Genomic DNA, 168,262 nt, shown 5'->3' with positions numbered 1-168,262 from the left:
TGGCATCCGTGGCGCGCGGCGCCGATATCCTTGTGGCAGCCGTCGGCCGTCCGGAGATGGTCAAGGCCAGCTGGATCAAGCCGGGGGCGACGGTGATCGATGTCGGCATCAACCGGATCGATGCGCCGGAGCGCGGCGAGGGCAAGAGCCGTCTGGTGGGCGATGTCGCCTATGCGGAGGCCTCCGAAGTCGCACGAGCGATCACGCCGGTTCCGGGCGGCGTCGGGCCGATGACGATCGCTATGCTGATGGCCAATACTGTCATCGCAGCCCATCGTGCCGCGGGTCGAAAGCCGCCGAGGTTCTAAATTGCGATCAATCGGCCGGCGCGACGCCGGTCGAGGCGCGCACGATCAACTCCGCTTTCCACAATTCTTGAGCTGGAAAAGTTTCCGTCTGCTTGATTTCGCCGATCAATCGCTCGGCGATGCGCACGCCTGCCGAGCGCAAGGATGAGCGCGTCGTCGTCAGCGGCACAGTGAAATTCTCCGGCTTGAGCAAGGTCAGCACGTCGTCGTGGGCAATCATCGAGATGTCCTCGCCAAGCTTGAGCTTTGCCTGATTGATGGCGCGCACGGCACCGAGCGCCAGCACCGTACTGGAGCAAAGCACCGCCGTCGGGCGCTTCTTTTTTTCCATCTGCAGAATACGCTCCGTCACGAGCAGGCCTTGCTCGTCGGTCATCGGAGTGTGGCTGACGCAATCCTCGTCGAGCGTGAGACCCCGTTCGGCAAGAGCGGCTTCGACGCCGTTCTTCCGGCGGATGGCGAAATCGAGGTAGATGGGGCCGTTGAGCAGCGCGAAGCGCTTATGCCCGAGCTGCAGCAGCAATTTCGTCGCTTCATAGAAGGCGGCTTCGTTGTCTATGTCGAGGAAGGGATAATCCGGCTCCGAGCCGATGGAGCGCCCATGCACGAGGAAGGGCATGGAAAGGGTCTTCAGCATTTCCAGGCGCGGGTCGTGGCCGCGCATGTAGTTGACGAAGAGAGCATCGACATTGCCGCTTGCGGCCAGCCGCCTCAGGGCGCCGACTTCGTCGTTCGGGTCGGCCGGTGTCAGCACGAAATGAAAGTCGTGTTTCAGAGCTTCCTCGCCAAGGCCGGTCAGGAACTCGCTGAAATGCGCGTCCGAAGAATTGCCGGAAGAGGTCGGCATGACTAGCCCGATGGATCCAGCCTTGCCGGTGGCAAGCCTTTGCGCCGCCTTGTTAGGCCGATAGCCGGTCTCCCGAACCGCTTTGAGGACACGTTCGCGCGTTTCGCGATTGACCTCGGGATATCCGTTCAAGGCCCGGCTGACTGTCGTCTGCGACAGCCCCAGCAATTGCGATAGCTGTTTCAGATTCACGTATTTAGGCCCTCCAACTCTAAAGCCGCTAAGAAGCAAACGCAACCTCCCGACGCGTCCATAGCTTCCAAAGCGCTTTCAATATGTAGCAGGCCGAGCGGATGAGACAAGATAATTAGCGAAAATATTGGTGCTTATTTTGTGCTGCAGTGCGAGATTTGCGGTGCATATTAGCGGAATCCTGAAAATCACTTGACTTTGTCGCGTCCTCAATGGATGACAGAAGGTAGCCAAAGCGCTTTGAGGAATGGAGCGTATCGCACGGAAACGTGTTTAGGCTCATAGATTTCGTTATTTGGGAGGACAACCACATGAAGAAATTGTTTTTGATGACCGTTGCCGCTGCCGCCCTCATGGCAGGGGCGGCGATGGCGGCCGATCTGAAGTTCCAGCCAGGCCAGGATTCCAAGTTCAACTGGAAGAGCTATGACGAATTTAAGGCTGCGCACGCCGACCTCAAGGGCGAAACGCTGACCATCTTTGGTCCCTGGCGTGGCGAGGACGAAGCGCTCTTCACCAGCGTCCTCAACTATTTCACCGAAGCGACCGGCGTGAACGCCAAGTACTCGTCCTCGGAAAACTATGAGCAGCAGATCGTCATCGACACGCAGGCCGGTTCGCCGCCGAACGTTGCTATCCTGCCGCAGCCGGGCCTGCTCGCCAATCTTGCCAGCAAGGGCTATTTGACGCCGCTTGGCGATGATCTCGCCGGCTGGATCAAGACGAACTACGGCGCCGGCGACAGCTGGGTCGGCTATGGCACCTACAAGGGCAAGGACGGCAAGGATGCCTTCTATGCCTTCCCCTATAAGGCCGACCTGAAGTCGCTGGTCTGGTACGTTCCGGAAAACTTCGAGGAAGCCGGGTACAAGGTTCCGACGACCATGGAAGACCTGGTCAAGCTCTCCGACCAGATCGTCAAGGACGGCGGCACTCCCTGGTGCATCGGTCTCGGTTCGGGCGGCGCCACCGGCTGGCCCGCAACTGACTGGGTCGAGGATCTGATGCTGCGCCTGAACACGCCGCAGGATTATGATCACTGGGTCGACAATACCCTGAAGTTCAACGACCCGAAGGTCGTCGCGGCCATCGAGGAATTCGGCAAGTTCGCGAAGAACCCGAAATACGTTGCCGGCGGTGTTGCGGCCGTTGCCTCGACGGACTTCCGCGACAGCCCCAAGGGCCTCTTCACGGTTCCGCCGAAGTGCTACCTGCACAAGCAGGCTTCCTTCATCCCGTCCTTCTTCCCGGAGGGCACGAAGCTCGGCCAGGATGCAGACTTCTTCTACTTCCCGCCGTTTGCCTCGCATCCAGAACTCGGCAAGCCGGTCGAAGGCGCCGGTACGCTTGCAGCCATCACCAAGGACTCGAAGGCCGCGCGCGCCTTCATCCAGTTCCTGCAGACGCCGATCGCCCAGGAAGTCTGGATGGCGCAGTCCGGCTTCCTGACGCCGTACAAGTCCGTTAACACGGCTGCCTACGCCAACGACACGCTGCGCAAGGAAGGCGAAATTCTCACCTCCGCCACTACCTTCCGCTTCGACGGTTCCGATCTGATGCCGGGCAAGATCGGCGCAGGCTCGTTCTGGACCGGCATGGTGGACTTCGTCGGCGGCAAGTCCGCACAGGATGTTGCCGACAGCATTCAGAAGTCCTGGGACGCCATCAAGTAAGCTTCATAGTTAAACCGCCGTCGGCAACGTGCCGGCGGCGGCGCTAAGCATTCAAACGGCGCGTCTTCTGAGCGCAGCCGATGCCGGAACGACGGCCTCAAGTAGGTAAATTCGGGGAGGGAATGAATGTTTTCGCAGATCCTATCGGCGATTGGCGCCATGATATTCGGTGTCGCCGCCTGCGCCGCATACTTCTGGTTCTCCAACAAATTCTTGGATCTGATCTTTCCCGCAAAGGAGGGAGCCGATGTCCATCAGGCGGCCGTCAATCTCCGCCGCCGAGGCCTCATCCGCCCCTGGCTGTTCCTGGGGCCGGCGCTGTTTTTGCTCATCGTCTATCTCGTCTACCCGGTCGTGGCGACGTTCATCCTGTCCTTTTACGGACCTGATGGTAACAAGTTCGTCGGTGGCGCCAACTATGTCTGGGCGCTGAACGACACCGAATTCCGCCAGTCGATCTTCAACAACATCCTCTGGCTCGCCGTCGTGCCGGCGGCCTGTACCTTCTTCGGCCTCGTCATCGCCGTCATGACCGACCGCATCTGGTGGGGCAACATCGCCAAGGCCGTCATCTTCATGCCGATGGCGATCTCCTTCGTCGGCGCCTCGGTCATCTGGAAGTTCATCTACGAATATCGCGGCGGTACCGACACCCAGATCGGCCTCTTGAATGCCGTCGTTCAGCTTTTCGGCGGCACGCCGGAGGTCTGGATCACCATTCCCTTCTGGAACAATTTCTTCCTGATGGTCATGCTGATCTGGATCCAGACCGGCTTTGCCATGGTCATTCTCTCGGCGGCGCTGCGTGGTATCCCGGAAGAAACCATAGAAGCCGCCGTCATCGATGGCGCTAATGGCTGGCAGATTTTCTGGAAGATCATGGTGCCGCAGGTCTGGGGCACGATCGCCACCGTCTGGACCACGATCACCATCCTCGTCCTCAAGGTATTCGACATTGTGCTCACTATGACCAACGGCCAGTGGAACACGATGGTGCTCGCCAACCTGATGTTCAACTGGATGTTCCGCGGCGGCGGCGACAGCGGTCGAAGCGCCGTCATCGCGCTCGTCATCATGGCGGCGGTGACGCCGATCATGATCTGGAACATTCGCCGTGCAAACGCTGAAACGAAGGGGCGCTGACATGCTTGGAAATCTAGGTCGCATCGGTCCTGCCCGCATCTTCGTTCATGCGGCAGTGCTGCTCATCGTTCTCCTCTGGCTCCTGCCGACGCTCGGCATCTTCGTCACCGCCCTGCGTGACAGGGATCAGATCGTCGTCTCAGGCTGGTGGACGGCCTTTGCCGGTTCCTCGCGGACGACGGCCGCACGTCTCGAAGGTCCGGACAAGGCGAAGCCGGACGGTGCAAACTTCGTGATTTCAGGAACGCTCACCGTCGAGGGTGGCGGCCAGATCCAGTCCTTCGGCTTGCGTGTGCAGGAGCCGGCTGCCTACAAGGCCGGGGCACCGGCCGAACTGGAGAAAGGCGAGACCCTCACCATCAATTCCGACGGCAGCTATCGCTACCAGAAGAACGGCGCTTTCGAAGCAGACGCGCGTGCCAAGCGCGTCTACCTCACCGTCGCCACGCCGCCGCAGTTCACCTTTGACAACTACCGCACCGTGCTGCGTGGCGAAGGCATCGGGCAGTCCTTCATCAATTCGTTGACGGTGACGATCCCGGCAACGGTCATACCGATCCTGATTGCCGCCTTTGCAGCCTACGCGCTGGCGTGGATGGAATTTCCTGGCCGCACGATCCTGATCGCGCTCGTCGTCGGCCTGATCGTCGTGCCGCTGCAGATGTCGCTGATCCCGCTTCTGCGCATCTACAACGAGATCGGCCAGATCTTCGGCGTGCCTTCGAAGACCTATCCCGGCATCTGGCTGGCGCACACCGCTTTCGGTCTGCCGCTCGCCATCTATCTCTTGCGCAACTACATTGCCGGCCTGCCCAAGGAGATCATCGAATCCGCCCGCGTCGACGGCGCCAGCGATTTCGATATCTTCGTCAAGATCATCCTGCCGCTGTCCTTCCCGGCGCTTGCCTCCTTTGCGATCTTCCAGTTCCTCTGGGTATGGAACGACCTCCTGATCGCGATGGTGTTCCTCGGCACCGACAAGGATCACCTGGTCCTGACGGCGGCGCTGAATGCGCTGCTCGGCTCACGCGGCGGCAACTGGGAGATCCTGACGGCATCGGCCTTTGTTACCATCCTTATTCCACTCCTCGTCTTCTTCGGTCTGCAGCGCTATCTGGTACGTGGTCTGCTCGCTGGGTCGGTGAAGGGGGGCTGATCCAAAAACATCTACTGACACAGGACCCATTCAGCATGAGCATTGCTCCTCAATCGACCTTAGAAGTTGACAAGGACTGGTGGCGCGGCGCGGTGATCTACCAGATCTATCCGCGCTCCTATCAGGATTCCAACGGCGACGGCATCGGCGACCTCAAGGGCATCGCGGTCCGTCTGCCGCATGTCGCAGCGCTCGGCGTCGATGCGATCTGGATTTCGCCTTTCTTCACCTCGCCGATGCGCGATTTCGGCTACGATGTCTCGAACTATGAGGATGTCGATCCGATCTTCGGTTCGCTGACCGATTTCGACGCCATGATGACGGAAGCCCATCGCCTCGGTATTAAGGTGATGATCGACCTCGTGCTGTCGCACAGCTCCGACCGGCACCCCTGGTTTGTCGAAAGCCGGTCGAGCGAGAACAATCCCAAGGCTGACTGGTATGTCTGGGCCGATGCCAAGCCGGATGGCTCTCCGCCCAACAACTGGCTGTCGATCTTCGGCGGCTCGGCCTGGGCCTGGGATCCGACGCGCATGCAATATTACATGCACAACTTCCTGACCTCTCAGCCGGATCTGAACCTGCACAATCCGGAAGTGCAGAACCGCCTGCTCGATGTCGTGCGCTTCTGGCTCGACCGCGGCGTCGACGGTTTCCGCCTCGATACCATCAATTTCTATTTCCACGACAAGGAACTGCGCGACAATCCGGCGCTTGAGCCCTCCCGCCGCAACGCTTCCACCGCGCCGGCGGTCAATCCCTATAACTTCCAGGAGCATCTCTACGACAAGAACCGTCCCGAGAACCTGGAGTTCCTCAAGCGCTTCCGCGCCGTGCTCGACGAATATCCGGCGATTGCTGCCGTCGGCGAAGTCGGCGACAGCCAGCGCGGCCTCGAGATCGTCGGCGAATACACCTCCGGCGGCGACAAGATGCATATGTGCTACGCTTTCGAATTCCTCGCGCCGGATGCTCTATCGCCGGAGCGTGTCGAAGAGGTGATGAATGATTTCGACGCCGCCGCCCCGGAAGGCTGGGCCTGCTGGGCCTTCTCCAACCACGACGTCGTGCGCCATGTCAGCCGCTGGGGCAATCTGGTCTCCGACCGCGATGCTTTCGCCAAGCTCTATGCTGCGCTCTTGCTGACCTTGCGCGGCTCCGTCTGCATCTTTCAGGGCGAAGAGTTGGCGCTCACTGAAGCCGATCTCGCCTATCAGGATCTGCAGGACCCTTACGGCATCCAGTTCTGGCCGGAGTTCAAGGGGCGCGATGGCTGCCGCACGCCGATGGTCTGGGACAGCCAGGTCGCGCAGGGCGGCTTCTCTACGGTAAAGCCCTGGCTGCCGGTGCCGGTGGAGCATATTCTGCGCGCCGTCAGCGTCCAGCAGGGTGATGAGAATTCGGTGCTTGAGCAGTATCGCCGCTTCCTAGCCTTCCGCAAACAGCATCCGGCCTTCGCCAAGGGCAATATCGCCTTCTCGCAACCGCAGGGCGATGTGCTGCTTTACACCCGCACTCATGCGGGCGAGACCATTCTCTGTGTTCTCAACATGAGCCCTGTGGAATCCATGGCAACCTTACCCGAAGGCAATTGGCAGGCATTGACGGGGCACGGTTTTACCAGCAACAACTACGGCAACAAAATCGACATTCCGGCCTGGGGCGCTTATTTCGCGCGTCTTGGCTGAGCCTTTGGGAGGAGGAGCTTAGATGACGGGACTTGTTCTGAAGGACATCAGAAAATCCTACGGCAACGTGCATGTGCTGCACGGCATCGATCTGGAGATCAACGAGGGCGAGTTCATCGTTTTCGTCGGCCCCTCGGGTTGCGGCAAATCCACCTTGCTTCGGATGATTGCCGGGCTGGAGAGCATCACCGCCGGCGATATGATGATTGCCGGTCAGAAGGTGAACGAGGTCCCGCCCTCTAGGCGCGGTATCGCCATGGTGTTTCAGTCCTATGCGCTCTATCCGCATATGACCGTCTATGACAACATGGCCTTCGGCATGCGCATCGCCGGCGAAAACAAGCAGGAAATCGACCGTCGCGTGCGCGCGGCGGCGGCCAGCCTGCAGCTCACCCAATATCTGGAGCGCCTGCCCAAGGCTCTGTCGGGCGGTCAGCGCCAGCGCGTCGCCATCGGTCGCGCCATCTGCCGAAACCCGAAGGTCTTCCTGTTCGACGAGCCGCTGTCGAACCTCGATGCCGCGCTGCGCGTCGCAACCCGCATCGAAATCGCCAAGCTCAGCGATTCGATGCCCGAAACGACGATGATCTACGTGACCCACGACCAGGTGGAAGCCATGACGCTTGCCGACCGCATCGTGGTGCTGTCGGCTGGTCGCGTCGAGCAGGTGGGTGCGCCGCTCGAACTCTATGAGCGTCCAGCAAACCTCTTCGTGGCAAAATTCATCGGTTCGCCGGCCATGAACATCATTCCCGCAACGGTGACCGAGACCGGCGCGACGACGACTGTGACGCTGACGGGCGGTAAGTCAGTGACGCTTGATATGCCGACCCCCGCTTCCGAAAAGGGCAAGCAGGCAAGCTTCGGCGTGCGTCCGGAAGATCTGCGTCTTGCGACCGGTGACGACTATCTCTTCGAAGGCGAGGTCTCGATCGTCGAAGCGCTCGGCGAAGTGACCCAGCTCTATATCGAAGGTCTGGTCGATGGCGAGCCGATCATCGTCAAGATCCCCGGCATTGCCGATATTCATCGCGGTCAGAAGATGCGTTTTGCCGCCGACCGCCAGAAGCTGCATCTCTTCGATGCCGGCGGCCATTCTTATCGGAAATAGTCGCTTACAGGACGTCGCCGGCTCAAGCCAAGATGAACAACAAAATTCACCTTGGGCCGGCGCGTCCAAACCTTCTGTTAAAGACCCGCTGCTAGTCTTGCCTTCATAATATACCCCAGGGGTCTACCAAGATGGCCGCGTTCGGCAGAGCTAATTCAGGTCAGCATTTCCTCAACAAGGAAGAATCTTTCATGTATGACCGCGAAGTGCGGTTCCGTATGGAAGATACGATGAACGCGGCGCGGCTCGAATACACCGAAAAAGGTGTGATGAACCTCGCTTCCCGCCGCTGCGATATTATCCGCATTTCGCAGAGTAGCGCGATCCTGGCGATCCTCACCCAGTATAATTTGCCCAAGCAATTCTATCTGGATATCCCAGACGCCCGCATCACCAAGGTGGGCTGCGTGCTGATGAAGGTCTTCCCCAACAACACGGTGGAGGTCCGCTTCCTGCGTCTGCTGACGGACAAGGAGATGAACAAGATCTTCGTCTACAGCACCCATCCGGCCCATAAGAACCGCGTGCTGGATATTCGCGGCTGACGCCACGGACAATACGAAAATTACGTCGCTGCCTTCGGCTGAAATGCCGAGGGCTGTTTGCAATCATGCACGCGGCAACCGTCAAGTTTAGAGCATGATCCGCAGCGACGGTGACCGCTTCTTGCGAATCATGCCTGTCCAGGTTCGCAAAGGAACCTACCCTTCGGCCAGAGGGTTGGTTGCTACAGGCGTCACCCGGCGGCTAACGCGTCGAGAACCGCCTGCTTCAGCTTCGCATCGACCACCTCCGAGAACACCAGATCTTCGCGCCCGAAATAGCTTTTCTGATTGATGGCCGACCAGTCGTTGCAGACTAGCGTGTAACGCTCCTTCTTGGGCTGATTGAGCGGTGCGGCGTGGAGATAATCGCCTGTGCGCGTTGCAAGCGGTATGTCGCCGTCCTGATTGCAGCGGGCAAGGATGGCCGCGAGCACGGCGGCGTCAACTTCGGCCCGCATCAGCTTGCCGTCGAAGCGCACCGAGGCATTGAAGCTGTAGCGGTTAACTTCGCCTTGAGGCAGACCCGCACCGAAAGAGGTGTGGCCGACGAAGCCGATATCCGCCTTGGTCTTTTTCGCCATCACGTCCGCAACGAATCGGCCAACCTCATCGACCGTCATGGTCTTGTCGCTCTTGCCGACGGTTGCGCGATCCTCATCCGTGAGGTGACGGGCGAGCACGGCTGGGATGAGATCCTTGAGCGCGGCGGAGGGAGCGCCGGCCGCATCGATCGCGACGCGCTGGAGGGTTGCTGCCGTGCCGGGCGAGGCAATGGTCGCGACCGTGATTGCCGTCGACCAGGAACCCGTGTGAACATAGCGCGTGGCGCCCTGTTCATGGGTCAGGTTCAGATGGTCGTGGCCGCCGATAATGAGCGTACCTTCGGGAAGGATCGGTAGGATATCGCGATCCGCCACGACACCGGCGTGGCTGAGCACAATATTGATGCTATCGCTCTTGAGAATCCCGGGAAGGTTCTTCTTGGCCCACTCCACCGGCTGCGGAATGTCGAGCAGGTCGCGCGTGGCTTTGGGATAGGTCTTGATCGTGTCGGTCGCAAATCCGGTGATGGTGACCGACCGGCCATCGAGCGTCAGCTGGGTCGTAGACTGCGTGTAGGGCGCGTCGGTGCGCTTGTCGATGATATTGCTGAGAACGGTAACGCCGAGCCCGCGGGCGCGGCTTACGAAATTAGCGAGGTCGTTGTCGAGATCGGGCTCATGATTGCCGATGTTGACGACGGTCGGCGCCACCTTCGCAAGGGCTGCAAGGAACGCCCAGTCGATCTCGCCAGCCGAACGTGTTGCCACGACATTGCCGGACTCGAAGAGATCGCCGTTCAGCACGACAAGATGCGGCCCCTCATTGCTTGCGACCTGCTTTTCGATGGTCGCCAGCAGCTGGCCCATGCGCTCGTAAGCGGAATGCAGGTCCGACAGGATGACGACACGCAGAGGCTTTTGTGCAGCTTCGACAGGCATGGCCGAAATGAGCGCAGGCAGGACGGCCGTGCCGGCGAGGAGTTTCAGCGCCTGGCGGCGTCCGAGCGATGACTTCAACATGAATTTCTACCCTTGGGAATTGGCGTGCAATACCCAAGGGATTAGTCAATTCACTTGTCAGTCCTATGACGCAGGCAGCCGTAAGTTGCCCTTAAATCAATACGCTAGCACCCTGGTCTGCCGGGCCTGCGGCACGGCGGAAGGGAGCGAAAAGCTCGCGGCCCATGCCGAACTCGTTTTCCGACAGATCGGCGACGACGGGTTCGCGCTCGACCATCTCGGCAGCGTCGACAAGCACTTCCAGAGTGCCGGCGATCGCGTCGATGCGGATGATGTCACCCTCGCGAATACGAGCGATCGGGCCGCCATCGACGGCTTCTGGCGTCACGTGGATCGCGGCGGGAACCTTGCCCGACGCGCCCGACATGCGGCCGTCGGTCAAGAGCGCCACGCGGAAGCCACGATCCTGCAGCACGCCGAGCGCGGGCGTCAGCTTGTGCAGTTCCGGCATGCCGTTGGCCTTCGGTCCCTGGAAGCGGACGACGGCGACGAAATCGCGGTTCAGCTTGCCGTCCTTGAAGGCTTGCTGCATTTCCAGCTGATCATGGAAGATCACGGCCGGCGCCTCGACGATATGACGTTCCGGCTTGACGGCGGAAATCTTGATGACTGCCTTGCCGATATTGCCGCGCAGCATCTTCAGACCGCCATTGCTCTGGAACGGTGAGTCGATGCTTGTCAGCACCTTCGGGTCGTGGCTCTTGTCTGGAGCCGGTTCGCGAGCAACATTGCCGTCGGCGCCGAGCTTGACGTCGATGGAGTAGTTGCTGAGGCCGTGGCCATAGACGGTGCGCACATCCTCGTGCAGCAGCCCCTTCTTCAGGAGTTCCTTGATCAGGAAGCCCATGCCGCCGGCGGCATGGAAATGGTTCACGTCGGCAAGTCCGTTCGGATAGACGCGGGCCAGCAGCGGAATGACGTCGGACAGCTCGGAAATATCCTGCCAGGTGAGCACGATGCCGGCGGCGCGCGCCATGGCGACGATATGCATTGTGTGGTTCGTCGAGCCGCCGGTGGCATGGAGGCCGACGACACCGTTGACGATCGAGCGCTCGTCGATCATCTCGCCGGCTGGCGTGAATTCATTACCCATGGCGGTGATGGCGAGCGCGCGCTTGGTCGCCTCGCGCGTCAGCGCCTCGCGCAGCGGCGTGCCTGGATTGACGAAGGAGGCGCCTGGCATGTGGAAGCCCATGATTTCCATCAGCATCTGATTGGAATTGGCCGTGCCGTAGAAGGTGCAGGTGCCGGGGCCGTGATAGGACTTGGATTCCGCCTCGAGTAGTTCGGCACGGCCGACCTTGCCCTCAGCATAGAGTTGGCGCACGCGCGACTTTTCGTCGTTCGGCAGGCCCGAAGTCATCGGTCCGGCCGGGATGAAGACGGCGGGCAGATGGCCGAAGGAGAGGGCGGCGATGACGAGGCCTGGGACGATCTTGTCGCAGACGCCGAGGAAGACGGCCGCATCAAACATGTTGTGCGACAGGCCGATACCGGCGGACATGGCGATCAGGTCGCGCGAGAAGAGCGAGAGTTCCATGCCGGGCTGGCCCTGCGTGACGCCGTCGCACATGGCCGGCACGCCGCCGGCAACCTGCGCGATGCCGCCGGCTTCGGCTGCCGCCTGGCGGATGATGGCCGGGTAGGTCTCGAAGGGCTGATGCGCCGAAAGCATGTCGTTATAGGATGTGATGATCCCGAGATTGGGCACCTGGTCCCCTGCCAGCGCGTCCTTCTCGGAGGGGGAACAGATGGCGAAGCCATGCGCAAGATTGGCGCAGCCGAGCACGGAGCGTTGCGCCCCTCTGGTTGCGGCATTGCGCAGGCGGTCCAGATAGCGTTCGCGCGTCGGCTTCGAGCGCTCGACGATGCGCTCGGTAATCTTGGAAATGCGGGCGTCAGCGGCCATGGTCGATCTGCCTCCGTCTGTTCTGCGCAATGCCCTTAAGGTCTGCTTGGGTAGAGGGCGCGGCGCGGGGTCCAAAAGTCAATGCTTTGCCGCTGCGCCCGCAAGGGCACATGGCGCAGCACATGTTGCTGTGTCATTCAGGGTTCGCTGACGCGGCCTGCCGGCTGTGTCAGGGAGCCCAATAAATCTCGACCGGAGAGGCGGCCCGACGCAGCATGGCGCGGATCGGCATCTCGGTTTCTTCGCCCGACGCTTCGGCCTTGGCCAAAACGTCCTTTTTGCTCTCTCCCTCGATATGGAGCACCAGCAATCTGGCATCCTGAAGGCTGGAGAAGGTGAACGTCAGACGCGGCTCGCCGGCACCTTCCGCTTCCATCGTGATGATGCCGCGCGGGGTGTTCTGATCGAGTGCGGTGCGGAGATTGCTGCCGCCCGGAAAGAACGATGCCGTGTGGCCGTCATTGCCCATGCCGAGGATGGCGACATCGAAGGGATCGCCGACAGCCTTGGTCTTTTCCGTGGCGATGACCGCGGCCTCCTCGACGGAAGCCGCAGCCTGATAGAGCGGAAGGAACGTGGCGGCAGCCGCCTTATCCTTCAGCAGGTTTTCCTGAACGAGCAGATGGTTCGAGCGCGGATTATCCGCCGGCACAAACCGTTCGTCGACGAGGGTGATCGTCACCTTACCCCAGTCGATCGAGCGCGATGACAGCGCCTGGAAGAAGGTCTTCGGCGTCGAGCCGCCGGAGACCGCGATGCTTGCGGAGCCGCGCGCGGCGACTGCAGCCGAGAGGGTCTCGGCCACCTTATCCGCGAGCTTGCCGGCGAGTTCGGAACCATTGGCGAAAGCATGCATGTTCGCTGTCATCGTCGTCGTCCCGGATTAGATATCGTCATGCCAGGTGCGGCCGTCACGCTCAATGAGCGCGATAGCCTGGCTCGGACCCCACGTGCCGGCGGTGTAACCTTGCACCTGCTGTCCGGTTGCTTCCCAACCTTTGAGGATCGGGTCGACCCATTCCCATGCCGCTTCCACTTCGTCGCGACGCATGAACAGCGTCTGGTTGGAGCGAACGACGTCCATCAGCAGGCGCTCGTAAGCATCCGGATTGCGGACGTTGAAAGCAGACGCGAAGCTCATGTCAAGCGAGACGTTGCGCAGGCGCATGCCGCCCGGACCCGGGTCCTTGATCATGAGCGACTGCTTGACGCCTTCGTCCGGCTGCAGGCGGATGATGAGCTGGTTGGCGACGATGCGGCCGGCGGCCTGATCGAAGATATTGTGCGGGATCGGCTTGAAGGTGATGACGATCTCCGACACGCGGCCGGCAAGACGCTTGCCAGTGCGGATGTAGAAGGGAACGCCGGCCCAACGCCAGTTGCCGATCTCGGCCTTGATGGCGACGAAGGTCTCGGTGTTGGAGACGCCGCCTTCAAGTTCATCAAGGTAGCCCTTGACCGGGCCGCCCGCGGAAGCACCGGCGCGGTACTGGCCGCGAACGGTCGCCTGCTCGACGTTGGAAGCGTCGATCGGCTTCAGCGCGCGCAGAACCTTGAGCTTCTCGTCGCGAACGGCCTCCGAATCCATGGAGGAAGGGATTTCCATCGCGGTCAAGCAAAGCAGCTGCAGGATATGGTTCTGCACCATATCGCGCAGGGCGCCGGCGGTGTCGTAGTAACCGGCGCGGCCTTCGAGGCCGACCGATTCAGCCACCGTGATCTGTACGTGGTCGATGTGGTTGGCGTTCCACAGCGGCTCATAGAGGGCATTGGCAAAGCGCAACGCCATCAGGTTCTGCACGGTTTCCTTGCCGAGGTAATGGTCGATACGGAAGATCTGCTCTTCCTTGAAGACCTTGCCGATGGTGTCGTTGAGCTGCAGAGCCGATGCGAGGTCGCGGCCGATCGGCTTTTCGACGACGATGCGGGTCTGCTTGGTGATCAGCTTGTGTTCGTGGATCTTTTGCGAGATGTCGCCGAAGATGCCAGGCGCGACGGCGAGGTAGAAGGCGCGTACGCGCTCCTTGCCTTCGTCCAGAAGCTTCTTGAGCTGATCCCAGCCGGCATCGCTGCGTGCATCGACCGGCACGTAGAACAGGCGGTCGAGGAACTTCTTGACCTCGGCCTCGTCATACTCGCCCTTCTTCAGGTGTTCCTTGAGGGCGGCGTCGGCGAACTTGCGGTATTCTTCATTGGAAAGAGCGCTGCGCGAAGCACCGATGATGCGCGTCGGCTCGGAAAACTGACCTTCGACCTGACGATGGTAAAGAGCGGGCAGGAGCTTGCGTTCGGCAAGGTCGCCGCTGCCGCCGAAAACGACATAATCAAATGGTTCAACGGGAATGATCTGGCTGCTCATGAGGTATCTCTCAATCGGTCTTTGTTAAGGCCCCTTTTAATCTAATCGATTTAAAAAGGCCAGTGTGCATTGCAAAATTCAGACTCGGCTTTTTGGCGCGGGTCGCCGACGGAAGAATTCATCTTCCGGTTTCTAAAACCTGTCGCGCAGTGCAAACCACGAGAGCGCCAGGAACAGCAGAGGTGCCCGCACGCGCGCTCCGCCGGGGAATGCCGGGATGTTCAGCTCCTTGAAGAGATGAAGTTCGTCCGCGTTCCCGAGAACTGTTTTCGCATAGAGTTTACCGCAATAATTTGACAGCATGACCCCATGGCCGGAATAGCCGCCGATGGAGGTGACACCCGGCATGACCACGCGCACGAAGGGTTGACGCGGCACGGTGATGCCGACCGAGCCGCCCCAGGCATAGTCGATCTTGATATCCTCAAGAACCGGATAGATCTCGGCGATCTGCCGGCGAATATGCTGCGTTATGTCGCGCGGATTGTCCGACGTGTAGGCTTCGCGCCCGCCGAACAGCAGTCGTCCGTCCTTCGATTTGCGGAAGTAGCGCACCACGAAGCGCGAATCGGCCACGGCTTCGTTGCCGGGAAGAACCCGCGGAAAGCGGTCGAGCGGTTCGGTGGCGCCGATGAAGGAACGGATCGGCATGACATGGCTTGCCGTCACCGGCTCAAGATTGCCGATATAGCCGTTGCAGGCGATCAGCACCCGATCAGCAGTGATCTCGCCGCCATCCGTTTCGATAACGGTCTTGCCGCTCGATTGCCGGAAGCCTTTTGCCTTGGTCATTTCGAAGAGAGCCGCGCCGGCATCTGCTGCGACGCGGGCAAGGCCGATCAGCAGTTTCAAAGGGTGGATATGGCCGGTGCCCATATCCCTGACGCCATAGAGATAGAAGCTCGAACCCAGCCGCTCCTGGGTCTCGGCTTCGTCCATGAACTTCATATGCGGATAGCCGTAGCGGGTCGCCGCGATCTCGGCATTGTCCATATAGTCGCGCTTGTAGCTGCGCTTGTGCGTGACATTCATTTGGCCGGGCAGGAAGTCGATATCGATGCCGTGATCGGAGGCGAAGTCGAGCAGGAAGTGCTTAGCATCCTCGGCCACATCGAAAAGAGCCTTCGACCGCTCGTAGCCGATCTTCTCTTCCATCTCCTCCGGCCACCAGCGCTGGCCGGTGCCGAGCTGTCCTCCATTGCGGCCGGAGGCGCCGTCGCCGAAGCGATTGGCGTCGATCAGCACGACCTCGGCACTGCCCTTGGCGAGATTGTACGCGGCCTGAAGGCCTGTATAGCCGCCGCCGATGATTGCAACGTCAGCCTTGCGCGAGCCGTCGAGCTTCGGATAGCTCGGGCGCGGGCCGACGGTCGCCTGGTAGAATGAAAGGCCCGGTGCGATCGGGCTCTGCCATGTTTCCTGCAATGTCATCGGCGACCTCCTTCACACGTTGAGCAGAAGGAATTCCCGCTCCCACGGGCTGATCACCTGCATGAAGGTTTCGAATTCGCCGCGTTTGACACCGGCATAGATGTCGATGAAGTCCTTGCCGAGGACCTCTTCGAAAGCCGGCTCGTCTTCGAGAAGGGCGATCGCTTCCAGCAGGCCGCGCGGCAGATCGATCGAGCCCTCATTGGCGGAATCTTCCGTCGGCGCGGTTGGTTGGACTTGTTTCATGATGCCGAGCAGCCCGGAGGCGAGCGAGGCTGCCAGCGCCAGATAGGGATTGGCGTCGGAACTCGGCAGCCGGTTCTCGACGCGCCGCGCCTGCGGATCGGATACGGGTACGCGGAAGGCCGTCGTGCGGTTGTCGTAGCCCCAGGCATTGTTGACCGGGCAGGACATGTTCGGCGCCAGCCGGCGATAGGAATTTACGTAAGGCGCCAGCATGGCGAGCGCATTCGGGACATAACGCTGCATGCCGCCAATGAAATAGAAGAACTCCTGCGAAGGGCTGCCGTCCGGATTGGTGAAGACGTTTTTGCCCGTTTCGATGTTCACGACCGATTGATGGATGTGCATCGCCGAGCCCGCCTGGCTCTGCATCGGCTTGGCCATGAAGGTTGCATAGATGCCGTGTTTCAACGCCGCCTCGCGGATCGTTCGCTTGAACATGAACACCTGGTCGGCCAGCTCGATCGGATCGCCGTGGCGCAGGTTGATTTCAAGCTGCGCCGGACCCTCTTCATGGATCAGCGTGTCGATCTCGAGCCCCTGCTTCTCCGAGAAATGGTAGATATCGTCGATCAACTCGTCGAACTCGTTGATGCCGGCGATCGAATATCCTTGCCCGCCGAGGATCGAGCGGCCGGAACGGCCTTTCGGCGGGTGCAGCGGATAGTCCGGGTCGTCATTCTTGGCGACCAGATAGAATTCGATCTCGGGGGCGACTACCGGCTTCCAGCCGCGATCGCGATAGAGCCCCATGATCTTCTTCAAGAGGTTGCGCGGCGTGTAGGACACCGCGTGCCCTTCGGAATTGACGATATCGCAGATCACCTGTGCCGTGGGATCGGTTTCCCAAGGCACGACTGAAAGCGTCGAAAGATCCGGGACGAGCTTGAGGTCGCTATCGCGCGGCTCGTAGCGGAAGCTCTCGGTCTCCTCAGGATACTCGCCTGAGATCGTATGGCGATAGATCGCCGAAGGCAGCGCCAGCGATGTATTCGAGGTGAATTTCGAGGTCGGCATCATCTTGCCGCGCGGTACGCCGGCAAGGTCAGGCGTGATGCATTCTATGTCTTCGATCCCGCGCGCCCGCAGCCATTGGGCTGCTTCCTTCCAGTTTGCCACGCCGCGTGCCGATCGCAGGCTGGGAGGCACCGTAGGGATTTTCGAGGCAGGCACTGAAGCTTTCAGCGGGGTCTTTCTCGCGGGCATAAAACACCGTATTTGGGTTGATCGGTGATTGCATCATAACCGCAGTTTGCCAATTGGCGAGGGGGAAAACCGCTCGGACTTTCGCCGTATGATGGAAGAGTGACAAGGGAGCGCGGCGAAGATTGAAGGGCTTAAACGTGGCTGGCAGATATGATGTGATCGTCCTCGGTGCGGGCGCTGCGGGGATGATGTGTGCCATCCGTGCCGGCCAGCGTGGGCGCTCTGTCGTCATGCTGGACCACGCCGGTGCGCCGGGCGAGAAGATCCGCATTTCAGGTGGCGGCCGCTGCAATTTCACCAACATCCACGCCGGCCCGAAGAACTTCCTGTCGGCAAATCCACACTTTGCCAAATCGGCGCTTGCCCGCTTCACGCCGCAGGACTTCATCGCCCTGGTCGCGCGCCACGGTATTGCCTGGCATGAGAAAACGCTCGGTCAGCTTTTTTGCGACAACAGTGCAAAAGACATCATCCGCATGCTGACCGACGAGATGCGGGCAGCCGGTGTGCAGCTGCGATTGCGAATGGAGGTCGGCGATATCGAGCAGACCACCGCCGGCTATCGCGTCAGCACCTCCGAAGGGGTTTTCGAAGCGACTTCACTCGTCATCGCGACTGGCGGCAAGTCGATCCCCAAGATGGGCGCAACAGGCTTTGCCTATCGCATCGCCGAACAATTCGGATTGCCTGTCGTTGAAACCCGACCGGGCCTTGTGCCGCTGACGCTCGATCCTCAGTTGCTCCAGCTGATGTCGCCGCTGTCGGGCATTGCAGCCCCTGCCGAGCTTCGGCACGGCAAGACGGCGTTCCGCGAAGCGCTGCTCTTTACGCATCGCGGCCTCAGCGGCCCCGCGATCCTGCAGATCTCCTCCTATTGGCGCGAGGGCGAGGATATCACCGTCGTCATCGAACCCGATATCGATGTCTTCGGACTTCTCAAAAGGGCCAAACAGGCCAATGGCCGCCAGTCGGCGCAAACAGCCCTTGCCGAGATTTTGCCGAAACGCCTGGCGCAGCACTTCGTCGAGAGCGAAGGCGTGGCCGGCAATATGGCCGATCAATCCGACAAGCGCCTGCAGCAACTTGCGTCGGCCATTCAGTCCTGGTCCGTCAAGCCGTCCGGTTCGGAGGGTTACCGGACCGCAGAAGTAACCCTAGGCGGCATCGACACCGCCTCTCTCGATTCCCGCACGATGCAGGCGAAAACCGTTCCGGGCCTCTTTTTCATCGGCGAATGCGTCGACGTCACGGGTTGGCTTGGCGGCTACAACTTTCAATGGGCCTGGGCGTCCGGCCACGTTGCGGGCGAGGCGGTTTGAGTTTCCATTTCAAGGCGTTATCGCAACTGTGACAAAATGGAACACACCTCTGGTACTCGCGTTTTCCTTTCCTACATCTTTCGTGAATACATTGGCAGTTGCCGAAAGTACCTTTTGGCGGTTATCGTGTCAGTGCGAAAATGGGAATATACTCATGAACAGAACAAAGCGCCGTGCTCGCGCCATTGCAATCGCTCAGACCCGTGACAATGCCAAACTCGTGGCAGCAAGACTTTTGATGTTGGCGGCCGGCGTTACCGCTGCCTGCATCGCTCTGCTGGCCGTACGCGGCCTCTAACAGCGCCGCAGAAGACACCATGCAGCCGTCGCTCGGCGGCGGCTTTCCTCGGCTCGGAACACGGGTGGCACCAACCATTCGCGGTGTTTTTACCGACGATACAACCTGCGCCGGCCCCCTTATCTGAAAATTAATTAATCGCACCCACAATTCGCGACGATTTCATGGGGCGCTCTACTGCACGTTAGAGCCGAAGCAATGATTGCTTCCCGTTTTTTACTCGGGAACCCCGCCTGCGAATATTTCAAGAACGATGGTTATACATCCGGTCAGCGCCGAGGTGGCGCCGATGGGGAGCGGTGTGTGAGAGGTTAGGACCACAATGTTCATTGATAAGATACTATCGCGTTTCAAGATCAAGACGAAGGTTCTCATATTCGTCCTTCCATTCGTCATTAGCATTTCCGCCGTCGGCCTCACCGGACTTTATGCGTCCGGGCTTCTGCAGGGGCGGATGGAAATCTCCAACAGCGTGCTGCAATCGCTAACCGGCTTCAAGAACCTCTATGGTTCGATGGACGACTTCCTGCGCATCACCAATACGCAACAGCGCGATAAGCTCTATGGAGACATCAAGTCCCAGCAGGGCGTGCTCAATACGACGCTTGGCCAACTCGGCCAGGAAGCGGATGGCCGCGACAACCTGAATCAGGCGATCACCAAGACCGCCGACATGGCCAACCTCGTCGGCAGCTTGTGGACGCTGCACGAGCAGGAGCTCGCGCTTCGCAAGGTGATCGACGATGCACAGAAGGCGCTGATCAGCGCTCGCTTCAACGTCAATTTCAACAGCCAGCAGCTTGAGGATCAAGTACGGCAGGATCAAGCCGACGCGACCTCGACGCTGCGCTCTGCCGACCGCCTGCTGAAGGGCGGCGACCTGCTTGTCTCCGTGGCGGAAGATTTCAACAAGGCCGCGACGCCCGCCGACAAGATGAAGCTCCTCAAGGACCGGCTGACGGATCTGAACAAGGCGCAGCGCGCCATCGATCTCGCCCTGCCGCAAAACCAGAAGAGCGTCGTTCAGTCGCTGATTAGCACGATCAAGGATCTGACGGCTGCCACCGAAAGCGCCGATGTGCCGACCGACGACAGCGTCGCCAATGTCGGACGCCTCCTGTCGCGCTTCCGTCAGACCTCGACCTATACGCAGTTGACGGCGACGCAGATGATGCGTCAGGCGACCACGACCTTCGTATCGCTTGATGCCCGCGTGGCGCAAACGAACTCGATCCTCCAGGACACCCGCCGCCTGCAGGATTCGATCTATTCGCTGCAACTCGTCCTCGCCGAATTCAACGCCAATACGAATAAGGACAATCTTATTCGTCTGCGGCAGGAAATCTCCAAGCTCAACGGGGATATCGATACCCTCAACCAGAGTGCCCAGAGCATGGATTTTGCCGGCGATATCGATACAGCCATCCGCCCGGCGATCCAGTCGATGGACGGCGCAGCGGTGAAGCTCGTCGACATCATCACGCAGCGGATTGGCGAATACGCAGGTGCCCGCCAACAGCTCGATCAGGTCTGGGGCCAGCTCACCGCATTTGCCGAGACGCAGAAGCAGAGCGCCGGCACCGAACGCGATCAGGCGAACTACATCTCGATCCTGGCAACCGCTCTCGGTATCATTCTCTCGGTCGCCGGCGGCATTGCTTTGGTTCTGACCTTGCAGCGCCCGATCGGCCAGATCACCGCCGCCATGCGCCGGATCGCCGATGGTATGCTGGAGACCTCGATCTCCGGCGAGCAGCGTCACGACGAAATCGGCGACATGGCCCGTGCGCTTGGCATCTTCAAGGAAAATGCCATCTCCAAGATCCGCATCGAGGAGCAGAGCGACGAAGAGCGCGCCGCTGCCGAACACGAGCGTCAGCGCAACGACACGGAAAAGCGCGAGCTTGACCGGCAGATCGATTTCGCGGTCAGCGAGCTTGCCGCCGGTCTCGAACGCCTGGCCCAGGGCGATATCTCCGCCACCATCGAGACGCCCTTTATCGGCCGCCTCGAGCAGCTGCGTCAGGATTTCAACAGCTCGCTTGCTCGTCTGCAGGAAACGCTCAGCCAGGTGCGCAGCAATGTCGAGAGGATCCAGAGCAACGGCAACCAAATGGCCGCTTCCGCCGAGGATCTGTCGAAGCGCACCGAGCAGCAGGCGGCGTCGCTCGAACAGACTGCGGCCGCAGTCGATGAGATCACCGTCACGGTTCGCTCCTCCGCGGAGCGCGCCAAGGATGCTGACACCATCGTGCGCGAAGCCAAGCGCAGTGCCGATGATAGTTCCGTCGTGGTCGGCAACGCCATCGATGCGATGACGCGTATCGAAGACGCTTCCCACAAGATCGAGCAGATCATTGGCGTGATCGATGAGATCGCCTTCCAGACGAACCTGTTGGCGCTCAATGCCGGTATCGAAGCAGCCCGCGCAGGCGAGGCCGGCAAGGGCTTCGCCGTTGTCGCCATGGAGGTGCGTGAACTCGCGCAACGCTCCGCAGCCGCGGCGAAGGAGATCAAGGGGCTGATCAACAAGTCGACCCAGGAAGTCAACTCCGGCTCGCAGTTCGTGCAGGAAGCGGGTGCCGTGCTGGCGCAAATCAGCAGCCAGATCGTCACCATCAGCCAGCACGTGGAAGGCATTGCCCGTGCAAGCCACGACCAGGCGAGCGCGTTGCAGGAAGTCAACGCTTCGGTCAACCACATGGATCAGATGACCCAGCAGAACGCCGGCATGGTCGAGGAGACCACGGCGGCCAGCCGAGAACTGGCCAGCGAAGCCGACACACTGTTGCATCTCATCCAGCAGTTCAGGATCGAGGCCGGCTACGGCAGCGGCTATGCACGGCAGGAAGCTGCCTGATCGCAGCCAGTATCCTCGCAATCGTCACAGGCGGACCGGCGGACATCTCGCCGGTCCGCCTTTTTCATTGCTGCAACGAATGCACCCACGCCTGTGATCAGCCGTCCGGCCCAGACGACGAGGGCTGGAGGATCCATGCTGTAGTCGTGATAGAACAAGTCTTCATTCCTGCGCCACCGCTCTTCGCGGGCTTGGGTTTGCAATTCGATGGCCTTGGCCAAAGCGATGCTGTCCATCATGAGACATCTCCATGTTGTGAGGCATCCCTTCAACTACACACACGAATTTGCTTTATAAATAGCCGTTTTCGCCCTATGTTTTTCATTTATGAAAAACACCGGTTGGGATTCCTATCAACTTTTCCTCGACGTCGCCCGCGGCGGCGGGCTGACGGGTGCCGTCGCTTCAAGCGGTCTCAGCCCCGCGACCATCGGTCGGCGGATGCTGGAGCTAGAGGAGCAGATCGGCCGGCCGCTCTTCGAACGCAGTCAGGCCGGCTATACACTGACTGGCGACGGTCAGGCGCTGTTCGATCAGTTGCTGGAAATGGAGGCGGCCGCCCGCAAGGTGGATAGCTGGCAACGCGATGCGCAGGGCAGCGCGATCGTCCGCATCGCCGCCGGCACCTGGGTTGGATGGCTGCTCAGCCAGAATATGCCTTCCATCTGCTCGGAACGCGACGGGTTTCGCATCGATCTGCATCTGGGCGAACGCCGCGCGAGCTTGGCCCACCGCGAAAGCGATATCGGCATCCGCGCCTTCGAGCCCGAGGAGAGCAATCTTGCCGCCATCAAGACCGGTGATGTGGCCTATGCCGCCTACCAGGCGCGCAACATGCGCTTTGCCGGGCCTCAGCGCTGGATCGCCGTTGCGGAGGAAGAGGCGATTTCGGCCTATCTGCGCTGGCCCTATCAGAACAATCGGGAGGGGATCGCCTTCACAGTGAGCCGGCCGCGTTCGATGTACGACCTCGTCCTGGCCGGATCGGGTATTGCCGTTTTGCCCTGCTTCGTCGGGGATCAGGAGCCGAGGCTGGAACGGGCCGGCGAGGAGATCGCTTCGTTGCGTCACCGGCAATGGATCATCATGAACAATGCGGATCGTCATCGCCGCGAAATCCGCACTGTCGTCGATCGCATGGCCCGACTGCTGAAAAGCCATTCGGAGTTGTTTGCCGGCAAGCGTCCGACCTACGCTTGAGGCTCGGTTGAGCAACCATTCGCAGTTCCTACGACGCTGACCGGCAAATCCGCGAAAGAGGAAGGGGTCATGCTTTTCCCCTTGTCGCCTTCCGATTTCCTTTCTAGTCTAACGGGAAAAACAGAGGGTTGGGTGTCGCCACGATACCCGTGAACGTATCAGGAGAGATTATGAAGTCCATGTTCGCTAGGCTTGCAGCAACGGCTTTCACGGTCGTTTCGCTGGCAACCGCCGCTCAGGCAGAAGACAAGGTCGTCAATATCTACAACTGGTCGGATTATATCGATGACTCGATCCTGTCCGATTTCACCAAAGAAACCGGTATCAAGGTCGTCTACGATACCTTCGATCAGAACGAGACGGTGGAAACCAAGCTTCTCGCCGGCAAGACCGGTTATGACATCGTCGTCCCGACGGCCTATTTCCTCCAGCGCCAGATCAAGGCGGGGGTCTTCCAGAAGCTCGACAAGTCCAAGCTGCCGAACATCACCAACATGTGGGACACGGTGCAGCAGCGCATCGCCACCTACGATCCCGGCAACCAGTACGCGATCGACTATATGTGGGGCACCAGCGGCGTTGGCTACAATGTCGACAAGGTGAAGCAGATCCTCGGCTCCGACGAAGCGCCCGATATCGACATCGTTTTCGATCCGAAGCTCGCTGCCAACTTCAAGGATTGCGGCATCTATATGCTGGACTCACCGACCGACGTCATTCCGGCCGCTTTGCGCTATCTGGGTCTTGATCCGAATTCGACCAAGCAGGAAGACTTCAAGAAGGCCGAAGATCTCTTGACGGCGGTCCGCCCCTTCGTCCGTAAGTTCCATTCCTCGGAATATATCAATGCGCTTGCCAACGGCGATATCTGCGTCGCCTTCGGCTATTCCGGCGATGTGCTGCAGGCACGCAACCGCGCTGCGGAAGCGAAGAACGGCGTGAAGATCAGCTATTCGATCCCCAAGAAGGGCGCGCAGATGTGGTTCGACGTCATGGCGATCCCGGCCGATGCGCCGCACGTCGCTGAAGCGCATGCCTTTCTCAACTATATCATGAAGCCGGAAGTCATCGCCAAGGCCAGCAACTTCACGGCCTATGCCAACGGCAACAAAGCATCGCAGCAATTCGTGAGCAAGGATGTGCTGGAGGATCCCGCCGTCTACCCGACCGATGCGGTCCGCGAGAAACTGTTCACCCTCACGCCTTGGGACTCCAAAACACAGCGCGTGGCAACGCGCTTGTGGACAAAGGTCACCACAGGCCAATAATTCGAAGCGGCCCGGACGGCAACGTCCGGGCCTTTCCTTAAGAGGATAGTTTGAGAATCGCGAGCGCTCCGAGAACGGGAGGAGGCGCGCTGAAACATATTCGGGAAAAGAGTGCAGCGGCTGTCCATCCGGAATGCACAAACAAACAAGAAGAATGGGCGTTTCCGTGCCTCGATGGAAGGTGGAAATGCCCTCGGAAAGCCCGTTGAGGGCGTCCATTTGGGGATAGATGATGAAGTCACTCGGCAATATCCGGCGTTCCTTTGCTCCTTGGACCGATCCTTCGGCCAAGCCGTACATTTCCTTCAAGAACGTGACGAAGAAGTTCGGCGATTTCACCGCCGTCGACGACCTCTCCCTGGATATCTACAATCGTGAATTCTTCGCACTCCTCGGTGCATCGGGCTGCGGCAAGTCAACGCTGCTGCGCATGCTGGCAGGTTTTGAGCAGCCAACGATGGGTGAAATCGTGCTCGACGGCCAGAACCTTGCCGGCACGCCGCCTTATCGCCGCCCCGTCAACATGATGTTCCAGTCCTATGCGCTGTTTCCGCATATGTCGGTGGAAAAGAATATCGCCTTCGGCCTCAGGCAGGATGGCATGCCGAAGGCGGAAATCGACGATCGCGTCGCGCAGATGCTGAAGCTCGTCAAGCTCGAGCAATTTGCCAGGCGCAAGCCCAACCAGCTTTCCGGCGGTCAGCGCCAGCGCGTGGCGCTTGCCCGCTCTCTTGCCAAACAGCCCAAGGTGCTGCTGCTCGACGAACCGCTCGGCGCACTCGACAAGAAGCTGCGCGAAGAGACGCAATTCGAGCTGATGGATCTGCAGCAGAGCCTCGGCCTCACCTTCGTCGTCGTCACCCACGATCAGGAGGAGGCGATGACCATGGCGGACCGTATCGCGGTCATGAGCCATGGCAAGGTGGTGCAGGTGGCGACGCCTGCCGAGATTTACGAAGCGCCCAATTGCCGGTTCGTCGCCGACTTCATCGGTGATGTGAACATACTCGACGGCAATGTGACCTCCGCGCACACCGGCATCGTCGAAATCGTTGTCGATTCAGCCTTTACCCTGCGTGCAGCGACCAGCGGTGTCCCGAGCGAGGGAAGCCGCGCCAGCATCGCAATCCGGCCGGAGAAGCTGCGGGTAACGCCGCGCCCACCCGCCAATGCCTCCGTCAATGCTGCCGAAGGTGAAATCTGGGATATCGCCTATCTCGGCGACATGACCGTCTTCCATGTGAAGCTGAAGAGCGGGCAAGTGCTCAAGGCCTCGTCGCTGAATGCCGTTCGCGCCGTGGAGGAACCCTTTGCCTACGATCAGAATGTCTGGGTATCCTTCGACGAAAATGCCGGCGTGCTGCTGAAGGACTGACTATGAAAGCGCTCGGCTCTTCCATCTATCAGCGCCTGGTCATCATCGTTCCCTATGCCTGGTTGCTGATCTTCTTTCTGACACCCTTTCTCATCGTCTTCCGCATCTCGCTGTCGATGAAGGCGCTGTCCGTGCCTCCTTACGATCCGTCATTCGCCTGGGCCGACAGTTTCAGCGACTGGTGGGATAAGCTGCAGGCCATGTCGTTCGACAACTATGTGTGGTTGACGGGCGACCCGCTCTATATGAACGCCTACCTGCAGAGCCTGCAGATCGCCGGCATTTCGACCCTATTGACGCTGATCATCGCCTATCCCATCGCCTACGGCATGGCGCAGGCACCGCGGACGATCCGGCCGACGCTGCTGATGCTGGTCATCCTGCCCTTCTGGACGAGCTTCCTCATCCGCGTCTATTCCTGGATGTCGATCCTCAGCACGACCGGCCTCCTGAACCAGCTGTTGATGGCGCTCGGCATCATCCATGAGCCGCTCGTCATCCTCAACACCAATACCGCCGTCTACATCGGCATGGTCTATTCCTATCTGCCCTTCATGGTGCTGCCGCTTTATTCCGCGCTAGAAAAGATGGACGGCACGCTCATCGAGGCAGCGCAGGATCTCGGCTGCACGCCGATCGGCGCCTTCTGGCGCGTCACCTTTCCGCTTTCGCTTCCCGGCGTCATCGCCGGTTGCATGCTGGTCTTCATTCCGGCTGTCGGCGAGTTCGTCATTCCCGACCTGCTCGGCGGCTCGGAAACCCTGATGATCGGCAAGGTGCTCTGGACCGAATTCTACAGCAACACCGACTGGCCACTGGCCTCGGCGGTGGCGACCATCCTACTGCTGGTGCTGGTGGTGCCGATCGTCTTCTTCCAGCATTTTCAGGCCAAGGCCGACGAGAAGGGGAGATAATCGATGATCCGCTGGTCTCGTTTCAACATTGTTTCCGTCACGCTCGGTCTGGCCTTCCTCTATCTGCCGATCCTGCTGCTGGTCATCTATTCCTTCAACGCCTCTCGCCTGGTTACGGTCTGGGGCGGCTTCTCGACGCAGTGGTACGTGCACCTCTTCAGCAACGACACGATGCTGAGCGCCGCCTGGCTGACCGTGCGTATCGCGCTCCTGTCGGCGACGATCGCCACCGTGCTCGGCACGCTCGCGGCGCTGACGCTGGTGCGCTACACGCGCTTCCGCGGCCGCATCCTGTTTTCCGGCATGATCTATGCGCCGCTGGTCATGCCTGACGTCATCACCGGCCTGTCGCTGCTGCTGCTCTTTGTCACGTCGGGGGTCGATCGCGGTTTCTGGACGATCGTGATGGCGCATACGACGCTGACCATGTGTTTCGTCGCCGTTGTCGTGCAATCGCGTCTGCTGACCTTCGATCGCTCGATCGAGGAGGCGGCGATGGACCTCGGCGCGTCACCCGTGCGTACCTTCTTCGAGGTGACGCTGCCGATCATCGCGCCGGCAGTGTTTTCGGGCTGGGTTCTGGCGCTCACGCTTTCGCTAGATGATCTGGTCATCGCCACCTTCTCATCCGGCGCCGGCGCCAAGACGCTGCCGATGCTGATCTACAGCCAGGTCAAACTCGGTGTGACGCCTGAGATCAATGCCGTCTGCACCATTCTGATCGGCGTCGTCGCCACCGGCGTCATCTGCGCTTCGATTGGAACGAAGCGCCGCGAGGTTCAGCGCCAAAGAGACGAACAGGCCGCCGCCGCCGGTCGATGACCGGCGGTCTTCCCAACGAGGTTGATGCAGAAACTATTGCTGCGAGGGCTGTTGCGGCTTTTGCAGCAGCGTCGTCACCGGGGAAACCACCGGGTTCGGCCAGCTACCGCCGAGGAAAAAGGGCAGCATCGGCAACTCATCAGCATCGGTCGGCAAGGTGGCCTCGAGCGCACCCGACAAGGCCAGCCCATTCGTCCGGAACGGAACGACGCCGTTCAAGCTGATGGTTTCGTTGCGGCCGGTAATGGTCGCGTCCTGCACTTCTGCAGAACCTTTGGCAAAGGTCGCGTCGACATTGATGCTGTCGAAGTCGAAGGCTGCGTCGGCAACCTCGCCGAGGCGGAAGAAGGCCTTGTCGCTAGCCAGAGATCTGAACGATGAGAGGTCGAGTTGGCGGAAGGATCCTGCCGATGAGGTGAAGTGCATCTGCCCGGCAACGTCGCTCAATGTGGCGACCCAGATCGGCTTGGTGGTGCTGAGCGCGAGATCCAGGGATCCGGATGTGGTAAACGGCAGCGGTCCCGGCAGCTTGAGCCGGGTGAAGAGCCCGCCGAAATCGGCGTTGCGGATCGATATCTGCAGCTTACCGCCGCCGTCGAAATCGCCGGGAGCGACCTCCAGATGCGCTGTCAACGATCCACCCTCGAAGCCGCTGTCGCCGATATCGAACTTCGCCTTGCCGCCCGCCACCAGCAGGCTTGCGCCGATATTGTCGAACTGGAATGGACCGAGCGCGGCCTTGTTGGAAGATAGCCGCATATCCAGGTCGAGGCGCTGCAGCGGATTGCCGTTCAGAAGTGCATTGATGGCGGTCTCTGCGGCAAGGCGCATCGAGAAGGCGGCCAGGAACGGATTGAGGTTCATCTGGTCGAAGGCAAGCGTGCCTGAGATCTTGGGCTTTCCGGCCGTCGTGTAGCTCATGTCCATGACGCCGGAGGCGGCCGAGTCATTAACCTTGAAGTTGAGATTGTTGAAGCGCAGGCTCTTGTCGACAGCCGCCACATCGGCATTGAGCGAGACGTTCTTGAGAGCGTCGGCCGCAGGCAGGCGCTGGCCGCTCCATGCCAGGAAAGAGGGCACATTCGGTACATTGAGGTCCAGATTACCCGAGAGCGTCGAAAAGTCCGCCAGGCTGATGATCCCGTTGTAGGCCCAGCTGATCACTGGTGAAGAGAAACTTGTCTTGGCATTGACGCTCTTGCCGGCAAAGAACAGCAGCGGTTGCTCGGAATCGAAGTTGAGCTTGATGTCCTGATCGTTGAAGCGCGCTAGGACGACGGCGGTCATTCGTTGCGAGAGCCGCGGCCAGGAAATGTCGGCATTGACGCCGGTCATCTTGTAAACATTGCCGCTGCGATCATCCGCCATCTCGACGCTGCCGTCCTCGATGGTCAGCATGCCGATGGCGGCATCCTGATCCTTTCGCATCGGCACGGTCTGATCCGAGGACGTCTCCGCCTGTTCGATCGCCTTAGATAGGCGGCCTTCATTGGTCCAGTCGATCAGGCCGTTTTCGTCGCGGCGGATGTAGATGACGGGGCGGAGGAAATGAAACTCGTGAAAATGCGCATGCCCGCGGATTGCAGGCAGCAGCGAGAAATCCGCGGAAAGACTATCGACATGGCCGAGTACCTTGCCGTTCTTTGCCGGTTCGCGAATGGTGACCTGGTTGAGCGTTATGCGCGGCGTCGGCCAGAAATCGAGCGTCGGGTCGCCTTCGATCTGCGCTCTGTATCCCGTCCAGTCCGAGAGTGCCTTCTCGATGCCGGAACGGACAAGTCCGCTGGAGATCAGGAAGGGTGCGGTAGCCCTGAAGACGGCAAAGACGATGAGGAGGGTCAGAAGAACGATGCCGGTGGTTCGGACAAACGCAGGCAACCATCGCGAGACCGATCGCATCGTCAACCACCACTTATTGTTTCGCGACGTTCTCATATCCCGTGGAAACTCTCAACCTGATTGGGATGATCTGCCTATGCTTGCCGGATATAGGAAATGTCTCGCCGATGCAAACATCACGCACCGGAATGGCCTGCGATAGCATGACTTTATAATGCGCTGCAGCATTGCTATATAGAGTAAAACGGGGGAGAGAAATATGCAGGATCAGCCGCCGCTCTGGACGCCTTCGGAAATATCCCGACGCCAAAGCCCCATGTTTGCCTTTATGCAGGAATGCAACCGCCGCTTTGGCCTATCTCTGGAAGACTTCTATGGTCTTCACGCCTGGTCGATTGCCGAACGGGGAGACTTCTGGACGGCGGTCTGGGATTTTTGCGGCATCAAGGGAGAACGCGGCGAGCGGGCGCTGATCAATGACGACCTCATGCTGGAGGCCCGCTTCTTTCCCGACGCGCAGCTGAATTTCGCCGAGAACCTGCTCTCGCGAAGCGGTGAGGGCGACGCGCTGGTTTTCTGGGGCGAGGATAAGGTTCGCGATCGCTGGTCCTGGGATCGGTTGACCGCGATGGTATCGCGGCTGCAACAGGCCTATCGCGCGCTCGGCGTCGGCAAGGGCGATCGTGTCGCGGCGATGATGCCGAACTTGCCTGAAACCATTGCCTGCATGCTGGCGGCCGTCTCGATCGGCGCGATCTGGTCCTCATGTTCTCCGGATTTTGGCGAGCAGGGCGTTATGGATCGCTTCGGGCAGATCGAGCCGAAGCTGTTCATCGCCTGCAGCGGCTATTGGTATAGCGGCAAGCTGCAGGATGTGACGGCGAAGGTGAGCGCGATATCGGAGCGGCTGAAGGTGCAGACCCTGGTCGTGCCTTATGCCGGCAGCGCCGATGCCGTGGTGGTGGCAACGCCCGGCGCAAAGACACTGGACGACTTCATCGCGCCCTTCGAGGCGAAAGCTGTTGAATTCGTCGCCGTGCCGTTCTCCCATCCGCTGTTCATCCTGTTTTCCTCCGGCACGACGGGCGTTCCCAAATGCATCGTACATTCGACGGGTGGCGCGCTGCTTCAGCTGATCAAGGAACATCGCCTGCATTGCGGCGTCGTACCCGGTGAAAAGGTCTTCTACTTCACCACCTGTGGCTGGATGATGTGGAACTGGCTGGTGACCGGCCTTGCCGCCGGCGCGACGCTTTGCCTCTATGACGGATCGCCCTTCGCGCCCAGCGGCAATATTCTGTTCGATTATGCGCAGGAAGAGAAATTCGCGCTGTTCGGCACTTCGGCTAAATATATCGATGCCGTGCACAAGAGCGGCCTGACGCCGAAGACCTCGCATGATCTTACGAGCCTGCGGCTGATGACCTCCACCGGCTCGCCGCTGTCGCCCGAGGGCTTCACCTTTGTCTATGAAGGCATCAAGGACGATATCCAGCTCGCTTCGATCTCGGGCGGCACCGACATCGTCTCGTGCTTCGTGCTGGGCAACCCGCTGCAGCCGGTCTGGCGTGGCGAAATCCAGGGACCGGGCCTCGGCCTCGCCGTCGATGTCTGGAACGATGAGGGCAAGCCGGTGCGCGGCGAGAAGGGTGAGCTTGTCTGCACCAAGGCCTTCCCCTCCATGCCGATCATGTTCTGGAACGATCCCGAACGCGCCAAATATCGCGCCGCCTATTTCGAGCGCTTTGACAATATCTGGTGCCACGGCGACTTCGCTGAATGGACCGTTCATGGCGGCCTCGTCATTCACGGCCGCTCGGACGCGACGCTCAATCCCGGTGGCGTGCGCATCGGCACGGCCGAGATATACAATCAGGTCGAGCAGATCCCCGAAGTTCTGGAGGCGCTGTGCATCGGCCAGGATTGGGATGACGATGTCCGCGTCGTGCTGTTCGTCCGGCTCGCTTCCGGCGCAGCGCTGACGGAGGATCTGGTCAAGACGATGAAGACCCGCATTCGTACCGGCGCTTCGCCGCGCCACGTCCCGGCCAAGATCGTCGCCGTTGCCGACATCCCGCGCACGAAATCCGGCAAGATCGTCGAGCTTGCAGTACGCGATATCGTGCATGGTCGCCCCGTCAAGAACAAGGAAGCGCTCGCCAATCCGGAGGCGCTGGATCTCTTTGTAGGGCTGGAAGAGCTCAAAAGTTAAGGCAGACCTAAAAACTGAGGGGCAAACGATGACTATCCTTCGGTAACCTCGCGTTAAGAAAGCTTGGTCAAACGTAAAGGACAACTTGAGACCGTTCGCATACGTCAGCAGCGGATTGGAGCTTATCCCGGCTCCCGAAACATGAAGTTCACCGACTCGAGCTTTCTTTTGACAGCACCATTCTCAAAGGCAGCGCGTTCGCTGCCTTTTTTTCGTTAGATTGCACGCAAATACGCGGCCGCTCTGTACATTGGGCCGCCGACCAAGTATGTGCAGGCTTGAAGAAGAGGCCTGCGACGTGCGGGCCACGATGATCGCCGCCTTCTGGCAGGCGAAGAATTCCGAAAGACAGATGATGACTGAATTCGAAGGCATCGTTCCTGCGATTGCCCAGGCTTTGGCGAAGCGCGGTTATGAAACGCTGACGCCGGTGCAGAAAGCCATGCTCGATCCCGGCCTTGCCGGCAAGGATGCCCTGGTCTCGGCGCAGACCGGCTCCGGCAAGACGGTTGCCTTCGGCCTGGCGCTGGCGCCCGGCCTGCTTGATGGCGCAGACCGCTTCGGCCCCGCCGGTGCGCCGCTGGCACTGGCGATTGCGCCGACCCGCGAACTGGCGCTGCAGGTGCAGCGCGAGCTGGAGTGGCTCTACGGTCTGACCGGCGCGACGATCGCGTCCTGCGTCGGCGGCATGGACATGCGCACCGAGCGGCGCACGCTCGAGCGCGGCGCCCATATTGTCGTCGGCACCCCCGGCCGTCTCTGCGATCACATCCGCCGCAATTCGCTCGATATCTCGCAACTGCGCGCCGTCGTGCTCGACGAGGCCGACGAGATGCTCGACCTCGGCTTCCGCGAAGATCTGGAATTCATTCTGGAAGCCTCGCCCTCCGAGCGCCGCACCTTGATGTTCTCCGCGACCGTGCCGCGTTCCATTGCCAAGCTTGCCGAAAACTACCAGCGCGATGCCGTTCGCATCGCCACCGCCTCTGAGGCCAAGCAGCATGTCGATATCGAATACCGCGCGCTGACCGTGGTGCCGAGCGACAAGGAAAACGCCATCATCAACGTGCTGCGCTACTATGAGGCGCGCAACGCCATCGTCTTCTGCTCGACGCGTGCGGCCGTCAATCACTTGACGGCGCGGTTCAACAATCGCGGCTTTGCCGTCGTCGCGCTCTCGGGCGAGCTCAGCCAGAACGAGCGCACGCACGCGCTGCAGGCCATGCGCGACGGCCGTGCCCGCGTCTGCATCGCAACGGATGTCGCCGCCCGCGGTATCGACCTGCCGGGTCTGGAGCTGGTCGTCCATGCCGACCTGCCGACCAATCCGGAAACGCTGCTGCATCGCAGCGGCCGTACGGGCCGCGCCGGAAACAAAGGCGTCAGCGCCATGATCGTGCCGCTCAGCGCCCGCCGCCGCACCGAGCGCCTGCTGGAGGCAGCCCGCATCCGCGCCACCTGGGCAAAGCCGCCTTCGGCTGACGAGGTGAGCGAGCGTGACGACGAGCGTCTTCTCGCCGATCCGGTCTTCACCGCCGCGCTTGCCGAAGACGAAAAGTCCATCGTCCAACAACTGCTGGAGCGCCATGGCGCCGAGCAGGTCGCGGCCGCTTTCCTGCGGCAGTACCGCGCCGGCCATTCCGCACCGGAAGAATTGCAGGATGTCCCGGCCGAAGGCGAGCGCAGAAAGCCCCGCCGGGATGATTTCCAGGTCACCCCCCGCGATGATGGTCCATCTGGCGGGCGGAACGATTTCACCGACGGCGTCTGGGTGTCGCTCTCCGTAGGACGCAAGCAGAATGCCGAACCGCGCTGGCTGATCCCCATGCTCTGCCGCAACGGCAACCTGACCAAGCGCGACATCGGCGCCATCAAGATGCAGCCGGAAGAAACCTTCGTCGAGCTTTCCCCGGACGGCATCGAGCGCTTCCTTTCGGCCATCGGCCCGGACAAGACGCTGGAGCGCGGCATCCGCGTCAAGCCGCTCGCTGGCATGCCGGATTTCTCGCAGGCGCGGCGGGAAGGGGCCTTCGAGAAGAAGAAGCCCTTCGCCGACAAGGGCGCCCGTGGCCAAGACGGCGGCAAGCCAAAGTGGAAGTCGGACCGTAAGCCGGAGCGGGCACATGCCGGGGAAGGCAACGTCTCCGAACGTTCCGACAAGAAGCCCTGGGCAAAGAAATCCGGCAAGCCGAACTTCGCCAAGAATGACGGCCCTCCCAAGGGCGGCAAGCCGAACTCGCGGTCGGCCCGCAAGGCTGCGAAGTCGCGAGGCGAATGAGCTCGGCGCCGCGCTCGCAAGCGGGCGCGGCTGATGATCCGATCGGTTGAGAAATCACTCCTTGCGCCAGGCGCAGGACGCATACCCGTCGACTCCGGGATTTGGAACCTGCGATGCGCAAGCATTTGCGATTGCAGGGCCGCAAAAGTGATGCATAAATCAGGATCGGAATCGGGCGCACGCCATCGATATTCAACATGCGCGCCGGAATAGGGACTTCACATGATCGTTCGTTCCTGGCGGGCCATTGCCGGCTCTGATGAGGTGCTGGCAGCCTATGCCCGGCACCTAGAGACGACCACCTTCGTGGAAATGGCTGAGCTTCCCGGCCATCTCGGTGCGACATTGGCCCGCAAGGTGCGCGGTGAAAACAACGAGCTTGTGGTCATGAGCTTTTGGGCCGACATGGCTGCCGCCGGCCATTTCGGCAAGGGTGATTTCGACGATGCGGTGGTGAAGCCGAGCACGCAGAAGCTTCTGCGCTCCTTCGACTTGAAGGTCGAGTATTTCGAGACCGTGGTTTCAACCGGGATTGTCGCCGGCCATGATCGCCCGGCACGCGGCGAGTAAAAGGTGCAGAACAGCGCCATCAAAGTTACCTACACCGAAGACATCGTACGCGATGCTGTCCGGACTTTTGTTTGGAGGCGCGGCATTTTAGGGCAGAAACGTCTTTGGGTGGCAGAGGTGGTAATGATCGCCCTGCTACTGTGGAATGGCGATCGCGGATGGGTAGCGGCCATCATGTTCGTTATCATCCTTCTTCCGCCGGCCATGATTGCAGTGATGTGGGTTGCTCATCATCGTAATACCGTGGGAAAGTTCCACAGGATGCGCACCCCTCGCGCCGAGTTGACATTTCGTGACGAAGGACTGGATGTCGTGTCCGATCTCGGGTTGGCGACGATCCATTGGTCGACGATCACGGAGATATGGGAACGTCCGGCCTACTGGATGATATTCATCGGGCCGAACCAGTTCTTCACGCTGCCGCTGGAAACCCTCTCACCGGCTGACCGGGATTTTCTAAGGTCGAAAGTAGCCTGCGGATCCTGACGGGGTATCTGTATCGTTTCATTCGGCAAAGAGGTTCGCGGCCATATAATCCACAAAGGCGCGAACCTTCGGGGATAGATACCGATTGGTGGGCCAGAGCACGCGAAAGGTTCCCGTGTCGGCCAGATGATTACCCAACAGCGAAATCAGTTTTCCCTCCGCGATCTCGGATGCCACGGCAAATGGAGGCAGGCAGGCAATCCCGAATGAGCGTTCCGCGAGATAGATCAGCGGCTCCAGCGTGCTGGCAACCGTCGTCACCGGCAGGTCGAGCTTCATCTCACCTTCGCCGCGGATCAAAGGCCAAGGTTCGAGCTTTCCTGAATTTGCAAAGCGATGGTGAAGGCAGCGATGCCGGAGTAGATCCTCCGGCATCTTCGGGTGACCATAGGCCTGCAGATAGTCCGGCGAGGCGACGATCCTATGCTTGAAGGTGCCGAGCTTGCGGCTCATCAGCCGCGTGTCCCTGACCTCTCCGGTTCGAATGACGGCATCGAACCCTTCCTCGATGACGTCGACCAACCGATCGGTAAAGTCGAGATCGAGATTGATTTCCGGATATGCGGTCATGAAGGCCGACAATGTCGGCATCAGCAGCATGCCGGCCAAAGGAAGGCTCACGCGCAACTGCCCGCGTGGCACCGTCTGCGAGCTGGATAGTCTGGACTGCGCCTCCTCATATTCCGATTGAATGCGCCGGCAAGCCTCCAGAAAGAAGCTGCCTTCTTCCGTCAGCGCCATGCTGCGGGTCGAGCGATTGAACAATCGCACGCCGAGCTCATCTTCGAGCCTGCCAATGGCCTTGCCGACCGCAGAGCCCGAAATGCCGAGGCGATGGCCCGCGGCAACGAAACTTCCGACTTCGGCGACCTGGATGAAAATGCCGAGCGTTCCGAGCTTGTCCATGATGCCCTATTGCGGAACTTTTGTCCGATATGTTGAGAATACAGGCTCCTTTATCCGCTATCTCGCGCCGGATATCCAGATGCCGCCGCGGCTGAACAGCCCGAGCTTCAGATGGAGACAATCATGGAAACGAAACACATCGCCAGCTTTGCGGGCTCTCCCGCTCCCACGACCTTTATCGTCAACGTCATCCACGTTCACCCCGGAAAGCAGGAGGAGGCCTTCGCCATCATTCAGGATGTCGTGCACTATGTCGCCGAGCGAAAGGAAGGCTTCCTCTGGAGCAGCCTTGCAAAAAGCTCAGATGGTCAGACCGTCGTCAACATCGAGGCGATCCAGGATGCCGGCAATGTCGGCGAGTTCTTCTCCGATCCGCATTTCGTCGAAAAATTCCGGAAGCTAGATACCGTCTCGAAGAGCGAGTTTCACACCTATACGGTCGGCGACCTGGTGCTACCCAGGCGCGCCTAAACAGGATGGCCGGCATAGCCTCTGAGAGGACAATGCGGGCCGACAGACGTTCGATGGGGATCCTGCTCCCCGTCGGACTGAATGGCGTGTGGACCTGGCGGCTTCGCTGTAGATCCAGCGGAGGCCCTTCTCGCAGGACATTGCCTGGGAAGGGGCACCATTTGCAGACACTTCGCCGATATAGCAGAATACCATCTTCGAATAGGTAGGGGATTGGACGTCGGATTTATGCTGATCGGCTCATGTCATTGCGGCAAGGCGAGTTGGACCCTGACTGGCGATCCCGGCTCGATCACGGCTTGCAACTGCACGCTCTGCCGGCGTTACGGCGCTCTGTGGGCCTATGACTATGAAGGGGAGCGGATTTCGCTGAGCGGGCCGACTGCGTCCTACACGCGCGCCGAAGAGAAGGATCCCTCTCTTGAGATCTTGTTCTGCCCGACCTGCGCCTGCGTCCTGAGCTGGCGCGGTATGCGGCTGCAAATGGATGGCCGTCGGCGCATGGCGGTCAATCTGCGGCTTGCGTCGCCGGATCTCGTCGTCGACCTGCCCATCGATCACTTCGACGGATTGGACACATTTGAAGATCTTCCTTCCGATGGAAAATGCGTGCGCGATCTCTGGTTCTGACGGTAGAGGCGTCGAGTGAATGCACGGCAGCAGAGGCTGCCGCGATAGGCTTCCCTTAGTTTGCCAGCACCCGCGGCGAAGGGAAGGTGACTTCCACCAGCGTTCCCTCGTTTGGCGAGGAGTTGATCGAGAAGGTCGCGCGGTTTGCGTCGACCATCGCCTTTGTCAGCGGTAGGCCGAGGCCGGTGCCGTCGCCGCGCTTGTGGGAATTCGTCGAAACCTGCCGGAAGGGTTTCATCGCTTGCTCAAGTTCCGAGCGCGTCATGCCGACGCCCGTATCCCGGATACGCAGCACGACGCTGCCATTGTTTTCATAGGATGTGGAAACAACGATCTGGCCACCCGACGGCGTAAAGCGGATGGCGTTCGACAGGATGTTGAGAGCGATCTGTTTGATCGAGCGCAGGTCGGCGACGACATTCGGCACGGCCTGCGACAGCGCGGTGCGGATAAGCACACGCTGACTGTTGGCCTGCGGCTGCACGAGCGACACCGCTTCCGCAATTGCCTCGTTGAGGCCGACGGATGCAAAATCGAGATCCATCTCACCAGCTTCGATCTTGGAGATATCGAGCAGGTCGTTGACGATGTCGAGCACATGCCTGCCGGAGCGGCCGATGTCGGTTGCATATTCGACATAGCGCGAATGGCCGATCGGCCCGAAGCGCTCGCCGGCCATCATGTCGGAGAACCCGATGATGGCGTTGAGCGGCGTGCGGATCTCGTGACTGACGCGCGCAAGAAAATCCGTCTTGTGGGCATTGGCGGTTTCCGCCGCGCGCTTGGCGTTACGCAGCTCTTCTTCGGTGCGCTTCCACTGTGTGATGTCGCGGATGACGGCGCAATAGCCATTCGAAGAGTTGAGTCGGCCCATGGTCATGAACAGCGGCACGAAACCGCCGGACGCCTCGCGACCGATCACTTCGCGGCCGTCGTTGAGCACACTGGCAACGCCATGGCCGGCGAGGCCGCCGAGATAATCGAGTACTGCCTTCTGGCTCTCATGCGCAAACAACATGACGAAGGGTTTGCCGCGAATTTCCTGGTCATCATAGTTGAACAGCGCGCTTGCCGAGCGGTTCATCGAGCGGATCTCGCCGTCCTGGCCGACGATGATCACTCCGTCAGTCGCCGTCTCAAGCGTCGAGCGCAGTTCTTCGATCTCCACCTGCAGCTTGGCTACTTTTTCGAGGATGCGTTCAGGCTTGGCTTCCTCGGAAACAGGCTGCGGTGGCGGAGCAGGCTGCTCGCTCTTTTCTACCGGCATCAAGGCCAGCATAAGGGCGGTGCCGTCTTCCCAGCGGATCGATTGCAGCCGCGCCGTGACAGGCACGAGCGCATCATCGGCACGCACCACCATTATCGTGCCCGGTTGCTCGGTCTTACCTTCCAGATCATTACGCTGCAGCAGCGCATCCAGCCCGCCGACCTGCTCTAGATCCGTCAGGTTCTCATAGCCCGTCAGCCGCAGGAATTCGGGATTGCCGTGGATCAGCCGGTCGCCGGCGTGAACGAGGACAGCAAGCGGCAACTGGTCGACGATATCGGACGATAGCCCCGAGCGCATCTTAACGCGCGGCGGAATGGCGGTGTTCAGCACGTCGATTGGATCGAAATCCTCTTCCGGCTCGGCGGAGGCATCCGCCGCTGCGGGGTGAGTTCCGGCACTCACGACGTCTTCGCCGGCCGTTTCATGCGCCTCGGAAGGTTCGGCAACAGGCTCGGAGGAGGAAGTCTCGATCGCCGAGTCCATCCTATCCAGCTGGGCGATAGCCTCTTCGCTTGCGATTGCCGTTTCGCTACCATCGGAGAGAAGCTCATCGGCCGCATTTGCCTGCGGGGCGATATCGCTGTTATTCTCGCCCGGTTCGATCGGCTGCTGTTCTGCAGGGGTCTCGGTGCGCTTGCCGAAGGGTTCGAGCTGTCGGGCAATCTCGCGGAATGCTGCCTGTTCGCTCAGCGAAAGGCTTGCCTGCGCCTGCGTCCGGTGTTCGTGCAGACGGATGATCTTGTCGGTCTGACGGCGGTTCGGCGTCTCGACAATTCGCAAGGCGGGCGGCTCTGCATTCACGACAGGATCGCTATCCGTAATTGTCTGCTCGGTATTTGCGCTGGCAGCGGCGGCGTCTTCCTGTTCGGGAGCCGGTTGCTCGCGTGCGGTTGTCGCGGCGTCGGTGTCCTGATGCGCAGCCTCGGGCTCGACGGCCAGGTTTTCCTCGCCATCCAGCGCCATGCCGTGCTTCAACGGATCTTCGATGGCGTCAGCCAGGCGAACGACGCCGAAGCCTCTGAAGCCGTCGAATTCGCGGCTGCGGGTATAGGTTGGTAGGGCAGCCAGATCGACCGGTACCGTCAGGCTCGTGCCCTCCACCGGCCAGTAGATGGTTCGGCCCGACCACGTGTCGCGGCGTGCCAGCAGTTCAGCGATCTTGCCATCCGGGTCGAGGTTGAAACGGGCGGCGACCTCGGTGAAGGCTTGCCCTGCGATTTTCGCAGCATGCGGTCCTACGGCATCGGCGAACTCGCGGGAAACCTCGCTGAAACGGCCTGCGGCATCGATCTTCCACACGAAGCGCGTGGCCCGGCCATTGCGCTTGAAGACGAATCCATCGGCAGTGCCGTCATCGGCCGATGAGGCTTCGGGCGGGGCTGGCTCGGGAACGGTTTCCGTGCCGGCATCGGCGGCGTGCGTTTCGTCCAGGGTTGGGGCTTCTGTGTGCGGTTCCGGAGCGGGCGCGCTCGTCTCGACCGCATCCTCGCCATGACCGTCCACCACAACCGGCATGGACAAGGGCTCGCCGACGTCGCCTGTCACCGGCGCCACGTCCTGCTCTTCGTCTACGCGATATTCCGGTGTTTCATCCAGCTCCTCGATATGGGCGACGGCATCGATGACGTCRCCAAAGGGCGCTGCAATCTCGGGCTTCGGCGCTTCGTCGGCTGTCGCTGCCTCGAGTTCCGCACGGGTTTCTTCAGCCACCGGTTCGGTCGCGGCAGGTGCTACCTGGCTGGCAGGACCCTCCGTCGGATCGAGATGGCCAAGGACCGTCTCGACGACGAAAAGCAGATGCAGCGCCGGGATTTCCGATAGCTTGCCGATGGCGGCAGGCAGATAGCCGCGGCCGGTGGGGATCGGCCGCTTGATCAGCCGGTCCGACTGGGCGCCGGCCATGGTCGTCAGCATGCGCGCCGTCTGTGGTGTGATGTCGAGCATGCGGAAACGCTCGGATGCGGCGACGATTTCACCATCGCGGCCGATGACGGCCATATGAGTATCGGGGGCGTCGAAACCGTCGATCATGCGCCTGGCGCATTCCGATAAAGCCATCGGCTTGGACGAAACCGGCGATGAGAACAGGATCGCCTCTTCTCCGTGCTGGATGCGGATAAGCTCGACCGCTGCGTTCACCACCGAACGCTGGAAGCCGGACGCCATGCGGATGAGAAATGTGCGCTGCTCTCCGACGGTGTTGAGGGCGCGTGCCGTTGCCTCGATCTGGCGGAAGGAAACATCGCCGGACTTCGGTCCTTGGTCGAGAAAATCATAAATGACGTCGTAGCCGAACAGGTTGGCGCCAGCGCCGTTCGCCCAAAGCACGCGGTCCATCCCGGCCGAAAACATGACCATGGCCTCGCCACGGGCAAAGCGTTCCCGAACGCGCGGATGCACGGCAATGTCAATGAACGGATATTGAATTGCGGGCATATTCCAACCTGTTTTGCGGGCGTGACCGCCTCTCGTGTTTAACGGTTTATTAATAACCGCGACCCGCATTCGGGTCCAGCAAAGGCCCGATCTTTCGGCCGGAAAGGTTAACGTGTTGTGCGGTGCAAAAAATATGTTGCACTGCACAAATCTTTATATTATATAAGCCTCACACAGGTTCACGAAGGGCGCCTCCGAGAGGGCCCACATAGGAGCGTAATCATGGCTACTGTAAAGAAAGACGACGTTTTTTCAACGGCTGCATTCGATCCGTCCAAGTTCTCCGAATCCTTCCGCGATTTCGCCGAAAAGGGCGCTGCCCAGTCGAAGGAAGCCTTCGCCAAGCTGAAGACCGCCACCGAGGAAGCCGGCAAGACGGTTGAAGCAACTGTCCAGACCGCACAGGCTGGCTCGGTTGAAATCGGCCTCAAGGCAATTGACGTTCTGCGCACCAATGCCGAAAGCTCGCTGGCGCACATGGAAGCCCTGCTTCGCGTCAAGTCGGTCGCCGAACTCTTCGAACTTCAGACCGCTTTCATCCGCAAGCAGGCCGAAGTCACCGTAGAGCAGGCCAAGTCCATTCAGGAAACCACCAAGAAGGTTGCTGAAAAGCTGGCAAAGCCGGCCAAGGACGCCGCTGAAAAGGCAATGTCCTCCTTCAAGGCCTAATTGCTTTCCATAAGCCTCCCAAGGCATGAACGTCCCGCCCCAGGTCAACGACCCTGAGGCGGGACTTTTCGTTGGAGGCGGCGGATATATGCGCCTTGATCCGTATCCGGCGACGCATCTTCATTTGGATATCTGCAAAGCTTTTTTATATTGCGGGGAGATAGGACTTGAAATAATTTCAAAGTCCTCGTATGTCACCCCCGTTCGCGGCGACGCGAGCATGTGCGGTTGTAGCTCAGTTGGTTAGAGCGCAGGTTTGTGGCACCTGAGGTCGGAGGTTCGAGACCCCCCAACCGTACCATTCAATTCCCACTGAAATTCGATTATTGGTTTTGCTTCAGGCAAAGAAGCCGCGTGCAACGTTGCGTCCGGTCTATGGCGGTGAACGGCCTTCACGCTCGGCAGATCCGTAAACTTTCCTTATTGATACCTATACCGCCCAGAACATGTATCGAGGCGAACCCAGGGCCACCTGACGGAATGCGGGTGAAAATGGCCGGGGCCGAGCCGTTGCGCCCCAGCCATCTCAGTTTACTTCTGGAAGTCGTATCTCATGACGAGCTCGCCATTGATAACATCGTCGGTCAGGCGAAACCCGACATGCTCATAAAGCCGCCGAGCCTTTTCGTTCTCGGGATGCACGCCGAGCACGACGCACGGGCATTGCGGGATCTCCGATATCAGCTCGACGATCTGGATTAGCGCAGCCTTCCCATATCCGCGTCCCTGAAAGCGGCCGTCGATCATGAGGCGATAGATCCAGTAATTGCCGTCGTCGTCATCAAGCGCGTACATGGCAAATCCTACCGGCTCACCTGCCGCTCGGATAACAAGCGGAATGCAGGCAGGATTCTCCTCTGCTTCCTCCAGCGATTCCGCATTGCTGGCCACATAGGATGTTTGGTGATCATGCGGACGCAATGAGAGCACCGGCTGGTAGTCTTCGCGGCTAACCCGCTCAAGGATAATGGCGGCACGATCTGCAGCGTGAGGCTGCCGGTTTTGTTTTGGATGCATTTTTCCAATGGCGCTCGAACGGCGCCCCTATATTCGAGAGAAGTCGGATCGGAAGGCATGCAGAACCCATCACGCGGGCTTTGGTCCCGGGTCGAAAATGAGGAATTGCGATGTGGTTCCGATGTGCGTTGGTCCGGCGGGCCTAGCGCTTGCGGCCTAGCCTGATGCCGGAGCGTGCGATTGAGTGATACGTTTTGAGCATCCGTGCACCTCCCTCGTTTGTTTTGCTTGCAACCATTATGCTATGTTGTCTGTTTTGACAAGCATGACGAGCTTTGATTTCGCCGTGATTCAGGCATGCAGCAGAACGTTCCCGCCCTGCAGCCGCTGCTATCCGGGACGATGAGGGTTACTTCTTGTCTTCCGGCTTCTTCGACACATGGCCAGGCGAGATCGGGTCGCTCGCCGGAAAAGTCTCTTCCAGCGCTTCCTCCAGATAGTCGTCTTGTTCCTTGTGCTCTTTTTCTTCGAGCTTCTGCTGCTTCTTGTCGCTCATCGCTTTGGCTCCCTGATCCTGATTTGAAAATACTAGGCCTCGCCCGCTCATTGTCCAGCATCAGGATGCATGACGGAGCGAAGCGCACATGATGATCCGTCTAGCCACCATGCCGGAATTGGCATGGAACCGTGCCGTCCGCTCATCGTTCTGTTCTTATCAACAACGAGACGCAAGGAGCGGGCCGATGTCTGTACCGAACGAGCCGATCCCCGAGTCGCCTCCGGTCCCGGAGCCTGGCTGGGTGCCGAGGCCGCCGATTGAAGAGCCGGACCCGGATAGCCTGCCGGACGAAATTCCACTTCCCAACCCGGATGAGAACGACGAGCCGCCGAGACAGGAAGGATGGGCAAAAATCCCTACAAAAATATCTGCCGCTCTTCGCTCACAAGCTCCTGCAGGAAGTCGGCAACGGTGCGGACGCGCACTAGGTCACGGGCGCTCTCGTGATAGGTGGTCCAATAGGCGCGCTTGATGGAGACGTCTGGGAGGATGCGCGTCAGCTCCGGAAACTGCCGGGCGATGTAATCATGCAGGATGCCGATGCCGGCACCGGAACGCACCGCTTCGGTCTGGCCGATCGCTGTCGATATTTCGAAGGCTGCGTCCCAGCTGCGCATGATCTCGCCGGAAAAATTCAGGGAGGCGGTGAAGATCAGATCTTCGACATAGCCGATGCGGGGATGCAGCTTCAGCGCCTCGACGCTGTCGGGCAGACCGGCCTGTTCCAGATAGGCCCTCGAGGCATAGAGCCCAAGCGTGTAGTCGGTCAGCTTGGAGGAGACCAGCCGCCCCTGCTCGGGACGCTCCAGCGTGATCGCGATATCGGCCTCGCGTTGCGATAGCGAAAAGGAGCGGGGGACGGGCACGAGCTGGATGCGCAGTTCCGGATAGCGGGCGATCAATCGACCGAGCCTCGGCGCGAGGAAGGAAACGCCGAACCCGTCGGGCGCCCCGATGCGTACGGTGCCGGTAATGACGCTGTCGAGATGGCCGATGCTTGCCTGCGCGCGCAGCATCTCGGTTTCCATGCGCTCGGCCGCGTGCAGGAAAATCTCGCCCTCCGCGGTCAGGTCGCAGCCATTGGTGCGCCGCACCAGCAGCCGCGTCTTCAGGCGTTCCTCCAGCGTCGTCACCCTGCGGGAGAGGGTGGCGTGGTTGACGCCGAGCCGCTTGGAGGCGGCAAGGATCTGCCCTGTACGCGCCACGGCCAGAAACATGCGGACGTCATCCCAATCCATTTGCCCACCCGTTTGCACTTTCAGCGTTTGATCTTGCGCATGTCCTTGTCAMAAAAACCGCCACATTTTTGCGCGACATGCGCCAGGACTTCAATTTTTGCACAACGGTTGCTTATAACAGCTCATTGATTTGTGCAAATTGAAGTGCCATCCTGTAGCCATCGAAGAAAACGAGGAGGCACATCCATGCGTGAGATTGGTCATTTCATCGGCGGCAAGCGCGTCGCCGGCACGAGCGGACGCACCAGCAACGTCTACAATCCAGCAACCGGCGAAGTGCAGGCAACGGTAGCACTCGCCAGCGTCGATGAGCTGCGCGCAGCTGTTGCAAACGCCAAGGCCGCGCAGCCGAAATGGGGGGCCACCAATCCGCAGCGCCGCGCCCGCGTTTTCTTCAAGTTCGTCGAACTGCTGAACCAGAATATGGATGAGCTGGCGACGCTGCTCTCCTCGGAGCATGGCAAGACGGTTGAAGATTCCAAGGGCGATATCATCCGCGGCCTGGAAGTTTGCGAATTCGTCTGCGGCATTCCGCACCTGCAGAAGGGTGAGTTCACCGAAGGCGCAGGCCCTTCGATCGACATGTACTCCATCCGCCAGCCGGTCGGCGTCGGCGCCGGCATCACGCCGTTCAACTTCCCGGGCATGATCCCGATGTGGATGTTTGCGCCTGCGATCGCCTGCGGCAACGCCTTCATCCTGAAGCCATCCGAGCGTGATCCGTCCCTGCCGATCCGCCTGGCCGAACTCATGATCGAAGCCGGTCTCCCGGCAGGCATCCTCAACGTCGTCAACGGTGACAAGACTGCCGTCGACGCCATTCTGACTGAACCGGATATCGCTGCGGTTTCCTTCGTCGGCTCGACGCCGATCGCCCGCTACGTCTATGGTACGGCCGCCATGAACGGCAAGCGCGCCCAGTGCTTCGGCGGCGCCAAGAACCACATGATCATCATGCCCGACGCCGACATGGACCAGGCCGTCAACGCTCTGATGGGCGCCGGTTACGGCTCGGCCGGCGAGCGCTGCATGGCGGTATCGGTCGCGGTTCCGGTCGGCGAAGACACGGCCAACCGTCTCGTTGAAAAGCTGGTTCCGAAGATCGAATCGCTGCGCATCGGCCCCTATACGGACGACAAGGCCGATCTCGGCCCGCTCGTCACTAAGGACGCCTACAACCGCGTTACCGGCCTGATCGACCGTGGCGTCGAAGAAGGCGCCAAACTCGTCGTTGACGGCCGCGGCTTCAAGCTGCAGGGCTATGAAGACGGCTACTTTGTCGGCGGCACGCTGTTCGACCACGTCAAGCCTGACATGGACATCTACAAGACCGAGATCTTCGGGCCAGTTCTGTCCGTCGTCCGTGCCAAGAACTACGAAGAAGCGCTCGAACTGCCGATGAAGCACGAATACGGTAACGGCGTCGCCATCTACACCCGTGACGGCGATGCGGCCCGCGATTTCGCCTCGCGCATCAATATCGGCATGATCGGCGTCAACGTTCCGATCCCGGTTCCGCTTGCCTACCACTCCTTCGGCGGCTGGAAGGCTTCGAGCTTCGGTGATCTCAACCAGCACGGCACGGACTCGATCAAGTTCTGGACGCGCACCAAGACGATCACCGCCCGCTGGCCGTCCGGCATCAAGGATGGTGCCGAATTCGTCATGCCGACGATGAAGTAATCCCTAGCGCCATCGCCAATATCGACCGCCGTCCGGGATATTTCGGGCGGCGGTTTTTTATTGCGTTTGTTTTCGATAGAGTCATCTTGTCTAGGCCGTCGTTTTCGACTAGAACAAAAAGAGAACAACGGGAGGACCAAGATGTCCGCGACCTATCAGATCGACTATCTCGAATTTCCGTCGAAAGACGGCCTGAAGACCCGCCGCTTCTTTGAGGAAGCCTTCGACTGGAGCTTTATCAGCTATGGGCCGACTTACCATGTGATCGAAGCAGCCGGTATCGATGCCGGTATTGACGGAGATGCTGGCGGGGCCGCGGGAGTCCCTCTGCCCGTGGTGCGGACCTCCGACCTCGAGGCGGCACAGCGGGCGGTCGAATTTGCAGGCGGCGTGATAACCCGTCCCGCTTTCGATTTTCCCGGCGGCCGGCGCTTTCATTTCCGCGAGCCGGGCGGCTGCGAAATGGCGGTATGGGTTGCTACGCCCTGAGTGTCCACTAGCCGTCTAGAATGGCGCGCCATCATTTTTCCATTGATCGGTGCCGGTTTTCCTGCTCTCAAGTGCAACGGTAAGGCGAGCGATGTGTAGCGCAGCACATCCCCGGCGATCGATGCCTTTTGGCGCGCTCGGGCATGCTCGCCCTCTTGTGGGTAGGGGATTACAAATATGGCAGCTGTCGAGCAACACGATCCGGCGGGTGGACGCCGCTTTTTCCAGCGGGCTTCCTTCACCGGCAATGCTTCCGAATATTTTGGTATCTGGATCGTCAATATCCTGCTGACCATCATCACCTTTGGCATTTATTCGGCCTGGGCGAAGGTGCGGCGCAATCGCTACTTCTATGGGAATACGGTTCTCCTGGACCACAGTTTCGAATATCACGCCAAGGGCAAGCAGATCCTCATCGGTCGGCTGATCGTGTTCGGCTTTCTCATTGTCATAAATATCTTGTCGCATGCCGCACCGCTGGCGTTGCTGGTGGTCTGGCCCATCATGCTGGTGATATTCCCATGGTTCCTCATGCGCGGCCTCAGGTTCAACGCGCGGGTTACGAGCTACCGCAATGTACGCTTCGATTTCGTAGGCACCTATGGCGGCGCGTTTAAAGCCATCTTCCTCGGTGCCCTGGTGACGGTGGTTTCGGTCGGGCTTCTGTCCCCGATCGCCAGTCGCTGGTTTTATAAATATGTCTTCGACAATCTTCGATATGGTGATCGGCCTTTCGCGATAGAGCCGCGGTTGGGCGCGCTTTACGAGGCACTCATTACCGCAATTGCGATCATACTTGCGGCTGTCGTGGTTTTGGGGTTTTTCAGCGCCGCCATGATCGGTTTCGGCGGAAATTCGATGGGCTGGGGAATGGGCAGCATCAGCCTGTGGCATTGGATGATTGTGCTTGTTTTCCCGATTTACATATTTGCCGGCCTCTACTACCGCGCCGCGGTACGCAACATCATCTGGTCGGCCGCAACGATTGACCGCCGCCATCAGCTCAGAAGTGATCTCGGTCGCCGGCGCTATGCGTGGATCGCGATTTCCAACGTCGTTGTTACCTTGGTAACCCTCGGATTGATGCGCCCCTGGGCGGCCGTACGCATGCAGCGTTTTCTCACCGAGCATACCGCGGTCCATGTCGACGGCGAGATCGGCGTCGTCTTCGATCAAATCCGCTCGACCGGCAGCGCGATCAGCGCGGAATATCTCGATGTCGACGGATTCGACTTTGGCTTCTGAGCCGGAAACGATCGCGACGGGTGTTTGGCATCCGCCGCATTCGAGCCGGGAGGTTCCCGCCCGGCTGCTGGATGTCGGCGGCTCGCTGATTGTGGTGTCGAATGAGGAAGAAGAGGAGAACAGGCGACTCGTCTGGGGCATTCGCTCCGATATCGAGATCAGTCAGCGTGTCGGCTCCGTTCCGCGCCGTATCGTTTTCGGAAATGAATCTGTTTTCGAAACCCGAGATAACGACGCAATCGACACCTATCTGCGGAGCCGTGGAGAGGGGCGCAGCGGCGTTATTCATAGCCTTGAGATCGTGCGTCCAAGGCTGATCGGTTTCGTCCTGGCGGTGCTGGTTCTTGCCTCCGTCATCTATCGCTACGCTTTGCCGGCGTTGGTGGAAGTGGCCGTGCTGGTGACGCCGCCGGTAGTGCCGGAAATGATGTCGGCGGGAACAATGAAGACATTGGACCAAGTCACTTTCAGTTCCAGCAAGGTGTCTGCGGCGGAGCAAACGGAAATCCGCGACGATTTCGCCAGGATAGCTTCAAACGCACAGGGCGGCGCGAACCGCTATCACCTGAATTTCCGCGATGGCGGCCTCATTGGCCCCAACGCTTTCGCACTGCCGGATGGCAATCTCGTTCTCACCGATCAGCTTGTAGAGCTTGCCGGAAGCGACAAGGAGATGATCACTGCCGTGCTCGGCCACGAGATCGGTCATGTCGAATACAAGCACAGTCTCCGCCAACTCTACACTGCTGCGGGTGTTGCCGGTCTAGTGCTTCTGATCGCTGGCGACGTCGGCTCCGGCGTGCAGGATATCCTCACGCAGGGCGGCGGCCTTCTTGCGCTGTCCTACTCCCGGCAAGCCGAGGCCCAGGCCGATCGTCGTTCGGTGGAGTTGATGCGGGCGGCCGGTAAAGATCCAATGGCGCTGTCACGCTTCTTCGATCTGCTCGAGATGAAGCTCAACGATCACGACAAGACGAGCATGCTCTCGACCCATCCGGGCACGCCAGAGCGCAAGCAGGCGATCCTCGACTATGTCCGGGAGCTGGAGGCCAAGGGAAGGCAGCCGAGCGGATAGGAACATTTGGGCCGACGAGATAAGCTGAATATTAATTTCATATTTTGGAATTGTTCAAAACTAAGAAAGCCACTATATACGGTCCAACCCCCTAAGCGGCCTTGATTCCAGGAGATTGGCATGCGTTTGACGAAACAGACCAATTACGCCGTGCGCATGTTGATGTATTGCGCCGCCAATGACGGACACCTGAGCCGTATCCCGGAAATCGCTAGGGCGTACAGCGTATCCGAGCTGTTCCTGTTCAAGATCCTGCAGCCGCTGACCAAGGCGGGGCTCGTCGAAACCGTTCGTGGCCGCAATGGCGGCGTTCGCCTCGGCAAGCCGGCGACCGACATCAGCCTGTTCGACGTAGTCCGCGTTACCGAAGACAGCTTCGCCATGGCGGAATGTTTCGAGGATGGCGTCGTGGAATGTCCGCTGGTCGACAGCTGCGGTCTCAACTCGGCACTGCGCAAGGCACTGAACGCCTTCTTCGACGTGCTGACGCAATATTCCATCGACGATCTCGTCAAGGCCCGCCCGCAGATCAATTTCCTGCTCGGCCTGACCGATCAGGATCACCGGGCAATCGCCAAGAAGCCTTCGGTCGCCGCTCCCGCTGCCTGATTCTGCTTCGAGTTGCAGAGCGCTTTCCATCCGTGGTTGCCACCGGCAGCCGCGGATTTTTGTTTTTTGAGGCCCGTACGGCGGCCTTGGATGATCTGCATCTCGCCACGAGAAAGCATGAAATCGTCCTGAATCTGATAAAATCACGCAAAAATCTGGCAGAAAATTACCAATTCAGAGGTTTTTTCGGCCGAAAATTTCCAAACTCGGAAAATTGGAAAAAATTTAGGCGGGGCTTGTTGCTTTCAAACATAAAATAAAGTTCCATCGGCGCGATCCGAATGGGAACCTCTGGGGTATCCACGGCTTCAAAAGAATAACAAATCTGGGAAACGATATCATGAAAAAGATTTCTGCCCTGCTGGCAGTGACAGCCTTGGCTTCGGTCATGGCAACGTCCGCCTGGTCGAAAACACTTGTCTATTGCTCGGAAAGCTCGCCGGAAGGCTTCGATCCGGGAATGTATACGGGAGGCAATACATTCGACGCCTCTTCGCGTACCGTTTACAGCCGCCTCGTCGAATTCAAGCACGGCAGCACCGAGGTCGAGCCGGGCCTCGCAGAGAGCTGGACCGTTTCCCCCGACGGCAAGGAATACACGTTCAAACTCCGCAAGGGCGTGAAGTTCCAGTCGAACGACTATTTCAAGCCGACGCGTGATCTCAACGCCGACGACGTCATTTTCTCGATCGGCCGCCAGCTCACGGCTGACAATCCGTGGGCAAAGTATGTTGCCGGCGGTTCCTACGAATATGCCGAAGGCATGGGCTTCCCGAAACTCATCAAGTCCATCGACAAGGTTGATGACCTCACCGTCAAGTTCGTCCTGAACCGTCCGGAAGCACCGTTCATCGCCGACCTCGCAATGGACTTCGCTTCGATCCTCTCGAAAGAATATGCAGACAAGCTGCAGGCCGACAAGAAGCTGGAGCAGATGAACCAGCAGCCGCTCGGCACTGGCCCGTTTGCCTTCGTTGCCTATCAGCCGGATGCTGTCATCCGCTACAAGGCAAACGAAACCTACTTCAAGGGTAAGGAAAAGATCGACGATCTCGTCTTTGCAATCACGCCGGACGCATCCGTTCGCGCGCAGAAGCTGAAGTCCGGCGAATGCAACATCATGCCGTACCCGAATGCGGCTGACATCAAGGACCTCAAGGCCGACAAGAACCTCAAGGTTCTCGAACAGGCCGGTCTGAACGTTTCCTACCTCGCCTACAACACGCTGGTTGCTCCCTTCGACAAGGTCGAAGTGCGCAAGGCGCTCAACATGGCTGTCAACAAGCAGGCCATCGTCGACGCCGTGTTCCAGGGCTCGGCCAAGGTTGCGACGAACCCGATCCCGCCGACCATGTGGTCCTACAACAAGGAAGTGAAGGACGACGCCTTCAATCCGGAAGAAGCCAAGAAGCTGCTTGAAAAGGCTGGCGTCAAGGATCTCAGCATGAAGATCTGGGCTATGCCGGTTTCGCGTCCGTACATGCTGAACGCGCGCCGTGCTGCCGAGCTGATGCAGGCAGACCTTGCCAAGATCGGCGTCAAGGCCGAGATCGTCACCTATGACTGGGCGCAGTATCTGAAGCTCTCCTCCGCCAAGGACCGCGACGGTGCGGCCATCCTCGGCTGGACCGGCGACAACGGCGACCCGGACAACTTCCTTGATACGCTCCTCGGTTGCGATGCTGTCGGCGGCAACAACCGCGCGCAGTGGTGCAACAAGGAATTCGATACCCTGGTGAAGAAGGCCAAGCAGACGGCTGACGTCAAGGAGCGCACCAAGCTCTACGAAGAAGCCCAGGTTATCTTCAAGCGTGAAGCACCGTGGATGACCATCGACCATTCGGAAGAGTTCATCCCGATGACGAAGAACGTCTCCGGCTACCATCAGGACCCGGTTGGCGTTCACCGCTTCGATGGCGTCGATATCGCCGAATAACGAAAAATCTGTGAGAATGCCCGGCTAGGACCGGGCGACCCGGCGGTCAGACACTCTGTCTGACCGCCGGAAAAATTTGGACAACTGTCATGTTGCGATTTCTTTTCAGCCGCCTTGCGGTGTTGATCCCGACATTCCTTGGCGTGTCGATCGTTGCCTTTTCTTTCATTCGCCTGCTTCCTGGCGATCCCGTGATGCTGCTGTCGGGCGAGCGCGTCATGTCGCCGGAACGCCACGCGCAGATCTCGCATGATCTCGGCTACGACCAGCCGATGGTCGTTCAGTACGGCAAATACGTCTGGAACGCCTTGCAAGGCGACCTCGGCACCTCGATCACCACCAAGCGTGACGTGCTGACGGACTTCCTGACCTTCTTCCCGGCCACGCTCGAATTGTCGATCTGTGCGATGATCCTGGCGATCTGTCTTGGTATCCCGGCCGGTGTTTTCGCCGCCGTCAAGCGAGGGACCTGGTTCGACCAGAGCGTCATGGGTGTCGCCCTTGTCGGCTATTCAATGCCGATCTTCTGGTGGGGCCTGCTGCTGATTATCGTTTTCAACGGCTATCTTCACTGGACGCCGGTTTCGGGCCGCATCGGCCTCATCTATTTCTTCAAGCCGATCACCGGCTTCATGCTGATCGACAGCCTTCTGTCCGGTCAGAAGGGTGCCTTCTGGTCCGCCTTCAATTCGCTGATCCTGCCGACGATCGTGCTTGGCACCATCCCGCTCGCCGTCATCGCGCGCCAGACGCGCTCCGCCATGCTCGAAGTGCTCGGTGAAGATTATGTGCGCACGGCGCGCTCCAAGGGTCTTTCGCCTCTGCGCGTCGTATCCGTGCATGCGCTGCGCAACGCCATGATCCCCGTCGTCACCACGATCGGCCTGCAGGTCGGGGTGCTGCTCGGCGGTGCGATCTTGACGGAGAGCATCTTCTCCTGGCCGGGCATCGGCAAATGGATGATCGATGCAGTCTTCAAGCGCGACTATCCGGTGGTGCAGGGCGGCCTGCTTCTGATCGCGGGCATCGTCATGCTCGTCAATCTCGCTGTCGACTTGCTCTACGGCTTCGTCAATCCACGCATTCGTCACTAGGAGCGGTCCATGAGCACGGTAAGCGTCAAATCCGACCGTCCTTCCGCTCTCGCGGAGTTCTGGTATTACTTCTCCCGCAACAAAGGGGCCGTCATCGGCCTTGCGATCTTCCTCTTCGTTCTGTTCCTGGCGATCTTCGCCAGCTTCGTAGCCCCGCATAATCCCGATGTCGCCTATGGCAGCGACATGCAGCGCCTACCGCCGGCATGGGTACAAGGCAGCAACAGCAGCTTCCTCCTCGGCACCGATGCCAACGGCCGCGATCTGCTGTCGCGCCTCATCTATGGCACGCGCTTCTCGCTGTTCATCGGTCTCGTCGTTGCCTCGCTTTCGGCGCTCGCCGGCGTTCTGATCGGCCTCGTCGCCGGCTACGTGCGTGGCCGCACCGATACGATCATCATGCGTGTCATGGACATCATTCTCGCTGTCCCCTCGCTGCTGCTTGCCCTCGTGCTGGTTGCGATCCTCGGGCCGGGCCTGACCAATGCGATGATCGCGATCTCCATCGTCAATCAGCCGCATTTCGTCCGCCTGACACGCGCCTCCGTCATGACCGAGCGCGACAAGGAATATGTCATTGCCTCGCGCGTCGCCGGTGCCGGATCGCTGCGGCTAATGTTCAAGACCATCCTGCCGAATTGCCTGGGGCCGTTGATCGTGCAGGGTACGCTGGCCTTCTCGGCCGCCATTCTCGACGCCGCAGCACTCGGCTTCCTCGGCCAGGGCGCTCAGCCGCCGACGCCGGAATGGGGCACCATGCTCGCGGACTCGCGTGAATTCTTCCAGAGCAACCCTTGGCTCGTTACTTTCCCCGGTCTCTGCATCCTGATCACGGTTCTCGCCATCAATCTGATGGGCGACGGCCTGCGCGATGCGTTCGACCCGAAGCTGAAGAGGTCGTAATGGCACTCCTCGATATTGAAAACCTATCCGTTGAATTCCAGACCTCGTCCGGCCTGTTCCGGGCGGTGGATGGCGTCTCGCTGACGTGCGACAAGGGAGAAATCCTCTCGATCGTCGGCGAATCCGGCTCCGGCAAGTCGGTCTCCATGCTCGCCATGATGGGACTTCTGCCATGGACGGCAAAGATCACCGCCGACCGCATGATGTTCGACGGCAAGGACCTGCGCGGCATCTCCGCGCGTCAGCGCCGCAAGATCATCGGCAAGGACATGGCGATGATCTTCCAGGAGCCCATGTCGAGCCTCAATCCGTGCTTCACGGTCGGCTTCCAGCTCGGTGAGACCCTGCGTATCCATATGGGCCTCGACCGCAAGGCGCGCCGCGAACGCTCGATCGAGCTTCTGAAACTCGTCGGCATTCCGGCGCCCGAGGATCGCCTGTCGAACTTCCCGCACCAGATGTCGGGCGGCATGAGCCAGCGCGTGATGATCGCCATGGCGCTCGCCTGCAATCCGAAGCTCCTGATCGCCGACGAGCCGACCACCGCGCTCGACGTGACCATCCAGGCGCAGATCCTCGATCTGCTCGTGCGCCTGCAGCGGGAGCAGGGCATGGCTCTCGTGCTCATCACCCATGACATGGGCGTCGTCGCAGAGACAGCGGAGCGCGTGCAGGTGCAGTATGCCGGCCAGAAGGTCGAGGAGCAGCCGGTCAAGGAACTGTTCCGCGATCCGCATCACCCCTATACGGCGGCACTCCTCTCGGCTCTGCCTGAGCGCGCCGAAGTCGGCGAGCGTCTGCCGTCGATCGCGGGTGTCGTTCCTGGCCAGCACGATCGGCCGACGGGCTGTCTCTTTGCGCCCCGTTGTTCCTTCGCCACGCCGGAATGCGACAAGGGCGTCACGCGACAGGGCGCTGAGCTCGGCCTGACCCTTTGCAACTATCCGCTGGAACATGGCAAGCCGCTCGGTCATCCCGGCATTGCCGCCACGCAAGCAGCAGGAGGTGCCGCATGACCGGCGCTGTTCTCGAGGGGCGCGATCTCGCCCGCTTCTACACCATCAAGCGCGGCAGCTTCAAACCGGAGGCGACCGTCAAGGCGCTGAACGGTGTCAGCTTCAGCCTGCAGTCGGGCCGCACGCTCGCGGTCGTTGGCGAATCCGGTTGCGGCAAGTCGACGCTCGCCCGCTTGGTGACGATGATCGAAAATCCGACATCGGGCGAATTGCTGATCGATGGCCAGCCGGCCAAGCTTGGCGATCGCAGCCTGCGCAGCGCGGTGCAGATCGTGTTCCAGAATCCCTATGGTTCGCTCAATCCGCGCCAGAAGGTCGGCTCCATTCTGGAAGAACCGCTGAAGATCAACACCGATGACGATGCTGCCACCCGCCGCCGTAAGGCTGAGGAAATGATGGCACGCGTCGGCCTGCGTCCGGAACATTACGACCGCTATCCGCACATGTTCTCAGGCGGCCAGCGTCAGCGTATCGCCATTGCGCGCGCTCTGATGCTGCGGCCGAAGGTGCTGGTGCTCGATGAGCCGGTTTCCGCGCTCGACCTGTCGATCCAGGCGCAGGTTCTGAACCTTTTGATGGACCTGCAGAAGGAGATGGGCCTTGCCTATCTCTTCATATCGCACGGCCTTTCCGTCGTCCGCCATATCGCTGACGACGTGATGGTGATGTATCTCGGCCGCCCGGTCGAAACCGGTACCGCCGAAGAGGTGTTCAGCCGTCCGCGCCATCCCTATACGGCAGCGCTTCTGTCGGCGACGCCGATCGCCGATCCGGACCGCGAGAAGAACCGCATCCGCCTGCAGGGCGAGTTGCCGTCGCCGCTCAACCCTCCGACCGGCTGCCACTTCAATCCGCGTTGCTGGCGCGCTCAGGACAAATGCCGGCAGACGGCGCCGGAGCTGGCGGGCGAAGACTCGCACAAATTTTCCTGTTTCTTTCCCCTGGATTGATCCAAGTTGCGAATCGGGCACGGCTGGCAAAGCGACCATGCCCGATTCAGTTCAATCATTCCGGACAGGCCCGATGCAGGATAATCAGGATACTCCTCTCGCCATCATCGTGATGGGCGTGAGCGGCAGCGGTAAATCCTCGATCGGCGAGGGTGTCGCAGCCAGGCTCGGCATTCACTTCATTGAAGGCGATGCGCTGCATCCGGCGGCCAATGTCGAGAAGATGAGCAAGGGCATTCCGCTCACCGACGAGGATCGCTGGCCCTGGCTCGAAAAGATCGGCCAGGAGATCGCCGCAAGCCTGGCCAAGGGGGAAGGCATTGCCGTTTCCTGCTCGGCGCTGAAGCGGACCTACCGCGAGCGGTTGCGAGCGTCCGCCGGCGGCCATCTCTATTTCATTTATCTCCACGGCTCGAAGGAGCTGCTGACGAAGCGCATGGGCGAGCGCAAGGGACATTTCATGCCCGCCTCGCTGCTCGAAAGCCAGCTGCAGACGCTGGAAGTGCCGACCGGCGAACCCGGCGTCGTAACCGTCGACATCGATGATACGGTCGCGGCGATCGTCGATGCCTCCGTCAGGAATCTCAAGGCTATTCTCTAGAACTGAAGCTTACGGCGCAAACCGGTTTGGGCTGTAGGCTGAGATGTCGATGAGCGGCTTCTCGCCGGTGATGAGTTCGGCAAGCACGCGGCCGGTTACTGGGCCGAGCGTCAGCCCATGATGGGCGTGGCCGAACGCGAACCACAGGCCGTTGTGCCGCGGCGCCTTTCCGATGATCGGCATCATGTCCGGCGTGCAGGGGCGGGCGCCCATCCACGGCTCAGGATCGAGCCTTTCGCCAAGCGGGAAGGCGGCGCGCGCAAGCGCCTCGGCGCGGGCGAGCTGTACCGGCGTTTTCGGCGCATCGCGCCGCGCGAATTCGGCGCCGGTGGTCAGCCGGATGCCGCGGCTCATCGGTGCCAGCAGATAGCCGCTTTCGGCATCCGCCATCCAGTTGTTGAGGACGGCATTGCCTTCGGTGGCATAGTGCATGTGATAGCCGCGCTTCACACCGAGCGGGAAGGCATAACCGAAGCGTTTCGTGACCAGATCGGCCCAGGGACCGAGCGCGACGACAACATCTTCCGCTTCGATGGATCCCTCAGCCGTCACCATTCTCCAGGCAGATCCTGACATGCCGAGCGAAACGGCATCGCCCGTCGTTACGCGGCCGCCGATGCTCTCGAAGTAACGGCGATAGGCTGATATCAGTCCGTGCGGATCAAGCACCGACCACGGGTCGCGCCATCGCAGGGCGCCAGAAAAATTGCCCCTCAGATGCGGCTCCGCCGTCGCAATCTCCGCGCTGCTCAGAGCCTCGTAGCCGATACCGAATTCGCGGTTGAGGCGTTCCGCCTCGGCAAATTCCGCATCGCGCTTCTCGTTCGAACGGTAGAGCTCCAGCCAACCGTCCTTGCGAATGAGGTCTTCGGCATGCGCGGCTTCGATAAGGTCGCGATGTTCGCTGATGGAGTGTTCGATCAAAGGCGCATAGGCGCGCGAGATCATCTGATGGCGCTTGGTATTCGAATTCCACCAGTAGCGGGCCAGGAAGGCGAGCTGTGAGGGCAGGGCGCGCAGATGATAATGCGCATCGACGCGATTGTTGAGGGCATAGCGGAGTAGCAGGCCGAGTTGCTGCGGAAAACCATAGGGTACTACGCCCTCGCGCTGGATGAGGCCGGCATTGCCGAAGGACGTCTCTCGACCGGGTTCTTTGCGGTCAACGAGGACGACCTGGCGCCCCCGCCGCTGCAGATGGATTGCCGTCGAAACGCCGACGATGCCGGCGCCGAGAACGATTGCGTCCTTTGTCATTTTGTCCTGCTATTCGCATATTCGTTGCATGGTAGCGCGGCCCAGCCGAAGGTTGGCTACCATTGCGTGAACAGCGCTCTAAGCATCGAAAATGCCTGCCAAATTTCGATGGTGCAAACGAAAAATGTAGTCAGGTCACAGTCTGTTTCAGACAGGCGTTTTCGGCGCGAATACGGATCGCAAGAATGATACCGTTCAAGAGCGAGAAGAGCACTGCGTAGAGCGGCAAGCCGAAGCAAAGCGGCAGCACGGCGATCTCGCCGGCGACAACAGCATAATTGGGATGGCTGAGGAAACGATAGGGACCTCCCTCCACGAGAGGGGCATACGGCAGGATGATGATCCGGGTCGTCCAACGTTCCTTCAGCGTTGCCAGAACCCAGAGACGCAGCCCCTGCAGCAACATGAACAGAAGAAGCCAGCCAAGCACGACCGGTCTGCCGATCGCCAGCAACCACAATCCGAACAGCCACGCCGCATGCATCGCCACCATCAGGGGATAGTGTTCGGATGCGCATTCCCTGCCGCCGCGGGCCAGAAGGGCAACGGTGTTGCGCCTGGCATAGACCAGCTCCGCCAAACGTTGCAGCGTTACGAAGCTCAAGAGTGCGATCGAGGGCCACAGCATCACGAAACCCTCTTCAGCGTGATGCAGCTTGCTGAGAAGCCGGGGCCAAGGGCAAGCAGCGCTGAAAGTCGCGGCAGGCCTGCCGCGATCGTCCGTTCGAGGACGAACAGCACCGTCGGCGAAGACATGTTGCCGTAGTCGCCGATAACCTCCCGCTCGATATCGAGGGACCCTTCATTCAGGTCGAGGGCCGTCTCCAGTGCCGCCAGTACCTTCGCTCCACCGGGATGACAGATGAAGCGGTCGATGTCGGATATCAAGAGCCCGGCTCGCTCGAGGATACCGGCGACCGCGCCTCTCAAATGCGTCTCCGCAAAGGTAGGCAGTGATTGCTCCAGCACGATACCGAAGCCCGTGTCGTCGATCTTCCAGCCCATGATGCCGAGACTGTCGGGGAAGAGGTGTTCGCCCGTCGATACGATTTCGGCGATGCCGCCGTCCCCGGTGCGTAGCACGCAGGCCGCGGCGCCGTCGCCGAACAGCGCCGTCGCGATGATGTTGGGCCGTGTCAGTTCGTCCAGGCGAAAGGCAAGCGAACAGAGCTCGATCGCAACGAAGAGCACGACGGCGCCGGGCCGGCTCTTTGCCATCTTCGTCGCGATGGCAAGACCGGAGATGCCTGCCGCGCAGCCAAGCCCAAAGATCGGTACGCGCTCGATATCGCAGCGGAAACCCATCTCTCCGGCCAGCCGCGCTTCGAGGCTCGGCGTCGCTAGCCCGGTCGATGAGGCCGTGACGATGCAATCGACTTCTCCGGCGTCAATGCCGGCGCGTTGCAGCGCAGAGGTTGCGGTCCGGCGGAAAAGCTCGGATGCGACCTCCGCGTAAGCGCCCATGCGATCCTGCCAGCCATGCGGCTCTTCGAACCAGGAAAGCGGCCGCGCCAGATGGCGCTTGCGAATGCCGGTGCTCTCGAACACGCGGGCGAGATATTTGAAGTCCTGAAATCGATCCGAGAACAGCCGGCTTGCCGTCTCGGCGGCGTCCGTCTGGAGGATGATGTTGTCGGGCGTCGCCACGGCGAGGCTTAAAAGTTTGACGGTATCGGTCACGGGCGTCTCCTGTGGCCCTTCGAGGGCACTCTGTGGAAACACGCGATGGCACCGGCTTATTCGGTGCCGCAGCAGTCACGAAAGAGTGACGGTTCCCCCTGCGCCGCTCGCGCGAAAATATTGCGCGGCGTGCCGAATAAAGTTGGCAGACGGTGTGTTCTCCACCCGCAACGTTCATTTGCCAAGGAGACATTCCATGAAGACCAATAGATTCCGCCTGGCTGCCATCACGATCGGTGTCGGCCTGGCCGTTGGCGCCTTCGCCATTCCGGCATTTGCAGCCGGCAATGATTCAAGCACGACGCCGACCTGCAAGAAGGGAGAAATCTACGACCAGAAGAGCCAGAAATGCGTGAAGCAGCAGGGCGCAAACGTCACCGACGAAAATCGCGCCGACTACGCCTATTCACTGGCTAAGAAGGATCATCGCTACCAGGAAGCTCTCGCAGTTCTGGACACGATGAAGAACCCGAACACGGCCGAGGCCCTGAACTATCGCGGCTATGCCACCCGCAAGCTCGGCCGTACGGATGAGGGTATCTCCTACTACACCAAGTCCGTCGCCATGGATCCGAAATATACGCTGGTGCGCGAATATCTCGGCGAAGCCTATGTCATCAAGGGTCGGATGGATCTCGCCAAGGATCAGTTGAATACGATCAAGGCACTCTGCGGCAACACGACCTGCGAGGAATATCGCGACCTTCACGCCGCCATCCTGAACCCCTCCAGCATGTGATGACGATGTGAGGGCAATCATGAAGGCGATAAGCAGGGAGCTTTGCGAAGGCTATGGGAATGATGCCGGTCGCTCGTACCGCGATTTCTGCTTATAGTCGGACTGGATCGGAGCCGCCGAAAAGATCGGCGGCTCTCCGGAAAGCGGATGTGGCGGAGGATGTCATAGCGAGCGAAGACGATATCAGGATGGGCTTGTCCCAGCATCTGGCGCGGCTATGGCGTTACGGTGTGGTGCTGTCGCGCCAGCGTGATGTTGCCGACGATCTCGTGCAGGCGACCTGCGTCAGGGCCTTGGAACGGGCGTCGCAGTTCACTGCGGGCACACGGCTGGATCGCTGGCTGTTCGCCATCCTCCACTCGATATGGCTGAACGAGGTTCGCTCGCGGCGCGTGCGCATGGGGCAGGGCTTCGTCGATGCCGACGAGACGCTCGTGTTCGACGGCGCACTGGAGACCGAAACGCATATTCTCGCCGGGCAGGTGCTGCAGCGCGTGCAGGCGCTGCCGGAAGCACAGCGCACGGCGGTCTTCCTCGCTTACGTCGAGGGGCTTTCCTACCGCGAAGTGGCCGAGATCCTGGAGGTGCCGATCGGAACGGTGATGAGCCGGCTGGCGGCCGCACGGACGAAGCTTGCGGAAAGCATGGGGGCAGTAGCCGGAGGGATGTCTTCCGATGGCGGGCGACTGGGGAATAGAAATGAGTGAGTTGAGCAAAGCACAAATGCCTACGGACGAGCAGTTCACCGCCTTCATCGATGGCGAGCTTGAGGATGCCGACCGTGAATGGATCGAACGGTTGATCGCCGACGATGCGCGTGTGGCGGAGCGTTTTGAGTTTCTGTCGCGCAGCGCGCTGCCATTCGCTGATGCATTCGAGCCCGTGCTCGCCCAAGCGCCGGCAGCAAGGCTAGAAGCCATGCTCGCCACAATTTCATCGGCCGAAAAACTTAACGCCAGCGCCGCCGGCATCGGTCGTCGCGGCTTCCTGGCCGCAATCGCCGCAAGCTTCGTAGCCGCCATTGCCATCGATCGCGGCGTGATCGCGGTCAACCGCCAGCTCTCGAAACCCGATGAAGACAGCGAATGGCGCGCTGCGGTGGCGGAATACCTCTCGCTTTATACGGTGGATACGCTAAACGCCCCAGCGGGTGATCATGCACAACAGGTTGCGCAGCTTGACGACGTCGGCAATAAGCTCGGCCTTTCGCTGGCGCCGGAAGCCGTCGCCATGCCCGGCATCGATTTCAAACGTGCCCAGATCCTGAACTATGACAGCAAGCCCCTGGCTCAGATCGCCTATCTCGACCCGGAAAGCGGGCCGATGGCGCTGTGTATCGTTCGCTCCGCCAATGGCGCGGCTGCACCGGGCTCGGAAAGCCGCCGAGGCATGAACGTCGTCTATTGGTCGAGCGCCACGCATGCCTTCATGCTGATCGGCCACGCGCCGATCGATCGGATACAGCAACTTGCAGCTGATATCAGGTCGCGCCTGGTCGCCTGACGGCTGTTTGGCGCGCGGCTAAAATGGCGTGATTCAAAAAGAATTTGGCGAAAACCCATCCTGCTGGTATTCTTTGCCCAACGAAAATCGAACGAGTGCCAGCAGCATGCCTTAAGGGCCTTGCGCGGCGCGGTGGAAAAGATACGTGAGTGACCCCGACAGCGGCTCAGCGCCGCAGGCAAACGGGGCGTCAGCAGTAGAGCGCAGGAAGGATAAATCCTCCCGGCGCGCGAAGCGTAAGCGCGGCCATGGTCGCCCGAACGCTCATTCTGCGGAGGCCAGTCAGGCAGGCAAGTCCAGCCAGGCGGCGATGCGCCCAGTGGAAGATGAAGCCGGTTCTCCGGCCAAAAAGCGTAAGCGCCGACGCCGTGCGCGCGGTGGAGCACAAGGTGATGCGCAATCTTCCCCCCAGACACAGCACCCTTCATCAACGACCGAGCATCGCACTGCGGCGGATCATGGCCATCGGTCATCGCACAAGAGCGGCAAGAATAGGCGCAAGCATCGCAGCAAGCGTGGCCTGCAGGGCCGGCCGCTGGCGCATGAAAAAACCGCGCAATTCGTCGCTCCCACAAGTACATTAGCGAACGCGCAAGCGCCGGCTCACGACGATCACCGGCAGGTTAGGCAATCGCAGCCGCGACGTGAAGGTCAGGGCCAGCATCATCATGCCGAGGCCGATTCCCGTCCGCTCGACCTCTATGCTGCGCTCGATCTCGGTACCAACAACTGCCGACTGCTGATCGCACAGCCGACACGTCCCGGCCAGTTCCGGGTCGTCGATGCATTTTCCCGCATCGTGCGTCTCGGCGAAGGACTTGGCGCCAGCGGCCGCCTCTCGGGCGACGCCATGGATCGGGCTGTCGAAGCCTTGCGGATTTGCGCCGCCAAGCTGAAGACACGCGAAATCCGCCGTATGCGGCTGATCGCGACCGAGGCTTGCCGCGCGGCCGACAACGGCGAAGCTTTCCTCGAACGCGTTACCGCCGAAACCGGGCTGCAGCTGGAGATCATCGATCGCGAAACCGAGGCGCGGCTTGCCGTTTCGGGCTGCTCGTCGCTGGTGGGACCGGAAGCGCGCTCGGTCGTGCTGTTCGACATCGGCGGCGGCTCCTCCGAAATCGCCGTGATCCGTATCGGCGAAAATCGTTCCAGCCGCCTTGCCAATCATATCACCCATTGGACCTCGCTGCCTGTCGGCGTCGTGACCCTGTCCGAACGGCATGGCGGCCGAGACGTCACGCCGGAGCTGTTCGAGACGATGGTGTGCGAAGTTCAGCGCATGCTGGAGCGTTTCGATTGCCCGCCCGTGCAGGGGGCTGCGCGCGACAGCGCCGACTTCCATTTGATCGGCACATCTGGCACGGTGACGACGCTTGCCGGCGTCCATCTCGATCTGCCGCGCTACGATCGGCGCCGGGTAGACGGCGTCTGGTTGTCGGATGATGAAGTGAGCGCGATGCAGGCCAAGCTGCTGTCCTGGGATTTTGCCGGCCGAGCCGCCAATCCCTGCATCGGCCCGGATCGTGCCGATCTGGTTCTGGCGGGCTGCGCCATTCTGGAGGCGATCCGCCGCCGCTGGCCGAGCCCGCGCATGCGCGTCGCGGATCGCGGTCTGCGCGAGGGATTGCTGACTGACATGATGGCGGATGACGGCGTTTGGCGGCGGGGCCGCTCGCGCAGGGGGCATCGACCGAGGGATACGAAGGGGCCGCAGACGTGACCAAGCCAACCATCGCCGGCAACCGCACGGGCCGCAAGCTCGGCCAGCGCGTCAAGAAAAAGAAGCTGAAGGCCTCGTCGCGGCAATGGCTGCAGCGGCACATCAACGATCCCTATGTGCAGCGCGCCCAGCTGGAAGGCTATCGCGCTCGCGCGGCCTTCAAGCTGCTGGAGATCGACGAGAAGCATCAGATCCTGAAGGGTGCGCGCCGCATCATCGATCTGGGCGCTGCGCCGGGCAGCTGGTCGCAGATCGCCGCCAAGGTGACCGAATCGACCGAAGACGATATCCGCGTCGCCGCAATCGACTTCCTGGAAATGGCGCCCATTCCGGGCGTGACGATCCTGCAGCTCGACTTCCTCGATCCGGAAGCGCCGCAGCGGCTGATCGATGCCGTTGGCGGCACGCCCGATCTCGTCATCTCTGATATGGCGGCGCCGACGACAGGCCATCACCGCACCGATCACCTGCGCACCATGCATCTTTGCGAAGTTGCCGCGCATTTCGCCGTCGAAGTGCTGGGAGAGGGCGGGCATTTCCTTGCCAAGACCTTCCAGGGCGGCACGGAGCGCGATCTGCTGACCTTCCTCAAGCAGAATTTCCGTCAGGTCATCCATGTGAAGCCTGGCGCATCCAGAGCCGAATCGGTCGAAATGTTCCTGCTGGCGAAGGGCTTCAAGGGACGCAAGGCCGAAGAGGAAGCCGCGGAGGCTTGATCTGACTGACTTTTTCGTTGGATGATGCCGCTTCCCAAGGCATCATGGACGATCAAGATTCAATCATGTTTCTCTACATAACGCTCGGTTCCAACGACATTACTCGCTCGCGCGGTTTTTACGACGCGGTCCTGCTCACGCTCGGCTATCAGTGCCTGCGCGAATCGGATGAGGAAATCGGCTATGCCAGCGAAGGCGATACGCGCTGTCGGCTCTGGGTGGTCAAGCCCTATGACCAGAGAGCGGCAACCATCGGCAATGGTTCCATGGTTGCCTTGAATGCCGAAAGCCGCGCTGCTGTCGATGCTTTCCATGCCGCGGCGCTCGCTAGCGGCGGCACCGATGCGGGAAAGCCGGGCCTGCGCTCCTTCCACGCCAATTTCTATGCCGCCTATGTCCGTGACCCCGACGGCAACAAGTTGAGTGCCGTCTGCGAAAGGCCGGAATAGGCTTCGATCGCGCCCAAACGCCTGCCGGATGCGTCACTTGGCGACCGGCTGCTGCACCTGCGGCTCAAGGCCTGCGATGCGCTTGAGGCCGGCCTTGTGGCCCGAAACCATGGCGCCGGCGCTACGATCCATCCGGATGAAGGGAATGGTGGCGAGCACCGTCAGCACCGAGATACAGAAGAAGGCGGCATGAAAGTCGCGAACCTGCAGTTCGGCCCCGCTGAAGAAGGTCGAGGTCTCGAGGATCATCGCTGCAACGGCGACGCCGAGCGCCAGGCTGATCTGCTGCATGACGGAACTCATGGATGTCGCCTGGCTGGCCTGCCTGTCGCTGATATCGGCGAAGGCGAGCGCGTTGATGCCGGTGAAGAAGAAAGAGCGCGAGAAGCCGCCGATCAGCAATATCGCGACGATGATAAGGTGCGAGGTCCACGGCTGGAAAAAACCGGTGCAGATCGTCGTGACCGTTGTAACGGCGGCGGCCGAAAGCAGCGCCGTCTTGAAGCCGACGGCGGTAAAGACGCGGCGAGCGATGAACTTGGTGGTGATCGCGCCGATCGCGCCGGCAAAGGTGATGAGGCCGGACTGGAACGGATTGAGGCCGAAACCGAGCTGCAGCATCAGCGGCGTCAGAAAGGGCATGGCGCCGATACAGATGCGGAAGAGCGTGCCGCCAGTCACTGAGGCGCGGAAGGTGGCATTCCCCAACAATGACAGGTCCAGGATCGGTGCCGGATGGCGGCGCGCATGGCCGATGTAGAGGATGCCGCAGATGGCACCAATGACGACGGCAGAGATGCCGATATAGGGCGGCAAGGCGGGCAGGCTGATGACGGACATGCCGAAGACGATGCCGGATGCGGCAAAGGACGTCAGCAGGAAGCCTATGATATCGAGCTTCGGCGGCATGGTCGCTTCCACATCCGGCAGAAAGATCGAAGCGAGGATGACGCCGAGGATGCCGACCGGCACGTTGATGAGGAAGATCCAGTGCCAGGAGGCATAGGTGGTGATGAAGCCGCCGAGCGGCGGCCCGGCAAGCGGGCCGACGAGCGCCGGAATGGACAGCAGCGCCATGGCCGAGACCAGATCGCTCTTCTGTGTAGTGCGTACCAGCACGAGGCGCCCGACCGGCGTCATCATCGAGCCGCCAACGCCCTGCAGGAAGCGGGCGAAGACGAATTCCAAGAGGCCGCCGGAAAAAGCGCACATGATGGAGCCGATGACGAAGACGCAGATGGCGACGCGGAAGATGTTCTTGGCACCGAACCGATCCGCCATCCAGCCGCTGATCGGGATGAATACGGCCAGCGACACCATGTAGGAGGTCAGCGCCAGCTTGAGCGTGATCGGGCCGACATGGAGATCGTTGGCGATGGCCGGCAGCGCCGTCGCGATGACGGTGGAATCCATCTGTTCCATGAAAAGGGCAACGGCGAGGATCAATGGAACGATGCGATTCATAGGCATCTGCCTTGATAGGTCTGTCTCGGGAAGGCTGCCGCTTGAGCGCGGTCAGCCGCTCTGTAGTCCTATGCGCGGCTGCTGCCAATCCCGGATTCTGCTCGATGAAGGCTTGGGGATCACGTCTTCGTGATATCGCTTGCCATAGGGTCGGAATGCAGGATTTGACATATGCTAAGAGCATGTAAATGCTAAACGCATAAAACGTTGCCCGGTGTATTAGCGAATTTGGGTTGGCTTGTCATGACCAAATTTCGGTCTAGCGCAAAGCTCTATCGAGCTGCAGCCGCCGGCGACGACGATAGGCGCAGCTTACGTTGCGCATCTACACAAGGAGTAAGATCGTGACGGCTGTCCCGCCCCTAGACATGCATCAGTTCAAATTGGGATCCTGTACCATCACCGTCGTCAAGGACGGTGCCAGCATCATGGAGAATCCGTGGGAGATCTTCGGTTTGAACCAGGCACCGAATATCGTTCGCAAATTGCTGGAACAGAGAATTTCCTGCCCACAGAGAAGCTGATGAACAGCTACGCGCCAGCGATCATCGATACCGGCTCAGATGTGATCGTCGTCGATACGGGCTTTGGTGCAGCCGGTCGCGCGCGCGGCCTCGGCCGTTTCCGCGAGGGGCTGAAGGCTGCGGGCTATGCGCCGGAGCAGGTCACCGTCGTTGCTCTCACGCATCTGCACGGCGATCATATCGGCGGCCTGATGGAGGAGGGCGCTCCGGCCTTTCCGAATGCTCGCTATGCCACGAGCGAGATCGAATACGCGTTCTGGACGGACAAGGCGTGTGAGGGAACGCCAGCCGAAGGCGGTCACAAGGCAGTGCTCGCCAATGTCGCACCCTTTGCCGAAAAGATGACTTTCCTGAAGGACGGCGACCCTATCGTCAGCGGCATGACCGCCATGCTGGCTCCCGGTCACACACCCGGCCATCTCGTCTTTCATCTCGAATCGGACGGCAAGCAGCTCGTCATGACTGGTGACACCGCCAATCACTATGTCCTGTCGCTTGGTCGCCCGGACTGGGAGGTCCGCTTCGATGTCGATAAGGCCCAAGCTGCCAAGACCCGCCGGCGCATCTTCGACATGATCGCCGCCGACCGCATTCCCTTCCTCGGTTTCCACATGCCTTTCCCCGCCGTCGGCTTTGTCGAAAAGCAGGCGGAAGGCTTCCGCTATGTTCCGAAGACCTACCAGTTCGACCTTTAGGGCAGATCGCTCGGCCTAGTCCCGATCAGCCATGGTTGGCTAAATTATACTACCGGGAAAAGCGCCAAGCATCTTCCCGGTAGGGCTCTAAGCCGGCAGCACGCCTTTGGCGGTGAAGGTGGATCTCGTGGCTTCGTTCAGATCGTAATGTTTGAGATTTTGCGGCTCGACCCAGGCATATTCCTCGAATTCTTCATTGATGGTGACCTCGCGATTTGCCGCCTCGCAGTCGAAAATCAGGTAGATCATCTGAAGTTCTTCGGTGGAGCCGTCGGGATAGGACTTTGTCCGGACATCGTCGCGAAACGTCCAGGGCTGGATCTTGGCGATTTGCAGCCTATCCCCCAGCTCCTCCCGTATTTCACGGCGCAACCCTTCCTCAAGGCGCTCTCCCGGCTCGAGGCCGCCGCCGGAAAGTGCCCATTGGCCAGGAAATACACCGCGATTCTGCGGCATCTTGCAGAGCAGATATGCCCCTTCGTTCTGAATAAGCGGGCATACGATTATTCGCTGTCTCAAATGTCTCTCCCAATGACATGGGCTGGAGGCGCGCGTCGCCTGCTCCGACCCTTCGAACATCAGCTTTTCGCAGCCGCTGCAAGGTAGATCAAGGCGGCCGGGGGCGAGGATCGCAACTTTGATCGAGGCATGCCCGTAACGGCCGTGCGCGAGGCTGGCAGGGAGCTATCCGACGACGCGAAGCTGTTTATTGGAGGCGATAGGCAAAGCCTGCGCGCCGGACATACCAGCCGGTAGCTTTTTGCTATTCCCTTCCTGTCATAGACGTGTTACCAGCCCTCGCCAACTTCCAAGCAACACTTGCAAGATCGCCCGGTAGACGATTCGTTCCGGGCTTTCCTGTTTTTCACAGACGAAGGAATTGGCCATGGCACGCATCATTGAAACGCCAACCGGGTTGGATGCTCTGACATTCGACGACGTGCTCCTGCAGCCGGGACACTCCGAGGTCATGCCCGGCCAGACGAATGTCGCCACCCGCATCGCCCAGGATATCGATCTCAACCTGCCGATCATTTCAGCGGCGATGGATACGGTGACCGAAAGCCGTTTGGCGATCGCCATGGCCCAGGCCGGCGGTATCGGCGTTATCCACCGCAATCTGACGCCAGTGCAGCAGGCCGAAGAGGTTCGCCAGGTCAAGAAATTCGAAAGCGGCATGGTGGTCAATCCGGTCACCATCGGCCCGGACGCCACGCTTGCCGAAGCGCTCGCTTTGATGAAGGCGCACGGCATTTCCGGCATTCCGGTCGTCGAGAAGTCGCATCGCCTCGTCGGCATCCTCACCAACCGCGACGTCCGCTTCGCCTCCGATCCCAAGCAGAAGATCTACGAGCTGATGACCCGCGAAAATCTCGTGACGGTCAAGGATGGCGTGCAACAGCAGGAAGCCAAGCGCCTGCTCCACACGCATCGTATCGAAAAGCTGCTCGTTGTTGACGGCGATGGCCGTCTGGTCGGCCTGATCACCGTCAAGGACATCGAGAAGTCGCAGCTTAACCCGAATGCTTCCAAGGATGCTCAGGGCCGCTTGCGCGCTGCCGCGGCCATCAATGTCGGCGACGATGGTTTCGAGCGTGCTGAACGCCTGATCGAGGCTGGCGTCGACCTTCTGGTCGTCGACACCGCCCACGGTCATTCGCAGCGCGTTCTCGACGCCGTCGCCCGCGTTAAAAAGCTCTCCAATTCCGTCCGTATCATGGCCGGCAACGTTGCCACTTATGACGGCACGCGCGCACTGATCGATGCTGGCGCCGATGCAGTCAAGGTCGGTATCGGTCCTGGTTCGATTTGCACCACTCGCATCGTTGCCGGTGTCGGGGTACCGCAGCTTGCCGCTATCATGTCGGCGGTCGAAGCGGCGCGGGAACAGAATATCCCTGTCATTGCCGATGGCGGCATCAAATTCTCCGGCGACCTTGCCAAGGCGATCGCCGCCGGAGCATCGGCTGTCATGATCGGCTCGCTGCTTGCCGGCACGGACGAAAGCCCCGGCGAAGTCTTTCTTTACCAGGGCCGGTCCTTCAAGGCCTATCGCGGCATGGGCTCCGTCGGCGCCATGGCCCGCGGCTCGGCCGACCGCTATTTCCAGGCCGAGGTCCGTGACACGCTGAAGCTCGTGCCGGAAGGCATCGAAGGCCAGGTGCCTTACAAGGGTCCTGTCGCGGGTGTCCTGCATCAGCTCGCAGGCGGCCTCAAGGCCGCCATGGGCTACGTCGGCGGCGCCGATCTCAAGCAGTTCCAGGAGCGCGCGACCTTCGTGCGCATCTCCGGCGCTGGCTTGCGCGAAAGCCATGCCCACGACGTCACGATCACCCGCGAAAGCCCGAACTATCCGGGCTCGGGCGGCTGATCGATGGACGATCGCGCTCAGGGCAATGCCAGGTCCGTACAGGGCCTGGCGGCGATCCTAGCAGCTCTTTCCCTAGCACTATTCGCCTGGATCTACGCCGGCTTCGTGCGCGCCTTCAGCGAGGCGGCAGCCGGCCAACAGATGCTGGATGCGCGCATCGGCGGTTATGAGCGCGACGATGTCATCGCCATGCTGCGCTACCTCAAGGATCATCCCGATCCGGCCGCCATCCTGCATTCCATGTATCTGGGGCCGGAGCTGATCTTTCCGCTCGTACTCGGCGGTCTGCTGTTCTGCCTGTTGCAGATGATCGGCCCAAACGGCTTTTTCTTCGGCCGCGCGATCCCGCCGGGCGCGAGGGTCTTTATTTTCTGCCTGCCGATCTTCTATGCCGTTGTCGACTATGCCGAGAATATCGCCGGCCTCATGCTGTATCCGCCGGCAACGCCATCGGATGCGACGGTGGCGCTTCTCTCAAGCGCGCTGCCTATTATCGTCAGGCTGAAGTTCCTGACCCTGGTGGTGACGGTTATTCTGCTGGCCCGCTTCGCGATTTTTCGCTACCTCTCGCGGGACGGCTCCAAACCGTCCTGATCGACTACAGCGCCGTGCGTCATACGTCATACGCAACGGTCGCTGTCGCATTTTAGATCTGCTGTATAGTTTTCGGAAATTCCAAAGGAGTTGGCGGTGTGACAGGCTATGAAATGTTCTGGCCCATGGTGGCGCATGCGGTGCTTGTCTTCGGCCTCTACGCGCTCCTTGGGTGGCGCCGCCGTATTCTGGTCAAGGCCGGTCGTATCCAGCCCGTGCAGTTTCGCGAAAATCATACGGCGAACGAGCCTGCCGAGAGCCTTGCGGTGCGCAACAGCCTTGCCAACCAGTTCGAACTTCCTTTGCTCTTCCACGTCTGCTGCGTCCTGCTTTACACCACGCAGGCGGATAATCTCCCTTCCGTGATCCTCGCCTGGATTTTCGTTGCCACACGCTATGCCCATGCCTTCGTGCATGTGACCAGCAACGACCTGCGCTATCGCAGCCCGCTCTTTGCGCTCGGCTTCGTGGCTCTCGTCGGCATGTGGGTCTGGCTCGGCATCTGGCTCGCCTTCTCCTGATGCGGTCAGCGTGACTGTGGGCGCAACCGGCAGTCACGTTTTTGTGTTTTTCCTTTACCGTTACACCGCCACCTGCTGACCTATCTTGTCAGCGAGTGGCCGGTCGTTTTCAGCTTGCTGCCAAGAAAACAGGGAGAACTGAACCATGAGCACGGAAAAGCCTGTTGTGACGCAGGCGATGATCAACGCCTATGACGAATATACGCATCTGACGCTCGATCGTCGGAGCTTCATGGACAAGCTGACCAAGCTCGCGGGCTCAGCCGGAGCTGCTGCCGCCATCGCGCCACTGCTTGCCGCCAACAAGGCGAGCGCCGAGGTCATCGCCGCAGACGACAACAGGCTTGCGACAAAGGACGTGACGTTCGCCGGCAGCAAGGGCGAGATGAAGGGCTATCTCGCCCAGCCAAAGGAGGCGTCCGGCAAACTGGGTGGTGTCATCGTCATCCACGAGAATCGCGGCCTCAATGGGCATATCCGCGATATCGCTCGCCGCGTGGCGCTGGAAGGGTTCGTGGCGTTGGCGCCGGATTTTCTCTCCCCGCTTGGCGGCACGCCTGACGATGAAGACAAGGCGCGGGATATGTTCACCAATCTCGATCCGGCGTTGACGGCGGCCAATGCCGAGGCGAGCCTGACCTATCTCGCCAAGCTCGATGGTTCCAACGGCAAGGTCGGTGCCGTCGGCTTCTGCTGGGGCGGCGGCCTCGTTAATCGTTTCGCGACGATCTCGCCCGAGCTGAAGGCAGGCATTGCCTATTATGGCGCACAGCCGGCGGCAAGCGAGGTGCCCAAGATCAAGGCAGCTCTGCTGCTGCATTACGCCGGCCTCGACGATCGCATCAATGCCGGTATCGACGCCTACCGCAAGGAGTTGCAGGCCGGGGGCAAGACCTTCGAGATCTTCGTCTATGACGGCGTCAATCATGCCTTCAACAACGATACGTCGGCTGCCCGCTACGACAAGAAGGCTGCCGATCTGGCCTGGGGCAGGACGATCGAGTTTTTGAAGAAGCATCTGTCCTAGAATGATACGGTTGGCCTTCGCAGGCTCGCCGTTCACACGCTGATTATCCGCCCGAAACCATGTTTCGGGCGCTGCTCCAGGCTTTGATCAAAGCTCCTAAGTAATGAGTAAAATTGGACTTTTCCCGTTTACGCACATTGAACCCGTCCGGTGGCATAGCGTTTGGCGCGCTTGAGCGCCGTTCAGCATGATAATGAAACGGGTAGAGAATGACTCCGGATAATCCAGACCGCATCACGTTCCGAAAAAGGCCACAGCAGGAGCGGAGTATCCAACGTGTCGATGCCATCCTCTCGGCCGCGGCGACACTGATCGCCGAAAAGGGCGTCAGCGCCATGAAGATGACCGAACTGGCTGTGGTCGCCGCGATTCCGATCGGTTCCGTCTACCAGTATTTTCCGGACAAGGGCGCGATCGTCAGGGCCTTGCTCGATCGTCATGCCAAACTCATCCAGGAGAAGGTCGAGGAAGCCTTCTCCTCGGTGACATCGCTGGACCACGCCATCGAGCTGGTTTGCGGCATGATCGATTGGTATTATAGCGAGTTTCGCGGCGACCCGGCCTATCTTGGCGTCTGGCTCGGTACGGATATCGACAAGGATATCCTGCAGCTCAACATATTGCACAGCAATCGCGTCGCCGAGATCTTCCTGACCTGCATTCAGCCTTTCCTGCCGGCGGAAAGCCGCATCGACCTGAAGGCGCGCACCCAGCTTTTCAGCCATCTGATCGGTGCGTCCGTTCGCTTCGCCATCATGAGCGACGACGGCATGGCAAAACGCATGCTTGGCGAATGGAAGCAGGTAATCCGCACCACATTGCTGGCGGAGCCGGCGCTCTAACCAACGAGGGCGATCGCGTGGTGGGCCGCCAGAGCAATTCCAGGAAAGTACGCAGCGGTTTTCCGTCCGGAATTGCTTAAAACAAACCGCTCTAGCTCACCAACCCGGCAAGATCTGGTTGGCGCGCTGGCGCGGATAGATACGCGCATAGGTCTTCACATCGCCATCGAGGTCATCATCAACAACGGCCGGCGTGATATTGTCCAGGCAGGCGGAGATATGCGCGGTGATGGCGTTCATCAGCGATACCGAGAGCCCGGGCCGCTTCATGATGCCGATCTGTACGGGCGGCAGGGCCGGGAAGCCATCGGCCTGGGTCAGGACCTTCATGCCGGTTCGCAGCGCCGATTCAGGCATGACCGAGACAGCCATACCCGCCAGTACCGCGGCGGCAACGACAGTGCAGGACCAGCTGGTGAACAGGATCTGATATTCGCGACCGCCGGCATCGAGCGCCGAGCAGGCAAGCTGGCGCCACTGACAGTCGCGCCGGCCGACGGCGAGCGGGATGGGGGCGTCGTCGCGCAGCGGGTGATTGGCCGACCCGACCCAGCAGAGCGGCTCCGTCCGCACCACATCAGACATGCGCTCGCGCGGATTATGGGTGACGAGCGCGATATCGAGTTCGCCGCGATGCATCCGCTCGGCGAGATCGACCGAGGGTTCGCAGACGATGTAGAGCTCGACATTCGGATGCGTCTTGGCGAAACGGCCAATGATCTCGGGCATATAGCGGTCGGCGTAATCATCCGGCGTGCCGATGCGCAGCGTGCCTTCGAGACGGTTGTCGTCGAAGGCGGCGATAGCCTCGTTGTTGAGGCGAATGATCCGGCGTGCATAGTTCAGAAGCTTTTCGCCCTCGGCCGTCAGCCGGTTGCCCCGGCCGTCCTTGATGAAAAGTTGCTTGCCGACGCGCTCTTCCAATCGGCGCATCTGCATGGAAACCGCCGACTGCGTCTTGAACACGCGGTCGGCTGCCTTGGTGAAGCTGCCGGAATCCACGATTGCGATGAAGGTCTGCAACTGATCGATATCAAGCGGCGCGGACATGGTTCACCTATAAAGGAGTTTGATAGTTATCATTAGAAACATTCGTTGGACTGATCAATAGGGCTTTGGCATCTTCTGAATGCAATTCAGCATACCAATCGAACAGACATTCCTGTCGAACTCCTCCCGGCCTGTGCCCTTCCCCCGATCCCTGGGAAGGGGCTCGGCTGGCGTGTGCCCCAAGGAAAGGATTACGGAAATGCGCACGACAGATCAGACCCTCGGCCTTGTAACGCCATCGCTGTCTCTGACGGCTCGTATGACGGTTGCTTTTGGCAAAGCGGCTTCCGTCTGGCGCGCTCTCCGCAATCGTCGCGAGATCGACTATCTGAACGAGCTTGACGACAGCCAGTTGAGAGATATCGGCTTGACTCGCCAGGACCTCAGCGCCGCGTTGACTACCTCGACCTTCTTCGAGGATCCGTCCAGCCATTTGACCCAGTCCGCGCGCCGCTGCGCGCGCTCTTCAGCCTTCATCAACGCTCGCTGCTGATGAAGGGCAATCGTTTCCCCGCAGGGTGATAGCCAATAAGCCCTGCTTCTTTCCCGGTGTTCGGCCCAAGGGCCAGCACCGGGTTTTTTCTTTTTGGGGTGCCGTTCAGCGGGTGAATGTGCACGGCTACGTTGCTTCCCCCATCAACTGTCTTATCTTAGGGCCTGATCGAAATAGCAGGATACGATGATGGCAACGGTGATCTTCTTCCACTCCGTCTACGGTTTGCGGCAGCTCGAACACGAGGCGGTGGAGCGTGTGCAGGCGGCAGGGCACAAGGCCTTCGCACCAGACCTCTACGACGGTCTGATCGCCCGGTCGATCGAGGAAGGATTCGCCTTCAAGGACGAAATCGGCTGGCCCACGATTTGTGAGCAAGCGGAATGGGCGCTGGCCGGTTTGCCTGCCTCAACCGTGCTTGCCGGGTTTTCAATGGGCGCTGCGGTTGCCGCAAGCCTCTGGCCAAAGCGCCGCGAGACCGCCGGCATTCTGTTCCTGCATGGCATCGCCTCCATCATCGAGAATGCGCGCAAGGGCTTGCCGCTGCAGCTGCATCTGGCCGAGCCGGATCCATTCGAATCGGAGGAGGACGTTGCCGACTGGCGACGGGTCGTCGATCGCTCCGGGCTCGCGGCGGAGATTTTCCGATACCCGGGTGATGGCGGCCATCTCTACACCGATGCCAGCCTGCCGGACTACGATGCCAAGGCTGCCGACCTCACATGGAAGCGCGTCATCAGCTTCCTCGACGCCATCGATGCGAAAGCGTGACACCAGGACGCCTGGGCGGTGCTTGGATGGCATCCTTCGCTGTGTTTGATGCAGAGCCTGAACGATCTCGCCTTGAAACGACGCAACTTGTCGCTTAGTTTATAAGTATCGCCAATATCAACAGGATGTGTGCCGCAATGGATTCTACCTCGACCGCAATGTCTTTCAGCCTTGCCATCGAGGAAATTCGTATTCATGCCCATATCCATCGTTCTATCCAATCTTTCGTGGTCCACGCCTGACGGCCGGCTGCTCCTCTCCAATCTCGATCTGAGCTTCGGCGCCGAGCGCACCGGCCTTGTCGGCCGCAACGGCGTCGGCAAGACGACGCTGATAAGGCTCGTCGCCGGAGATCTGCAGCCGCAATCCGGTACGATTTCCTTCAACGGCAAATTGGGAATCCTCCGCCAGAGCGTGCAGGTGCAGGCAGACGAAACCGTTGCCGATCTCTTTGGTGCGCGCGAGGCACTGGCCGTTCTGCAGCGCGCCGAGCTGGGCGAGGCGACGAATGAGGAGCTTGCCTCGGCCGACTGGACGCTTGAGCAGCGCATGGTTTCGGCGCTCGATCGTGTCGGGCTCAAGGTCTTGCCGGAGACGCGTCTCGTCACCCTGTCCGGCGGGCAGCGCACCCGCTGCGCCCTTGCAGCCCTCATCCTCGACGATCCCGATTTTCTGATCCTCGATGAGCCAACCAACAATCTGGACCGCGACGGCCGCGCGGCTGTGATCGATCTGCTGGCGGGCTGGAGGGCAGGCGCCGCCGTCATCAGCCATGATCGCGAGTTGCTTGACACCATGGACGCGATCGTCGAGCTGACGTCGCTCGGCGCTTCGCGCTATGGCGGCAACTGGACACAGTATCGGGAGCGCAAAGCGCTGGAGCTATCCGCAGCCGAGCAAGATTTCGCCGAGGCCGAGAAGCGCGTCGCCGAAGTGGAGAGAAGCGCCCAGGCGGCTGTCGAACGTCAGGCAAGACGCGACAAGGCCGGCCGGAAAATGGCGGCCAAGGGCGGCATACCGCGCATCCTGCTTGGCGGGATGAAAGAGCGGGCGGAGTTGACGGGCGGCGAGAACACACGGCTTGCCGAACGACGGCGTGGCCAGGCCCTGCAGGATGCCGCGACCGCCCGAGAAAAGATCGAGATCCTGCAACCCCTCACGGTCAAGGTTCCGACGTCCGGCTTGCCGGCAAATAGGGGCGTGCTCAGGCTGGAGGGTGTTACCGCCGGCTACGATCCCGAGCGGCCGATCTTTCGCAATCTCGATATCGTCATGACGGGACCGGAGCGCGTCGCGATCACCGGGCCGAACGGATCGGGCAAGACGACGCTCCTCGCGTTGATATCAGGCGCGCTGGAACCGTGGAAAGGGACGGTGCGTGTTCTTCCATTCGCTCTATTGGACCAAAGGGTGAGTTTTCTCGATCCGTCGCTGTCGATCCGCGACAATTTCCGAAGGATCAATCCGGACGCAGACGAGAATGCCTGCCGCGCAGCCCTGGCACGGTTTATGTTCCGCGCCGATGCCGCGTTGCAGATCGTGTCCAGCTTGAGTGGCGGGCAGCTTCTGCGAGCCGGGCTCGCCTGCGTGCTCGGCGGCTCGGTGCCGCCCTCGCTGCTGATTCTGGACGAGCCAACAAACCATCTGGATATCGATTCCATCACCGCCGTCGAAGCCGGGTTGCGCGCCTATGACGGCGCGCTCCTGGTCGTCAGCCACGACGAAGTGTTCCTCGACAATATCGGTGTAGAGAGGCGGCTCGAGCTGCCCGCACGAACCGTCTCGGCATCGCCGAAGGCTTGATCGGCGTTGTCAGGCGTGGTTCGGACCTGCGATGCGATCGAGTTCCGCGATCGCATCGCCGGGCAATGTCAGGCCCGCTACGGCGATGTTCTGCTGCAGGTGGCTGAGCGACGAAGTACCCGGAATGAGGAGGATATTCGGGGCGCGATGCAGAAGCCAGGCGAGAGCGACCTGCATCGGCGTCGCGTTCACGCGGGTCGCAACATCAGACAGCGTTGAAGACTGCAATGGTGTAAAGCCGCCGAGCGGGAAGAAGGGCACATAGGCGATCCCGTCGCGTCCCAGCTCGTCGATCAACGCGTCGTCCGTACGCTGTGCAAGATTGTAGAGGTTCTGCACGCAGACGATCTCTGTGATCTTGCGGCCTTCGGCGACTTGGCTGCGCGTGACGTTGCTAAGCCCTATATGCCGCACCAGCCCTTGACGCTGAAGCTCCGCAAGAGCCGTCAGCGGCGCTTCGATCGAACCTTCGCTTGGGTGATGCGGATTGAGCATGATGCGGAGATTGACGACATCGATGACGTCGAGCTGAAGATTGCGCAGATTGTCGTGAACTGCCTGCCTTAGCTCGTCAGCTGAAAACGCCGGCAGCCAGGATGCATCGGCGTCGCGTCGCGCGCCGATTTTGGTGACGATGACCAGATCATCGCGATAGGGATGAAGCGCCTCGCGGATCAGTTGGTTGGTGACATGCGGCCCATAGAAGTCGCTGGTGTCGATGTGATCGACGCCGGACGCCACAGCTTGGCGCAGAACTGCAATTGCAGTGTCGCGGTCCTTGGGCGGGCCGAAGACGCCGGGGCCTGCGAGTTGCATGGCGCCATAGCCGAGCCGTTTGACGCGGCGGTCGCCGAGAGTGAAGCTGCCGGATTGGTCGATGATGGACATGGGTATCTCCCTTCAAGATGAGTGAGAAATAGGCCGTGTCTCAGTGTCTGATAACTGGGTGCAATCCGCACGGGCTGTGCGGAATTTCGAACAATGCCTGCAATTGGCATTGGCCTGCAAAGACGCCCAACCAGCACCCATGACGGGATATCGACTAAAGTGTTAGCTTTGCGTCGGCGCCGGCTTGCTGTCAGCTTGCAGATAGCTGTCGAATATCGCTTCCATGTTCTTTTGATAGTTCTTCTGCACTTCCAGGCCGCTGTCGAACATGGCGTTGAACATCTCGGTATAGGCCGCCATGTCGACACCCGCGGCGGGCTTGGCCTTCGGCTCTTCCTTTGCCGGGGCGACCGGCATCGGGAAGTTCCTCATCATGTCCTGGAACGCTTTGGCGAAAGGATTGTCGAGGAAGGGATTGGTTTGTGCGGCCTTCTCGTGCTTGGCCGGATCGGCGCCGAACATCAGTTCCATCGCCTGCGTGAAGGGGTTGTCGAAAATGCTCGCCTGCGGCGTGGGCTTCTGCTTCGGCGCAAAACCGATGGTCTGCAGCCAGCCCTGCATCATCTCGCCCATGGCGGTATTAAGAAAGGGATTGGCCATCTGCGGGATTTGGCCGCTGGTCTCCTTGAAGAGGCCGCCCATCAGCGTATCAGCCATGGCGGGCAGCATGCGCTTGTAGACTTCCTGGCCGATGCCGGTCATCTGCGCAGCTTGTGCAGCGATCGCGCGGGAAACATCCTTGGAGCCGAACAGCCGCGCCAGCACGGTGTTGCCGTCGGCGATGCCCTCAGGCGTGAAGGCCTTGCTCATGTCCTCGAAATATTTGGCGTAGCTGCCTGACGTGATGTCCTGCATCACGCCCATGAAATTATAGGGGTCCGTCGCGCTGCGCTTGAAGCCGGTCGAGAATGCGGGCATCAGCGCGGCCATCGCCTTCGCCGCTTGCTCTTGCGCGAGATTGAACTGCTTGGCCATGGCCTCCGTGGCGGCGCCGTTCTGTGCCTGCATCATCATGTCGAAGAGTGGCAGCATCGAAGTCCCTTTCCCCACAATGAGGCCGCTTCGGAATCAGGCGGCGCTTGATTCCGATAGTATAGCGGGAAAAAGGAGGGCGCATACCGGTTTCTGCCTTCATGCCGTCGAGGCGATGAAGGCAGGCAAGCCCGGTGTCAGTACTGATATTCCTCGAAGATCGGCTCGACTGACTGGTTCCAGCGGCCGTTGTAGAGCATCAGAAGATCGTCGGCGAGCGTGCCCTTTTTGGCAAGCACCTCATCGAGCGGTGCCAGGAACACGGTTTCGTCCTGCCCATCGCCGTTCAAGCGGCCGCGATTCTTGAGGCCGAGGCGGGAAATGCCGACCACTTCGCGCGCCACATCCATGAGGCTATGACCCTTCATGGAAGCCTTCAATCCCTGCGACGGCACGACATCGCGCAGCGCATTGACCTCGTCGAAGCTCCAGTCCTTGGTCAGCGCGTCGGCTGCCGTCAGAGCCTCGTCGTCATAGAGCAGACCGACCCAGAAGGCCGGCAGCGCACAGATGCGGCGCCAGGGGCCGCCGTCTGCGCCGCGCATTTCGAGGAAGCGCTTGAGGCGCACGTCGGGGAACAGCGTCGAGAGATGGTTCGTCCAGTCGCCCATCGTCGGTTCCCAATCGGTGATTTCGCCCTTCAGCGCGCCGTCCATGAACTGGCGGAAGGTGACATGCGTACAGTCGTGGTAACGACCGTCACGTACGACGAAATACATGGGAACGTCGAGCGCCCACTTCACATAGTCCTCAAAGCCGAAATCGTCGCGGAAGGTGAAATCGAGCAGGCCGCCGCGGCGATTGTCGGTGTCCTTCCAGATTTCGCCGCGCCAGGAGGAAAGCCCGTTCGGCTTGCCCTCGGTGAAGGGCGAGGAGGCGAAGAGCGCTGTTGCCAGCGATTGCAGCTTCATCGACACACGCATCTTGCGGCGCATATCCGCTTCGGAGGAAAAGTCGAGATTCACCTGGATCGTGCAGGTGCGGTACATCATGTCGAGACCCTTGGTGCCGACCTTCGGCATATAGCGGGTCATGATCTCGTAGCGCGATTTCGGCATGCGCGGCGTTTCGGCCAGCGTCCATTTCGGGCTACCGCCGACGCCGAGGAAGCGGATCCCCATCGGCTCGGCGATTTCGCGCACGGCCGCTAGATGGTTGTTCGATTCCTTGCAGGTCTCGTGGATGGTTTCGAGCGGCGCGCCGGAGAGTTCGAACTGGCCGCCCGGCTCGATCGAAATCGCGCCCATGCCTGTGGGTTCGCCGAGCCCGATGATGTTCTCGCCGTCCATGATCGGGTCCCAGCCGCTCTTTGCCTGCAGCCCCTTGAGGAGCGCGGAAATGCTGGCGTCGCCGAAATAGGGCACGGGGCTGTTGTCGGCACGGAAGAACACGAATTTCTCGTGCTCCGTGCCGATGCGGAATTTTTCCTTCGGCTTGTTGCCGGCCGCCAGATAGGCCGTCATTTCCGAGACCGAGCTGAGCGGAGTCTGGTCGGTAGTATCGCGCGCCATGGTATTACCTTAGATCTCGGAGGAGAACCCGCGCCGGTCGCAGGTCAATTGGAGGGTGATTGACGCGGATTGAGGTACGGTGCAAGTGAATTTCTTTCAAGGGTCGTTCAAAAAAATAGGATTTTATGTCTCGCAAGTGCATCGCACTCGTGTCTGCCGACGGCATATTGCACAAGCGTTCAAGACATCTCGCTATTCGCGCCGATAATTTGCCTCCACTGACATCAGCGGAGCATATCGATGAACGGCCCAAACGGCTTTTATTATCCCATATTGACGTTGCTTTTGGCCTCACTGGTCATCATGGGGAGTCCCGGCCCCTCGACGATCAGCGCGACGGCAATGGGGGCGGCCTATGGCTTCCGGCGGTCGCTTGGCTATGTCTGCGGCCTGATCGCGGGCACAGTCGCGGTCTTGCTGGCCGTGGCAGCCGGCGTCGTTGCGATCCTCCTGTCCGTGCCGCACGGTGCCTTCGTGCTGACCACGGTCTCGGCCGTCTACATCCTCCATCTCGCCTTCAAGATCGCCACCGCACCGCCGCTGTCGCGCAGTAACGACAATAAGGCGGCTCCGGCCTTCTCCGGCGGCTTTCTGCTCGCCGTCGCCAATCCCAAGGCCTATCTGGCGATTGCAGCCGTCTTTGCCGGCGTCAGCCTGTTTCAGGATCAACGCTTGCTCGACGCCACCGTCAAGATCGCGTTGCTGACCGGCATGATCATTACCATCCATATGGTCTGGCTTCTCGTCGGCGCGTCGCTCTCGCGCTTTCTGCAAGATCCGACGGTGTCGCGGATCGTCAGCATCTCGCTGGCGATCCTGCTGATCGTCGCGACCGTCGTCGCCGTATTGGAGTGAAACTCAGTTCCAGTCGCCGATCGCCGCCTGTATCATCGCCATGGCGGCAACGGCGGCCGTGTCGGCGCGCAGGATGCGCGGCCCGAGTGGAATGGCGGTGACGAAATCTAGGCTGCGCAGCAGAGCGCGTTCTTCTTCGGAAAAACCGCCCTCGGGCCCGACCAGCAGCGCCAGATGCTTCTCCTTTACCTGCGACAGCAGCGGCAGCGGATTCTGGCCGGCATCGCCCTCGTCACAATAGATGATGCGACGATCGCGCGGCCAGCCGGCAAGCAGGTCGGTCAGCTTTACCGGTTCGGCGACATCAGGAATGCCGAGGATGCCGCATTGCTCCGCTGCCTCGATGACATTGGCCTTGACCTTGTCGAGATTGGTGATCTTGCCCTGCACATGCTGCGTCATGACCGGCTGCAGCAGGCCGGCACCCATTTCGACGGCCTTCTGCACGAGATAATCGAGCCGTCCGACCTTCAGCGGCGCGAAGAGATAATGCAGATCGGAAGGGCTCGGCTGCGGCCGCGTTTCTGCGACCGGCGTCAGCAGGATGCGCTTGCGGGAGGGGAATGAGACGCTGACTTTCCACTCACCGTCGCGGCCGTTGAAGATCAGAAGCTCGGCACCATCCTCCATGCGCAGCACATTGGCGAGATAGTTGAACTGATCCTGATCGGCCTCGATGGCAGAGCCTGCCTTGATATCTGATGTCACGAACAGCCGCTGCATGCGGAAATTGGCGCGCATGGATTACCCCCCTAAAGCAATTCCGCGAAAAGTCCGCAGCGGTCTTCCCTGCGGAATTGCGCAAATACAAATGACGAAGCGGTACGAGGATCCGATGAGAAGCCCAACCGTCCTAAATGAAGAGCGCGACCATAACCCAATATACGACGGCGGCAAGCAGGGCCGCAACCGGAACGGTAATCGCCCAGGCGGCGATGATGGTCATGAAGTGCGAGCGGCGCACCAGGCGGCGGCGATGGATTTCGTCGGGATTGCGCTCGTCGGTGGTTTCCGGCTCGTTCCAGGGAATGCCCGCGGCTTCGGCTCTCTTGCGCATGTAGGCGAGGCGCCGCTTCGAGCCGACAGTCGACCATTCGCGGAAAAAGCCGACCCCGAAAACCGCCCCGACGGCAATATGCGTCGAGCTCACCGGAAAGCCGAACCATGCGGCGACGATAACGGTAAGTGCTGCGGACACGGCTACGCAATAGGCCCGCATCGGATTGAGCTTGGTGATCTGCTCGCCAAGAAGGCGAATTAGCCGCGGCCCGTAAAGCAGCACGCCCACGGAGATGCCGCAGCCGCCGATCATGACCACCCAGAAAGGCGCCTTGTGGGCAGTCGTCTCGGCCACAAGGTTGAGCGAGCCGCCGATGCCGACGTCGCGCACGATAGCCGCCAGCGGGCCAATGGCATTGGCGATGTCGTTGGCGCCATGGGCAAAGGACATCAACGCTGCGGAACAGATCAGTGGCAGACGGAAAAGCTTGCGCAGCGAGCTGTTCTTGTTTTCGAGCCCGACGGACTGCGCCGCGACCAGCGGTCGCGCAACGAGCCAGGTGATGATGCCGACGCCGACACCGATCGCCACGTTCCCGATATTGGGGATTGCGCCCTTCGGTTCCAGCTGGACGACGAGATAGCCCGCAAAGGCACCGGCCATCAGTCCGATCAGGATCGGAATCCAATGTCGCGCGGCGGCAATCTTATCATCGCGATAGATGATGAAGGTTTCGATGAAATAGAGGATGCCGGCGGCGATGGTGCCGCCAAGGAAAGGGGTTATTACCCAGCCCGCAGATATTGCCGCCAGGACATGCCAGTTCACCAGTTCCGGGCCGACCGATGCAGCACCTGCACCAACGACGGCCCCGACGATCGTGTGCGTGGTTGAGACCGGCGCTTTGAGCCAGGTCGCGAAATTGATCCAGAGGGCCGCGGCCAGCAGCGCCGCCATCATCAGCCAGGCCAGTTTGCCGACGCTGATGATCCGGTCGGTATCGACGATATGCGTGGAGATCGTGTTGATGACCGGACCACCGGCGATGGTCGCGCCGAGGATCTCGAAGATGGCCGCCATGACCAGCGCCTGTGTCATGGTAATCGCACGCGCCCCTACCGCCGCGCCGACATTGTTGGCCACGTCCTTCGCGCCGATGTTCATGGCCATGTAGCCGGCGAGCGCGACGGCTGCAAAGATCACCGTGGCGCGCGGCTTGTCGAACACGTAGATGCCGGCGAAGACCATAGCGAGGCCGAGAAAGATCAGTCCCAGTCCCGGTGCCACGAGACGCCTGGTGACATGGTGGGTCGCATCCTCGACATAGGTGAATTTGTCGAGGTCCTTATCGAGCGTCCGTTTTACTGGTGTGGCCGGTCGGTCGGGCATGCTATTCTCTGAAACAAAACTCTCGTATTGCGCCGCCTGCGAGGCCGCGCAATATCCACCGTCGATCCTGACACAATTTCTTGTGACTAATGTGGCTTACTTTATCTGCGCGATAGCGCTGGTTTGCGTCATCCGCTGTGCGAAGGCAAGGATCAGATCCCGCAATTCAGGCTCGCGCACGCGCTTGACCGCTTCGTCGCAGGAAACCCACTCCATCGTGCGCTCGCCCTTCTCCTTGAAGTTCTTGACGAGTTCATTGACCTCAAGCGCGTAGACCTGCACACGGCAAGGCACCTGGATGCCGTCTTTCAGCACCTTGTCGTAACCGAAGGAGCCGAGTGGCGTCGTTTCTACCGCCCCGCGCACGCCGGCCTCTTCATAGGCTTCGCGCGCCGCGACTTCGTGGGAGAGCTTGCCGGGCATCGGCCATCCCTTCGGAATAACCCACCGGCCGGTGTCGCGGCTGGTAAGCAGCAGCATCTCCAGCTCACCTGTCTTCTTCTTCAGCCGATAACAGAGCGCAGCATACTGTTGTCGCGGCGGACGCCGAAACATGAGTTGCACATCATTTGCTATACGGCTGAGTATGGCCAATTGTCGGTTCACCTTTGGGGTTGGAGATTCTGCTTTGCTTCGATCATAACATTGTGTGGAAAAAAATTGCGTTCCATATATGGAGATATGGTATTTCCCCACAAATTTATTGAGAGGTGAGTAGATAAAAGTAACAGGACTTGCCCCCTGATATTCGCCAGGGATTGTGCTGGAAGCGACATTCAACAGCATTTTTATGCCGCAGATGGCGCAGTTGCTTGGGCCTATGCGTCATTGCCTTGGAAAGAAAGATAAAACCTTGCCATGCCCGATCGTGTCGTGCCTCAACGCCTCCCGCCCTTGAACGCGCTGCGCGCCTTTGATGCCGTGGCGCGCCGTGGCAGCATCCTGAAGGCGGCGGAGGAACTCGGCGTCGTGCGCGGTGCCGTCAGGCAGCAATTGAATCTGCTCGAAACCTATTTCGGCGTGCCCTTGTTCGATCGGGAAAACGGCCGGCTTGTGCTGACGGCGAAGGGCCGGGCCTTTGCCGATTCTATAGGCGTTGCCTTCGGTATTCTCGCGCGGGCGTCCGCGGAACTGTCAGAGGGAAATCGCCGCACGCTTCGCCTTGGCGTTCCCTCAGCCTTCGCCGTCTGGTGGCTGATGCCGCGGGTGGCCGATCTGCAGGCAACTCTCGACGGCATCGATATAGACATCGTGCCGATGGCGATGGTCGAGCCGCTGGCGAGGCGCGCCGATCTCGAAGCGGTCATCATGGGCGGGGAATACAGGCCGACGCGGGATATCACGGCCATACGCTTCATGGAGGACGAATTCGGTCCTGTTGCCACGTCGGACGTCTCGTCGCGCCTGGGTCTTGGTTCCGGCGTCGCCGCCCTGGCCGGTGCGGTCGCGCTCGGCAGCCGTTCCGCTCCAAGCCTCTGGGATGACTGGTTTTCGGAAAGCGGCCGCGCGCCTGTCCGGTTCGCCCGCAAGCGCGAATTCGAGGATTTGCTGCTGGCCATCGGCGCCGCCCGCTCGGGCCTCGGCGTTGCCATCGCGCCCCGGACGGCCATTGGCGACGATCTCGTGCACGGGACGCTGGTCGCGCCCTATGGCTTCATTCACCGGCCGGCGGGCTACAGCCTCAGCATTCGCAGCAGCGACACGAAGGATCCCGCGCTCGTCCGCCTGGCTGACTGGCTGAGCCGGGTAGGGGCGGCGCAATCCTAGCAGGACATTCGGCCATATATTGGTCTCACACGGGTATGGCAGATTTTCTGCCATGCGGCCTATTCCAATGTCCATCGACAGGCCGCTGCCCATCGTGCCAGATCGGACCAACGAACCAGCCGCCAGGAGCACGTCATGCATCAGCCTTCTTCTTTGTCTCGCATCGATTGGGTTGCCCAGAGCTGCCGGTTGCTCGCCGCCACGGCCAGGGAATTTCGCGAAACGACGCCCTTTGCCGGCCTGACCATCGGCACCGGCATTCATCTGGAGCCGAAGACGGTCGCGCTGCTGATGACTTTGCGCGCCGGCGGTGCCGGTCTCGTCTGCACCGGCAATCTCAATAGCACCCAGCCGGAAACAGTGGATTATCTGCGCGCCCAAGGCATCAAGGTCTTTGCGACGCAGACCCGCGATGCCGATGAGCATGGCGCAAGCCTCGATGCGATCCTGGCGGAAAAACCGGATCTGCTGCTCGACAATGGCGGCGATCTCTTTGCCCGTGCGGCCGACAAGCCCTATGCTAATCTTCTTGGCGGCACCGAGGAAACCACCTCCGGCCGCACCCGGCTAATGCCGATGCGCGATAAGCTCAACATGCCGATCCTCGTCATCAACGACAGCCCGATCAAGCAATTCGCCGAAAACCGCCATGCCGTCGGGCAGAGCCTATTCGAGAGCTATCTGCGCTTCACCAATCGCTCCACCAACGGCAAGCGCGTCACCGTCTTCGGTTACGGCGCCTGCGGCAAGGGGACGGCTGCGTGCTTCCGCAATGCCTTTTCCGCTGTCAGTGTCGTCGACATCGATCCGGTCACGACACTCGAGGCCCATCTCGATGGCTTCACGACGCCATTGCGCGAAGCGGCGATCCGCTCTGCCGATGTCCTCGTGACCGTTACCGGCTATCCGAACATCATCACCGCGGCCGATCTGTCACTTATCAAGGATGGCGCGATCCTGATGAATGGCGGCCACTTCCCGCATGAGATCGACGTCGAGGCATTCCGCAGTAGCCCTGAGGTCGCCGGCATCGATCGCTACGAGGCCGAATATATCGAGACCGTGCGTATGCGCGACGGCCGGGCCTTCCACATTCTCGGCGGTGGCCACATGGCCAATCTCGCCGGTCCGCGCCCGCTCGGCAACACGGTCGAATCCATGGATCTCGGCTTTACCTTGCAGGCTCGCTGCCTGGAGTGCGTCGCCAAGGGCGGGCTCGGCAAGGAGGCCTGCGTCATCCCGGTTCCCGCCGATATCGACGCCATGGTCGCCTCCGCCTATCTGGACTTGGCGCGCTAGTAAAACGGGCGATCAAGCGCCGGCCAGCGCCTCTGGTAGCATTCGGTCGTAGAGCCCGGCCATCTCGTCGCCGAAGCAGCAGAAGATGATCTCACTGAAAGCGCCATCGGTACTTCCAGCAACGGCGATGCGCGTGGCGATCTCTGCGGCGGGCAAAACGGGAAAGCGGTAGACACCCGTGGAAATTGCGGGAAAGGCGATGCTCTTCACGCCATGCTCGCGGGCTAGGCCGAGGCTGTTGCGATAGCAGGCCGCAAGCAGCCCGTCCTCGCCACTGCCGCCACCGTTCCAGACCGGACCGACCGTGTGGATGACATGCCTTGCCGGCAGACGGTATCCCTTGGTGATCTTCGCTTGCCCGGTCTTGCAGCCGTTCAGCGTCCTGCATTCGGCAACCAGTTCCGGCCCGGCAGCCCGGTGGATCGCGCCATCGACGCCGCCTCCGCCGAGAAGGCTGCTGTTTGCGGCATTGACGATGGCGTCGACGGAAAGCCTGGTAATGTCGCCGAGAACGACGATGAAGCGTGTCCCCGTGATGTTCGAAAGATCGGAGCGAATGGTTTCAAGCGCGGACATGCTGATCTCCTCGAATTTCGAAAACCTCTCTTATCGCTCCCAATAGGGCACGGGGCCATAAAGTTCCGTCAGGAAGTCGATGAAGACGCGCACTTTCGCCGGCAGGAACTGCCTGGTCGGATAGACTGCCGAAAGCGTGACACTGTGCGACCCCTCATAGGCCGGCAGCACCTGGACGAGACGACCGTCGCGCAATTCGGGGCCGATGTCCCAGGTAGAGCGCAGCGCAATGCCGAAGCCGGCAATCACGGCCTCACGGATGACCTCGCTGGAATTGGTGATGAGCTTGCCCTCGGGGCGGAAGGTGAGGCCTCCCTTGGGGCCATCCAGCCGCCAGGGATCGTGGTTGTGCGCCGGCAGGCAGATATGCCGGCGCAAATCCTCTATATCCACGGGCACGCCGTGGGTTTCGATATAGGAGGGGGCCGCGCAGAGCACCCTGCGCACGGGAGCAAGCCTACGCGCGACGAGACTTGAATCGGTGAGTTCGGCAATGCGGATGGCGATATCGAAGCCGCCGCCGACGATATCGACGAATTCGTCGCTGAGCACCAGATTGATCGCCAGGTCCGGATGCGCCTGCATGAAGGATTTCAAGTGCGGGGCGATGTGCAGCCGGCCGAAGGAGGTGGGCGCGGAGATTTTCAGCGTACCTTGCATCTGCGCCGAGCGGCCGGCAATATAGGCTTCCGCCTCTTCCAGCCCGGCCAGGATGGCAAGCACCCGGTCATAGAAGCCCTGGCCGGCCTCCGTCAGCGAAATCTGCCGCGTCGTGCGTTGCAAAAGCCGCGTGCCGAGCCTGTCTTCCAGGCGCTTGATGCGTTTCGAAATGACGGCGGGAGAAAAGCCGAGCGCGCGGCCGGCCAGCGACATGCTGCCTGTGGCGACGACGCTGGCGAAGATTTCAAGATCCCCAAGATTGGTCATGCACTATTATTTCCTGTTTTGGAATAAATGCTTATCATTTGCGCCAATTTTGGGAAAGCGCTAAGCCTGTAATGTGCTAAAGCGCATCGCGAATTTTCAGATTTGGGTGTTGCGCGTCAGGTCTTTGATTTTACTGATGTCGTTATCGCAAAACCGCTCAACACTTTTGTACGACATGCGCTAAAAGGGAGCCGACGCCCCAAATCGAATGCAGGAGGAGGACGGCATGGCCGAGGCTATTTCATTTCTGGAGCCGCGCGCGGATGTTCTCGCCCGTCGCAGCACGATCGTCGCCGATCTCTCCGATCTCCTTGCGCCTGAATGTCTGATTCACGAGCCGCGGGAACTTGTTCCGTTCGAAACCGATGCTTTCGTGTCCTATCGGCGTGTGCCGCTTGCGGTGGCATTGCCGCGTTCGACCGCGGAAGTGGCGGCTGTCATGAAATACTGCCACCGCTACGGCATTCCCATTGTGCCACGGGGCGCTGGCACCTCGCTGTCTGGCGGCGCGATCCCGCAGGAGGATGCCGTCGTTCTCGGGCTTTCCAAGATGAACCGCATCCTTGATATCGATTATGCCAATCGTACGGCGACGATGCAGGCGGGTGTCACGAACCTGAATGTTTCCGAAAGCGTCTCGGCCGATGGTTTCTTCTATGCGCCGGATCCGAGTTCGCAGCTGGCCTGCACCATCGGCGGCAATATCGGCATGAACTCCGGCGGCGCACACTGTCTGAAATATGGTGTCACGACAAACAATCTGCTCGGCGTGAAGCTCGTCCTGACCGACGGCACGATCATCGATCTCGGCGGCAAGGCGCTGGATTCAGCCGGATACGATCTGCTCGGCCTCGTCTGCGGTTCCGAAGGTCAGCTCGGCATCGTGACGGAAGCGACTGTGCGGCTGATCGCCAAGCCGGAGGGCGCCCGGCCGGTGCTGTTCGGTTTCGATACCTCGGAAGAAGCAGGTGCCTGTGTTGCCGATGTCATTGCGGCCGGTATCGTTCCGGTCGCCATCGAATTCATGGACAAGCCGGCGATCGAGATCTGCGAGGCCTTTGCAAAAGCGGGCTATCCGCTTGATGTCGGCGCGCTGCTGATCGTCGAGGTCGAAGGCTCGGAGGCGGAAATGGACGACATGCTGAAAAGTATCGTCGCCATTGCCCGCACCCATAGCGTCAAGACGGTGCGGGAGTGCCAGTCGGCAACAGAAGCGGCCTTGATCTGGAAGGGCCGGAAATCCGCCTTCGGCGCCACTGGCCGCATCGCTGATTATATCTGCATGGATGGCACCGTGCCGCTCAGCCAGCTGTCCTATGTGCTGAAGAAGACGGCTGAGATCATCGACGGCTACGGCCTGCGTGTCGCCAATGTCTTCCATGCCGGCGACGGCAATATGCATCCGCTCGTCCTCTTCAATGCCAACGATCCCGAGGACGCCGCCAAGGCAGAGGCGGCCGGCAACGACATCCTGCGGCTTTGCGTCGATGCCGGTGGCTGTCTCACCGGTGAGCATGGGGTCGGCATCGAGAAGCGCGACCTGATGCGGCACCAGTATGACAAGGTCGATCTCGACCAGATGATGGCGGTGCGGGCGGCCTTCGATCCCGGCTGGATCCTCAATCCTTCCAAGGTGTTTCCGCTGGATGGGCGTGACGCCGCATGAACGAGTTCCATCCCACGACCGAGGCGGAAGCCGCCTCCATCATCAGCGATCACGCGGCACGCGGCGCGGCTCTTGCCGTCGTCGGCGGCAACACGCGATCCGGCTTCGGCAATGCGGTTGCTGCGGAGGCGGTGCTGTCATCCCGGGGTCTTGTCGGCATCGTTGCCTATAATCCGGGTGAGATGGTGATGACCGCGCGTGCGGGCACGCCGGTTGCCGAAATCGAAGCGGCACTGGCCGAAGGCGGCCAGATGATGACGTTCGAGCCCATGGATCATCGGGCGCTGATGGCGACGGAAGGTGAGCCGACGATTGGCGGGATTTTCGCGGCCAATATTTCCGGCCCGCGCCGCTTCGTCAGCGGTGCCGCGCGCGACAGCCTGCTCGGCGTTCGCTTCGTCAATGGCAGAGGCGAAATCGCCAAGGCCGGCGGGCGGGTGATGAAGAACGTCACCGGCCTCGACCTTGTCAAGCTGACGGCCGGCTCGCACGGAACGCTCGGCCTTCTGACGGAGGTGACCTTCCGTGTGCCGCCACGGCCGAAGACCGAGGAGACGATCGTCGTTACCGGCCTTAACGATGCCGAGGCGGCGCGAGCGATGGCCGCCGCCATGGCATTGCCGCTGGAAGTATCGGGAGCGGCCCATCTGCCGCTTACCGTCGGCTGGTCCTTCCTCGACGGCAAGCTGCCGAGAGGGGAGGCGACGGTATTGCGCATCGAGGGGCTTGCCGGCTCCGTCTGGGTGCGGGCGGAGAAGTTGACGGCTGCCATGAGCCGCCTTGGTACGGTGGCACGCCTTGGCGTAGATGACAGCCGCAGGCTTTGGCGCGAAATCCGCGACGTGAAGCCCTATTGCGACGGCACCACGCGCCCCATCTGGCGCGTATCGGTCGCGCCCGGTACTGGCCACCAGCTCGTCGCCGCTCTTCGCCTCGAAGCGGGGGTTGATGCCTATTATGATTGGCAGGGCGGCCTCGTCTGGATGCGAATGGAAGCCGAGCCGGAAGGTGACGTACTACGCCGCTATATTCATGCCTTGGGCGGCGGACATGCGACCTTGCTGCGCGCCACGCCGGCCCACCGCGCGACGACACTGGCCTTCCAGCCGCAGCCCGAGGCCGTGGCGCTGCTTTCGGCGCGCGTGAAGGAAAAGTTCGATCCGGCCGGGATTTTCAACCCAGGCAAGATGGCGTGACGGGGGCTCTGTTCGATGCAAACCAATTTCACTCCCGAACAGCTTGCCGATCCGCATGTAGCCGAGTCCGAGGCTATCCTGCGCAAATGCGTGCATTGCGGCTTCTGCACCGCCACCTGTCCCACCTATGTGACGCTGGGCAACGAACTCGATAGCCCGCGCGGCCGCATTTATCTCATCAAGGACATGCTGGAAAACGGCAGGCCCGCCGATGCCGAGGTGACGACGCATATAGACCGCTGTCTTTCCTGCCTTGCCTGCACGACAACCTGTCCTTCGGGCGTCGACTATATGCACCTGATCGATCACGCCCGCGCCCATATCGAGAACACGTACAAGCGGCCGTTGATGGACCGGATCACACGTAATGTGTTGGCCGCGGTCCTGCCTTATCCTGGCCGCTTCCGGCTGGCTTTGCAGCTCGCGCGCTTCGGCCGACCATTCAAAGGTCTGTTGAAGCGTATTCCCGCGCTGAAGGCATTTGCCGCCATGCTCGACCTCGCGCCGCGCAGCGTGCTGGCGCCGTCCCCATTTTCCAGGCCCCGCCGGCATGAGCCGCAGGCCGAGCGGCGCGGTCGCGTGGCGATCCTGACCGGTTGCGCGCAGCCGGTGCTCGATCCCGGGATCAACGAAGCGACCATCCGCCTGCTGACGCGCCTTGGTGTCGAGGTCGTAGCGCCCGAAGGGGAGGTCTGCTGCGGTTCGCTGGTACACCATTTGGGGCGCGAAGAGCAGGCGCTTGCCGCCGCCCGCGCCAATATCGACGTATGGACGCGCGAGATCGAAGCCGGCGGGCTCGATGCGATCATCATTACGGCATCCGGCTGCGGCTCGACGATCAAGGATTACGGGCACATGCTGCGCCTCGATCCCGCCTATGCCGAAAAGGCGGCGAAGGTATCCGCGCTTGCCAGGGATATCACCGAATATCTCGCCAGCCTCGATCTGCCCTCGCATATGCCGCGCGGCGTCACCGTCGCTTATCATTCCGCCTGTTCCATGCAGCATGGGCAGAAGATCACCATGGCGCCGAAGCTCCTCTTGAAGGCCGCCGGCTTTACGGTGCGCGACCCCGCGGAAGGGCATCTCTGCTGCGGCTCGGCCGGCACCTATAACATTATGCAGCCGGAGATTTCAGCCGAGCTGAAGGCCCGCAAGGTCAGGAATATCGAGGCGACGAAGGCCGATGTCATCGCAACGGGCAATATCGGCTGCATCATGCAGATCGCCACCGGAACGGGCATCCCGATCCTGCATACGGTAGAATTGCTCGATTGGGCCTATGGCGGCGAAGTCCCGGCCAAGCTGAAGGGATTGCAGCCGACTGCCGTCTGACCCATCTCCAGTAAAGCTGTTTTCGGCGTGTCGGCGATCTGCATCAACGTGACTCTGCTGTACGATGCGTCTGCCATTCGATCTCGAATTTGTCGGCGGCGATGCGCGTCATGCTGATGCGTTCCTGACCATCCTCGAAGAAGAGGCCGTCGATCAGGCCCGCTATGCCATCGTAGAACGAGCCTTCGACCAGGCTGGTGATGCGTTGCCTGTTCGGTCCCAGCAAGGCGAAATCGATAATCGACATGCATTGCCGCCGGCCGTCAGCGAAGACGTCGATGAGCCGCGGAACATCACCGGCCACATCAACCTCGTAATAGACGACGACAGGATCCTCGTTCTCCGGATGGATCCAGTCACATCGATAATAGGAAAGGCTCATAGGCCATTATATAACACACAATCCCCCAAGCCAGAACTGGTCTGGGGAATCGGCCAAGCCTAGGGCGATGCAGTCTTAGAAATTGAAGGAGACGCCGAAGTTGATGGCGTGGGTGAAGACCCGGGCCTTCAGCGTATCGCCGCTGTCAATCGAGACATTGTTTACGAAGTTATAGTTGCCCTTGTATTCGACGAAAGTCGACCAGTGCTTGGCGAACTGGTAGCTGACGCCGGCCTGGGCCTGCAGCGATGGGCCGCCGAACTGATAGTCGAAGGTCGTGCCAGAGGCGCGGGTGACTTCGACATGCGGCACGTTGATACCGGCGCCGAGGCCGACATAGGGCGTCCAGTTGCGGCTCGGATCCTGAAAGCGATACAGCGCGTTCAAGGTCAGCATGTTCAGGCCGTCGGTGAATTCAAAATGCGACCAGCCCGGCGTATTGCCGAGGTCGCCGTAGACCTTGGCATGGCTGTAGTCGAGCGAGACACCCCAGTTCGGCTTGTCGAACTGATCGAGCCACCAGATGCCGCGGAAGCCGAAATAGGGTGGCATCTTGAAGGATTTACCCGACCAATTCGGGTCGAAATCCGCCCCATCGGATGTCGTCACATTGCCGCCGGTCGCGCCCTGAAAGCCACCATAGGCCGAGAACTGCATTTCCGCCGAAGCAGAGCCGGCCGCAAACAGGAATGCCGAAATAGCAACTGCGGTCATGGCCGGTCGCTTGATACGAAATGCACGATGCATGAAGAATCCCCGGATGGCGAATGTGTTACTTAGCTAAGCACGCTACAATTACGCTTCCATTACAGTCACTAGTGGCTAGAGACCGCTTAGGCAGAAGAACTGACATGAAACTGAATGTAAATGGCCCTATCGGTAGGGCAGCGCGATAGGCTCGCGGCTGTAGCCATGGCGCAACAGTGTGTTGCTGCGGATAGCAAGGAATGCGCGATATTCCGGTGGAAAACGTCCCGGAGTTGCCGGCAATTGCCGAAACATCCCCGGGACGATCATTGCGGTCGGACTTGGGCGGCCGTAGCCGATCAGCCGCCGAACATGGTTCTGAGCAGATCGACGCCGCGATCCTCATAGCTGACTTCGCCCTGCTTGTTGCCGGGGCCGACGACGATGACCTTCGTGCCGATCGGAACACGATCGTAAAGATCCGTCACATCCTTGTTCATCATGCGGATGCAGCCGGAAGACATGTTCAGGCCGATGCTCCAGGGCTGATTGGTGCCGTGGATGCGGAAGGCTGTGTCGTTGCCGTTGCGATAAAGATACATGGCACGCGCGCCGAGCGGATTATCCTCGCCGCCTTCCTGATAGGCCGGCAGCTTGTGGCCCTTCTTGGCCTCGCGGACGCGCATTTCCGGCGGCGGCGTCCAGCCCGGCCATTCCGCCTTGCGGCCGACCTTGACCACGCCCGACCATCCGAAGCCTTCGCGGCCGACGCCAATGCCGTAGCGTCTTGCGCGGTTGTTGCCCTCGACGAGATAGAGATACTTGTTGTTGGTATCGATGATGATCGTGCCGGGCACTTCGTTGGTCGACAGCCGGACGAGCCGCCGCTGGAACTGAGGCTTAACCTGGCCCTGGGGCTGCACGGCAACCCGGATGACATCGCTGCGGGTGGCCGGTGCGACGCTGGGAGCAGAAGCGGTGAAGGCTGCGGCATTCGAAGCCGCAAGAAGAAGCGCCGCAACGGCGCCGGCCGCGACGACGGATAGTCCTGTTTTCATATGTCATTCCCCTCGCTGATTTCGGCAAGAAACTACCGGAACCTGCGGGGGGATCAAGATCAAAATGTTCGCGGCAAAGAATCGTCCGGAAATCCGGAGGTTTCTTCTATCATTGGGCGAGAAATAGTCGCCTCAATATTATAGGGCGAGGGCGGATGGGCGCGGCGAACTCTCGGCCTCGACCGACCATGCTCGCCACACCTTTCGCCGATGCCTCACTGACTACATCACGACGACTCGGGTTCCGACCTTCACGCGGTTGTAGAGATCGGTGACATCTTCGTTGCGCAGGCGGATGCAGCCGGAGGAAACGGCGCTGCCGATCGTCCAGGGCGCATTGGTGCCATGGATGCGATAGAGGGTGGAGCCGAGATACATGGCGCGCGCGCCGAGCGGATTGGCTTCGCCGCCATCCATGCGGGCCGGCAGGTAATGTCCTTTTGCAGCTTCTCGCGCCACCATTTCGGACGGCGGCGTCCAATCCGGCCATTCCTGCTTGCGGGTAATGGTGTGAGCGCCAGCCCATTCGAAGCCGGGCTTGCCGACACCGACGCCATAGCGCCGCGCCTTGCCGCCGTCCATCACCAGATAGAGGAAGCGGTTGTTGGTGTCGATGACGATGCTGCCCGGCTTTTCCTTGGTCTGGTAGTCGACGATCTGCGGCAGGAATTGCGGGTCGACCTGACCGCGGACGGCCGGATACTGCGGACGGGCCATGGCGACCTGCTGTACGACGGGGCGCGAGAACAGCCCGCGTGGCTGAACGACCCGACGAACCTGCTGATCGCCTTGCTGTTCCATTCGAGGATCGGCTGCGCGACGCACCATTGGACGGGCGTAGACGACCGGCTGCACGCCGCCGCCGCCAAGCTGCGTCACCCAGGGAGCCGTCAGATCAGGGCTGACGATAACGGGCGGGCGCGACTGATAACGATCACTTGCAAGGGCGGAAGAGGCAAGCAGGCTCAGAGCGCCGGCAGCGCACAGAACGGCATGTTTCATCATCGGACAAACTCTCTACATATGGGCCGAGGATGGGCGCATCAGCACCCGGTCGAAGCCATGGTGCCACTTGCGCGCGAGCGAATGGTAAACATCTATTCATCAAAATGCCGAGAAGCCGATAAAGCTTTATCAGGGTTACCGCTTGGTTTTGAAAGATGGTTTTCAAGTTGTAAATCAGGAATCGGAATGCGCGGTCGTCGAAACCGGCTTATGAATTTAAGCGTTTGATTGATCTGGTTTTATCCGATAATTGCATACCGGTTTCCGGTGGCGCACGCCGAAATAGGGGACGAATCGCGAAAATGGCCGAAACGGGCATCATTACCGGTGAAGATGGCAAGGACCGCTGCTTCTGGCATGGTAACTTGCCGGAATATCAGCGCTATCACGACGAGGAATGGGGTCGCCCAGTTGTCAGCGACATCAGGCTCTTCGAAAAGATCTGCCTCGAAGGTTTCCAGTCGGGCCTGTCCTGGCTGACGATCCTGCGCAAGCGCGAGAATTTCCGCGCCGCTTTCGCAGGTTTCGATTTCGAGAAGGTGGCCAGGTTCGATGATGCCGATATCGAGCGCTGCGTCACAGATGCCGGCATCATCCGCCATCGCGGCAAGATCGTCTCCACCATCAACAATGCCCGCCGCGCCATCGAGATGCGTGGCGAATTCGGATCGCTTGCACGCTATTTCTGGAGCCACGAGCCGGCTGCGGCCGAACGTCCCGAAATCTTCGACCTCGCGCATCTTCGCGCCAACCCGACGACGCCGGCCTCCGTTCGGATTTCGAAGGACCTGAAGAAGCGCGGCTGGACCTTTGTCGGCCCGACCACGGTCTATGCCTTCATGCAGGCGATGGGCCTCGTCAACGATCACCTTGAAGGTTGCTACTGCCGGAAAGAGGTCGAGGCGATGCGCTGCGAATTGGTGCGGCCATGAAGAGTACGCTCCTCGGCATATCATTGACAATATCAGCCCTGTTCGGTGCCTCCGCAGCGCTGGCTCAAAGCGACACCCAGCAGCAGCTGCCGCAGCTCGACCGCGGCGAGAAGATCGAGAAGCTCGGCTTCCCGGCCGTGCTCGAGAAATTGACGGGATGGACGAAGTTCGGCAAGGGCAAGGTCTACACGCTGCCGCTCAAAAAGGGCCAGCATGTGCGGATCACCTTCAGCTCGAAGAGCAAATATACCTTCATGGCAATCTTCGATCTGTCTTCGAATGACGACGAATCCTTCTTCGGCACGGATGAGGATGGCAACACCGCCGATGTGACCGTCAACCAGGACACGACCTGGCTGATCAAGCCTTACTATTCGCGCGTCACCCGCCGCCGCGGTCTCGGCGCGCCCTATGAAATCCTTATCGATCCCAATCCGCCGGCGGCACAGCAGGCGCCCGCCGACCAGCCGAAGGATCAGGGACCGACGCTGTTCCCACCGCGCTCCAAGTAGGGGCAGTAAGCAGTTTCAGGAAAAGCGCGTCGCCGCTTTCCGTCCGGAGTTGTTTATGACAACGGCTCCGAGGCTCAGGACAGCGCCTGTATGACCTCGGACAATTCTCCGAGATGGCCGATCTTACGGAAGCGCGGCGCTTCCGTTGGCTCCTCCACATGCTCGAAGGCCCAGGTAAGCTCGTGCGGCACGAAGACACCGTAGCTGCCGGCCGCAAGCGCCGGTACGATATCAGACTTCAGTGAGTTGCCGATCATCATCGCCCGTTCCGGGCCGTCGCCGACCTTGGAGAAGATGCGGCGATAGGTGGAAGCATTCTTGTCGGAGACGATCTCGATCGCATCGAAGAGGTCGCCTAGGCCGGATTGGGCAAGCTTGCGTTCCTGGTCGAAAAGGTCGCCCTTTGTGATCAGGACAAGCAGATAGTTGCCGGACAGGGCCTCCAGCGTCTGGCGCACATGCGGCAGCGTTTCGACGGGATGTGCGAGAAGATCGCGGCCGATATCAAGGATCTGCGCGATGACGCTCGCTGGCACATTGCCCTCGGTGATCTCGATGGCCGTTTCGATCATCGAAAGCGTGAAGCCTTTGATGCCGAATCCGTAGTGGCGCAGGTTGCGCTTCTCTGCTTCGAGCAGGCGTGCCGAAATATGGTCGCTATCGGCATGGTCGGCGAGCAGATCGGTAAATTGCAGTTCCGTGAGCCGGTAGAACTGTTCGTTCTGCCAGAGCGTGTCGTCGGCGTCGAAGCCGATCGTGGTCAAGGGGCGTTGCGACATGGTATCTGCGTTCCGCATAAGGATGAGGACCGGAGTCTATCCTCCGTTGGCGGGGAAGCAAGAGTAAGTAGCGGTAACTGCATCGTGATCGCCCGCGGCTCTCGCGTTGAAATCGGATTGTGATGCATTATGTCGTTGTTGTCTCGATCGCCGCGGAGCCAGAGCCGGGTATCGACGACCGTCTTATGACCTCTCCAGGGCAGCGCGATCGCGGCTGCAATGCCGAGGCCAATTCATAGCCAAGAGAATAAGAGTCCACAGGCCGGAAGCGTCTTCCGGCTGACCACAAGGGAATTTCTCCTATGCGTTACAACCAACTCGGCAATACCGGCATGTTCGTTTCCGAACTTTGCCTGGGCACGATGACCTTCGGCGAGGCCAATCCGAACAGCAGCTGGGGCTCGATCGCGGATGTCGACCAGGCGCTGGCCGACAAGATCGTGGAAAACTCGCTTGCCGCCGGCATCAATTTCATCGATACCGCCGACGTCTACTCCTTCGGCAACTCGGAAAAGCTGCTCGGGCAGGCGCTGAAAAACCTCAACGTGCCCCGCAAGGATGTTGTCATCGCCACCAAAGTCTATGGCGTTATGGGCGACAAGCCTAACGATCGCGGCGCCTCGCGCGGCCATATCATGGATTCCGTCCAGGCCAGCCTTGATCGCCTGCAGACCGATCACATCGACCTCTATCAGATCCACGCCACGGATCGGGTAACCCCGATCGACGAGACGCTGCGGGCGTTAGATGATCTCGTATCCCGCGGGCTGGTCCGCTATGTCGGTGTCTCCAACTGGCAGGCCTGGCGCATCGCCAAGGCGCTCGGCATTTCCGAACAACGCGGCTTTGCCCGTTTTGAAACCGTGCAGGCCTATTATTCCATCGCCGGCCGCGATCTGGAGCGTGAGATCGTGCCGCTAATGGCAGAGGAAAAGCTCGGGCTGATGGTCTGGTCGCCGCTCGCCGGCGGTCTACTCTCGGGTAAATACGGTCCCGGCGCTCCAGGCAATGGCGAAGGACGGCGTGCAAGCTTCGATTTCCCACCCGTCGACAAGGATCGCGCCTGGGCCTGCGTTGCCGCCATGCGCGAAGTGGCGGAAAAGCACGGCGCCAGCGTCGCCACGGTCGCGCTTGCCTGGATCCTCGCGAAGCCCTTCGTCACCAGCATCATCATCGGCGCCAAGCGTCTCGATCAGCTCGATCAGAACCTCGCCGCCGTCAAGCTGAAGCTCAATTCCGACGATATTGCGAAACTCGATGACGTCAGTGCCCTTGCGCCCGAATATCCCGGCTGGATGCTAGCTCGCCAGGGCGCTCAGCGCGTGCCACAGCCCTTCGAGCCGAAGGCCTGATACCGTGGTGAGGCCGGGCCGTCATGTCTCGTGGCGGCCTGGCGGCGATTACAGCTCGATGACGATCTTGCCGAAGGGGCCGCGATCGAGATGATCGAAGGCTACCGGAACCCCATCAAGCGTGTAGCGGTGGTCGATGACCGGCTTCAGGCCGATGCTGTCAACCGCATGCACGAGATCTTCCAGCGCGCGACGATGGCCGACGCCGATGCCTTGTACGGTAGGAGATTTCAATAATAGCGGTGCCGCCGGGCCGGAGATGTCGAAGCCCTCGAGGACGCCAATGACGGAAATCCGGCCATGCGGCGCGACCGCCTTCAGCGACTGCGCAAAATTCGGCCCGCCGGCGATTTCAATGATGTGATCGATGCCCTGATCGTTGGTGAGGCGGTATACCTCTTCCACCCAGTCGCTCGTGTTGCGGTCGATGCCGTGATGCGCGCCGAGCGCCTTCGCCCGAGCGAGCTTTTCCGGACCCGAGGAGGTGACGAACACCTCAGCGCCCTGAGCGGCGGCAATCTGCAGGCCGAACAGAGCCACACCGCCGGTTCCCTGCACTAGGACACGATCGCCGGGCTTGATCTTGCCGCGCTCGACCAGCGCAAACCACGCCGTCAGACCAGCACAAGGAAGCGTGCTCGCCTCGGCGTCATCCAGACTCGTCGGCGCCGATGCGAGCCAATCCTGCGGCACGGAGATATATTCGGCGAGCACCCCCGCATAGAAGCCGCCAAATGTCTTGTAGGGAGGTGTGCGGGCGTCGCCGAGCGGCTTGCCGTCGAGCCAGCCGGGATGGAAGGTCGAAATGACGCGATCACCGGTCGAGAATCTGGTGACATCGTCTCCAATCGCCTCGACCACGCCCGCCATGTCGGATGCCGGCACGAACGGAAACTGGATCGGCAGGCCCATGCCCGTCTCGCGCACGAGCTTGTCGCGATAGTTCAGCGAAACGGCCTTCACCCGCACGAGCACTTCGCCGCGCGCAGGCGTGGGAACCGCCGTTTCCGTAAGGTTCAAAGGGGCGCCGACGGCGATCTTATCGAGGGTCCAGCGCTTCATGCTCTTCGTCATCATGATCTCCTGAGAGGAATTGGAAGGAATGAGCGCAGCTTATCGTTGCTTGCATGTCGCCAGTGGCGATATTATTTCCGATAAATGGTTCCCTGAAGGAAGCAATCGTCATGAATGACATGCTCAACGGCATTCCGGAATTTGTGGAGGCGGTCGAGGCCGGCGGCTTTTCGGCGGCGGCGGCACGCATGAATCTGTCGCGCTCGGCGATCGGCAAGACCATTGCGAAGCTGGAGCGGCGTTTGAACACGCGTCTGTTCCATCGCACAACGCGGATGCAGAGCCTGACCGACGAAGGGCAGGCCTTTTACGAGCGCTGCCGCCGGGCTCTGGACGAGATACAGTCGGGCGAGGCCATGCTGGAATCAGGCAAGCGTGAGGTCAACGGCCGCCTGCGCATCTCGATGCCCGTGCTTTTCGGCCGCCGCTGCCTCGCGCCGCTGCTGCTCGAGCTTGCTCGCATGCATCCTAAACTGGAACTCGACCTCTCCTTCAGCGATCGCGTGGTCGATCTCTTCGATGAAGGCTTCGATCTCGCCATTCGCAACGGCGTACTGCGCGACGAAGCCGGCCTTGCCGCGCGCAAGATCGCCTTCCATCGCATGACGCTGTGCGCGTCGCCGGATTATCTTGCTGCAAGGGGAGTGCCGCAGACCATCGAGGAGCTCTGCGGCCATGATCTGGTCGTTTACGCACGATCCGGCGAGACGAAGCGATGGACCTTCCTGCAGGGTGACGGTACGGCCGTTGACTACCTCCCGGAAACGCGACTGCGCTTTGACGATCTGGAGGTCATTGCAGATGCGGCTGTTGCCGGGATGGGGATTACCTGGCTACCCTGCTGGCTGGTGCGGGACCATGTATATGCCGGTAGGCTCGCGCAGGTGCTGAACGTCTCCAGCCGGCCGGTCAATATTTATGCCGTCTGGCCGCAGACGCCGCATCTTCCGCTGAAGATGCGCGTGATCATCGATCTGCTGGCCGCCCGCCTGCCTGGAATCATGGATTGAGCCGCAAGAAGCAGGCGGCACTTGCTTGCCACCTGCTGTCGTGGATGAATTACTTGCCGTGCTTCTTCAGCCAGGCCTTCATTTCCTTGATCTCGGCTTCCTGCGCGGTGACCACGGCTTCCGCCAGCTTGCGCAGTTCCGGATCCTTTCCGTATTTCAACTCGATCTTGGCCATGTCGATCGCGCCCTGATGATGCGGGATCATGCCGCGGACGAAATCCGCGTCGGCATCGCCGCTATAGTGGATCATCATGTCCTTGTGCATCTTGCCCATGGCGTCGTTGTAGGCCTTGCTGGAGGCGCCTTGGTCACCCATGGGCTTGCTCATATCCATGCCCGGCATGTCTTCGGCGAAGGCGGGAAGGCCGAGGGCGAAAGCAAAGGCACCGGCAAGCACAAGCGATTTTGAAGTGGACATAGCTATTCTCTCTCCGCTTCTGGACGGTATCCGGATTTGAGCGGACGGTCGCTCGTTGATGGAATGCAGATGATCGTCAGGCAAATCGGGGAGGGGGCTGTGTCGGCTGCGACCGGGAGTCGGCGAGGCGCTCGCCGGGCTCGGGCGCCGGATAGGAGAATGCAAGCTTGCCGCCTGTGACCGCAAGCGTCGGCATCAAGGCGAGACAGGCCGCGCAGGATGCCACGTGATCCATCCCGCCGGCGCAGGGATTTTCCGGCTTCTTGTCCTGATGCTGCATCATGCCGCCTGTCATGCCAGCCATATCGGCCATGCCGCCATACATGGTCATCGTCGATGTCGGGGGCGCTGCGGACATGGAATCGCAGATGGGACAGTTCGCGAGCGCCGGCATGGCGCCGTAGAACAGCCAGGCAACTACCATCGTCAGGATCGCAAACAGGCGCATGAATAGGAACCTAGATGCGCTCGCGGCAAAGACAAGCGCAAATTGCGATCCCCCACGTTGGGAGACGATCAAGGTCGCAGTTTGACTTCTCTCAGGACTTCGACAGGCGGAAAGCTGATGCAATCGACGACGTCAAAGGTGAGGGTGAATCGGCCTGGCGTTGCCGCGGCCCATTTCAGCGCCTGGTCCGCCGAGCCCGAGGGGATCTTCATCGCTATGGTGCAATGCGGCACCCAGCGATCCGGGCGGGAATGCTCGTGGCAGAGTGCGGGGTCGATCTCGTCGTGAATGGCGGCATGTATGTTCTTCAGGATCCGATCATCTACCGGGCGTGCCCAAAGCACCAGCATCTCGCTCGGAAAATGGCCGATGCCCGAAAACTCGATCGGCAAGGATCGCATCGCGCCGAAGACCTTCTCGGCAGCCGCAAACAGCAAGGAGGGAGCGATATCCGCATAGACGGCAAGCGTGAGATGCGGTGCGTAGTTCAGCGCCTCCATCGATGGAGCGGCTTCGAACCGGCTCGCCTCCCGCCAGAGATCCAAAACCGGGGCGGCGTTGTCGTTGGCGCATTTCAGAACGATCGCATATGGCATGGTATCTATGTCGCCTTGTCTAGGTTTTGTCCGTTTTGTCCGTCGTTAGCATAGAACAATCCTTGCCGCACTCAGCCCAATCCGCTAGTTAACCGCGACTGTTCCCGTACCGGATTACCCTAGATATGAGCGACAAACAGAAGAAACCGCAGAAGCTCAAGGCCCGCCTGCCGCGTGGCTTTGTCGATCGTTCGGCCAGCGACATTCGCGCCGTCAACGAAATGACCTCTAAGATCCGTAGGGTATACGAGCATTATGGTTTCGATCCTGTCGAAACGCCGCTGTTCGAATATACCGATGCGCTCGGCAAGTTCCTGCCCGATAGTGACCGGCCGAACGAGGGCGTGTTCTCGCTTCAGGATGATGACGAGCAGTGGATGTCGCTGCGTTACGACCTGACGGCGCCGCTTGCCCGTCATGTCGCCGAGAACTTCAACGAGATCCAGCTTCCCTACCGCACCTATCGTGCCGGCTATGTTTTCCGCAACGAGAAGCCAGGCCCAGGCCGTTTCCGCCAGTTCATGCAGTTCGACGCCGATACCGTCGGCGCACCGGGCGTGCAGGCGGATGCCGAAATGTGCATGATGATGGCTGACACGCTGGAAGCTTTGGGCATCAAGCGTGGCGACTATGTGATCCGCGTCAACAACCGCAAGGTTCTCGACGGCGTGCTGGAAGCCATCGGCCTCGGCGGCGACGACAAGGCCGCACAGCGCCTGAACGTGCTGCGCGCCATCGATAAGCTCGATAAGTTCGGCCCGGAAGGTGTGGCGCTACTGCTTGGTCCCGGCCGCAAGGACGAGTCCGGCGACTTCACCAAGGGTGCCGGCCTCAACGCCGATCAGATCGAGAAGGTGCTCTTCTTCGTCGGCATCAAGGACTACGTCGAAAGCGCTGTTCAGCTTGCCGAGCTTGTTGCCGGCACGTCCAACGGCGTCGAGGGCGTCGACGAGCTGAATTTCATCGGCAGCCTCGTGACAAGCGCCGGGTATCAGGCCGATCGCATCAAGATCGATCCATCCGTCGTGCGCGGCCTCGAATATTACACCGGTCCGGTCTACGAAGCCGAGCTGCTGTTCGACGTCACCAACGAGAAGGGCGAAAAGGTCGTCTTCGGCTCGGTCGGCGGCGGCGGCCGTTATGACGGGCTCGTCTCGCGATTCATGGGTCAGCCGGTGCCGGCCACCGGCTTCTCCATCGGCGTGTCGCGCCTGATGACGGCGCTGAAGAACCTTGGCAAGCTCGGCACGGAAGAAGTGATCGAGCCCGTGCTCGTCACCGTCATGGATGGCGATGTCGACGCCATGGGGCGCTACCAGCGCTTCACGCAGCAGCTGCGCACCGCTGGCATCCGCGCCGAGATGTTCCAGGGCAACTGGAAGAAGTTCGGCAACCAGCTGAAATATGCCGATCGCCGCGGCTGCCCGATCGCCATCATCCAGGGTGGTGATGAGCGCGCCCAGGGCGTCGTCCAGATCAAGGATCTGATCGAAGGCAAGCGCCTCTCCGGTGAGATCGAGGACAATGCCAGCTGGCGCGAGGCTCGCGTGGCGCAGGAAACCGTGCCGGAATCCGAGCTGATCGCGAAGGTGCAGGAAATATTGGCGGCGCACGCGGAAGACCGGAAGAGGGCGGGCTGATGCCCCTGATCAACCTTCCGGATTTCGCCGGCGATTTGCTTGATGAGTTTACCCTCCGCGGGACGGAGAGGGTGGATACACCCATCATCCAACCGGCTGAACCCTTTCTCGATATGGCCGGCGAAGATCTTCGCCGACGCATCTTCATGACCGAGAGCGAAACCGGCGCCAGCCTGTGCTTGCGTCCGGAGTTCACCATCCCGGTCTGCCTGCGCCATATCGAAACCGCTACCGGTACGCCGAAGCGCTATTCCTATCTCGGCGAGATCTTTCGCCAGCGCCGCGAAGGCGGTCATGAGTTCTATCAGGCTGGGATCGAGGATCTGGGCGATGGCGACACGGCCAGCGCCGACGCTCGCGCCATCGGCGATGCCATCGGCATTCTGAACCGTTTGGTCCCCGGCAAGTCGCTCTCGGTCACGCTTGGCGATCAGGCCGTTTTCGAGGCCGTGGTACAGGCGCTCGGCCTACCGTCAGGCTGGCAGAAGCGGCTGATCCACGCCTTCGGCAACATGATGCAGCTCGAAACCCTGCTGGCGCGGCTCGCAAGCCCGCAGCCGGTCACGGGGCTCGATGCGCATGTGCTGGATTTCCTCAATCGTGGTGACGAGCAGGGGCTGATCAAGCATATCGACGCCACCATGCAGGCAACCGGATATTCCACCAATGCCAGCCGCTCGCCGCAGGAAATCGCCCGCCGCCTTCGCGAGAAGCTGGTGCTGTCGGAAACCCAGCTCGATGATGCCGCATTCCTCGTATTGAAGGAATTCCTGTCCTTGAGCGTGCCGCTGGCGGATGCCTCTGCCGCGCTTGCCGGCTTTGCCGATGCGGCAGGCCTGAAGCTCGGCAAGGCATTGCAGAGCTTCGATGCCCGCGTCGCTGCGTTGGCCAAGGCCGGCGTCGATGCCGCGAGGATGGACTATCGCGCTGCCTTCGGCCGCCCGCTCGATTATTATACTGGCCTCGTCTTCGAGGTGACGGTGTCCGGATCGAGCGCAGTGCTTGCCGGCGGCGGCCGGTTCGACCGGCTGATGACACTGCTCGGCGCCAAGGACCACATCCCGGCCGTCGGTTTCGCGCTTTGGCTCGACCGGATCGAAAATGCGAGGGCCGCCTGATGACCATCACCATTGCGCTGCCCTCCAAGGGCCGGATGAAGGACGATTGTTCGGCCGTTTTCGAGCGCGCCGGCATGCCCATCGTCGCCGTTGGCAACGACCGCTCCTATCGCGGCCGCGTCGAGGGCTGGGATGGTGTCGAAATCGCCTTCCTGTCGGCCTCTGAAATCTCCCGCGAGGTCGGCAATGGCAGCGTCGATTTCGGTATCACCGGCGAGGATCTTGTTCGTGAGGGCATGGCGGAAGCCGACCGCCGCGTCGAATTCTGCGCAAGGCTTGGCTTCGGTCACGCCGATGTCGTCGTCGCCGTGCCGGAAATCTGGCTCGATGTCGACACGATGGCCGACCTCGGCGACGTCGCCGCCGATTTCCGTGCTCGCCATGGCCACAGACTGACGGTTGCGACGAAATACTGGCGCCTGACCCAACAGTTCTTCTCCAGCCAGCACGGCATCCAACTCTACCGCATCGTCGAAAGCCTCGGCGCGACGGAAGGCGCACCTGCTGCCGGTTCGGCCGATATCATCGTCGACATCACCTCGACGGGTTCGACCTTGCGGGCCAATCACCTGAAGATCCTGTCGGATGGCATCATCCTGCGCTCGGAAGCCTGCCTGGTGCGCGCCCGCAAGGAACGCCATGAGGGCGACTCGATGGTTCAGCGCATCATTGCGGCGGTGCGCAGCGCGCTCTGATTTTTCTGTTTCCTATTCACGCAAAAAAGCCCGCCTGGATGTTCCAGGCGGGCTTTTTGTCTTGGGAAGTATGCGGCCAATCAAGCCGTCGCGTAGACACCACGGCGTGCGTCGAGCGAGTAGGCGCCTGCGCCATTGGTGGCGAGCATGATGTAGGCGCCGGCCAGCGTGATGTTCTTCAGGAAGTTCACGAAGTTCAGGCCGTTGATCCAGCCGTTGGCCGCCGCCGGGAAATCCGGAACATTGATTGTGCCCAGATGGAAGACGATGCCGGTGAAGACGCAGAAGGCGGCGAGCAGCCAGCCGATGATGCGGATCTGGAAGCCGATCAGGACGCAGACGCCGGTGACGAATTCGAAGGCACCAGCAAGGTAGGTAAGCAGCGTTGCAGCCGGCATGCCGGCGCCGGCGATCATGCCGGCCGTGCCTGCCGGGTCGGTCAGCTTGCCGAAACCGGCAAAGATGAACATGAAGGCGAGCAGGATGCGCGCCACAAGAATGAGGATGTTGTTGGTATTGGACATGACAGTCTCCAGTGAAGTCGTTTTGGTTCGGTGGCGACAATTTCTGGCGACAGATATCAGTGATTTTTCAGAGGCTGGAAAGATAAACAACTGCATACAATTAGTTCACAATCATTGAACAATGGTGCTGGCAGGCCTCTTCCCATATGCGCGGTATCGGCTATGGTGGCGCCAATTCATTGCCAAATCATAGTCTTAAGGAGCGAGTTCCATGGCCGATCTCTCGTCATTTCCGATCACGAAGCGCTGGCCCGCCAGCAATCCGGATATCATTCAGCTCTACTCGCTGCCGACGCCGAACGGCGTCAAGGTTTCCATCGCTCTTGAAGAACTGGGTCTGCCTTACGAGCCGCATCTCGTCTCTTTTGGCACCAATGACCAGAAGTCGCCCGAATTCTTATCGCTCAATCCAAATGGCCGCATCCCGGCGATCATCGATCCCAATGGTCCGGACGGCAAGCCGCTCGGCCTGTTCGAATCCGGCGCGATCCTTGTCTACCTCGCGGAAAAAACCGGCAAGCTCATCCCAAGCGATGCTGCGGCCCGCTACGAGACGCTGGAATGGGTTTTCTTCCAGATGGCAGGCGTCGGCCCCATGTTCGGACAGTTCGGTCATTTCTTCAAATTTGCCGCCGATAAGGTCGCCAACAACTCATATCCGGTAGAGCGCTACCGCGACGAAGCCAAGCGTCTCCTGAGTATTCTCGAAAGCCGCCTGCAGGGGCGCGAGTGGATCATGGGCGACGAATATACCATTGCTGATATCACCACCTTCCCGTGGGTGCGCGGAGTCGATGTCTTCTACGGCGGTCGTGAGGTGTTGGAGTTTGAAAGCTTCCCCGCAGTCATGGCTTGGCTCGACCGTGCGCTTGCACGCCCGGCCAGCCAGCGCGGCCTGAACATTCCGAAGCGGGATTGACGGCGTCTGGCGAAGCGAGGGCAGGAGCCCTCGCACTCATTGTGCTTCAGCCTTACTGCCGGGTCGCCAATTGGCTGCCCGGCTCCAGCTTGAAGCGGGGAAACAGGAAGACGCCGACCATGCTGCCGGAATGCCGTTCGTCCGCAGCGATCGATTCGCCGACGCAGAAGATCGGCTGGCGATTGCCGTTGGCGCCTCGGGTCGTTGTCGAGTAGCAGAAAGACGACGTGGCCGTTGCCGCCTGCTCGAAAAGATCGAGGATGCGCGCGCGATCCTGCGCATCGTAGCAGTGCATCAGGCTCAGGAGCCCGCATTCCGAAGAGCTCAACCCATGCAGCATGGTGCTCCACTGCCCGAGCTTGATAAGCCCGCTCGACAGGTCGCCGGTCCAGCCTTCGGAAACACAGAATTGCGCGAGGAGATCGGGATCTTGGCTGTCAAACGCCAGCGAGCCAGGCGCAAACGGCGCTGCAAAATTTGCTTTGGCAATCTTGAACAAGCTGATCCCCACCACTTGAGCGCAAGGGCTCCTGCGCACTGCGTTTGAATTCCATATGTCGCCGGATTGAAGGTCTGACTGCCTGCTGCACCGTCATGAAGAAAACAGAACCGCGTCTCCGCTATTGTCGTCTTTCAACAAAGTTCCCGGATGGCGAGCCGACCTGCGAAGTCATTTTCAAGTAATAAATTTGGACGAACCCAACCTCGAAGGTCATGGCTAAGCCACGCCGCAGGTTAATCCTGCCCAAAATCAGTAAAATTTTCGTGCATTGCAGCTTACTCTCCAAAATCGCTGCGCTGCGAGTTATAGGGGCTTTTTCTAAAACGGCAATGGGGAAGTTGCACAAAATTGCATTGCCAGGAGAGCTTGCGGGATTTGCGCATGGATCGGTTTGGCACAACAAAAAAGGCGGCCCGAGAGCCGCCCTTCGTCAATTCCGGATGCCGGATTGAACAATCGAATAAGGCTATGGCCTTATCATATCATGTCCATGCCGCCACTTCAGGCCGCTTGGCGGCCTGAAGCACTAAAAGTGCATGGGCGAAGCTTTATGGACAATTCTGTGATTAGGCCGTTGGCCTATCACATCATGTCCATGCCGCCCATGCCGCCCATGCCGCCCGGCATGCCAGCAGGGGCATCCTTCTTCGGCAGTTCAGCGATCATGGCTTCGGTGGTGATCAGCAGCGAAGCAACCGAAGCTGCGTTCTGCAGAGCCGTGCGAACAACCTTGACCGGGTCGACGATGCCCATTGCGATCATGTCGCCGAACTCGGACGTCTGGGCGTTGTAGCCGTAGTTGTCTTCGTTCTTGTCGAGAACCTTGCCGACAACGATCGAAGCTTCGTCACCAGCGTTTTCAGCGATCTGGCGAACCAGCGACTGCAGGGCGCGGCGAACGATGTTGACGCCAGCTTCCTGATCCTGGTTTTCACCCTTGGCAGTGATCTTCGTGGAAGAACGCAGGAGAGCAATACCGCCGCCCGGTACGATACCTTCCTGAACAGCAGCGCGCGTCGCGTTGAGAGCGTCGTCGATGCGGTCCTTCTTTTCCTTCACTTCGATTTCCGTCGAGCCGCCGACGCGGATCACGGCAACGCCGCCAGCGAGCTTGGCAAGACGTTCCTGCAGCTTTTCGCGGTCGTAGTCGGAGGTGGTTTCTTCGATCTGAGCCTTGATCTGGGCAACACGGCCTTCGATGTCGGACTTGGCGCCAGCGCCGTCAACGATCGTGGTGTTTTCCTTGGAGATCGAAACCTTCTTGGAACGGCCGAGCATGTCGAGGGTAACGGACTCGAGCTTGATGCCGAGGTCTTCGGAGATGACAGTGCCGCCCGTCAGGATGGCGATGTCTTCCAGCATGGCCTTGCGGCGGTCGCCGAAGCCAGGAGCCTTGACAGCAGCAATCTTCAGGCCGCCGCGCAGCTTGTTGACGACGAGCGTAGCAAGAGCTTCGCCTTCGACGTCTTCAGCGATGATGAGGAGCGGCTTGCCGGTCTGAACGACAGCTTCGAGAACCGGGAGCATGGCCTGCAGGTTCGAGAGCTTCTTCTCGTGCAGGAGGATGAACGCGTCTTCGAGGTCGGCGATCATCTTTTCCGGGTTGGTTACGAAGTACGGGCTGAGGTAGCCGCGGTCGAACTGCATGCCTTCGACGACTTCGAGTTCGGTTTCGGCGGTCTTGGCTTCTTCAACCGTGATGACGCCTTCGTTGCCGACCTTCTGCATGGCTTCAGCAATATCGAGACCGATCTGCTTTTCGCCGTTTGCGGAGATCGTGCCGACCTGCGCAACTTCTTCCGAAGTGTTGATCTTCTTGGCTTTGGCCTGGAGATCCTTGACGACTTCTGCAACAGCGAGGTCGATACCGCGCTTCAGGTCCATCGGGTTCATGCCGGCTGCAACAGCCTTGGCGCCTTCGCGAACGATCGCCTGGGCAAGAACGGTTGCAGTGGTGGTGCCGTCACCGGCGACGTCGTTGGTCTTCGAAGCAACTTCGCGGACCATCTGGGCGCCCATGTTTTCGAACTTGTCTTCGAGTTCGATTTCCTTGGCGACGGAAACGCCGTCCTTGGTGATGCGCGGAGCGCCGAAGGACTTGTCGATAACGACGTTACGACCCTTCGGGCCGAGCGTGACCTTCACTGCGTCAGCGAGGATATCAACGCCACGAAGCATCTTTTCGCGGGCGCTGCGGCCGAATTTTACTTCTTTAGCTGCCATGTCTAAAAACTCCTGAATTCGCATTGAACGGGTTTATGGCCCGTCAGCTGTATCGGAAAAGGGGAACCCGGCTGGATTAGCCGATGATACCCATGATGTCGGCTTCCTTCATGATGAGAAGGTCTTCGCCATCAAGCTTGACTTCGGTGCCCGACCACTTGCCGAACAGAATGCGATCGCCGGCCTTGACGTCGAGCGGGATGACCTTGCCGGATTCATCACGAACGCCAGAGCCTACAGCGACGATTTCGCCTTCCTGCGGCTTTTCCTTGGCGGTATCGGGAATGATGATACCACCCTTGGTCTTTGCTTCGGACTCAACGCGACGAACGACGACGCGGTCATGAAGGGGGCGGAAATTGGTTGCCATTGTCTAATCCCTCGATCAAATGACTTCACGGATCAGCGGGGGATCCGTATGGGCTTTGTTAGCACTCAGCATCGGCGAGTGCTAGCGACCGTGATTTAGGGGTGGCTACTGGGTGAGTCAAGAACAGCACTGTGAAATTTTTACGGCGCTGATCACCTTGTTTCTAGGATGATTAATGCCCATCGCGATCCCGCTTAGCATCCCGTTGCATGTACTCCACCATTTTTGGGCTCATGGAGAAGGGTGTCGCGCCGCTCTTTCTTGGAAGTCTTGCTGATGCTTAATTCGCGTTATTTGCGCTTCGCCAAGGTTGCCGGTGCCTGTCATTCCGGCCTTGTGCGGCGCAAAAACCTCGCGTGTCGCTCTTGTAATTTGCCGGCCGGTTTGCGATGTCAGCCCGTGATTTATGTAATGCGAGGATGGCATGGGCAAACGGATCGAAAGCTTTCGCGAGATTGGCGGACTTTATGACGTTGCGCTCTGCGACGTCTGGGGCGTGCTTCACAATGGCGTCACCGCCTACAAGGAAGCCTCGATCGCGCTCGAAGCGGCCCGCGCAGAAGGTCTGACAGTCGTCCTCATCACCAACTCCCCGCGTGTCGCTCCCAAAGTGGTCGAGCAGTTGCGGGCGATCGGCGTTCCAGACAGCGTCTACGACCGCATCATCACGTCGGGCGATGTCACCCGCAAGCTGATTGCCGAAGGCCCGAAGAAGGTGTTTCTGCTCGGTCCGGAGCGGGATACCGGCATCCTCGAAGGGCTGGATGTCCAGCGCGTCGATGCCGGTGAGGCCGAAAGCATCGTCTGCACCGGCTTCTTCGACGACGAGACCGAAACGCCTGACGACTATACGGACATGCTGATGGCTTGGTCCGTCCGCAATGTGCCGCTCATCTGCGCCAATCCGGACCTCGTGGTCGAACGCGGCCATCGGATGATCCCCTGCGCTGGTGCCATGGCGGCCTATTACGAGCGCCTCGGTGGCCAGACGCGTATCGCCGGTAAGCCGCATCAGCCGATCTACAATGCGGCGATTGCCGCGGCCCGCGAGGTCAGGAGTGAGTTTCCGCTGTCGCGCGTCGTCGCCATCGGCGATGGCATGCCGACCGATGTGCGCGGAGCGCTCGATTACGGCCTTGATCTTCTTTATATCAGCCATGGCATCCACGCTCGCGAATATATGATCGACGGGCATACGGATGAGGCTGCTCTCGGCGCCTTTCTGGCGCGCGAGCAGGCCTCACCGAAGTGGTGGATGCCGCGCCTAGTCTGACCGGAGTGGTAGCCGATGACCGTTTTCCATCGCAACGAGACGCGCGACGCGCTTCCGGATGCTCTCAAGGGCGGTGTCGTCGCCATCGGCAATTTCGACGGCGTTCATCGCGGTCATCAATCGGTGCTTGATCGCGCGCTGGAGATTGCGAGGGAGCGCGGCGTTCCGGCTCTCGTGCTGACTTTCGAGCCACATCCGCGCACCGTGTTTCGCCCGGATCACCCCGTATTCCGCCTGACGCCGGCACCGCTGAAGGCGCGTCTGCTCGAAGCCATCGGTTTCAATGCCGTCATCGAATATCCATTCGACCGCGCTTTCTCTCAGCGCTCGGCCGATGAGTTCGTTCATTCGATCCTGATCGATTGGCTGCACGCTTCCGAAGTCGTCACCGGCTTCGACTTCCATTTCGGCCATGATCGCCAGGGCGGCCCGGCCTTCCTGATGAACGCCGGCAGCCGCAACGGTTTCGGCGTAACGCTCATCGATGCTTTTCGCGATGAAAATGCCGAGGTTATCTCCTCAAGCCGCATCCGCACATTGCTTGCTGACGGGGAGGTGGCCCAGGTCGCCGGGATGCTCGGTTATCGCTATACCGTCGAAGCGCCCATCATCGGTGGCGAGAAGCTCGGTCGCACGCTCGGCTTCCCAACGGCAAACATGCAGCTTCCGCCGGAAATATCGCTGAAGGCCGGCATTTATGCCGTGAGGTTCCGCGCAGCCGACGGCATCATTCGCGATGCTGTTGCGAGCTATGGCCGCCGCCCAACGGTGACGGACAATGGCGCGCCGCTGCTTGAAACCTTCGTCTTCGATTTCAGCGGCGACCTCTACGGCCAAATCTGTTCGGTGTCCTTCTTCGGCTATCTCCGCCCGGAACTGAAATTCGACGGGCTGGATCCGCTGGTCGCACAGATCCGAAAAGATGAAGAAGAGGCAAGGGCGCTTCTTGCCGGCGTCCAGCCACTGAGCGACATCGATCGCTGCATCGCCTTCTCCTGACTTCATTATAGAAAACTGCGCGCAGGGATTGCGGCAGTGCGGTATCTTTTTGCCTTGAGCGCGTGGAAAGATGCTGCAATGCTCATATTGCAGGGCGCGAGTCGCCGCGTCCCTTTTCCGAAAGGCGCAGGTAATGGACAAACGTTTCGGAACGGCGGCCTGCTGGCTGCTCGTCATCCCCTATATAGGCTTGCTTTGGGTCCCCTTCTATAACGCTCACGATCCGGTTCTGCTCGGTTTCCCCTTCTTCTACTGGTATCAACTGGCCTGGGTGCCGATCACCGCGCTGCTGACGTGGATCGCTTATCGGAGCATGCGCAATGACGACTGATATCGATCCGACAGCACTTGCAGTCTTCATCTTCTTTCTGGCGCTCGTTACCGTCATGGGCTTCGTGGCCGCCCGCTGGCGCCGGCCGAAGACCCTTGCCCATATCGACGAGTGGGGCCTTGGCGGCCGCACCTTCGGCACCTGGATCACCTGGTTCCTCGTCGGGGGTGACTTCTACACGGCCTATACCGTGATCGCCGTACCGGCACTGGTCTACACGGTCGGCGCTTACGGCTTTTTCGCGCTGCCCTATACGATCGTCGTCTACCCCTTCGTCTTCATGGTCATGCCGCTGCTGTGGCGGCGCGCGAAGGATCATGGCTACGTCACGGCAGGCGATGTCGTGCACGGCCAATACGGCTCCCGCGCGCTCGAACTGGCGGTTGCGCTTACCGGGGTCATCGCGACTATGCCCTATATCGCTCTACAGCTCGTCGGCATGACGGCGGTGTTCAAGGCTCTCGGGCTTCACGGTGAATTGCCGCTCGCCGTCGCCTTCATCATCCTGGCGCTCTACACCTACTCTGCAGGCCTTCGTGCGCCGGCGCTGATCGCTTTCGTCAAGGACATCATGATCTATATCGTTGTCATTGCCGCCATTGCGCTCATCCCGGCCAAACTCGGCGGTTATGCCAATGTCTTTGCGGCGGCCGACGCGGATTTCAAGGCAAAGGGTGCGGGCAGTCTGCTGCTTGGCGGCAATCAGTATGTCGCCTATGCGACCCTAGCGCTCGGCTCGGCGCTTGCGGCCTTCATGTATCCGCATACGCTCACCGGCATCTTCGCCTCCAACAGCGGCAACACCATTCGCAAGAATGCCGTGCTGCTGCCGGCCTATACGCTGCTGCTCGGTCTGCTGGCCTTGCTCGGCTACATGGGCCACGCGGCAAACCTGAAGCTGGACAGCGCTAATGATGTCGTCCCGGCCCTGTTCCAGAACTTGTTCTCAAGTTGGTTTGCCGGCTTTGCCTTTGCGGCAATCGCCATCGGCGCGCTCGTCCCTGCCGCCGTGATGAGCATCGGCGCTGCCAACCTCTTCACCCGTAACTTCTGGAAGGCCTATATCGATCCGCAGGTTTCCGATGCCGGCGAGGCAAAGGTCGCCAAGATGACCTCGCTCATCGTCAAAATCGGCGCGCTTCTCGTCATCATTTTCCTGCCGACGCAATTTGCGCTCGATCTGCAGCTTTTAGGCGGAATCTGGATATTGCAGACCCTGCCAGCCCTGGTCTTCGGTCTTTATACCAAATGGTTCCGGGCGCCTGCGCTGCTGGCCGGCTGGTTCGTCGGCTTCTTCGGCGGCACCTACCTTGTCTGGGATGCCGGCTGGAAGCCGCTGCATATGGTTCCCCTTGGAGATGCCGGTTTCACGGCCTATACGGGGCTTTTGGCGCTGGCGGCAAACATCGTCGTTGCCGTCATCCTCAATGCAGTCATGCCGGCACGCGCCACCGCGCGCGCCTGATACGCGCAACACCCTATCGACCGCGGGCGGAAACGTCCGCGGTCTTTCTATGTGCCGCGCGCGTTGTTTCCTCTTCCTTTCCTTGGAAAAAACGCCTATGAACCGGCGGCTATGACCCAATTTCGGCTGAGCCTATCGATACGAATTATTGGCCCGGCCTTCCGCGCGCTTTAAGCTGCCGGAAGGTCCGGGTTTTTGGTGCCCGCTCCCAGGGCGCTTTCCGCCGCCGAAAAATCCCCATATGGCTGCGCTTTTCAAGCGCAAGACGCCCGAGACACCGAGGCAATTGTCAGAACTATGACCGATACCACCGAAAAGATGGACTATTCCAAGACCCTTTACCTGCCGGAGACTGATTTTCCGATGCGCGCCGGCCTGCCGCAGAAGGAGCCGGAGCTGGTGGGTCGCTGGCAGCAGATGGACCTCTACAAAAAGCTGCGCGCCTCCGCCGCCGGCCGTGAGAAGTTCGTCCTGCATGACGGCCCTCCCTATGCAAACGGCCACATCCATATCGGCCACGCGCTTAACAAGATCCTGAAGGATGTCATCACGCGCTCGTTCCAGATGCGCGGCTATGACAGCAATTACGTTCCGGGCTGGGACTGCCACGGCCTGCCGATCGAGTGGAAGATCGAGGAAAAGTATCGCGAGAAGGGCAAGAACAAGGACGAGGTTCCGGTGAACGAGTTTCGCCAGGAATGCCGCGACTTTGCCGCCGGCTGGATCAAGATCCAGTCCGAGGAGTTCAAGCGCCTCGGCATAACAGGCGATTTCGACAATCCCTATCTCACCATGAACTTCCATGCGGAATCCCGCATCGCCGGCGAGCTTTTGAAGATCGCCCGTACCGGCCAGCTTTACCGTGGCTCTAAGCCGGTCATGTGGTCGGTGGTCGAGCGCACCGCGCTCGCAGAAGCCGAAGTCGAATATGCCGATGTCGAGAGCGACATGATCTGGGTTAAGTTCCCGGTGGCCGAAGGCTCTGCACATCTTGCCGGCGCCTTCGTCGTCATCTGGACGACGACCCCTTGGACGATCCCCGGCAACCGTGCGATCGCCTATTCGTCGCGCGTGTCCTACGGGCTTTACGAAGTTACGGAAGCCGCCAACGATTTCGGCCCGCGCCCCGGCGAGAAGCTGATCTTCGCCGATAAGCTTGCGGAAGAATCCTTCGCCAAGGCAAAACTGCAGTACAAGCGTCTGGCCGATGTCTCTGCCGACGATCTGGCTGCTATCACCTGCGCGCATCCGCTCGCCTCTCTCGGCTACGACTTCAAGGTGCCGCTGCTCGATGGCGGCCACGTCACCGACGATGCTGGTACGGGCTTCGTGCACACCGCACCGAGCCACGGTCGCGAGGACTTTGACGCCTGGATGTCGCATGCGCGTGATCTCGAAAAGCGCGGTATCTCCGCCACCATCCCGTTCCCGGTCGATGACGCCGGCTTCTATACGGCCGACGCTCCCGGCTTCGAGGGTGGCCGCGTCATGGACGACAACGGCAAGAAGGGCAACGCCAACGACATAGTCATCAAGGCGCTGATCGAGACGAACACGCTCTTTGCGCGCGGCAGGCTGAAGCATTCCTACCCGCATTCCTGGCGCTCGAAGAAGCCGGTCATCTTCCGCAATACGCCGCAGTGGTTCGTCTATATGGACAAGGACTTCGATGACGGCTCGACGCTGCGTAGTCGTGCCCTGAAGGCGATCGACGACACCCGCTTCGTACCGGCTGCCGGCCAGAGCCGCCTGCGCGCCATGATCGAGCAGCGCCCGGATTGGGTCCTGTCGCGTCAGCGCGCGTGGGGCGTGCCGATCTGCATCTTCGTCGACGAGCACGGCAACATCCTGCAGGACGATAGCGTCAACGCCCGCATCCTCGAAGCTTTCGAACAGGAAGGCGCCGATGCCTGGTTTGCAGAAGGCGCACGCGAGCGTTTCCTCGGCGAAAAGGCCAACGAGCCCTGGACGCAGGTCATGGACATCCTCGACGTGTGGTTCGACTCCGGTTCGACCCACTCCTTCACGCTGGAAGATCGCCCGGATCTGAAATGGCCGGCCGACGTCTATCTCGAAGGCTCCGACCAGCATCGCGGCTGGTTCCATTCGTCGCTGCTCGAAAGTGCGGCGACCCGTGGCCGCGCGCCTTACGATACGGTCGTCACGCATGGTTTCACCATGGACGAGCAGGGCCGCAAGCAGTCGAAGTCGCTAGGCAACGTTGTTGCCCCGCAGGATGTCATGAAAGACGCCGGCGCCGACATCCTGCGCCTGTGGGTCATGACCACGGACTATTGGGAAGACCAGCGCCTCGGCAAGGCCATCATCCAGACCAATGTCGATGCCTATCGCAAGCTGCGCAACACCATCCGCTGGATGCTCGGCACGCTGGCGCACGACAAGGGCGAAGTCATCGCCTATGCCGACATGCCGGAGCTGGAGCGGCTGATGCTGCACCGTCTCGCCGAACTCGACGAGCTGGTGCGTGAAAGTTACGACGCCTTCGACTTCAAGCGCATCGCCCGCGCCCTGATCGATTTCGCCAATGTCGAGCTGTCGGCCTTCTACTTCGATGTCCGCAAGGATGCGCTCTACTGCGATGCCCCGTCGAGCCTGCGCCGCCGCGCCTCGCTCGCCGTCATCCGCACGATCTTCGACTGCATGGTGACGTGGCTGGCGCCGATGCTGCCGTTCACGACGGAAGAGGCATGGCTGTCGCGCAATCCATCGGCTGTCTCCGTGCATCTCGAGCAGTTCGTGACCGTTCCTTCCGAATGGAAGAACGAAGCGCTCGCCGAGAAGTGGAAGACAATCCGCGCCGTGCGCAGCGTCGTTACCGGCGCGCTTGAAATCGAGCGCAAGGACAAGCGGATCGGCTCTTCGCTGGAAGCCGCCCCGGCCGTCTATGTCGCCGATCCTGAGCTGTTGAAGGCGCTTGAAGGGCAGGATTTCTCGGAAATCTGCATCACGTCGGGCATCACCATCGAGAGCGGCGAAGGCCCGGCGGATGCATTCCGTCTCGACGATGCCGCCAAGGTCAGCGTGCTTCCGAAGCTTGCCGAAGGCCGCAAATGTGCCCGTTCGTGGCGCATCACGACCGACGTCGGCTCAGACCCGGAATATCCGGATGTCTCGGCGCGTGACGCTTTGGCGCTGCGCGAACTCGCTGCAGCATCGGCCTGAAGATAGGAATCGATTTTCGAAAAGCCTGATGCGTAGATTCAAAGAGGTAGAGCGTCCTTTGTGCTTCCAAAAGGAAGCACGGCGCTCTAGTGTCAACTGAAGAATATTACCGGGTGAATTGCCTTTGCAGTGTTCATCCGGTAAAAGCTGCCTGAAATTGGCCTGATTTTTGCGGCAGTTGCCGTGAAATGGGGTTCTGTTACGTTTATTCCGGCATGGCTGGGAAGGGTATTCATGAGAGCGATGCATAGCGTTCGTGTCGGCGTCAGCTTGGCGGCACTTGTGATTGGCTGTGGCGTGATGTCCGGCTGCCTCAGCAGCCCGACTTACGGTACCGGCAAGACGGCTGGCGTGCAGCTCCTGGACGATCTTGGCGATATCGCTTCCGTCTCGGCCGCGACGCCGAAGGATAAGGGCGTGAAATATCCGAACCGCCCCGGCCTTGTCGTGGGTGGAGACAAAGACGCGCTCACGGCGCCGCAGCAGTCGCTGGCAAGCAAGGACAATCCGGCTTGGCTGGAATCGCCCGAAGATGCGCGTAAGCGCCTTGCAGCGGAAGCCGACGCCAAGAAGAACGACGTAAACTATCGTTCGCCGCTGGCTCAGGCCGACACCAGCAAGAACCGCATGACCGAAGCGCAGCAGACGGCCGCCTATCGCGCCGCTCGCCAGGATCAGGCCGGTACTTACATCGATCAGCGCCGCTACCTCATCGACCCGCCGCAGGAATATCGTCAGGTTTCCGATCCGGCAGCTCTCAACGACGTCGGCACGCCCGAGTCGAAGAAGGAAAAGAAGCGCAAGAAGGATGCCGAAGCTGCGCAGCAGTCCAACAACAGCAGTTGGTGGAAGCCCTTCCAGTAAGCAATTTGAAAAAGCGGCGGCGCCAGCTCCGCCGCTTTTCAGTCTTCGGAGCGTTTCGCTTGAAAGAAGCGTCTCAGAATTTCGGCGGAACTAGTCTCGCCGAGGCCGGAATAGACCTCCGGCGCATGATGGCAAGTTGGTTGCTGATAGAAACGCACGCCATTGTCGACACCGCCACCCTTCGGATCCTCGGCGCCATAGTAAAGACGGCGGATGCGCGCGAACGAAATGGCCGCGGCGCACATGGTGCAGGGCTCCAGCGTGACATAGAGATCGGCGCCTGTAAGCCGCTCCTGGCTGAGCTCTTCGCAGGCCAGGCGGATGGCGACGATTTCGGCATGGGCGGTGACGTCATTGAGTTCGCGGGTGCGATTGCCGGCCCTGGCGATGATCTTGCCGTCGAGGACGACGACGGCACCGATCGGCACTTCGCCACGCTCTCCGGCACTGCGCGCTTCGGCGAGTGCAAGCTCCATAAAATGATTTGTAGCCGCCATTCAAGATTTTCCACTTAACCGCAGGGGCGCGACCTGATAGGAACACGCCTTAAAAATTCAGGCAAACAACAAATGACAATGAATGACAAGCCCAAGCGGCCTGGGTCGAAACCCTTTGCTGGCGACAAGAAGACGATAAAGCGCGATGCTGCGAAGCCGGCGAAGGCTTCGGCCGCTGGCGCTGCAGCCGATGCGGCAGCCGGAGATGGAAAGGCCGAGCGCATTTCCAAGGTCATGGCGCGCGCCGGCGTAGCCTCGCGTCGTGACATCGAGCGCATGATCCTCGACGGTCGCGTCACGCTCAATGGCGTCCTCTTGGAAACGCCGGTGGTCAACGTGACCCTTTCCGACAAGATCGAGGTCGATGGCGTGCCGATCCGCGGCATCGAGCGCACGCGTCTGTGGCTCTACCACAAGCCGGCCGGCCTGGTGACGACCAATGCCGATCCGGAAGGGCGCCCGACCGTTTTCGACAACCTGCCGGAAGAACTGCCGCGCGTCATGTCGATCGGCCGTCTCGATATCAACACCGAAGGTTTGCTGCTGCTGACCAATGACGGCGGCCTTGCGCGCGTTCTCGAGCTGCCGACGACAGGCTGGCTGCGCCGCTACCGCGTCCGCGCCCATGGCGAGATCGATCAGGAAGCGCTCGACAAGCTGAAGGAAGGCATCGCCGTCGACGGCGTGCTCTATGGCTCGATCGAGGCGACGCTCGACCGCACGCAGGGATCCAACGTCTGGATCACCATGGGTCTGCGCGAAGGCAAGAACCGCGAAATCAAGAACGTGCTGGGCGCGCTCGGCCTTGATGTCAATCGCCTCATCCGTATTTCCTACGGTCCGTTCCAGCTGGGCGAGTTGCCGGAAGGGCGCGTGCTCGAAGTCCGCGGTCGTACGCTGCGCGATCAGCTCGGCCCGCGCCTGGTCGAGGATGCCAAGGCGAATTTCGACGCACCGCTCTACAATGCGCCGGCAGTTGCTGATGCCGAAGAGGTGGAGGCGAAGCCTGCGCGCACGGCCTCCGCACGCCCGACCAAGGAAGAACGTCCTCGTCGCGAGCGCCCGGAAGACAAGCGCGAGCGGGCCTTGAGCCGTCTCGATACCAAGCGCGATGATCGCCGGGATGAAGGCCGTCGAGAAGGTGGCCGCAAGGACGAGGACCGGCCGCAGCGCCAGCCGCTTGGCGCGCGCCGCAACGCCAATGTCTGGATGGCGCCTGGCGCCCGCCCACTCGGCGAAAAAGCAGCTGCAAAGGCCGCTAAGAATGTCAAGACCGCCACAAGGCGCGGCGAACCTGAGCGTCCCCAGCGCGGCGGCTTCGACCGCCCGGACGAGGGCCCCCGCGTTCGCATCAATCGCGTCGACGAGGGTGATGGCGAATGGATCCGTTCGAGCGAGGAAGCGCCGCGCAGGTCGCGTGGCGATGACGAAGGCTTCGATCGTAAGCGCTCCTCTGACCGCCCCCGCGGCGATCGCCCTCAGGGTGATCGTCCGCCGCGCGACCGTCCGTTTGGCGACCGTCCTCCGCGTGGCGACCGGTCCTTTGGCGACAAGCCTCGTGGGGATCGTGCCTATGGCGACAAACCCCGCGGCTCGCGACCAGAGGGTGGCGACCGTCCTCGTGCGAAGTCCTTCGGCGGCGAAGCCCGTTCCGAACGTCCCCGCAGCGACCGCCCGTTTGGGGATCGTCCACCACGCGGTGACCGTCCTTTTGGTGACAAGCCCCGTGGTGATCGGCGTCCGCGTGCCGAGGGAGACGAGCGTCCGCGCGCCAGGTCCTTCGATGGCGAGCAGCGCTCCGAGCGTCCCCGCGGTGACCGTCCTTTTGGTGATAAGCCTCGGGGTGATCGCCCATTTGGGGACCGCCCGCCGCGTAGCGATCGGCCCTTCGGTGACCGTCCGCAGGGAGAGCGTTCCTTCGGTGATCGGCCGGCCGGCAAGCCCTTCGGTAAGAAGCCGGGTGGTGGTAAATCCTTTGGCGGCAAACCGGGTGGCAAGCCCGGCGGCCCGCGCGGCTTTGGCGGCAAGCCCGGTGGCGGCGGTCGTCCGTCCGGTGGCCCGGGCCGTGGCGGTCCCGGTCGCGCCGGCAGGGGCGGCCCCAAGGGCGGAAGAGGCTGACGCGCTGTGAGGATCGTCGGCGGTGAGTTTCGCGGTCGCTCGCTTGCAACGCCGAAGTCGAACGACATTCGTCCGACGGCGGATCGCACGCGCGAGAGCCTGTTCAATATTCTGAGCCATGCCTATCCGGAGGCCATCGACAGCACCCGGATGATGGATGTTTTCGCCGGTACTGGTGCGGTCGGCCTGGAGGCAGCCTCCCGCGGCTGCCGCCATGTGCTGTTCGTCGAAAGCAGTGTCGAAGGCAGGGGCCTGCTCTGGGAAAACATCGATGCGCTCGGCTTGCATGGCCGCACACGCATGTTGCGGCGGGACGCGACCGATCTCGGCAGCGTCGGCAATCTCGAGCCTTTCGATTTTCTCTTTGCGGATCCGCCTTATGGCAAGGGTTTTGGCGAAAAGGCCTTTGCCGCTGCCGCAGCAGGCGGCTGGCTGGTGCCGGGCGCCCTCGCGATCCTTGAGGAGCGCGCCGATGTGACCGTTGCAGTGCCGCCGGACTTCCTGTTTCTGGAGGTGCGCACCTTCGGCGACAGCAAGATGCATTTCTTCCGTTATCAGCCGCGATCGGCATAGCGGTGGAAGGAGAAGGAAATGGGCGACTACGCTGATTTCGTCGGCAGCGACTATCCGGCTGCCGCCTCCGGCACGCCGAGCGTCGCGGTTGCCTTCGGCTGCGGCGGTGCGCGGGGCCTCGCTCATATCCACATCATAGAAGCGCTGGACGAACTCGGCATCCGTCCGGTTGCGATTGCGGGTGCCTCCATCGGCTCGATCATGGGCGCGGCCATGGCCGCCGGCATGAGCGGTGCCGAAATCCGGGATTATACGCTGGCAACGGTCGGCAACCGGCCCGCCGTGCTCAACAAGATCTGGAGCTTGCGGCCGGTCAACATGCGCAGCATCCGCTTCGGCCAGTTCAATCTCGAACGCATTCTCCGGGCTTTCTTGCCCCCCGCTTTTCCCGAGGATTTCTCGGGGCTGCATATCCCGATGAAGGTGGTGACGACAGATTATTACGGCCAGGCCGAGGTGGTGATCGAAAAGGGAGAGCTGTTTCCGGTTCTCGCCGCATCCGCCGCAATTCCCGCCGTTTTCATGCCGGTAAAGCTCGGTGATTGCGTGATGATCGATGGCGGCATCATGAACCCGGTTCCCTACGAGCATCTGGCTGGGCTCGCCGATATCATCATCGGCGTCGACGTCGTCGGCGGCCCGGAAGGTGGTGGCCGGCACATTCCGAACCGCATCGAAAGCCTGTTCGGCGCGGGCCAGCTGACCATGCAGTCCAACATCGCCTTGAAATTGCGCCTCCAGGCGCCGCAAATCTTCCTGCGTCCGATTGTCGGCCGCACCGGCGTTCTCGATTTTCTGAAGGCCCGCGATATTCTCGCCATGTCCGCCGGCGTCAAGGACGAACTCAAATTCGCCCTGGACCGGGTGATAACGGCGAAAAACTGAAGCTTTTCCCCTTTTCCCGAAGTTGCTTTGCCCGAACTCCGCAAAGCCGCCTAACGACAGCCAGCTAAGCCCGCTCCGGCTCCTCCTCTGGCAAGGCCACCAGATCGTCGGCATCGCTGTAGGTCTCTGCTGCACGCTTCGGCTTTACCAGCGGCTCCGGCTTGACCGGTCGCGAGTAGAGCATGTCGGTGCCGGCTTGCAGCCCCTCGCTCACCTGCAGCACGAGCCGTTGCTCGTCGCGCTTGCGGATATCCTCGCCGATCTCGTAGGCCTCCGCCTCGCTGACACCTAGCGCCTCAAGGGCGCGGCGGCCGAAGAGCAGACCGGATTCCAGCGTTTCGCGCAGCTCGTAATCGACGCCCCTGTGGCGCAGCTCGATCGAGTGAACGCGGTCATAGGAGCGCACGAAGATGCGCGCATGCGGGTAGTCCGTCTGCACGAGCTCGACGATCTTGTCCGTCACCTCGCGCAGATGCGTGCTGACGACGACGATCTTGGCTCGGTCGATGCCGGCGGAGCGCAGCACGTCCTTGCGGGTGCCGTCGCCGAAATAGATGCGGAAGCCGAAGCTCGATGCCTGGCGGATACGGTCGGCGGAGAAGTCGATCACGGTGACATCGCGGCCGCTGGCGAGCAGGATCTGCGCGGCGATCTGGCCGAAACGCGAAAAGCCGATCATCAACACATCGGAGCCGGCGCCCTCGAAATCCTCTTCCAATTCTTCCTGCGCATCGCCCTTGACCAAGCGCTTCGCAAGCGCGGAGCTGAGAGGTGTCAGCGCCATGGAGAGCGTCACCATGGCAATCAGCGTCGATGCGGTATTGGCCGAGAACAGCCCGCCGCTGGCGCTCGCAGCGCTGAAGAGCACGAAGCCGAATTCGCCGCCTTGCGGCAGGAGGCCGGCGATGCGCACCGCATCATTGTGCGGGGAGCCGGTGACGCGGCAAAGCGCATAGATCACCACCGCCTTGATGACCATCATGACAGGCACGGCGAGCACGATCAGCACCCAGTTGTCGAGGATCACTTCGAGTTTCAGCGACAGGCCGACAGCAATGAAGAAAATGGCAAGCAGCACGCCACGGAAGGGTTCGATATCGGCTTCCAGCTCGTGGCGGTAAGAAGATTCCGCCAGCATCACGCCCGAGAGAAAGGCGCCCATCGCCATGGAGAGGCCGGCAAGCTGCATCAGCGTTGCCGATCCCATGACGACGAAGAGGGCAGCGGCAATCATCGCTTCGCGGGCGCCGGTGCGGGCAATGACCTGAAACAGCGGCGTCAGCAGATAGCGGCCGGCAATGATCATCGCCGCCACCGCGCCGACGGCGATCGCAAGGCTCGGCAGTGGGTTGGAGGTTTCCTTCGCGCCGTCGAGGACGGTGATCAGCGCCAGCAAGGGCACGATGGCCAGATCCTGCAGCAGCAGCATGGAGAACGAGCGCTGTCCGTATCTCGTATTGACGTCTCCCTGCTGCTCGAGGATCTGCATGGCAAAGGCTGTCGAGGAGAGAGCCAGGCCGAAACCGATGATGATGCTGCCTTTCCAGCCGGCTATGCCGCCGAGATAGGAGGCGACCATCAAGGCCACGCCGCTGAAGACGACCTGTGCCGTTCCGAGGCCGAAAATATCGCGGCGCATCTGCCAGAGGCGGGACGGCTTCAATTCCAGGCCGATGATGAACAGCAGGAAGACGACGCCGAGTTCGGCGACCGCCAACACGGCTTCGCTGTCGCCGATACTGTGGAGGATCGGGCCGATCACCACGCCGGCGGCCAGATAGCCAAGCACCGTGCCGAGCCCCAATTTCTTGAAGATCGGCGCCGTGACGACGGCACCTCCGAGCAGCAGCAGGGTTTCGGTGAAAAGCGTATTGGGGGCGGACATCGTCTTTTTCTTTCCGTGGGGCAGGCGGTGTTGCAACGCATGGCCATCATAAACAACCAGGCGTGAAGGGATTAGAACAAGAATCGGCTTTGCCGCCCTTGATGCTTTATGTAGTGCACAATAAATGGAACGCGAAGGAAAGGCCAAATCATGACCTCAGAAATCGATTCCGCCACTCTGCTTTCCCGTGCCAGCCAGTTGATCGATCTCGCCCGGAAAGCCGGTGCGGATGCGGCCGATGCCGTCGTCGTGCGGTCGCGCGCACACTCCGTCAGCGTTCGCCTCGGCAAGGTCGAGGGCACTGAATCCTCCGAAAGCGACGATTTCTCGCTCAGGGTCTTTGTCGGCAATCGTGTCGCCAGCGTTTCGGCCAATCCGGGCTTCGATCTGAGCGCACTTGCCGAGCGCGCCGTGGCCATGGCCAAGGTTTCGCCGGAAGATCCCTTTGCTTGCCTCGCCGAAGAGGCGGATCTCGCCAAGAGCTACCCCGATCTCGAATTGTTCGACCCGACCGAGGTTTCGACACAGCAGCTGCGGGAAGCGGCGCTTGCGACCGAGGCGGCAGCGCTTGCCGTTCCCGGCGTTACCAACTCTTCCGGCGCCGGCGCTTCCGCCGGCATGGGCGGCCTCGTGCTTGTGACGTCGCATGGTTTTGCCGGCCACTACATGGGCTCGCGCTTCGGGCGCTCCGTCAGCGTCATTGCCGGCGAGGGCACTGGCATGGAGCGCGACTATGATTTCGACAGCCGCCTCTATTTCGCCGATCTCGATGCTGCCGAGGAAATCGGCCGCCGTGCCGGCGAGCGTGTGGTCAAGCGCGTCAACCCGCGTCAGGTTCCGACGGACAGGAACGTCACCGTCGTCTTCGACCCGCGCGTTGCGCGCGGCTTCGTCGGCCATATTGCCGGCGCGATCAACGGTGCATCCGTCGCTCGCAAAACCAGCTTCCTGCGCGACAAGATGGGACAGCAGGTGCTGAAGGCCGGCCTTTCGATCACGGATGATCCGCTGATCGTACGCGGCCCGTCCTCACGTCCCTTCGATGGTGAAGGCGTGTCCGGCAAGCGGCTGGTCATGATCGAGGATGGCGTGCTGAAGTCCTGGTTCCTCTCGACCGCGACCGCGCGCGAAATCGGCGGCGGGCTGAAGACCAACGGCCGCGGCGTGCGCGGTGGCACGGCGGTATCGCCCGCATCCACCAATCTCGCGCTGGAGCCGGGCGATATTTCGCCCGAGGAACTGATCCGCAACGTCGGGACGGGCTTCTATGTCACCGAACTGATCGGCCAGGGCGTCAACATGATAACAGGCGAATATAGCCGCGGTGCCACCGGCTTCTGGATCGAGAATGGCGAATTGACCTTCCCAGTGTCGGAGGTGACCATCGCCTCCAATCTGAAGGAGATGTTCATGCGCGTGACGCCGGCGAACGACATCGATCGCGATTTCGGAGTTGCCGCCCCCACGCTTGCCATTGAGGGTATGACGCTTGCCGGACGTTAACGACCGGCAGAGATTGGAACTGTAAATGAGCGATGACCAGACGGCCGGCCGGCCTGATGATGTGGACCTGATTGTTGAGGCCGCACTCGAGGCGGGCAGGATCGCTCTGGGTTTCTTTCGGCAATCGCCTGAGGTCTGGTGGAAGAATAACGGCCAGTCGCCCGTCAGCGCTGCCGATTTCGCCGCCAACGAGAGCCTGGCCGCCATTCTGCGTTCGGCGCGGCCCGATTATGGCTGGCTCTCCGAGGAAACGGACGACGATGAGCAGCGCTTGTCGCAGGCGACAGTTTTCGTCGTTGACCCGATCGACGGTACGAGGGGCTTTCTCTCTGGCCTGGATCTATGGTGTGTCAGCGTCGCCATTGTCACCGACGGACGGCCTGTGGCGGGTGTACTCTACGCACCGGCGTTGGACGAGCTGTTTGTCGCGACCGCTGGTGGCCCGGCGCTGAAGAACGGCAAGCCCATCAGCGTTTCGCAAAGGCTTGGTGACGATCCGCATCGACTGGCGACCGGCGAAGACATGCTCAAGAGTTTCGATCCCGATTTTCGCAGGAACGTCGAGCGCGTGAAGCATATCCCTTCGCTTGCCTATCGCCTCGCCATGGTGGCGGATGGGCGCCTCGAAGGAACGATCGTCAAGCGCAACTCCCATGATTGGGATCTGGCCGCCGCCGATCTCATTCTGGAGCGGGCAGGCGGAGCGCTTGTGGATCTCTCAGGCAATATGTTGCGCTATAATCGCGCGCAAGTGTCCCATGATGAACTTTGCGGCGCGTCGGCAGCGCAATTGCCGGAGTTTCTCCGCCAGCTTTCCCACCGAAGAGACGGTTGACCTTTGCGTCAAAATCCCTCAGATGAAGAGCGGAGGGGGACGATAGTAGAAAGAGACGAAAATGACTGATACCAGCGGCAAAAAGCAGCTCCTGCACCTCGTCTTCGGTGGTGAACTGGAGAACCTCGAAGAAGTTCAATTCCGTAACCTCAAGGAACTCGACATCGTCGGCATGTATCCCGACTATGCGAGCGCACTGACGGCCTGGAAGTCCAAGGCGCAGCAGACTGTCGACAACGCCCACATGCGTTACTTCATCGTCCATCTGCATCGCTTGCTCGATCCGCAGGAAAAGGCGGCCTCCTAAGTCGCCTGATACCAAAGTTTGCGTTTGATATTTTCGTCCGGAGAGGCGTTATCGCTTTAAATCCGGCATCGAAACAGTATCTTTGTCACAATAAGAACGAAAACTCGGCCGTTTATCCGGCCGTTTGATAATCAGGATTGGCATCGATGATGATCAGCTGGGATAGGAGTCGATCGAGATGAGCAGCCTCAGGGCGCGTCTTGCCTTGAGCGCCTATCGTCTTGGCGGCATCGCTGTCTATCCGTTTCTCGGGCCGTATCTCGCGGTCCGTGCGGCCAAGGGCAAGGAAGACGGCACCCGCAAGCTGGAGCGCTCCGGCTATGCGAGCGCTAACCGGCCTCAGGGACCGTTGATCTGGTTCCATGCCGCAAGTGTGGGCGAGACATCGGCGGTCATTCCACTGATCCGCGAAATCCGCCGCCGCGACATTCACGTCATCCTGACGACGGGCACGATCACCTCGGCCAAGGTGGCGCATGAGCGCCTCGGCGAAGAGGTCATTCATCAATACGTGCCCCTCGATCTCCGACCGGCCATCCGCCGTTTCCTCGATTACTGGCAGCCCGATTGCGCCATCTTCGCCGAATCCGAGATCTGGCCGACGACCATCACCGAGCTTGGCCGGCGCCGTATTCCACAGATTCTCGTCAATGCCCGCATGTCGGATCGCTCTTTCGCTCGCTGGAGCAAACATCCTTCGTTGGCTGAGGCGCTCTTTGAAAATCTTGCCCTCGTTGTTGCTCAGTCCGATCTCGATGCTGAGCGCTACCGCGATCTCGGCGCCGTGCAGGTGCTCAAATCAGGCAACCTCAAGGTGGATACCGACGCGCCGTCCTACGACGCTCCGACGCTTGCCAGCTACATGAAGCAAATCGGAAACCGGAAGACCTGGGCGGCGGTTTCGACTTTCGAGGGCGAGGAGGCTGCCGCGGGCACGGTTCATACCATGCTCAAGGAACATAACGGCCAGCTCACCATCATCGTGCCGCGCCATCCGGACCGCTGCGATGCGATCGAGGCGATGCTCATCGAGCAAGGCTTAAAGGTGGCCCGCCGCACCCGCAACGATATCCTTTCGGCGGATGTCGATGTTTTCCTCGGTGATACGATCGGGGAGATGGGGCTCTATCTGCGCATGACCGAAGTCGCCTTCATGGGCAAGTCGCTGTTCAACGAAGGCGGCCAGAATCCGTTGGAGCCTGCCATGCTAGGTTGCGCGATCCTGACAGGCGGCCATGTCCAGAATTTCCGCGATGCCTATCAGGTGCTTGCCCGCCGCGGCAGCGCCCGCATGGTGCGCGATACCGAGATGCTGGCGCGCGGCGTGCATTATCTGCTGACCAACGACACGGCACGGCGCACAATGATCGATGCCGGCTTCGTTGCTGTGCATGATATGCGCGGTGCATTGGCGGCAACCGTCAAGGGGCTTGAGCCCTACATCAATCCGCTGTCGGTGAAGGCGCGGCTGATGCCGAAGACGATGGCGAACGGTTAAGAAGGAAAAGGCATGGCAGCGGTCAAGCTGGGAGCGATTGCGGGCATTCTTTTCGACAAGGATGGAACGCTGCTTGACTATGATGCGAGCTGGCTGCCGGTCAATCGCGAACTGGCCAGAATTGCAGCTCAAGACGATCCCATTCTGGCGGATCATCTGCTTTCCGCTTGCGGCATGGACCCGATCACAGGTCACATTGTTCCTGACAGCCTGCTGGCGGCCGGCAATACCCGGCAGATTTCCGAGGGCCTCGTGGCCGCCGGCTCGCAACTGGCCGTTTCCGAGCTGGTGGAGAAGCTGGACGCGCTATTTGCACATGCAGCGGATTTCTCTTCCCCTGTCACTGACCTTGCCGCCTTCTTTCAGAGGTTGCATCAGCGCGGCTACAAGCTCGGCGTTGCGTCAAGCGACAACGAGCGTTCCATCCGCCAGACCGCGCGCCGCTTCGGCTTCATCGACTATCTCGATTATATCGCCGGCTATGACAGCGGTTTCGGCACCAAGCCGGAGCCCGGCATGGTGCTTGGCTTCTATGCGGCAACCGGCCTCTCGCCGGCGCAGGTCGCGGTTGTCGGCGACAACAATCATGATCTCCACATGGGACGCAATGCCGGCGTCGGCCTAACCGTCGGCGTGCTGACGGGCACCGGGTCGCGCGAGACGCTGACCGCCGCCTCCGACTATTGTCTCAACGATATCACCGAGCTGGAAAGTCTGCTCATGCCGGTCGCCCAGCTTGCCTGATCTTGGCAAGGGCTTGCTTTTTCATCCGATCTGCCGTTTTTTGCCACTTTGCTGACGTGTCAGGCGCGAGGCTGGAATAGAATATGGTATCGGAAGCACCACCCTTCTGGTGGCGAAAACCGGATTGGCGTGCGTGGGGGCTCTCGCCCTTTTCCTTCCTTTATGGCCGCATCGCCGGGCATCGAATGGTGCATGCCCACCGTGCCTCCGCGCGCGCGCCGGTCATCTGCATCGGTAATTTCACCGTCGGCGGGGCGGGGAAGACACCTACGGCGCTTGCGCTTGCCAAGGCTGCGAAGGCCAAGGGCCTGACGCCGGGCTTCCTGAGCCGCGGCTACGGCGGCTCGCTCGATGTTACGACCGTCGTCGATCCTGCGCATCATCATGCGACAGCCGTCGGTGACGAACCGCTTCTGCTGGCCCGCGAGGCGTTGACGGTCATTGCGCGCCGCCGTGCTGAGGGCGCCGAGCGGCTCGTGCGCGAAGGTGCCGATCTCATCATCATGGATGACGGTTTCCAGAGCGCGCATCTCGCCATCGATTATGCCCTTGTCGTCATCGACGCTGGCAGGGGCATCGGCAACGGTTATCTTGTTCCGGCAGGCCCGGTGCGGGCGCCGCTGCGCACGCAGCTCCTCTACGCCTCCGGCATATTGAAGGTTGGGGATGGCAGCGCGGCCGATCGCGTCGTTCGCCTTGCCGCCCGTGCCGGAAAGCCGTTCTTCACGGCTGCAGTCAAGGTTCGTGGCCAGGAGGACTTGCGCGGCCGGAATGTTCTTGCCTTCGCCGGCATCGCCGACCCCAGCAAGTTCTTTCGCACAGTCGAGACGCTCGGGGCAAATATCGCGGCCACCCGCACCTTCGGGGACCATGAGCATCCAGGTGAGGATGATGTGTCGGATATTCTCGATCTCGCCTCCCGCGAAGGCTTGGAGATTGTCACCACATCAAAGGATTACGTTCGCCTGATGGGCCATCACGGCCGTGCGGATGAGTTGCTCGGGCGTTGCAGGGTCATCGAGATCGACATGGTCTTCGAAGATCCGCAGGCGCCGAGCATGATCATCGACAAGGCGATTGCAGCCGCTCGCGAGCGCCGTCTGCGGGAAGGAAGCAGCGTCAGGTCTGGCTAAAGCATGTCGCGATACGCGAAGCGGAGGAGAAGTCAGCGCTTCTGATTGGGAAGAGCGCCGGCGCGTTTTTCGGCTTCAAGCGAGGAAATCACGTCGGCATAGGGCTCCTGGCGGGCGACGCTCCAATAGCGAAGCTCGTCCAGCGCAATGCGTTGACCGGTCATGGCGCAGATGACGTGGGAACCCGGCATCAGGATCTGGAAATCGCCGTCAAGATAGCGAATTTTCGCCTCGCGGTTTCCGTGTCCCTCGAAAAGATTCATATCCTGCTGTCCTTGATCTCTGTCACCTGTTTGCCATACCGCGATGGACGGCTCTTTTCCAGAGCATTTCCAGGAAAAGCGCCTGGCGGGTTTCCATCCGTAGCACCTCGACTAGGAAAACATCCTAATCCTATCGAACTCAGGCGTCTCTAGCTACGTCCGAAGAGCCGCTCTATGTCCGACAGTTTCAGCTCTATATAGGTTGGCCGGCCGTGATTGCACTGTCCGGAACCCGGCGTCGCCTCCATCTGGCGCAGCAAAGCGTTCATCTCCTCCGGCCGCAACCGCCGTCCCGAACGCACAGAACCGTGGCACGCCATGGTCGCGGCGACGTATTCGAGTTTGGCGGCCAAGCCGGACGCCGTATCCCACTCGGCGATCTCGTCGGCCAGTTGCCGGATCAGGCCCTGTGCGTCGACTTCACCGAGCATGGCTGGTGTCTCCCGAACCGCGACCGCACCGGGGCCGAAGCGTTCGACGGTAAGGCCGAGTTCGCCAAGTTCCTCCGCAAACGCCATCAGCCGATCACAATCTTCCTCGGGAAGATCGATGATTTCGGGGATCAACAGCACCTGAGAGGACAGCCGCTTCGAGTGCAGGGCCTTGCGCATCGCTTCGAAGACCAGCCGCTCATGCGCGGCGTGCTGGTCGACGATCACAAGACCACTATCGGTCTGGGCGACGATGTAGTTTTCGTGCAGCTGCGCGCGCGCGGCACCGAGCGGAAAACGAGAAGGCTCCTCCGCCCGCACTGGTTCCATCGGCGGCGGCGCCTCTGCCCGTGCGGTGGGTGTTGCAAGCCCGTCAAAGCTAGCCTGCGGCCTCTCGGTAAAACCATATCCATTAGATGACGCCGCTCTTTCATAGCCGCTGGCATAAGGGCGCGTTGGTGAGGTCTCCGGCGTCCAGGGCGGGGCCGGCGGCGATGGCCGCCACGCAGGCTGAAAGCCCGAGCGACCGGCACTGAAGGCGCGCAACATGCCGTCCGCTCCCGTCGTCGCGGCGCGATCGCCCTCCCGCGCCAGCGCCTCGCGCACGGCGCCGACGATCAGGCCGCGAACGAGGCCGGGATCGCGGAAACGCACGTCGGATTTCGCCGGATGCACGTTGACGTCGACTAGCGCCGGGTCGAGCGTCAGCGACAAGACGGCAACGGGGTAACGTCCGGAAGGAATGGTTTCCGCATAGGCGCCGCGGATCGCCGAGAGGATCAGTTTGTCCTGCACCGGCCTGCCGTTGACGAAAGCATATTGATGCGCCGAGTTGCCGCGATTGAACGTCGGCACCCCGGCAAAACCGGTGAGGCTTACATCCTCGCGCACGGCATCGAGGGCGATGGCGTTGTCCTTGAACTCGGCCCCGAGGATCTGGGCCATGCGGGCGAGATGGTCGTTGCCGGTCGCCGCGAATTCAAGCGTCGAGCGGTCGCTGCCCGAGAGAACGAAGCGCACCCGGGGAAACGCGATTGCCATGCGCTTGACGATTTCGGTGATGGCTGCCGCTTCCGCCTTCTCCGTCTTCAGGAACTTCAGGCGGGCTGGCGTGGCGAAGAAGAGGTCGCGCACCTCGACGATCGTGCCGGGATTGGCCGCAGCCGGGCGCAGATGCAGCACCTTGCCGCCGGCAACGGCGATCTCCGCACCGCCTGCTGCACCCGTTCTACGGCTGGCGATCGATAGCTTGGCGACGGAAGCGATGGAGGGCAGGGCCTCGCCGCGGAAGCCGAGCGTGCGGATATCCTCGAGCGTATCGGAGATTTTCGAGGTGCAGTGGCGGCGGACCGCAAGCTCCAGATCCGCCTCTTCCATGCCGGAGCCGTTGTCGCTGACCCGCAGCAATGCTTTGCCGCCACCGGCCGTCGCGATCTCGATGCGCGTCGCACCGGCGTCCAGCGCATTCTCGATCAATTCCTTTGCGGCGCTCGCCGGGCGCTCGATGACTTCGCCTGCGGCAATCTGGTTGATCAGGGTTTCGGAGAGTTGCTTGATGGCCATTGCTGCATTCTCGTGGATTCGCGGCGGAGAGGAAAGAGGAAAGGCGATTTGCCCAGTCTCTTCCACCCGTTTCCATGCCTTGCCGAGGGGTTTAATCAATGTTTAAGGGAATGATGACAGGTTGCCGAGCAAGAACTTGAAATGACTGCAGATGGCGCGCCTCGTGCACGCTGAGGGCTCTTGACGGCAGGTTGGTGGCCGTCAACTTCCATGAGCCATGGTTCCATCTGCTTCAAGTGCCCAGGCCAGCATGATATTTTCATAAGTTTACCTGCAGAGCGGGCGCCGCCCTGTCGATTTGTCATGTTGTGAAACTGGTAGAGTGTAGGAATAGAACGAATGACTGCCGAGATTGAGAAGGCAGCTTTGGCAATGATGACGGAAGATCCGCCTTCCGGCAGCAACCTGCACTCGATGTTTTTTGATGCGTTTTGCGACGGGCTTTCCAGCGCTTTCTTCGCCTACGACAAGAATGATCTTCTGCTGTTCGCCAGCCGCCAGGTTCTGAATTTCTTTCCAATCCAGCCTGAATTTCTGCGATCCTGCACCCGTCTGCGCGATTTTCTCGGCGCCGTCTTCGACACAGGCGTGCTCTGTCAGGCTGGCCCCAGCAAATCGGCGGCCAATCGCGACGGCTGGATTTCGCAACGCATCGCCTCGCATTGGCGTGAGCGATCAGAGACGACGGAACATTTTGTCGACGATCGCCGTGTCCGCATCATTAATCGGCGGCTGTCATCCGGTATCGGTTTCTGCATTCTCTCCGACGTCTCCGAAATGAAGAAGCGCGAAGAGCAATGGCGCATCGATATGGAGCGTGTGCAGCTCACCGAGGATATTCTCGACGGCCTGCCGTTTCCGCTCTTCGTCAAGGACCAGAACATGGTCTATGTCGCTGTCAACAGGGCGTTCTGCGACAAATATCAGACGGCGGCCGACGAGGTTCGCGGGCGAAAGGGCATCGATCTCTTCTCCACCGATCTTGCCAATCGCTTTGACGAGAGCGACCGGCACGTCATCGAGACCGGCGAAATGTCGATTTCGCGTCAGCGCCAGATTGCACGCGATGGCGTCCAGCGCGACATTGTCACCCGCAAGCAGCGCATCGGCAAGCCCGGCCGCTATTTCCTCGTCGGCACCATGCAGGATCTGCCGAAGGACGGAAGTGATTTCGACGAATTCGCGCTTGCGTCGCATATCCGGGAGAACAGCGACCAATCCTATCGCCGCGCCTATGTTCCGATGGCAGCGCTGCAGGCCGTTTCGCGCCGGCCGGCTGCCATGGAGACCTTCGCGCCTGAAAGTTTCAGCGGCCGAAAGGTGCTTGTCGTGACAGCCGATTTTGCAGCAGAGACGGCTGCGCTTAAGACGCTCGGCGCCTATGGCTTCGAAGCCTGCGTCGTGCACGACGAGAACGAAGAGGCGGCATTTCTGGACGTGGCGAGTGCGCATGGCGTCAAGATCGATCTCGTCATCGTCGACAATCAGCTGGGTAAGCGAGGCATCGAGCTGGCCGAGCGGCAGAACGTGGCGGTTCTTTCGCTGGATGGATCGCAGCTTGCCACCGAACTGACATTCCTCATTGCCCGCCACTTCAATCGCAATATTCGCGGCGCGCTTGCCGGAGACGCCACGCAATCTGGGCCGGCGCCGGAATGGCGGCGAGGGGACGTGGGCGAGGAGCGCCGGGTGCAGGTCGTGGTTGCCGAAGACAATGACATCAATCAGATCGTCTTTGCGCAGATCCTTGAAGGCCTTGGATACAGCCACGCCATCGCGGCCAGCGGCGACGATGCCGTGCGGCTGTGGCAGGAACATCGTCCCGAACTTATCCTGATGGATATAACGCTGCCGGGCTTAAACGGTTTCGAGGCCGCAAGGCTGATCCGCGGCGCGGAAAAAGGCAGCGGCTCGCATACGCCGATCATCGGCGTGCTGACGCAGGCATTCGAGCGCGATCGTAAGGAGTGTGCAGACGCCGGTATGGATGATGTCGTTCTGAAGCCGGTCAGTCCGGACATTATCGAAACGGTATTTCAGAAGTATATGCGCTCTGCTCGTAAGGTTCAGAGCAGGTAAATGTTACAATGATACCACATCCGACGGCAAGTTATCGTTGGTATCGATTGGTTGTCGTCTCGCTATCCTTTGTTAAGACTTCGCCTTCATGCTTCGTCCAGGGTGGAGAAAACATCGGAACCTAATATGAAATCGGCTGAAATGCTGTCTGGGCCAGTCAGTCAGGAATCGCAGGCTGTAGCTTATACCGATCCGCTGACGGGATTGGGCAATCGTCATCGCATGCGCGAACGCACGCGCCAGCTTTCGCTTGAGCGCGCCAGCGATCCCGCGCCCTTCACCATCGGCATCGTCAATCTGGATTCCTTCAAGCCGATCAACGATCTGTTTGGCGTCGAGGCCGGCGATGAAATCCTCTGCCAGGTCGCCCATCGCCTGAGGGCCTGCATTCCGGATGGCGCGGCGGTGACGCGCCACGATGGAGACGAGTTCGCTTTCGTCCTGCCTCTGGTCTTCGAACGGGTCGGTGCCGAGAAATTCGGGCAGATGATCCGCGAGGTCCTGTCGGCGCCCTATGATCTCGGTGATCGCAATGTCCGTCTGTCCGCCTCCTTCGGTTTCGCCATCCATCCCTTCGGAGGGGAGGAATTCGACGATCTCCTGAAGAACGCCGAAACTGCGCTCTATCGCTCCAAGCGCCGCGGTCGCGGCCAGATCACCGTCTATTCTCGCGAAATCGCCCAGGAAATGAAGCGGGCGACCCAGCTCGAGCAGGCCCTGCGAAATGCCATCATTTCCGATGCCATCGACGTGCATTTCCAGCCGATCGTTTCGCTCGCCAACAATATGGTTCTAGGCTTCGAGGCGCTTGCCCGTTGGAACGATCCCGATCTCGGCTTCGTTTCTCCCGCCGTCTTCGTGCCGCTTGCCGAAGAGCGCGGCTTCATCGACGCACTGTCGGAGACGCTGCTGCGCAAGGCTGCCGAAGCCGCTCTCTCCTGGCCGCGTGACCTCTTCCTGTCCTTCAATCTCTCCTCGGCGCAATTGATGGATCCGGGCACCAGCAGCAGCGTGCTGGCCATTCTCGCCCGCGTTGGTCTCGACCCCCATCGGCTTGAGCTCGAAATCACCGAAACCGCCGTGATGAGTTCGGCCGACACTGCCCATCGGATCATCGCCGATCTTCGCGCGGCCGGAGTTCGTATTTCACTCGACGATTTCGGCACCGGCCAGTCGAGCCTTGGGCGCCTGCGTGAATTCATTTTCGACAAGGTAAAGATCGATCGCGCTTTCGTCTCCCGCATGAATTCCGACCGGGCGTCGGAACATATCATCAAGGCAGTGCTTGCCATGTGCGAGGGGCTGGAACTGCGTGTGGTCGCCGAAGGTATCGAGGAAAATGCCGAGGCTGCGAAGTTAAGGGCGCTCGGCTGCGCCATGGGGCAGGGCTATTACTTCGGCAAGCCCGCCGACAGCGCCGCGACGCTTCGCTATCTGCAAACCCATTACTTCGAACAGGGTAGTGAGCGCGAGATCGCTTGAAGCTATAAGTGCCAAATGAAAGCGGCGGCCCACGAGGGTCGCCGCTTCGCTTTTGGTTGAGATCGATCCCGTTACTTGCTGGTCGAAGACGTTGTCGTGCTGTCGGTTGCCGGCATGGTCGACGTTCCGGCCGAACTTGCCGCCCTATCCGAAGCCTGCATTGCAAGCGTCTTGAACTCAGGTGCCGATTTCAGCGCATTGGCCGTTTCTGTCGTCGTCAGCTTGATCGTACCATCCTGCGCGTTCTGGGTGGCGCTGATCTTGATGAAGGGGACGGCGACATTTTTCTGGCCCATGCCGAGGAAGCCGCCGACGCCGACCACTGCGGCGACAACGCCGCCCTGCTTCTGCAAGATCAGGTCGTTGATGCTGCCGATACTTTCATTCTGACCATTATAGACCGACTGGCCCATATAGGTCTTGGCACTGATCTGATCCGCGGACTGCGTGGTCAGATAACCGCCCGCCCGCTCGGTACTCGTCGAAGGAGCTGGAGCCTGCGCCTTGGTCTGCGGCATCGCATTGTTCGTCTTTGCTGCGCCGGGGGTCGCTGGAGCGGTTTGGGTCAGCGGCGCGTTGCCGCCACCATTATCTGTCCCGCCGTTCGAAGGCTGCTGTGCCTGGGCGAAAGCCATTGGCGACAGAACGGATGCAGCTGCAAAGATCGCGCCCGCAGCAACGGAAGTGAAAAGTTTCCCAGTCATCGTGAACCTACCTTTCATTCTGATGGGCATGCCTAATGGAACGCATGCATACCAGTGCGAGTGGGCTTCTTGCTTACTGACCATCATCGTACCGGTCGTAAGGCTAATGGCTCAGAGAAGCATTGGTTCCGTCAAAAGTTGCAGAAAGTCGGGTCTTCGAAGCCGTAGATTGCAGTAATTTTGTGAAAAAACAAATGGTTGGCCTCATAATGCAAGGCTGAGATTTGAAGGTCGCGGCTGTGTCGAAAAATGGTCACGCTCACTCTTGCAAGATTTGGGCAGATCGCCGTAGCGTAAGCGACGTCGCAAGAGTGGCCTTCGCGTGAACTGACGCGAAGGCATGTTTCAATCAAAGCTTGTATAGCGGATCGAAAACGCCACGGACCGTCGGGCCAAGCTCGAGAAGCGCGCCGGCCTGTGGCTGCATGGACCGGGCCTCGTCATCGAGCCCTTCCCATGCGGTCGTCACCGCCAACCGGTCGGCGTTCTTGCCGATGAAGGCCGGGCAGGAGGGCTGCATGGCGGGCACGCGATAGCGTTCGATGCGCAGGCCGTCCGGGCTATACTTGTCAACGAAGCCGGAACCCCAGCGGGCGTTCCAGATATAGCCGTCTGCGTCGCAGACCGAGCCGTCCAAGCCGCCCGGATCCTCCATGCTGTCGACCATGACGATCGGCTCGCCTGCCGGAAGCCCGGTTTCGGGGTCGACCAGAACCCGCATAAGCTGGCTGACACGGGTATCGGTGAAATAGCCGATGGTGCCGTCGGGCGAAAAGCAGATCGAGTTCGGAATGCTGATCTGATCGAAGATCTTGGTAACTTTGCCGCCGGCCGCCACGTGATAGATGGCGCCTGCCTGCAATTCCGCGCGCTTGCCCATGGTGCCGATCCAGAGCGATCCGGAAATGTGCGTTCGGCCGTCGTTGGAACGGTTCTCCGGCTTGTCGGCTTCGATCGCCGTGTAGAAGCTCAACTCGCCGCTCGCGATATCGCGAAGGAACAGACCTTCTTCGGTGGCGATCATCTGCCGCTCGGCATCGACGCGGGCAAGCACGCTCGCCATCATCGGCAACGCGTGAACCTGCTTCCTACCGGTCGGCAGGTGCAGTTCATGCAGCTCCTTGCCAAGGATATTGAACCACCAGACGGTGTCCGTATCGGGATCGTAGGTCGGGCCTTCTCCCAGGACGGACGAGGTGTTGCAGAGAATATTTCCCTGAAAATCATGGATATCGGTCATTGGTCAGGCTCCTATGGCGGCGTCATAGGCGTAAATGGTCGTCTTGGCGCGTTCGGCAACCTCTGCTGCCGTCATTCCAGGCTTGTAGAGGCTGGTCCCGAGCCCGAAAGCCAGGATGCCGGCCTTGGTGTAATCGGAGAAATTCCTGTCCGAAACACCACCCACTGCGGCGATAACGAGCTCGGGCGGCAGCACGGCACGGATGGCTGTAATGCCGGAAGCGCCGAGCACGCCTGCGGGAAAGAATTTCAGGCCGGTAGCACCAGCGCGGGCCGCCGAAAGCGCCTCGGTGGCGGTGAAGACACCAGGCATCGTCACCATGCCCTTGTCGCGGGCGAGGCTGATCACCGCAGGCTCGACATTCGGTGTCACCAGCAGCTTGCCGCCGGCGCCATCCAGCCTGTCCACGTCTTCGACCGTGAGAACAGTACCGGCTCCGATCAGGCAATCGGCAGGCGCCATCTTCGCCGCGATCTCGATCGAGCGGAAAGGCTCCGGCGAATTGAGCGGAATCTCGATGGCGCTGAATCCGGTCTCGATCAGGGCGCCGACGATCTCGGCCGTTTCCTCCGGCTTGATGCCGCGAAGAATGGCAATCAGCGGGCGCTTCATGGGCGGGAAGGCGATACGGGTGGTCATCAGCTTTTGCTTTCCTTGTTGAACCAGATGGCTTCGGCGGCGGCGGAGAGCCCCCGGCGGACGGCGGCATCGGCATCTATGGTCTGGTAGGTGAGAGACAGGCTGCGGAACGCATCCTCGTAGAGTGCCTGCAACCGACCGGAGGCGACGAGGGTGATGGTCGCTCCCTGTCCGGCGGATGACAGCGCGCCCGCGATCTCCGCGCCGATCAAGGTACCGGAGATCAGTGCCTGCGCGCCGGCGGTCGTCGTGCCGTGCAGCAACTGGCCCGAGCGGGCGGTGAACAGCAGATTGGTGGCGAGCTGCGGCTTTTCATAGGCTGCCTTCAGCGCGGTATCGAAGGCCTTGGCATCGACGGGCATGTCGGCCGCGCCGGCCACGGCATGGGAGAGGATGCTGTGCTTGGTGATGACGTCGAAAAGCTCTCCCGTCATGAAGGTGGAGAAGCCCGTCACACGGCCATTGACCACGCGCACCCATTTCGAATGAGTTCCCGGCATGCAGACGATCTGCTCGCCCTTCGCATCGGCGGCAATCGCGCCGAGCAATTGCGTTTCTTCGCCGCGCATCACATCGGGGGCTTCCTTGGCTCGCTGCGCAAGGCCCGGCAGGATGCGAACGTCACGCGCCTCGCCGGGAACGGCAACCGCGCCCGTGAGAATGGCGGCAAGCGATGTCGGCGTGTCGATGTAGCCTGCTTCCACCCAGCCCTGGCGCGCGCCGGCCATGCCGCAGACGATGACCGGAATATCCGAGGGGGCGGAGATGGCGTCCAAATGCGCCTGCAAGACCTTGGCAAAGCCGGTCTGGGCGGCCGTCGTCATGCCTTCGCCGCTTCTGCGTTCCGCCAGAATGCTGCCGTCTTCGCCGATCAGCCACAGTCGGAAACTGCTGGTGCCCCAATCCACCGCGATGAATGCGGGTTTTGTCATAGGAAATGCTCCAAATCTTTCACTAGAAAATGCCGCCGTCGACGATTACGGATTGTCCCGTCATCGCGCCCGAGCAGTCGGATGCAAGGAAAAGTACCGGGCCTACGAGATCCTCGGCCTTCAGCACCCGCTTGAGGCACTGTCGGTCGACGGTTTTGGCCATGCCATCCTCCGTCAGCCAGAGTTCGAGCTGTCGATCCGTCACGATCATGCCGGGCAGGACGGCGTTGACGCGGATATTTTCCGGGCCGAACCGACCCGCAAAGCTCTTCGTCAGTCCGATGATCCCCGATTTCGCGGCCGCATAGGAGGAAAGTGTCGGCGGGTTCATCTTGAAGACTATGGAGGAGAAATTGACGATCGCTCCACCGCCGGCCGCCCGCATGCCGGGTGCGGCCGCCTGCGACACGAAGAAGACCTGTTTGAGGTTGATCGACTGACTGTTGTCCCAATAGTCCTCGGTCGTCGTGTCGATATCCTGCCGGTCATCCCATGCCGCGTTGTTGACGAGCACGCGGATGGCTCCGAGATCGGACTCGATCGCAGCGACCGTATTCTTGATCTGGCCGATATCGCGCAAATCGGCATGATAGAAGGAAACGGCATGCCCCGGCTGGGCCGAGAGTTTCGTGGCAAGCGCTTTGCTCGGCTCTTCGGCAATATCAATGAAGGCGACTTTTGCGCCTTGTCGGGCGAAGCCTTCCACAAGTGCCGCGCCGATGCCGGTGCCGCCACCGGTGATTAGCACGGTACGATCTTTCAGATCGGGAAATTGTGCGTGCGTGCCAGCCAAGATATTTCCTCCTCTGTTCGTGGTGAAGTTCCATTATTTGGAACAAAATTTGACTATGTGGAATTATCCAATTACACTTTGACTATGTCAAGGATGCCCCGCGCAGCGCGGGCGACAAATGAAAGGCTACGAAGCTGAGTTCCGACCGCGAGAAGGGCGATAGCCGCCGCGAACGAGAAACCGGCACGCTCGGCAAGCTGGTTGCGCTGCTTGATCTCGTTGCGCTTGCAGACGCTCCGATGCGCTTTACCGATATCCTTTCGCTCACCGATCAGCCACGCGGTACTCTGCATCGCCAATTGTCGCATCTCGTCGAGGAAGGGCTGTTGGAGGTCGATCGCGATGGCCGCTACCTCATTGGCATCAGGCTTTTGAAATTGGCCTCGCGCAGCTGGGCCAGCAACGAGTTTCGCGCCGTTGCCGAACCACATCTGCGAGGCTTGCAGGAGGTCACCGGCGAAACCGTACACCTCGGCGTGTTGCGCGGGGTGGAAGTCATCTATCTCGATAAGGTCGAGGGGCGGCAGTCCGTGCGCATGTATTCGCAGATCGGCAACGCGTCCCCGGCCTATTGCACAGGCGTCGGCAAGGCGGCCCTGTCCGCGCTCGACGATGCCGCGCTCGCCGAGCGGATCGCTGGTCTCGAATTTCTGCCCTATACCGAGCATACCTTACGTAGCGCCACCGAATTGCTCGCGGATATCCGCGATATAAGGGTGAGGGGCTATGCATTCGATCGAGAAGAGCATGAGAGCGGCATATGCTGTGTTGCCGCGCCAATCTGTCCGCATGGCGATCACATGCTGGCCGGCGTTTCCGTAACCGGTCCGGCCTATCGCGTTACCTCAGCCAAGCTGCAGGAATGGGCGCCACTGGTGGTGGCGACGGCCGATTCTATCATGGACGATATGCGCAACCGAATGGGTCCGAAGCGCTAAGACTGTGCCGGTTTGATACGGCTGTCACTTAAATTCGGTTAATTTATCGTTATTCGTGCAAGATCTTAGCTGAATTGCGTCTTAAACCTGAATTTGATTGTTGAGATGTGCGTAAGAACTGCCATTATCCTCTAATGATTGACGAGTCATAGAGGATTTGGCGAGATGGCGGGCAGATATAATAGTAATGAACATTGACGTAAGGGAAATTCTATAAAGTATATATTTGCGCAAGCGCCGGTTATCCGGGGCTGGTACGATGACGCCGAGGGAGAGAGCGACGGAAATTGCCTATTCTTCCCTCTTTTACATAAAGAAGACTAATAATGGCAGCATTGATGCAGGCGGGCGCATCTCCTCGTGGCGAGGATTTCATTGAGGAAATCGGCAGGCTGAAAACACAATTCGATGTGTTTCGCTTCATGAAGGGGTTGACGGAGGTCTATCGCTGCCGGGCGTTCATGATCGTCAACCTTCCGCCCATCACCTCCTTCGACCTGCAGAGCAATTCGGTGATCAACAATTGGCCGGCCGAACTTCTTTCGATTTACGATCAAGAGGGATTGCTACAGACCAGTCCCGTGCTGCAGCGCATGCGTCGTACGACTCTGCCTTTTGTCTATGATGTCGCCGCCACACCGAACCGCGAGGAGAGTAAATCCCAGTTCGTCGTCGCTCTGTTCGAGCGGTTTCGCATGACGCGCTTCGTCTATCTGCCGACCCACGACGTCTCCGGTCTTCGTGGTGCGGTATCGCTCGCCAGCGACCGGGAGCCTTTTACGCCCGAGGAAATCAAGGATCTCTACTATATAGCAATTCACGTTTTTGATCGGCTCGCGGAAATCCGCAGCATGGATGTGCGTGTCGTCGATGCGCTCACGGACCGCGAAATCGATTGCCTGAACTGGACAGCGGCAGGCAAGACCAGCGCCGAGATTGCAGAAATCCTGTCGCTCTCGGAACATACGGTCAATCATTACCTCAATCGGGCAACCAAGAAGCTCGACACCGTCAACCGCACGCAAGCCGTTGCCAAGGCTTTGCGGGTGGGATTGATCAAGTAGCGATCGCGGGCTTGGTGATCGAGATTTGCACGGCTTTCTGCCTCAATTTTGCACGGTGCGCATAAAATGTGCGGAGGCATTTATTGCGCTAAGTCGGTCAGAGTGCGGGAATTTCGTCTAACTAATTATAATAATTGATATTTTCTTAGAGCTGCAAAGTTGGCACGCTTCCTGCTTATCAAGAGATAGAAGTCCGGAGGGGACTTTGATAACAGCGCCGAACAATGGCGCGGATCAAATGACCGTCGCCGATGCCATCGCCACCGCTTCTCCAGGCGCAGGCACCGGCGGCGGTTGTTGCTTATTTAACACGCTTAGCAAGATCGACGACATAGACAGACCGTTTTTCACGTCCTTGCCCTATTTCTTTCCGATGGTTGCTCTATGTCGGCCCGCAAACGTCTTCCCAGGTTGGGAGTGTGTTGCGGCTGGTAGGGTCATAGACCCGGCGGACCTGCCGGCCGCAACCGAAGCGCTTTTTAACGACGGCGCTGAATTTCGTTTGGCGAACTCCTGCCACTCCACTATCTAAGCCAGATGGATTTCGAGAGATTGCGGCGCATGCCGCACTTTCGATGCAGCGCGCAGCGAGGATGGCATGGCAGACATCACCAAGGAACAGGTGCTGGAAACGTTGAAGACGGTTCGTGGCCCGGACCTGGAGCACAATATCGTCGAGCTCGGCATGGTGTCGGATGTCTTCATCTCGGATGGCAAGGTGTATTTCTCCATCACCGTTCCCGCTGAGCGCGCCAAGGATCTCGAACCGATGCGCCTTGCGGCCGAGCGTGTCGTCAAGGACATGCCCGGCGTCAAGGGCGCCATGGTTGCCTTGACGGCTGACAAGAAGGCCGGCAGTCCGACGCCGCGCCCGGCCACGCCCCAAGCCGCTCCTCATGGTCACGGCCATGCCCACGCTCATCCGCAAGGCCAGCAGCAGCAGCCGCGCGCCGGTAAGATCGGCGTTCCGGGTGTCGGCGCCATCATCGCCGTGGCTTCGGGCAAGGGCGGCGTCGGCAAGTCGACGACCGCAGTCAACCTTGCTCTCGGCCTTGTGGCCAACGGCCTGCGCGTCGGTATTCTCGACGCTGACATCTACGGCCCGTCGATGCCGCGCCTGCTGAAGATCTCCGGTCGTCCGACGCAGATCGATGGCCGCATCATCAATCCCATGCAGAACTATGGCCTCAAGGTCATGTCGATGGGCTTCCTCGTCGAAGAGGAAACCGCAATGATCTGGCGCGGGCCGATGGTTCAGTCCGCGCTGCTGCAGATGCTGCGCGAAGTCGCCTGGGGCGAGCTCGACGTGCTCGTCGTCGACATGCCGCCCGGCACTGGTGATGTGCAGCTCACCATGGCGCAACAGGTGCCGCTTGCCGGTGCCGTCATTGTTTCGACACCGCAGGACCTAGCGCTTATCGATGCGCGCAAGGGGCTGAACATGTTCCGCAAGGTCGAGGTTCCCGTCCTCGGCGTCATCGAGAACATGAGCTATTTCATCGCTCCGGATACCGGCGCGCGTTACGACATTTTCGGTCATGGCGGCGCCCGCAAGGAAGCAGAGCGGATCGGCGTGCCTTTCCTCGGCGAGGTTCCGTTGACCATGGGCATCCGCGAGAGTTCCGATGCCGGAACGCCGCTCGTCGTCGCCGAGCCGGATGGTGTAACCGCCGGTATCTATCGCGAAATCGCCGCTAAGGTCTGGAAGCAAATCGCTAACACGCCGCAGCGTCCTGCCCCGGCGATCGTGTTCGAATAATTCACGGCGCCTTGTCTGCTTTCTATAGAGTGACGGATTGTCTTGATTGTATCCTGTGATATGACTTCGCGGGATTACAAAATCCGCGGTGAAAGCGCGCAATGAAGGGGTTGTGACTTGATTCTTTGCGAGCTTTGCTGCATATGCGCCGCCGGCGTGGAGCCGGTCGGTTATTTCCGATGATTGTTCCCCGCCGAATGGTGGTTCTGCTTTGTTCGGATCGGCGGTTTCGTCAGGGCGGACGAAGGACTGGTACAGCAGCGCAGTGCAACGTGGACACGGATTCCCGGCCGGCCCGGCGGGACAAGACCGGGGTTTTATGAGCTTTTTTCGTTGGCCATTGGTGGGATCGCGGCAGGCGTGCGCAACGCGCTTCGGCCGTAGTTTTGCCCCTGCGGCGGGAGCTCGTAGTTGATCACTGCTTATTGCTCGGATTCCAAGCCTCTTGAGCTTCCGGATCTTTCGGCCGCTGCGCGATTGCCTGACAATGCCGTCTGGATCGACATGGTCGAACCATCGCGCGAAGAGGAAACCAATATCGAGCGCCTTCTTGGGCTCGAAGTGCCGACCCGTGAAGACATGAAGGATATAGAGCCGTCGAGCCGGCTTTATATCGAAGATGGTTCCGTCTTTCTGACCGGCTCCTTGTTGTGGAAGGCCGACACCAATCTGCCGATGCTGACCGATGTCGCCTTCATCCTGACGGGAAATCGGCTTGTGACCATTCGCTATGCGCAGCCGAAATCCTTCGCGCTGTTCATTGCGGCGCTGCCGCGCATTCCGCAGGAGCGGCGCACCGGCATCGCGCTCCTCGTCAAGCTGCTGGAAACGATCGTCGACCGCACCGCCGAGGTCCTTGAACAGGCGGTGTCCGGTATCGATATATTGTCGGTGCACGTATTCGGCGATCGTTTGAAGAAGATTCGCCGTCCGTCGAACTATCTGGAAGAAAAGCTCAAGGACATTGCAGGCTATCATCGTACGATCAGCAAGGTACGTGACAGCCTGAGTTCCCTGTCCAGAGTGCTGACCTTCCTGCATACCATCCCCGCCATGCAGCAGGATCCGGAGACCAAGGAGCTCTGCCGCAATGTGTCGCGGGATGTTCAATCCCTGTCGGAGCATGCCTCCTTCGTCGCAGGCAACATTACCTTCCTGCTCGATGCGTCGCTCGGACTGATCAATATCGAGCAGAATGCCATCATCAAGATCTTCTCGATCGCTTCCGTGGTGTTCCTGCCGCCGACACTCGTGGCGTCCGTCTACGGTATGAATTTCGAGCGTATGCCCGAACTGCATTTCGCCTACGGCTACCCGGCGTCGCTGACGCTGATGGTCATATCCGCCATCGTTCCGTTTTTCTTTTTTCGCTGGAAAGGCTGGCTCTGAGAGTCTAGTGATCCTGAATGTCTAACGAAACCCATCATTCTCCCGACGGGAAAATGGACGCTCGTAAGCTTGCCTACCTCGCACTCGGTTCGATCGGCGTGGTCTATGGCGATATCGGTACGAGCCCGCTCTACGCCTTTCGCGAAGCTTTGAAACCGGTCGCTGCAGATGGGCTGACGCGCGGCGAAGTCATCAGCGTCATTTCGCTGATGTTCTGGACGCTGACCATCATCGTCACCATCAAATATGTCCTTTTTCTGCTCCGTGCGGACAATGACGGCGAAGGCGGCACGCTGTCGCTGCTTGCCCTGTTGATGAAGACTGCGAATGGCCACACCGCCATTCTGATGTTGCTCGGCCTGCTGGGCGCGGCGCTTTTTCTTGGCGACGCGATGATCACGCCGGCGCTTTCGGTTCTTTCGGCGGTCGAAGGTCTGAAGCTTGTCACGCCCCAACTGTCCGATTACATCGTGCCTATATCGGTCGCGATCATGGCGTTGCTCTTTGCGATCCAATCGCATGGCACCGGCGCCGTCGCCCGTTTCTTCGGCCCGATCATGGCTCTCTGGTTCATCGTCATGGGCCTTGCCGGCGTCATGCATATTTCCGATGATTTCAGCATTCTGGCCGCGCTCAACCCCTGGTACGCGATCAACTTCCTCATACGGGAAGGCTTTCTCGGCATTGTCGTCTTGGGCGCGGTGTTCCTGACGGTAACGGGTGCGGAAGCCCTCTATGCCGACCTCGGCCATTTCGGTCGCCGCCCGATCCAGTGGGCCTGGTTTGTGCTTGTGTTTCCGTCGCTGACTTTGAATTATCTCGGCCAGGGTGCTCTGGTATTGCGCAACCCCGAGGCCATGTCCGACCCGTTCTTCCTGCTGTATCCGCACTGGGCGATCCTGCCGGTGGTCATTCTCGCTACTCTGGCGACGATCATCGCCAGCCAGGCCGTCATCACAGGGGCTTTCTCGCTCACGCGCCAGGCGATCCATCTGGGTTTCCTGCCGCGCATGGAGATTCTCTTCACATCCGAGACCAATACCGGCCAGATCTTCCTGCCGTCCGTGAATACCGTTCTGTTCTTCGGCGTCATTTTCCTGGTGCTGAGCTTCAAGACCTCAGACGCGTTGGCGACTGCTTACGGTATTTCGGTCACTGGCGCGATGGTCGTTACCTCGATTATGGCCTTTGAGTTCGTCCGCGTTCGTTGGAACTGGTCGCTGCCGATGGCTGTCGCCGTGCTGACGCCGCTGCTGCTGCTGGAATTCGTCTTCCTCGGCGCCAACCTTCTGAAGATCCACGACGGCGGCTATGTTCCGGTTACGATTGCAACGGCATTCACTGTCATCATGTGGACCTGGCGCCGCGGCACGAGAATCCTGATGGAAAAGACGCGGCACACCGATATCCCGCTGTCGTCCTTCGTCAGCTCGATCGAGCGCAAGAGCGATCACTCGCCTGCGCATGTGCCGGGCACGGCGATCTTCCTGACGAGCGATCCGGAATCGGCACCCGCCGCACTGCTGCATAACCTGAAGCATAATCACGTCCTGCACGACAAGAACGTCATCCTGACGATCCGCACCACCAACAAGCCGCGCGTCGCTCAGGAAGAGCGTTATTCTGTCGAAAAGGTTTCCGAGCGCTTCTCGCGCGTCGAGCTACGCTTCGGCTTCATGGAATCGCAGAACGTCTCCCAGGCCTTGGCGACCTTGCGAAAAACCGGTCTGAAGTTCGACATCATGTCGACCTCCTTCTATCTCGGTCGCCGCAAGCTGGTGCCGGATGCGAAGTCGGGCATGCCGCATTGGCAGGACCGACTCTACATCGCACTCGCCAACGCCGCGACCGACCCTTCGGATTACTTCCGCCTGCCGGCCAACCGCGTGGTGGAACTCGGCTCGCACGTCATCATCTGACGCACACGCGGTCATTGCTTCTCCAAAGGCCTGGCGGATATCCGCCGGGCCTTTTGCTTTTCTATTGCGCGAGTAGAGCGTGATGATATTCAATTTAAAAGTGAATAGCTCGCTGCTTTCGGAGGGGGACATCGAGAATGCTCAAGCAGACCTTATTCATCATGCGTTGCGATATGGAGGCCCAGCACATTGGGCCTTCATCCGGGGCGGAGCTACTCAAGGTCTTTACGTAATTCTCCGGGACGCCAGCTTGAGCACGCCCGCCACGTCGGTAGCACGTAACCATCCGAATTAACCATCCATCAAGGTTAATGGGAGATTATTCCGGCTCCTGGTGTCGAGTGCCGTTTGGAGTCCGGTGTTGTCTCGTTCGCGTTATATCAGCCGAAAAATGCGGTTCCTGCCGGAGAACTGGACGTCGCCAGCCGTCTTCGGACTTTGCGCCTGGCTCATCTTTCCAGCACAGGCCGCCTATGGCGATCTCGCCGGCCTGCTCGCGGGCATCGATCGGGAAGGGGCCAACTGGCGCATGGTGATGACCGCGTCGCCAGCCGGTTCCACGCACCAGGCCGAACTCGCCTTCGGAGATGCGAAAGCCGCCACCGCCGTCGGCGACGGTGGTCTGATGTTGCCCGATGGTCGCCGGATCGCCTTCCAGTCCGAGCAAAAAGGTAGCGACCCGCGCCCGGATGAAGACCGCGTCAACAGGCGGGCCAAGAAGAGCCGCGTGGTCACCGTCGCGCCGATGCAGCCGCCGAAGGATTTTTCCGCCGGCTCGGTGCTGCAGCGTGCGAGCATGTTGCTTCGCCCTCAATCCGATACCGGCGAGCGCACCGCTTTCCTGAAGCCGAAACTCGGCGGCAAGGAAATCCAGATCGCCACTGCCTTCTATAAGAAGCAGCCGATAAAGCCGGATGACAGTGTGCCAACCTATCTTGCAAACCTCGTCACCAATCCGAACGCCGATGTCTTGGCTGCCGCTTACGCCTCGCCGGTGCCGGACTATGCCCGCACATCGCCGTTCGACAGCATCCTTGCCAAGGATCAGGACGGCGAAGGGCGTTTCGTGCCGCAGATCGGACCGAAGGATCACTCTTGGGCGGCAAATGTCCTGCCGCCATCAGTATTCTCTTCGGATGAGCAGCAGTGCCTGGCGACGGGTATCTATTTCGAGGCGCGCGGCGAATCCGTGAAGGGGCAGGCGGCCGTCGCCCAGGTCATCCTCAACCGGGTTCGCAATCCGGCCTATCCCAAGAGCATCTGCGGCGTCGTCTACCAGAACGAGGATTGGCACAATGCCTGCCAGTTTTCCTTCGCCTGCGACAATGTCAAGGAACGGGTGAACTCGCCGGAGCACTGGCGTATTGCCCGTCAGGTCGCCATGGCGGTGACCGCCGGCAAGATCTGGCTGCCGGAAGTCGGTTCCGCCACTCATTATCATGCAGTCTATGTCCGTCCGAGCTGGGCCGCCGAAATGGTGAAGGTCGGTCGTATAGGGATGCACATCTTCTATAGAACCTATGGCGGCGGCTGGAGCTGAGGCGCCTGGTTCGGGTGTTCTCGCCGAACGAAAGCGTGCGATCGCCTGCAAAATGGCCACAGGAAAGCCTGGGCTGAAGAGGATTCTTCGGCTCAGTTTTCACCCGGCACGGCTTTTTCTGTTTAAGCTCATGATTTAATTAGGCTAATTTATGGCTGGACAGATGACGTCTACGCCTTGACTATGCTTTTTCCTAAAACTATGTTGCGCGCGACTTCAAAACGGGCCGAAAGGTGGCGAAACCTGCTGTTCGTTTACGCGTTGACCGGGGTAATGGGATAGCGCGCAACGAGAACAGGGAGGATACCACCATGGCGGATGACCGCGACGAAGGTCTGGAGCAGCGACGAGCGCAACTGGGGGCCGAACTGGCAAACAAGCGCTCCGAGATGAGAGAGGGTGAACACGGGGAGGTTCGCGCCGAGGTGAGCCGCAAGGGCTACGCTCAGGCGATGAAGCTTTCCAGCGAGTTCATAGCCGCAATCATCGTTGGCGCCGTTCTGGGCTACGTCTTCGACCGTTTTATTGGTACAGCGCCGTGGGGCATGATTATTCTGCTGCTTCTCGGATTTTGCGCTGGCGTACTGAATGTGCTGCGGTCTGCAGGCAGGGTGGCGACGCCTATGCTCGATGAACGTACGCCTGACAAGAAATGAGCGGAGGCGGCGCTATGTCGCTGCTTCCAAATAAGAGGCATCCGCTCGGTGGAGCGGGAAAATGAAAGAGAACAAGCGGTGGCAAACGATCCTACCCATCAGTTCCTGATCTTCAAGATTATCCCGATCGACATCGGTGGAATTGATTTTTCGTTCACCAACGCTTCGCTGTTCATGGTTGCCTCCGCTGTGCTTTCCGCCGGCTTCCTGTATTTTGCCGCAGCACCGCGCGGCGTCATCCCGAGCCGCTCCCAGTCAGTCGCGGAAATGGCATATGAGTTCATTGCCTCCATGCTGAAAGAGGGGGCGGGAACGAAGGGGATGAAGTTCTTCCCGCTTGTCTTCTCGCTCTTCATGTTCGTCCTGACGGCGAACCTGCTCGGTCTCGTTCCTTACTTCTATACCGTTACCAGCCAGATCATCGTTACCTTCGCGCTGGCGCTGCTGGTTATCCTTACGGTCATTCTCTACGGCTTCATCAAGCACGGGTTCGGCTTCCTGAAGCTCTTCGTACCGCACGGCGTTCCCGGCATCCTTCTGCCGCTGGTGGTGATCATCGAGATTATCTCGTTCCTCTCCCGCCCGATTTCGCTCTCCGTTCGTCTCTTCGCCAACATGCTGGCTGGCCATATCACGCTCAAGGTGTTCGCAGGCTTCGTTGCCTCGCTCGGAGCTCTCGGCGCAGTCGGCATCGGTGGCGCTATCCTTCCTCTCATCATGACCGTCGCCATCACCGGTCTCGAGTTCCTTGTCGCCTTCCTTCAGGCTTACGTCTTCGCGGTACTGACTTGCATGTACCTCAATGACGCAATCCATCCGGGTGGCCACTAAGGATAAAGACATTGGCGTCTAACGGCGTCAGTCATTCACCGCACAACCATTTCAAAGGAGTTCAACATGGACGCGGAAGCAGCAAAGTTCATCGGCGCAGGTTTGGCTTGCTTTGGTATGGCCGGCACGGCTCTCGGCCTCGGCAATATCTTCGGCAGCTACCTGTCCGGCGCACTGCGCAACCCGTCGGCTGCTGACAGCCAGTTCGGCCGTCTGGTATTCGGCTTCGCCGTTACGGAAGCTCTGGGCATCTTCTCGCTGCTCGTCGCTCTCCTCCTGCTCTTCGCCGTCTGATATCAGCGGCGTCATAGATCACGGTTCGCGGTTAGCGAGCCGTGATTCTTTGTATTTGCAGACCACCTGGAGGTGAGCATGTTTGTGACCCCGGCATATGCTGACGAAGCACCGCCGGCCGCCGGAGCGGTGCACACGGAAACGGGTGCGCCGAATGAAGGCCATCACGGCGGCGTATTCCCGCCGTTCGACCATACGACCTATCCGTCACAGCTGCTTTGGCTGGTGATCACCTTCGTCATCTTCTACGTGGCCATGCAGAAGATCGTCATCCCGCGGGTTGGCGGCATTCTGGAAAGCCGGCATGACCGGATCGCCCAGGATATCGAGGAAGCTTCGCGTCTGAAGGCCGAAGCCGACGCTGCCGTCGCGACCTATGAAGCCGATCTGGCTGCAGCTCGCGCCAAGGCGAACACCATCGGTGCCAGCGCCCGCGATGCTGCAAAAGTCAAGGCTGAGGAAGATCGCAAGGCGATTGAAGCAAGCCTGGCCGAAAAGCTCAAGGCTGCCGAAGCCCGTATCGCAGAGATCAAGGCGAAAGCCTTTGGCGATGTCGGCGCGATTGCCGAAGAGACGGCCGGTGCTGTCGTCGAGCAGCTGGTTGGCAATGTCGCCGGCAAAGCCGACGTCGCGTCCGCTGTGGCCGCCGCGTCCGCCAAGCAGGAGGGTTGATCGATGTTCGCTTTAGACAATACTTTCTTCGCGTTTGTCGGCCTTCTCATCTTCCTCGCTCTGATCGTTTACCTGAAAGTTCCGGGCATGATGGCAAAGTCGCTGGACGACCGCGCCGATCAGATCCGCAACGAACTGGCCGAGGCCAAGCGTCTGCGCGAAGAGGCTCAGCATCTGCTGGCTGAATATCAGCGCAAGCGTAAGGAAGCCGAAGCAGACGCAGCGAATATCGTTGCCGCTGCCGAGCGCGAAGCCGAGATGCTGACGACGGAAGCCCGGAAGAAGACGGAGGAATTCGTCGCCAACCGTACGGCTCTGTCCGAGCAGAAGATCAAGCAGGCTGAAGCCGATGCAATGAAGGCGGTTCGCTCCGCTGCCGTTGACCTGGCGATTGCCGCCGCTGAAACCGTGCTTGCAAACAAGGCCGGCGGAAGCGTTCAGGCAGGTCTCTTCAATGACGCAGTCAATGAAGTGAAGACCAAACTGAACTGAGCGTGTGAGAGATTGCACTTCGAAAACCCCGCCTCGGTGGGGTTTTTTGTTTTCATCTCACTTTCCGCCGTTTGACTAGCGTTACCATGCACGTCTAGATCGTTTCACGGGAAGGGGGGCAGATGCAAACATCGCACGATCAAGGGCCGCTTCGCGATGGCGACACTGTCCTGCGGCAGGCGTGTCCGTGGACGCCGAGCATACACGCTTTGTTGGCGGCCTTACCCGAACATGGCTTTACCGCGGCGCCCGCGCCGATCAGCTTCGATGCTGTCTGGGAGAGGGTGAGCTATCTGCCCGGCGCAACGGGTGATCTCGATAGCAGTCGCGAAATGCGCGCCGAAAAGGCCCTGCGATCCGCAGCCTCTCTTCTTCGCCATTATCACGATTGCTCCGCGCTGCTCCTGCCTTGTCTTGAGAGGGCGCGCGTATGGCAACTATCCTCCAGAGAGCCTGCTGAGATCATCTGTCATGGAGATTTCGCGCCTTACAACGTCGTTCTGAACGATGGCGAGGTGACTGGTATCATCGACTTCGAGGCCGCTCATCCAGGCCCGCGCTCCTGGGATATCGCCTATGCCATCTACCGGTGGGCACCGCTGTCTTCGGATGTTGAGGTGGAAGGCCTGGGCAGGTTGGACGATCAGATTAGGCGTGCACGCATGTTTGTCGATGCGTATGGAATGTCGATTGACGCCCGCCACCTCATTCCGGAAGCCATCGTTGCAAGGCTGGAAGCATTGCTTGCTTTCATGGAGCAGGAGGCTTCGCTCGGCGTCGAGCGCTATCGCCGGAACTTGCAGGATGGTCACGATCGCATCTATCGCCGCGACATAGCCTATGTACTGAAATGGTCTTTGGAGATCACCGCTGGGCTTGTTGATTGAGGGGTGAACTATCTCGGTCGCCTCAGACCACGTCTTTCCTCAGCGGGCGGAAGCTCATGCGGTGCAGAGAGCAGGGGCCATGCTGTTCGATGCCGGCGCGATGCTGCGCAGTACCGTAACCGGCATGGGCAGCGAAGCCGTAGGCGGGAAAGACGCTGCCCGCACGCGCCATCATCCGGTCGCGCGTGACCTTGGCGACAATCGAAGCGGCTGCGATCGAGAAGGAGCGCGCATCGCCCTTGACCACGGCCTTTCCCGGGCAGCTGAGGCCGGCCGGCACATCGAGGCCATCAGTCAGCACATAGCTTGCCGGCACGGCTAGGCCGCAAATAGCACGGCGCATCGCATCAAGGCTCGCTTTGCGAATATCCGTGGTATCGATGCGCGTTGCACTTGATGAGGCGATGGAAACGGTCGCAGTTGCCAGAATTTCAACAAACAGTCTTTCCCGTCTTGCCGCGGTCAACTGCTTGGAATCATTCAGCCCGTCGGGAATACGTTCAGGATCGAGAATGACGGCGGCAGCGACGACCGGTCCCGCGAGCGGTCCGCGGCCAACTTCGTCTGCGCCGGCAACCGGCCAGTGCCCGGCGCGCCGGGCGATCAGTTCCAGCTCGAAGGACGGAACGATAGGCCCATCGTCGAAAAGCGTGGGAGAATCGGGCGATGTACTGCGTGGCATGCGGCGAAGCTCGCACACCACCCGATCTCCTGCAAGCCCCCGGTGGATCAGAGCGGCGAACCAGGGGGCTTTTCCGGCGGGTACAGGGACAACCCGCGAGGAAGTATCAGAGCAACGACAATTGCACGCCGCTGCCGTCAGGCGGCACGAACAGGTCGTCGCGCAATGCGATGTTGCGCCGGGTCAGCTCGAGCCGCCGCGTCGCCATCTCGAAGCGCCGGCTGATCTGCCAGGCATAGGGTCCGGCGCCCTTCATGCGTTTGCCGAAATCGGCGTCATAATCCTTGCCGCCGCGCATCGAGCGGATCAGCGACATGACGTGGCGATAACGATCCGGGTAGTGCTGCAGCAGCCAGTCGCGGAACAGCGGGCTCACCTCCAGCGGCAGCCGCAGAATGACGTAGCTCGCCTCCTGCGCGCCGGCCGCCTTGCCGGCTTCGAGAATACGTTCGATCTCGTGATCATTGAGGGCCGGGATGATCGGCGCCACCATGACCGAGGTGCGGATGCCGGCTTCGCTCAGCGCCTGGATTGCCTCCAGCCGGCGTGTTGGCGTGGCTGCACGCGGCTCCATGGTGCGCGCCAGTTTCCGGTCGAGCGTCGTCACTGAAAGACCAACGCGAACTAGGTTCTTGGCGGCCATCTCCTTCAGAATGTCGATATCGCGCATGACCAGCGCCGACTTGGTGACGATCGCGACCGGATGGTTCGCGCGGTTCAGCACTTCGAGGGTCTGGCGCATGATCCGCCATTCCTTTTCGATCGGCTGGTATGGATCCGTATTGGTGCCGATGGCGATGACCCGAGGCCTATAGCCCGGCTTTGCCAGCTCGCGTTCCAGAAGCTTGGCTGCGTCTGGCTTGGCAAACAGTTTCGCTTCGAAATCCAGCCCTGCCGATAGGCCCATATAGGCGTGGGTCGGGCGGGCAAAGCAGTAGATGCAGCCATGCTCGCAGCCGCGATAGGGATTGATGGAGCGATCGAAGGGGATATCGGGCGATTCATTGCGGGTGATGGCGGTGCGCGGCTTCTCGACCTGCACCTCCGTCTTGAAGGGCGGGAGCTCTTCCAGCGTCTGCCAGCCGTCGTCGAAGGTCTCGCGCTGCTGCTTCTCGAAGCGGCCGTTCGGGTTCAGGCCCGCGCCGCGCCCGCGCCGGCGCTCGACGTCGACCCTGAGGCCGGCATCGGCGATCAGAGCGTTGGCAATGTCTGGCGTATTGGCAGGCGCGAATGCGGCCTGCGCTGCGAGGGACTGCTCGTTCATCGGTGGCTCCAGGGCGGTTCATGGCGCTGCATGCCGCGTCTAAGATGATTAAATTCCTATCCGACAAGTAAGAACAATGCAAGAACAAAAATGCGAAGTCGCCGTTATCATCCCCGTTCGTTCGAGGCTCCCGATGCGATCGCGAGGAGATTTGGAGCGCGATTATCTCGCATTTCTTAAACACTCGGACGCGAGGGTTAGGAGCTGGCAATAAATGGTGCGCCGCTCTATAAATGGGCAATGTTGACAGTCATCATCGAATGCCAGGATCAGGAACCTGAGCTGGCGCAGACATTGGCAGCCTTGGTGCAGGGGGCGATCGAAGGCCTCGTCTGCGATGTCGTCGTGCTCGATCACGGCTCGCAGGACGGTACTTCGCGGGTGGCGGATGCTGCAGGCTGCCGTTTCTATTCGCAGTGGGATATTAACGATATATTGCGTTCGGCACGTGGCGAATGGCTGCTGCTCGTCGAGCCCGGTGCCCGGCCGCAAGCGGGCTGGATAGATGAGATTGCGGAGTACGTCTCGCTGAATAAGGTTCCGGCGCGCTTTACGGCATCGCGCGGTTATCGCCGACCTTTTCTGCAACGCATTGGCCGCGCCAAAGCTCCGTTGGAGCTGGGCTGGCTCTTATCCAAGCCGCAAGCCATTGCAACGGCTAGAAATGGCATGCGGCTGGCGGAATTTGCCGAAGGGCAGAAGAGCCGGCGCCTCTCCAGCGAGCTCATCCCGTCCTGGGTGGCGCGCGCCGCTCGCTAGCCCGATTCGCGATTCCATTTGAAAAGCTGCAAATAGCTGCGATAATTCCCCAAGTGGCGGCACCTTTCGCGTGTCGCGTGGGGCGGCCGACTATCATGATGCCGATATGGGGCGGAACAGGCTAGCGCAGCACTCCTCGTCCGCCGGCATGCCGGCGAAAGGAGGTGCGTTATGAAACGCACGATGCTCACCCGCTTCACGGCGATGGCCCTTGTGGCAGTAGCGATCTTTTATCCCGGCTTAGGCGCTTCCCAGGCGATGCTCGCCTGTGCCAAGCGAGTAGATCTCGTCGGCTTTCTCAGCGATCACCTCTCCGAGAAGCTCTCGGCCGTCGGCAAGCTCGACACCAGCACGATCCTCGAAGTCTACACCGCCGACAGCGGTAACTGGACACTGATGCTCAGCGACGTTTCCGGCCGCAGCTGCATTATCCTCAACGGCGAGAGTTGGGAATCAATTCCTGTCTTGCCGGGCCAGAAGACCTGATATTCCGAAAGGCATTGTGATCGACTAAGGCCTGCAGCGTTTCGCAACCTCTCGGGTTCTCCTGTCGGGCTGTAGGTTTTTGAGGTCGCGTGTCGTTTTTGCAAGCCCGCTCGACACCTTTGCGCGACCTACCTATTTGGAACCGGCACCGCGCTTCAGATGCTCGTCAAGGCGCGGCATAATCTCCACAAAATTGCAGGGCATATGCCGGTAATCGAGCTGCGCCTTCAGTATGCCGTCCCAAGCATCCTTGCAGGCACCGGGAGAACCCGGCAGCACGAAGATGAAGGTGGCGTTGGCAACGCCGCCTGTTGCCCGCGACTGAATCGTTGCCGTGCCGATCTTGTCGTAGGAGATGCGGTGGAAGACCTCGGAGAAACCATCCATGCGTTTTTCGAACAGCGGCTCCAGCGCCTCGGGCGTGACATCGCGGCCGGTAAAGCCCGTGCCGCCGGTGGTGATCACGACATCGACCGCGTCGTCCTTTGTCCAGGCTTCCACCTGCGCGCGGATGCGTTCCTTGTCGTCGGGCACGATGGCGCGGGCCGCAAGCCTGTGACCGGCGTCAGCGATACGTGCGACCAGCGTATCGCCTGACTTGTCGTCGGCGAGCGTGCGCGTATCAGAGACAGTCAGCACCGCGATGCCAACGGGAATGAAGGATCTTTCGTTGATTGAAGCGGCCATCATACTTCTCCCGCGATCGTTTCCGTCACCTGGAAATACCAGTCCGGCCGCTGCCTGTGAAGCGAGGCGGCAGCTTCCGTCGCCTGCGCGAGATCGGCAAAGATGCCGAAGCACGTTGCGCCCGAGCCGGACATGCGCGTCACGATCGGAGACTGGCTTTCGATCAAACCGGACAGCACTGAAATCTCAGCGCAGATCGAGCGCGCCGGCGGTTCCAAGTCGTTCCGCAAAGTCTTGATGGTGTCGATCCACTCGCTTTGTCTCTGCGGCAGCTGCGATGAAAACAAGAGCGGCGGATTATCCTTGCGGGACAATTGGCGGAATACGTCTGGTGTCGACACGCCGACGAGTGGGTTGCCGAGCACCAAGGAAAAAGCGGGAAACGCCGGCAGCAGCTCAATTGCCTCACCGATGCCGCGCGCCACCAGCGGCTGGCTTGCAAGGCACATCGGCACATCGGCGCCGAGCTTCAAGGCGATGGTCTTCATGGTCTCTTGCGGCAGCGAGAGCCGCCACAGCCGCATCAGCCCACGCAGCGTCGCAGCAGCGTCCGCCGAGCCGCCACCGATGCCCGAGGCGATCGGCAGGTTCTTCTCCAGATGGATATGAACTGCAGGGGTTTCGCGGCCGGCGGCCTGTCGGAGCAGGTCACGCGCCTTGAGCACGAGATTGTCGCCGGCCTCGGCATCCACAGCAAGAAGCGGGCCGAAGCGACCGGAAAGACTGAATGCGTCATGCTCGCTTGCACGAAAGCCAAGGCGATCGCCATGTCGCGTGAAACTGACAAGCATATCGAGCAGGTGATAGCCGTCGGCGCGGCGGCCGGTGACATGCAGCGCAAGATTGATCTTTGCGGGCGCCTCCTCCGTGAGGTCGAAATCGCCCGCTGCCAAGATCGCGTTCATGGGAAGTCTTATGACTTCTTATCGACCGGAGCCGGCGCGCTCGAATCCGGAGCCGGCGGCGGTGCTGGATCGGGCTGCTTGCTCTTGTCGACCGTCTTCGGGTCGTTATCGAGGACAGGCAGGCCCTTCTCGATCTTTTCCTTGATCTTCGGAATGTCGGCTTCTTCCGGCTTCGAAGCGAGAGCGCGGTTCCACTGATAGACCGCCTCCAGCTTGCGGTTGACGCGCCAGTAAGCGTCGCCGAGGTGATCGTTGATCGTGGGATCACCGGCCTTGAGCTGCGCTGCCCGCTCCAGTTCGTTCACCGAATCGTCGAAACGGCTGAGGCGGAAATAGGCCCAGCCGAGCGAATCGACGATATAGCCGTCATCCGGCTTCAGCTCGACCGCCTTCTTGATCATGTTCAGACCCTGGTCGAGGTTCATGTTCATGTCGACCCAGGAATAGCCGAGATAGTTCAGCACCTGCGGCTGATCGGGGTTGAGCTCAAGAGCCTTCTTGAAATTCGGCTCTGCCTCCGGCCACTTCTTCAGCCGCTCATAGGCAATGCCGCGCTGGAAGAACACGGCCCAGTCGCTGCGCTTGGGCACAGGGCCGATGATCTGCACGGCCTTGTCATAGGTTTCGGCCATGGCCTGGAAGTCCTTGGCATCGGAAAGGACGCTGCCATAGGCGAGGTAGCTACGGATATCGTTCGGATCGGAATCGATCAGCGCTTTCAGATGCTTGCGCGCGTCGTCGATCTTGCCGGCCTGGGCGAGGGCGAGGCCCAGCTGCAGCTCCGAGATGCGGGCCATCGGCGAATTATCGGGCACCTTCTTATAGAAGGCGATGGCACGATCGGTCTGATCCTGCTTCTCGGCAAGCCCGCCGAGCAGAACCAGCGTGTCGGCAGCCTTCGGGTCGAGGGCATTGGCAATCTGCAGGTAGAGTGAGACGACATCCTCGGCGCCGTCGCGGTTCAGTGCAGCCCCGACGGTGAAGAGCACGGCGGCCGCACCTTCGCTGGCGTTGGTCACCTGCTGGTCGGGCGTGTCGCCCTTGCTGATGCTGTCGCGCAGCGCATTGAGCGGCGCGTAATTGCTGACGAGATTGTCGCCGACCGAAATCGCATCGAGCGCCTTCTGCTTGTCGCCAGCCTTGGCTTCGAGGCGTGCAAGCGCCATGACGGCGCGCATGAAGGTGTCCGGGGCCGTCGCGCCGCCCGTCTTGTCGAGGATGGCGTCGTTCAGGTGCGAGCGAGCGGATTTGATATCGCCGATCGACAGGGCGATGGCGCCTGCATGATAGTTCTTGAAAATGTTGAACCAGTCCGGTCCCTTCATCTTGTCGACCAACGAGATCGCTTCCTTGCCGCGGCCGGAACCGGCGCGAGCCCATGCGGAGAGCAAGTTAGTCATCATCCGGTCGAGATCGTTCGGACCGCTATATTTGAGGATTTCCTGCGCCGACCGATATTCGTGGCGGCGGATGGCGTCCATGCCGCGGACGATCGTGGTGACCCGCTCGACCGAGGGATCGCTCTTCAGCTCGTTGGCGTATTTTACGCCTTCTTCGAGATTGCCGTTGAGCAGCAGCGAGATCATCAACCGCTGACGGATTTCCGGATTGCCCGGGTCGATCATCAGCGCTTTCTTGTAGAGCGCGATAGCAGTGTCATAGTCGTGATCGACATCGGCCGTACGAGCGGCAAGGAATGCACCGGCGAACGTATCGACATTATCCGGATCGAAGGCGACAGGAGCGGTGATCTCCGCCTTTGCCGGCTTGTTCTCAGCCCGCGCGACACTCAGGGCGGACACCGAAAGGACCGCTGCCAGGGCGACGCCCGAGAGGAAACGGATGGCAAGTCTCTGCCGCATTAGAAAGCCTTTCATCGAGGGACGGCCAGCGAAATCGCCGGCGGCATAACGCATTCGTGTCAACTGATTCACAACAGGATGGCTTTTTTGAAGCGGCCCTGCAACAAATTCAGGCAGCCGCCATCAATTAACGCGTTCGATGCAGAAATCGATCACTTCGAGAAGTGCTGATTTCCATGGCGTTTCCGGCAAAGGTGCCAGAGCGTCGCGGGCGATGGTGCCGTAATGGACGGCACGGGCGATGGTATCGGCCAGCGCGCCGTATTTCGTGATGAGGCCGAGCGCCTTCTCGAGATTCTCATCACTGTTGTTGCCGGTTTCGATGGCGTCACGCCAGAAAGCGCGCTCCTTCTCGGTGCCGCGGCGATAGGCGAGGATCACCGGAAGGGTGATCTTGCCCTCGCGGAAATCGTCGCCGACATTCTTGCCGAGATCGGCAGCCTTGCCGCCGTAGTCGAGTGCGTCGTCGACGAGCTGGAAAGCGAGGCCGAGATTGGTGCCGTAGGACTTCAGCGCGTTACGTTCTGCTTTTCCGGCATTGGCGACGATCGGGCCGACTTCGGCCGCAGCTGCGAAAAGCGCCGCAGTCTTGGCGCGGATGACCGAGAGATAATCGTCTTCAGTCGTTTCCATGTTCTTGGAAACGGAAAGTTGCAGCACTTCGCCCTCGGCGATGACACAGGCGGCGGAAGACAGGACGTCGAGCGCGTCGAGCGAGCCGACCTCAACCATCATGCGGAAGGCCTGACCGAGCAGGAAGTCACCGACCAGCACGCTTGCCTGGTTGCCCCAGATCATGCGGGCGGTTGAGCGGCCGCGGCGCAGATCGCTTTCATCGACCACATCGTCATGCAGCAGCGTGGCCGTGTGCAGGAATTCGACCGAGGTCGCGAGCTTGATATGGTTGTCGCCCTGATAGTTGTAGAGCGCTGCCGACGCGATGGTCAGCATCGGCCGCAGGCGCTTGCCGCCAGAGGAGATGAGATGCTCCGCAACCTCGGGGATCATCTGAACATCGGAGCCGGCTTTCGACAGGATGAGCTGATTGACGCGTTCCATGTCCGCCTTGGTCAGATCCACCAAAGGCTTGATGGATGCCAGTTTATTCTTGCTTTCTTCCAGCGGTATCACGACGCCCAACGATCCGGACTCCTGTTCATTTTCTGCAAAGCACAATAAGAAGGGGCGAAACAAGCGGCAAGAGGCGAATTGTCTCGTCGCGTAAATTTGACAGGAATTCTAGGGCTTATGCACGAACTCATCCGCACCAACGATCCCGTCCTGCTCTCGTTTGCGCAGAGCCTGATGAAGGATGCGGGGATTCATTGCTTCGTGGCGGATCAGGCCATGAGCATCCTGGAGGGCTCACTCGGCATGCTGCCGCGCCGTTTCCTGGTGGAGGAGGAACGTGCCGATCAGGCTCGGCGTATCCTCATCGATGCCGGTCTCGGCGACGAGCTGCGCCCGGTACGCGGCTGAGGTTCGCCATGGCCGAAAATTCTTCCGAAACGATCGACGCCTTCCACCGCGGTGCATTCCATATCGTCCAGCCGAAGGGCAGGGGGCATCGTTCTGGCATGGATGCGATGCTGCTTGCAGCGCTCGTCGCCGATGAGCGGGCAGTGAGGGTTGCCGATCTCGGCTCAGGTGCCGGGGCCGCAGGCATGGCAGTCGCATCGCGGCTTGATCGGGCTGAGGTGGTATTGTTCGAACGCTCACCCGATATGGCCGCGTTCGCCCGCAAGAGCCTGCTGCTGCCGGAAAATGCGCGGTTTGCCGATCGCGTCTCGGTGATCGAAGCCGATGTGACGCTGACCGGTAAGGGTCGCAACGAAGCGGGCCTGATCGACGACAGCTTCCACCATGTCATCATGAACCCGCCTTTCAACGATGCCAGCGACCGGCTGACGCCCGATGCGTTGAAGGCCGAGGCGCATGCTATGACCGAGGGGCTGTTCGAGCGCTGGATACGCACGGCAGGTGCTATCATGATCCCCGGTGGCCAGCTGTCTCTGATCGCGCGGCCGGAATCGATCGGCGAGATCATCGCAGCCTGCGGCCGGCGCTTCGGCGGCATCGAGATCACGCCGATCCATCCGCGCGAAGGCGAGAGCGCCGTACGTATCCTGGTGACGGCAATCAAGGGGTCGAGGGCGAGATTGGCGTTGCGAGCGCCGTTGACCATGCATGGCGATGGGACACACAAATTCACCGATTTCGTCGATGATATGAACAACGGCCGCGCGCCCTATCCGCGCCGCTAGTCTGTCGACCGGTTGCGGTCGGGGCATGAAATACGATCCGTAATGTTGCGTTTGCCGTTTCCGTGCATACATCACGGGCAGCAAACATCATGATTCAGGGATGACGAATGGTTGAGTTCTTGAGACGCATGCTTCCGAAGCGCTTCCGCAAGGAGCGGGTGATCGTGCCAGTCGTCCGTCTGAGCGGCGTCATCTCTTCCGGCGGCGGTCCGCTGCGGCAATCGCTTAATCTGGCGGGCGTGGCACAGGCTTTGGAAAGGGCCTTCGACATGAAGGAAGCGCCGGCCGTTGCGATCGTCGTCAATTCGCCGGGCGGCTCTCCGGTCCAGTCGCGCATGATCTACAATCGCATCCGCGATCTTGCGGCCGAAAAGAAGAAGAAGGTCCTGGTCTTCGTTGAGGATGTCGCGGCATCCGGCGGCTACATGATCGCGCTTGCAGGCGATGAGATCATTGCAGATGCCACGTCCATCGTCGGCTCGATCGGCGTCGTCTCCGGCGGCTTCGGCTTTCCCGAACTGTTGAAAAAGATCGGCGTCGAGCGCCGCGTCTATACCGCCGGTGAGAACAAGGCGATCCTCGATCCTTTCCAGCCCGAGAAGGAAAAGGACATCGAGTATCTGAAAAGCCTGCAGCTCGAGATCCACAAGGTCTTCATCGACATGGTGCTAGAGCGGCGCACCGGAAAGCTCTCGGCGGACGGAACGGTGTTCTCCGGCCTGTTCTGGACCGGCAGCCGCGGGCTTGAGCTTGGCCTCATCGATGATCTCGGCGATATGCGCCAGGAGCTGAGGAAGCGCTTCGGCGACAAGGTCAAGCTTGCGCTGGTCACCACGCCTCGCAGCCTTTTCGGTCGCAAGTCTCCGGGCATTTCGCTGGGCAGCATGGACGGCCTTGGCGCTGGCCTTGCAGCCGGGCTTGCCGAAGTGGCAGAGGAAAAGGCATTGTGGGGCCGGTACGGATTGTAATCGGGAGCGCTGGGTAATGTCCCGGATCATCTTCTTCATCGTCGTCATCGGCGGCATCTGGTTCTTGTATCGGCGCTTCGTCCGCGATGCACAGCGGCTTGCCGAAAAATCCCGCCGCGCCGAAACGGAGCGGCGCACCGGCGCGATGGGAACGCTGATCAAGGATCCGAAGACCGGAGAATACCGGGTGAAGCGCGAGGATGAATAGCCAAATTGCTTCACGCAAAAGTTCTTGATATACATTCCTTGACGTATATCATCGGAGTGTCTCATGCAGGTCGCAAAATGGGGAAATAGTCTGGCTATCCGCATCCCTTCTGCGGTTGTTGATGCCCTCGACCTAAAGGAAGGCGATGATATTGTTGTGCGTATCGGCAAAGGAAATGCCTTTGAAATCGAACGTGACGACAGGCGGCACCGAGCTATGGAAAAGATCAGAGCGTTTAAGCTCAAACTTCCCGAGGATTGGAAGTTTGATCGCGAAGACGCCAGTTCCCGCTGATGCGTCCTGTTTTGGATTTTCTCGACACCAATGTTCTTCTCTACGCTTTTATGGAGGGGGAGCGGGCTGAAAAGGCGCAGACGCTTTTAGCTCAGCCATTCGCTATCAGCGCGCAGGCGCTAAACGAGTTTGCCAATGTCGCGCGCAAGAAGCTCAATATGTCCTGGCCTGATATTCGCGAGGCAATTGATGCTCTCGTTGCTTTGTCGGGAACCATCATTCCGGTAAGTGAGAAAATCACATTCGCAGGGTTGGAGCTTACCCAGCGTTATCAGCTTTCCTTCTATGATGCGACCATGTTAGCCGCGGCGATCGAGGCTGGCTGCGAGCGGTTCTATTCGGAAGATTTGCACGGTGGCCTGATAGTAGAGAAGCGGTTGACGGTCATCAATCCATTCTGAGGGCCTTCTTCGGAACCAAACTCCAGCATTGCTCCTACACGCGGCAGAGTAAAAACTTGACCCGTTCGCCCCGCCGTGGCACCTGTCCGCCAAACAATTCGCTAGCAGAAGAAATCAGCTCCCATGACTGCCAACGTGCCCGACCACATGAACCCGAAGCGCTCCTTTCAGGCGCTGATCCTGACGCTGCACAATTACTGGGCCGACAAGGGTTGCGCGGTTCTGCAGCCATACGACATGGAAGTCGGCGCCGGCACGTTCCATCCGGCCACCACGCTGCGTTCGCTCGGTCCCAAGCCGTGGCGTGCAGCCTATGTTCAGCCGTCCCGCCGCCCGTCGGATGGACGCTATGGCGAAAACCCGAACCGCTTGCAGCACTATTATCAGTACCAGGTCATCCTGAAGCCCAATCCGCCGAACCTGCAGGAGCTATATCTCGGCTCGCTGAAGGCGATCGGCCTCGATCCGCTTCTGCATGATATCCGCTTTGTCGAGGACGACTGGGAAAGCCCGACGCTCGGCGCATGGGGTCTCGGTTGGGAATGCTGGTGCGACGGCATGGAAGTCTCACAGTTCACTTATTTCCAGCAGGTCTGCGGTATCGAGTGTGCGCCTGTTGCCGGCGAGCTGACCTATGGTCTGGAGCGTCTCGCGACCTATGTTCAGGGTGTCGACAGCGTCTATGACCTGAACTTCAACGGCCTCGAAGGCGAAGACAAGATCACCTATGGCGACGTATTTCTGCAGGCCGAGCAGGAATATTCCCGGCATAATTTCGAATATGCCAACACGGAAATGCTGCATCGCCATTTCATCGATGCGGAGAAGGAATGCCAGGCGTTGCTGGCAGCCGGCGCCCCTGGCGACAGCGAAAACCATCGCCTGCACAAGTGCGTCTTCCCGGCCTACGACCAGTGCATCAAGGCGAGCCACGTATTCAACCTGCTCGATGCCCGCGGCGTCATTTCGGTGACGGAGCGCCAGAGTTATATTCTGCGCGTGCGCACACTGGCCAAGGCTTGTGGCGAGGCCTTCCTGCTGACCGATGCAGGCGGCATCAACTGGAACCAGCAGGCCGCCTGAGCTTGAAATGTCCCGGAGCGCCTTGGATGTGCGCTCCTCAAAGGGCGATGGTTTACGGGATACACCTTCCGAGCAATCCTCAGCGGATTTCCCCAAGATTAGGTTTTGCCGGCCCAGTCTTGGTCCTCCGTTACCGTTAAAGCCGGGTGACATTGCCGGCAAATCTGCCTAGTGTCCCCATGGTTGCAGTCGCCCCGGGGATTTCAGATGTTTATTCTTCTCGCGATCATAGTTCTGGCCGCGCTCTACGTCGTCTTTATCTATAACGGGCTCGTTCGCGCTCGTCAGGTCGCCGAAGAGGCTTGGTCCGGCATCGACGTGCAGTTGAAGCGCCGCGCCGATCTCATTCCCAATCTGGTCGAGACGGTCAAAGGCTATGCCGGCCATGAGAACAAGACGCTGGTCGAGGTCACCCAGGCGCGCAATGCTGCCCAAGCCGTGCCAGCTGGCGATGTCGCCGGCCGTGCTGCGGCCGAAGGCGTTCTCAGCCAGGCGCTTGGCCGTCTGATGGCCGTGTCCGAAGCCTATCCGGATCTGAAGGCTAATACGGGCTTCGTCGAGCTGCAACAGTCGCTGGAGAAGACGGAAAACGAGATCCAGATGTCTCGTCGCTATTACAATGGCGCTGCACGCGATCTGAACGTCAAGGTCGAAACCTTCCCCAACAACCTCATCGCCGGCCCCTTCGGCTTCGTCAAAAAAGCCTATTTCGAAATCACCAACGAAGCGGATCGCGCCGTTCCCACGGTAAAGTTCTGAGATTTTTGCTATCGGTTTTTCATGCGAGGCGGTAAAGGATGCCGACCGACGGCCATCGGCCGTTTTCCTGACCTGAGCAATTCCAGGAAAAGTGCGTCGCGGTTTTCCGTACGGAATTGCGTAAAAACAAAAAGATTGAGCCTTTTCGCGATTCGAAGAAGCACGGAAAGGCTCTGACCAAAGAGAATGATGATGGGTAGAGCCAAACTCACGATTATCCCGCCGGGCAAGCCTCTGACCGGGCGCGCCATGCCGCCGGGATCGAAGTCGATCACCAACCGCGCACTGCTGCTGGCAGGCCTTGCTAAGGGCACGAGCCGGCTGACAGGCGCGCTGAAGAGCGACGATACCCGCTATATGGCCGAAGCGCTGCGCGCCATGGGCGTCACGATCGATGAGCCTGACGATACCACCTTCATCGTGACAGGCAGCGGCAAGCTGAAGGCGCCCGCAGCTCCTCTCTTTCTCGGCAATGCCGGCACGGCGACACGCTTCCTTACAGCTGCTGCTGCCCTGGTCGAAGGCAAGGTCATCGTGGATGGCGACGAGCATATGCGCAAGCGGCCGATCGGCCCGCTCGTCGACGCGTTGCGCTCGCTCGGCATCGATGCTTCCACGCAAACCGGCTGCCCGCCCGTGACCGTCAATGGTACCGGTCGTTTCGAGGCAAGCCGCGTGCAGATCGATGGCGGCCTTTCCAGCCAGTATGTCTCGGCGCTGTTGATGATGGCGGCCGGCGGCGACCGCGCTGTCGATGTCGAGCTGCTCGGCGAGCATATCGGCGCCCTCGGCTATATCGATCTGACGGTTGCGGCCATGCGTGCTTTCGGCGCCAAAGTCGAGCGCGTGAGCCCCGTCGCCTGGCGCGTCGAGCCCACCGGCTATCATGCCGCCGATTTCCTGATCGAGCCGGATGCCTCCGCGGCGACCTATCTCTGGGCAGCTGAAGTGCTTGGTGGCGGCAAGATCGATCTTGGCACCCCGGCCGAACAGTTCTCTCAGCCGGATGCGAAAGCTTATGATCTGATTTCCAAGTTCCCGCATCTTCCGGCCGTCATCGACGGCTCGCAGATGCAGGATGCTATCCCGACGCTTGCCGTCCTTGCCGCCTTCAACGAAACGCCGGTGCGCTTCGTCGGCATCGAGAACCTGCGCGTCAAGGAATGCGACCGTATCCGCGCATTGTCGAGCGGCCTGTCGCGCATCGTTCCGAACCTCGGTACGGAGGAGGGCGACGATCTGATCGTCGCATCCGATCCGAGCCTCGCCGGCAAAGTGCTGCCTGCGGAGATCGATAGTTTCGCCGATCACCGCATTGCCATGAGCTTTGCGCTCGCCGGCCTGAAGATCGGTGGCATCACCATTCTCGATCCCGATTGCGTCGCCAAGACCTTCCCGTCCTATTGGAACGTGCTGGCTTCGCTCGGGGTCTCTTACGAAGATTGACGCTCCGCCATTCCGAGGGATGGTGGGGTGCGGAAGCATTGTTGACGCAAGGCGGCGCCGGCGACGGCGCCGCGGCCATCCTTTGGGGGAGTGATGACACGGCTTTGCGGGTTCTTCCTGGCTCTCTGCCTGCTGCTTTGCGCAACGGCTGTCACCGCGGCCGAACTCATCACCAAATTCGATCAGGCGATTGCCCTGCATCGCGACGGCTCCATGCGGGTGGTCGAGACCATTGCGGTCAATTCGGAAGGCCAAGACATCAGACGCGGCATTTTCCGCGATTTTCCGCTTGTTATGACCGATGCCGGCGGCCGGGAGATCCAGGTGGATTTCAAGGTCGTGTCCGTCGAACGTGACGACCAGCCGGAGGATTGGCGCACTGAGCGCATCAGGGGCGGCGAGCGCATATACATCGGCAATGCCGAGCGGGTCTTGAAACCCGGCCCGCATAGCTTCCGCATCACCTACGACACCAATCGTCAGATGCGCTATTTCGACGATCACGACGAGCTCTATTGGAACGTGACCGGCAATGGCTGGCTGTTCCCGATCATCAACGCCAGGGCAACCGTCACATTGCCCGATGGCGTGCGGCCGCAACAGCTTGCTTTCTTCACCGGGCCGCTCGGTGCCAACGGCAAGAGTGCCAGCGCCAGCGCGGACGGCAATGTAGCTACCTTTACGACAACCCGGCCGCTCGCGAGCGCCGAAGGTCTGACAATCGCCATCAAGCTTGCAAAAGGGGCGATTGCACCGCCGAGCGACAGCCAGCAATGGGGCTGGTTCCTCAGGGATCATCTCGACACGACGATCGCCATCGGCGGCCTGATCCTGCTGTTTGTCTATTACATGCGCAGCTGGATTGCGGTTGGCCGCGACCCGCCGGCCGGCGTCATGGTCCCGCGCTGGGATCCGCCCGAAGGCATTTCACCGGCGCTGGTCAACTATATCGACAATAAGGGTTTTGCCAGCTCCAGCTGGACGGCATTCTCGGCAACGGCGATCGATCTTGCCGTGCGCGGCTATGTCATTCTCGACGATCTCGCGGGAAAGGTGGTCATCCGCCCCACGGGCAAGGCTGGCACTGATCTGGGCGGTGGCGATAAGGTGCTGATGCAGGCCGTCGGGCCATTCTCTCCACTTGTCATCGACAAGGCGAACGGCGAGGCGGTGCAGCGCCTCGGCTCGAAATTTCGCAGCGCCATCGAGCGCGATCATCGCGGCGAGTACTACAAGGCGAATTCGCTCTATGTGATTGCCGGTATTGCCCTTTCTGTTCTGGTTCTGGCTGCGATCGTCATTTTCGGCCGTCTGCACGAGAATGCGGTGCCGCTGATCGTCGTGCCGGGCTTCCTGTCGATTTTCGTGACGGTCTTTGCAAGTTCGATCGGCCGCAGGTTCCGCAGGCATAATACGAGCCTCGCCCAGCGCATTGTTTCGGTGCTGATCTTCGCCTTCTTCGGCTTCGTCTTCGTCTCGATTGCCGTTAGCGGTTTTGCTGCCGCGGTCGTGCCGCTCTGGGAGGCTGGTCTGTTGCCGCTGGTGGCAGGCATCGTCGGCATTTTCGCGCTCAACGTCGTCTTCTATTTCCTGATGGGCGCGCCAACGCCGCTCGGGCGTAAGATGATGGATGGCATTGCCGGTCTCAGACAATATCTGACGCTGGCGGAACGCGACCGGATGAACATGCAGGGCGCGCCACAGATGTCGCCACGGCATTTCGAAACGCTGCTACCCTATGCGGTTGCGCTGGGCGTTGAAAAACCATGGTCCAGCGCCTTCGAGACATGGCTTGCCACGGCAGCGGGGGCAACAGCGGCCGCCGCCTATGCGCCGATCTGGTATTCCGGCGACTTCCGCCCGGGCAACATTGGCGGAACGATCGGCGACTTCTCGTCGTCCATGGCATCCACCATCGCCTCGACCGTTCCTGCACCCGTCTCCAGCTCGTCCTCCGCTTTCGGTAGTGGAGGAGGTGGCGGCGGTGGCTTCTCCGGAGGCGGTGGCGGCGGTGGAGGCGGCGGAGGGTGGTAGTTAAACACCTCCCCCTCGAGGGGGAAGGTCGCCGCGTAGCGG

Annotated in this window: 158 protein-coding genes, 1 tRNA gene and 2 pseudogenes; 105 read left to right on the top strand and 56 right to left on the bottom strand. The window is 60.5% G+C overall.

The genetic code is table 11. From position 1 onward, the window contains the following. Positions 1-308: pseudogene (locus QD461_RS19840) on the top strand (bifunctional methylenetetrahydrofolate dehydrogenase/methenyltetrahydrofolate cyclohydrolase); the annotation flags it as partial. Positions 309-315: 7 nt separating this feature from the next. On the opposite strand, the gene QD461_RS19835 reads toward QD461_RS19840, so the two are convergent. After that, positions 316-1,347, bottom strand: a complete 1,032-nt coding sequence (locus QD461_RS19835) for a substrate-binding domain-containing protein (RefSeq protein WP_414089279.1) — start codon at positions 1,345-1,347, stop codon at positions 316-318. Between the two features lie 311 nt (positions 1,348-1,658). On the opposite strand from QD461_RS19835, the gene QD461_RS19830 reads away from it, so the two are divergent. The 6 genes from QD461_RS19830 to QD461_RS19805 all read left to right on the top strand — a co-directional run bounded on the left by QD461_RS19830 (position 1,659) and on the right by QD461_RS19805 (position 8,663). Next, positions 1,659-3,020 (top strand): ABC transporter substrate-binding protein, encoded by a 1,362-nt coding sequence (locus QD461_RS19830; RefSeq protein ID WP_414089278.1) that lies wholly within the window; start codon positions 1,659-1,661, stop codon positions 3,018-3,020. A gap of 126 nt (positions 3,021-3,146) precedes the next feature. Then, complete coding sequence (locus tag QD461_RS19825; RefSeq protein ID WP_414089277.1) at positions 3,147-4,163, top strand: carbohydrate ABC transporter permease; 1,017 nt, start codon at positions 3,147-3,149, stop codon at positions 4,161-4,163. A gap of 1 nt (position 4,164) precedes the next feature. Further along, positions 4,165-5,319 (top strand): carbohydrate ABC transporter permease, encoded by a 1,155-nt coding sequence (locus QD461_RS19820; RefSeq protein ID WP_414089276.1) that lies wholly within the window; start codon positions 4,165-4,167, stop codon positions 5,317-5,319. Positions 5,320-5,354: 35 nt separating this feature from the next. After that, positions 5,355-7,007 carry an alpha-glucosidase gene (locus QD461_RS19815; RefSeq protein ID WP_414089275.1) on the top strand — a complete coding sequence of 551 codons (1,653 nt, stop codon included), beginning with the start codon at positions 5,355-5,357 and terminating at the stop codon, positions 7,005-7,007. A 22-nt stretch (positions 7,008-7,029) separates the two neighbouring features. Then, positions 7,030-8,118: an ABC transporter ATP-binding protein gene (locus QD461_RS19810; protein WP_414089274.1), complete on the top strand. Its 1,089-nt coding sequence runs from the start codon at positions 7,030-7,032 to the stop codon at positions 8,116-8,118. Between the two features lie 131 nt (positions 8,119-8,249). Next, the gene (locus QD461_RS19805) at positions 8,250-8,663 is read left to right on the top strand and encodes a hypothetical protein (protein WP_184700586.1); all 414 of its coding nucleotides are present in this window, start codon (positions 8,250-8,252) and stop codon (positions 8,661-8,663) included. Positions 8,664-8,854: 191 nt separating this feature from the next. Here the strand turns inward: QD461_RS19805 and QD461_RS19800 are convergent, their stop codons facing one another. The 6 genes from QD461_RS19800 to QD461_RS19775 form a co-directional block, all read right to left on the bottom strand. Continuing rightward, positions 8,855-10,225, bottom strand: a complete 1,371-nt coding sequence (locus QD461_RS19800) for a metallophosphoesterase (protein ID WP_414089273.1) — start codon at positions 10,223-10,225, stop codon at positions 8,855-8,857. Between the two features lie 91 nt (positions 10,226-10,316). After that, positions 10,317-12,134, bottom strand: coding sequence for a phosphogluconate dehydratase (gene edd, locus QD461_RS19795; protein ID WP_414089272.1), 1,818 nt, complete (start codon positions 12,132-12,134; stop codon positions 10,317-10,319). A gap of 169 nt (positions 12,135-12,303) precedes the next feature. Then, entirely contained in the window at positions 12,304-13,002 is a 699-nt protein-coding gene (pgl, locus tag QD461_RS19790; protein ID WP_414089271.1) for a 6-phosphogluconolactonase, read from the bottom strand. Between the two features lie 15 nt (positions 13,003-13,017). Continuing rightward, positions 13,018-14,493 (bottom strand): glucose-6-phosphate dehydrogenase, encoded by a 1,476-nt coding sequence (gene zwf / locus QD461_RS19785; RefSeq protein WP_184700594.1) that lies wholly within the window; start codon positions 14,491-14,493, stop codon positions 13,018-13,020. A gap of 132 nt (positions 14,494-14,625) precedes the next feature. Beyond that, positions 14,626-15,924: an FAD-dependent oxidoreductase gene (locus tag QD461_RS19780; RefSeq protein WP_414089270.1), complete on the bottom strand. Its 1,299-nt coding sequence runs from the start codon at positions 15,922-15,924 to the stop codon at positions 14,626-14,628. 12 nt (positions 15,925-15,936) lie between these two features. Then, on the bottom strand, positions 15,937-17,373 hold the full coding sequence (locus QD461_RS19775; protein WP_184700598.1) for a glutamine synthetase family protein: 1,437 nt from the start codon (positions 17,371-17,373) through the stop codon (positions 15,937-15,939). Positions 17,374-17,510: 137 nt separating this feature from the next. Between QD461_RS19775 and QD461_RS19770 the strand changes: the two genes are divergently transcribed. The 3 genes from QD461_RS19770 (at position 17,511) to QD461_RS19760 (ending at position 21,850) form a co-directional block, all read left to right on the top strand. After that, a complete protein-coding gene (locus QD461_RS19770) occupies positions 17,511-18,692 on the top strand; it encodes an NAD(P)/FAD-dependent oxidoreductase (RefSeq protein ID WP_414089269.1) in 1,182 nt (393 codons plus the stop codon). A 154-nt stretch (positions 18,693-18,846) separates the two neighbouring features. Next, positions 18,847-18,990: a hypothetical protein gene (locus QD461_RS19765; RefSeq protein WP_414089268.1), complete on the top strand. Its 144-nt coding sequence runs from the start codon at positions 18,847-18,849 to the stop codon at positions 18,988-18,990. A 322-nt stretch (positions 18,991-19,312) separates the two neighbouring features. Then, positions 19,313-21,850: a methyl-accepting chemotaxis protein gene (locus QD461_RS19760; protein WP_414089267.1), complete on the top strand. Its 2,538-nt coding sequence runs from the start codon at positions 19,313-19,315 to the stop codon at positions 21,848-21,850. Here the strand turns inward: QD461_RS19760 and QD461_RS19755 are convergent. Further along, positions 21,826-22,089 (bottom strand): hypothetical protein, encoded by a 264-nt coding sequence (locus QD461_RS19755; RefSeq protein ID WP_414089266.1) that lies wholly within the window; start codon positions 22,087-22,089, stop codon positions 21,826-21,828. The genes QD461_RS19760 and QD461_RS19755 overlap by 25 nt on opposite strands. Positions 22,090-22,177: 88 nt before the next feature. Between QD461_RS19755 and QD461_RS19750 the strand changes: the two genes are divergently transcribed. From QD461_RS19750 to QD461_RS19730, 5 genes are all read left to right on the top strand, one after another. Then, on the top strand, positions 22,178-23,050 hold the full coding sequence (locus tag QD461_RS19750; protein WP_414089265.1) for a LysR family transcriptional regulator: 873 nt from the start codon (positions 22,178-22,180) through the stop codon (positions 23,048-23,050). Between the two features lie 170 nt (positions 23,051-23,220). Then, positions 23,221-24,318, top strand: coding sequence for a polyamine ABC transporter substrate-binding protein (locus QD461_RS19745; protein ID WP_414089264.1), 1,098 nt, complete (start codon positions 23,221-23,223; stop codon positions 24,316-24,318). 232 nt (positions 24,319-24,550) lie between these two features. Beyond that, positions 24,551-25,693 carry an ABC transporter ATP-binding protein gene (locus QD461_RS19740; protein ID WP_414089289.1) on the top strand — a complete coding sequence of 381 codons (1,143 nt, stop codon included), beginning with the start codon at positions 24,551-24,553 and terminating at the stop codon, positions 25,691-25,693. Between the two features lie 2 nt (positions 25,694-25,695). After that, complete coding sequence (locus QD461_RS19735; protein WP_414089263.1) at positions 25,696-26,607, top strand: ABC transporter permease subunit; 912 nt, start codon at positions 25,696-25,698, stop codon at positions 26,605-26,607. Positions 26,608-26,610: 3 nt separating this feature from the next. Then, positions 26,611-27,429: an ABC transporter permease subunit gene (locus tag QD461_RS19730; protein WP_414089262.1), complete on the top strand. Its 819-nt coding sequence runs from the start codon at positions 26,611-26,613 to the stop codon at positions 27,427-27,429. Positions 27,430-27,462: 33 nt separating this feature from the next. Here QD461_RS19730 and QD461_RS19725 read toward each other — a convergent pair whose 3' ends face one another. Continuing rightward, positions 27,463-29,364 (bottom strand): AsmA family protein, encoded by a 1,902-nt coding sequence (locus QD461_RS19725; protein WP_414089261.1) that lies wholly within the window; start codon positions 29,362-29,364, stop codon positions 27,463-27,465. Positions 29,365-29,527: 163 nt separating this feature from the next. Here QD461_RS19725 and QD461_RS19720 point away from each other — a divergent pair, with 163 nt between their 5' ends. The 4 genes from QD461_RS19720 to QD461_RS19705 all read left to right on the top strand — a co-directional run bounded on the left by QD461_RS19720 (position 29,528) and on the right by QD461_RS19705 (position 34,814). Beyond that, positions 29,528-31,480, top strand: coding sequence for an acetoacetate--CoA ligase (locus tag QD461_RS19720; RefSeq protein ID WP_414089260.1), 1,953 nt, complete (start codon positions 29,528-29,530; stop codon positions 31,478-31,480). Between the two features lie 355 nt (positions 31,481-31,835). Further along, on the top strand, positions 31,836-33,758 hold the full coding sequence (locus tag QD461_RS19715) for a DEAD/DEAH box helicase (RefSeq protein WP_414089288.1): 1,923 nt from the start codon (positions 31,836-31,838) through the stop codon (positions 33,756-33,758). Positions 33,759-33,980: 222 nt separating this feature from the next. Continuing rightward, positions 33,981-34,328 carry an antibiotic biosynthesis monooxygenase gene (locus tag QD461_RS19710; protein ID WP_414089259.1) on the top strand — a complete coding sequence of 116 codons (348 nt, stop codon included), beginning with the start codon at positions 33,981-33,983 and terminating at the stop codon, positions 34,326-34,328. Positions 34,329-34,331: 3 nt separating this feature from the next. Beyond that, positions 34,332-34,814 carry a YcxB family protein gene (locus QD461_RS19705; RefSeq protein WP_414089258.1) on the top strand — a complete coding sequence of 161 codons (483 nt, stop codon included), beginning with the start codon at positions 34,332-34,334 and terminating at the stop codon, positions 34,812-34,814. A gap of 18 nt (positions 34,815-34,832) precedes the next feature. On the opposite strand, the gene QD461_RS19700 is transcribed toward QD461_RS19705, so the two are convergent. Continuing rightward, a complete protein-coding gene (locus QD461_RS19700; protein ID WP_414089257.1) occupies positions 34,833-35,720 on the bottom strand; it encodes a LysR family transcriptional regulator in 888 nt (295 codons plus the stop codon). A gap of 123 nt (positions 35,721-35,843) precedes the next feature. Between QD461_RS19700 and QD461_RS19695 the strand changes: the two genes are divergently transcribed. Both QD461_RS19695 and QD461_RS19690 read left to right on the top strand, forming a co-directional pair. Further along, entirely contained in the window at positions 35,844-36,191 is a 348-nt protein-coding gene (locus QD461_RS19695; RefSeq protein ID WP_414089256.1) for an antibiotic biosynthesis monooxygenase, read from the top strand. 228 nt (positions 36,192-36,419) lie between these two features. Further along, positions 36,420-36,821: a GFA family protein gene (locus QD461_RS19690; protein ID WP_414089287.1), complete on the top strand. Its 402-nt coding sequence runs from the start codon at positions 36,420-36,422 to the stop codon at positions 36,819-36,821. A gap of 55 nt (positions 36,822-36,876) precedes the next feature. Here the strand turns inward: QD461_RS19690 and QD461_RS19685 are convergent, their stop codons facing one another. Continuing rightward, entirely contained in the window at positions 36,877-40,527 is a 3,651-nt protein-coding gene (locus tag QD461_RS19685; protein WP_414089255.1) for an ATP-binding protein, read from the bottom strand. Positions 40,528-40,749: 222 nt separating this feature from the next. Here QD461_RS19685 and QD461_RS19680 point away from each other — a divergent pair, with 222 nt between their 5' ends. Together QD461_RS19680 and QD461_RS19675 are read left to right on the top strand one after the other, a co-directional pair. Next, entirely contained in the window at positions 40,750-41,196 is a 447-nt protein-coding gene (locus QD461_RS19680) for a phasin (protein ID WP_004109539.1), read from the top strand. A 224-nt stretch (positions 41,197-41,420) separates the two neighbouring features. Further along, positions 41,421-41,497: transfer RNA gene (locus QD461_RS19675), tRNA-His, on the top strand. 230 nt (positions 41,498-41,727) lie between these two features. On the opposite strand, the gene QD461_RS19670 is transcribed toward QD461_RS19675, so the two are convergent. The 3 genes from QD461_RS19670 to QD461_RS19660 all read right to left on the bottom strand — a co-directional run bounded on the left by QD461_RS19670 (position 41,728) and on the right by QD461_RS19660 (position 43,950). Next, a complete protein-coding gene (locus QD461_RS19670) occupies positions 41,728-42,213 on the bottom strand; it encodes a GNAT family N-acetyltransferase (protein WP_414089254.1) in 486 nt (161 codons plus the stop codon). Positions 42,214-42,562: 349 nt separating this feature from the next. After that, positions 42,563-42,709 (bottom strand): hypothetical protein, encoded by a 147-nt coding sequence (locus QD461_RS19665; RefSeq protein WP_184700631.1) that lies wholly within the window; start codon positions 42,707-42,709, stop codon positions 42,563-42,565. Between the two features lie 359 nt (positions 42,710-43,068). Next, on the bottom strand, positions 43,069-43,950 hold the full coding sequence (locus QD461_RS19660; protein WP_184700633.1) for a LysR family transcriptional regulator: 882 nt from the start codon (positions 43,948-43,950) through the stop codon (positions 43,069-43,071). 186 nt (positions 43,951-44,136) lie between these two features. Here QD461_RS19660 and QD461_RS19655 point away from each other — a divergent pair, with 186 nt between their 5' ends. The 11 genes from QD461_RS19655 (at position 44,137) to QD461_RS19605 (ending at position 55,551) form a co-directional block, all read left to right on the top strand. Beyond that, the gene (locus QD461_RS19655) at positions 44,137-45,633 is read left to right on the top strand and encodes a CoA-acylating methylmalonate-semialdehyde dehydrogenase (RefSeq protein WP_414089253.1); all 1,497 of its coding nucleotides are present in this window, start codon (positions 44,137-44,139) and stop codon (positions 45,631-45,633) included. A gap of 141 nt (positions 45,634-45,774) precedes the next feature. Next, entirely contained in the window at positions 45,775-46,122 is a 348-nt protein-coding gene (locus QD461_RS19650; protein ID WP_414089252.1) for a VOC family protein, read from the top strand. A gap of 177 nt (positions 46,123-46,299) precedes the next feature. Continuing rightward, on the top strand, positions 46,300-47,367 hold the full coding sequence (locus QD461_RS19645) for a YjgN family protein (RefSeq protein WP_414089251.1): 1,068 nt from the start codon (positions 46,300-46,302) through the stop codon (positions 47,365-47,367). Then, positions 47,339-48,442 carry a M48 family metallopeptidase gene (locus QD461_RS19640; RefSeq protein WP_414089250.1) on the top strand — a complete coding sequence of 368 codons (1,104 nt, stop codon included), beginning with the start codon at positions 47,339-47,341 and terminating at the stop codon, positions 48,440-48,442. The genes QD461_RS19645 and QD461_RS19640 overlap by 29 nt, the downstream gene beginning before the upstream one ends. A gap of 120 nt (positions 48,443-48,562) precedes the next feature. Next, positions 48,563-49,051 carry an iron-responsive transcriptional regulator RirA gene (gene rirA, locus QD461_RS19635; protein ID WP_184700643.1) on the top strand — a complete coding sequence of 163 codons (489 nt, stop codon included), beginning with the start codon at positions 48,563-48,565 and terminating at the stop codon, positions 49,049-49,051. Positions 49,052-49,391: 340 nt separating this feature from the next. After that, positions 49,392-50,987, top strand: coding sequence for an ABC transporter substrate-binding protein (locus QD461_RS19630; RefSeq protein ID WP_414089249.1), 1,596 nt, complete (start codon positions 49,392-49,394; stop codon positions 50,985-50,987). A gap of 89 nt (positions 50,988-51,076) precedes the next feature. Beyond that, entirely contained in the window at positions 51,077-52,081 is a 1,005-nt protein-coding gene (locus QD461_RS19625) for an ABC transporter permease subunit (RefSeq protein WP_414089248.1), read from the top strand. Positions 52,082-52,090: 9 nt separating this feature from the next. Next, on the top strand, positions 52,091-52,984 hold the full coding sequence (locus QD461_RS19620) for an ABC transporter permease subunit (protein ID WP_414089247.1): 894 nt from the start codon (positions 52,091-52,093) through the stop codon (positions 52,982-52,984). Beyond that, a complete protein-coding gene (locus QD461_RS19615; RefSeq protein ID WP_414089246.1) occupies positions 52,984-54,000 on the top strand; it encodes an ABC transporter ATP-binding protein in 1,017 nt (338 codons plus the stop codon). The genes QD461_RS19620 and QD461_RS19615 overlap by 1 nt, the downstream gene beginning before the upstream one ends. Continuing rightward, positions 53,997-54,950, top strand: a complete 954-nt coding sequence (locus QD461_RS19610) for a peptide ABC transporter ATP-binding protein (RefSeq protein WP_414089245.1) — start codon at positions 53,997-53,999, stop codon at positions 54,948-54,950. Before QD461_RS19615 ends, QD461_RS19610 begins: the two co-directional genes overlap by 4 nt. Positions 54,951-55,023: 73 nt before the next feature. After that, positions 55,024-55,551, top strand: a complete 528-nt coding sequence (locus tag QD461_RS19605; protein ID WP_414089244.1) for a gluconokinase — start codon at positions 55,024-55,026, stop codon at positions 55,549-55,551. A gap of 9 nt (positions 55,552-55,560) precedes the next feature. Here the strand turns inward: QD461_RS19605 and QD461_RS19600 are convergent, their stop codons facing one another. The 3 genes from QD461_RS19600 to QD461_RS19590 all read right to left on the bottom strand — a co-directional run bounded on the left by QD461_RS19600 (position 55,561) and on the right by QD461_RS19590 (position 58,488). Next, positions 55,561-56,808 (bottom strand): NAD(P)/FAD-dependent oxidoreductase, encoded by a 1,248-nt coding sequence (locus tag QD461_RS19600; RefSeq protein ID WP_414089243.1) that lies wholly within the window; start codon positions 56,806-56,808, stop codon positions 55,561-55,563. 130 nt (positions 56,809-56,938) lie between these two features. Continuing rightward, positions 56,939-57,436, bottom strand: a complete 498-nt coding sequence (locus QD461_RS19595) for an isoprenylcysteine carboxyl methyltransferase family protein (RefSeq protein ID WP_414089286.1) — start codon at positions 57,434-57,436, stop codon at positions 56,939-56,941. Then, positions 57,436-58,488: a type III polyketide synthase gene (locus QD461_RS19590; protein ID WP_414089242.1), complete on the bottom strand. Its 1,053-nt coding sequence runs from the start codon at positions 58,486-58,488 to the stop codon at positions 57,436-57,438. Before QD461_RS19590 ends, QD461_RS19595 begins: the two co-directional genes overlap by 1 nt. Before the next feature lie 196 nt (positions 58,489-58,684). Here QD461_RS19590 and QD461_RS19585 point away from each other — a divergent pair, with 196 nt between their 5' ends. The 6 genes from QD461_RS19585 to QD461_RS19560 all read left to right on the top strand — a co-directional run bounded on the left by QD461_RS19585 (position 58,685) and on the right by QD461_RS19560 (position 63,618). Next, complete coding sequence (locus tag QD461_RS19585; protein WP_184700661.1) at positions 58,685-59,227, top strand: tetratricopeptide repeat protein; 543 nt, start codon at positions 58,685-58,687, stop codon at positions 59,225-59,227. 62 nt (positions 59,228-59,289) lie between these two features. Next, positions 59,290-59,934, top strand: coding sequence for an RNA polymerase sigma factor (locus QD461_RS19580; protein ID WP_414089285.1), 645 nt, complete (start codon positions 59,290-59,292; stop codon positions 59,932-59,934). Further along, a complete protein-coding gene (locus QD461_RS19575; RefSeq protein ID WP_414089241.1) occupies positions 59,927-60,730 on the top strand; it encodes an anti-sigma factor family protein in 804 nt (267 codons plus the stop codon). Before QD461_RS19580 ends, QD461_RS19575 begins: the two co-directional genes overlap by 8 nt. 145 nt (positions 60,731-60,875) lie before the next feature. Then, on the top strand, positions 60,876-62,453 hold the full coding sequence (locus QD461_RS19570) for a Ppx/GppA phosphatase family protein (RefSeq protein WP_414089240.1): 1,578 nt from the start codon (positions 60,876-60,878) through the stop codon (positions 62,451-62,453). Beyond that, positions 62,450-63,169: an RlmE family RNA methyltransferase gene (locus tag QD461_RS19565; protein ID WP_184700666.1), complete on the top strand. Its 720-nt coding sequence runs from the start codon at positions 62,450-62,452 to the stop codon at positions 63,167-63,169. The genes QD461_RS19570 and QD461_RS19565 overlap by 4 nt, the downstream gene beginning before the upstream one ends. A gap of 65 nt (positions 63,170-63,234) precedes the next feature. Continuing rightward, positions 63,235-63,618 carry a VOC family protein gene (locus QD461_RS19560; protein ID WP_414089239.1) on the top strand — a complete coding sequence of 128 codons (384 nt, stop codon included), beginning with the start codon at positions 63,235-63,237 and terminating at the stop codon, positions 63,616-63,618. A gap of 33 nt (positions 63,619-63,651) precedes the next feature. Here QD461_RS19560 and QD461_RS19555 read toward each other — a convergent pair whose 3' ends face one another. Then, positions 63,652-65,082, bottom strand: coding sequence for a DHA2 family efflux MFS transporter permease subunit (locus tag QD461_RS19555; protein WP_414089238.1), 1,431 nt, complete (start codon positions 65,080-65,082; stop codon positions 63,652-63,654). 368 nt (positions 65,083-65,450) lie between these two features. Here QD461_RS19555 and QD461_RS19550 point away from each other — a divergent pair. Continuing rightward, positions 65,451-66,301, top strand: a pseudogene (locus tag QD461_RS19550) (MBL fold metallo-hydrolase). A gap of 87 nt (positions 66,302-66,388) precedes the next feature. Here the strand turns inward: QD461_RS19550 and nudI are convergent. Further along, entirely contained in the window at positions 66,389-66,820 is a 432-nt protein-coding gene (gene nudI, locus QD461_RS19545; RefSeq protein ID WP_414089237.1) for a nucleoside triphosphatase NudI, read from the bottom strand. A gap of 367 nt (positions 66,821-67,187) precedes the next feature. On the opposite strand from nudI, the gene guaB reads away from it, so the two are divergent. The 5 genes from guaB (at position 67,188) to QD461_RS19520 (ending at position 71,656) form a co-directional block, all read left to right on the top strand. Next, entirely contained in the window at positions 67,188-68,672 is a 1,485-nt protein-coding gene (gene guaB, locus QD461_RS19540) for an IMP dehydrogenase (RefSeq protein WP_184700674.1), read from the top strand. Between the two features lie 3 nt (positions 68,673-68,675). After that, complete coding sequence (locus tag QD461_RS19535; RefSeq protein ID WP_414089236.1) at positions 68,676-69,266, top strand: hypothetical protein; 591 nt, start codon at positions 68,676-68,678, stop codon at positions 69,264-69,266. 98 nt (positions 69,267-69,364) lie between these two features. Continuing rightward, on the top strand, positions 69,365-69,787 hold the full coding sequence (locus QD461_RS19530) for an MAPEG family protein (RefSeq protein WP_414089235.1): 423 nt from the start codon (positions 69,365-69,367) through the stop codon (positions 69,785-69,787). A gap of 145 nt (positions 69,788-69,932) precedes the next feature. Beyond that, positions 69,933-70,814 (top strand): dienelactone hydrolase family protein, encoded by an 882-nt coding sequence (locus QD461_RS19525; protein WP_184700680.1) that lies wholly within the window; start codon positions 69,933-69,935, stop codon positions 70,812-70,814. Positions 70,815-71,023: 209 nt separating this feature from the next. Beyond that, positions 71,024-71,656, top strand: coding sequence for a TetR/AcrR family transcriptional regulator (locus tag QD461_RS19520; RefSeq protein WP_414089234.1), 633 nt, complete (start codon positions 71,024-71,026; stop codon positions 71,654-71,656). A 96-nt stretch (positions 71,657-71,752) separates the two neighbouring features. Here the strand turns inward: QD461_RS19520 and QD461_RS19515 are convergent, their stop codons facing one another. Further along, positions 71,753-72,706: a LysR substrate-binding domain-containing protein gene (locus QD461_RS19515; protein ID WP_184700684.1), complete on the bottom strand. Its 954-nt coding sequence runs from the start codon at positions 72,704-72,706 to the stop codon at positions 71,753-71,755. A gap of 199 nt (positions 72,707-72,905) precedes the next feature. On the opposite strand from QD461_RS19515, the gene QD461_RS19510 reads away from it, so the two are divergent. From QD461_RS19510 to QD461_RS19500, 3 genes are all read left to right on the top strand, one after another. Further along, a complete protein-coding gene (locus QD461_RS19510) occupies positions 72,906-73,199 on the top strand; it encodes a DUF1127 domain-containing protein (protein WP_414089233.1) in 294 nt (97 codons plus the stop codon). Between the two features lie 189 nt (positions 73,200-73,388). Continuing rightward, positions 73,389-73,970, top strand: a complete 582-nt coding sequence (locus QD461_RS19505; protein WP_414089284.1) for a dienelactone hydrolase family protein — start codon at positions 73,389-73,391, stop codon at positions 73,968-73,970. A 195-nt stretch (positions 73,971-74,165) separates the two neighbouring features. Then, positions 74,166-75,773 carry an ABC-F family ATP-binding cassette domain-containing protein gene (locus QD461_RS19500; protein WP_414089232.1) on the top strand — a complete coding sequence of 536 codons (1,608 nt, stop codon included), beginning with the start codon at positions 74,166-74,168 and terminating at the stop codon, positions 75,771-75,773. 9 nt (positions 75,774-75,782) lie between these two features. On the opposite strand, the gene QD461_RS19495 is transcribed toward QD461_RS19500, so the two are convergent. From QD461_RS19495 to QD461_RS19485, 3 genes are all read right to left on the bottom strand, one after another. Next, positions 75,783-76,661 (bottom strand): aldo/keto reductase family oxidoreductase, encoded by an 879-nt coding sequence (locus tag QD461_RS19495; RefSeq protein WP_414089231.1) that lies wholly within the window; start codon positions 76,659-76,661, stop codon positions 75,783-75,785. Positions 76,662-76,823: 162 nt separating this feature from the next. After that, positions 76,824-77,693, bottom strand: coding sequence for a DUF937 domain-containing protein (locus QD461_RS19490; RefSeq protein WP_414089230.1), 870 nt, complete (start codon positions 77,691-77,693; stop codon positions 76,824-76,826). A gap of 137 nt (positions 77,694-77,830) precedes the next feature. Beyond that, the gene (locus QD461_RS19485; RefSeq protein WP_414089229.1) at positions 77,831-79,204 is read right to left on the bottom strand and encodes a glutamate--cysteine ligase; all 1,374 of its coding nucleotides are present in this window, start codon (positions 79,202-79,204) and stop codon (positions 77,831-77,833) included. Positions 79,205-79,444: 240 nt separating this feature from the next. Between QD461_RS19485 and QD461_RS19480 the strand changes: the two genes are divergently transcribed. Next, positions 79,445-80,059: a LysE family translocator gene (locus QD461_RS19480; protein ID WP_414089228.1), complete on the top strand. Its 615-nt coding sequence runs from the start codon at positions 79,445-79,447 to the stop codon at positions 80,057-80,059. 3 nt (positions 80,060-80,062) lie between these two features. Here QD461_RS19480 and QD461_RS19475 read toward each other — a convergent pair whose 3' ends face one another. The 3 genes from QD461_RS19475 to QD461_RS19465 form a co-directional block, all read right to left on the bottom strand. After that, positions 80,063-80,800: a 16S rRNA (uracil(1498)-N(3))-methyltransferase gene (locus QD461_RS19475; protein ID WP_414089227.1), complete on the bottom strand. Its 738-nt coding sequence runs from the start codon at positions 80,798-80,800 to the stop codon at positions 80,063-80,065. A 112-nt stretch (positions 80,801-80,912) separates the two neighbouring features. Beyond that, positions 80,913-82,448, bottom strand: a complete 1,536-nt coding sequence (locus QD461_RS19470; protein WP_414089226.1) for an inorganic phosphate transporter — start codon at positions 82,446-82,448, stop codon at positions 80,913-80,915. Positions 82,449-82,544: 96 nt separating this feature from the next. After that, positions 82,545-83,003: an NUDIX hydrolase gene (locus QD461_RS19465; RefSeq protein WP_414089225.1), complete on the bottom strand. Its 459-nt coding sequence runs from the start codon at positions 83,001-83,003 to the stop codon at positions 82,545-82,547. A 303-nt stretch (positions 83,004-83,306) separates the two neighbouring features. Between QD461_RS19465 and QD461_RS19460 the strand changes: the two genes are divergently transcribed. Then, a complete protein-coding gene (locus tag QD461_RS19460; RefSeq protein ID WP_414089224.1) occupies positions 83,307-84,215 on the top strand; it encodes a LysR substrate-binding domain-containing protein in 909 nt (302 codons plus the stop codon). 135 nt (positions 84,216-84,350) lie between these two features. Next, on the top strand, positions 84,351-85,514 hold the full coding sequence (locus QD461_RS19455) for an adenosylhomocysteinase (RefSeq protein WP_414089223.1): 1,164 nt from the start codon (positions 84,351-84,353) through the stop codon (positions 85,512-85,514). Positions 85,515-85,526: 12 nt separating this feature from the next. Here QD461_RS19455 and QD461_RS19450 read toward each other — a convergent pair whose 3' ends face one another. Further along, positions 85,527-86,090, bottom strand: coding sequence for an O-acetyl-ADP-ribose deacetylase (locus QD461_RS19450; RefSeq protein WP_414089222.1), 564 nt, complete (start codon positions 86,088-86,090; stop codon positions 85,527-85,529). Positions 86,091-86,120: 30 nt separating this feature from the next. Continuing rightward, positions 86,121-87,017 (bottom strand): LysR family transcriptional regulator, encoded by an 897-nt coding sequence (locus tag QD461_RS19445; protein WP_414089221.1) that lies wholly within the window; start codon positions 87,015-87,017, stop codon positions 86,121-86,123. Between the two features lie 226 nt (positions 87,018-87,243). On the opposite strand from QD461_RS19445, the gene QD461_RS19440 reads away from it, so the two are divergent. Genes QD461_RS19440 through glcF form a run of 3 tightly spaced genes read left to right on the top strand, consistent with a single transcriptional unit; the run spans position 87,244 to position 91,214 of the window. Then, positions 87,244-88,683, top strand: a complete 1,440-nt coding sequence (locus QD461_RS19440; protein WP_414089220.1) for an FAD-binding oxidoreductase — start codon at positions 87,244-87,246, stop codon at positions 88,681-88,683. After that, a complete protein-coding gene (locus QD461_RS19435; RefSeq protein WP_414089219.1) occupies positions 88,680-89,879 on the top strand; it encodes an FAD-binding protein in 1,200 nt (399 codons plus the stop codon). The genes QD461_RS19440 and QD461_RS19435 overlap by 4 nt, the downstream gene beginning before the upstream one ends. A gap of 15 nt (positions 89,880-89,894) precedes the next feature. Continuing rightward, entirely contained in the window at positions 89,895-91,214 is a 1,320-nt protein-coding gene (gene glcF / locus QD461_RS19430; RefSeq protein WP_414089218.1) for a glycolate oxidase subunit GlcF, read from the top strand. Between the two features lie 43 nt (positions 91,215-91,257). Here the strand turns inward: glcF and QD461_RS19425 are convergent, their stop codons facing one another. The 4 genes from QD461_RS19425 to QD461_RS19410 form a co-directional block, all read right to left on the bottom strand. Continuing rightward, complete coding sequence (locus QD461_RS19425; protein WP_414089217.1) at positions 91,258-91,596, bottom strand: DUF6881 domain-containing protein; 339 nt, start codon at positions 91,594-91,596, stop codon at positions 91,258-91,260. A gap of 75 nt (positions 91,597-91,671) precedes the next feature. Continuing rightward, complete coding sequence (locus tag QD461_RS19420; RefSeq protein ID WP_414089216.1) at positions 91,672-92,343, bottom strand: outer membrane protein; 672 nt, start codon at positions 92,341-92,343, stop codon at positions 91,672-91,674. Between the two features lie 299 nt (positions 92,344-92,642). After that, positions 92,643-93,341, bottom strand: a complete 699-nt coding sequence (locus QD461_RS19415; protein ID WP_184700723.1) for a L,D-transpeptidase — start codon at positions 93,339-93,341, stop codon at positions 92,643-92,645. Between the two features lie 222 nt (positions 93,342-93,563). After that, positions 93,564-94,346 carry a L,D-transpeptidase gene (locus tag QD461_RS19410; protein WP_414089215.1) on the bottom strand — a complete coding sequence of 261 codons (783 nt, stop codon included), beginning with the start codon at positions 94,344-94,346 and terminating at the stop codon, positions 93,564-93,566. A 302-nt stretch (positions 94,347-94,648) separates the two neighbouring features. Here QD461_RS19410 and QD461_RS19405 point away from each other — a divergent pair, with 302 nt between their 5' ends. Together QD461_RS19405 and QD461_RS19400 are read left to right on the top strand one after the other, a co-directional pair. Continuing rightward, positions 94,649-95,278 carry a DNA-3-methyladenine glycosylase I gene (locus QD461_RS19405; RefSeq protein ID WP_414089214.1) on the top strand — a complete coding sequence of 210 codons (630 nt, stop codon included), beginning with the start codon at positions 94,649-94,651 and terminating at the stop codon, positions 95,276-95,278. Then, positions 95,275-95,790, top strand: coding sequence for a hypothetical protein (locus QD461_RS19400; protein ID WP_414089213.1), 516 nt, complete (start codon positions 95,275-95,277; stop codon positions 95,788-95,790). The genes QD461_RS19405 and QD461_RS19400 overlap by 4 nt, the downstream gene beginning before the upstream one ends. A gap of 74 nt (positions 95,791-95,864) precedes the next feature. Here the strand turns inward: QD461_RS19400 and QD461_RS19395 are convergent, their stop codons facing one another. Continuing rightward, on the bottom strand, positions 95,865-96,569 hold the full coding sequence (locus QD461_RS19395) for an HAD family hydrolase (protein WP_414089212.1): 705 nt from the start codon (positions 96,567-96,569) through the stop codon (positions 95,865-95,867). 302 nt (positions 96,570-96,871) lie between these two features. Between QD461_RS19395 and QD461_RS19390 the strand changes: the two genes are divergently transcribed. After that, positions 96,872-97,921 (top strand): aldo/keto reductase, encoded by a 1,050-nt coding sequence (locus QD461_RS19390; protein ID WP_414089211.1) that lies wholly within the window; start codon positions 96,872-96,874, stop codon positions 97,919-97,921. A gap of 48 nt (positions 97,922-97,969) precedes the next feature. On the opposite strand, the gene QD461_RS19385 is transcribed toward QD461_RS19390, so the two are convergent. After that, a complete protein-coding gene (locus tag QD461_RS19385; RefSeq protein WP_414089283.1) occupies positions 97,970-98,995 on the bottom strand; it encodes a zinc-dependent alcohol dehydrogenase family protein in 1,026 nt (341 codons plus the stop codon). Positions 98,996-99,105: 110 nt separating this feature from the next. Here QD461_RS19385 and QD461_RS19380 point away from each other — a divergent pair, with 110 nt between their 5' ends. Continuing rightward, on the top strand, positions 99,106-100,005 hold the full coding sequence (locus tag QD461_RS19380; protein WP_414089210.1) for a LysR family transcriptional regulator: 900 nt from the start codon (positions 99,106-99,108) through the stop codon (positions 100,003-100,005). Between the two features lie 49 nt (positions 100,006-100,054). On the opposite strand, the gene QD461_RS19375 is transcribed toward QD461_RS19380, so the two are convergent. From QD461_RS19375 to QD461_RS19365, 3 genes are all read right to left on the bottom strand, one after another. Beyond that, on the bottom strand, positions 100,055-100,423 hold the full coding sequence (locus QD461_RS19375; protein WP_414089209.1) for a DUF305 domain-containing protein: 369 nt from the start codon (positions 100,421-100,423) through the stop codon (positions 100,055-100,057). 76 nt (positions 100,424-100,499) lie between these two features. Beyond that, on the bottom strand, positions 100,500-100,871 hold the full coding sequence (locus QD461_RS19370) for a hypothetical protein (RefSeq protein ID WP_414089208.1): 372 nt from the start codon (positions 100,869-100,871) through the stop codon (positions 100,500-100,502). Between the two features lie 68 nt (positions 100,872-100,939). Further along, positions 100,940-101,467, bottom strand: coding sequence for a 2'-5' RNA ligase family protein (locus tag QD461_RS19365; protein ID WP_414089207.1), 528 nt, complete (start codon positions 101,465-101,467; stop codon positions 100,940-100,942). Positions 101,468-101,592: 125 nt separating this feature from the next. On the opposite strand from QD461_RS19365, the gene hisS reads away from it, so the two are divergent. Genes hisS through hisG form a run of 3 tightly spaced genes read left to right on the top strand, consistent with a single transcriptional unit; the run spans position 101,593 to position 104,920 of the window. Further along, the gene (hisS, locus tag QD461_RS19360) at positions 101,593-103,107 is read left to right on the top strand and encodes a histidine--tRNA ligase (RefSeq protein ID WP_414089206.1); all 1,515 of its coding nucleotides are present in this window, start codon (positions 101,593-101,595) and stop codon (positions 103,105-103,107) included. Further along, a complete protein-coding gene (locus tag QD461_RS19355) occupies positions 103,107-104,225 on the top strand; it encodes an ATP phosphoribosyltransferase regulatory subunit (RefSeq protein ID WP_414089205.1) in 1,119 nt (372 codons plus the stop codon). Before hisS ends, QD461_RS19355 begins: the two co-directional genes overlap by 1 nt. Then, positions 104,225-104,920 carry an ATP phosphoribosyltransferase gene (hisG, locus tag QD461_RS19350; RefSeq protein ID WP_414089204.1) on the top strand — a complete coding sequence of 232 codons (696 nt, stop codon included), beginning with the start codon at positions 104,225-104,227 and terminating at the stop codon, positions 104,918-104,920. Before QD461_RS19355 ends, hisG begins: the two co-directional genes overlap by 1 nt. A gap of 80 nt (positions 104,921-105,000) precedes the next feature. Here the strand turns inward: hisG and QD461_RS19345 are convergent, their stop codons facing one another. Further along, on the bottom strand, positions 105,001-105,444 hold the full coding sequence (locus QD461_RS19345) for a DoxX family protein (RefSeq protein ID WP_414089203.1): 444 nt from the start codon (positions 105,442-105,444) through the stop codon (positions 105,001-105,003). 211 nt (positions 105,445-105,655) lie between these two features. Here QD461_RS19345 and QD461_RS19340 point away from each other — a divergent pair, with 211 nt between their 5' ends. Continuing rightward, positions 105,656-106,363, top strand: a complete 708-nt coding sequence (locus QD461_RS19340; protein ID WP_414089202.1) for a glutathione binding-like protein — start codon at positions 105,656-105,658, stop codon at positions 106,361-106,363. A gap of 52 nt (positions 106,364-106,415) precedes the next feature. On the opposite strand, the gene QD461_RS19335 is transcribed toward QD461_RS19340, so the two are convergent. From QD461_RS19335 to groES, 3 genes are all read right to left on the bottom strand, one after another. Then, complete coding sequence (locus QD461_RS19335; protein ID WP_210325420.1) at positions 106,416-106,862, bottom strand: hypothetical protein; 447 nt, start codon at positions 106,860-106,862, stop codon at positions 106,416-106,418. A gap of 585 nt (positions 106,863-107,447) precedes the next feature. Continuing rightward, on the bottom strand, positions 107,448-109,088 hold the full coding sequence (gene groL, locus QD461_RS19330) for a chaperonin GroEL (RefSeq protein ID WP_184700756.1): 1,641 nt from the start codon (positions 109,086-109,088) through the stop codon (positions 107,448-107,450). Between the two features lie 76 nt (positions 109,089-109,164). Next, positions 109,165-109,458, bottom strand: coding sequence for a co-chaperone GroES (gene groES, locus QD461_RS19325; protein ID WP_034488329.1), 294 nt, complete (start codon positions 109,456-109,458; stop codon positions 109,165-109,167). Positions 109,459-109,882: 424 nt separating this feature from the next. On the opposite strand from groES, the gene QD461_RS19320 reads away from it, so the two are divergent. The 6 genes from QD461_RS19320 (at position 109,883) to QD461_RS19295 (ending at position 117,573) form a co-directional block, all read left to right on the top strand. Beyond that, entirely contained in the window at positions 109,883-110,731 is an 849-nt protein-coding gene (locus QD461_RS19320; protein ID WP_414089201.1) for a TIGR01459 family HAD-type hydrolase, read from the top strand. A 15-nt stretch (positions 110,732-110,746) separates the two neighbouring features. Then, positions 110,747-111,730, top strand: a complete 984-nt coding sequence (locus QD461_RS19315; protein WP_414089200.1) for a bifunctional riboflavin kinase/FAD synthetase — start codon at positions 110,747-110,749, stop codon at positions 111,728-111,730. A 133-nt stretch (positions 111,731-111,863) separates the two neighbouring features. Continuing rightward, positions 111,864-112,061 carry a DUF3311 domain-containing protein gene (locus tag QD461_RS19310; RefSeq protein WP_184700762.1) on the top strand — a complete coding sequence of 66 codons (198 nt, stop codon included), beginning with the start codon at positions 111,864-111,866 and terminating at the stop codon, positions 112,059-112,061. Continuing rightward, entirely contained in the window at positions 112,051-113,526 is a 1,476-nt protein-coding gene (gene mctP / locus QD461_RS19305; RefSeq protein WP_184700764.1) for a monocarboxylate uptake permease MctP, read from the top strand. The genes QD461_RS19310 and mctP overlap by 11 nt, the downstream gene beginning before the upstream one ends. A gap of 297 nt (positions 113,527-113,823) precedes the next feature. Beyond that, complete coding sequence (ileS, locus tag QD461_RS19300) at positions 113,824-116,709, top strand: isoleucine--tRNA ligase (protein WP_414089199.1); 2,886 nt, start codon at positions 113,824-113,826, stop codon at positions 116,707-116,709. 234 nt (positions 116,710-116,943) lie between these two features. After that, complete coding sequence (locus tag QD461_RS19295; protein ID WP_414089198.1) at positions 116,944-117,573, top strand: hypothetical protein; 630 nt, start codon at positions 116,944-116,946, stop codon at positions 117,571-117,573. Positions 117,574-117,611: 38 nt separating this feature from the next. Here the strand turns inward: QD461_RS19295 and QD461_RS19290 are convergent, their stop codons facing one another. After that, a complete protein-coding gene (locus tag QD461_RS19290) occupies positions 117,612-118,070 on the bottom strand; it encodes a nucleoside deaminase (RefSeq protein ID WP_414089197.1) in 459 nt (152 codons plus the stop codon). A 72-nt stretch (positions 118,071-118,142) separates the two neighbouring features. Between QD461_RS19290 and QD461_RS19285 the strand changes: the two genes are divergently transcribed. The 3 genes from QD461_RS19285 to QD461_RS19275 are packed head-to-tail and all read left to right on the top strand — an operon-like array spanning position 118,143 to position 121,646. Continuing rightward, positions 118,143-120,188: a pseudouridine synthase gene (locus QD461_RS19285; RefSeq protein ID WP_414089196.1), complete on the top strand. Its 2,046-nt coding sequence runs from the start codon at positions 118,143-118,145 to the stop codon at positions 120,186-120,188. A gap of 6 nt (positions 120,189-120,194) precedes the next feature. Next, a complete protein-coding gene (rsmD, locus tag QD461_RS19280; protein ID WP_184700774.1) occupies positions 120,195-120,761 on the top strand; it encodes a 16S rRNA (guanine(966)-N(2))-methyltransferase RsmD in 567 nt (188 codons plus the stop codon). A gap of 18 nt (positions 120,762-120,779) precedes the next feature. Then, on the top strand, positions 120,780-121,646 hold the full coding sequence (locus tag QD461_RS19275) for a patatin-like phospholipase family protein (RefSeq protein ID WP_414089195.1): 867 nt from the start codon (positions 120,780-120,782) through the stop codon (positions 121,644-121,646). A 64-nt stretch (positions 121,647-121,710) separates the two neighbouring features. Here QD461_RS19275 and QD461_RS19270 read toward each other — a convergent pair whose 3' ends face one another. After that, positions 121,711-123,531 (bottom strand): monovalent cation:proton antiporter-2 (CPA2) family protein, encoded by a 1,821-nt coding sequence (locus QD461_RS19270; RefSeq protein WP_414089194.1) that lies wholly within the window; start codon positions 123,529-123,531, stop codon positions 121,711-121,713. A gap of 150 nt (positions 123,532-123,681) precedes the next feature. On the opposite strand from QD461_RS19270, the gene QD461_RS19265 reads away from it, so the two are divergent. The 6 genes from QD461_RS19265 to lpxK all read left to right on the top strand — a co-directional run bounded on the left by QD461_RS19265 (position 123,682) and on the right by lpxK (position 129,551). Continuing rightward, positions 123,682-125,034, top strand: a complete 1,353-nt coding sequence (locus QD461_RS19265; protein ID WP_414089193.1) for a TldD/PmbA family protein — start codon at positions 123,682-123,684, stop codon at positions 125,032-125,034. Between the two features lie 25 nt (positions 125,035-125,059). After that, entirely contained in the window at positions 125,060-125,869 is an 810-nt protein-coding gene (locus QD461_RS19260; protein WP_414089192.1) for a 3'(2'),5'-bisphosphate nucleotidase CysQ, read from the top strand. Positions 125,870-125,930: 61 nt separating this feature from the next. Continuing rightward, positions 125,931-126,176 (top strand): DUF4170 domain-containing protein, encoded by a 246-nt coding sequence (locus QD461_RS19255; RefSeq protein WP_184700784.1) that lies wholly within the window; start codon positions 125,931-125,933, stop codon positions 126,174-126,176. A 178-nt stretch (positions 126,177-126,354) separates the two neighbouring features. After that, entirely contained in the window at positions 126,355-127,674 is a 1,320-nt protein-coding gene (gene waaA / locus QD461_RS19250) for a lipid IV(A) 3-deoxy-D-manno-octulosonic acid transferase (protein WP_414089191.1), read from the top strand. A 12-nt stretch (positions 127,675-127,686) separates the two neighbouring features. Beyond that, positions 127,687-128,418 (top strand): HAD family hydrolase, encoded by a 732-nt coding sequence (locus QD461_RS19245; protein ID WP_414089190.1) that lies wholly within the window; start codon positions 127,687-127,689, stop codon positions 128,416-128,418. Positions 128,419-128,501: 83 nt separating this feature from the next. Further along, on the top strand, positions 128,502-129,551 hold the full coding sequence (gene lpxK, locus QD461_RS19240; protein WP_414089189.1) for a tetraacyldisaccharide 4'-kinase: 1,050 nt from the start codon (positions 128,502-128,504) through the stop codon (positions 129,549-129,551). Between the two features lie 32 nt (positions 129,552-129,583). Here lpxK and QD461_RS19235 read toward each other — a convergent pair whose 3' ends face one another. Together QD461_RS19235 and mutL are read right to left on the bottom strand one after the other, a co-directional pair. Continuing rightward, positions 129,584-129,814 (bottom strand): DUF2093 domain-containing protein, encoded by a 231-nt coding sequence (locus QD461_RS19235; protein ID WP_184700792.1) that lies wholly within the window; start codon positions 129,812-129,814, stop codon positions 129,584-129,586. 149 nt (positions 129,815-129,963) lie between these two features. Beyond that, positions 129,964-131,808, bottom strand: a complete 1,845-nt coding sequence (gene mutL / locus QD461_RS19230) for a DNA mismatch repair endonuclease MutL (RefSeq protein WP_414089188.1) — start codon at positions 131,806-131,808, stop codon at positions 129,964-129,966. Between the two features lie 339 nt (positions 131,809-132,147). On the opposite strand from mutL, the gene QD461_RS19225 reads away from it, so the two are divergent. Together QD461_RS19225 and QD461_RS19220 are read left to right on the top strand one after the other, a co-directional pair. Continuing rightward, the gene (locus tag QD461_RS19225) at positions 132,148-133,887 is read left to right on the top strand and encodes a response regulator (RefSeq protein ID WP_414089187.1); all 1,740 of its coding nucleotides are present in this window, start codon (positions 132,148-132,150) and stop codon (positions 133,885-133,887) included. A gap of 126 nt (positions 133,888-134,013) precedes the next feature. Next, positions 134,014-135,369 (top strand): putative bifunctional diguanylate cyclase/phosphodiesterase, encoded by a 1,356-nt coding sequence (locus tag QD461_RS19220; RefSeq protein ID WP_184700798.1) that lies wholly within the window; start codon positions 134,014-134,016, stop codon positions 135,367-135,369. A gap of 71 nt (positions 135,370-135,440) precedes the next feature. Here the strand turns inward: QD461_RS19220 and QD461_RS19215 are convergent, their stop codons facing one another. From QD461_RS19215 to QD461_RS19195, 5 genes are all read right to left on the bottom strand, one after another. Next, positions 135,441-136,073 (bottom strand): PRC-barrel domain-containing protein, encoded by a 633-nt coding sequence (locus QD461_RS19215; RefSeq protein WP_414089186.1) that lies wholly within the window; start codon positions 136,071-136,073, stop codon positions 135,441-135,443. Positions 136,074-136,422: 349 nt separating this feature from the next. Then, on the bottom strand, positions 136,423-137,313 hold the full coding sequence (locus tag QD461_RS19210) for an SMP-30/gluconolactonase/LRE family protein (RefSeq protein ID WP_414089185.1): 891 nt from the start codon (positions 137,311-137,313) through the stop codon (positions 136,423-136,425). A 3-nt stretch (positions 137,314-137,316) separates the two neighbouring features. Further along, entirely contained in the window at positions 137,317-137,952 is a 636-nt protein-coding gene (locus QD461_RS19205; protein WP_414089184.1) for a 2-dehydro-3-deoxy-6-phosphogalactonate aldolase, read from the bottom strand. Then, positions 137,952-138,884: a 2-dehydro-3-deoxygalactonokinase gene (locus QD461_RS19200; protein ID WP_414089183.1), complete on the bottom strand. Its 933-nt coding sequence runs from the start codon at positions 138,882-138,884 to the stop codon at positions 137,952-137,954. Before QD461_RS19200 ends, QD461_RS19205 begins: the two co-directional genes overlap by 1 nt. Before the next feature lie 22 nt (positions 138,885-138,906). Then, a complete protein-coding gene (locus QD461_RS19195) occupies positions 138,907-139,677 on the bottom strand; it encodes an SDR family NAD(P)-dependent oxidoreductase (RefSeq protein ID WP_414089182.1) in 771 nt (256 codons plus the stop codon). 134 nt (positions 139,678-139,811) lie between these two features. On the opposite strand from QD461_RS19195, the gene QD461_RS19190 reads away from it, so the two are divergent. From QD461_RS19190 to QD461_RS19130, 13 genes are all read left to right on the top strand, one after another. Then, the gene (locus QD461_RS19190; protein ID WP_414089282.1) at positions 139,812-140,615 is read left to right on the top strand and encodes an IclR family transcriptional regulator; all 804 of its coding nucleotides are present in this window, start codon (positions 139,812-139,814) and stop codon (positions 140,613-140,615) included. Between the two features lie 326 nt (positions 140,616-140,941). Next, on the top strand, positions 140,942-141,679 hold the full coding sequence (locus QD461_RS19185; protein WP_414089181.1) for a helix-turn-helix transcriptional regulator: 738 nt from the start codon (positions 140,942-140,944) through the stop codon (positions 141,677-141,679). Between the two features lie 238 nt (positions 141,680-141,917). Continuing rightward, positions 141,918-142,211 (top strand): hypothetical protein, encoded by a 294-nt coding sequence (locus QD461_RS19180; RefSeq protein ID WP_414089180.1) that lies wholly within the window; start codon positions 141,918-141,920, stop codon positions 142,209-142,211. 66 nt (positions 142,212-142,277) lie between these two features. After that, entirely contained in the window at positions 142,278-143,438 is a 1,161-nt protein-coding gene (gene apbC / locus QD461_RS19175) for an iron-sulfur cluster carrier protein ApbC (RefSeq protein ID WP_414089179.1), read from the top strand. A 411-nt stretch (positions 143,439-143,849) separates the two neighbouring features. Beyond that, a complete protein-coding gene (locus QD461_RS19170; protein ID WP_414089178.1) occupies positions 143,850-144,827 on the top strand; it encodes a magnesium transporter CorA family protein in 978 nt (325 codons plus the stop codon). A 53-nt stretch (positions 144,828-144,880) separates the two neighbouring features. Next, complete coding sequence (locus QD461_RS19165; protein WP_414089281.1) at positions 144,881-146,746, top strand: potassium transporter Kup; 1,866 nt, start codon at positions 144,881-144,883, stop codon at positions 146,744-146,746. A gap of 361 nt (positions 146,747-147,107) precedes the next feature. After that, a complete protein-coding gene (locus tag QD461_RS19160; RefSeq protein WP_414089177.1) occupies positions 147,108-148,286 on the top strand; it encodes a cell wall hydrolase in 1,179 nt (392 codons plus the stop codon). Between the two features lie 311 nt (positions 148,287-148,597). Next, entirely contained in the window at positions 148,598-148,942 is a 345-nt protein-coding gene (locus tag QD461_RS19155) for an AtpZ/AtpI family protein (RefSeq protein ID WP_414089176.1), read from the top strand. 78 nt (positions 148,943-149,020) lie between these two features. After that, on the top strand, positions 149,021-149,773 hold the full coding sequence (locus tag QD461_RS19150; protein ID WP_184700825.1) for a F0F1 ATP synthase subunit A: 753 nt from the start codon (positions 149,021-149,023) through the stop codon (positions 149,771-149,773). Between the two features lie 66 nt (positions 149,774-149,839). Beyond that, entirely contained in the window at positions 149,840-150,067 is a 228-nt protein-coding gene (locus QD461_RS19145) for a F0F1 ATP synthase subunit C (RefSeq protein WP_015338972.1), read from the top strand. A 78-nt stretch (positions 150,068-150,145) separates the two neighbouring features. Beyond that, complete coding sequence (locus QD461_RS19140) at positions 150,146-150,739, top strand: F0F1 ATP synthase subunit B (protein WP_184700827.1); 594 nt, start codon at positions 150,146-150,148, stop codon at positions 150,737-150,739. Positions 150,740-150,742: 3 nt separating this feature from the next. After that, a complete protein-coding gene (locus QD461_RS19135; protein WP_184700829.1) occupies positions 150,743-151,231 on the top strand; it encodes a F0F1 ATP synthase subunit B in 489 nt (162 codons plus the stop codon). Between the two features lie 122 nt (positions 151,232-151,353). Then, positions 151,354-152,118, top strand: a complete 765-nt coding sequence (locus QD461_RS19130) for an aminoglycoside phosphotransferase family protein (protein WP_414089175.1) — start codon at positions 151,354-151,356, stop codon at positions 152,116-152,118. Positions 152,119-152,140: 22 nt separating this feature from the next. On the opposite strand, the gene QD461_RS19125 is transcribed toward QD461_RS19130, so the two are convergent. After that, on the bottom strand, positions 152,141-152,800 hold the full coding sequence (locus QD461_RS19125) for a ribonuclease HII (RefSeq protein ID WP_414089174.1): 660 nt from the start codon (positions 152,798-152,800) through the stop codon (positions 152,141-152,143). Positions 152,801-152,906: 106 nt separating this feature from the next. Then, positions 152,907-154,064 (bottom strand): PA0069 family radical SAM protein, encoded by a 1,158-nt coding sequence (locus QD461_RS19120; RefSeq protein WP_414089173.1) that lies wholly within the window; start codon positions 154,062-154,064, stop codon positions 152,907-152,909. Positions 154,065-154,304: 240 nt separating this feature from the next. Between QD461_RS19120 and QD461_RS19115 the strand changes: the two genes are divergently transcribed. Continuing rightward, entirely contained in the window at positions 154,305-154,823 is a 519-nt protein-coding gene (locus QD461_RS19115) for a glycosyltransferase family 2 protein (RefSeq protein WP_184700835.1), read from the top strand. Positions 154,824-154,994: 171 nt separating this feature from the next. After that, positions 154,995-155,309, top strand: a complete 315-nt coding sequence (locus QD461_RS19110) for a hypothetical protein (RefSeq protein WP_414089172.1) — start codon at positions 154,995-154,997, stop codon at positions 155,307-155,309. Between the two features lie 132 nt (positions 155,310-155,441). Here QD461_RS19110 and moaB read toward each other — a convergent pair whose 3' ends face one another. From moaB to QD461_RS19090, 4 genes are all read right to left on the bottom strand, one after another. Then, positions 155,442-155,996: a molybdenum cofactor biosynthesis protein B gene (gene moaB, locus QD461_RS19105; RefSeq protein ID WP_414089280.1), complete on the bottom strand. Its 555-nt coding sequence runs from the start codon at positions 155,994-155,996 to the stop codon at positions 155,442-155,444. Further along, the gene (locus QD461_RS19100) at positions 155,996-156,901 is read right to left on the bottom strand and encodes a 4-(cytidine 5'-diphospho)-2-C-methyl-D-erythritol kinase (RefSeq protein WP_414089171.1); all 906 of its coding nucleotides are present in this window, start codon (positions 156,899-156,901) and stop codon (positions 155,996-155,998) included. The genes moaB and QD461_RS19100 overlap by 1 nt, the downstream gene beginning before the upstream one ends. Before the next feature lie 8 nt (positions 156,902-156,909). Continuing rightward, positions 156,910-158,763: a tetratricopeptide repeat protein gene (locus QD461_RS19095; protein WP_414089170.1), complete on the bottom strand. Its 1,854-nt coding sequence runs from the start codon at positions 158,761-158,763 to the stop codon at positions 156,910-156,912. A gap of 123 nt (positions 158,764-158,886) precedes the next feature. Continuing rightward, positions 158,887-159,903, bottom strand: a complete 1,017-nt coding sequence (locus QD461_RS19090; protein ID WP_184700843.1) for a polyprenyl synthetase family protein — start codon at positions 159,901-159,903, stop codon at positions 158,887-158,889. 108 nt (positions 159,904-160,011) lie between these two features. On the opposite strand from QD461_RS19090, the gene QD461_RS19085 reads away from it, so the two are divergent. The 10 genes from QD461_RS19085 (at position 160,012) to QD461_RS19040 (ending at position 168,220) form a co-directional block, all read left to right on the top strand. Continuing rightward, positions 160,012-160,242: a DUF2007 domain-containing protein gene (locus QD461_RS19085; protein WP_414089169.1), complete on the top strand. Its 231-nt coding sequence runs from the start codon at positions 160,012-160,014 to the stop codon at positions 160,240-160,242. A gap of 8 nt (positions 160,243-160,250) precedes the next feature. After that, the gene (locus tag QD461_RS19080) at positions 160,251-161,027 is read left to right on the top strand and encodes a tRNA1(Val) (adenine(37)-N6)-methyltransferase (RefSeq protein WP_414089168.1); all 777 of its coding nucleotides are present in this window, start codon (positions 160,251-160,253) and stop codon (positions 161,025-161,027) included. A gap of 107 nt (positions 161,028-161,134) precedes the next feature. Further along, positions 161,135-161,995 (top strand): S49 family peptidase, encoded by an 861-nt coding sequence (locus QD461_RS19075; protein WP_414089167.1) that lies wholly within the window; start codon positions 161,135-161,137, stop codon positions 161,993-161,995. A 16-nt stretch (positions 161,996-162,011) separates the two neighbouring features. Continuing rightward, the gene (locus tag QD461_RS19070; RefSeq protein WP_184700851.1) at positions 162,012-162,203 is read left to right on the top strand and encodes a hypothetical protein; all 192 of its coding nucleotides are present in this window, start codon (positions 162,012-162,014) and stop codon (positions 162,201-162,203) included. Between the two features lie 63 nt (positions 162,204-162,266). Beyond that, the gene (locus QD461_RS19065; RefSeq protein ID WP_414089166.1) at positions 162,267-162,497 is read left to right on the top strand and encodes an AbrB/MazE/SpoVT family DNA-binding domain-containing protein; all 231 of its coding nucleotides are present in this window, start codon (positions 162,267-162,269) and stop codon (positions 162,495-162,497) included. Between the two features lie 11 nt (positions 162,498-162,508). Beyond that, positions 162,509-162,898, top strand: a complete 390-nt coding sequence (locus QD461_RS19060) for a PIN domain-containing protein (protein WP_414089165.1) — start codon at positions 162,509-162,511, stop codon at positions 162,896-162,898. A 123-nt stretch (positions 162,899-163,021) separates the two neighbouring features. Then, entirely contained in the window at positions 163,022-163,981 is a 960-nt protein-coding gene (locus tag QD461_RS19055) for a glycine--tRNA ligase subunit alpha (RefSeq protein WP_112335445.1), read from the top strand. Between the two features lie 207 nt (positions 163,982-164,188). Continuing rightward, positions 164,189-164,740, top strand: a complete 552-nt coding sequence (locus tag QD461_RS19050) for a LemA family protein (RefSeq protein WP_414089164.1) — start codon at positions 164,189-164,191, stop codon at positions 164,738-164,740. 189 nt (positions 164,741-164,929) lie between these two features. Beyond that, on the top strand, positions 164,930-166,186 hold the full coding sequence (locus tag QD461_RS19045; RefSeq protein ID WP_184702191.1) for a 3-phosphoshikimate 1-carboxyvinyltransferase: 1,257 nt from the start codon (positions 164,930-164,932) through the stop codon (positions 166,184-166,186). Positions 166,187-166,279: 93 nt separating this feature from the next. Then, entirely contained in the window at positions 166,280-168,220 is a 1,941-nt protein-coding gene (locus QD461_RS19040) for a DUF2207 domain-containing protein (RefSeq protein ID WP_414089163.1), read from the top strand. Positions 168,221-168,262 lie beyond the last annotated feature (42 nt).

The organism is Rhizobium sp. BR 314 (genome assembly GCF_047445805.1).
Taxonomy (GTDB): domain Bacteria; phylum Pseudomonadota; class Alphaproteobacteria; order Rhizobiales; family Rhizobiaceae; genus Rhizobium; species Rhizobium lusitanum_B.
This window is presented reverse-complemented; position numbering and strand designations above follow the sequence as displayed.

Bases quoted from the DNA above. Each gene is read 5' to 3' on its own strand.
- QD461_RS19055 (WP_112335445.1), top strand. From the start codon at position 163,022: ATGACTGCCAACGTGCCCGACCACATGAACCCGAAGCGCTCCTTTCAG.
- QD461_RS19425 (WP_414089217.1), bottom strand. From the start codon at position 91,596: ATGAGCCTTTCCTATTATCGATGTGACTGGATCCATCCGGAGAACGAG.
- QD461_RS19740 (WP_414089289.1), top strand. From the start codon at position 24,551: ATGAAGTCACTCGGCAATATCCGGCGTTCCTTTGCTCCTTGGACCGAT.
- QD461_RS19815 (WP_414089275.1), top strand. From the start codon at position 5,355: ATGAGCATTGCTCCTCAATCGACCTTAGAAGTTGACAAGGACTGGTGG.
- QD461_RS19560 (WP_414089239.1), top strand. From the start codon at position 63,235: ATGTTTCTCTACATAACGCTCGGTTCCAACGACATTACTCGCTCGCGC.
- mutL (WP_414089188.1), bottom strand. From the start codon at position 131,808: ATGGCCATCAAGCAACTCTCCGAAACCCTGATCAACCAGATTGCCGCA.
- QD461_RS19555 (WP_414089238.1), bottom strand. From the start codon at position 65,082: ATGAATCGCATCGTTCCATTGATCCTCGCCGTTGCCCTTTTCATGGAA.
- QD461_RS19065 (WP_414089166.1), top strand. From the start codon at position 162,267: ATGCAGGTCGCAAAATGGGGAAATAGTCTGGCTATCCGCATCCCTTCT.
- QD461_RS19715 (WP_414089288.1), top strand. From the start codon at position 31,836: ATGACTGAATTCGAAGGCATCGTTCCTGCGATTGCCCAGGCTTTGGCG.
- QD461_RS19720 (WP_414089260.1), top strand. From the start codon at position 29,528: ATGCAGGATCAGCCGCCGCTCTGGACGCCTTCGGAAATATCCCGACGC.
- groL (WP_184700756.1), bottom strand. From the start codon at position 109,088: ATGGCAGCTAAAGAAGTAAAATTCGGCCGCAGCGCCCGCGAAAAGATG.
- QD461_RS19310 (WP_184700762.1), top strand. From the start codon at position 111,864: ATGGACAAACGTTTCGGAACGGCGGCCTGCTGGCTGCTCGTCATCCCC.
- QD461_RS19695 (WP_414089256.1), top strand. From the start codon at position 35,844: ATGGAAACGAAACACATCGCCAGCTTTGCGGGCTCTCCCGCTCCCACG.
- QD461_RS19285 (WP_414089196.1), top strand. From the start codon at position 118,143: ATGACAATGAATGACAAGCCCAAGCGGCCTGGGTCGAAACCCTTTGCT.
- mctP (WP_184700764.1), top strand. From the start codon at position 112,051: ATGACGACTGATATCGATCCGACAGCACTTGCAGTCTTCATCTTCTTT.
- QD461_RS19495 (WP_414089231.1), bottom strand. From the start codon at position 76,661: ATGTCCATCATCGACCAATCCGGCAGCTTCACTCTCGGCGACCGCCGC.
- QD461_RS19400 (WP_414089213.1), top strand. From the start codon at position 95,275: ATGAAGAGTACGCTCCTCGGCATATCATTGACAATATCAGCCCTGTTC.
- QD461_RS19290 (WP_414089197.1), bottom strand. From the start codon at position 118,070: ATGGCGGCTACAAATCATTTTATGGAGCTTGCACTCGCCGAAGCGCGC.
- QD461_RS19385 (WP_414089283.1), bottom strand. From the start codon at position 98,995: ATGACGAAGAGCATGAAGCGCTGGACCCTCGATAAGATCGCCGTCGGC.
- moaB (WP_414089280.1), bottom strand. From the start codon at position 155,996: ATGGCCGCTTCAATCAACGAAAGATCCTTCATTCCCGTTGGCATCGCG.
- QD461_RS19520 (WP_414089234.1), top strand. From the start codon at position 71,024: ATGACTCCGGATAATCCAGACCGCATCACGTTCCGAAAAAGGCCACAG.
- QD461_RS19725 (WP_414089261.1), bottom strand. From the start codon at position 29,364: ATGAGAACGTCGCGAAACAATAAGTGGTGGTTGACGATGCGATCGGTC.
- QD461_RS19235 (WP_184700792.1), bottom strand. From the start codon at position 129,814: ATGAATCTTTTCGAGGGACACGGAAACCGCGAGGCGAAAATTCGCTAT.
- QD461_RS19690 (WP_414089287.1), top strand. From the start codon at position 36,420: ATGCTGATCGGCTCATGTCATTGCGGCAAGGCGAGTTGGACCCTGACT.
- QD461_RS19465 (WP_414089225.1), bottom strand. From the start codon at position 83,003: ATGTTTCGGCGTCCGCCGCGACAACAGTATGCTGCGCTCTGTTATCGG.
- QD461_RS19125 (WP_414089174.1), bottom strand. From the start codon at position 152,800: ATGCCACGCAGTACATCGCCCGATTCTCCCACGCTTTTCGACGATGGG.
- QD461_RS19265 (WP_414089193.1), top strand. From the start codon at position 123,682: ATGACCTCAGAAATCGATTCCGCCACTCTGCTTTCCCGTGCCAGCCAG.
- QD461_RS19500 (WP_414089232.1), top strand. From the start codon at position 74,166: ATGCCCATATCCATCGTTCTATCCAATCTTTCGTGGTCCACGCCTGAC.
- QD461_RS19135 (WP_184700829.1), top strand. From the start codon at position 150,743: ATGTTCGCTTTAGACAATACTTTCTTCGCGTTTGTCGGCCTTCTCATC.
- QD461_RS19440 (WP_414089220.1), top strand. From the start codon at position 87,244: ATGGCCGAGGCTATTTCATTTCTGGAGCCGCGCGCGGATGTTCTCGCC.
- QD461_RS19140 (WP_184700827.1), top strand. From the start codon at position 150,146: ATGTTTGTGACCCCGGCATATGCTGACGAAGCACCGCCGGCCGCCGGA.
- QD461_RS19460 (WP_414089224.1), top strand. From the start codon at position 83,307: ATGCCCGATCGTGTCGTGCCTCAACGCCTCCCGCCCTTGAACGCGCTG.
- QD461_RS19640 (WP_414089250.1), top strand. From the start codon at position 47,339: ATGTCGACGGATTCGACTTTGGCTTCTGAGCCGGAAACGATCGCGACG.
- QD461_RS19660 (WP_184700633.1), bottom strand. From the start codon at position 43,950: ATGGATTGGGATGACGTCCGCATGTTTCTGGCCGTGGCGCGTACAGGG.
- QD461_RS19245 (WP_414089190.1), top strand. From the start codon at position 127,687: ATGGCAGCGGTCAAGCTGGGAGCGATTGCGGGCATTCTTTTCGACAAG.
- QD461_RS19165 (WP_414089281.1), top strand. From the start codon at position 144,881: ATGGACGCTCGTAAGCTTGCCTACCTCGCACTCGGTTCGATCGGCGTG.
- pgl (WP_414089271.1), bottom strand. From the start codon at position 13,002: ATGACAGCGAACATGCATGCTTTCGCCAATGGTTCCGAACTCGCCGGC.
- QD461_RS19610 (WP_414089245.1), top strand. From the start codon at position 53,997: ATGACCGGCGCTGTTCTCGAGGGGCGCGATCTCGCCCGCTTCTACACC.
- QD461_RS19390 (WP_414089211.1), top strand. From the start codon at position 96,872: ATGCGTTACAACCAACTCGGCAATACCGGCATGTTCGTTTCCGAACTT.
- QD461_RS19110 (WP_414089172.1), top strand. From the start codon at position 154,995: ATGAAACGCACGATGCTCACCCGCTTCACGGCGATGGCCCTTGTGGCA.
- QD461_RS19455 (WP_414089223.1), top strand. From the start codon at position 84,351: ATGCATCAGCCTTCTTCTTTGTCTCGCATCGATTGGGTTGCCCAGAGC.
- hisG (WP_414089204.1), top strand. From the start codon at position 104,225: ATGACCATCACCATTGCGCTGCCCTCCAAGGGCCGGATGAAGGACGAT.
- QD461_RS19040 (WP_414089163.1), top strand. From the start codon at position 166,280: ATGACACGGCTTTGCGGGTTCTTCCTGGCTCTCTGCCTGCTGCTTTGC.
- QD461_RS19510 (WP_414089233.1), top strand. From the start codon at position 72,906: ATGCGCACGACAGATCAGACCCTCGGCCTTGTAACGCCATCGCTGTCT.
- QD461_RS19200 (WP_414089183.1), bottom strand. From the start codon at position 138,884: ATGACAAAACCCGCATTCATCGCGGTGGATTGGGGCACCAGCAGTTTC.
- QD461_RS19120 (WP_414089173.1), bottom strand. From the start codon at position 154,064: ATGAACGAGCAGTCCCTCGCAGCGCAGGCCGCATTCGCGCCTGCCAAT.
- QD461_RS19340 (WP_414089202.1), top strand. From the start codon at position 105,656: ATGGCCGATCTCTCGTCATTTCCGATCACGAAGCGCTGGCCCGCCAGC.
- QD461_RS19450 (WP_414089222.1), bottom strand. From the start codon at position 86,090: ATGTCCGCGCTTGAAACCATTCGCTCCGATCTTTCGAACATCACGGGG.
- rirA (WP_184700643.1), top strand. From the start codon at position 48,563: ATGCGTTTGACGAAACAGACCAATTACGCCGTGCGCATGTTGATGTAT.
- QD461_RS19515 (WP_184700684.1), bottom strand. From the start codon at position 72,706: ATGTCCGCGCCGCTTGATATCGATCAGTTGCAGACCTTCATCGCAATC.
- QD461_RS19075 (WP_414089167.1), top strand. From the start codon at position 161,135: ATGGTTGAGTTCTTGAGACGCATGCTTCCGAAGCGCTTCCGCAAGGAG.
- QD461_RS19595 (WP_414089286.1), bottom strand. From the start codon at position 57,436: ATGCTGTGGCCCTCGATCGCACTCTTGAGCTTCGTAACGCTGCAACGT.
- QD461_RS19600 (WP_414089243.1), bottom strand. From the start codon at position 56,808: ATGACAAAGGACGCAATCGTTCTCGGCGCCGGCATCGTCGGCGTTTCG.
- QD461_RS19670 (WP_414089254.1), bottom strand. From the start codon at position 42,213: ATGCATCCAAAACAAAACCGGCAGCCTCACGCTGCAGATCGTGCCGCC.
- QD461_RS19370 (WP_414089208.1), bottom strand. From the start codon at position 100,871: ATGCGCCTGTTTGCGATCCTGACGATGGTAGTTGCCTGGCTGTTCTAC.
- QD461_RS19505 (WP_414089284.1), top strand. From the start codon at position 73,389: ATGGCAACGGTGATCTTCTTCCACTCCGTCTACGGTTTGCGGCAGCTC.
- QD461_RS19665 (WP_184700631.1), bottom strand. From the start codon at position 42,709: ATGAGCGACAAGAAGCAGCAGAAGCTCGAAGAAAAAGAGCACAAGGAA.
- QD461_RS19650 (WP_414089252.1), top strand. From the start codon at position 45,775: ATGTCCGCGACCTATCAGATCGACTATCTCGAATTTCCGTCGAAAGAC.
- QD461_RS19365 (WP_414089207.1), bottom strand. From the start codon at position 101,467: ATGCCATATGCGATCGTTCTGAAATGCGCCAACGACAACGCCGCCCCG.
- QD461_RS19630 (WP_414089249.1), top strand. From the start codon at position 49,392: ATGAAAAAGATTTCTGCCCTGCTGGCAGTGACAGCCTTGGCTTCGGTC.
- waaA (WP_414089191.1), top strand. From the start codon at position 126,355: ATGAGCAGCCTCAGGGCGCGTCTTGCCTTGAGCGCCTATCGTCTTGGC.
- QD461_RS19585 (WP_184700661.1), top strand. From the start codon at position 58,685: ATGAAGACCAATAGATTCCGCCTGGCTGCCATCACGATCGGTGTCGGC.
- groES (WP_034488329.1), bottom strand. From the start codon at position 109,458: ATGGCAACCAATTTCCGCCCCCTTCATGACCGCGTCGTCGTTCGTCGC.
- QD461_RS19735 (WP_414089263.1), top strand. From the start codon at position 25,696: ATGAAAGCGCTCGGCTCTTCCATCTATCAGCGCCTGGTCATCATCGTT.
- QD461_RS19260 (WP_414089192.1), top strand. From the start codon at position 125,060: ATGAGCGATGACCAGACGGCCGGCCGGCCTGATGATGTGGACCTGATT.
- QD461_RS19380 (WP_414089210.1), top strand. From the start codon at position 99,106: ATGAATGACATGCTCAACGGCATTCCGGAATTTGTGGAGGCGGTCGAG.
- QD461_RS19070 (WP_184700851.1), top strand. From the start codon at position 162,012: ATGTCCCGGATCATCTTCTTCATCGTCGTCATCGGCGGCATCTGGTTC.
- QD461_RS19155 (WP_414089176.1), top strand. From the start codon at position 148,598: ATGGCGGATGACCGCGACGAAGGTCTGGAGCAGCGACGAGCGCAACTG.
- QD461_RS19625 (WP_414089248.1), top strand. From the start codon at position 51,077: ATGTTGCGATTTCTTTTCAGCCGCCTTGCGGTGTTGATCCCGACATTC.
- QD461_RS19655 (WP_414089253.1), top strand. From the start codon at position 44,137: ATGCGTGAGATTGGTCATTTCATCGGCGGCAAGCGCGTCGCCGGCACG.
- QD461_RS19825 (WP_414089277.1), top strand. From the start codon at position 3,147: ATGTTTTCGCAGATCCTATCGGCGATTGGCGCCATGATATTCGGTGTC.
- guaB (WP_184700674.1), top strand. From the start codon at position 67,188: ATGGCACGCATCATTGAAACGCCAACCGGGTTGGATGCTCTGACATTC.
- QD461_RS19805 (WP_184700586.1), top strand. From the start codon at position 8,250: ATGGCCGCGTTCGGCAGAGCTAATTCAGGTCAGCATTTCCTCAACAAG.
- QD461_RS19315 (WP_414089200.1), top strand. From the start codon at position 110,747: ATGACCGTTTTCCATCGCAACGAGACGCGCGACGCGCTTCCGGATGCT.
- QD461_RS19765 (WP_414089268.1), top strand. From the start codon at position 18,847: ATGAACAGAACAAAGCGCCGTGCTCGCGCCATTGCAATCGCTCAGACC.
- QD461_RS19830 (WP_414089278.1), top strand. From the start codon at position 1,659: ATGAAGAAATTGTTTTTGATGACCGTTGCCGCTGCCGCCCTCATGGCA.
- hisS (WP_414089206.1), top strand. From the start codon at position 101,593: ATGAGCGACAAACAGAAGAAACCGCAGAAGCTCAAGGCCCGCCTGCCG.
- QD461_RS19375 (WP_414089209.1), bottom strand. From the start codon at position 100,423: ATGTCCACTTCAAAATCGCTTGTGCTTGCCGGTGCCTTTGCTTTCGCC.
- QD461_RS19220 (WP_184700798.1), top strand. From the start codon at position 134,014: ATGAAATCGGCTGAAATGCTGTCTGGGCCAGTCAGTCAGGAATCGCAG.
- QD461_RS19710 (WP_414089259.1), top strand. From the start codon at position 33,981: ATGATCGTTCGTTCCTGGCGGGCCATTGCCGGCTCTGATGAGGTGCTG.
- QD461_RS19080 (WP_414089168.1), top strand. From the start codon at position 160,251: ATGGCCGAAAATTCTTCCGAAACGATCGACGCCTTCCACCGCGGTGCA.
- QD461_RS19270 (WP_414089194.1), bottom strand. From the start codon at position 123,531: ATGTCCGCCCCCAATACGCTTTTCACCGAAACCCTGCTGCTGCTCGGA.
- QD461_RS19780 (WP_414089270.1), bottom strand. From the start codon at position 15,924: ATGACATTGCAGGAAACATGGCAGAGCCCGATCGCACCGGGCCTTTCA.
- QD461_RS19210 (WP_414089185.1), bottom strand. From the start codon at position 137,313: ATGACCGATATCCATGATTTTCAGGGAAATATTCTCTGCAACACCTCG.
- QD461_RS19275 (WP_414089195.1), top strand. From the start codon at position 120,780: ATGGGCGACTACGCTGATTTCGTCGGCAGCGACTATCCGGCTGCCGCC.
- QD461_RS19045 (WP_184702191.1), top strand. From the start codon at position 164,930: ATGATGGGTAGAGCCAAACTCACGATTATCCCGCCGGGCAAGCCTCTG.
- QD461_RS19750 (WP_414089265.1), top strand. From the start codon at position 22,178: ATGAAAAACACCGGTTGGGATTCCTATCAACTTTTCCTCGACGTCGCC.
- QD461_RS19775 (WP_184700598.1), bottom strand. From the start codon at position 17,373: ATGCCCGCGAGAAAGACCCCGCTGAAAGCTTCAGTGCCTGCCTCGAAA.
- QD461_RS19095 (WP_414089170.1), bottom strand. From the start codon at position 158,763: ATGCGGCAGAGACTTGCCATCCGTTTCCTCTCGGGCGTCGCCCTGGCA.
- QD461_RS19255 (WP_184700784.1), top strand. From the start codon at position 125,931: ATGACTGATACCAGCGGCAAAAAGCAGCTCCTGCACCTCGTCTTCGGT.
- QD461_RS19620 (WP_414089247.1), top strand. From the start codon at position 52,091: ATGAGCACGGTAAGCGTCAAATCCGACCGTCCTTCCGCTCTCGCGGAG.
- ileS (WP_414089199.1), top strand. From the start codon at position 113,824: ATGACCGATACCACCGAAAAGATGGACTATTCCAAGACCCTTTACCTG.
- QD461_RS19730 (WP_414089262.1), top strand. From the start codon at position 26,611: ATGATCCGCTGGTCTCGTTTCAACATTGTTTCCGTCACGCTCGGTCTG.
- QD461_RS19615 (WP_414089246.1), top strand. From the start codon at position 52,984: ATGGCACTCCTCGATATTGAAAACCTATCCGTTGAATTCCAGACCTCG.
- QD461_RS19755 (WP_414089266.1), bottom strand. From the start codon at position 22,089: ATGATGGACAGCATCGCTTTGGCCAAGGCCATCGAATTGCAAACCCAA.
- QD461_RS19320 (WP_414089201.1), top strand. From the start codon at position 109,883: ATGGGCAAACGGATCGAAAGCTTTCGCGAGATTGGCGGACTTTATGAC.
- QD461_RS19115 (WP_184700835.1), top strand. From the start codon at position 154,305: ATGTTGACAGTCATCATCGAATGCCAGGATCAGGAACCTGAGCTGGCG.
- QD461_RS19405 (WP_414089214.1), top strand. From the start codon at position 94,649: ATGGCCGAAACGGGCATCATTACCGGTGAAGATGGCAAGGACCGCTGC.
- QD461_RS19535 (WP_414089236.1), top strand. From the start codon at position 68,676: ATGGACGATCGCGCTCAGGGCAATGCCAGGTCCGTACAGGGCCTGGCG.
- QD461_RS19085 (WP_414089169.1), top strand. From the start codon at position 160,012: ATGCACGAACTCATCCGCACCAACGATCCCGTCCTGCTCTCGTTTGCG.
- QD461_RS19605 (WP_414089244.1), top strand. From the start codon at position 55,024: ATGCAGGATAATCAGGATACTCCTCTCGCCATCATCGTGATGGGCGTG.
- zwf (WP_184700594.1), bottom strand. From the start codon at position 14,493: ATGAGCAGCCAGATCATTCCCGTTGAACCATTTGATTATGTCGTTTTC.
- QD461_RS19475 (WP_414089227.1), bottom strand. From the start codon at position 80,800: ATGCGCGCCAATTTCCGCATGCAGCGGCTGTTCGTGACATCAGATATC.
- QD461_RS19205 (WP_414089184.1), bottom strand. From the start codon at position 137,952: ATGACCACCCGTATCGCCTTCCCGCCCATGAAGCGCCCGCTGATTGCC.
- QD461_RS19185 (WP_414089181.1), top strand. From the start codon at position 140,942: ATGGCAGCATTGATGCAGGCGGGCGCATCTCCTCGTGGCGAGGATTTC.
- QD461_RS19745 (WP_414089264.1), top strand. From the start codon at position 23,221: ATGAAGTCCATGTTCGCTAGGCTTGCAGCAACGGCTTTCACGGTCGTT.
- QD461_RS19680 (WP_004109539.1), top strand. From the start codon at position 40,750: ATGGCTACTGTAAAGAAAGACGACGTTTTTTCAACGGCTGCATTCGAT.
- QD461_RS19215 (WP_414089186.1), bottom strand. From the start codon at position 136,073: ATGACTGGGAAACTTTTCACTTCCGTTGCTGCGGGCGCGATCTTTGCA.
- glcF (WP_414089218.1), top strand. From the start codon at position 89,895: ATGCAAACCAATTTCACTCCCGAACAGCTTGCCGATCCGCATGTAGCC.
- QD461_RS19645 (WP_414089251.1), top strand. From the start codon at position 46,300: ATGGCAGCTGTCGAGCAACACGATCCGGCGGGTGGACGCCGCTTTTTC.
- QD461_RS19525 (WP_184700680.1), top strand. From the start codon at position 69,933: ATGAGCACGGAAAAGCCTGTTGTGACGCAGGCGATGATCAACGCCTAT.
- QD461_RS19480 (WP_414089228.1), top strand. From the start codon at position 79,445: ATGAACGGCCCAAACGGCTTTTATTATCCCATATTGACGTTGCTTTTG.
- QD461_RS19130 (WP_414089175.1), top strand. From the start codon at position 151,354: ATGCAAACATCGCACGATCAAGGGCCGCTTCGCGATGGCGACACTGTC.
- QD461_RS19345 (WP_414089203.1), bottom strand. From the start codon at position 105,444: ATGTCCAATACCAACAACATCCTCATTCTTGTGGCGCGCATCCTGCTC.
- QD461_RS19445 (WP_414089221.1), bottom strand. From the start codon at position 87,017: ATGACCAATCTTGGGGATCTTGAAATCTTCGCCAGCGTCGTCGCCACA.
- QD461_RS19415 (WP_184700723.1), bottom strand. From the start codon at position 93,341: ATGAAAACAGGACTATCCGTCGTCGCGGCCGGCGCCGTTGCGGCGCTT.
- edd (WP_414089272.1), bottom strand. From the start codon at position 12,134: ATGGCCGCTGACGCCCGCATTTCCAAGATTACCGAGCGCATCGTCGAG.
- QD461_RS19225 (WP_414089187.1), top strand. From the start codon at position 132,148: ATGACTGCCGAGATTGAGAAGGCAGCTTTGGCAATGATGACGGAAGAT.
- QD461_RS19050 (WP_414089164.1), top strand. From the start codon at position 164,189: ATGTTTATTCTTCTCGCGATCATAGTTCTGGCCGCGCTCTACGTCGTC.
- QD461_RS19470 (WP_414089226.1), bottom strand. From the start codon at position 82,448: ATGCCCGACCGACCGGCCACACCAGTAAAACGGACGCTCGATAAGGAC.
- QD461_RS19180 (WP_414089180.1), top strand. From the start codon at position 141,918: ATGACCGTCGCCGATGCCATCGCCACCGCTTCTCCAGGCGCAGGCACC.
- QD461_RS19700 (WP_414089257.1), bottom strand. From the start codon at position 35,720: ATGGACAAGCTCGGAACGCTCGGCATTTTCATCCAGGTCGCCGAAGTC.
- QD461_RS19420 (WP_414089216.1), bottom strand. From the start codon at position 92,343: ATGCATCGTGCATTTCGTATCAAGCGACCGGCCATGACCGCAGTTGCT.
- QD461_RS19580 (WP_414089285.1), top strand. From the start codon at position 59,290: ATGCCGGTCGCTCGTACCGCGATTTCTGCTTATAGTCGGACTGGATCG.
- QD461_RS19395 (WP_414089212.1), bottom strand. From the start codon at position 96,569: ATGTCGCAACGCCCCTTGACCACGATCGGCTTCGACGCCGACGACACG.
- QD461_RS19410 (WP_414089215.1), bottom strand. From the start codon at position 94,346: ATGATGAAACATGCCGTTCTGTGCGCTGCCGGCGCTCTGAGCCTGCTT.
- QD461_RS19355 (WP_414089205.1), top strand. From the start codon at position 103,107: ATGCCCCTGATCAACCTTCCGGATTTCGCCGGCGATTTGCTTGATGAG.
- QD461_RS19435 (WP_414089219.1), top strand. From the start codon at position 88,680: ATGAACGAGTTCCATCCCACGACCGAGGCGGAAGCCGCCTCCATCATC.
- QD461_RS19810 (WP_414089274.1), top strand. From the start codon at position 7,030: ATGACGGGACTTGTTCTGAAGGACATCAGAAAATCCTACGGCAACGTG.
- QD461_RS19485 (WP_414089229.1), bottom strand. From the start codon at position 79,204: ATGGCGCGCGATACTACCGACCAGACTCCGCTCAGCTCGGTCTCGGAA.
- QD461_RS19820 (WP_414089276.1), top strand. From the start codon at position 4,165: ATGCTTGGAAATCTAGGTCGCATCGGTCCTGCCCGCATCTTCGTTCAT.
- QD461_RS19800 (WP_414089273.1), bottom strand. From the start codon at position 10,225: ATGTTGAAGTCATCGCTCGGACGCCGCCAGGCGCTGAAACTCCTCGCC.
- QD461_RS19575 (WP_414089241.1), top strand. From the start codon at position 59,927: ATGAGTGAGTTGAGCAAAGCACAAATGCCTACGGACGAGCAGTTCACC.
- QD461_RS19760 (WP_414089267.1), top strand. From the start codon at position 19,313: ATGTTCATTGATAAGATACTATCGCGTTTCAAGATCAAGACGAAGGTT.
- QD461_RS19295 (WP_414089198.1), top strand. From the start codon at position 116,944: ATGAGAGCGATGCATAGCGTTCGTGTCGGCGTCAGCTTGGCGGCACTT.
- QD461_RS19100 (WP_414089171.1), bottom strand. From the start codon at position 156,901: ATGAACGCGATCTTGGCAGCGGGCGATTTCGACCTCACGGAGGAGGCG.
- QD461_RS19145 (WP_015338972.1), top strand. From the start codon at position 149,840: ATGGACGCGGAAGCAGCAAAGTTCATCGGCGCAGGTTTGGCTTGCTTT.
- QD461_RS19490 (WP_414089230.1), bottom strand. From the start codon at position 77,693: ATGCTGCCACTCTTCGACATGATGATGCAGGCACAGAACGGCGCCGCC.
- apbC (WP_414089179.1), top strand. From the start codon at position 142,278: ATGGCAGACATCACCAAGGAACAGGTGCTGGAAACGTTGAAGACGGTT.
- lpxK (WP_414089189.1), top strand. From the start codon at position 128,502: ATGGTATCGGAAGCACCACCCTTCTGGTGGCGAAAACCGGATTGGCGT.